Annotated in this window: 170 protein-coding genes, 6 tRNA genes, 3 rRNA genes, 2 other RNA genes and 5 pseudogenes (2 of these 186 only partly in view); 62 read left to right on the top strand and 124 right to left on the bottom strand. The window is 44.9% G+C overall.

Annotation, left to right across the window (positions count from 1 at the left end):
- The 7 genes in view from BDI_RS02560 to galE are tightly spaced (at most 25 nt apart) and all read left to right on the top strand, a layout consistent with a single transcriptional unit that may run on beyond the window.
- Positions 1-365, top strand: partial view of a Fe-S cluster domain-containing protein gene (locus BDI_RS02560; RefSeq protein WP_005855666.1) — the 3' end only. 568 nt of this gene lie to the left of the window's left edge; only the last 365 of its 933 coding nucleotides appear in the window; its start codon lies off the left edge, out of view; it ends in the stop codon at positions 363-365.
- An 11-nt stretch (positions 366-376) separates the two neighbouring features.
- Positions 377-1708 (top strand): electron transport complex subunit RsxC, encoded by a 1332-nt coding sequence (gene rsxC / locus BDI_RS02555; protein WP_005855665.1) that lies wholly within the window; start codon positions 377-379, stop codon positions 1706-1708.
- Between the two features lie 12 nt (positions 1709-1720).
- Entirely contained in the window at positions 1721-2689 is a 969-nt protein-coding gene (locus tag BDI_RS02550) for an RnfABCDGE type electron transport complex subunit D (protein WP_005855664.1), read from the top strand.
- A 2-nt stretch (positions 2690-2691) separates the two neighbouring features.
- A complete protein-coding gene (locus BDI_RS02545) occupies positions 2692-3306 on the top strand; it encodes an RnfABCDGE type electron transport complex subunit G (protein ID WP_008771710.1) in 615 nt (204 codons plus the stop codon).
- Between the two features lie 17 nt (positions 3307-3323).
- Complete coding sequence (locus tag BDI_RS02540) at positions 3324-3908, top strand: RnfABCDGE type electron transport complex subunit E (protein WP_005855661.1); 585 nt, start codon at positions 3324-3326, stop codon at positions 3906-3908.
- A gap of 12 nt (positions 3909-3920) precedes the next feature.
- Positions 3921-4493 carry an electron transport complex subunit RsxA gene (rsxA, locus tag BDI_RS02535; RefSeq protein WP_005855659.1) on the top strand — a complete coding sequence of 191 codons (573 nt, stop codon included), beginning with the start codon at positions 3921-3923 and terminating at the stop codon, positions 4491-4493.
- A gap of 25 nt (positions 4494-4518) precedes the next feature.
- Positions 4519-5559: a UDP-glucose 4-epimerase GalE gene (gene galE / locus BDI_RS02530; protein ID WP_005855657.1), complete on the top strand. Its 1041-nt coding sequence runs from the start codon at positions 4519-4521 to the stop codon at positions 5557-5559.
- A 68-nt stretch (positions 5560-5627) separates the two neighbouring features.
- Here galE and BDI_RS02525 read toward each other — a convergent pair whose 3' ends face one another.
- The 8 genes and pseudogenes from BDI_RS02525 to BDI_RS02490 all read right to left on the bottom strand — a co-directional run bounded on the left by BDI_RS02525 (position 5628) and on the right by BDI_RS02490 (position 18803).
- Complete coding sequence (locus BDI_RS02525) at positions 5628-8009, bottom strand: hybrid sensor histidine kinase/response regulator (protein WP_011966038.1); 2382 nt, start codon at positions 8007-8009, stop codon at positions 5628-5630.
- Between the two features lie 38 nt (positions 8010-8047).
- A pseudogene (locus tag BDI_RS02520) lies at positions 8048-8679 on the bottom strand (HAD family hydrolase).
- A gap of 122 nt (positions 8680-8801) precedes the next feature.
- Complete coding sequence (locus BDI_RS02515) at positions 8802-10049, bottom strand: DUF1015 domain-containing protein (protein ID WP_005855651.1); 1248 nt, start codon at positions 10047-10049, stop codon at positions 8802-8804.
- A gap of 71 nt (positions 10050-10120) precedes the next feature.
- The gene (locus BDI_RS02510; protein ID WP_005855649.1) at positions 10121-11044 is read right to left on the bottom strand and encodes an NAD(P)-dependent oxidoreductase; all 924 of its coding nucleotides are present in this window, start codon (positions 11042-11044) and stop codon (positions 10121-10123) included.
- 17 nt (positions 11045-11061) lie between these two features.
- The gene (gene serC, locus BDI_RS02505) at positions 11062-12129 is read right to left on the bottom strand and encodes a 3-phosphoserine/phosphohydroxythreonine transaminase (protein WP_005855647.1); all 1068 of its coding nucleotides are present in this window, start codon (positions 12127-12129) and stop codon (positions 11062-11064) included.
- A gap of 132 nt (positions 12130-12261) precedes the next feature.
- Positions 12262-13533, bottom strand: coding sequence for a replication-associated recombination protein A (locus BDI_RS02500; RefSeq protein WP_041525541.1), 1272 nt, complete (start codon positions 13531-13533; stop codon positions 12262-12264).
- 481 nt (positions 13534-14014) lie between these two features.
- Positions 14015-15583 carry a SusD/RagB family nutrient-binding outer membrane lipoprotein gene (locus BDI_RS02495; protein ID WP_008771706.1) on the bottom strand — a complete coding sequence of 523 codons (1569 nt, stop codon included), beginning with the start codon at positions 15581-15583 and terminating at the stop codon, positions 14015-14017.
- A gap of 22 nt (positions 15584-15605) precedes the next feature.
- On the bottom strand, positions 15606-18803 hold the full coding sequence (locus BDI_RS02490; protein WP_011966035.1) for a SusC/RagA family TonB-linked outer membrane protein: 3198 nt from the start codon (positions 18801-18803) through the stop codon (positions 15606-15608).
- 691 nt (positions 18804-19494) lie between these two features.
- Here BDI_RS02490 and BDI_RS02485 point away from each other — a divergent pair.
- Both BDI_RS02485 and BDI_RS02480 read left to right on the top strand, forming a co-directional pair.
- Positions 19495-22668 (top strand): SusC/RagA family TonB-linked outer membrane protein, encoded by a 3174-nt coding sequence (locus tag BDI_RS02485; protein ID WP_005855638.1) that lies wholly within the window; start codon positions 19495-19497, stop codon positions 22666-22668.
- Between the two features lie 15 nt (positions 22669-22683).
- Entirely contained in the window at positions 22684-24213 is a 1530-nt protein-coding gene (locus tag BDI_RS02480; RefSeq protein WP_011966034.1) for a SusD/RagB family nutrient-binding outer membrane lipoprotein, read from the top strand.
- A gap of 90 nt (positions 24214-24303) precedes the next feature.
- Here the strand turns inward: BDI_RS02480 and BDI_RS02475 are convergent, their stop codons facing one another.
- From BDI_RS02475 to BDI_RS02460, 4 genes are all read right to left on the bottom strand, one after another.
- Complete coding sequence (locus BDI_RS02475; protein ID WP_005855634.1) at positions 24304-25482, bottom strand: site-specific integrase; 1179 nt, start codon at positions 25480-25482, stop codon at positions 24304-24306.
- Positions 25483-25670: 188 nt separating this feature from the next.
- Positions 25671-26171 (bottom strand): lipid-binding protein, encoded by a 501-nt coding sequence (locus tag BDI_RS02470; protein ID WP_008780938.1) that lies wholly within the window; start codon positions 26169-26171, stop codon positions 25671-25673.
- A gap of 43 nt (positions 26172-26214) precedes the next feature.
- On the bottom strand, positions 26215-27687 hold the full coding sequence (locus tag BDI_RS02465) for a SusD/RagB family nutrient-binding outer membrane lipoprotein (RefSeq protein ID WP_005865342.1): 1473 nt from the start codon (positions 27685-27687) through the stop codon (positions 26215-26217).
- 27 nt (positions 27688-27714) lie between these two features.
- On the bottom strand, positions 27715-30888 hold the full coding sequence (locus BDI_RS02460) for a SusC/RagA family TonB-linked outer membrane protein (RefSeq protein ID WP_005855628.1): 3174 nt from the start codon (positions 30886-30888) through the stop codon (positions 27715-27717).
- A gap of 674 nt (positions 30889-31562) precedes the next feature.
- On the opposite strand from BDI_RS02460, the gene BDI_RS02455 reads away from it, so the two are divergent.
- Both BDI_RS02455 and BDI_RS02450 read left to right on the top strand, forming a co-directional pair.
- Complete coding sequence (locus BDI_RS02455) at positions 31563-34376, top strand: SusC/RagA family TonB-linked outer membrane protein (RefSeq protein ID WP_009017729.1); 2814 nt, start codon at positions 31563-31565, stop codon at positions 34374-34376.
- A 20-nt stretch (positions 34377-34396) separates the two neighbouring features.
- On the top strand, positions 34397-35767 hold the full coding sequence (locus tag BDI_RS02450; RefSeq protein WP_005855624.1) for a RagB/SusD family nutrient uptake outer membrane protein: 1371 nt from the start codon (positions 34397-34399) through the stop codon (positions 35765-35767).
- 77 nt (positions 35768-35844) lie between these two features.
- On the opposite strand, the gene BDI_RS02445 is transcribed toward BDI_RS02450, so the two are convergent.
- The 3 genes from BDI_RS02445 to BDI_RS02435 form a co-directional block, all read right to left on the bottom strand.
- Positions 35845-37317 (bottom strand): ATP-binding cassette domain-containing protein, encoded by a 1473-nt coding sequence (locus BDI_RS02445; protein WP_011966032.1) that lies wholly within the window; start codon positions 37315-37317, stop codon positions 35845-35847.
- A gap of 136 nt (positions 37318-37453) precedes the next feature.
- Positions 37454-38941, bottom strand: coding sequence for a SusD/RagB family nutrient-binding outer membrane lipoprotein (locus BDI_RS02440; RefSeq protein ID WP_005855620.1), 1488 nt, complete (start codon positions 38939-38941; stop codon positions 37454-37456).
- Positions 38942-38966: 25 nt separating this feature from the next.
- Positions 38967-42212, bottom strand: coding sequence for a SusC/RagA family TonB-linked outer membrane protein (locus tag BDI_RS02435; protein ID WP_011966031.1), 3246 nt, complete (start codon positions 42210-42212; stop codon positions 38967-38969).
- A gap of 560 nt (positions 42213-42772) precedes the next feature.
- On the opposite strand from BDI_RS02435, the gene BDI_RS02430 reads away from it, so the two are divergent.
- The gene (locus BDI_RS02430) at positions 42773-43441 is read left to right on the top strand and encodes a 3-keto-disaccharide hydrolase (RefSeq protein ID WP_005855615.1); all 669 of its coding nucleotides are present in this window, start codon (positions 42773-42775) and stop codon (positions 43439-43441) included.
- A 51-nt stretch (positions 43442-43492) separates the two neighbouring features.
- Here the strand turns inward: BDI_RS02430 and argB are convergent, their stop codons facing one another.
- Positions 43493-44260, bottom strand: coding sequence for an acetylglutamate kinase (gene argB / locus BDI_RS02425; protein ID WP_005855613.1), 768 nt, complete (start codon positions 44258-44260; stop codon positions 43493-43495).
- A gap of 77 nt (positions 44261-44337) precedes the next feature.
- On the opposite strand from argB, the gene BDI_RS02420 reads away from it, so the two are divergent.
- The 6 genes from BDI_RS02420 (at position 44338) to BDI_RS02395 (ending at position 53148) form a co-directional block, all read left to right on the top strand.
- Positions 44338-44410: transfer RNA gene (locus BDI_RS02420), tRNA-Gly, on the top strand.
- A 362-nt stretch (positions 44411-44772) separates the two neighbouring features.
- Complete coding sequence (locus tag BDI_RS02415; RefSeq protein ID WP_011966030.1) at positions 44773-45960, top strand: DUF4105 domain-containing protein; 1188 nt, start codon at positions 44773-44775, stop codon at positions 45958-45960.
- Positions 45957-47543, top strand: coding sequence for an alkaline phosphatase family protein (locus tag BDI_RS02410; RefSeq protein WP_011966029.1), 1587 nt, complete (start codon positions 45957-45959; stop codon positions 47541-47543). Before BDI_RS02415 ends, BDI_RS02410 begins: the two co-directional genes overlap by 4 nt.
- 134 nt (positions 47544-47677) lie before the next feature.
- Positions 47678-51058 (top strand): preprotein translocase subunit SecA, encoded by a 3381-nt coding sequence (gene secA / locus BDI_RS02405; protein ID WP_005855607.1) that lies wholly within the window; start codon positions 47678-47680, stop codon positions 51056-51058.
- Positions 51059-51154: 96 nt separating this feature from the next.
- The gene (gene ald / locus BDI_RS02400) at positions 51155-52249 is read left to right on the top strand and encodes an alanine dehydrogenase (protein WP_005865321.1); all 1095 of its coding nucleotides are present in this window, start codon (positions 51155-51157) and stop codon (positions 52247-52249) included.
- A 155-nt stretch (positions 52250-52404) separates the two neighbouring features.
- Positions 52405-53148 carry a tetratricopeptide repeat protein gene (locus BDI_RS02395; RefSeq protein WP_005855602.1) on the top strand — a complete coding sequence of 248 codons (744 nt, stop codon included), beginning with the start codon at positions 52405-52407 and terminating at the stop codon, positions 53146-53148.
- A gap of 91 nt (positions 53149-53239) precedes the next feature.
- Here the strand turns inward: BDI_RS02395 and rseP are convergent, their stop codons facing one another.
- The 8 genes from rseP to BDI_RS02355 form a co-directional block, all read right to left on the bottom strand.
- On the bottom strand, positions 53240-54568 hold the full coding sequence (rseP, locus tag BDI_RS02390; RefSeq protein WP_008780932.1) for an RIP metalloprotease RseP: 1329 nt from the start codon (positions 54566-54568) through the stop codon (positions 53240-53242).
- Positions 54569-54598: 30 nt separating this feature from the next.
- Positions 54599-55750 (bottom strand): 1-deoxy-D-xylulose-5-phosphate reductoisomerase, encoded by a 1152-nt coding sequence (locus BDI_RS02385; protein ID WP_008780931.1) that lies wholly within the window; start codon positions 55748-55750, stop codon positions 54599-54601.
- A 6-nt stretch (positions 55751-55756) separates the two neighbouring features.
- Positions 55757-56620: a M23 family metallopeptidase gene (locus BDI_RS02380; RefSeq protein ID WP_011966028.1), complete on the bottom strand. Its 864-nt coding sequence runs from the start codon at positions 56618-56620 to the stop codon at positions 55757-55759.
- A gap of 28 nt (positions 56621-56648) precedes the next feature.
- Entirely contained in the window at positions 56649-57170 is a 522-nt protein-coding gene (gene rimM, locus BDI_RS02375; RefSeq protein WP_008780929.1) for a ribosome maturation factor RimM, read from the bottom strand.
- 12 nt (positions 57171-57182) lie between these two features.
- A complete protein-coding gene (murA, locus tag BDI_RS02370; protein WP_008780928.1) occupies positions 57183-58487 on the bottom strand; it encodes a UDP-N-acetylglucosamine 1-carboxyvinyltransferase in 1305 nt (434 codons plus the stop codon).
- Positions 58484-59089, bottom strand: a complete 606-nt coding sequence (locus BDI_RS02365; RefSeq protein WP_008771685.1) for a DUF4290 domain-containing protein — start codon at positions 59087-59089, stop codon at positions 58484-58486. The genes murA and BDI_RS02365 overlap by 4 nt, the downstream gene beginning before the upstream one ends.
- Positions 59090-59155: 66 nt before the next feature.
- A complete protein-coding gene (locus tag BDI_RS02360; RefSeq protein ID WP_009276293.1) occupies positions 59156-59653 on the bottom strand; it encodes a GNAT family N-acetyltransferase in 498 nt (165 codons plus the stop codon).
- 95 nt (positions 59654-59748) lie between these two features.
- Positions 59749-61563, bottom strand: coding sequence for a glycoside hydrolase family 2 protein (locus BDI_RS02355; protein ID WP_011966026.1), 1815 nt, complete (start codon positions 61561-61563; stop codon positions 59749-59751).
- A gap of 396 nt (positions 61564-61959) precedes the next feature.
- On the opposite strand from BDI_RS02355, the gene BDI_RS02350 reads away from it, so the two are divergent.
- The 14 genes from BDI_RS02350 (at position 61960) to BDI_RS02285 (ending at position 77446) form a co-directional block, all read left to right on the top strand.
- Entirely contained in the window at positions 61960-62187 is a 228-nt protein-coding gene (locus BDI_RS02350; protein WP_227742528.1) for a Lin1244/Lin1753 domain-containing protein, read from the top strand.
- A gap of 9 nt (positions 62188-62196) precedes the next feature.
- The gene (locus BDI_RS02345) at positions 62197-62571 is read left to right on the top strand and encodes a hypothetical protein (RefSeq protein ID WP_227742527.1); all 375 of its coding nucleotides are present in this window, start codon (positions 62197-62199) and stop codon (positions 62569-62571) included.
- Positions 62572-62934: 363 nt separating this feature from the next.
- Complete coding sequence (locus BDI_RS02340) at positions 62935-64503, top strand: hypothetical protein (RefSeq protein ID WP_011966024.1); 1569 nt, start codon at positions 62935-62937, stop codon at positions 64501-64503.
- A 193-nt stretch (positions 64504-64696) separates the two neighbouring features.
- Entirely contained in the window at positions 64697-65131 is a 435-nt protein-coding gene (locus BDI_RS02335; RefSeq protein ID WP_009017719.1) for a hypothetical protein, read from the top strand.
- A gap of 201 nt (positions 65132-65332) precedes the next feature.
- A complete protein-coding gene (locus BDI_RS02330) occupies positions 65333-66184 on the top strand; it encodes a DUF3298 and DUF4163 domain-containing protein (protein WP_005855566.1) in 852 nt (283 codons plus the stop codon).
- Between the two features lie 13 nt (positions 66185-66197).
- Positions 66198-66890, top strand: coding sequence for a 16S rRNA (guanine(527)-N(7))-methyltransferase RsmG (gene rsmG, locus BDI_RS02325; protein ID WP_011966023.1), 693 nt, complete (start codon positions 66198-66200; stop codon positions 66888-66890).
- Positions 66887-67525: an MBL fold metallo-hydrolase gene (locus tag BDI_RS02320; RefSeq protein ID WP_005855561.1), complete on the top strand. Its 639-nt coding sequence runs from the start codon at positions 66887-66889 to the stop codon at positions 67523-67525. Before rsmG ends, BDI_RS02320 begins: the two co-directional genes overlap by 4 nt.
- 12 nt (positions 67526-67537) lie before the next feature.
- Positions 67538-70390 carry an aminomethyl-transferring glycine dehydrogenase gene (gene gcvP, locus BDI_RS02315; RefSeq protein WP_011966022.1) on the top strand — a complete coding sequence of 951 codons (2853 nt, stop codon included), beginning with the start codon at positions 67538-67540 and terminating at the stop codon, positions 70388-70390.
- On the top strand, positions 70387-71496 hold the full coding sequence (locus BDI_RS02310) for a hypothetical protein (RefSeq protein ID WP_011966021.1): 1110 nt from the start codon (positions 70387-70389) through the stop codon (positions 71494-71496). Before gcvP ends, BDI_RS02310 begins: the two co-directional genes overlap by 4 nt.
- 112 nt (positions 71497-71608) lie before the next feature.
- Entirely contained in the window at positions 71609-72988 is a 1380-nt protein-coding gene (locus BDI_RS02305; protein ID WP_005855557.1) for an MFS transporter, read from the top strand.
- A gap of 183 nt (positions 72989-73171) precedes the next feature.
- Positions 73172-73651 carry a helix-turn-helix domain-containing protein gene (locus BDI_RS02300; RefSeq protein WP_009276287.1) on the top strand — a complete coding sequence of 160 codons (480 nt, stop codon included), beginning with the start codon at positions 73172-73174 and terminating at the stop codon, positions 73649-73651.
- A 154-nt stretch (positions 73652-73805) separates the two neighbouring features.
- Positions 73806-74711: an electron transfer flavoprotein subunit beta/FixA family protein gene (locus tag BDI_RS02295; protein WP_005855555.1), complete on the top strand. Its 906-nt coding sequence runs from the start codon at positions 73806-73808 to the stop codon at positions 74709-74711.
- Positions 74712-74715: 4 nt separating this feature from the next.
- Positions 74716-75735, top strand: a complete 1020-nt coding sequence (locus tag BDI_RS02290; protein WP_005855554.1) for an electron transfer flavoprotein subunit alpha/FixB family protein — start codon at positions 74716-74718, stop codon at positions 75733-75735.
- 4 nt (positions 75736-75739) lie between these two features.
- Positions 75740-77446: an acyl-CoA dehydrogenase family protein gene (locus BDI_RS02285; RefSeq protein ID WP_008780918.1), complete on the top strand. Its 1707-nt coding sequence runs from the start codon at positions 75740-75742 to the stop codon at positions 77444-77446.
- Between the two features lie 51 nt (positions 77447-77497).
- Here BDI_RS02285 and BDI_RS02280 read toward each other — a convergent pair whose 3' ends face one another.
- From BDI_RS02280 to tpx, 3 genes are all read right to left on the bottom strand, one after another.
- Positions 77498-78781: an MATE family efflux transporter gene (locus tag BDI_RS02280; RefSeq protein WP_008780917.1), complete on the bottom strand. Its 1284-nt coding sequence runs from the start codon at positions 78779-78781 to the stop codon at positions 77498-77500.
- Between the two features lie 27 nt (positions 78782-78808).
- A complete protein-coding gene (locus BDI_RS02275) occupies positions 78809-80026 on the bottom strand; it encodes an MFS transporter (RefSeq protein WP_005855551.1) in 1218 nt (405 codons plus the stop codon).
- A 105-nt stretch (positions 80027-80131) separates the two neighbouring features.
- Positions 80132-80632, bottom strand: coding sequence for a thiol peroxidase (tpx, locus tag BDI_RS02270; protein ID WP_005865275.1), 501 nt, complete (start codon positions 80630-80632; stop codon positions 80132-80134).
- A 165-nt stretch (positions 80633-80797) separates the two neighbouring features.
- Between tpx and BDI_RS02265 the strand changes: the two genes are divergently transcribed.
- Together BDI_RS02265 and BDI_RS02260 are read left to right on the top strand one after the other, a co-directional pair.
- A complete protein-coding gene (locus BDI_RS02265) occupies positions 80798-82069 on the top strand; it encodes a DNA recombination protein RmuC (protein ID WP_005855549.1) in 1272 nt (423 codons plus the stop codon).
- Positions 82066-83649 (top strand): YfcC family protein, encoded by a 1584-nt coding sequence (locus BDI_RS02260; protein WP_011966020.1) that lies wholly within the window; start codon positions 82066-82068, stop codon positions 83647-83649. Before BDI_RS02265 ends, BDI_RS02260 begins: the two co-directional genes overlap by 4 nt.
- Here BDI_RS02260 and trxA read toward each other — a convergent pair.
- The 3 genes from trxA to BDI_RS02245 all read right to left on the bottom strand — a co-directional run bounded on the left by trxA (position 83646) and on the right by BDI_RS02245 (position 86702).
- Complete coding sequence (gene trxA / locus BDI_RS02255; protein ID WP_011966019.1) at positions 83646-83945, bottom strand: thioredoxin; 300 nt, start codon at positions 83943-83945, stop codon at positions 83646-83648. The two genes, BDI_RS02260 and trxA, sit on opposite strands and share 4 nt — an antisense overlap.
- Positions 83946-84189: 244 nt before the next feature.
- Positions 84190-84263 (bottom strand) — tRNA-Arg (locus BDI_RS02250).
- Between the two features lie 78 nt (positions 84264-84341).
- Positions 84342-86702 carry a BamA/TamA family outer membrane protein gene (locus BDI_RS02245; protein ID WP_005855540.1) on the bottom strand — a complete coding sequence of 787 codons (2361 nt, stop codon included), beginning with the start codon at positions 86700-86702 and terminating at the stop codon, positions 84342-84344.
- 76 nt (positions 86703-86778) lie between these two features.
- Here BDI_RS02245 and BDI_RS02240 point away from each other — a divergent pair, with 76 nt between their 5' ends.
- Positions 86779-87546: a TrmH family RNA methyltransferase gene (locus tag BDI_RS02240; protein WP_005855539.1), complete on the top strand. Its 768-nt coding sequence runs from the start codon at positions 86779-86781 to the stop codon at positions 87544-87546.
- Positions 87547-87822: 276 nt separating this feature from the next.
- Here the strand turns inward: BDI_RS02240 and BDI_RS02235 are convergent, their stop codons facing one another.
- The 4 genes from BDI_RS02235 to ileS form a co-directional block, all read right to left on the bottom strand.
- Positions 87823-88608 (bottom strand): DUF4296 domain-containing protein, encoded by a 786-nt coding sequence (locus BDI_RS02235; protein ID WP_009017641.1) that lies wholly within the window; start codon positions 88606-88608, stop codon positions 87823-87825.
- Positions 88609-89226, bottom strand: a complete 618-nt coding sequence (locus BDI_RS02230) for a lipoprotein signal peptidase (RefSeq protein ID WP_005865261.1) — start codon at positions 89224-89226, stop codon at positions 88609-88611. It abuts the gene before it with no gap.
- Positions 89227-89607, bottom strand: a complete 381-nt coding sequence (locus BDI_RS02225) for a TraR/DksA family transcriptional regulator (RefSeq protein ID WP_005855535.1) — start codon at positions 89605-89607, stop codon at positions 89227-89229.
- Positions 89608-89774: 167 nt separating this feature from the next.
- A complete protein-coding gene (gene ileS / locus BDI_RS02220) occupies positions 89775-93197 on the bottom strand; it encodes an isoleucine--tRNA ligase (protein WP_011966017.1) in 3423 nt (1140 codons plus the stop codon).
- Positions 93198-93422: 225 nt separating this feature from the next.
- Here ileS and BDI_RS02215 point away from each other — a divergent pair, with 225 nt between their 5' ends.
- Positions 93423-95630 carry an alpha-galactosidase gene (locus BDI_RS02215; RefSeq protein ID WP_011966016.1) on the top strand — a complete coding sequence of 736 codons (2208 nt, stop codon included), beginning with the start codon at positions 93423-93425 and terminating at the stop codon, positions 95628-95630.
- An 8-nt stretch (positions 95631-95638) separates the two neighbouring features.
- Here BDI_RS02215 and BDI_RS02210 read toward each other — a convergent pair whose 3' ends face one another.
- From BDI_RS02210 to BDI_RS02080, 27 genes are all read right to left on the bottom strand, one after another.
- Entirely contained in the window at positions 95639-96688 is a 1050-nt protein-coding gene (locus BDI_RS02210) for a DUF3810 domain-containing protein (RefSeq protein WP_011966015.1), read from the bottom strand.
- Positions 96689-96734: 46 nt separating this feature from the next.
- Positions 96735-97205 (bottom strand): D-Ala-D-Ala carboxypeptidase family metallohydrolase, encoded by a 471-nt coding sequence (locus BDI_RS02205; protein ID WP_011966014.1) that lies wholly within the window; start codon positions 97203-97205, stop codon positions 96735-96737.
- A 12-nt stretch (positions 97206-97217) separates the two neighbouring features.
- The gene (locus tag BDI_RS02200) at positions 97218-97415 is read right to left on the bottom strand and encodes a hypothetical protein (protein WP_005855528.1); all 198 of its coding nucleotides are present in this window, start codon (positions 97413-97415) and stop codon (positions 97218-97220) included.
- 5 nt (positions 97416-97420) lie between these two features.
- A complete protein-coding gene (locus BDI_RS02195; protein ID WP_005855526.1) occupies positions 97421-97870 on the bottom strand; it encodes an HU family DNA-binding protein in 450 nt (149 codons plus the stop codon).
- 200 nt (positions 97871-98070) lie between these two features.
- Positions 98071-98574, bottom strand: a complete 504-nt coding sequence (locus BDI_RS02190; RefSeq protein WP_011966013.1) for a hypothetical protein — start codon at positions 98572-98574, stop codon at positions 98071-98073.
- A gap of 1158 nt (positions 98575-99732) precedes the next feature.
- Positions 99733-100989 carry a nucleotide sugar dehydrogenase gene (locus BDI_RS02185; protein ID WP_009017637.1) on the bottom strand — a complete coding sequence of 419 codons (1257 nt, stop codon included), beginning with the start codon at positions 100987-100989 and terminating at the stop codon, positions 99733-99735.
- An 11-nt stretch (positions 100990-101000) separates the two neighbouring features.
- Positions 101001-102440, bottom strand: a complete 1440-nt coding sequence (locus BDI_RS02180; protein ID WP_154396588.1) for a flippase — start codon at positions 102438-102440, stop codon at positions 101001-101003.
- A 37-nt stretch (positions 102441-102477) separates the two neighbouring features.
- Positions 102478-103353 carry an ATP-grasp fold amidoligase family protein gene (locus tag BDI_RS02175; RefSeq protein WP_011966011.1) on the bottom strand — a complete coding sequence of 292 codons (876 nt, stop codon included), beginning with the start codon at positions 103351-103353 and terminating at the stop codon, positions 102478-102480.
- Between the two features lie 42 nt (positions 103354-103395).
- Positions 103396-104118 carry an O-antigen ligase family protein gene (locus tag BDI_RS21115; protein ID WP_224202555.1) on the bottom strand — a complete coding sequence of 241 codons (723 nt, stop codon included), beginning with the start codon at positions 104116-104118 and terminating at the stop codon, positions 103396-103398.
- A 559-nt stretch (positions 104119-104677) separates the two neighbouring features.
- Positions 104678-105826 (bottom strand): glycosyltransferase family 4 protein, encoded by a 1149-nt coding sequence (locus BDI_RS02165; protein WP_011966009.1) that lies wholly within the window; start codon positions 105824-105826, stop codon positions 104678-104680.
- Positions 105823-107070, bottom strand: coding sequence for a CapA family protein (locus BDI_RS02160; RefSeq protein WP_011966008.1), 1248 nt, complete (start codon positions 107068-107070; stop codon positions 105823-105825). Before BDI_RS02160 ends, BDI_RS02165 begins: the two co-directional genes overlap by 4 nt.
- 4 nt (positions 107071-107074) lie before the next feature.
- Positions 107075-108301, bottom strand: coding sequence for a CapA family protein (locus BDI_RS02155; protein WP_011966007.1), 1227 nt, complete (start codon positions 108299-108301; stop codon positions 107075-107077).
- A 12-nt stretch (positions 108302-108313) separates the two neighbouring features.
- A complete protein-coding gene (locus BDI_RS02150; protein WP_011966006.1) occupies positions 108314-109315 on the bottom strand; it encodes a sugar-transfer associated ATP-grasp domain-containing protein in 1002 nt (333 codons plus the stop codon).
- A gap of 14 nt (positions 109316-109329) precedes the next feature.
- Entirely contained in the window at positions 109330-110406 is a 1077-nt protein-coding gene (locus BDI_RS02145; protein WP_008780899.1) for an NAD/NADP-dependent octopine/nopaline dehydrogenase family protein, read from the bottom strand.
- 36 nt (positions 110407-110442) lie between these two features.
- A complete protein-coding gene (locus tag BDI_RS02140) occupies positions 110443-111534 on the bottom strand; it encodes a sugar-transfer associated ATP-grasp domain-containing protein (protein WP_008780898.1) in 1092 nt (363 codons plus the stop codon).
- Positions 111535-111546: 12 nt separating this feature from the next.
- Positions 111547-112524 (bottom strand): ATP-grasp domain-containing protein, encoded by a 978-nt coding sequence (locus BDI_RS02135; RefSeq protein WP_011966005.1) that lies wholly within the window; start codon positions 112522-112524, stop codon positions 111547-111549.
- Positions 112525-112526: 2 nt separating this feature from the next.
- Entirely contained in the window at positions 112527-113462 is a 936-nt protein-coding gene (locus tag BDI_RS02130) for a 1-aminocyclopropane-1-carboxylate deaminase/D-cysteine desulfhydrase (RefSeq protein ID WP_008780896.1), read from the bottom strand.
- A gap of 2 nt (positions 113463-113464) precedes the next feature.
- Positions 113465-113989 (bottom strand): GNAT family N-acetyltransferase, encoded by a 525-nt coding sequence (locus BDI_RS02125; RefSeq protein WP_008780895.1) that lies wholly within the window; start codon positions 113987-113989, stop codon positions 113465-113467.
- Positions 113986-114636: a sugar transferase gene (locus BDI_RS02120; protein WP_008780894.1), complete on the bottom strand. Its 651-nt coding sequence runs from the start codon at positions 114634-114636 to the stop codon at positions 113986-113988. The genes BDI_RS02125 and BDI_RS02120 overlap by 4 nt, the downstream gene beginning before the upstream one ends.
- A 15-nt stretch (positions 114637-114651) precedes the next feature.
- Entirely contained in the window at positions 114652-115938 is a 1287-nt protein-coding gene (locus BDI_RS02115; protein WP_008780893.1) for a DegT/DnrJ/EryC1/StrS family aminotransferase, read from the bottom strand.
- Positions 115939-115944: 6 nt separating this feature from the next.
- Positions 115945-118392 (bottom strand): GumC family protein, encoded by a 2448-nt coding sequence (locus tag BDI_RS02110; RefSeq protein ID WP_011966003.1) that lies wholly within the window; start codon positions 118390-118392, stop codon positions 115945-115947.
- Positions 118393-118422: 30 nt separating this feature from the next.
- Entirely contained in the window at positions 118423-119220 is a 798-nt protein-coding gene (locus BDI_RS02105; protein WP_005855491.1) for a polysaccharide biosynthesis/export family protein, read from the bottom strand.
- Positions 119221-119270: 50 nt separating this feature from the next.
- The gene (locus tag BDI_RS02100; RefSeq protein ID WP_011966002.1) at positions 119271-119699 is read right to left on the bottom strand and encodes a BT0820 family HAD-type phosphatase; all 429 of its coding nucleotides are present in this window, start codon (positions 119697-119699) and stop codon (positions 119271-119273) included.
- A 35-nt stretch (positions 119700-119734) separates the two neighbouring features.
- Positions 119735-121684, bottom strand: coding sequence for a polysaccharide biosynthesis protein (locus BDI_RS02095; protein WP_009017551.1), 1950 nt, complete (start codon positions 121682-121684; stop codon positions 119735-119737).
- 238 nt (positions 121685-121922) lie between these two features.
- The gene (locus BDI_RS02090) at positions 121923-122360 is read right to left on the bottom strand and encodes a hypothetical protein (protein WP_009017550.1); all 438 of its coding nucleotides are present in this window, start codon (positions 122358-122360) and stop codon (positions 121923-121925) included.
- A 9-nt stretch (positions 122361-122369) separates the two neighbouring features.
- Positions 122370-123032, bottom strand: a complete 663-nt coding sequence (locus BDI_RS02085) for a transcription termination/antitermination NusG family protein (RefSeq protein ID WP_005865210.1) — start codon at positions 123030-123032, stop codon at positions 122370-122372.
- A 419-nt stretch (positions 123033-123451) separates the two neighbouring features.
- Positions 123452-124384 carry a tyrosine-type recombinase/integrase gene (locus BDI_RS02080; protein ID WP_005865208.1) on the bottom strand — a complete coding sequence of 311 codons (933 nt, stop codon included), beginning with the start codon at positions 124382-124384 and terminating at the stop codon, positions 123452-123454.
- A 971-nt stretch (positions 124385-125355) separates the two neighbouring features.
- Between BDI_RS02080 and BDI_RS02075 the strand changes: the two genes are divergently transcribed.
- From BDI_RS02075 to BDI_RS02065, 3 genes are read left to right on the top strand one after another with little or no spacing between them, the layout of a single operon-like run.
- Positions 125356-128484 carry a SusC/RagA family TonB-linked outer membrane protein gene (locus BDI_RS02075; RefSeq protein WP_011966000.1) on the top strand — a complete coding sequence of 1043 codons (3129 nt, stop codon included), beginning with the start codon at positions 125356-125358 and terminating at the stop codon, positions 128482-128484.
- Between the two features lie 13 nt (positions 128485-128497).
- Complete coding sequence (locus BDI_RS02070) at positions 128498-130009, top strand: RagB/SusD family nutrient uptake outer membrane protein (RefSeq protein ID WP_011965999.1); 1512 nt, start codon at positions 128498-128500, stop codon at positions 130007-130009.
- A 34-nt stretch (positions 130010-130043) separates the two neighbouring features.
- Positions 130044-131600 carry a M81 family metallopeptidase gene (locus BDI_RS02065; protein ID WP_011965998.1) on the top strand — a complete coding sequence of 519 codons (1557 nt, stop codon included), beginning with the start codon at positions 130044-130046 and terminating at the stop codon, positions 131598-131600.
- 118 nt (positions 131601-131718) lie between these two features.
- Here the strand turns inward: BDI_RS02065 and metH are convergent, their stop codons facing one another.
- From metH to BDI_RS01965, 21 genes are all read right to left on the bottom strand, one after another.
- Positions 131719-135411: a methionine synthase gene (metH, locus tag BDI_RS02060; RefSeq protein WP_008780887.1), complete on the bottom strand. Its 3693-nt coding sequence runs from the start codon at positions 135409-135411 to the stop codon at positions 131719-131721.
- Positions 135404-136363, bottom strand: coding sequence for a nucleoside recognition domain-containing protein (locus BDI_RS02055; protein WP_011965997.1), 960 nt, complete (start codon positions 136361-136363; stop codon positions 135404-135406). The genes metH and BDI_RS02055 overlap by 8 nt, the downstream gene beginning before the upstream one ends.
- A 6-nt stretch (positions 136364-136369) precedes the next feature.
- Positions 136370-136831 (bottom strand): SsrA-binding protein SmpB, encoded by a 462-nt coding sequence (gene smpB / locus BDI_RS02050; RefSeq protein ID WP_005855460.1) that lies wholly within the window; start codon positions 136829-136831, stop codon positions 136370-136372.
- A gap of 14 nt (positions 136832-136845) precedes the next feature.
- Positions 136846-137412, bottom strand: a complete 567-nt coding sequence (locus BDI_RS02045) for a YIP1 family protein (RefSeq protein ID WP_005865193.1) — start codon at positions 137410-137412, stop codon at positions 136846-136848.
- Positions 137413-137445: 33 nt separating this feature from the next.
- Positions 137446-138195, bottom strand: a complete 750-nt coding sequence (locus BDI_RS02040; protein ID WP_011965996.1) for a hypothetical protein — start codon at positions 138193-138195, stop codon at positions 137446-137448.
- Positions 138196-138200: 5 nt separating this feature from the next.
- Positions 138201-138962: a hypothetical protein gene (locus BDI_RS02035; RefSeq protein ID WP_005855454.1), complete on the bottom strand. Its 762-nt coding sequence runs from the start codon at positions 138960-138962 to the stop codon at positions 138201-138203.
- A 128-nt stretch (positions 138963-139090) separates the two neighbouring features.
- Positions 139091-139864: a hypothetical protein gene (locus BDI_RS02030; RefSeq protein ID WP_005855452.1), complete on the bottom strand. Its 774-nt coding sequence runs from the start codon at positions 139862-139864 to the stop codon at positions 139091-139093.
- A 55-nt stretch (positions 139865-139919) separates the two neighbouring features.
- Positions 139920-141188 carry a porin family protein gene (locus BDI_RS02025; RefSeq protein ID WP_005855450.1) on the bottom strand — a complete coding sequence of 423 codons (1269 nt, stop codon included), beginning with the start codon at positions 141186-141188 and terminating at the stop codon, positions 139920-139922.
- A 6-nt stretch (positions 141189-141194) separates the two neighbouring features.
- A complete protein-coding gene (locus tag BDI_RS02020; protein ID WP_005865183.1) occupies positions 141195-141722 on the bottom strand; it encodes an RNA polymerase sigma factor in 528 nt (175 codons plus the stop codon).
- Positions 141723-141890: 168 nt separating this feature from the next.
- A complete protein-coding gene (locus BDI_RS02015) occupies positions 141891-142241 on the bottom strand; it encodes a cation transporter (RefSeq protein WP_005855446.1) in 351 nt (116 codons plus the stop codon).
- Positions 142242-142403: 162 nt separating this feature from the next.
- Positions 142404-144641 (bottom strand): TonB-dependent receptor plug domain-containing protein, encoded by a 2238-nt coding sequence (locus BDI_RS02010; protein WP_011965995.1) that lies wholly within the window; start codon positions 144639-144641, stop codon positions 142404-142406.
- A gap of 113 nt (positions 144642-144754) precedes the next feature.
- Positions 144755-145183 carry a hypothetical protein gene (locus BDI_RS20030; RefSeq protein ID WP_011965994.1) on the bottom strand — a complete coding sequence of 143 codons (429 nt, stop codon included), beginning with the start codon at positions 145181-145183 and terminating at the stop codon, positions 144755-144757.
- A 45-nt stretch (positions 145184-145228) separates the two neighbouring features.
- Positions 145229-146716, bottom strand: a complete 1488-nt coding sequence (locus tag BDI_RS02005; protein ID WP_005855440.1) for a glycoside hydrolase family 10 protein — start codon at positions 146714-146716, stop codon at positions 145229-145231.
- 12 nt (positions 146717-146728) lie between these two features.
- Positions 146729-147505 (bottom strand): glycerophosphodiester phosphodiesterase, encoded by a 777-nt coding sequence (locus BDI_RS02000; protein ID WP_010184752.1) that lies wholly within the window; start codon positions 147503-147505, stop codon positions 146729-146731.
- Between the two features lie 72 nt (positions 147506-147577).
- Entirely contained in the window at positions 147578-148531 is a 954-nt protein-coding gene (gene trxB, locus BDI_RS01995) for a thioredoxin-disulfide reductase (RefSeq protein ID WP_008780878.1), read from the bottom strand.
- A 37-nt stretch (positions 148532-148568) separates the two neighbouring features.
- Positions 148569-149243, bottom strand: coding sequence for a LolA family protein (locus BDI_RS01990; protein WP_011965993.1), 675 nt, complete (start codon positions 149241-149243; stop codon positions 148569-148571).
- Positions 149244-149245: 2 nt separating this feature from the next.
- On the bottom strand, positions 149246-151768 hold the full coding sequence (locus BDI_RS01985) for an FtsK/SpoIIIE family DNA translocase (RefSeq protein WP_011965992.1): 2523 nt from the start codon (positions 151766-151768) through the stop codon (positions 149246-149248).
- 156 nt (positions 151769-151924) lie between these two features.
- Entirely contained in the window at positions 151925-153445 is a 1521-nt protein-coding gene (locus tag BDI_RS01980; protein WP_011965991.1) for a 4Fe-4S binding protein, read from the bottom strand.
- Between the two features lie 21 nt (positions 153446-153466).
- Positions 153467-154852: an aldo/keto reductase gene (locus BDI_RS01975; protein ID WP_005865158.1), complete on the bottom strand. Its 1386-nt coding sequence runs from the start codon at positions 154850-154852 to the stop codon at positions 153467-153469.
- 168 nt (positions 154853-155020) lie between these two features.
- A complete protein-coding gene (locus BDI_RS01970) occupies positions 155021-156415 on the bottom strand; it encodes an aldo/keto reductase (protein ID WP_005855423.1) in 1395 nt (464 codons plus the stop codon).
- Positions 156416-156437: 22 nt separating this feature from the next.
- Positions 156438-157922 (bottom strand): 4Fe-4S binding protein, encoded by a 1485-nt coding sequence (locus BDI_RS01965; RefSeq protein ID WP_008780874.1) that lies wholly within the window; start codon positions 157920-157922, stop codon positions 156438-156440.
- A 182-nt stretch (positions 157923-158104) separates the two neighbouring features.
- On the opposite strand from BDI_RS01965, the gene BDI_RS01960 reads away from it, so the two are divergent.
- From BDI_RS01960 to BDI_RS01950, 3 genes are read left to right on the top strand one after another with little or no spacing between them, the layout of a single operon-like run.
- Positions 158105-158653: a DUF5063 domain-containing protein gene (locus BDI_RS01960; protein WP_008780873.1), complete on the top strand. Its 549-nt coding sequence runs from the start codon at positions 158105-158107 to the stop codon at positions 158651-158653.
- Positions 158650-159231, top strand: coding sequence for a 3'-5' exonuclease (locus BDI_RS01955; protein ID WP_005855416.1), 582 nt, complete (start codon positions 158650-158652; stop codon positions 159229-159231). The genes BDI_RS01960 and BDI_RS01955 overlap by 4 nt, the downstream gene beginning before the upstream one ends.
- Entirely contained in the window at positions 159232-160416 is a 1185-nt protein-coding gene (locus BDI_RS01950) for a class I SAM-dependent rRNA methyltransferase (protein WP_011965990.1), read from the top strand.
- 51 nt (positions 160417-160467) lie between these two features.
- Here the strand turns inward: BDI_RS01950 and BDI_RS01945 are convergent, their stop codons facing one another.
- Entirely contained in the window at positions 160468-162093 is a 1626-nt protein-coding gene (locus tag BDI_RS01945) for a RagB/SusD family nutrient uptake outer membrane protein (protein WP_008780871.1), read from the bottom strand.
- Between the two features lie 12 nt (positions 162094-162105).
- Entirely contained in the window at positions 162106-164883 is a 2778-nt protein-coding gene (locus BDI_RS01940; RefSeq protein ID WP_011965989.1) for a SusC/RagA family TonB-linked outer membrane protein, read from the bottom strand.
- A gap of 272 nt (positions 164884-165155) precedes the next feature.
- Between BDI_RS01940 and mdh the strand changes: the two genes are divergently transcribed.
- The gene (gene mdh, locus BDI_RS01935; protein ID WP_005855409.1) at positions 165156-166097 is read left to right on the top strand and encodes a malate dehydrogenase; all 942 of its coding nucleotides are present in this window, start codon (positions 165156-165158) and stop codon (positions 166095-166097) included.
- A 77-nt stretch (positions 166098-166174) separates the two neighbouring features.
- Here mdh and BDI_RS01930 read toward each other — a convergent pair whose 3' ends face one another.
- The 8 genes and pseudogenes from BDI_RS01930 to BDI_RS01900 form a co-directional block, all read right to left on the bottom strand.
- Complete coding sequence (locus tag BDI_RS01930) at positions 166175-166867, bottom strand: AAA family ATPase (protein WP_226766749.1); 693 nt, start codon at positions 166865-166867, stop codon at positions 166175-166177.
- A 123-nt stretch (positions 166868-166990) separates the two neighbouring features.
- Positions 166991-167296 (bottom strand): hypothetical protein, encoded by a 306-nt coding sequence (locus tag BDI_RS01925; protein WP_010184765.1) that lies wholly within the window; start codon positions 167294-167296, stop codon positions 166991-166993.
- Positions 167297-167318: 22 nt separating this feature from the next.
- Positions 167319-167474: pseudogene (locus tag BDI_RS20025) on the bottom strand (integrase); the annotation flags it as partial.
- Positions 167475-167602: 128 nt separating this feature from the next.
- A complete protein-coding gene (locus BDI_RS01920; protein WP_005855403.1) occupies positions 167603-168064 on the bottom strand; it encodes a hypothetical protein in 462 nt (153 codons plus the stop codon).
- Between the two features lie 183 nt (positions 168065-168247).
- Entirely contained in the window at positions 168248-169015 is a 768-nt protein-coding gene (gene lpxA, locus BDI_RS01915; protein WP_005855399.1) for an acyl-ACP--UDP-N-acetylglucosamine O-acyltransferase, read from the bottom strand.
- Between the two features lie 22 nt (positions 169016-169037).
- Complete coding sequence (locus BDI_RS01910) at positions 169038-170429, bottom strand: TolC family protein (protein WP_172580089.1); 1392 nt, start codon at positions 170427-170429, stop codon at positions 169038-169040.
- A gap of 3 nt (positions 170430-170432) precedes the next feature.
- Positions 170433-173654, bottom strand: a pseudogene (locus BDI_RS01905) (efflux RND transporter permease subunit).
- Positions 173655-173709: 55 nt separating this feature from the next.
- A complete protein-coding gene (locus BDI_RS01900; RefSeq protein WP_009276246.1) occupies positions 173710-174921 on the bottom strand; it encodes an efflux RND transporter periplasmic adaptor subunit in 1212 nt (403 codons plus the stop codon).
- 301 nt (positions 174922-175222) lie between these two features.
- On the opposite strand from BDI_RS01900, the gene BDI_RS01895 reads away from it, so the two are divergent.
- The 4 genes from BDI_RS01895 to uxuA all read left to right on the top strand — a co-directional run bounded on the left by BDI_RS01895 (position 175223) and on the right by uxuA (position 179010).
- Positions 175223-175849, top strand: coding sequence for a hypothetical protein (locus BDI_RS01895; protein WP_005855391.1), 627 nt, complete (start codon positions 175223-175225; stop codon positions 175847-175849).
- A 34-nt stretch (positions 175850-175883) separates the two neighbouring features.
- Positions 175884-176945 carry a LacI family DNA-binding transcriptional regulator gene (locus BDI_RS01890; RefSeq protein WP_011965983.1) on the top strand — a complete coding sequence of 354 codons (1062 nt, stop codon included), beginning with the start codon at positions 175884-175886 and terminating at the stop codon, positions 176943-176945.
- On the top strand, positions 176945-177757 hold the full coding sequence (locus tag BDI_RS01885; RefSeq protein ID WP_005855387.1) for an SDR family oxidoreductase: 813 nt from the start codon (positions 176945-176947) through the stop codon (positions 177755-177757). Before BDI_RS01890 ends, BDI_RS01885 begins: the two co-directional genes overlap by 1 nt.
- Positions 177758-177831: 74 nt before the next feature.
- Positions 177832-179010 (top strand): mannonate dehydratase, encoded by a 1179-nt coding sequence (gene uxuA / locus BDI_RS01880; RefSeq protein WP_005865129.1) that lies wholly within the window; start codon positions 177832-177834, stop codon positions 179008-179010.
- A 178-nt stretch (positions 179011-179188) separates the two neighbouring features.
- On the opposite strand, the gene BDI_RS01875 is transcribed toward uxuA, so the two are convergent.
- The 4 genes from BDI_RS01875 to BDI_RS01860 form a co-directional block, all read right to left on the bottom strand.
- Complete coding sequence (locus BDI_RS01875; protein ID WP_011965982.1) at positions 179189-180487, bottom strand: TRAP transporter large permease; 1299 nt, start codon at positions 180485-180487, stop codon at positions 179189-179191.
- Positions 180488-180499: 12 nt separating this feature from the next.
- Positions 180500-180970, bottom strand: coding sequence for a TRAP transporter small permease (locus BDI_RS01870; protein ID WP_009276244.1), 471 nt, complete (start codon positions 180968-180970; stop codon positions 180500-180502).
- On the bottom strand, positions 180954-181949 hold the full coding sequence (locus BDI_RS01865) for a TRAP transporter substrate-binding protein (RefSeq protein WP_005855377.1): 996 nt from the start codon (positions 181947-181949) through the stop codon (positions 180954-180956). The genes BDI_RS01870 and BDI_RS01865 overlap by 17 nt, the downstream gene beginning before the upstream one ends.
- A gap of 249 nt (positions 181950-182198) precedes the next feature.
- The gene (locus tag BDI_RS01860; RefSeq protein WP_005865121.1) at positions 182199-182501 is read right to left on the bottom strand and encodes a helix-turn-helix transcriptional regulator; all 303 of its coding nucleotides are present in this window, start codon (positions 182499-182501) and stop codon (positions 182199-182201) included.
- A 423-nt stretch (positions 182502-182924) separates the two neighbouring features.
- Between BDI_RS01860 and BDI_RS01855 the strand changes: the two genes are divergently transcribed.
- Positions 182925-183746 carry a M23 family metallopeptidase gene (locus BDI_RS01855; RefSeq protein ID WP_008780862.1) on the top strand — a complete coding sequence of 274 codons (822 nt, stop codon included), beginning with the start codon at positions 182925-182927 and terminating at the stop codon, positions 183744-183746.
- A 40-nt stretch (positions 183747-183786) separates the two neighbouring features.
- Here BDI_RS01855 and ssrA read toward each other — a convergent pair.
- From ssrA to BDI_RS01800, 12 genes are all read right to left on the bottom strand, one after another.
- Positions 183787-184186: a transfer-messenger RNA gene (gene ssrA, locus BDI_RS20020) on the bottom strand.
- Positions 184187-184270: 84 nt separating this feature from the next.
- Positions 184271-186583 (bottom strand): beta-glucosidase BglX, encoded by a 2313-nt coding sequence (bglX, locus tag BDI_RS01850; protein WP_011965980.1) that lies wholly within the window; start codon positions 186581-186583, stop codon positions 184271-184273.
- Positions 186584-186789: 206 nt separating this feature from the next.
- Positions 186790-187671 (bottom strand): alpha/beta hydrolase, encoded by an 882-nt coding sequence (locus BDI_RS01845; RefSeq protein WP_005865072.1) that lies wholly within the window; start codon positions 187669-187671, stop codon positions 186790-186792.
- Between the two features lie 137 nt (positions 187672-187808).
- A 5S ribosomal RNA gene (gene rrf / locus BDI_RS01840) occupies positions 187809-187919 on the bottom strand.
- 84 nt (positions 187920-188003) lie between these two features.
- Positions 188004-190882 (bottom strand): 23S ribosomal RNA (locus tag BDI_RS01835).
- Between the two features lie 150 nt (positions 190883-191032).
- Positions 191033-191106, bottom strand: a tRNA-Ala gene (locus BDI_RS01830).
- A gap of 10 nt (positions 191107-191116) precedes the next feature.
- Positions 191117-191190 (bottom strand) — tRNA-Ile (locus BDI_RS01825).
- Between the two features lie 149 nt (positions 191191-191339).
- Positions 191340-192864, bottom strand: a 16S ribosomal RNA gene (locus BDI_RS01820).
- Together the 16S, 23S and 5S rRNA genes with 2 tRNA genes alongside form the textbook arrangement of a ribosomal RNA operon.
- An 896-nt stretch (positions 192865-193760) precedes the next feature.
- The gene (locus BDI_RS01815; RefSeq protein WP_011965979.1) at positions 193761-195338 is read right to left on the bottom strand and encodes a sulfatase family protein; all 1578 of its coding nucleotides are present in this window, start codon (positions 195336-195338) and stop codon (positions 193761-193763) included.
- 117 nt (positions 195339-195455) lie between these two features.
- Entirely contained in the window at positions 195456-196928 is a 1473-nt protein-coding gene (locus BDI_RS01810) for a glycoside hydrolase family 125 protein (RefSeq protein ID WP_008780859.1), read from the bottom strand.
- Positions 196929-197036: 108 nt separating this feature from the next.
- Positions 197037-197897 (bottom strand): sigma-70 family RNA polymerase sigma factor, encoded by an 861-nt coding sequence (locus BDI_RS01805; protein WP_005641668.1) that lies wholly within the window; start codon positions 197895-197897, stop codon positions 197037-197039.
- 139 nt (positions 197898-198036) lie between these two features.
- Positions 198037-199560: a Do family serine endopeptidase gene (locus BDI_RS01800; protein WP_005862015.1), complete on the bottom strand. Its 1524-nt coding sequence runs from the start codon at positions 199558-199560 to the stop codon at positions 198037-198039.
- A gap of 406 nt (positions 199561-199966) precedes the next feature.
- Between BDI_RS01800 and rnpB the strand changes: the two genes are divergently transcribed.
- The 3 genes from rnpB (at position 199967) to BDI_RS01790 (ending at position 203102) form a co-directional block, all read left to right on the top strand.
- Positions 199967-200321: RNase P RNA component class A (gene rnpB / locus BDI_RS19970), an RNA gene on the top strand.
- A gap of 29 nt (positions 200322-200350) precedes the next feature.
- Positions 200351-201721 carry a YihY/virulence factor BrkB family protein gene (locus BDI_RS01795; protein ID WP_005862013.1) on the top strand — a complete coding sequence of 457 codons (1371 nt, stop codon included), beginning with the start codon at positions 200351-200353 and terminating at the stop codon, positions 201719-201721.
- A gap of 25 nt (positions 201722-201746) precedes the next feature.
- A complete protein-coding gene (locus BDI_RS01790) occupies positions 201747-203102 on the top strand; it encodes an MATE family efflux transporter (protein WP_008780858.1) in 1356 nt (451 codons plus the stop codon).
- A 97-nt stretch (positions 203103-203199) separates the two neighbouring features.
- On the opposite strand, the gene BDI_RS01785 is transcribed toward BDI_RS01790, so the two are convergent.
- The 5 genes from BDI_RS01785 to BDI_RS01765 all read right to left on the bottom strand — a co-directional run bounded on the left by BDI_RS01785 (position 203200) and on the right by BDI_RS01765 (position 206612).
- Positions 203200-203271: transfer RNA gene (locus BDI_RS01785), tRNA-Met, on the bottom strand.
- 146 nt (positions 203272-203417) lie between these two features.
- Positions 203418-203735, bottom strand: a complete 318-nt coding sequence (locus BDI_RS01780) for a chaperone modulator CbpM (RefSeq protein WP_005862009.1) — start codon at positions 203733-203735, stop codon at positions 203418-203420.
- Positions 203736-203748: 13 nt separating this feature from the next.
- Positions 203749-204663: a DnaJ C-terminal domain-containing protein gene (locus BDI_RS01775; protein ID WP_009276617.1), complete on the bottom strand. Its 915-nt coding sequence runs from the start codon at positions 204661-204663 to the stop codon at positions 203749-203751.
- 201 nt (positions 204664-204864) lie between these two features.
- Positions 204865-205467, bottom strand: a complete 603-nt coding sequence (locus tag BDI_RS01770; RefSeq protein WP_005862004.1) for a riboflavin synthase — start codon at positions 205465-205467, stop codon at positions 204865-204867.
- Positions 205468-205586: 119 nt separating this feature from the next.
- Positions 205587-206612 carry a DUF362 domain-containing protein gene (locus BDI_RS01765; RefSeq protein ID WP_005862002.1) on the bottom strand — a complete coding sequence of 342 codons (1026 nt, stop codon included), beginning with the start codon at positions 206610-206612 and terminating at the stop codon, positions 205587-205589.
- Positions 206613-206827: 215 nt separating this feature from the next.
- On the opposite strand from BDI_RS01765, the gene BDI_RS01760 reads away from it, so the two are divergent.
- Positions 206828-207877, top strand: a complete 1050-nt coding sequence (locus BDI_RS01760; RefSeq protein WP_005862000.1) for a linear amide C-N hydrolase — start codon at positions 206828-206830, stop codon at positions 207875-207877.
- Between the two features lie 109 nt (positions 207878-207986).
- On the opposite strand, the gene BDI_RS01755 is transcribed toward BDI_RS01760, so the two are convergent.
- The 8 genes from BDI_RS01755 to BDI_RS01720 all read right to left on the bottom strand — a co-directional run bounded on the left by BDI_RS01755 (position 207987) and on the right by BDI_RS01720 (position 218988).
- On the bottom strand, positions 207987-210314 hold the full coding sequence (locus BDI_RS01755) for an ABC transporter permease (protein WP_008780855.1): 2328 nt from the start codon (positions 210312-210314) through the stop codon (positions 207987-207989).
- 17 nt (positions 210315-210331) lie between these two features.
- Positions 210332-212707, bottom strand: a complete 2376-nt coding sequence (locus tag BDI_RS01750; protein WP_008780854.1) for an ABC transporter permease — start codon at positions 212705-212707, stop codon at positions 210332-210334.
- Between the two features lie 12 nt (positions 212708-212719).
- Entirely contained in the window at positions 212720-213970 is a 1251-nt protein-coding gene (locus BDI_RS01745) for an efflux RND transporter periplasmic adaptor subunit (protein WP_005861993.1), read from the bottom strand.
- 47 nt (positions 213971-214017) lie between these two features.
- Entirely contained in the window at positions 214018-215352 is a 1335-nt protein-coding gene (locus BDI_RS01740; RefSeq protein ID WP_011965977.1) for a TolC family protein, read from the bottom strand.
- A 505-nt stretch (positions 215353-215857) separates the two neighbouring features.
- Positions 215858-215932: transfer RNA gene (locus BDI_RS01735), tRNA-Pro, on the bottom strand.
- A gap of 59 nt (positions 215933-215991) precedes the next feature.
- Complete coding sequence (locus BDI_RS01730) at positions 215992-216732, bottom strand: murein L,D-transpeptidase catalytic domain family protein (protein WP_005861989.1); 741 nt, start codon at positions 216730-216732, stop codon at positions 215992-215994.
- Between the two features lie 34 nt (positions 216733-216766).
- Entirely contained in the window at positions 216767-217786 is a 1020-nt protein-coding gene (locus BDI_RS01725; protein WP_009018509.1) for a L,D-transpeptidase, read from the bottom strand.
- Between the two features lie 113 nt (positions 217787-217899).
- A complete protein-coding gene (locus tag BDI_RS01720; RefSeq protein ID WP_009018510.1) occupies positions 217900-218988 on the bottom strand; it encodes an acyltransferase in 1089 nt (362 codons plus the stop codon).
- A gap of 184 nt (positions 218989-219172) precedes the next feature.
- On the opposite strand from BDI_RS01720, the gene BDI_RS01715 reads away from it, so the two are divergent.
- Positions 219173-219709 (top strand): HdeD family acid-resistance protein, encoded by a 537-nt coding sequence (locus tag BDI_RS01715; protein ID WP_008774007.1) that lies wholly within the window; start codon positions 219173-219175, stop codon positions 219707-219709.
- On the opposite strand, the gene BDI_RS01710 is transcribed toward BDI_RS01715, so the two are convergent.
- On the bottom strand, positions 219704-220609 hold the full coding sequence (locus tag BDI_RS01710; protein WP_005861981.1) for a helix-turn-helix domain-containing protein: 906 nt from the start codon (positions 220607-220609) through the stop codon (positions 219704-219706). The two genes, BDI_RS01715 and BDI_RS01710, sit on opposite strands and share 6 nt — an antisense overlap.
- Before the next feature lie 311 nt (positions 220610-220920).
- Between BDI_RS01710 and BDI_RS01705 the strand changes: the two genes are divergently transcribed.
- The 9 genes and pseudogenes from BDI_RS01705 to BDI_RS01665 all read left to right on the top strand — a co-directional run bounded on the left by BDI_RS01705 (position 220921) and on the right by BDI_RS01665 (position 229120).
- Positions 220921-221523 (top strand): TetR/AcrR family transcriptional regulator, encoded by a 603-nt coding sequence (locus tag BDI_RS01705; RefSeq protein ID WP_005866074.1) that lies wholly within the window; start codon positions 220921-220923, stop codon positions 221521-221523.
- Positions 221524-221565: 42 nt separating this feature from the next.
- Entirely contained in the window at positions 221566-222957 is a 1392-nt protein-coding gene (locus BDI_RS01700; protein ID WP_008780850.1) for a TolC family protein, read from the top strand.
- A 46-nt stretch (positions 222958-223003) separates the two neighbouring features.
- Positions 223004-224029 (top strand): efflux RND transporter periplasmic adaptor subunit, encoded by a 1026-nt coding sequence (locus BDI_RS01695; RefSeq protein WP_011965976.1) that lies wholly within the window; start codon positions 223004-223006, stop codon positions 224027-224029.
- A gap of 6 nt (positions 224030-224035) precedes the next feature.
- Positions 224036-225862: pseudogene (locus tag BDI_RS01690) on the top strand (efflux RND transporter permease subunit); the annotation flags it as partial.
- Positions 225859-226506, top strand: a pseudogene (locus tag BDI_RS01685) (NADH:flavin oxidoreductase); the annotation flags it as partial. The pseudogenes BDI_RS01690 and BDI_RS01685, both read left to right, overlap by 4 nt.
- Complete coding sequence (locus BDI_RS01680; protein ID WP_005861964.1) at positions 226506-227297, top strand: SDR family NAD(P)-dependent oxidoreductase; 792 nt, start codon at positions 226506-226508, stop codon at positions 227295-227297. The pseudogene BDI_RS01685 and the gene BDI_RS01680, both read left to right, overlap by 1 nt.
- A gap of 136 nt (positions 227298-227433) precedes the next feature.
- On the top strand, positions 227434-228018 hold the full coding sequence (locus BDI_RS01675; protein ID WP_005861962.1) for a 50S ribosomal protein L25/general stress protein Ctc: 585 nt from the start codon (positions 227434-227436) through the stop codon (positions 228016-228018).
- Between the two features lie 85 nt (positions 228019-228103).
- On the top strand, positions 228104-228667 hold the full coding sequence (gene pth, locus BDI_RS01670; protein WP_005861960.1) for an aminoacyl-tRNA hydrolase: 564 nt from the start codon (positions 228104-228106) through the stop codon (positions 228665-228667).
- Between the two features lie 21 nt (positions 228668-228688).
- Entirely contained in the window at positions 228689-229120 is a 432-nt protein-coding gene (locus tag BDI_RS01665; RefSeq protein WP_005861957.1) for an RNA-binding S4 domain-containing protein, read from the top strand.
- Positions 229121-229295: 175 nt separating this feature from the next.
- On the opposite strand, the gene BDI_RS01660 is transcribed toward BDI_RS01665, so the two are convergent.
- Positions 229296-229766 (bottom strand): toxin-antitoxin system YwqK family antitoxin, encoded by a 471-nt coding sequence (locus tag BDI_RS01660; RefSeq protein WP_005861956.1) that lies wholly within the window; start codon positions 229764-229766, stop codon positions 229296-229298.
- Between the two features lie 102 nt (positions 229767-229868).
- Positions 229869-230686: the 3' portion of an Ig-like domain-containing protein gene (locus BDI_RS01655; protein ID WP_011965973.1), read on the bottom strand. It continues 826 nt past the right edge of the window; the window shows 818 of its 1644 coding nt (coding positions 827-1644); the start codon falls outside the window, past its right edge; the stop codon is at positions 229869-229871.

Genomic DNA, 230686 nt, shown 5'->3' with positions numbered 1-230686 from the left:
AGAAAGGACCTAAATCACGCCGGATTTACGTGTCTTGCGTAAATAAGGACAAGGGAGCCGCCGCTCGCAAGGCTTGTGCCAACGCTTGTATCGGCTGTGGCAAATGTGCCAAGGAATGTCCGTTCGAGGCAATCACCGTAACAAATAACGTAGCTTATATCGATTATACGAAGTGTCGTTTATGCCGCAAATGCGTGGCTGTATGTCCGACAGGAGCTATTCATGAGCTGAATTTCCCTCCTCGCAAGGAAGCCGCTCCCGCTCCGAAAGCGGAGACCGTGAAACCGGCGCCAAAGGCAGAGGCTACCGTGAAACCGGAAGCCACACCGAAAGCTACAAGTGAAGAAAAAACAAATCTAAATTAAAATCTAATAGTATGCTAAGGACATTTCGAATCGGAGGTATACATCCCCCCGAGAATAAACTGTCTGCCGGTAAGAAAATTACGGCTCTCGCTACGCCTAAACAGGTGATTATCCCCCTCAGCCAGCATATCGGTGCCCCAGCGCAGGCCGTGGTGAAGAAAGGGGATCTGGTAAAGGTGGGTACATTGCTAGCCAAGGCGGGTGGTTTCGTATCAGCGAACATCCACTCTTCCGTATCCGGCAAAGTGAACAAGATAGATAACGCTCTCGACGCTAGCGGATACAAACGTCCCGCTATCTATATAGATGTGGAAGGTGATGAATGGGAAGAGACGATCGACCGCAGCGAGACCTTAGTGAAGGAGTGCACGCTGTCTTCCAAGGAAATCGTGGATAAGATCGCCGCTTCCGGTATCGTCGGTCTGGGTGGAGCGACTTTCCCTACGCAGGTGAAATTGATGCCGCCTCCCGGAAACAAGGCAGAGATCGTAATCATCAACGCCGTGGAGTGTGAGCCTTATCTTACTTCCGACCATTCGTTGATGCTGGAGAAAGGCGAGCAAATCCTAGTCGGTGTCACGATCCTAATGAAAGCGGTCAACGTGAACAAGGCCGTGATCGGTATCGAGAATAACAAGCCGGACGCTATCGCCCATCTGCAAAAGTTGGCGGTAAATTATAAAGGTATAGAGATCATGCCGCTTAAGGTACAATATCCGCAAGGAGGCGAGAAACAATTGATCGACGCCGTTATTCGCCGTCAGGTAAAAAGTGGTGCGCTTCCTATCTCGGCGGGTGCCGTGGTACAGAACGTAGGAACTGCTTATGCCGTTTACGAGGCGGTACAAAAGAATAAACCGTTGTTCGAGCGTGTGGTGACGATCACGGGTAAGGCGGTAGCTAATCCTTCCAATTTCTTGGTTCGTATGGGAACACCGATCAGTTGCTTGATCGAGGCCGCAGGTGGCCTGCCCGAGAATACGGGTAAGATTATCGGTGGCGGACCGATGATGGGTAAAGCGTTGATCAGCGCCGAGGTGCCGGTTTGCAAAGGAAGCTCCGGTGTTTTATTACTGACAACGGAGGAATCTGTCCGCAAGCCGATCCGGGATTGCATCCGTTGCGCCAAATGCGTAGGTGTCTGCCCGATGGGATTGAACCCTACCCTATTGATGAACGCCACGGAATTCCAGAATTGGGAATTGGCGGAGAAGAACTATATCACCGACTGTATCGAGTGCGGGTCGTGTAGTTATACCTGTCCGGCCAACCGTCCGTTGCTGGATCAGATCCGGTTGGGTAAAGGAAAAGTTATGGGTATTATCCGGTCTAGAAAGTCATAAAACAAGAGCAACATGGAAAATAATTTATACGTATCGCCCTCGCCCCACATCCATGGAGGCGACAGCATAAGCAAAAATATGTATGGTGTACTGATTGCCCTTATCCCGGCTTTCTTGGTATCCCTTTATTTCTTCGGTCTGGGAGCGTTGATCGTTACGGTCGTATCGGTTCTGGCCTGTATGATATTCGAGTATTTGATCCAGCGATTCCTGATGAAAAAGGAACCGACCCTTTGCGATGGCTCCGCTATCCTGACGGGCGTATTGCTGGCCTTCAACCTACCTTCCAACCTTCCGGTCTGGATCATTATCATCGGAGCGTTGGCGGCGATCGGCATCGGCAAGATGTCTTTCGGTGGATTAGGTAATAATATTTTCAATCCGGCGTTGGTCGGACGTGTATTCTTATTGATCTCCTTCCCGGCGCAGATGACGACTTGGCCGGTGGTAGATGCCTTGAACGTTTTCCCGATGACTTATACGGACGCCCAGACCGGTGCGACGGTACTGTCGTTGATGAACGAGGGCGTGACCGAGCTTCCGTCTTACGGGAATATGCTTGTAGGGGCTATGGGAGGTAGTCTCGGTGAAGTGAGCGCCGTGGCCTTGATCCTCGGTCTTTTATTCATGCTATGGAAAAAGATCATCACTTGGCAGATCCCGGTATCCATCTTGGCTACCGTATTCGTATTCACGGGCATCATGCACTTGGTGAATCCGGTACAATACGCCAGCCCGTTCGTTCATTTATTATCCGGTGGTTTGTTATTAGGCTCCATCTTTATGGCGACCGACTACGTAACCTCGCCGATGAGCAAGAACGGAATGCTTGTCTACGGCGTGGGAATCGGAATCCTTACCACGGTGATCCGTTTGTTCGGGTCTTACCCGGAAGGTATGTCGTTCGCTATCCTGATCATGAACGCATTTACTCCGCTAATCAACAGCTATATCAAACCTAAACATTTCGGAGGAAAGTAAGCATGGCAAAATTAAAATCAACATTACCCAATATGCTCCTTTCACTAACAGGCATTTGCTTGGTAGCAGGGGCGATCCTAGCCGGAGTGAACCAGTTTACCGCCGGCCCTATAGCGGTAGCCAAAGCGACCGCCTTGGAGGAAGCGATTAAAGCCGTTGCTCCCGAGTTCGACAACAAACCGACTGAGGACGTCTATATGGCCGTCTCCTCCGATGGTGATTCCCTCAAGATTTATCCTGCCAAGAAAGGCGGACAAGTCGTTGGCGGAGCTGTAGAGAGTAATACGAAAAAAGGCTTTAGCGGTGAGATACGGGTTATCGTAGGTTTCGATATGGATGGCAAGATCTTGAACTATTCCGTATTGCAACACGCCGAGACTCCGGGCTTGGGAGCCAAGATGCAAGAATGGTTCCGTGCGGACAAGAACAAGCAAAGTGTCTTGGGACGTACGATTCCGGACGGAGGCTTAAAAGTAACAAAAGATGGTGGCGATGTGGACGCTATCACGGCAGCGACAATCTCCAGCCGTGCGTTCCTCGATGCCGTGAACCGTGCGTATAGCGCATTCGCTGGCGTAGACGGACTAACGGGTGCCACTTCAACTGATAACAAATAAAAAGGGAGGACAGAACAATGAGTAATCTAAAAATATTGATGAATGGTATCATCACGGAGAACCCGACATTTGTATTACTGTTAGGTATGTGTCCTACCTTGGGAACGACCTCTTCGGCCATCAACGGCATGAGTATGGGATTGGCTACGATGTTCGTATTGATTTGCTCGAATATCGTGATTTCCGCCTTGAAAAACGTAATCCCCGACTTGGTGCGTATCCCGGGATATATCGTTGTGATCGCGACGTTCGTGACCGTAGTGCAGATGTGCATGGAAGCGTTCGTCCCGGCTTTATACGCTAGCTTGGGATTATTTATCCCGTTGATCGTGGTAAACTGTATCGTACTAGGACGTGCCGAGGCTTTCGCTGCGAAGAACGGCGTAGTCCCATCCGCTTTCGACGGAATCGGTATCGGACTGGGCTTTACGATGGCTCTTACGCTGCTGGGCGCTTGCCGTGAGTTCTTGGGAACCGGTAAGTTATTCAACGTAACCTTGATGCCCGAGGAATATGGTTCGCTGATCTTCGTATTGGCTCCGGGAGCGTTTATCGCCTTGGGTTATCTGGTAGCAATAGTAAACAAACTGCGTAAAGCATAATAAACGGATCATATGGAATATATATTGATATTTATCGCCGCCGTATTCGTTAATAACGTTGTACTGGCACAGTTCTTGGGAATTTGTCCGTTCTTGGGGGTATCTAAGAAAGTGGAGACTGCCGCAGGCATGGGAGCCGCCGTTACGTTCGTGCTTACGATCGCCACGATTGTTACATTCCTCGTGCAAAAATACATATTGGACGCTTTCGGATTAGGGTTCATGCAGACGATCAGTTTCATCTTGATCATCGCCGCCTTGGTTCAGATGGTGGAAATCATATTGAAGAAGGTCTCTCCCGCCCTTTACCAGGCGTTGGGCGTATTCCTTCCGTTGATCACCACGAACTGCTGTATCTTGGGTGTGGCGATCCTTGTAATCCAAAAAGAGTATAATTTATTAGAATCTGTGGTATATGCTATCTCGACCGCTATTGGATTTGCGCTAGCTTTGATTATCTTCGCGGGTATTCGGGAGCAACTAGCCATGACGCATGTTCCGGAAGGCATGAAAGGCACTCCTATCGCCTTGATAACGGCCGGTTTGCTAGCTATGGCTTTTATGGGATTCTCGGGTATCGTATAACAAACTTATCTAAATGAACACTAGAATGAAAAAGAAGATTTTAGTAGCGGGCGGAACCGGTTATATCGGCTCACACACCACAGTAGAATTGCAGAACGCCGGATATGAGGTAGTCATTATCGACGATTTGTCAAACTCGAATATCGAGGTGCTCGATGGTATCGAGAAAATCACGGGCATCCGTCCGGAGTTTATCCAATTGGATCTAAAGGATAAGGAAGGTACTCGCAAGGCATTGGAAGCTCATCCGGGCATCAAAGGCATTATCTTGTTCGCCGCTAGCAAGGCGGTAGGAGAATCCGTACAGCAGCCTTTGAAGTATTATCGCAATAATATTGTCACTTTGGTGAACTTGTTGGAGATGATGCCTGAATTCAATATCGAAGGTATCGTATTCTCTTCCTCTTGTACGGTATACGGACAACCGGATCCGGAGAACTTGCCGGTAACCGAGAATGCCCCGATCAAACCCGCTATGTCTCCTTATGGAAACACGAAGCAGATCAACGAGGAGATTATCCGGGATACGATCCATGCGGGAGCGCCTTTCAAGAGTATCATCTTGCGCTACTTCAACCCGATAGGCGCTCACCCAAGCGCAGAGATCGGCGAGTTGCCAAATGGTGTTCCCCAGAACTTGATCCCGTACTTGACACAGACGGCTATGGGTATCCGCAAGGAATTAAGCGTATTCGGCGATGATTATGATACGGCAGACGGCTCTTGCATCCGTGACTATATCAATGTCGTAGACTTGGCGAAAGCGCATGTAATCGCTATGGACCGTATGCTTGAGAATAAGTCTGATGAGCATATCGAGATATTCAACCTAGGTACCGGCAATGGTGTTTCTGTCCTTGAACTGATCAATACCTTCGAGCAGACAACAGGCGTTAAGGTTCCGCACAAGATCGTGGGCCGTCGTGAAGGTGATATCGAGAAGGTATGGGCCAATCCGGAGCACGCGAATAAGGTATTAGGCTGGACCGCCAAGGAGACTTTAGCCGACACCCTGCAATCCGCATGGAACTGGCAGAAACGTTTGAGAGAACGTGGCATCCAGTAAATAACACAAAAAAGAGGCCGTATCTGATAGCGCTTAGCTAAGATATGGCCTTTTTTATATCCTTATATCTACAAGTATTTCTCTAAGATCTCAAGAACTTTCCCGAAATCGATCGGCTTAGCGATATGCTCATTCATTCCGGATTCTTTACACAACTTGATGTCTTCCGCAAATGCGTTCGCAGACATGGCTATTATCGGCATGGACTTGATATCCGGACGTTCTAATGCCCGAATATGGCGAGTAGAGTCGTACCCGTTCATGACCGGCATCTGGATATCCATAAATACCAAGTCATAATATCCCGGACTAGAGTTTTTTACCATATTCACCGCGACAAGGCCATTTTCCGCCTCCTCTACCACCGCACCGGTCTCTTCTAGTAACACAGTCGCTATTTCCCTATTCAAGCTATTATCTTCCACCAGCAAGATCCGCTTACCCTCAAAGTTACCGAAAGGATATTGAGGCTTCTCCGTCTCTTCCTCTTTTTCCTCTTGCTTGATAGCGAAACTTTTCATCAAATAAAATAACTTGGATTTCATCAACGGCTTACTTATGAATCCATCGACACCGGCTCGTTGGGCTATCTCCTCAAAATGCGGACAATCATAAGCGGAAAGAATAATGATCGGAATATCCCGGCCAACGACTTTTCGGATACGGGTAGCGGTCTCGATTCCATCCATTCCCGGCATTTTCAGATCAAGGATAACGGCAAAATAGTCATCATTAAGATGATGTGCCCTCTCTACTTTCCCGATAGCCTCCTCACCAGAAATGGCATATTCACCTTTCATACCGATCTCGTTAATCCTCATACATGCGTTCTCGCAACACACGATATCATCGTCTACCACGAGAACCGGTAAATCCCTTAAATGATCATCCTCAAAACACCCTTGATCCTGCAATTTCAACTGCATCGTAAATGTAAAAACGGAACCTTTGCCATATTCACTCTCCACCAGAATCTCACCATTCATCATATGAGCGATATTACGGCTTATCGCCATGCCTAAGCCGGTTCCTTGTATATTCCGCAAGGTTGCGTCTTCCGCACGTTCAAATGGTTCGAAAACCTTGTGTAAGAAATCCGGCTTTATCCCGATACCATTGTCTATAACCGTAACCTCAAATAAACCATAATTACCATTTTTAATTGGCTTTTCCCGTATCTCAAGTGTTATTTTCCCATAGTCCGGCGTATACTTTATGGCGTTTGACAGCAAATTCAACAATACTTGCTGAATCCGTTGCACATCGCCAATCAGCTTTTCATGTTTGATTTGAAACAAGTGAACCCGGAAATCCTGAAACTTCTGACTGACCGAAGTCTGAACCATAGTAATTACGCTTTGCAATAACTCGCCCATATCGAACTCCTCGTCTGTCAGCAAAATATGTCCGCTCTCTACCTTAGACATATCCAAGACCTCATTGATCAAGTTCAATAACAATTTGGAAGAAACCATAATCTTCTTCAAGCAATCCACTATACGCTCCCGATCGTCGATATGCATACTGGCGATAGTGGTCATACCGATAATGGCATTCATCGGAGTACGTATATCATGGCTCATACGGGATAAGAAATCCGATTTAGCCTGATTTGCCGATTTAGCCACTTGTAGGGCATCTTGAAGTAATTGCCTTTGCCGCTCTTCCTCACGAACCTCCATAATATCGGTCCGGGTCAAAAGAAGTATATTCCTCTCCTTATCGAAAAAGCTAAAACGCAACTTCTTATCCCTAAAAACGCCATTCTCCATCACCTGACAGAACAAGACATACTCACGGGAATTTTGTAAGATAGATAAGACATGATCTAGGGAAAGATTTCGGGTTAACTCATCTCGCTGATCCTCCGGCACATATTTGTGGTGGAACTCGGCTACCTCTTTTTCATAGTCATTACTCGCTATCGGGGGGACCGGCATCCCACTTTCACGATTGGAAGTATACATGACATAGCTATTCGTATTTGCCTCTATATAAACGACATAATCATACTCAGTCTGAACGGCAGCCTCTACGATCTGTGCCTTGCGACAATGATTCACATAGCGGCTGAAAAGAATGACACGATCCGGAATTCCACTCTTATCTTTCAAGATACGAATAAAAGCCTCATGCCACTCAAAACCCAACAAATCATTACAGAAACGCATGTCGAACTTCTTATTTGCTACGCCGCTAGCCGCCATTTGCCGCAATGAATTCAAGGATAAGATCTCCTCCCATTTCCCTAAATCCGCAGGATATACATATTCTTGAATGTAAGTCTGGCAAAGTTCTGTATAATCCAAACATTCTCCTTCCCTTTCGGGAGTCATCGAATCTTTGACTATCTCAACCTTTTCATTACCTAATGTGACGATCCAAAGCGTATCGACTAGCTCGTTTACACCACAGAGTAGTTCTTCCAAATTTAAAGTAGTATTTGTCATTTTCAATGATATAGATTTAATTAAGAGGAATAGAGATCCTATGATTTTGAGAGTATTTCATCGAGCCTCCCTCTCCAATCCTCTCCATTCAAAGGCTGATAGGTATGGAACCCCAGTTCCTGCCCCACTACGATATTATTCTTACCATCATCTACAAATAATGTTTCCTCTGGTCTGATTCCTGAATCCAAGACCATGCGATCAAAAATTTCACGATCTGGCTTCGTGACACCGATTTCATAAGAGAGATACAATTTATCGAAATAATCATTTAATGGACGGCCCGCCGGCGTAAACTCTTTTGTCTGTGCCCATTCAAGCTGTATGATCGGATTTGTATTGCTCAATAAATAGACTTGATATTTCTCACGGAGTTTTAATATGTAGTCCAATTTATATTGGGGAACGCCACCAATGAAGCCAAGCCAAGCCCAACAAATATCCTCATAAGAAAGGTCTTTACCCGTATGCTTCCGTAAATAGCGACAAAACTCCTCTACTCCGATCTTTCCGGTCTCCAGATCTTGAAAAACCCCTTTTTGTTCGTAAGGATCTATCAATCCATCGGCATCTTTGACCCCAATCTCTATTAAACGACGAACAGGTTCATCCCGGTCCAAATCTATGATAACGCCCCCAGATCGAATACTATATTTTTTATTTTACCCATTGCGATACTATTTAAGTCCTAAAGATACAATTTATTCCGTATATCTAGGTTACAAGGATAAAAAAGGGTATAATCTTCAACGATTATACCCCAATCCAAAGCTATATTTATGTATATAAGACTTAATCCAATTTATGGATCACCAAACCGGAGCGAAGCTTCGGTTCGAACCACGTCGTCTTCGGCGGCATAATATTACCCGTATCGGCGATATCCATCAATTGCTTCATCGTAACGGGATACAAAGCCAAGGCAACCTTCATCTCACCGCTATCCACACGGCGTTTCAATTCACCCAGGCCACGGATACCTCCCACGAAATCGATTCGCTTGTCCGAACGTAAATCCTTAATGCCTAAAATCTCATCCAGAATCAAGTTCGAAGAGATCGTGACATCCAATACGCCTATCGGGTCATTGTCATCGTACGTACCGGGCTTAGCGGTCAAAGAATACCATTTCCCTCCTAAATACAGGGAGAAATTGTGCAAGGCACCCGGTTTGTAAATAGCAGAGCCCTTCTCCTCTACCACGAAGTTTTTCGTTAATCTCTCAACGAATTGTTCCTCGGTCAAGCCGTTCAAGTCTTTTACCACACGGTTGTAATCGATAATGGTCAATTGGTTGGCCGGGAAGCAAACAGCCATGAAATAGTTATACTCCTCGTCTCCCTTATGATCCGGGTTTTGCTTGGCCTTCTCCGCTCCTACCAAAGCAGCGGCGGCGGAACGATGATGTCCGTCGGCAATATACAACGCAGGCATTTCCCCGAATAACTCCGTGATGCGGGCGATGTCCTTATCCTCATCGATAATCCAGAACGTATGGCCGAAACCGTCTAATTTCGCCACGAAATTATATTCAGGCTCACGAGCCGTATATTTCATTACGATAGCGTCTAACTCTGAGTTGTCGGGATAAGCGAAGAATACCGGCTCGATATTAGCGTTGTTGACACGTACGTGCTTCATGCGATCCTCCTCCTTGTCACGGCGGGTCAGCTCATGTTTCTTGATCGTGCCATTCATATAATCGGGAACATAAGCCCCGACTACCAACCCATATTGAGTCTTGCCATTCATGGTTTGGGCATAAACATAATAGCATTCTTTCTGATCCTGAACCAACCAACCTTTTTCCTGAAAATTATTGAAATTGGCGGCGGCCTTCAGGTAAACAGCCGGATCATGCTCATCCGTCCCTTCTGGGAAATCGATTTCCGGTTTAATGATATGGTAAAGGGATTTCTCGTTTCCTTCCGCTTCCGCACGAGCTTCTTGCGAGTTCAATACGTCATAGGGGCGGGAAGCCACCTCCTCTATAAATTCTTTTGGTGGACGAACTCCCTTGAAAGGTTTTATTTTTGCCATGGTAATTAAATCTAATTGGTTTATGTATCAATGTAGAGACGGGGCGTACCCGTCTCTACAACCGGATATTCTCATTTATTAACCCGATACTTTTCATTGCCATTCACCAAGAAATCAACGATCTGCTTGGCGGCGGCGATACCAGCGTTGATATTAGCCTCGGCGGTCTGGGCACCCATCTTTTTCGGGGTGCTGAAATAACGACCGGCATATTTTTCGGCCAATTCCGCATGGATAGCGGGCATAATATCTGTCAAGTACTTGAAATCCGGACGCTCTTCCAACATCTTAGCGAGGCCAGCCTCATCCATCACCTCCTTACGAGCCGTATTCACTACGATAGCCCCCTTCGGCATGGAATTCATCAACTCGAAATTGATAGAACCCTTCGTCTCGGCCGTAGCCGGGATATGCAAGGAAACGATCTGGCAAGCCTTGAACAAGTCCGCCGTAGAAGCTACAGCCTTCACACCATCGGCCTCAATCACGGAAGCCGGACAGAACGCGTCATAAGCGTAAACCTCCATACCGAAGCCTTTAGCGATACGAGCCACGTTACGGCCCACGTTTCCATAAGCCAAGATACCCAATTTCTTTCCTTTCAACTCTGTTCCGGAAGTTCCGTTATAGAAATTACGAACCCCGTACACCAACATACCGAATACCAATTCGGCGACAGCGTTAGAGTTTTGTCCCGGCGTATTCATCACGCATACCTTATGGGCAGTAGCCGCATCCAAGTCCACGTTATCATACCCCGCACCGGCACGAACCACGATCTTCAGGTTCTTAGCGGCATCCAATACCTCAGCGTCCACCTTATCGCTACGGATAATCACGGCATCGGCATCCTTAACCGCATCCAGCAATTGCGCCTTCTCTGTATATTTCTCCAAAAGAGCCAGTTCCATGCCAGCGCCTTCCACTACCTCCCGGATGCCTTTCACAGCGACAGCGGCGAAAGGTTTCTCTGTAGCAACTAATATCTTTGCCATGTCTGAATCCTCCTTAATTAATGTTGTTTCTCGAACTCTTTCATGCAAGCTACCAAAGCCTCCACGCTGCTCTTCGGCATCGCGTTATAAAGAGAGGCACGGAAACCACCTACAGAACGGTGTCCCTTGATACCTACCATACCAGCGGCAGTAGCATATTTACTGAACTCGTCCTCCAACTCCTTATACTCATCATTCATCACGAAACAAACATTCATGATCGAACGATCTTCCTCCGCTACCGTACCACGGAACAACTTATTGCGATCGATCTCATCGTATAAGATCGCCGCGTTCTCAAGATCCTTCTTCTCCATAGCGGCGATACCACCTTGTTCCTTATACCATTTCAAGGTCTGTAAAGCCGCGTAAATAGGCAATACAGGAGGTGTATTGAACATAGAATCCTTTTTAATATGGGTAGCGTAGTTCAACATGGTCGGGATCGGACGGTCTACATGTCCTAAAGCGTCCACACGAACGATAGCCAAAGTCACGCCGGCAGGAGCCAAGTTCTTTTGAGCACCCGCATAGATAATATCATATTTGGAAATATCGATCGGACGAGAGAAAATATCGGAAGACATATCGCAAACCAAACGTTGCTTCACATCCGGATCCTTACGCATCTCTGTTCCGTAAATCGTATTATTAGAAGTAAAATGGAAATAATCCGAGTCATCAGCGATCGCATAACCCTTCGGGATGTAAGTATAGTTCTTGTCTTTGGAAGAAGCGACAACATCTACCTCCCCAAACAACTTAGCTTCCTTGATAGCGTTCGAAGCCCATGTGCCGGTATCCAAATAAGAGGCTTTCTTATTCAACAGATTGTAAGGAACCATACAGAACTGCATGCTGGCGCCACCGCCCATGAATACAACCTCATAGCCTGCCGGAACATCCAGTAATTCCTTGATCAACGCACGTGCCTCGTCGTTTACGGCTACAAACTCCTTACTTCTATGAGAGATCTCAAGAAGTGATAACCCCATACCCGCAAAATTTTCTACCGCAGCGGCTGTATTCTTAATTGTATACTCGCTCAAGATAGAAGGACCTGCATAAAAATTGTGCTTCTTCATACCAATGTCTTTTTAGAATGTTATTATAAATAAAGTAACTATTTTTTCAAAAACAGGCGGCTAATGTAACTATTTTTTCTCATTTGCCGACACTTTTCGAGCATTTTTTAATTTACAATCAGAATATGTCAATTAAAAACGATCTCCCCAAAGGCGCCTCATTTGCTCAATTAGTTTGTGCTCGGCCGGATTTTCCTGTCCTTTCCACAAACGTTCGCCCAAAATATCCTTCGGAAGATACTCCTGCTTTACAAAATGATTTTCGTAGTCGTGCGCATATTTATATTCCTTGCCATACTCCAGTTCAGCCATTAATTTGGTAGGCGCGTTGCGTAGATGAAGCGGTACGGGTAAATTCCCAGTCCGGTTAACAAGTGCCAAAGCGTCGTTGATCGCCATATAGGCCGAATTACTTTTCGGGCTGCAAGCCAGATAAACGGTCGTCTCGGCCAGGATGATCCGGCCCTCCGGCCAGCCGATCTTCTTCAAGGCATCGAAACATGCGTTCGCCAGCAAAAGCGCATTCGGATTCGCCAATCCGATATCCTCAGAAGCGGAGATCACCAACCGCCGTGCGATAAACTCAGGGTCTTCTCCCCCGGCCACCATACGGGCGAGCCAGTAAATGGCGCCATCGGGATCGCTACCCCGGATCGACTTGATAAAAGCGGAGATTATATCGTAATGCATCTCCCCTCCCTTATCATACGCCGCAGGGTTCTCCTGCAACCTCTCCACTACCTTCTCATCCAGAATCTCAATATCGTCACTCTCCTCGGCAGACACCACCAGTTCCAGAATATTCAGCAACTTCCGGGCGTCTCCTCCCGAGTAACGTAACATGGCATCCGTTTCCGTCAGCCTTATGTTTTTATCCTTCAGAACGACATCCTCGGCGATCGCCTTATACAATAGCGTAAGCAAGTCATTCTTGTCCAGCGATTTCAACACGTACACCTGACAACGGGATAACAAAGGACGGATTACCTCGAACGAGGGATTCTCCGTGGTTGCCCCAATCAGCGTCACCACGCCCGTCTCCACGGCGTTCAGCAATGAGTCTTGCTGCGACTTACTGAACCGGTGTATCTCATCAATAAACAATATCGGCGATACCGTATTGAAGAAGCGGTTGCTCTTGGCCTTCTCTATCACCTCCCGCACGTCCTTCACTCCCGAACTGATCGCGCTTAACGTATAAAAAGGCGCATCCAACTTATTCGCTATGATTTGCGCTAAGGTAGTCTTCCCTACTCCCGGCGGCCCCCACAATATAAAAGAGGGAACCCGTCCCGCATCAATCATCTTCCTCAACACGGCTCCCTGGCCTACCAGGTGCTTCTGTCCGATATAATCATCCAACGTCTTCGGACGTAATCTCTCTGCTAATGGTTGACTCATCATGGAAGCAAAAGTCGGACATTTTATTTACTTTTCAAAGGATAAGTCAAGAAATTTATCGTATAAAAAGAATGTTAAACAACAGGAAATAGTGACATAATGAAAGAGTAATCATCACAAACACACTTTCACCCATATAATATACTAACATTATGACAATAAAAATTTAACATTCCCTTAGTTCCCTATCCTTTTTATCCCGTACTTTTAGCGATATCTTCTTAACACATTATACCTTCTTTCTTGAAGCATTAAATATCTATCAACTGGTGCATGATCGTCCAACAGTTGGTGCATGATCATGCAACGACTGTTAGATGATCATGCACCAATTGTTAGATGATCTATATTTCCATATAAAACCAATAAGCCTTCCAAGGAAATGGGATAAGGGAAGCAATCAAAACATGTAAGATATATAACAAAAAAAGATGCCCCTCCATAATCGGAGAGGCACCCTATACCTTATATTATATATGTTAGATTAGCGAGTTCCGCCAGCCCACCATACAGGCTCTGAATATACGTATTGACCGTCGCCATAAGCGGCTTTTACTTCCGGATTTGATACCACGTCACTATTACCATAAGGCATACGAAGAGGGAATTTTTTCGTATTCGCCAATGTCACGAAATTCTCTCCTAATCCTTTCATTCTACGGATATCATTAAAAGTCTCGGTAGCCTCTCCCGATGCCCCCCACAAAGCCAGATATTTCTGGATCATGGTCTCTTTCAAAGGATTTACAGCAAACAACGGTTTAACTTGGTTATCGAAATATGTATTGGCCGTCTCCTCTGTCATTTTTTCTGAATTCACGACCATTTTGCTACCCATATAAGTGATAGCAGAAGAGACACTTCTCTCAGCATTTGCGATTCCGGCAGCTACCGCCTCTTTCAACGCTTTCTCGGCGTCAGACGTACGGTTTAAGCGACATAACGCCTCAGCTTGCAAGAATTTCAACTCATGATAACTCATCAACATCGTAGGAGCCGTGTTTGAATATACAAAGGCGGAAACACCATATTTCTGCATATTCTGCTCAGGAGTACCATTCGGGGCCGGAACTAAGTTCTTATCAGCAGAGCCTGTAACCTGTACGCGTTTCTTGTCAGCCGTAGTAGGAGAAAGCATCACTCTTTCCAATCGAGGATCTTTACGCTCAATCAACTTGTCCGTCAAGCTCTGGCTATTGGCAAAACCAGCGCGAGAATCGAAGTAACCAAAGAATGGGTTGATATTATTCGCATCATAGACAGCGTATGCAGCCTCGTCATCCGCAGAAGTAAAAGATTTTGATACATAGTCCAAAACCTTATTCAAGTCAGCTTGCTTATCCGTGGAACGATTGATCAGACGCATCGTATAACGAGCCTTCAAACCATAAGCGAATTTAATCCATTTCTCGGCATCTCCATTATACAAATAATCATACGTACCAACCGGTGAACGATCAGACTGATTCAAATCCTCGATCGCCTTGTCCAAGGAGGCCATTATAGAGACATAAATCTCCTCTTGCTTATCTATTTTAGGATTCATATTCACCGGTGAGCCATTCTCATCCAATAAAGAAGCTTCACTATAAGGTGTATCTCCAAATATATCCGCCAATAGAGCGCCATTGTAAGCTTCCATGACCTCAGCGATACCTCTCGTCACTAAATTTCCCTCATCACGCTTACCTTCTTGACATTGACCGATAATAACACGAGCGTTCTTCAAGCTTGTATAAACATTTCCCCACGTATTCTCAAACGTAGAAGAGGCAGAAGGCTCATTCAAACGAATTTCCGCGTTATATAACTGGTTTTCGATACCCACTTCATATTCCACGTAGGAAGATGAATAGGTATTGAAGTCTCCGCTAACGTTGGAAAATGCAGTAGAAGTAATCAAGTCGGCCAAGATAAATTTGCCATCCACGCTATTTGTATGGCTCGTATCTTGGTTAATCCGATCCATTACATCCTCGGAACATCCAGCCAATGCCAAGGATACGGCCGACATAACAGCCAACCCTTTAAATGATTTTATTATTGTATTCATATATATCTGTCTTCTTTATAAATTAGAAATTTACGTTGACACCAAAACCGTAGCTAGATGTACCCGGTAAGGAGAAACGCTCGAAAGCGCCAGCCATATTGTTATTTCCTTGAGTAGCCTCTGGATCGAAGCCTTTTATCTCAGACCATACAATGATATTACGGGCGAAAACATTCACGTTTACATTCAAGTTATCTTTCTTATATACAGGATATGACAATGAAAGTTCACGCAATTTCAAGAACGAGTTGTCATAAACATAGGCTTCGTCAATGCCCCTCACGCTTTTGAAATACTCCTCTGCATCTGATCCTTTCACTCCACCCGTATAGGGAACATAGATAGGTTTACCATCCGCATCTACGCCCTTCTGTTCAACAGCAGCATAGTCAAAATGATATTTATCACTCTTACGAACCTCTCCAGATAACTTACTTGTACCATAGAAGTTCGTCTCACCAGCCGTACCACTATACATTTGTCCACCTTGCTTCCAGTCAAATACAGCAGCCAAACGGAATTTATACAACTCGATATTCGTATTGAAACCCAAACGGAAATCAGGAGAAACCTTACCGATTACTTGGGTCTCACCAGCCTCTGGTATACCTTTTTCGTTTACTACAATTCGTCCTTCGCCATCACGTTTGTAACCAACACCATAGATTACCGGGAATTTATCGCCGATACCTGCACGTACTTGAGGAGTCACGAAACCACCCAACATAATGCTCTCTACGCCCGGAGCCAACTCGTCTACATAATTGTCGATCTTTGAGAAGTTAAAAGCGAAGTCCAGCTTGAAATTCTTCGTATCAACCGGAGAGATACCTAATGTAATCTCATGTACGTTTGAGTGCATCTTTCCACCATTCATCATCATACTGGAAGCACCTGTGGAGCCAGCCAAAGGCACCTCGAAGATTTGGTCTTTCACGTTCTGACGAGAATACGTATAATTCAATGAAACTAAACCATTCAAGAAAGTCAAGTCAGCACCAAGCTCATAAGACTTCGTGTTCTGAGGCTTCAAGTTCGGATCATAAACCACGAAATAAGGAATATACGCCATATTTCCATTAATCGGATACATAATAGGTGTTCCCTGGAAGAAACCACCACCATAACCTGGCGTATAATAATAAGACGGCACATATTCTCCTGCCATACCTACCTCTGCGTAAGAGCCACGGATCTTACCAAATGTCAAGATATCATTCTTCAAGGCTTCCACTTCCGTGAATACCCATCCAAGGGATACGGAAGGATAAAAGAACGAACGGTTATCTCTCGGCATAGAAGACACGATATCGTTACGTCCCGTAACATTCAAATAAAGCATATTCTTCCAAGCCAAAGATAAGCTAGCGAAGTTACCTACCGTACGTTTTCTCTTATACTCATGAGAGCTGTTGAATACAGAAGCGTTGTTCAAATGGTTCCAGCCCGGGAAGTTGAAGCTATATCCCACGGCTTGAGTATTACTGATTCGCTTATCTACAAGCTCATTACCCAACAAAGCATCGAATACGAAGTCCTCATTGATATTCCAGTTATACGTAAACGTCAACAATGAGTTCATCTCATTTACCGTAAAACCGTATTCGCTAGCATAACCATTCGCATAACCAGTTGTACCGTAGCCGTAAATATCAGAGTAATTGGTCGTATAAGCGTCATCACCAATTTGGTATTTCACATCCAATTTATGATTGTCCGTACCAAATTTAGTAGAATACTTCAAGAACGCATTCCCGAAGAAACGTTGAGATCTCTCCGTAAAGCTATTATTGTCGCACGCCCAGTTTCCATCATCGATCCAGTTCTCACGGAACGTATTCTGAGTATAAGGATCACCTTCGATATGGGAAGGTATGCCCGCCATAGTATAACTGATAGGAGCCGTATAAACCGTAGCGGTAACACCGTCATTAGCGGTTCCTTGCTTCTTGATCTTTGATGTCACGAAGTTTCCGTTAAAACCAGTCGTCCAGTTATCATGCAATTGCGCCTCACCCGACAGCTTCACGTTATAACGATCCATTCCCGTAGAACGAACGATACCATCAGAAGTCGTATTACCCAAAGAAAATGAATAGTTTCCTTTATCGAAAGATTGAGCTACATTTACAGAGTTACTCCAAGTAACGCCAGTCTGGAAGAAATCTTTCGCATTATTATAAGCTTGGGGAGTAGCCCATGGATCCAATCCTGCCGCAGCACGCTGAGGCACATAGTATTGTCCATTATGCAATCCACCTTCCGTATATTCATTTTGTACATTACCGCCATATACAGGATCATTCGCCAAGTCAGAGATAGACGGTCCCCAGCTAAATCCCGAATATGGGTTATAAGCACCTTCATTACCTTGTCCATATTCAGTTTGTAACTCAGGTAATGTAGAAACCTTATCAAACGCAAGATTCGTGTTGAATGAGATCTGAGGTTTTCCTTTACGAGCACCTTTTCCGCTCTTTGTAGTAATAACGATCACACCATTAGAAGCACGCATACCATACAACGCAGAAGCGGCTTGTCCTTTCAAGATGTTGATACTCTCGATATCGTTCGGATCTAAGTCTACGGCACGGTTCGCATAGTCAGCTCCACTAACACTACCATTATTCATAGTATCCGTATTAACATCCGCCGTAGAAGCGATCGGCATACCATCGATCACATACAAAGGAGAGTTATCCCCTGTAAATGAACGGGCTCCACGGATCATGATCTTGGAAGATGCGCCTGGCATACCCGATGAGGAAGCGATATCGATACCGGATACTTTACCTTGCAAAGCCCCAGACAAACTAGTGTTAGCACCTTGTGTTAACTCATCCGATTTTACATCTTGCACGGCATAACCTAAAGCTTTCTTTTCCTTTGAGATACCCATCGCTGTAACCACGACCTCATCCAAGTTTTGAGTATCAGACATCAATGTTACATTTACATTGGGAGACACAACTACCTCCTTGGATTTCATACCGATGTATGAAATAACTAATTGCTTACCATCACTAGGAACATCCAAAGTAAAATTACCGTCAAAATCCGTAACTGTTCCCACAGTCGTTCCTTTTACGATAATGGACGCACCGATCACCGGCTCACCATCTTCTCCGACTACCTTACCGGTAACCTTCGAGGTCTGTGCCGAAACTACTCCTACGCTCATCGCAAGAAATAGTAGCACAGAAGTCAACTTTTTCTTCATAGACACATTCTTTTTATTTAAACTAAACTAGAAATTCAATTAAGCTTTCGTGGACTATAGTTCATACAGAACTACTCCATTTTATGTTTTACGACATACCTATTAAATGAAAAACGGTTGCAAAACTATAAATTATACCTGAAAAAAACAACAAATTATTATTATTGTGATATATTTCCTTTGTTTTCTTAATTGTTAAATCTGTCAATTTGCAATATAACCACTGTCTAAATCGACTCAGGTGACATGATCGTATCACAAATCAATGAGTTATCGCTGCCGATAGTTTCTTTTTGACAAATAAAAAAATTATTTTTATCTTAATTTTATCGTAACAAATAGTGAGCTTACTCTTTATAGGCATGATATTGGACTTGATATCAACTTATTCTGGATATTTTATAGCATATAGCTTATCACTAAAAATATTTACAACTTTATTTTATGTAGATATTTGTGAAAAACGGCTGGCTTTTCTTATCCTCCCAATATGGCTGATAAACAATATCTCTCAAATCCAATATATTTATTACAGAATTTTAATAGATCTAAACTTATATGATAATTTTTTTTCATATGACTACACTAAATAAAATATTGAAAATTGGTAGTTCTGTATGAACTTAGTTAATCAACCATTAAAATGCAGAGAAAACATTTTTAAGTATATAGTTAATAAATAAGTGTGTTTATGAAGAAAAAGTTGACTTCTGTGCTACTATTTCTTGCATTGAGTGCAGGTGTGGTTTCAGCACAGACCTCGAAGGTTACCGGTAAGGTAATTGGGGAAGATGGAGAGCCGGTGATCGGTGCCTCTATTATCGTAAAAGGGACAACCGTGGGAACAGTCACGGATTTTGATGGAAACTTTGAACTAGAAGTACCTGCGAATGGTAAACAATTGGTTATTTCATACATCGGTATGAAATCTCAAGAAGTTGCGGCCACTTCTAATGTAAATGTAAAACTATTAGCCGATACCCAGAACTTGGATGAGGTCGTGGTTACGGCTATGGGTATCTCAAAGGAAAAGAAAGCTTTAGGTTATGCGGTTCAAGATGTGAAAGCGGATGAGTTGACGAAAGGAGCTAATACTAGTTTGTCTGGCGCATTACAAGGTAAGGTTTCTGGAGTGGAGATCTCTCCTTCTTCCGGTATGCCGGGTGCCTCTTCTAAGATCACGATTCGTGGTTCCAGATCTTTTACAGGGGATAATACTCCTTTGTATGTGATTGACGGTATGCCTGTCGCTTCAACGGCTGATGTGGACACCGGTAGTTCTGTTTCCGGCACGGACTTTGCATCTCGTGCGGTGGATATCGACCCAAACGATATTGAAAGCATTAATATATTAAAGGGACAGGCCGCATCTGCCTTGTATGGTATGCGTGCAACAAATGGAGTAATTGTCATTACGACCAAAAGTGGAAAGGGAGCCCGTAAAGGTAAACCTCAGGTCGCTTTTAATACCAGCTTATCTTTTGATAAGGTTTCAACGATGCCTGAATACCAAAAAGTGTATGCGCAGGGTACAAATGGCAAGTATAGCCCGTATGCTTCAACTTCTTGGGGACCACTAATCAGCGAATTGCCTAACGATCCGACTTATGGAGGAAATACGGATAATGAGTTTACCAAGCAATATGGTAAGCATGAAGGTATGTATTATGTACCTCAGCGGGCCGCTGCGGGATTAGACCCTTGGGCTCAACCACAAGCTTACGACAATATCAAGGATTTCTTCAACGTGGGTACGACATGGAGTAACTCCGTGAATGTAGCTCAAGCTTTTGATAAAGGTAACTATTCCTTCTCGATCGGTAATACTACGCAAGATGGTATTATTCCAAATACAGGCATGGACCGATACAACGCAAAAATGAGTGCCGAAGCTCAATTACACAAGAACTGGTCTACTGGATTTACCGGTACCTATGTAAATTCGAAGATCAGCAAGCAGTCTAGTGCCAATAATGGAATCTTAGCTACTGTTTACGGAGCTCCTTCTAGCTACGATTTAGCCGGTATCCCAAGTCATGTTGAGGGTGACCCGTATACACAAAATACATTCCGTAGCACATCAGGTTTTGACGGAGCTTATTGGGCGGTAGATAACAACGAGTTCTTGGAACGTTCACAACGTTTCTTTGGAAATACTTATTTGAAATATTCTACGAAGTTCAATACCGATAATCACAAATTGGATGTCAAGTATCAATTGGGTGTGGACTCTTATACGACTAATTATACGGATTCTTGGGGTTATGGACATGCAAATGGTTATGGAGAGATTGATCACTATGGATATTCAATCACGGAGTTGAACTCTTTGTTGACCGCTGCATATACTTGGAATATCAATGAAGATTGGTTGTTCGATGCCCTTGTTGGTAATGAATTGGTAGAGAATCAGCGGAAATTTTACGAGTCTTATGGAGCGAACTATAACTTCCCGGGTTGGAATCATATAGATAATGCTACAACTATGGTAGCATCCGAGTCATTACGCCGGAAACGCACAGTTGGTAACTTTGCTAGCATTTCATTGTCTTACGCTAACATGGTTTACTTCAACGCAACTGTTCGTAACGATATCGTATCTAATATGCCTCGTAACAACCGCTCATTCACTTATCCATCTGTTTCCTTGGGCTGGATTTTCACAGAATTAGAACCATTGAAGAATAATGTCTTGACTTATGGTAAATTACGTGCTTCTTACGCCGAAGTAGGACAGGCTGGAGATTATTATGATTCTTATTATACTACACCTGTTTACGGTGGTGGTTTTTATGGTTCTACGCCTATACAATATCCTATGAGTGGAATTACGGCGTTCACTCCATATGCTCGTGTGTATGATCCGAATCTGAAACCTCAGAACACGAAGTCTTATGAGTTAGGTGTGGATTTGACCTTCTTGAATGGTCTGTTCTCATTGAACTATACCTTCTCTCGGCAGAATGTGAAAGATCAGATATTTGAGGTTCCTTTGGCTGGTTCTACAGGCTCTGCAGAATTAGTAACCAATGGTGGCGCTATCCATACGAACGCTCATGAGATTACGTTGGGAATCAATCCGATCAATACGAAGAATTTTAAATGGGATATGGCATTTAACTTCTCTAAGATCGATAACTACGTGGATGAGCTGGCTCCGGGTGTAGAGAGTATTTTCTTGGGAGGTTTCGTTGATCCGCAGGTACGTGCGAATATTGGCGATAAATTCCCTGTAATCTATGGTACGACTTTCTTGCGTAATGACAACGGTGACATTGTCGTAGACGAAGATGGCTTGCCTCAGATCGGTAGTGAGGGTGTGATCGGTAAGGTTTCCCCGGATTTCCTCTTGGGTTTCAATACTAATTTTGAGATCTACAAATTCCGTATCGGCGCTACGTTCGATTGGAAATGTGGTGGACAGATGTATAGCGGTACATTGAACACGTTGAACTATTATGGTACAAGTATGGAGTCTGTTGAAAGTCGTACGGCCGAGACTTTCCGTTTTAGTCATCCGGCTGTAAAGCAGTTGGAAGATGGTTCCTATGTAGCTAATGACATAGATATCAAAGGCGAAGACGCTTTATCATATTATGACCGCATGACGCTTATTTCCGAAGCTGGTATCTATGACAGTGGTTTCTTGAAACTACGTGAGTTGTCCGTTAGTTATCCGATATGGGATAAGAATGGAATCAACGTGAACTTAAATGTTTTTGCCAGAAATATCATTCTTTGGTCTGAGTTGAAAGGTTTGGATCCTGAGGCTTCTCAAGGTAATAATAATATGGGCGGTGGCTTCGAGCGCTTTTCTATGCCGGGTGCTTCGAGCTATGGCTTCGGTTTAAATGTGAAATTCTAATAAAGGAAACAAAAGATGAAACTTCAAAATATCTCAAAAAAATTATTGACGGGAGTTGTTTTCACCGCAGCCTTGGTCTCTTGCTCTGAGGATAAGATGGATGAGATCAACAAAGATCATAATCATACCACAGCAGTTCCCGCAAAGATGATCCTTACGGATGTCATGACTTCGACTGCGTTTAGCGTGGTTAGCGGCGATTTCAATTTATATGGTGGTATGTATGTGGAACATGAGACAGGTTCGCATAATCAATTCTACTATGCGGAAACCCGTTCTTCTTGTACATCGGCTTCTACCTTTAATAACTCATGGGGGGGAACCTATTCGACACTGAAAGATGCTTTGATCTCTGTCAAAGTCGCAGAAGAAGAGCAGAACTTCATAACAAAAGGCATTGCGGAACTTTTCGTGGCTTACAATTTGGCGATCTTGACAGATATGTATGGTGATACACCTTGGAAAGAGGCTTGTGACTATACAGTATCTATGACTCCCGCTATCGATAAACAAGAGGAGATTTATAAGGATATCATGGCCTATGTGGATGCCGCAATTGAAGATCTTCAGAAACCAGATCTGACGAGCCTGTCTAATCAAGATTTGATTTATAAAGGTGACGCTTCGGCTTGGCTAAAGACAGCTTATGGCTTGAAGGCTCGTTATACGATGCGCTTGATGGGACGTAGCGCTGATGTTAAGGGCGATATGGAAAAGGTGTTGGATTATATTTCCAAGTCGTACACCTCGGCAGCCGAGCAATGTAGCTATGCTATGTATGGTGTGGGTGTTAATATCAACCCATTTTTCGGAGTATTCTATTCTCGTTTAGGTGAAGTAGCCAGCCGAAGTATGTTTGATAAATTGAATGAGCGTAATGATCCGCGTATCAGACGTTGCTATGTGGAGGCTAACAGCCAAACGATGATTGCTTCTAAGGATGATCCATTATTGAATCTTGCTCATAATGGTGATTTAGTGCAAAGTCAGTTAGAATATACTGTTTCCATGTTCTGTGCAGCTCAAACCGCTCCGACTCACATCTTAAGTTATCATGAGGTATTGTTCTTGAAGGCAGAGGCTTTGTGTCGTTTAAATCGTAAGGATGAGGCAAAAGCAGTGTTGAAAGAGGCTGTTGTCGCAGGTATGGCTAATATGGAGGTTAATATCAAGTCTGCCCTCGCTTCTGATTATTGGGGAGGTTTCTTGAATGTAACAAACGAGGTGACACCGGAGGAGGCCGCTTCTTACTTTGATGAGAATGTCGTTCCCTTATTCGATGCTAATCCTTTGAAAGAGACGATGATTCAGAAATATATTTCTTTCTGGAACGCAGATGGAGAGTCTACCGAGTGCTATAATGACGTACGTCGTTTGAAGAGCTTGGGTGAGGATATTTATGGCTTGCAAAATCCGGGTAAGTTCCCGTTAAGATGTCCGTATGGTAATGATGATACTACGACTAATCCTAATATACAAGCTGCTTATGGTGATGGTCAGTATGTGTTTACCGAAAACGTATGGTGGGCTGGCGGAACTCGCTAATCAATATATAAAAGCATAACGAGTGACAACATTCAAAAAAGGGGAAGAATATCTTAATGATATTTTTCTCCTTTCTTATAAATCCACATTCTAGCCGAACTTCAATCGTGTCTCAATCTTCTCAAGATCGCGGACAATCGTCATATCCATGATATTGCTATAGATTTCGGTAGTACGAACACTTTTATGCCCTAACAACTTTTGTACCGTAGTTATATTCGCTCCATTATATAATAATAAGGTAGCATTTGTATGCCGAGCCGTATGAAAAGATACCTTCTTATCAATACTTGCCAATTGGCTGATTCGGCGTAATTGCTTATTCACGTTTGAATTAGAGGATAAGGGAACACCAAACAGGGTTCTCGGCGCATTCTTATATCGCTCATAGATAGGTAAAGATTTACCCTCGAACAAGAGGAATAGCGGCAAACGGACACTCACATCTGTCTTCACCGATGAATAAACCAGCCAAACCTTATCATCAATAATCAAAAAGTTCTCTTTCGTTATACTTACTATGTCTGAGAAACGTAATCCCGTGTAGCAACTAAATAAAAACATATCCAGACACCGGCGCAATGTACGCTGCCCATCCAGCTTTAAGTTTTCCAAACGACCTAACTCCTCAGGCGTTAAATGAGTACGCTTACTCTCTTGATATTTAATCTTATATTTCCGAAATGGATATTTGTGCAACTCGAACAACTCCTTATTAATCGCCAAGTTGATATATCGTTTCAAATGCTTCATATGTTTAGCGATCGTATTTCGATGATACTCCTGCTTCAATAAGAAATATTCAAAATCGCATAAGAAATTGAAATTAATATCCTTAAACAGAACGTCCTTTTTATATAAGGATAGAACATGCAAAGTGGACAAATGGTTTTTTAATGTCGATTCTTTCAAATTACTATGTAAAATCTCCTCACGCATGAAAACAAGAAAAGAGGAAGACGTAGATGTCGAAGAAGCCTCCTCACGCAGATCCTTCAACGAAAAACCGTTATTCGCTTGTCTCTTCTCCAGCTCATCTCTCTCCAACTCCATAACATAGTTCTGAAGATACAGGTTTAACGCATCCATATTCGGATGATTCTTTATGGAACGTCTCTTGTTGTCCCATTGACAAGGTTTCACATAAACCTTCGTTGAAAAATACCTCTTTTGCCTATTCAAATAGGCCTCTACTTGAATCAAAGCTTTTCCTTCCGCATTCAATTGCTTTTTTCGATTAAACACTAAGTTGTAAATTACTTTTTCCATGATACATTTATATATTATCTGATTGTAAACACGAAGGAACAATAATAAGTTCTTTGTAGCACAATCTACAAACTAAAAGTTTGTTATCACGGATTACCTACTAATAAAAAACCATATATCCAAGTAAATAAAAAGGGCCTACCAAATACATGGCAGGCCTCTCCTACTTTTCGAGATATTAAATCATATCAATAATCTTCACCTTCCCAACCTGTTTTACGGAATCCCTTAACCGTCATCGACTTTCCATTTTGAGTCAAGGTAAATTCAATGGCATCCACTTTTGTATTGGCTTGAGTAGTATAACCATCCACAATTACTTTACCAGAGATATTGAAGGTTACAGTAGAATTTATACCATCATCCGCATGGAGCAGATTAGCGATACCATCCCCATCAAAAGATTTAGAAGTGACATCGCAATGAATCTTGCCACGTACTCCCCAGTCGTTTGTGGCAACACTCATTTTTATCCACATCTTATCCGTGGCATCATCAGTCGTATTGTAAGTATTGCAGGTCACACCTTCCGCCAAGACACCACCATCCTCACCTGTAACATTAACTACCCATTCGCCACATAAAGGGTAAATAGCCGTGTATTCTATCTCGTAATCACCATAAGTCTCACAAGAAGAAAAGGTGACCAACGCCAATAAGATAACCAGTAATTTATTTATCTGTTTCATATTCAAAAAGCTTTTCTGATTAATATACATTTATAACACCCATTTATTTATGCCACCATTGTTTTTCCGCTAACGGAACTACCGCCGGAGTATTAGGGTTATAGTCTGAAGATGACTTCGGATACAATAAACGACGAGGATATTCACCCGGAGCCAACGCAGAACCAATGCAAGGAGTCAACTGCCCCCAAATATATCCTTCCTCATCCACATGCTTTGTCCCTAAAACAGGAATACCGGTACGATTGATATCAAACCATGCGTCCCATGCTTGACAACGAGTGGAAGCGATCCACTTCTGGGTCAAAATAGAGGTAAGCATTGAATTTTGGTCCGTACTATCGAATGCATAAGGAGCACCTTCAGAAATAAACTCGGCAGCAGAATACCCCCAACGTTCAAACGCATAATTCACACCTTGCTCATAAGCCACTTTCGCTTTAGCCACATCATTCAAACGAGCGTAAGCTTCCGCTTGCAGGAACGCTACCTCAGCAGCAGACATAAAATAAACAGGATCTGTAGGACCTAGCTTAGCCACAGAGATCATACGAGTTGTTACCGCTACCGAGTTTGGGCGGTCACCATACTTCAAAGCTGTTGTCTCGCCGGAGCCATCCGTATTAGGTGAATAAAAATCATTTAAACGAGGATCCTCATATTTTTTCAAATAATCGCAAACCGTAGCGCACGCACGAATATTTACAGTTGAATTCAATTTACGACGGTCATTCTCATACAATGGATTTGATTTATTTTCCAAATCTTGAAAACAGTCCATCTTAGCGTCTACACTCAGCAAATCTCCTTCGTCGAGCAATGCCTTGATAGCAGCTTTATTCGTATCGAAATCACGCATCAACAATTTTAGCTTTAAACTCTTCGCAAATTGAATCCACTTATTCACGTCACCAGCGAACACCAAGTCTTGTTTTGTAACCGAAGGCAAACCACCTGCGGTAGCTTCCGCTTTTTTAGCGATAATCTCGTCCAACATCGCTAATAATCCCGGATAAACCACAGTCTTACTGTCATCATATTTCGGTGTAGTATTCTCATTCCCAAGAATAGCTTCTGTAAAAGGAATAGAGCCATAAGAGTCCACTAGGATATGATACATAAAGGCAGTCATAGTCTTACCCATTACCCAATAATTCCATTCTTGAGCCGATTCAGAGCTTTTGATAACCAAATCCAAGTCTGGCAGTGCTATTGAATAAGGTATAGACCATAAACGAGAATCGGATGCGTTAGTTATCGTATAGTTAACCAATGTATTATACTGGTTGGATGTATGTCCCTGCGTACATTGCTGAGACCACATGCTACCATATAATTCGTAAGTACCACCTACAATACTTGCTACTCCTGCGATACCAGAAGGAAGCAAAGTAGAAGAAGAGGCTTCCGTTGGATATTCCGGATTCTGGTTAATATCCAAATAATCGGAACAAGCTGTAGTCGCCATCAACAAGCAGCTAACCAGTCCTGTATATATTAAATTGTTTCTTTTCATACTATCTTTACTTTTTAAAGTTACTTATTATAATACAACTTTAATACCACCACCAAACGTACGGTTTGTCGGAGCCGCACCAAATTCACCAATTTCAGACAAGATGTCATTACCATAATTCGTACCTTCCGGATCTACGTAGTTGTTCTTTTTCGGGGTCCACATAAATAAATTACGTCCGATCAAACTAACTTGAACCATAGAGAATGGGGTTTGTTTCAACCATGCTTTCGGCAAAGAGTAAGAAAGTGTAATCTCTCTTAATTTCAAGTAATCTTTAGGTAAAATCCAATTTCTATACTGAGCGTAGTTGGAGGCGTTATTATAGTAGGTATTAACAGCGCTAGAAGCACCTCCCCAATGTACGATAGGTATATCATTCTCTACGTATTGACCATTTACGACTTTCACGGAATTAGGAACCACAAATGGTTCACGATTATTAAACACCGTATAAGTAGAGTTTCCGGCAAATGTAAGCAATTGAGAGGTATATGAATAGAACTCACCGCCATTACGCCAATCTAACACCGCTGATAAAGTAATCCCTTTCCATGTGAAATGCGTATTAAAGCCCATCAAGAAATTAGGTGTAGACGTTCCTACGATCTCTTTCTTGCTAGCATCAATTGTCGGCATACCGTTATTATCAACGATCACCTTACCATCATCAGTCGTGGCCAAAGCCGGAACCTTGAAAACGCCCAAAGGCTGACCTACTTCCGCAACGAAATCCACTTGATAGGAACTTGTCAATTTATACTCAGTTACATCATCCCATAACTCTTTCACCTCACTCCAGTTCTTACTGAAAGTAAAACCTAATCCCCACTCGAAATCTTTCGTACGAACAGGAATACCATTCACTGCCAACTCGACACCTTGATTCGCAATCTTACCTACGTTGCGGGTCATAGACGTATAGCGAGACTCCGGAGCCAGACTAGCAGATATTATCTGATCTTTCGTACTCTTATTATAATAAGCAGCATCAATATCCAAGCGATTGTTAAACAGATGCGTTGTTAAACCGAACTCCCATTCTGTCGTGATCTCCGGACGAAGATCCATACTCGGCAAACGATTATACTCTGTCAAGCCTAATGTATTATTAATAGGTAAATATAAATCTCCAAAACCTAAACTGATTTGAGTCGGTGTAAAATAACTGCTAGTACGGTAAATCGGAGCATCGTTACCAGTCTGTCCCCAAGCTGCACGAACCTTCAAGAAATTCAGATAATCAGATTTCAAATCCTCAAACATATCCGTGATGATCAATGAAGTATTCACGCCACCATAGAAAAAGCTATTATTTCCTTGAGGTAAAGTAGATGACCAGTCGTTACGAATAGAAGCATTCACAAACCAGAAATTCTTGTAACCAAACTCACCTTGAGCGAACAAACCAACCAAACGGCGTCTATCAGAGTAAGTCGTAGTCATGGGCTTATCAACACCATTCGCTAAGTTAAACCATCCCGGTTGCTCCAAACCATACAGATAAGATTTCAAATAAGAACTCGTTTGTTGATTCAAGTTCCATCCAATCATACCATTCAAAGCGATATCCTCACCGATTTTATAATCCGCGTTTAAGAAAGCGGTCGCATCAATTTGCTCCACCTTGTCACGACGTTCCGTATAAGTACCGGGCTGCTGCTTCTTACCACCTAATTCACTCCAAGACCCTGAAGCGAAAGTCACTTTTTCATTCCATCTCTTTTGAGTAGCGTTCGTAAAGTCACCACCTAAACGTCCAACCGCCTTCAAACCTTTCATAATCTCAAAAGCAAGCTCGATCTTACCATAGACACGGTCATCTTGATACTTATTACGATTATGATCTAACACCCAATATGGATTCTCCGCATAAGCTGTATAGAAGTTATCCGTATTAAAATAAGGATTCGTATAATCTTTCATTGAGCTAATATCTACATCCACGGCATGTTGCAAAATCTCAGAAAACATCGTTGCACCATCATCTCCTTGGCCAGCAGCAGCTTGTGTGATATCTTTACGGACATAGTTCAAGTTTAATTCCGCAGAAAAACGTTTATATTTCATATTACCTCTTAACGAGATTGTATTACGAGCATATGAATCAGCGTCACCCGGTAATACACCGTCAGACTTCACATTACCATAGGAGGCAACAAAACCAAGTTTATCATTACCCATACGAATCGAGACGTTATTATTCGTCTCAAAACCAGTTTCATAAAAATCACGAAGATTGTTCTTTACATACGAGAAAGGCTTAGAAAGCGGAGTTAATAAACCTTCTGAGCCGTCTGAGTAAGGTCCCCAGATATGATCACGACCATCCAAAACCGGTCCCCAAGAACCATTCTCCATAGGTCCGAAAGATCCCCATCCTTGTCCGAAACGATCTTGTGTTTGAGGAACACGCAATACGCTAGATCCCATAAATGAGCCATCGTACGTAACAGAAAGCCTCTCAGCCCCAGCCCGTTTTGTTGTCACCATGATAACACCATTAGCAGCCCGGCTACCATAAAGGGCAGTAGCGGAAGCACCCTTCAAGACTGTTACAGACTCAACATCCTCTGGGTTAATGTCATTAGCTTGGTTACCAAAATCCACGGAGTTAGAGAAAGAATCCTCACCTTGGAAATCATTCATAATAGGCACACCATCCACCACATACAAAGGTTGATTAGCACTGAAAGAACTGATACCACGCACGATTACTTTCTGAGAAGAGCCTGTAGCACCACCGCTAGTAATATTCAAACCCGCAACCTTACCAGTCAAACCTGACATCACTGATCCAGACTTAGCGGCATTCAAATCTTCACTCTTCACAGTAGAGGCTGCATAGCCCAACGCCTTTTCCTGCTTTTTCATACCAATCGCAGTTACGACAACCTCCTCAAGATTCTGGGTACCAGACTGAAGGACTACCCTCAACACATCTTGTACCGGAACCTCACGAGCAATCATACCCACATAAGAAATTACCAGAGTCTTCGCGGAACTTGGTACATCCAAACTGAACACACCATCAAAATCCGTTACTGTACCTGTAGTAGTACCCTTGACTATTACAGACGCACCAATAATCGGTTCACTGTCTTCGGCGGAAATAACAGTACCTGTTACTTTCCTCGTCTGAGCTGTGGCCAATCCAATGCCTAAAACTAGGCAAAGTAAAAGATAAGTCAACTTGTTCATAGACACACTCTTTTTTTGTTTAACTTATATAATATATTCGCAATAGATATTCAAAGACTTATATTTTAAGGGTCGTATGAATGCAAATGTAACAATAAATTTATTATAACAAATAAATAATTAAAAAATTTCAATAAAACAACAAGAAAAGGCTAATGGGTAGAAAATATGGAGACTTTTTCAACCACAATTTAAATGCCGTAATATGTACACCAAATATTACAGCTTAGATCATTAACAAAGAACCATATTTTTAACATTTTGAAAAATAGGAATATATATTAGGTATGCATTAAAAAATAACTTAGGACGGCTCCGATATAAGTCATAAGTTCTACAACACCCAAAGACCTAGGAAAGGCTTTTCAAGTGATTAGTTATTCACTTCCCAAGCTGTTAGTTAGCGGCTAGGTATAGCCGTTAGTTATTCACTTGAGTAGCCGATAGTCGTTATTATTATTCGCTTATTTTCAATTATTTACGCATAAGTAGCCAATACCTTCTCGCAATCCGATCCGCAAAGAAATGATCGCATGAAAATTGTAACAAGTTATTTCTTGAGCGTTACTGAATAATCACAAGCAATGACAAGGTTCCGCGAAAACTAAGTAATAATAAAAAATAACCTATTATTCATAGGTTCCGCGAAGACTCTGGTATTTTCATACGTCGGAATGGTTGCGAAAGAAGCTCCAATCCAAGATGTAATGAAAGTTGTTTTGAATACGGCGGCGACAGAGCTGGATGAAGTTATGGTTGTCGCTTATGGTACGGCGAAAAAATCATCTTTCACGGGATCCGCTAAAGCGGTAAACGCAGAAGATATCGTAGCTGGCTCCAAAGAGTCCTTGGATAAGGCTCTTTCTGGAAAGATGTCCGGTGTTCGCGTAACCTCCAACACTGGTGATCCAGGAGCTCCCGGTGATATCAATATCCGTGGTGTCGGCTCTATCAGCGCAGCCAAGTCTCCTCTATATGTCGTGGATGGCGTGCCTGTAAAATCAGACTCAGATATGGCATACTACGGGAAACAGTCCAGTTTGCTAAGCTCCTTGAACCCTGATGATATTGAGAGCATGACGGTGTTGAAAGATGCCGCAGCAGCTTCCTTGTACGGCTCTCGTGCAGCGAATGGCGTTATCATCATTACGACCAAAGCCGGAAAAAGAGGCAAGACGAAAGTAAGTTACAATGGCGAGGTCGGCTGGAGCAATATGGCTGTAAAACAGTACGAGACAATGAATGCCTCCGAATTGCTCCTGTACGGAAAAGAAGCGATTTCCAATTATTATATCCTAAACGGACTCGCTGGCAACCGTGATCAAGCATACGCCTTGATTGACAAGGAAGGCGACATGGAAGCATTCTTCAACGACCCATCGGGTAACACGGATACCAATTGGCGTGATGAGGTTTACCGTACAGCCTTGACGCATAACCATCAATTATCCGTAAACGGAGGTAACGACCGTACACAATTCTATGTAGGTCTTGGTTATAATAATGCGGAAGGTATCGTAATCGGTAGCGATTTCGAACGTTTCTCCGGTCGTATCAATTTAGATCATCAAGTAAATAATTGGTTGACTATCGGTGTTAAGCAAATGATCGCATTCACTACCCAAAATGGTTTCCGTGATCAGCAAAATCAAGATCAAGGTATCGGTACTGCTTCTCCACTGAGCTTGGTGTACTCCTCAGACCCGACGGCTCCCGTAAAGAATCCGGACGGTACATACAACGCCGACTCAAACTGGGGTGCCGCTTCCAATCCGCATCTAATGTTGGGCAAGGAACAATGGATTAAATCCCGTGTAATGCGTAGTATGTCTAACATTGATTTAGGCGTAAAATTCTCCAAGCAATTATCGTTCAAGACGATTTTTGGTTACGACTATATCGATACGAAACACTTTGAGTATTGGTCTCCCAACAGCGTGGACGGTAAGGCCGTAGGCGGCTTGGGATCTCGCTATACTTACGAGAACCGCAATTTAACAAGTTCTTCCACGTTACGCTACGCTAATACATGGAACGATGTTCATAATTTTGACATCCTAGGTGGTTTCGAGGTAACAGAAGACGAACTGACAGCCATCTATACTACGGCAAAACAATACTCAACCGACAAGTTACCGGAATTAGGAAACGGACAACCAGATGGCGCATCCAGCGAAGTATTTGGCTCCGGAATCGTATCCTACTTGGCTACCGGCAACTATAATTACGACAATAAATACTATCTGTCTGCCAGTTTCCGTCGGGATGGTTCTTCTCGCTTGGGAACCGATAATCGCTGGGCGAATTTCTGGTCCGTATCTGGCGCATGGCGCATCAGTGGCGAGAATTTCCTTAAAGACAATGAATTGTTCTCTGATCTAAAAGTTCGCTTCTCTTACGGTACAAATGGAAACTTGCCGGGCTCATATTACGCGAACCAAGCGTTATATGCGTTCTCTGGTGGTTATGGCCCCTCTTCCGCCATCTATTGGAATCAAGCAGGAAATGAGGAATTAGGTTGGGAGAAGTCCAAAAACATGAATGTGGGTTTTGACTGGAACTTATTCAACCGAGTAAATCTGACAGTAGAATATTACAACAAAACAACGACCGACCTGTTATTCGAGATCCCGACTTCTATCGTCACAGGTTTTGAGAAAAACTGGCAAAACCTTGGTAAGCTACGCAATAGCGGTATCGAGATAGAGGTAAATTCCCAAAACATCAAGAATCAGCACTTCTCATGGGACACGAATTTCAACCTTACATTCCAGAAGGCGACGATCAAGGAATTGCCGAACCATAACGACATCGAATATGGAGACGGCGATATGTATCTGCACCGAGAGGGAGAATCCATGTATACTTTCTATCTGCCGGAATGGAAAGGCGTGAATCCGGATACAGGACTAGGAGAATTCTGGAAAGATCCAAACGATCATAGCAAAGGAGTAGTGAACAAGTACGATGAGGCTGAAAAAGGAATCGTAGGCAAAGCCATTCCCGACGTAACGGGAGGTTTGACAAACACGTTCCGGTTATATGATTTCGATCTTTCATTCTTGATTACCTATCAATTTGGTGGCGATATATTCGATTATCCGAACTACTTCTTCCATCATGACGGATTCCGTTTAGGTTCATTCAACCTAGAAAAGAGCGTAGCGGGTAATTATTGGATGAACCCGGGCGACAACGCCTTATACCCGAAGCCTATCTACCAGAATCCATATCGCTCGGATCGCTTCTCCAGTCGTACCATCGTATCTTCTGACAATATCCGTATGCGTGAAATCACCTTGGGATACAATGTACCGGTATTGAAAAACATATTCAGTAATCTGCGTGTGTACTTCCGTGCGAATAATCCGTTCATGATCTGGGCAAAGACAAAAGGCATCGACCCGGATGTTCCCTTGAATGGTTATCGCCAGGTAGATACCCCGGTCTCTAAAAGCTTTGTCTTTGGTGTAAACATCACATTATAATTTATTAAAATAGAATCTATATGAAAAAGATATATTTAGTAGGTCTAGCGTTCGCCTTATTAACGGCCTCCTGCGATGATGTCCTAGAAAAGACATCATCTACCCAATTACCTACGATAGACGCAATCTCTTCCGTAGCCGATTTGACAAATGCCGTGAATGGCGTATACGAGCAACAGGCTACAGAGGTAGGCTCGTATGGAGCGGAATTCACATTGCTGGCCGATTTACGAAGTGGGGATTTCCAATCTATCTCCACGGTGAATCATGCCGGCCCCATGTATCGTTACCAAACAGGTAAAAACGATGAGATGGTTTATAGTTTCTATAAATTATTCTACAATAGTCTAGCTCGCCTTAATAATGTATTAGCCGCCGCCGAGAATCTTGAAGGTGCGGATGTAGACATATTGAAAGGAGAACTATACGCTATGCGCGCCTTGTATCATTTCGATTTAGCCAGAGTATTCGCTAAATTACCATCAACAACAGATATGAACGATCTGGGCATCGTACTCTCCACAGAGGTTTATCCCACGGATTATATCGGGACCCGGGCGACCTTACAGCAGACATACGACCAGATATTGAAAGATATCGAGACCGCATTGCCTCTTTTGAGTAAAGATAAACAAACCGGACACATCAATTATTGGGGGGCTTTAGCGATCCGCGCACGCGCTTACCTTTACTTAGAAAAGAATAAAGAGGCACTGGCTGACTGTAAGGAGATTATCGCTTCCTCTCCTTATAAGTTATACACACGGGATGAATATATAGGCGCATGGGATAAGGAAGGAACGAACGAGGCTATATTCGAGATCTTAGTTACCCCGAATTATAACGCGCAACGTAACTCTATCGGTTATTTTACACATGCCTCCGGCTACGGTGAATGTGCCGCTACTGAATCTTTCCTGGAAGAGCTGGCTAAGCATCCGGGAGATATCCGTACGGAATTATTCGCAAAAGAGACCGATAATGGCTATGACGGGACCTATCCGCAAAAGTATAAGGGACGTGACGGGCAAATCTATGTAAACAATCCAAAGGTCGTGCGCCTTTCCGAAGTTTACCTAATAGCGGCCGAGGCCGCACTAAAAGCAGGGGATACCTCCGCGGCCGCCGGATATATGAATACGTTACGCAAGAATCGTATTGAGAATTATACCGATGTCGCTTCTATCACGTTGGATGATATCTTACTGGAAAGACGCCTAGAATTATTCACGGAAGGACATACCGCTTGGGACGCTTGGCGTAACGGCAAGTCTGTCAACAATAAATTCGTAGGTGAGGTTAAGCCGGGCGATTACCGTACGATCATGGCAATTCCTATCGGAGAAATCACCGTATCAAGAGGTCAGTTGATACAGAACCCAGGATATTAATCCTTTATCCATAAGTATTTATTGATTTTAGAGGATGTGCCACTTCACCACGGCACATCCTCTTTTTCTTTGTACGCTCACGAGTGCTTCACTAGCTCGAACCGCTTGTCTACACAAGCAGGTAATTCATGCGGGTAATGGGTTACGTAAATCAAGGTTTTTCCCGGGCGATCGCAGAATTGCTCGATAATAGCAGCCGCCTTTTTCTTATTGCTCACATCCAGACCATGGAGAGGCTCATCTAATATAATTAAATCGGGGTCTTTCACGAAAGCTCTCGCTAATAAAGCCAAACGTTGTTCTCCCGATGATAAGGTCAAGAATAAACGGTCTTTCAAATGTTCGATGCCAAAAACTTTCATCCATTCCAAGGCTACCGTTTCTTGCTCCGCATTACACTTACGAAACAAACCGATCGAATCGAAAAAGCCGGAACCGACAATATTCAAGGTAGGGACATTCTCTTTATAATATAAGTGCATCTCCGGCGATACATATCCGATACGTTTCTTGATATCCCAAATACTTTCCCCGGAACCTCTCTTTCTATCAAACAAATACAACGTATTCGCATACGACTGGGGATTATCCGCGTAAACCAAACTCAGCAAGGTAGACTTACCGGCACCATTCGGACCGAATAACGCCCACTTCTCCCCGTTCTTGATTTCCCAATCCAAATCTTTCAAGATCGTACGGCTACCATAGCGTATTTTCACATGTTCCATGCGTAAAGTCACCTCATGTAAAGAGGCTATCTTGTTCATATCCACAGGTAAACGAACCTTTCCAACTTCCTCGCATGCATGAATGCCTTCCGTTGGAAAAAGACGGGCGATTAATTCCGTATCCGACATAAACTCCTCTCGAGTCAGTGGAGGCAAGCAAGTACGATCATGGATAGGCAACACATGCGTGATCATTGCCGGTATGTCATTGGGGTTAGATAATAACAAGACAACTTGAACACCATTCAATTTTGTCATTTGCCCCAGCATCTCTACCAATAAATCCCGGGAAGGAGCGTCTAAGCCGATAAAAGGATTATCCAAGATCAAGACACGAGGACGGCTAAGCAACGTCCGGACAATCAAGAATTTTCGTAATTCACCACTTGACAAAAAGATCAACCGCTTAGGCAATAAATCCTCTATGCCGAAAAGAATCAATATCTTCGCTAAATTATCAGAACCGGCATATTCCTTCAACAATTCCTCGACAGTAGGCATCTCCTCCGTCTCTGTCGAATGCCAACGCTGTTGGTAATAAGAATTCCGGCAATCCGCCAACGAATAAATATCCTTAAACGCTATACTCTTGATAAAGTCACTCACCTTACCATCCCCGGAGAACACGACCTCACCTTCCTTAAAAGCGAATTTACGCTGCATAATATCCGCTATCAAGGTTTTACCAGCGCCATTCGGACCGACCACAGCCCATTGCTGCCCTTCATCAATTCTCCAATTCACGGGTGCCGTAAACCGCAATTCCGGCAAACGAGTAACGATATTCTTAATATCGACCACCATCATTCCTTCTTTTTCCATCTTTTTTCTAAATAAGCCGGACAAAGGTACATAGTTTATTAAAAAATGACAGCATAATGACAAAAAAAGGGGCCACTCATCACGAGCAGCCCCTCTATAGTATACAGGCACTTGGTATGTCTATGTTAACTAGTAGTTAATGAACGCCTGTACGTGTATCCCACCACATTTGTTTACCCCACAAATTATCCACGACTTCCGCATCGAAGGGAGCACAATTCGCATTGTTCAAATTACGTTCCTTATCAGGATACGGAGAGCGGAACGGGGGTACGTTATGATTAGAATAGTTTGCCGGACGGCCCGGAGCCGGATACAAGTTGTCTGGCACGCCTGTACGGCGATACAATGACCAACCTTCCATTCCTTGCTTGAACATGGCAACCCATTCCTCATAATAAATCTGTTTCTTATCATTCGTGAACTTACCCGCGTTCGCAAGGTAATCCGCTATATCTTCGGCAGATACGCTATTCTCTTCCATGGAATAGGTAACAGCCTTATTGTATGCGTCCTCTGCGGAGATTCCGGTATTCCATCCCAACATAGATGCCTCAGCGACACAGAACCAAGGCTCAGCGACACGCATATAAGGAGAAAAACCAGCCAAGTCCGTAAAGAAACGTGCTCCCCAAATGGAATATTTAGAAGCTACCGCATTCGCTTTCGCCCCGATCGTATAACCTACATACTTAGGCTCACCGGCCTCCACACTTTCTTTTGTGGGTTGGAAATAAGATGAGCGACGAGGGTCCTCACGTGTATTCATATGATCCACGATCACGTCTGCGGCACAATACTCCGTCTTACGTGTACGATAACCGTCTGCCATCGGTTCGTAATAGTTGGGGTCTGTTCCGATCCACCAGAAGAAAGCATTATCATCGTTGCTTTCCATGATCGGATACTTAGTGGGATTACCCATAACTTCCTCTACGGTCTCCTTAGCCAACGCCGGGGAAACCTCTGAGATACGCATCGCTAAACGAAGACGCATAGAATTACAATATCTCTGCCACTTCTCGATATCACCACCGAATAACAGGTCTCCCTCGCCTAAGTCATCACTACCACCATCGGCAAAGCCATCCGCTGCTTCCTTCAACGTAGCCAATAAGCCCGGATAAATATCCTCTTGCTTATCGTATTTCGGCTGCAAGATTCCATCCGTCATCTTAGCGGCATCCGTATAAGGGACATCACGCCAACGATCCGTGGCCACCTGCATCAAATGAACCTGCATAACCTTCGATACGTTCAGCATATTAGGAGTCTCATTAAACGTGGCACGCTTCTCGATATCTTTCAGGTTATTCAATATACGATACAAATACTCCCAGTTCGTATCCTGTACACCCGTACGGAAATTATAGCGGGACTCGTCGATATAAGTCATCTTCGAAGCATATCCGCAGAAAGTCATCGGCTCATCCATTGCGAACCACCGATCATACAGACGATAGGATGTGTAATATAAAGAATACGCCAGAAGATTCGTCGTAGGCACATCCGTAGGGCTATCTGGGTCTGTATTGACCTCCTCAAACGAATCGGTACACGAGCTACCGAATACAGTAGCGCCGACCATCATAGCCATCATGAAATTCTTGATATATCTTTTCATATTAAATTCCTCAGATTAATGTTGATTAAAATGTTACACCTAACTTAAGACCAAAACTACGAGAAGGAGGATAAGAGTTGGACTCAAAACCTACACCAGAGTTGAATCCTCTGCTTGTAGCCGCAGTCTCGGGATCATCACCACCGGTACTTGTAGACTCCGGATCAATATGAGCGATATTTGACTTATGCACCCAAAGCAACGCCAAGTTCGTACCAACCAATGATACATGAGCGGCCTTGATACATTTAGTCTTCTCTAGAATTGATTTCGGGAAATTATATGTCAGGTGAGCCTCACGCAATTTCAAGTAAGAACCATCGAATACAGACATCTCACAAATCGTATAATAATTATAGAAGAAGTCCTCCGCGTTGACAGCGACATCATTAATCTTACCATCTGCGGTCTTGAAGACCTTGTCCGTCATATAATTCTGGCCAAGTACGACGCCATTCTCACGCAAATCGCCTTCTGCCGTGTGTTTCAAGATACCCGTCTGAGAACCGAATGCTTGTGTAACAGAATATATGTCACCACCCAAACGGAAATCCAATAAGAAACCGAAGCTCCAATCCTTATAAGAGAACTCATTGCTGAAACCAGCCAACCACTTCGGCGTAACATCACCGATCTCTTTTCCGGCCTCGTACACAGGAATACCATCCTCTACCAAGATCGAGCCATCCTCATTATATACGTAACCAGTACCTACCAAAGTACCCCAGCTCTTACCGACCATAGCATAGTTCTTCACGCTCCAGCTACTACCGATTTGGTAAGCGTCCAAGGACTGTCCGGTAACGGGATCTGTATAAAGCTCATCGATTCGGCTCTTATCCTTCGCCCAGTTCAACGTAGCCGTCCAGTTGAATCCCTTCGGATTCTTGATGATATCACCGGATACCTGCAACTCGACACCCTTGTTGCTGATCTTTCCAGCGTTGATATACATAGAGGTATAACCGGTAGAGGTAGCCACATTCGCATTCATGATCTGATCGCTCGTCACCTTATTATAATATGCGGCATCAATATGCAAACGATTGTTGAACAAATTAGCCTCAACACCAACTTCCCAAGTCTTTACGCTCTCCGGACGAAGATTTGTAGGAGGAAGGATTGTCGGATTATAGAACAATGTAGTACCATTGAACGAAGAACTGATCAATGAATAATAAGCGTTCGAACGATACGGGTCCGTTGCGGAACCGATCTTTGCCCAACCACCACGCAATTTCAAGAAATTCAAATAATCGCCATTTTGCAATCCGGGGAATGTCTCGGTCAAGATCCAGCTACCACTGAAAGAAGGATAGAAGAAAGCGTCCTTGATCGTAGAGTCCCAGTCATTACGGACACTTACCTCGGCATAAGCCATATTCTTGTAGCCGATAGAGGCATTAGCGTATACAGAGTTTGAACGACGTTTCTCATGGTCGTTCAAGGTGTACGGGGTTCCATGAGCGTTCGCTACGGTAAACAATCCCTCTGCGGTCAATTCGTCCGCACCTGTCCCCATGATAGCTGTTTGATAATCACGATAGTTGGCTCCAGCCAAACCATTCAAGGCCCAATCACCGAAGTTCTTGTTCACGTAGGCGATAAAGTCCGCGTTAAACTCAGTCATCGAACGGTCGAAGCTACGGAAATATCCATTCGGATAGTCGATATTCCATAAAATACGAGAGAACTGATTAGAATCGTAATGATCCAAGCCCATACGACCTTCAAACTTTAACCAATCGGTCGGTTTGATATACAAAGAGGTCTTGCCATAGAAACGATTACGATCATAACTATTGGTATTCTTATTCAATGTCCAATACGGATTCGCATGGAAAGACTGTATCCAGTTATAATGCGTATATTTTCCATACTCATCCACTTGATCCCAATTATTCTTCAAATCCTTCAAATCAACTTGACGACCAAACCACTGCATGATAGACTGCAAAGCATTCGTACTGTTATATCCCGTACCCGGCAAGTTCGCGCTTTTCGTGCGAATATAATTCGCAGACAAGTCGAAATCAATATACTTATTAAACGTCATTTTCGTGTTCACCGCCATAGCATAGCGCTTCTGATCAGTGTTCGGGGTCGTACCGCTTTGATCACGGAAAGATAAAGATGCGCGTGTAGACGTTTTATCCGTAGAGGCAGACAAAGCCACCGTATGATTCATTGAATAACCCGTTTGGAAGAAATTCTTGATATTGTCCGGGCAGGAAACCCAAGGAGTAGCCTGACGCACGCCATCGATCACCGGGCTATTGTATTGCGGCAAATTCAATCCGATATCCAAGCGAGGTCCCCAAGACTCATCCGCGTTATCGTTGATACCACTCCCCATACCATCTACATAATTGTAACCATTCTCCAAGGCAAAAGCTTGATAATCGCCAGAATATCCCCCCGCTTGCGCTTCCTTCCAATCATACTCGGAAGCGTAATAGCCTTGTCCGTATTTATTCTGCAATCTAGGCAAATTATAAACCCGGTCAATCGTGATATCACCCTCATAAGAGATAGATACACCCTTGTCTTTCTTACCGGATTTAGTAGTAACCAAGATAACGCCATTACCGGCACGCATACCATACAAAGCGGCAGATCCACCCTTCAACACAGAGATGGACTCTATATCCTCCGGATTAATATCATTCAAGCCGGAACCCAAGTTTACAGTGGCACCTTTCGCATTATCATTAGCGATAGGCACACCGTCCACAACGATCAACGGTTGGTTATTACCAAAAGAGGAATTACCGCGAACCACGATATTCTGCGACGCACCAACCTGTCCACCTTGAGAAGTAATCTGCACACCGGCGATCTTACCGGAAAGTGAGGTCGCCAAGCTCTGTTGGCCAGCTTTTGTCAACTCATCAGATTTCACCTCTTGCAGGGCATAACCCAAGGCTTTCTTCTCACGAGTCAAACCCATAGCGGTTACAACCACCTCATCCAACGCTTTTGAATCCGAGTCCAAAACAACGTTGATCACGGATGCCACAGGTACTTCCTTCGTTTTCAATCCTACATAAGAAATAAAGATCATCTTAGCGTCTCTCGGTACATCTAAACTAAAGTTTCCCTCAAAGTCCGTAACCGTACCAATCGTAGTGCCTTTCACAACGACAGCCGCACCGATCACGGGTTGCTGATCTTCCGATGATATAACATTACCTGTTATCTTCATCGTCTGTGCCGTTGCGACTCCTATGCCTATAAACAAGCATAATAACAAAAAAGTCAACCTTCTCATAAACACACTTTTTATTTAACAATTAATTATTTAAATCAAATTTCACACATAACTTACCATAGTTTACGAAGAACTTAGTTTAAAACAGCAGGATTATACATGCATATATATAAAATTACATTAAAATATTCACTTTACTTTTACATACAATCACACATACACCTAATCCTCACACTGCAAATATAAAGAATATTTTCTGTTAAAAACAAATAATACAATGATTTCATGTCATTAAAACAGTCAAATATATTTCACAACGTCATTTTTAGACCTATTAAATGAATATTTTGACACATAAGCAATATCATAATAACACAAAACCAATCAAGCAATAGGTGTTTTTCAGTTAATCTATTTTACAACAATAAAGATTATACAATATTTTAATATCATTTTAACAAACTATTTGATCTTTGATAAAAAAAAGAAGATTTCCTTAAGAATCATAGCATTTCAACCTATTTCGCTTTCACTTGTAAATAAAATCGTTCTTCGTAGACTATGTTCCTTCCAAAATAAATGAATACATTTGCCTCACGTAAATCTTTAAAACTAATAGCATGAAACATTTTCTTTTAGCCATGGCTACTTTATGGTGTGTGGCAAGTACATTCTCCTCATTCGCGGCGGATAACAATAAATGGAAGCCTCTCTTCGGTAAAAATCTGGAAAACGCCAACTACAATCCGGAAGTTTGGAGCGAGACTGATGGCGTGTTAGGTGCCGTGAAGGACGAGTCTATCTGGACAAAGGATGAATATGAGAACTTCGAGCTGGATCTTGATTTTAAGACCGACGTGGGCACGAACAGCGGAGTAGTCGTTTACTGTACGGACACGAAGGATTGGATACCCAACTCGGTAGAAATACAGATAGCGGACGACCATTGTGAAAAATGGGGAAACGGCAAGCCGTATGAGAAATGCGGAGCCATTTACGGACATCTAGGCGCCGTGCAAGACAAGGTAGTCAAAAAACCCGGAGAGTGGAATCATATGCGTATCAAATGCGCCGGACAACATATCATGGTTATCCTCAATGGAAAGAAAGTTACCGAAATGGATATGAGCAAATGGACTTCCGGCACCAAGAACCCGGATGGAAGCGATATCCCAAGTTGGTTGCCCAAACCTTTCGCCGAATTACCGACCAAAGGATTTATCGGATTACAAGGAAAACATGGAGATTCATTAATCTGGTTCCGTAATATCAAGATTCGGAGTCTTTGATAGACCTATTATATAATGTACGTGAGGGGCCATAAACAGCCCCTCATCTATTTAAAAGACTCTCGTCCCTTTTCCTTGGTGAATCTCCGAGGCTTGCGTAATAATCACTTGCTTCACCCCGGCGTCTATCGCTTGGTAAGCGTTTTCCAGCTTCGGGATCATGCCCCCTTGGATAATTCCTTGTTCTACATATCCCTTAAACGCTATACGATCGATTTCCGGTATCACGCTCTCATCATCGTTCTCGTCCAACAAAACGCCTTTTTTCTCGAAACAGAACATCAATGTCACCTCAAAATGTTTCGCCAACGCTTTAGCGGCTTCTCCCGCTATCGTATCAGCGTTCGTATTCAACATATGGCCTTGCTTATCATGTGTAAGAGGAGCCAGTACCGGCACGATACCTTGATGGATAAGAGAGGCTAGCAAATCGGCATTCACCTCTTTCACGTCGCCTACGAAACCATAATCCACCTCTGCCACGGGACGTTTGTCGGAGCGCATCAAATTCATGTCCGCACCAGTCAATCCTAAAGCGTTTACGCCCAACGCCTGCAAGCCCGCTACGATGTTTTTATTCACCAACCCGCCATAGACCATTGTCACGACCTTCAAGGTCTCGGCATCTGTAATACGGCGACCGTTCACCATCTTGCTCTCGATCCCTAGTTGGGCGGCAAGCTTGGTAGCCGAGCGTCCTCCCCCATGCACCAAGACCTTATATCCCTCGATAGCAGCGAAATCGTTCAATAATTGACGAAGCGTTTCTTCTTCCTCAACGATCTTCCCTCCTACCTTTATCAAGACTAGTTTTTCCATACTTAATTCTTTTTTATAAAATTTTCTCGCCAAAGTTACTAAAAAAAGAAAGATTTGTATACATTTGCACTCGCAATGCGGTAGTAGCTCAGTTGGTAGAGCATCAGCTTCCCAAGCTGAGGGTCACGAGTTCGAGCCTCGCCTACCGCTCTATCAGGCATTAGGCGATTATCCAAATAAGGATGGTCGCCTAATTTTGTTTTATCTCCTCAATGCTCCTTCTAAAAGCAACGTCTGTTTCTCTAGCTAGAAACTAGAGTTTTGTGCAAGGGAAACTTCTGTTTCCTCATAGGAAAACTTTTGTTTTCCCTAGAAGAAACTAAAGTTTCTTAAAAAAAAATCCGCAAAAACTGCAACACTCTTATAATCAAAGACGTAACCAAGTTTCCTTTTCCCTTTATAATAAAAACAAAGCTATCTCTTTTCTCGACATAAAGCCATATGTTATGCTTAAACGATCTATACTGTTTAAGAAAAATAATCTACCTTTGCGTCAAATAATCAAGAAGAGAATGACAAAAAGCATATTTCTATTCCTGCTGGGGATTCTTTCCCTATCGGCGATGGCGCAACCCAAACTGAGCGAGGAAGCCCGTATCAGTCTGATGACCAGCGCACCGTACGATGAAGAGGTATTCACCGTGTACGGGCATGCCGCTCTACGCATATACGATCCCAAGCAAAATATAGATTATATATTCAATTACGGTATATTTGATTTCTCCAAACCTAATTTTATCTACCGATTCGCTAAAGGAGAGACGGATTATAAACTGGGAGTAGCCGATTTCCAAGACTACGTGATCGAGTACCAAATGCGGGGCAGCGATATCACGGAACAAGTATTGAACCTCACCCAAGAAGAGAAAGAGCATATATGGGACGCCCTGCTTATCAATTACAGGCCGGAGAACAGGGTATATCGTTATAACTTCTTCTTCGATAATTGCGCTACCCGCCCTGCCGCGATCTTGGAAAAGGAGATCAACGGGAGCGTCGATTATCAGTATCCCTATCAATCCCAGACCTTCCGGGATCTTATTAATTATTGTACCCGAAACCATCCGTGGCTCACATTCGGATGCGACCTAGCGCTAGGCAGCCCCACCGACCGGGAGGCCACCCAGCACGAGATGCTCTTCCTCCCCCCTTATCTAAAAGAAGCGTTCTCTAAAGCCACCATCACGGGCCCGGACGGGACAATCCGCCCATTGGTGAGCGAGACCCACGTGATCGGAGCCGGGGAAGCCGACGAGCCGGAAAAAGATATCTGGGATTTATTCACCCCTTTAGTCTGCACTTGGCTTCTGTTCGGAATCGTTTTAGGGCTTACTTGGATCGAATGGCGCAAAAAAAAATACTTCCTGTGGGTGGATTGTGTCCTTTTCTCGGTAGCCGGAGCCGGAGGTGTCATCCTCTTCTTTCTTAGCTTCATATCCGTCCATCCCTGCACGTGGCCGAACTGGTCTTTGGTATGGTTACAGCCGCTCGATTTGATCGCTGTTATTTTGTTTTGCGTAAAAAAGCTGAAGAAGGCTGCATATTACTATCATTTTATTAACTTTGCGGCGCTTACGCTGATGTTACTGGGATGGCATTTCATTCCGCAACATCTAAACAGTGCCTTTATTCCGCTTGTAGCCTCGATTTGGGTTCGTTCGGGTTGGGGTGTTTACAGAAAGATATGGAGAATCGGATGAGAAAAATTATAACGTCACTTATCGCTATCCTCGTGGTAACAAACCTTGAGGCGCAGCAGCGTACCCCCAAATTGGTGGTATGTATTACTGTGGATCAGCTAAGGGGCGACTATATAGAATACTTTTATAATACATTTGGCGAACGGGGCTTCAAGCGTTTGATGAACGAGGGGTTGGTGTATAACAATATCCGCTTCGAGTTCTCTGACATAGACCAAGCCAGCGCGTTCGCGACTCTTTTTACCGGAAGCAACCCTTGCTTCAGCGGTATCGCCGGAGATAAGACATTTGATTTCGAGAAAGAGAAAGAGGTCTCGATCTTAAATGATCCCGAATATCTGGGTAATTACACGAAAGAGAATTATTCGCCCAAGAATTTATTCAGTTCCACGATCGGCGACGAGTTGAAAATCGCCTCTCAAGGAAGAAGCGACGTATATTCCATCGCCCCGGATGCCGAGAGCGCCATCCTTTCCGCCGGACATGCGGCGAACGGAGCTTTCTGGATGGATAACACCAACGGGAAATGGGCTACCACGACGTATTATAAGGGAATCCCTTGGTACGTAGACCGCTATAATAACGGCCCGGAATCTTTGGCGTCACGCTTGGAAACCATGGTATGGACTCCTACCCTTCCAATGGAGAAATACAATGCCTTTCCTTACGTATTAGACGATCTACCTTTCCGCTATACGTTCAGCGAGAAGTTTGCGAACTGCTATCCGCACCTGAAGACCTCGCCGTTCATCAATAAGGAGATCAATCGTTTGGCCCTCCAGTTCCTAGAGTACGGAGGGTTTGGTACACGCAGTTGCCCGGATATGTTGTCTATCACGTACTACGCGGGCAATTACCGGGGTACGATGAGCAAGGAATACACCCGGGAGATTCAAGATACGTATTACCAACTCGATCAAGACATCGAGAAGCTATTGGATACGATCGACAAGAAAGTGGGCTTGGCCAATACATTGGTAGTCTTCACCGGTTCCGGTTATTATAAAAGCGAGGAGTCTTATCCGGACGGCTTGATGGTGAACGGTGGCGAGTTTCACCCGAAACGTTGTCTAGCCCTGCTTAATATGTACTTGATGGCCATTTACGGCCAACATACCAGCTGGGTACAAGGATACTACGACAACCAGATCTACTTGAACCGCAAGGCGATAGAAGACGCCAAGCTGGATTTGACGACTTTACAGAACAAGGCCGCCGAATTCATACAGGAATTTAGTGGCGTACAACTCGTCACTACGGGTAGAAGCTTGCTTACGGGTGACTGGAACGAGGGAACCGCCAAGTTCCGTCAAGGTACGCACCATCTGAGACGGGGCGATCTGATCATCGAGTTGCAACCCGGTTGGAAAGTGAACCTCGACAATCCGAAAGAAAAAGTCAAGATTATACGCAATAATGCTGTTATCACCCCGCTGGTATTTATGGGCAACGGGTTGAAACCCCAACATATCTACCGCGAAGTCAAGGCCACTGAGGTAGCCCCCACGGTAACCCATGTGCTAAGAATCAGGCCACCAAACGCTACGCAAAGCTTGCCGCTCTGGGAGCTGACAACCAAATAATAGAGAATTGATTATTAAAGTTGATAATTATCAAGGGTTGTGTGGCTCTTCTTTCTATTTATTATTATCTAATTATTCAAACAACAAAGTAATAACAGACGATAGTTGCTCAACTATCCATTAACATAAGAATCATGGGATTTAATGAGTTTATGACGAAGCTGTTCGGCAATAAGTCGCAGCGTGACCTTAAAGAAATCACACCTTACGTAGATAAGGTAAAGGCCGTATATCCGTCAATCAAGGCACTCTCGAACGACGAGTTGCGTGCGAAAACAGATGAGATCAAACAACGTATCCAAGACTACGTAGCCGAGGAGAAAGCGCAAGTGGAAGAGCTTCGCAAAGGCATCGAGGATAAGGAACTGGAAGAACGTGAGGCGATCTGGGCCGAGGTAGATAAAATTGAGAAAGCCATCACGGACAAGATGGAAGTAGTACTGGAGCAATCCTTGCCCGAGGTATTCGCCATCATGAAAGATACGGCCCGCCGTTTCGCCGAGAATGAGGAAGTGGTAGTTACCGCTAACCAATTCGACCGGGATCTGGCCGCTCGTTTCGACTTTGTCCGCATCGAGGACGATAAGGCGATCTACGCCAATCACTGGAAAGCCGGTGGTAACGAGATCACTTGGGATATGATCCATTACGACGTTCAGCTATTCGGTGGCGTCGTTCTTCATAAAGGTAAGATCGCCGAGATGGCTACCGGTGAAGGTAAGACCTTGGTGGCTACCCTTCCGGTATTCTTGAACGCCTTGACACGTAACGGTGTACACGTGGTAACCGTGAATGATTACTTGTCAAAACGTGACTCCGAGTGGATGGGACCGCTTTATATGTTCCACGGGCTTTCCGTAGACTGTATCGACAAGCACCAGCCGAACTCCGAGGCTCGCCGTAAGGCTTACGAGGCGGATATCACGTTCGGTACGAACAACGAGTTCGGTTTCGACTACTTGCGCGACAATATGGCGATCAGCCCGAAAGACTTGGTACAACGCAAGCATAACTACTCCATCGTCGATGAGGTGGACTCCGTATTGATCGATGACGCTCGTACGCCGCTGATCATCTCCGGACCGATCCCTCGTGGCGAGGAACAATTATTCGAGCAATTCCGCCCGAACGTGGAGGTTGTCGTGAACGCGCAGAAAGACCTTTGCTCCAAATTATTGATCGAGGCCAAGAAGAAAATGGCTAGCGATGACCAGAAGGTCGTTGAGGAAGGCTCTATCCTTCTGTACCGCTCCTTCAAGGGATATCCCCGCAACAAGGCGTTGATCAAGTTCTTAAGCGAGCAAGGCGTAAAAGCTCAAATGTTGAAGACGGAAGAATATTTCATGTCCGAGAATATGCGCCATATGCACGAGGCGACCGATGAGTTGTATTTCGTGATCGACGAGAAGAACAACAGTATCGAATTGACGGATAAAGGTATCGACCTATTGACCGGTAAGACGGACGACCCGACCTTCTTCGTACTTCCCGATATCACTTCCCAATTATCCCAATTGGAGAATATGACAGGAACCGAGGAAGAGAAACAGGCCCAAAAGGACGAGATATTGGCGAACTATTCCGTCAAGAGCGAGCGTGTACATACCATCAACCAATTATTGAAAGCTTACACCTTATTTGAGAAGGATGATGAGTACGTGGTTATGGACAACAAGGTCATGATCGTTGACGAGCAGACGGGCCGTATCATGGACGGACGTCGTTATTCCGATGGCCTGCACCAAGCGATCGAGGCTAAGGAACGTGTAAAGGTAGAGGCCGCTACACAAACATTCGCCACGATCACCTTGCAGAACTACTTCCGTATGTACCATAAGCTGTCCGGTATGACCGGTACGGCGGAGACGGAAGCAGGCGAGTTCTGGGATATCTACAAATTGGACGTAGTAGTGATCCCGACCAACCGACCGATCGCCCGTAACGATATGAACGATCGTATCTACAAGACAAAACGTGAGAAATATAACGCTGTTATCGAGGAAATCGTTCAGCTGACGGAGGCAGGCCGCCCGGTATTGGTGGGTACGACATCCGTAGAGATCTCCGAGTTATTGAGCCGTATGCTTACGATGCGTAAGATCCAGCACAATGTATTGAACGCTAAGTTGCACCAGAAAGAGGCCGAGATCGTGGCCTTGGCGGGTCAAAAGAGTACGGTTACGATCGCTACCAACATGGCCGGTCGTGGTACCGATATCAAGCTGTCCAAGGACGTGAAAGACGCAGGCGGTTTGGCGATCATCGGTACGGAACGTCACGAGAGCCGTCGTGTAGACCGTCAGTTACGTGGTCGTGCCGGACGTCAGGGAGACCCGGGTTCTTCCGTATTCTTCGTTTCACTGGAAGATGACTTGATGCGTTTATTCGCTTCCGAGAAGATCGCCGGCTTGATGGATAAGCTTGGTTTCAAGGAAGGCGAGGTTCTGGAGCACAATATGTTGAGCAAGTCCGTAGAACGTGCCCAGAAGAAGGTAGAGGAAAACAACTTCGGTATCCGTAAACGTCTGTTGGAATACGACGACGTGATGAACTCACAACGTAACGTAATCTACACCCGCCGTCGCCACGCCTTGATGGGAGAGCGTATCGGTCTGGACGTATTGAACACGATTTACGATACTTCTACGGCTATCGCCGATCAACACGCCGAGGACTTCGAGGGCTTCAAGTTAGAATTGTTCAAGACATTCGCCATGGAAAGTCCGTTCACGGAAGACGAATTCAAGAGCATGAAACCGGAGCAACTCGTAGAGAAATTGTTCGAGGAGGCATTGAAGACTTATAAACGTCGCATGGAACGCATGACGCAAGTCGCTCACCCGGTCATCAAGCAAGTGTACGAGAATCAAGGAGCGATGTACGAGAACATCATGATTCCTATCACGGACGGCAAGCGCATGTATAATGTATCTTGTAACCTGAAAGAGGCTTACGACACGGAATGTAAGGCAATCGTTAAATCCTTCCAGAAATCAATCGTATTGCATATGATCGACGAGGGATGGAAAGAGCATCTACGTGAGATGGACGAGTTGCGCCACTCCGTACAAAACGCTAGCTACGAGAACAAGGATCCTTTGTTGATCTACAAACTTGAATCTTACAACCTGTTCAAGACAATGGTAGACAACATGAACCGTAAGACAGCCGCCATCTTGATGCGTGGACAGATCCCGGTACGTGAGGAGCCGACCGAGGAGCAACGCCAAGCCATGCAAGCCCGTCAAGCGGCCGTAGCCCAGCAAGCCGCCCAAGCGATCGCCGAGGAAAGAGCCCGTCAACGTATCGCCGTACAAGAGGCCGCCCCGGAGAAGCACGAGGATATGAGCCGTTACCGCACGGAGAAAACAGACTTGAGCGGAAACAACACCCAAGCCGAGGCACCTCAACCGAAGCAAGCTCCGGTCCGTGCCGAGAAACGAGTAGGACGCAATGATCCATGTCCTTGCGGAAGTGGCAAGAAATACAAGAACTGCCACGGACAAGGTTTATAAGGAACAAGAAATAAGATAAAAAAAGAGGGACAGAATACCAATCTGTTCCTCTTTTTTGTATATTGCAGGCATATAAACCCATTAAATGCTACCATTATGATTATTGGAATTCCAAAAGAAATCAAAAACAACGAGAACAGGGTAGCTCTTACTCCCGCCGGAGCCAAAGAGTTGGTGAAAAGAGGTCATACCGTGTATGTACAACACACGGCTGGTATAAACAGTGGTTTCGCCGATGATGCCTATGTGGCGGCAGGGGCCCGGATACTCCCGTCCATTGAGGATGTATATGGAATTGCCGAGATGATCGTAAAAGTAAAAGAACCGATCGCCAGCGAATATCCCTTGGTACGCAAAGGACAGCTTGTCTTCACCTACTTCCATTTCGCATCCGACGAGGCTCTCACCCTTGCCATGATAAAGAGCGGCTCCATCTGTCTGGCTTACGAGACCGTGGAGAACCCAGATCATACGTTACCCCTTTTGATTCCTATGAGTGAGGTGGCCGGACGCATGTCCGTACAGGAAGGCGCTCGTTTCCTTGAGAAACCGCAAGGTGGCAAAGGCGTATTGCTAGGTGGCGTGCCGGGCGTGAAACCGGGTAAGGTATTGGTTTTAGGCGGTGGTGTGGTAGGCCACAACGCCGCCTTGATGGCCGCCGGGCTAGGCGCCGATGTCACGATCGCCGACATCTCGCTTCCCCGCTTACGCTATCTGTCCGAGACGATGCCGAAAAACGTGAAGACGTTGTTCTCTTCCACGCATACGATCGAACAGGAATTACCCACAACCGATTTAGTGATCGGCGCCGTATTAATCCCCGGAGCCAAGGCCCCGCACTTGATCACCCGGGATATGTTGAAATTATTAAAACCGGGCAGCGTATTGGTAGATGTAGCCATCGATCAAGGCGGTTGCTTCGAGACCTCCCATCCGACTACGCACGCCAATCCGGTTTATGAGATAGACGATATCCTCCATTACTGCGTAGCCAACATTCCGGGAGCGGTCCCGCAGACTTCCACGTTAGCCTTGACCAACGCTACCCTGCCGTACGTGATCAAGCTTGCCGACAGAGGTTGGGAAAAAGCCTGCGAAGAAGATCCGGGCCTAGAACTGGGATTAAACATCGTGGAAGGAAAGATTGTCTACCCCGCCGTAGCAGAGGCTTTTCCTTCACTCAAAGCATAAGTTCCAAAGAATCTTTCATTAGTAGGGATTGCTTGCGGCAATCCCTTTTTTATGTTTTCTATTTTTATTGTTTTCTAAAAAACGTAAAATATCTTGGCTTCTTTTCCCGCACGCCTTAACTTAGAGCACAAAATCAATCAAATTTAATAATTACCATGAAGAAAATTGTTTTATTAGTGGCTTTATGCCTATGTGTCGGAAACCTATTCGCACAAGACGCTGACAAATTAAGAGATGAAGGTGACGCTGCTTTGAAAGCAAAAGATTACGCTACCGTCGTAACAAAATACGGCGAATACTTGAAACAAAACAATTACCAAGACACGGCCCGTATCTTCAATTGCGGATACGCCGCTAATCAAGCGAAGAACTACGCCGAGGCCGCCAAGTATTTCGACATGGCCGTTAAGATGAACTACAACGTAGACGACTCTTATGTAGGCGAGGCCATGGCTTACCGTAACTTAAACAAGACAGAAGAATTCCTGACTACGGTAAAAGAGGGATTAAAAGTGATTCCCGATGGAAACAAGAATAAGACCAATCTGGAAAAGTTGCTTTACGGTTACTGCATCAAACAAGGACAAGCCGCCCAAAAGAAGGGAGATCTGGCCGGTGCCGAGAAAATGTACAAAGAGGTCCTAGCCGTATCGAACAAGGATTACCAGAGCAACGCTTACTACAGCCTTGGCGCCATGCTGTATGGCAACGGAGCGAAGATATTACAGGCCGCTACCCCGATCGCTACTTCCGAGCCGGATAAATACAACGCCGAGAAAGCGAAAGCCGACAAAGACTTCAAGCAAGCGAAAGAATATTTGACAAAGGCAGTCGAACTCGACCCGAAAGACGAGAACTCCAAGAAGATCCTCGCTTCTATCAACGACATCCTGAAATAAGAAAGAGGACTTTATTCATACAAAAAAACCTCCCGGATCACATAGAAAAGTGATCCGGGAGGTTTTTTGTATCTAGCTGTAGAGACATACGCTACTTGAAGAAGAAGCGGAAGATGTCATTTCCATTCGCATAGATCAATAAAGCGAACAGGATAAACATACCTGCCATTTGGGCATACTCTAGGAATTTATCGCTCGGTTTGCGACGGGCCACTACCTCATAGATCAAGAACATCACGTGTCCGCCATCCAAGGCCGGAATCGGCAAGATATTCATGAACGCCAAGATGATAGATAGGAAAGCCGTACGTTCCCAGAAAATCCGCCAATCCCAGACAGACGGGAACAATCCGCCGATCGTACCGAAACCGCCCAAACTGGAGGCACCTTCCTTCGTAAACACATATTTCATGTCGTTCACATATCCCTTCAAGGTATTAATACCTAATTTAATACCGGCGGGGAACGACTCGAAGAAACCGTATTTGCGGGTCACGGTCTGATAGAGATCCGTAGGCAACATCACCGCTACGCCAATTTTCCCGGCCGAGTCCGTCCTCATGGTCAAGGACTCCAACTGGCCGTTCCGGTAGAAATCTACTGTCACCTCTTCACCCTTATTCTCTGACAATAACCCAGAGGCATCATAAAACGTCGGGGTAGCCACACCGTTAATAGCCACCACGCTATCCTTCGGCTGCATGCCGGCAAGAGCCGCCGGGGCATTCTTGTCGGGAAGCTCACGAACAACCATCGGGATACGCAAAGGATCGGCGAAGCCTTTTCCGTCACGCATGCAACGTTGCATCATATCCTCCGGTATGGAGATCACGGTCTCCCGCCCGTCACGGAGCACCGTCACGGTCTTTGCCTCCACCACCTTGCGGAAACTGTCGCTACCGAAACGCTCCAACTCCTCATTGTCCGCTCTCAGCAAGATATCACCGTCCTGAAAACCGACGTTCTGGAACGTCTCGCTATAATTCATACCCATCTTCATGTTCTTCAAGGGCAAGTACGTATCGCCCCACGTAAACAATATCATGGAATAAATAAACAAAGCCAGCAAGAAGTTGAACACCACGCCCGCTACCATAATCATCAAACGCTGTCCGGCCGGCTTGGAGCGGAACTCGTAAGGCTTGGGCGGCTGGGCCATCGCCTCCTTGTCCATACTCTCGTCGATCATACCGGAGATCTTACAATATCCTCCCAACGGAAGCCAGCCTACGCCGTATTCCGTGTCACTGTTTTTCGGCTTGTACTTGAATAGCGAGAACCACGGATCGAAGAAGAGGTAGAACTTCTCTACCCGCACCTTGAAAATCCGGGCGAAGATAAAATGCCCGAACTCGTGGACAATCACCAGTATCGATAAGCTCAAGATGAGCTGTAACGCCTTAATCAAAAAAGTTTCCATCTACTATTGTTTGTTCTGTTTTAAATTATTTCAAAATAACTCGGCCGCCAACCGCCTAGCCTCGGTGTCGGTAGCCACGTAATCCTCATACGAGGGATTGACGATAAACGAGGCTTTCCGCATAGTCCGCTCGATCACGTCGCTCATTTGCAAGAAGCCGATACGATCTTGCAGGAAGGCAGCCACCACCACCTCATTGGCGGCATTCAAGATACAGGGCATATTCCCTCCTTGGCGGGCCGCCTCGAAAGCGAAAGCCAAGTTGCGGAAACGTTCCATATCCGGCTCCTCGAACGTCAAAGTCGAATATTGGTTAAAATCCAGACGGGGCGCCATGCTCCTCATACGTGTCGGAAACGAGAAAGCGTAGGCGATCGGCAATTTCATGTCGGGAATTCCCAGCTGGGCGATCACGGCGCCATCCTCAAACTGCACCATCGAGTGGATCACCGACTGTGGGTGCACCACCACCTGTACCTGATCCGGCGTGACATCGAACAACCATTTCGCCTCGATCATCTCGAAGCCCTTGTTCATCATCGAGGCCGAGTCTATCGTGATCTTCGCCCCCATCGTCCAGTTCGGATGCCTCAAGGCCTGCGCCTTCGTCACGGTAGCCAGCTCCTCCAGCGTCTTCCGCCGGAACGGACCGCCGGAAGCCGTCAGCAAGATCTTCTCGATCGGATTATCGTACGCACCTGTTAAACATTGAAAAATGGCCGAATGTTCCGAGTCCACCGGCAAGATAGGCACCTTATGCTCGGCGGCCAGCTTCATGATCAGCTCGCCGGCCACGACCAAAGTTTCCTTATTCGCCAAGGCGATCGCCTTTCCCGCCTTGATCGCCGAGATCGTCGGTCGCAAGCCGGAATAACCCACCATCGCCGTCAGCACCATATCGATCGGCTCCGACTGCACCATCTGGGCGATAGCGTCGGCACCCGCCCATACCTTGATCGGCAAGTCCTCCAAGGCCTCTTTCAGCTCGGGATATTTCCGCTCGTTGGCGATCACCACCACCTCCGGCATATATTTCCGGGCCTGATTGATCAATAAGTCCACTTGGTTATTCGCGGTCAAGGCATACACCTCGAAAAGATCGGAATGCTCGCTCACTACCTCCAAGGCTTGGGTTCCGATGGAACCGGTCGAGCCTAATATCGCTAACTGTCTTTTTTTCATGGAATATCAAAAAGCTATATATTCTTCCGGATTCACCGGATTGCCCTTATACCACAACTCGAAATGCAGGTGCGGCCCGGTAGACAACTCTCCCGTATTCCCGACCAGAGCGATCGCCTCACCGGCTACCACATGGTCTCCCACCTCTTTCAGCAACAATTCGTTGTGCTTATAAACCGAGATGAATCCGTTCTTATGTTGTATTTGAATTACGTTTCCGTGGTTCGGATCGAAACCGGTATAGATCACCGTACCATCCAACGTAGCCAAGACACTCTCCTTCGGGGCCGCGGCCAGATCCACGCCATAATGATGGACATCCGTCTCATAATGAGAGGTGACCACGCCATTCACGGGCTTATAGAAAAAGACCCCCTCGATCGGTACCTTGCCCGGGTCGGTCAATACCGATAAATTATATTTCTCCTCTTCCTCGTAATCTTTCACGAAGCGAGTCTCTTCCTTGCTACGAGGAATCTCATAGTTAATATCGTTGCTAGCCAAAGAATCTATCTGACGGATCGAGTCCAAGGGCATCGTACCGGAAAGGATTCCGGCCACGTTATCCAGATAAAGGGACTGGATCTCGATCATACGCTCCAACGAATCCGCCCGCAAGGCATTCTGCATAATCTCCTTGCGAACCTCCACGTCGAGATAACCCGGCAAGTAGTTGCGAATCGGTGTCTTGATGATGATAAAAGCGGTAACGGCGATCAAGAAAAAGGCGAACACCGCCAAAGTGACAAACGCCGATAACTGCGAAAGCCGGAAAGACCACACCTCCTCCAACGTCCCCTCATTGATGAAGGAAAGTTTATATTTAAACCGGATCCGGTGCCAAAACGATTTCGTATTCTTCTTTTTCAACCCCTAATCTTCAATTATAAATTCTCAATTATAAATCAATCAGTCCCTCCGGCAAAGACACCGTGAGGCTACGGGCCTCATGGTCGGCCTCGGTGATCAACTCCTCCACGGCTGGGATCAACAGCTCCTCGCCTTTATGATCGACACGCAGAAGGACGTTGATTGTCGTCTCATCCACGTCTGTTATCTCTCCTAAATAGCCTTTCTGTACGTCCGTCACGGTATAACCGATAAAACTGTCCCACGTCATATCCCCCACGAGATCCTCCTCGTCCACGGCGTCCAAAGGATAAAACACCTCCTTGCCCACAAACATACGAGCATCCTCCTCGGAATTCACGTCCTCCAGTTTCACCAAGACCACCGTATCGGTCTTATAGCGGAAATCCTCCACGAAGAACGGTACCAAGATACCATCCATCTCGCAAACAATGTACGGGTCCTCGGCATCTTCCAGCACATCGCTATTCGTCACCAACGACAACTCCCCCTTGATGCCATGGGGCTTGGCAAACTGCCCGATCTTGAAAACCTCTTCTTCTCTAATCATCGCCTAAAATCTTTAAATCCTCGTGATACGTGCCCCGATCCGGTTCAATCGCTTATCGATCCCTTGATATCCCCGGTCGATCTGGTCTATATTATGGATCGTGCTGGTGCCCTCGGCGCTCATGGCGGCGATCAGCAAGGCGATACCCGCACGGATATCCGGGGATACCATCGTAGAGCCCCGTAACTTGAAGCGGTTGCCCAGCCCGATCACCGTAGCCCGGTGCGGGTCGCAAAGGATGATCTGGGCTCCCATATCGATTAGCTTGTCCACAAAGAACAAACGGCTCTCAAACATTTTCTGGTGGATCAGCACGCTCCCCACAGATTGCGTAGCCACGACGAGAAATACGCTCAGCAAGTCCGGCGTAAGCCCCGGCCAAGGAGCGTCGGCGATGGTCATGATAGAACCATCGATAAACGTATCGATCTCGTAGGAATCATGCCGAGGGATATAAATATCATCGCCTCGCTGCTCCACGGTAATACCCAAGCGGCGAAAAGCGTCCGGGATGATCCCCAGCTTATCATATCCTGTATTCTTGATGGTGATCTCCGATCCGGTCATAGCGGCCATACCGATAAAGCTACCCACCTCGATCATATCGGGGAGGATGGTATGCTCCGTGCCGGAAAGCGACCGTACACCTTCTATTGTCAATAGGTTAGAACCGACACCTGAGATTCTCGCTCCCATGCGGTTCAGCATCGTGGAAAGTTGTTGCAGGTAAGGCTCGCAGGCGGCGTTATAGATCGTCGTCACCCCCTCGGCCAGCACGGCAGCCATCAAGATATTTGCCGTTCCGGTCACGGAAGCCTCGTCGAGCAGCATATAAGCGCCTTTCAACTGGCGTGCCTCTATCTCGTATACTTGCCGCTCGGCGTCGTAGCTAAAGCAAGCGCCCAGCTTCTGGATTCCCACGAAGTGCGTATCCAGCCGGCGTCGCCCGATCTTGTCGCCACCCGGTTTCGGGATCAGCGCCCTGCCGAAGCGGGCTACCAACGGGCCTACGATCATCACGGAACCCCGCAGGCTACCACTCTTGCGCAGGAACTCCTCGGTACGTAAATACTCCATGTCCACGTCGTCCGCCTGAAAGGTATAGGTATCGGCGGACGGATGCTCCACCTTGACCCTCATATCCCTAAGGAGCTGGATTAAGTTATTCACGTCCAAGATATCGGGCACATTGTGTATGGTCACCTTCTCCGGTGTTAGCAATGTCGCACAGATCACCTCCAGCGCCTCATTCTTGGCGCCTTGCGGGACGATCTCGCCGGACAAGCGATAACCACCTTCTATAACGAACGAGCTCATCTGCCTTTACGCGTAAAGTTTCTTTTGTGGGCGCCACTGTTATTACGGGCCAATATATCACGGCTCTCGGCCAGTTTATGTTCCTCCTCGCTCAATACGATCTTGCTGCCGGAGAGTTCGTCCAGATCCTTGAAGATCTTACGGTCGTCCACGCTTTCCTTGTTCCAAGTAAGGAACGATTTCTTCATCTGGTTGGCCAGCAGTCGCACGAGCTGGTCTTTCTCCATGCCGGGTTGCAGCTCCGTGGCCTTGCGGATCATCAGCTCCAAGGTCTTTCCGTAATGGCGGTAGCGTATACGGTTATTGTTGTACGGGATACGAGGCGGACGGCTATACAGGTTCTCCTTCTTGATGATCTCGTACGGATAGTCTATATCGAGCTTAAAATCGGCCATGATCGCCAGATGATCCCAAAGGATATGCTTAAAGTCGTTTACGTCACGCAAGTGCGGGAACATGTTTCCCATGATGTTGATAATCGTGTTGGCGCAACGCTTACGCTCTTCCCTGTCTTGGATAGTCACGCAATAGTCCACCATATTTTGGATATTGCGTCCGTATTCGGGCAAAGTCAATCTTTTTCCTTCTGTATTGTATTTCATTCTTTACATTTTGTTTATCGCGAAGATAGGTATATTAATTGAGAATTGAAAATTGAGATTCGAAAGTTACCTCTCGTTAGGCTTAATTATCAATTCATAATCTACCACGTCCAGCCACCGCCCGAATTTCAGCCCTACTTTCTCGAAGTGGGATACTTTTCTGAACCCCAGCTTCTCATGCAGCGAGTAGCTGGCCTCATTCCCCTCAGTGATGCAGGCGATCAGGGCGTGGTAGCCGCCTGCCCGACATTCCTCGATCAGCCTTTCCATAAGCTGCCGGCCGATCCCCTTGCCCTTGTATCTCGGGGATAAATAAACGGTGGTCTCAAGCGTATATTTATAAGCTGCCTTTTCTTTCCACGTATGGGCATAGCAATATCCCACGACCTCATCCTGATCCACGTACACCAGATAAGGATAGCTCGCCGAGATCCCGGCTATGCGACCCTCCATCTCCTCCACCCGCAAAGGTTCCGTCTCAAACGTAGCCACGCTATTCACGACATATTCATTGTATATATCCACGATCGCCTTGGCGTCTCGCAAACTCACATTCCGAATCATATTCATTTCGCTAAAACAATCCGATCCGGGAAAGAATCTCTCTTTGCCCGGACCGGATCTATCATCGAGTCAAATAACTATTTTTTCTAAGCCTTCTACTCAGACAAGGCCTTGATCACCTCTTGGTTCGCCTTGCGCACCTCGGCCTCGTTGATCTTGATCACTTTACGGTCGTAGGTCATAAGGCCGTTCACCTCGCCTTCCACGTCCGTGGTTTGCGTGTAGACAGCGGCGGAGAAACCCTTCGGGACCATCGCCTTCAACTCCTTGGCGTACTTCACGTACTCGGCGGTCACCTCATCGCTATTCTTAAACTGTACATAGCCCCAGTTGCGTTTATTCCACCACAAATGGTTCTCCACGGCCAAGCCGATACCACCATACTCGCCCAATACGTTTACACGCACCGGATCGAACAGGTACATCGCCGGGCCCGGGTAATTATGCAAATCCAAGATATCGCCGCACGCACGGAAATTACCGCCACTGGCCGGATTCACCAGACGGGAAGGATCGTATGTTTTTGTCCACTCGGCAGCCTTCTCGGTATCGAACTGGCCCCAAGCCTCGTTGAAGGGCACCCATACTACTACGCTAGGATTCGAGACGCACAGGTCCATGATCTCCTTCCACTCCTTGTAATAATTACGGATAGACTCCTCGGTACGCTCCTTGTCGGTTCCACCGTTATACGTATGAGGCGCCCATTGGTTACCCATGTCGCCGCTAGGCATATCCTGCCAAACCAACATACCTTCCTTATCGCAATGATAGTACCAGCGGGCCGGCTCTACCTTCACGTGCTTGCGGATCATGTTGAAGCCCCACGCTTTCGTCTTCACGATATCATACAGCAACGCCTCGTCCGTGGGAGCCGTGTAAAGCCCGTCGGGCCACCAGCCTTGATCCAGCGGGCCGTACTGGAACAGGTTCTTGTTGTTCAAGCGCATACGCATGATGCCGTTGGCGTCACGCTCGGCGGATATCTTACGGAAGGCGGTGTACGATTTCACCTCGTCCACCTTCTTGCCATTCTTCGACAAGCTCACCTTCATATCATATAAATAAGGATTGGAAGGTTCCCACAACGTAGGATTTTGCACGGCCAAGCGTAATTCTTTCCCTTGTACGCCCTTGGCGGTAGCAACCACCTGACCCTTATCGAGCAAGCTGACCTCCACGATGTCCGACACCGGGGAGTCGGAGCAAGTCCCGACCGTCACGCTCATCACGCCGTTATCGATATTCGGGATCGCCTTGATAGAGGTGATATGCGAGGAAGCGACCGGCTCCAACCATACGGTCTGCCAGATTCCGGTGACCGGCGTATACCAGATTCCCTCCGGGTTGGCCACTTGCTTTCCACGGGGTTGGTAGCCTTTATCGCTCGGGTCCCATACACGCACCACCAGCTTATGCGTACTTTTGCCATTCAGATAGGGAGTGATATTCAAGGAAAACGGGGTAAAGCCTCCCGTGTGGGAGCCGATCAAGATATCATTCACGAATACGTCCGCTTTCCAATCCACGGCGCCGAAGTTCAACAAGATGTCTTTCCCTTTCCATGAGGAGGGCACCGTAAAGGTTCGTTTATACCACAACTCATTCTTCTCCCCCACTTCTTTTTGCACGCCGGACAAGGAGGATTCCACGGCGAACGGCACCAAGATATTCCCATCGAAACTCGTCGGCTCCACCTGTCCTTTCGGAAGGATAGCGTATTCCCACTCGCCGTTCAAATTCTGCCAATCCGCACGTTCCATCCCGGGGCGTGGATATTCTGGCAATACATTCCGGGGATCTACTTTCTCAGCCCAGTCCGTCTTGATCTTGTCTCCGGCGGGCTTCCACTGCGCCCCGGCGCTACAAATCGTTGCGAACGCACAAAAGGCTAACAATAATTTTCTCATGATATTATTTACATTTTGAATTGATAATACACTTTCAGCAGACAAAGATAATAGAAAATATCCAAAATCCACATCGTCCTCGGATACCAATAGGAGAACCGCACCCAAATCGATCTAACCATAAAATGCACGGAATATCTCTTGTGACAGAATCTCACAAGGTAAGGTTATTGTAGATTTCTCAAATATCCCTATTAGCCTCCATGTTGCCTCCGGAAAAACACGCACGTGAATTTCAAAAAACACGTACGACTTTTCCAAAAAACATGTACGTGTTTTAACGCAAACACCTACGTATTTTCACGACACTGATTATCAACTTATTAAAAAAACGATCCAATTGTCGGCTTATTGTAAGATTCTTCTTACCTGGGTATCCCCGGATAAGAAGGAGTAATGGCACGACCTATTAAAAAGGGGCTGGATTACTTCCCGCTCGACACAGATTTACTAAGCAACCGTAAAATCCGTCAAATAAAGCGCAAATACGAATCTGACGCTTTTCTATTATATATTGCCCTGCTTTGTGACATCTATGTCAATGGCTATTATATCACAGCCTACGACCTAGTCGAACTGTACCCCTATTTCACGCTACCGGAAGATCCCTATGCTTCGAGCTAGGCGTGAAAGGTGAGTACGGCGAATTCATGGGAAATCAATACGCACACCCTCACCCGCTGGCTGAAAGCTTACAAGGAAGAGCGTGAGCTTGCCTTTCTCCGCAAGGTATTCCAGCAATACAAGGCCGGTTACCCGCTGGAACGCCTTTATCCCGCCCGTGTCTACCAGTCCTTGCAAGAGCGGGGATTGATACACGATACCCCCGAGGAGAAACGCCACGCCATGAGCCTCTTCGCCCATTGGCGACCGCCCGGCCACCTGCCCATCAGCGAGGACTACCGGCTGACGATGGTGCGACAGCAGGCGATGGCGTGGTTGCTGCGAAGGTATTTCGATGGGCTGATCTCTCAAGGAAATCACGTCATAATCACCATTTCTCCATAATTTTGTACAGCTTGCTGTACAACTTCTCAAATATCATTAGGTTAATTTAATTATATAAGCCAACTTATCTATCTTATATGTATATATTTAAAAACATCAATTTTTTATTTTTATAATATGCTCGAGTTTTTATGAAAATAATCTATTTTCATCTGTACGGCTTCTATATGTCAGCATACTCATGAAGGTTTTCGCTTTAATAGTTAATGTATGTTATTTCTATTGTGAATTATTTTTATTATAGTAATATAATAAAAAATAAGTGTATATTTAAAGCAATTATTTCTGTGCAGAAAAAGATGAAAATTTATCCATGTTGAAAAAGAGAGTGTTTTTTTGTTTAACCATTAAAAACATTGTGTTATGAAAACTTATTTTTTGTTATTTTTTGTCGTTTTATTCGTAGCGTGCGAAAAAAACGAATTTACAGAGATTGATACAAGCTCCATGAAAATGAGAGAAACAAAGTCTTTATCCGCAACCAAAAGCGAATTGGATTTAATGAAAAATTTTGGAAAAGGGTTAGCTAAATTACTAAAAGAGAGTGAAGCAGCAAGACATGTTATTAAAAAAGAAGCTATCAAAAAAATCAATTATGATTATGATGTTCTTTATGATTTGATCAAAGATGAAATCATAGAAAATGGTGAATCTTTTGAAAATGCATTATTGCGTTATGTTGATGAAAGTGATTTATATCAGCTCAAAGAAATTATTCCGGCTTTAACAATTTTTGTCCCAGAATTGCCAGAGGATAGTTTTTCAGCAGATATTTGGGATGCCACAAATGAAATTCCAAATGTAGCGATAAGATGTAAAGACAGTGATGGGGTTACTGCATACACAGGTGATGGAGAGGAATATATTATTGAGGCGAAATATATTCCAGGATACCCCATTGTGGTAGTTAAAGAAAATGAAAGAATAATAGCTAATCATTTGAGTACAAAATCATCAACAACGGTGATACAAAACCCTAACAGTAATTTAACTTTTATGTTTACTGATGAGGCGTTTAACAATTTAACCCATAAAGTTACACTTAGAGGATCACCAACAAGCGAGCCTATTCCGGAAAAATTAGCAAAATCCTATGAGGCTTATTCTATTTATCAGACTAGGAATGATGGCTGGCAAAGAGATTATATATACTATGACATTACACCCTCATCTCCACGTGGACCTTTTAATTATAATTATAAGGAATATCTATGTTCATTTGAAATGTTAGGTGACCCTGTAGAAGCATATAAAAAAATATCAGATGGTAGTGATGAACCTAAATTCATTCCGCAAGGTCCTAATCCTGGTGGAGGAAGAGCTATCTGTTGGACAGACGGGGAGTTTGAATTCAAAGTAATTCCAACTATTGCTCCAAAACCGGCTATAGGAAATATACAACCAACCAGTTTCAGAGCAAAGCCTAAAGATTTATTTAATACACGCCTAGAAAAAGTTTCTTCGGGTGGGCAAGTGTCTTATATTGTAAATGATATATATGGACTCAATAGAATCTCGGTTGACCTACCTCTGTTTGAATGGGATATAGAAAATTATAGTCCTATCATTCGAATTAGGATAGAAGAAATTGATAGTCCTACAAAGATAACTGAAACCCACCAAACTACAACTGAATTCGCTGCAAATTTTGAATTTAATGCGACGACTGGATCTACAGATAAGGTAGGACTGAAATTTGGATCCTCTGCTAAAGAGGTTAGAACAACTACCTATACAACTGAAAGAAACGACGTTAATGACGAACTAGGAGAAGTTAATATCAATTTTGGAGATCCTGTTTTAATAAGCGATCAACCCATTGTTTATACAGATCCTAGGAGAGGAGACAAAACTTATTATCCGCAATTTAACCCTAAATATTATACGGGTTGGTATAAAATAGAGGTTGCACCATTAAAAGTATATAAATAATTAAAATGAATAGGAGGAGAATGAAAGAGTTTTCCTCCTATTCCACAAGGCAATCTTTAAAGAATATATTTATGTAATATCTTTAACTAAAGGAAATAAAATAGTTGGAATACTAACTATTAATAAAAGTTTAATTATTGATAAACTAAATTTGTCAGAAACAGGTTCTTAAATTATAAACTGATTCAGAAACATGAGAACTTCTTTATTCATATTTTTCATGGTCATTTTTATTGGTTGTAGTGAAAATGACATTATCGATGAAGGGGAAAAACCAGAAGATCCTCAAGCCGAAATAGAGGTTTATTATGACCAAGAAAGTACAAGCTCAAGAAAACCTGATGCAGGCGCAAAAGTGTATTTGTATTATGACATTAATATAACGACAGAGTTTGGTGGCCTTGCATCTTATGAAGGAAATGGAATATTAAAGTATAAAAGGTATAATACAGTCATTAAGCCAGATTCTGTTTTATATACAGATTATTTAGGAAAGACTGTTTTTGATCTAAAGCCTATGGATGTGATGTCTATAGTGGCAGAAAGCTCTTATTTTCCAAATATGATAACCTATACAGTTTGCTTTCATCTAGATGAAAGCATGAAAATAACATTTGTATTCTCATAAGGCTGGGTACGCCCCTAGGTGATATAAAATGGGAACTATTCTTCTCACGCAAGAGAACACCCGGAAAGTATCGGACAAATAGAAAACTCAACCCAAAGACCACCGAGGAAAGATTGTCCTCTTATTAAACTTCATCGTGCAATTTGATTATACAATTTAATAACGTACATTCGCGTACAAATAAATTAAATCTGTAGTCCGATGAGAACGCATTTACGCGAAAGCATGCTGGCGCTTCTTTTGATAGGTATCTTAGCCACGGGTTGCGATACCGGAACGAAGAAGGCTTCCGAAAACAGTATCACGTTTGATTCTATCAGCGTGGAAAAGACTTACCATTTGTTAGATAATCCGGATAATCCCAATTGCAATCTAGAGATCAAGTTCGTTTATCCCCGGAAATATTCGGATAAAGAGGTTCTTAAGAATCTACAGAGACAGTTCGTCTCCTCTTATTTCGGCGAGAATTATGAGCAATTATCCCCCGAGGAGGCGGTACGGAAATATACCGACGACTATCTGGCCGCTTATAAGGATCTGGAAGAGGATTACAAGGCTGAGGTGGCGAAATCCGACGAGACACCGGTGGGCTCTTGGTTCTCTTACTATGAGATGTCGTCGGATGATATCGCCTTCAACCAAGACGATATCATCAGCTATACGGTAAGCTTCGAGAACTATACGGGCGGAGCGCATGGCGCACATTCCTACAATAACCATGTAGTGAACCTCAAGACCGGTAAGCCGATCACCGAGGAGGAGATATTCGTGGACAACTATCAAGACAATCTGGCGCGAATATTGGTAGATCAGATCGCCAAGCAAAACAACGTATCCGACGCCAAGGAACTGGAAAATATCGGTTTCTTTAGCGTGGACGAGATCTTCCCGAACGGCAACTTCCTCGTAGACGAGACGGGTATCACCTATTCTTTCAACGAATATGAGATAGCGGCATACGTGGTAGGCGTCACGAACGTCCATCTCCCTTACAAGGAAATCCGCTATTTGCTGCGGGATGACAGCCCGATAAGTCAGTTAATTGAAAATTGAGAATTGAAAATTAATGATAGATAAACCTATAAACAGATGTCCTATGGAACAAAATACAGAGAAATTCTCAATTCCCAATTCTCAATTTTCAATTCTCACATCTTATTTCCCCGATCTCACCGACCGGCAAAAAGAGCAATACGCCGCCCTATATGACCTATATACGGATTGGAACGCCAAGATCAACGTGATCTCACGGAAGGATATCGAGAACCTATATCCGCATCACGTGCTTCACTCGCTGGGTATCACCGATATGCTGCGTTTCAAGCCGGGTTCCTCGGTGATGGATCTGGGTACGGGAGGCGGTTTTCCCGGCATCCCCTTGGCGATCTTATTCCCTGAGACCCATTTCCATCTGGTAGACAGCATCGGGAAAAAAATCAAGGTGGGACAAGCCGTGGCCGAGGCGATCGGGCTGGAGAACGTATCCTTCCGCCATTGCCGGGGCGAGGAGGAAAAGCAGCTTTTCGATTTCGTGGTAAGCCGTGCCGTGATGCCTCTGGCGGATCTGGTAAAGATCGTCCGCAAGAATATAAAGAAAGAACAGATCAACGCATTGCCCAACGGATTGATTTGTCTGAAAGGTGGAGAGCTGGCGCACGAGATATTGCCTTTCCGGAACCAAGCGATAAGCATGGATCTGAAAGACCATTTTAAAGAAGAGTTTTTTGAAACTAAAAAAGTAGTGTACGTACCCTTATGATTACGATAAAATCTTTCGAAGTAAACTATTTCTCCGAGAATACTTACTTGCTATACGATGATACCAAGGAGGCAGTCCTTATCGATTGCGGCTGCCTGCGCAAAGAGGAACAAAAAGAAGTAAGCGACTTTATCGCCCAGAACGGGCTGACGCTGAAACGTTACCTTTGTACGCACCTCCATCTGGATCACATATTCGGCAACGAATTCGTCCATAACACCTACGGGTTGAGCCCGGAAGCCCATAAAGCGGACGTGGAGGGCCTTCCCTCCCCCGAGGAGCAAGCCAAGGCGTTCGGCCTGCCGATGAAGGCGAAAAGCGTCCCGGTAGGGAAATATCTGGTAAACGGGGAAATCATAAAGTTCGGGAAATCCGAGCTGGCGGTATTGAGCGTTCCCGGTCATTCGCCCGGAGGCGTGGCTTTCTATAACAAGAAGAACGGTTTCGTGATCGTCGGGGATTCCTTGTTCGCCGGAAGCATCGGCCGTACCGATTTATGGGGAGGCAACCAAGATATACTGCTTGCCGCTATCAAGGACAAATTACTGTCGTTGCCGGACGAGACCGTGGTATACCCCGGCCATGGCCCCGAGACACGAATCATTGATGAGAAATTAAATAATCCTTATTTATAAAATACTAGAATTATGGACACAAATAAGTTTGTAAACCGCCACGTGGGCATCTCAGCGGAAGATATTCCCGCTATGTTGGAGACGATTGGCGTGAAGTCTTTGGACGAGTTGATCGATCAGACCATTCCGGCCAACATCCGTTTGAAAGAGCCGTTGAACCTCCCGGAGGCCATGACGGAACGTGAGTTCGCCGAGCATATCGCCGAGCTGGCTTCCAAGAACGAGGTATTCACCTCTTATATCGGTATGGGTTGGTACGACACGGTTTGCCCGGCCCCGATCCAACGTAACGTATTCGAGAACCCGGTTTGGTACACCTCCTATACGCCGTATCAGGCGGAAGTATCCCAAGGACGCTTGGAGGCGTTGCTGAACTTCCAGACTGTTATCTGCGAACTGACCGGATTGCCCTTGGCGAACTGCTCGCTACTCGACGAGGCGACAGCGGCAGCCGAGGCGGTTACCATGTTTCATGGTTCACGCAGCCGTGCGCAGGTGAAAGCGGAAGCCAATACGGTATTCGTTGACGAGAACGTGTTCGCCTCTACGCTGGCCGTCATCCACACCCGCATGATCCCGCAGGGCATCCAGGTGGTAGTGGGCGATTATAAGAAATTCGAGTTCACGCCGGACGTGTTCGCCGCCATCGTACAGTTCCCGAACGCGGATGGTTCGATCGAGGACTATAAGGAATTCGTGGCCCGTGCGGGCGCCGCCGGAGCCAAGGTAGGCGTAGCCGCCGACTTGATGAGCTTGGTATTGTTGACTCCTCCGGGAGAATGGGGAGCGGATGTCGTATTCGGTAGCAGCCAGCGCTTCGGTATCCCGATGTTCTACGGGGGTCCTTCCGCCGCTTTCTTCGCTACGAAGGACGATTATAAACGTACGATCCCGGGACGTATCATCGGTATCTCCAAGGACGCTTACGGCCATCCGGCTTATCGCTTGGCTTTGCAGACCCGCGAGCAACATATCAAACGTGAGAAGGCTACGTCCAATATCTGTACGGCTCAGGCGTTGTTGGCTACCATGGCCGGATTCTACGCCGTATATCATGGAGCGGAGGGGTTGCGTAACATCGCCGGACGGATTCATTCCACGGCCGGATTCTTGGCCAAGGAGTTGGAGAAACTGGGATATACGCAATTAAACAAGGATTATTTCGATACCTTGAAGATACAGCTTCCCGCGCACGTGTCGGTGAACGCACTGCGTGAGATCGCCTTGGAGTGCAAGGTGAACTTGCGTTACTTCGAGGCCGGACAAGTAGGCGTCAGCATAGACGAGACGACATTGCCTACGGACATAGGCGTATTATTATACATCTTCGCCGGCGCCGCAGGTAAAGACTATATGCTGGACGAGTCTATCCCCGCCCAGACTTATTTCGACGCTAAATTCGCCCGTACCTCCGATTTCTTGCAGCAAGACGTATTCAAGAAATATCATACGGAGACCGAGTTGATGCGTTACATCACCCGTTTGGGACGAAAGGATGTTTCCTTGGCCCAATCCATGATCTCGCTGGGATCTTGCACGATGAAGCTAAACCCGGCTTCTACGATGTTGCCGCTTAGCCGTGCGGAATTCATGAATATCCACCCGTACGCTCCAGAGGAGCAAGTGGAAGGCTATACGGAGCTGATCGAGAACCTGTCTTCTTACTTATGCACGATCACGGGCTTCAAGGGCTGTACGTTGCAACCGAACTCCGGCGCCGCTGGCGAGTACACGGGTCTTCGTGTGATCCGTGCTTATCAGGAAAGCATCGGCCAAGGCCATCGTGATATCGTTTTGCTTCCGGCTTCCGCCCACGGAACCAACCCGGCCAGCGCTATCCAATGCGGGTATAAGACCGTAACCGTTAAATGCGACGAGAATGGTAATATCGATCTGGAAGATTTCCGTGCGAAAGCCGAGGAGAACAAGGAGCGTTTGGCTGCCAGCATGATTACCTATCCGTCTACGCATGGTATCTTCGAGGTGGACATCAAGGAGATGTGCGACATCGTTCACGCTTGCGGAGGACAGCTTTATATGGATGGCGCCAACATGAACGCGCAGGTTGGATTGACAAATCCGGGTACGATCGGCGCCGATGTATGTCACTTGAACCTGCATAAGACCTTCTCTTCTCCTCACGGAGGTGGTGGTCCCGGCGTAGGCCCGATCTGCGTGGCCGAGCATCTGGTTCCGTTCTTGCCGCAGCATCCGGTGCTTTGGGGCAGCGACTTGAATACGGTATCCGCGGCTCCTTATGGTAGCGCCGGTATCCTGCCGATCACGTACGCTTACATCCGCTTGCTGGGTACGGAAGGTCTTGAGACAGTGACGAAGACGGCCATCTTGAACGCCAATTACTTGGCCGCTAAGTTCAAGGATACGTACGGTATCGTCTATACCGGAGCGACAGGCCGTGTAGGTCATGAGTTGATCTTGGAATGCCGTACGGTAAAAGAGCGTTCGGGCATCGACGAGGGCGATATCGCCAAGCGTTTGATGGACTTCGGCTACCACGCTCCTACCCTATCTTTCCCAGTACACGGCACCTTGATGGTAGAGCCGACCGAGAGCGAGAGCAAGGCCGAGCTGGATCGTTTCGTAGAGGTAATGGAATGTATCTGGAGCGAGATCAAGGAGGTGGAGGAAGGCAAGGCTTCGAAGGAGGACAACGTCTTGAAGAACGCCCCGCATCCGGAATACGAGGTGACCGCCGACGAGTGGAAACACGCGTATCCCCGCACGAAGGCCGCCTTCCCGCTGGAATGGTTGCACGACAGCAAGTTCTGGATTAACGTAGCCCGTGTAGATAACGCTTATGGCGATCGTAACTTGATCCCGACTTTATGCGCTTGCGAGATATGAAGAAGCTCTTTATCGCTTTGGCGGCCGTCGCTCTGACGGCTTGCGTCAAGGCGCCCGAGAAAACAGTCAAGGTCTACGCATGGCAAGGCGAAGGCGGGAATACCACCGAGCAAACCTTACAAGCGGACTTTAGTAAATGGCATGCCCACGGTGTAGACGGGATGTGCTACAACGCCGGCCACGACACGGAGAAAATCCAGCGTGCCGCCAAAGCGGCCCATGCCAATGGCATGGAATACCACGCATGGATTCCTGCCATGTTACAACATGGATTGGACTCCACCCTCTACGCCGTGAACCGGAAAGGCGAGTCGGCCTATTCCGTACAGGCCTATGTCCCTTATTACAAATGCCTGTGCCCGAACCAAGAAGGTACGGCGGAGTTCTTGCTGGATCTATATGGGAAGGTAGCCGATATCCCGGAGGTGGATTATATCCATCTGGATTATATCCGTTACGTGGATGTCATCCTGGCCCGCGGACTTTGGGAAAAATACGGCTTGGTGATGGACGAGGAATATCCTACGGCGGACTATTGCTACTGTGACAAATGCGTGGCCGATTTCAAGGCCGCTACCGGTATCGATATCAAATCCGTAGAGGATCCTTCCAAATGCGAGGAATGGGCGCAGTTTCGTTGCGACCTGATCACGAAATTGGTAAATTGCATCGCCGACGAGGTTCACGGCAAAGGCAAGAAAGTGAGCGCCGCCGTATTCCCGGGGCCGGACTCTCACGCCAAGTGGATGGTTCGCCAAGAATGGAATAAATGGAATATCGACGCTTTCTTCCCGATGAATTATAACGATTTCTATCTGGAGGACGCTTCTTGGCTGGCTCCGATCGTGAAAGAGGAAGTAGCCGCCGTGCAAGGCAAGAAGCCGGTTTATAGCGGTCTGTTCATCTGCGAGGATTGGCAGAACAAGGCGAATATCAAGGACCCGGAAGGCCATGGACTGATCCCGTCCGAGATCGAGGAGGCCGTAAGAGGCTCCATGGAGAACGGAGCGGCCGGCGTGGCGTTGTTTACGCCGGGCAACATGACGGATGAGCATTGGAAAGCTTTCGATAAGGCGATCCACCAACCGTATACCGTAAAGCCCTAATTCGTAATTACTATACGATAAAACAAAGACGAGGAGGCGCAGCTCTTCATTTTCTCGCCTGCGCCTCCTCTTTGACTTATCCATCTAATCTATCTTACTAATAAATAATATCATGACAACTAAGAAACAAGAGAAAATCAAATTCAGTAAAGCATTCTGGGTAGCGAACACCGTCGAGTTGTTCGAGCGAGCCGCTTATTATGGCGTATTTATCGTTATAACCCTTTATCTTAGCCGCATCTTAGGCTTTAACGACATTCAGGCCGCCAGCATCGCCGGTATCTTTTCCGCTTGTCTGTATCTGCTGCCCACATTCGCCGGAGCGTTGGCCGATAAGATCGGTTTCCGCAACTCGATGCTACTGGCTTTCACTTTGTTAACTTGTGGCTATCTAGGACTGGCTGTTTACCCTACTTGGCTTCAATCCGCCGGACTGGTTGAATACAGCACGACGACTACCTTTACGGGATTGCTGGAGAGCAATCTTCAGTACGGCATTATCCCTATCATGGCCTTGATCGTATGCGGCGGGGCTTTTATCAAGAGCGTTATCTCCGGCACGGTCGCTAAAGAGACTACGCCGGAAACCCGTGCGAAGGGCTTCTCTATCTTCTACGCGATGGTAAATATCGGGGCCTTCTCCGGGAAGACCATCGTGAAGCCGCTTCGTGAGGCGTTGGGCAACGAAGGTTTGATTACCTTGAACTATTTCTCGGCGAGCATGACCTTCCTTGCCTTGCTAGCCATCTGGTTCTTCTACAAAAGCGCTCAGCATTCGGGCGAGGGCAAGACGTTCGGGCAGATCTGGAACGCCTTGATCAAGGTTTGTAGTAACGGACGGCTCATTACATTAATCATCATTATCACCGGATTCTGGATGGTACAACACCAGCTGTATGCCACGATGCCAAAATATGTGCTTCGTTTGGCCGGCGAGGGAGCCTCTCCTTCTTGGTATGCCAACGTAAACCCTTTAGTCGTAGTTCTGACAGTCAATCTAGTAACACAGATGATGCGGAAGCGGACAGCGCTTACCTCCATGACGGTGGGTATGTTTATCATGCCGGTGTCCGCTCTTTGCATGGCATCCGGTAATATGCTGGATACTAATTCCTTGATCCTAGGGATGCATCCCGTAGCCTTCATGATGGTGGTGGGTATCGTCTTCCAAGGGCTGGCGGAGACGTTCATTTCCCCTCGCTTTCTCGAGTATTTCTCCTTGCAAGCACCCAAGGGAGAGGAAGGTCTCTATCTTGGATTCAGCCATTTGCATTCTTTCCTCTCCTCTATCTTCGGATTCGGGCTATCCGGTTTCCTTTTAAGCAAGTATTGCCCGGAGCCAACCCTGTTCGCCTCTCACGAGGAATGGCTGGCGGCAAGCGCGAACGCCCATTACATCTGGTATTACTTCGGTGCGATCGCCTTGGTATCCGCCGTAGCGTTGATCGTGTATGGACAAGTCGTAAAGAGGCTGGATAGCCAAAAGATTTGACCCGATAAAACTACGAGGTCAAATCCATTACCTTTGATTTGACCTCGTAGTTCTAAAATATCTAATCCAAACACATGAATTTGACCTTTAAGGCTTGCGATATCCAATCATAATCCGTAGATTTGACCCGGAAGAATCGCAAGATCAAATCCTTGAGAAAAAACAACCTTAAAACAGATCATCATGGAAGAAACATTCAAGAGAATCCCCCCGGAAGATGTCTTTATCACCGTCTTCAAGCGTAAACCCACCGAAGAAGAGCTTTGGATGGGCGTCCCTCCCGACTTCGACGGCAACCGCCCCTCGGGCAACAACCTGATCGATCTCTTCGCCTATCTCATCCGCAAGTACGGCCGGATGGACACCAGCGAATACGCCCGCATAATGCAACTCAAGACCAGCGAGCTCCGGGGCGCCATCCTCGCCATCGGCGGCATGTCGGCGATGGAATGGCGCAACCGCTACCTTCTCCTCGAAGCTCAGGAGCTGATGGAGCGGACGGACATGAGCATCACCGCGATCGCCGCCAAGCTGGGTTTCTCGCAGCCCTCGGTATTCTCCAAGTTCTTCCGCACGCTGACGAAATCGCAGCCTTGGGAATGGCGCATCGAGAAAAAAAAACCGGGCTCAAACCGGAAGAGAACCTATCATTGCTACGAGTAATCAGCAGGCAATACATGCTCAAACACACGCCAAGTGTGCAATTTCCTCCGCAAAGTTCTTTGTTATAAAGAATGTTTGATTACTTTTGCACCTCGAGATTAACAAGAAAGTAGAAGTATTACATCAATATAAAAATCTAATATTCCTATATAATATGAGTTTAAGAATTATAGTTTTAGCGAAACAGGTCCCGGATACACGAAACGTGGGAAAGGACGCCATGAAGGCGGACGGTACGATCAATCGCGCCGCCTTGCCCGCGATCTTTAACCCGGAAGACCTGAACGCGTTGGAACAAGCGTTACGCTTGAAAGACGCTTACCCCGGGACGACAGTTACGCTGCTGACGATGGGCCCGGGACGTGCCGCCGAAATCATCCGCGAGGGTTTGTATCGTGGTGCTGACGGCGGTTTTTTGTTGACCGACCGTGCGTTTGCCGGAGCCGACACGTTAGCCACATCCTATGCGCTTGCCACGGCTATCAAGAAAATCAACGATTATGATATTATCATCGGTGGTCGCCAAGCGATCGACGGCGATACGGCACAGGTAGGTCCGCAAGTCGCTGAGAAATTAGGACTGACCCAGATCACGTATGCCGAGGAAATCCTAAACGTTGATAAGGAGGCCGGACGTATCACCGTAAAACGTCATATCGACGGGGGTGTCGAGACCGTGGAAGGTCCGCTTCCTATCGTTATCACCGTGAACGGCTCCGCCGCTCCCTGCCGTCCCCGCAACGCGAAGTTGGTACAAAAGTACAAACACGCCATGGGTAAACAGGAACGGGCCGTGCAACCCGCCTGTCACCAGGACGGTACGCCGACTCTTCGCTACCCGGAATTGTACGAGACCCGCCCGTATTTGGATATTCAAGAATGGAGCGTAGCCGACGTGAATGGTGACTTGGTTCAATGCGGCCTTAGCGGTTCGCCGACGAAGGTAAAAGCGATCGAGAATATCGTCTTCCAAGCCAAGGAAAGCAAGACCATCTCCAGCGCCGACCAAGAAGTAGAGGATTTGATTGTCGAACTGTTAGCTAACCACACCATCGGATAAGATTATGAACAACGTATTTGTATATTGTGAGACAGAAGGCACGAACGTTGCCGATGTAAGTCTTGAGCTTCTGACTAAAGGTCGTAAGCTAGCCAATCAATTGGGCTGTGGGCTGGAGGCGATCGTTGCCGGGTCCGGCCTTGAGGGTGTAGAGAAACAAGTATTGCCTTTTGGCGTCGACAAGGTTCATGTGTTCGACGCTCCGGGTCTGTTCCCTTATACGTCACTTCCTCATTCCTCTATCTTGATCAATTTGTTCAAGGAGGAGAAACCGCAGATTTGCTTGATGGGCGCTACGGTGATCGGTCGTGACTTGGGCCCTCGTGTATCCTCGGCCTTGACAAGCGGCTTGACGGCCGATTGTACCTCTTTGGAGATCGGCTCGCACGAGGACAAGAAAGCGGGTATCACCTACGAGAACTTATTATATCAGATCCGTCCGGCGTTCGGTGGTAACATCGTAGCCACGATCATCAACCCGGAACATCGCCCGCAAATGGCGACCGTTCGTGAGGGCGTGATGAAAAAGGAGGTTTTGGACGAGAACTATAAAGGCGAAGTGATCCACCACGACGTAGCGAAGTATGTCCCCGAGACAGACTATGTGGTGAAAGTGATCGACCGTCATGTAGAGAAAGCGAAGCACAACCTGAAAGGCGCTCCGATCGTAGTAGCCGGAGGTTATGGCGTAGGCTCTAAGGAGAACTTTAATTTATTGTTCGATTTGGCGAAAGAGCTTCACGCCGAGGTAGGTGCCAGCCGTGCGGCTGTCGATGCCGGTTTCTGCGACCACGACCGTCAGATCGGTCAGACCGGTGTCACGGTGCGTCCGAAATTGTATATCGCTTGCGGTATCTCCGGGCAGATCCAGCATATCGCCGGCATGCAAGACGCCGGTATCATCATTTCGATCAATAATGATGAGAACGCCCCGATCAACACGATCGCCGATTACGTAATCAATGGTACGGTAGAAGAGGTGATTCCTAAGATGATTAAGTATTACAAAAAGAACAGTAAGTAAGATTATGGCTAATTTCTATACAGATAATCCCAGCTTGAAGCATCATCTTCACCATCCGTTGATGAAGCGTATCGTAGAGCTGAAAGAGCGCGGCTATGCCGACAAGGATACATACGATTATGCTCCGATCGATTTCGAGGACGCAATGGATAGCTACGAGAAAGTATTGGAGATCGTTGGTGAGATTTGCGGGGAAATTATCGCCCCGAACGCTGAGGGCGTAGACCATGAGGGCCCCACGGTAGCGAACGGACGTGTCACGTACGCTTCCGGGACACAGCAAAACCTCGATGCCGTTCGCAAGGCCGGCTTGATGGGTATCGCTATGCCTCGCCGCTACAATGGGTTGAATTTCCCGATCGTCCCTTACATCATGGCCGCCGACTTGGTTTCCCGTGCCGACGCCGGTTTCGAGAACCTTTGGGGTCTACAAGATTGTGCCGAGACCTTATACGAGTTCGGCAACGAGGATCAACGCCAACGTTACATCCCTCGTGTTTGCGACGGAGAGACCATGTCTATGGACTTGACGGAGCCGGACGCAGGTTCCGACCTTCAATCCGTTATGTTGAAAGCTTCTTACAACGAGGCTGACGGTTGCTGGTATCTGAACGGCGTAAAGCGTTTCATCACGAATGGCGACGCTGACATCCATTTGGTATTGGCCCGTTCCGAGGAAGGTACGAAGGATGGACGTGGCCTTTCCATGTTCATCTACGACAAGCGCAATGGTGGCGTGAATGTCCGTCGTATCGAGAACAAAATGGGTATCAAAGGCTCTCCTACTTGCGAGTTGGTATTCAAGAACGCGAAAGCCGAGCTTTGCGGTGATCGTAAGCTAGGTTTGATCAAATATGTAATGGCTTTGATGAACGGTGCCCGTCTGGGTATCATGGCTCAAGCCGTAGGACTTAGCGAGGCTGCCTATCGTGAGGCTTATGCTTACGCCTTGGATCGTAAACAGTTTGGTAAGTCTATCATCGAGTTCCCGGCGATCGCTGAGATTATCGCCTTGATGCGTGCGAAAGCGGATGCTTCCCGTTCTATGTTATACGAGACCGCCCGTTTCGTTGACGTCTACAAAGCGTTGGATGATATATCCAAGGAACGTAAACTGACTCCGGAAGAACGTCAAGAATTCAAGAAGTACAGCAAGCTCGCGGATGCTTTCACCCCGATGGGTAAAGGCATGACTACCGAGTACGCAAACCAGAACGCTTACGACGCTATCCAAGTTCACGGAGGTTCCGGTTTCATGAAAGACTACGCTTGCGAACGTATCTACCGGGATGCCCGCATCACGAATATCTATGAGGGTACCACCCAATTGCAAGTCGTAGCGGCCATCCGCCACGTCACCACGGGTACTTACTTGAACCAGATTCGTGAATACCAAGCGATCGAGTATAAGCCGGAATTAGAGGCTCTGAAGAACAAACTTGCCGCTATGACCGAGAAGTATGAGAAAGTGGTAGCCAAGGTTACGGAGACAAAGGATAACGAATATATTGACTTCCAAGCTCGCCGTATGGTCGAGGCAGCCGCTCATTGCGTATTCGGCTACTTGCTATTGCAAGACGCAAACAAAGATGACAGCTTCCGCCGTTCCGCCGAGGTTTATGTAAACTACGGACAAGCTGAGATTGATAAGATCGAATCCTTCATCAACAACTTCAATCGTGAGGACTTAGCTTATTACAAACAACAGTAAATAGGTTTTCCTAGGATAAAATGAGGCGAGGATCAGTTACAGGTTCTCGCCTTATTTTTTTAACCGCCAAAGTACCCATTGCATACCGCCACGTAAAGACAGATACCAAAGGAAAGCCATCCATAAGGCATGATTCCCCATCGATTGATAAAACAAGTAATACATAATAAAGAAAGTGCCCGAGGCCACAAGCATCGAGTAAAGCATCTGGCGTGTGGCCGTGGCACCGATAAAGATACCGTCCCAAAGGAAAGCGGAGAATCCACATAAAGGAATCGCCAACACCCAATAGAAATAATCCCCGGAAGCTTCAATGACTGAGGTATCGTTCGTCAATAATCCCAGAAAATTCTTCCCTCCCAACGCATAAAGGATCGTGAAAGACAATGAGAGGCCGATTCCCCATAGGAACAATAAGCGAATGCATTTACGTAACCCCACATCGTTTTTGGCTCCAATAAAGCGACCGGCTAATGCCTCTCCCGCATAAGCGAATCCATCCATTATATAAGAGAACAAGGTAAATAACTGCATCAACAAGGTGTTTACGGCTAATATCACATCCCCTTGTCTCGCACCTGTAGAAGTAAAGAAAGTCGTAACAGCGACCAAGCACAAGGTCCGGAAAAATATATCACTATTGACTGAGAAGAAGCGACGCATCGCCTCCCTACCCCAAAGCCCGTTCCAATCAATATACGCTTTCAAACGTTTATAATATTTCAACCAAAGAGCAAACGCCATGAGGAGACCCGCATATTGGGCGATCAGTGTTCCCAACGCTACGCCTTCCACCTTCATACCCAGCACAAACACGAAACATAGGCTGGCCGCAATATTCACGATATTCTGCGTGATAGCGATAAACATCGGGAAACGAGAATTCTGCATACCGATAAACCAACCGGCAAAGCCATATAACCCCAATACAGCCGGCGCTCCCCAGATACAGATATTAAAATAGAGAGAGGCCCATTGTTTTACCTCCTCCGTTGCGTCGATCAAAGTAAACGCAACCTTCAAGATAGGGTATTGAAGTATCAAAAGCCCCAAAGATATCAGGAAACCAACCCCGACAGACCGGAATAAGATCCGGGTAACTTCCGTCAAATCCCGTTTCCCGTACGCTTGGGAAGTCATACCGCTTGTCCCCATACGGAGAAACCCGAATATCCAGTAGATAATATTAAACAGCATCCCGCCTACAGCGATCGCCCCGATGTACGAAGCAGATCCAAGATGTCCCACGATCGCCACATCTATCAATCCCAATAAAGGTACGGTTATATTGGAAATAATAGAAGGTATCGCCAGTTGAAGTATTTTCTTATTCATATTAAATAGTGTCTAAATACGATATCGTTATCTCTTAAAACTCTCTTTCAGACTGATCAACGAAGGGATAAAAAAGGATATAATACCTATCAAACATAAAAAGCCCCCACTTATTATAAAGGTATTTCCAAGCCCGATAGAATCCGCCAAAAAGCCGGTACTCAAAAGACCGATCATCGAAGGAAGCATACTAAAGCTCATGTAAAAAGAGAATACCCTTCCCATAACTCCCGGATCAATGCGAGATTGGATAACCGTAGTAAAAGTAGCAAAATACAGGGAACCACAAACACCTCCTAAAGCCGTCAGCACCGCAAACCAGATAAAACCGGATACCGGTAACAACCCGGAAAACAAGAATGTCAATCCCAACGCTATATACATCCCATTAATCAACAGGATCTCATTCCAACGATATTTCTTAAGCCCCAGTAAAGCACCCGCAAGCAAGGCTCCTCCACCCCATGAAACCTCGACCAAGCTCACTTGGAAAGCATTTCCGGCAAAGTGATTCAACGTCATCAACGGGAATAAGACACTTACCGGCATAATCACGAATGTAGCCAATATAGACAATAGGAATAACCACGATAGCCCATATTGGTTACGGACTTCCATAATCGCCTCTTTCGCCTCTCTCCAAAGATGCAATTCTGAATTTCGTTCCTCATGAGAAGGATCGGGAATAAAGACAAAGCAGAGCGATAGACAAGCGAACGCCGCTCCAGCCACATCCAATAAGAGGATATTCGTCATCTTCATCATCGTTATGAATAGACCGGCCAAAGCGGGCCCGGCGATATTACACACCGACTGGATCACCTGATTAATCCCAGCTATGCGCATCAACTCCGATTTTGGAGCCAGCAAAGGAACAGAAGCTTGCATAGCGGGCATATGAAAGGCAGAACCTACGGAACGAAGGGCCAATAACACATATATATGACTAATCTTAGCCAAATCAAAATAAAACAAGACCGCCAATATCAACGTACAAAAAGCAATAAAGCTATCTGCCATAATCATCACCCGCTTCCTTTTCCACCGGTCGATAAAGATCCCCGTGAAAAGCCCCAAAACAGATTGAGGTAACAAAGCGGCCATCGTAGCAAATGCCAATACCTCAGCGGAACCTGTCTCCAGACTCAACCACAAGACTATCGCGAAATTAACAATCGAACTTGTCAGTATAGATAAGAACTGCCCCGTCCAAATAATGGCAAATACTCGCTTCCAGTTATCCATATAAACGTGTTTGTATTAAAAAAACGAAGGCCGCGGGATTCACATCCGACGGCCTCCTACACTAACCCTTAACTTTAACCAATGAAAAACAATAATCTACTACATTTATTTCAATGCAGCTAAAGCCGCATCGTAATTCGGTTCGGTAGTAATCTCGGGAACAAGTTCCTCATAAACCACCTTACCAGCTCCATCGACCACTATCACGCCACGGGCTAATAACCCTTTCAGCGGACCGTCTACCAGAAGCATCCCATACTTATCCTCAAAACATGAACACCGGAACACTGACAATGTAATCACTTTATCAATACCTTCCGTAGTACAGAAACGTCCATGCGCAAAAGGTAAATCTTTAGAAACAGCTAATACCACCGTATCCGGATGCGAAGCGGCTTCTTTATTGAAGCGTCTTACCGATGCCGCACATACACTTGTATCCAAGCTCGGAAAAACATTTATCACCACTTTCTTTCCTTTCAAGTCGCTTAGCGACAATTCGGATAAATCACTTTTTACACCCTTAAAGTCCGGAGCCTCTGTCCCAACTTTTGGCAACTCGCCGTTCGTATGAATCTCGTTACCTTTTAATGTTACTTTTGCCATCTTTGTATGTAAATTAAATAGTCTTACTTTAAGTTGGCTGCGCAAATATAAGCAGCTTTCTGTCGATAAAACAAACGAAAATAAACAATGTTTTTTCATTTAACTCTATTTAACTACTGTTGCAAAATACAGATTACCTATCTTTGACGTCAAAATTAAAAACAGATGGATTGGATTATTATCGGCGGACTTCTTATAATCATCGTGACGCAAATCCTTTTGCGTCCTAAACAGCTAAATAATAACAAAGAAGACCTAGAAAAGTTACTAAACGAGATACAACGCTCGTTCGACCGTATCGAGAAAAACTTTAGGGAGGACTTCCGCCTGAACCGGGAAGAAAGCCGGTTAGTAGCAAAAGATAACCGAGAAGAGCTGGCTCGTTCCATGAATGAGTTCAAGGAAGCCTTCGAACGTGGAATCGATTCTTTTAACAGGTTGCAGAAAGAGAAATTCGCCGCCTTGGACGAACGCCAACAGAGATTAGTGGATAACACGGAAAAAAGGCTGGAAGAGATCCGAGTCACCGTAGACGAGAAACTTCAAAAGACATTGAATGACCGTATCGGGCAATCTTTCCGTTTAGTCACCGAACAATTAGAAAGTGTACAAAAAGGACTGGGCGAGATGCAAACCTTAGCACAGGATGTAGGAGGATTAAAACGGGTACTTAGTAATGTTAAGACCCGGGGAAATATCGGGGAGATCCAACTCAGTATGTTATTGGAGCAGTTATTGGCACCAGAGCAATACGAGGCGAATGTACATACCCGGAAAGGTTCGGATGCGGTCGTTGAATTCGCAGTCAAGCTCCCCGGGCGGGATGATGCCCGAGAATTCGTATACCTTCCCATAGACGCTAAATTCCCGAAAGATGTATACGAACAGCTCCTAGACGCTTACGATGCCGCAGATTCCCAAGCGATCGAGACAGCCGGAAAATTATTGGAGACAACGATCAAGAAGATGGCTAAAGATATTTCGGACAAATATCTGGCACCTCCCGCCACGACCGATTTCGGCATTATGTTCCTGCCGTTCGAGGGCATTTACGCCGAGGTCGTACGCCGTTCCGCTTTATTGGAGGACTTGCAACGAAACTACAAGGTAGTCGTAACAGGTCCCACTACCCTAGCGGCCATACTAAACAGTTTACAAATGGGCTTCCGTACATTGGCGATTCAAAAGCACTCAGGGGAGGTATGGACGATCTTAGGGGCCGTGAAAAAAGAATTCGAGAAAGTAGGCGGTATGCTCGAGAAAGCCCAAAAGAACTTGCAAACCGCCAGCGGGCAAATAGAAGAGGTTTTAGGTACCCGTACCCGTGCCATCCAACGTAAACTCAAAGACGTAGATACGCTTAGCGACCGTGAGGCCCGAGCTATCCTTCCCGAGATCGGAATATTAACTGAAGAAGACGAAAAAGCAGAATCATGAAAAAGAGACAAATACCCCACACTTACGTAATCATTTTTTACATCATCTTATTTTGCGCCGCATTGACATGGGTTATCCCCGGTGGGCAATACACGGAAAATATCAGCCCAGATGGAGAGCGGACCGTTGTATATGAATCCGTGGAAAGCGTACCTCAAACATGGGAGGTACTCTCCGCCTTTTATAAAGGATTTGTGGACAAGGCGGATATCATCGTCTTCATCCTCATCATCGGTGGTGCATTCTGGATCGTGAACGACAGTAAGGCATTTGATATCGGGACAGTCAGTTTCCTACGAAAAGCACGCAAAATGGAGAACAACCCCATCCTTCGTAAAATAGGCATAGATAATTTCTTATTGACCGCCATCATGCTACTTTTCAGTATATTCGGGGCCGTATTCGGGATGAGTGAGGAGACCATCGCTTTTTGTCTGGTCTTGGTCCCGATGGCGATATCTATGGGATACGATTCCATAACCGGCGTATGTATGGTTTTTATAGCGGCGGGATTAGGTTTCGCCGGAGCGATTTTAAACCCTTTCACTATCGGTATAGCGCAAGGCTTAGCAGGAATTCCTCTTTTTTCCGGCATCGAGTATCGTATCGTTTGTTGGTGTATTATCAATGTGGTAGGCTTCACATGGATATTGCGTTATGCCGCCAAGGTAAAAAAGAACCCTCAACTATCGCCCGTCTATGAGGATGATCAATATTGGAGAGATTTGCATAGTACCAATTCCTTAGAAATCGTATACAGAACCCCGAAAGCCGCATGGATCAGTTTCGTCCTATTGGCAATCGTACTAGTTATCTTTTCGATCTATTACCCCCAGACATCCTTAAAAATAGGAAATAGCGTAATCAAGGGACTACCCTTAATCCCGATTCTTAGCGTAGCTTTCGTGATCAGCTCGATATTTACCCTACGGAAAACCGTACATTTGTATATATTGAACCTTTTATTCTTCACGATCTTTTTCTTGATAACAGGCGTAATGGGCTATGGGTGGTACATTATGGAAATAGCGACCTTGTTCTTCGCCTTGGGTATAGCGGCGGGAATCGCCAATGGACGCAATCCGAATGAGCTTGTGAAACTTTTCTTGGAAGGTTGCAAGGATATCATGAGCGCCGCCTTGGTTGTCGGCTTAGCTGGAGGTATTATCGTAATCCTGCAAGACGGTAAAGTGATCGATACGATTCTCTTTAACCTAGCGAAAGGGATGGAAGGTTTGGGACAAGTAGCTACGGTCGGGATGATGTACGTTATTCAAACGCTTATCAATTTAGTTATTCCTTCCGGAAGTGCCAAAGCGGCCCTCACCATGCCTATCATGGCCCCATTCTCGGAGTTGATCGGTTTATCCAAGCAGGCCACCGTCATGGCCTTTCAGTTTGGCGATGGCTTCACGAACCTGATAACTCCCACATCTGGTGTTCTGATAGCGGTTCTAGGAGTAAGCCGTATTCCGTATGATAAATGGTTCAAATGGGCATGGAAATTCATCCTTGTCCTAGTGATCCTAGGATTCCTATTATTGATCCCAACGGTATTGATCCCGATGAACGGCTTTTAATCGATATAGCTTTGCGCCTTCCGCAATAGGCTTCCGTGATCCATCACGCCGGAAGAGCGCCATATGATCTCACCTTTCTTAAAGATGATCAAAGTGGGTACGGATTGGATCCTCAACTGTGTGGCAAGTGCCTCGTTCTTATCTACATCAATTTTAAGGACACGCACTTGTCCCGCCAGCTCCTTCCCCAATGCCTCGACCGTCGGACTCAACACCTTACACGGGCCGCACCATGTCGCAAAAAAATCCACCAATACAGGTTTATCCCCTTTAATGATATCGTCAAATGTTTCCATCTTATCTACTTTTTTAATATTTACAATCTGTTTAATCTCAAATACAGGAATCCTGCTTAATAGCCCTTATCCCATCAAAAACAAAATTATGAAATTCTATCTCGAAATCTTCTATATAATAACCGATAGATAACACTCAAAGTTTTCTATAAAAGATCAATAAACAACGATCAAAACAAGCAAAAGAAAAAAACTGGCATCTGATTATAACAAAAAAAGGGAGACTCTTTTAGAATCTCCCTCGTGATCGGGCTGGGATTCGAACCCAGGACCCACAGCTTAGAAGGCTGTTGCTCTATCCAGCTGAGCTACCTGACCATCCTTATTTTCGTGGTGCAAAGGTAAGGATTTTTCTTTTCCTTGCAAACTTTTAGTACACTTTTTTACATATTGAATTTAGAATGGATAACCAACGGCAAAATGCAAGGCGAAATTATCCTTGAAATTAGGACGGGTTATCGCCCAACGCCTAGACTTTTTCTCCTGAGGATTATAAGCCTTGAAGCCTGTATCTAAACGTAGTAGAAAGAAATCAAAGTCTAAACGAAGTCCCAAACCATAGGAAACAGCGATCTCCTTATAAAAACGAGAAAAATCAAAGTTTCCAGCCTTATAGCGTTCATCTGATACATTCCGGGTCCATATGTTTCCGGCATCTATGTAAGCCGCCAATTCAAACTTCCAAAAAAGTTTCGTTCGATATTCCAAGTTCAAATCCAAGCGGATATCCCCCGATTGAAGAGCGAAAGAAGTCGTGCTGTCAACTTCCATACTACCCGGACCTAACTCTCGTACAGACCATCCCCGGACACTATTCGCTCCCCCCGAGAAATAAGCACGCTCAAAAGGTAAATAGTTTGAGTTACCATAAGCCATCCCCACTCCCACTCCTATATGGAAAGCTAACTTGTTACGACTGTCAAGCACGATTCCTTTACTAAAATCGAAATCCAATTTCACATATTGCGCATATTCCGTACCAAACAACTCATAATAACCGTCATCATTTTTCTTCGCCCCCGTAAGATGCGAAAAGGCACTCAACAAATTCCCTGCGACCTCGACCGACGCACGTAGGGAATGCGTGTTTCTCAAACGATTCTGGGGAGAATAATTACTGAAGGAATAAGTATATCCCGAACTCATGATAAAATGGTTCGTATAGTTATACAACACCATATAATCCGGCAAGCTATTGATAAAGTCCATATTCTTATCCGGCAAATACACATAATTCAAGTCTACAAGCTTAAAGGTATGGCGTGCCTGTGTATTGCCCCGATCTTGCCAAATATAACTCCAACCACCAGATAGAATCGCCCTCGTATACTCCGGACGTTTTTGCAGGTTGTAACTTATTTTCGCTTCAGTTGACGCACGTAGCCGCCTACGAAAATCCGAACTCAAGAACGGGAACAAAAAACGAGGAAACAGCAAAGACCCTTCCGCACCTAACTCCCAGTAATTACCAAAGCCATTCGCCTTATTTCCGGATAACGCCTCGTAAGCCCCTCTCACCCTCGCCGAGAACAGCTCCGATCCTCGGAAGATATTCCTATGCTGATAATTCAAGCTGGAGGCAAACCCATAGTCACCCGCCGAGTTAGTACCTTCCAAATCCACTCCCACCGTATTTATCTTCGCGGGAGAAGTGAGAATGTAACAATCCAACTTCATCGTATCCCGCTCCTCTACTTCCGTAAAACGTATATTTACGTTCCTCAAAGCCCTTAGAGAAGCGAACGCCGAATAGGTCTGCTCTATATTCTTCTCACTAAATAATTGCCCCGGCCGAATATAAGTACTCCTCCGGAGCACGCTCGGACGGATACTCTTCCCGTTCCGGCCATATACGATATTCACCCCTGCGCTGAGCATCGTATCTGTAGCCATGAAACTAGCGTCCTCTCCTACCCCCATCGGATTATAATCGGTTAAGACCGTTACATCCTTAATATAATACTGACGATGCGGCTGATCCTCTACCGACCCATTGGGCAACACCTTCCGATAAGGTTTCATGGACATATCAAGATCCACGACATTTTGGTTAAAAGAACTATCAGCGATATATCCTAAATAATCCCGATTAAAACCATAATACCCGTTCCAGCGAAGTAAGGTCGTAATACGCTCCCGCTCCTTGTCCAATATATCCCGGTCAAATAAAGTTCCTTCCTTAACTAATTGGTTATACTCTTCCTGTGAGGACCGGAACGCAGAAGCTAAGGGAGAGCGGCGAGGCGCTTTCAGATGTGCCAAACTATCAATTTTCGGATCGGGGAACTTCATCGTGTAATTGCGTATCCTATACGGATCGTTCGCCTTTATATGGTAAGTTACAACCGCTTTCTTATGGCGTGCCGTATCGATCGTCGTTGATACATCCGCATGGACATACCCTTTATTAATGTAAAAACGCTCTAGTTCCATGGCGGACTGTTCCACCAACATCGTATCCAGCACCACGGGAGGCTCACCAATCCTACGTAACTGTTTATTGATCCATTTCTTCTCATTCTTACCAGACCAATCATAGACAAACAACTGCCACTTCATCAGACCAAACACCTTGAAGTTTGGTTGCTGCCTAAGATAAGATTTTAAATCCGCAGACTTATAGTCCCTGTTATCCGACACGATCTCCACCTTATCCAGCAAATATTCCCCATCCGGCACAAACTTGGTCGTACTACAAGAGGTTAGTAGTAGTACGATACAGATAAAATAGCATATACGTAGAGATCGATTCATCATTCCAAGCTTTTTACGATCGCGAATGTACTGGAATTTAAAGAATTTACCGTACTTTTGTTTTGTAAAAAGAACTAAGATGCTAAGCAAGACCAAAGTCAAATACATCCGTTCTCTGGAATTAAAGAAATTCCGGAATGAAAATAATGTTTTTGTAGCCGAAGGAAATAAATTGGTAGCCGATATGTTACCGGCCTTTGAATGTGAGTTATTAATAGCCAAGCCATCTTGGATGGCTACACAAGGCGATATTCCGGCCAAGGAGTTATTGGTAGCGGAAGAAGATGATATTCGTAAAGCCAGCTTCCTGAAAAATCCCCAAGATGTACTCGCAATCTTTAAACGCCCCAATTGGGATATAACGGAAATAACGCCGGAAAAGGAGCTTGTTCTCGCATTAGACGGAATCCAAGATCCGGGCAACTTAGGTACGATCATCCGGTTAGCGGACTGGTTCGGTATTTCCCATATCGTATGCAGCAAAGATACCGCCGATGTTTTCAGTCCAAAAACCGTACAAGCCACTATGGGTGCGCTCGCCCACGTAAAAATACATTACACCGATCTGGAAACGTTCTTACAGGCCCAATCAGCCCAAGCCATACCTTTATACGGCACCTTCCTTGGCGGAGAAAACTTATATGAGAAAACCTTATCCGGAAACGGTATCTTGATAATGGGTAATGAAGGAAATGGAATACGTCCCGCCATAGAGGCTTTTGTAAACGAAAAATTATATATCCCGAACTATCCGGAAGGAAGAGACACCTCAGAGTCTCTCAATGTGGCCATCGCTACAGCTGTGGTCTGTGCCGAGTTTCGCAGACGCCAAGGGAATCCCGCTTAAACGATATATATGGACTGAACAACCCGGCGTAATCTTTTCGGTTAACGCCGGCCAAGATCCCATCACCTGCTTAAAACCAATCGCCGGTTCCGAGGAAAGAACCGGCACCAGCACTCCATCATAAAAAGCGGTTCCAGCTATCTCCTCATTCAACGGGTAAACACCATGAAACGCACCATTATCATCCAGTTCGATATAATGCATACGATAAACCTGCTTACACCAAACGTAATGAGCGGCAATTCTTCTCATAAGTATAATAAACAAATAGAGAGATTACTTAATAGAATCCTTAGGTAATTCGGCAAGCTCCTTACCATAGTTATATTTCATCAAGCTTAAGCTATCTATATACACCTTATAATAAGTCGTATCCATATTATCCATACGGATATATCCAAACACACGCTTTACTTTCTTAGTTGGTATAGTCTTCAAGATCGTCTCGTGATATCCATCTTTCGTGATCTTACTATTCACCGTCAAGGTCGTATCACCTTGGTCTGCGCTTAAACGTACCTCCGGCTTATAAGCCATTTTGTTATTCAATCCCCAGACACGCACGCCCAGCACGAAACTACTGCCCGAGGAATAATTCGTTTCCGGACGTATATCGAAAGTCACCCCATTAAATACAGAGGTAGGAGACAAGACCAGATAAGAACGGCGAGGCCAAATATCCACAGAATCCCGGTTCGATACCGGCGCAGCGTCCGCCTGCACATCCCCTAAGTTATTGATCCGTTTATTAAGATCGGCCAAGACCCGGTTGTAGACCTCCATATAAATATCCAAGTTACGGCCGTACCACACCAACGAGCTATCATACACCGCTTGTGTAATATCATGCTTACGGAATACAGACTCATACAAGGCAAGCTTCATGGTATCGGATTTATAAGTATTATAATCCACATTTACCATGGCCTCAGCCAGCAACATATCCGTCAAGACACCCTGCATCTTTTTCTCCGACAGAATACCATCCGGAACCTTACTACATGCCGCCAGCAACGTCGTGGCTAATAAAGCCATACCATATATCCGTAATTTTCTCCGCATTTATTTCTCTTCTTTCGAAAGGCTAGCCGACAAAGTATGCCGATAAAATATTAACAAAAGGAAAACTCCCACGCAAATCGCCGAGTCCGCCAAATTAAAGATCGGACGGAAGAAAACGAACTCCTGTCCACCCCAGATCGGAACCCAATCCGGGAATACGGTCTCTATCAATGGGAAATAGAACATATCCACCACCTTACCATGCAGCCAAGAGGCATAACCACCTCCCTCCGGCATAAAAGTAGCGAGTTGCCCGAAACTATGGTCGAAGATCACGCCATAGAATATCGAGTCGATTATATTACCCACCGCCCCCGCAAAAACCAAAGATATACAGGCAATAAAACCGAATTTATAATTTTCTTTAACCAGCTTATACAAATAATATCCGATAAACAATACAGCCACGATACGGAATACGGAAAGGAATAATTTCCCAATCACCTCTATACCGAATGCCATACCCGGATTCTCAGTAAAATAGAGATAAAACCACGGAGTTATCTCTATACTCTCATGCAACTGCATGTGGGTCTTAATCCATATTTTCAGCGCTTGGTCAAGAAGAAGGAGCAGTATTATGATTAACACTGCTCCCCAACCTTTAGAATATCTCATTTACTTTGCACCTCCTTGTTTTGCTTCGATACTTAAAGTCGCATGAGGCACAGCACGTAGCCTTTCTTTCGGGATCAATTTACCAGTCTCCCGGCAAATACCGTAGGTCTTATTCTCGATACGGATCAAAGCGGCCTGTAAATTCTGGATGAATTTCATCTGGCGTTGCGCCAAACGGCCCGCCTCTTCCTTCGATAACGTAGAAGCGCCTTCCTCCAGCACCTTGAATGTAGGAGACGTATCAGCCACGTCGTTACCGTCGGAATTCGTAACCCCTGATCGCAAAAGCTCGTAATCCCTCTTCGCGATTTCCAGTTTCTCTAATATAATAGCGCGGAACTCCTCGAGCTCAGCGTCTGAATATCTTGTCTTCTCTGCCATGGTTCTAAAAAAATTTAGGTTCAACAATCGTTCAAATATCAATCAAAAAGAAGAATTAAGAATGAATATAAAATCATATTATTTCTTCTTTGCATGCAAAGATAATATAATTATCGATTTTCCTATATTTCATTCCTAATTCTTCCGCAAGAAATGCTATTCTATTTTTAAGCTTTCTCGATCTTTACGGACAATTTAAAGTCCTCGAAATCGAGTTCCGTAGCGTCGCTGATCGCATTATCCATGATTTCGATAGATTCCGCCAATACTTGGTTAGCGATATAATCCTTATAATCATGGATCGCCTCATCCATCTCCTCGCAAGAAAGAATGGATACACGGATCTTATCCGTTATATCGAAACCGCTGCTCTTACGCAAGTTCTGGATACGATTCACCAACTCACGGGCCAGCCCCTCCTTACGCAAATCCTCGGTTACGGTAATATCCAAAGCGACTGTCAAGCGACCTTCATTAGCGACCAACCAACCCGGGATATCCTCAGAGATGATCTCTACATCCGTACGCTCCAGAACGGCCTCCTGTCCATCTACCATCAAGGTAAACGTTCCGGCTTTCTCGAAAGCGTTGATATCTTCTTGGCTCATCGATTGAATCGTGGCGGCCAACGCCTTCATGATCTTTCCGTAGCGCGGGCCCAACTTCTTAAAGTCCGGTTTGATCTTCTTCACCAAGATACCTGCCGTATTATCCACGAACTTCAGCTCCTTCACGTTCACCTCGTTCAAGATCAGGTTCTTAACGGCCTCGATACTCTCTTGTTGATGAGCGTCTACAACCGGAATCATTACCGTATGCAACGGCTGGCGAACCTTGATATTCACCTTGCGGCGAAGAGCCAATACCATAGAAGAAACATCTTGAGCCATTTGCATACGCTCTTCCAAATTCTTGTCGATCTTAGACTCGTCGTAAACCGGGAAATCGGACAAGTGTACGGACTCAACGTTCTCACGTCCCGTAACAGCGACCAAGTCTAAGAATAACTGATCGGCATAGAACGGAGCGATCGGAGCCATCAACTTAGCCACTGTCTCCAAGCAAGTATATAAAGTCTGGTAAGCGGACAACTTATCCTCCGTCATACCACCACCCCAGAAACGGCGGCGGTTCAAACGCACATACCAGTTACTCAAGTTATCATTTACGAAATCAGAGATAGCACGTCCGGCACGAGTCGGCTCGTAAGCCTCCAAGTAGCCATCCACATCCTTCACCAAGCTGTTCAACAGAGAAAGGATCCAACGGTCAATCTCCGGACGCTTGCTCCATTCCACATCCGGATCGGAGTAGTCGAAGCCATCCACGTTCGCGTACAAAGCGAAGAATGAATACGTATTATATAATGTACCAAAGAACTTACGGCGAACTTCCTCGATACCATCGATATCAAACTTAATATTATCCCATGGAGAAGCGTTCGTGATCATGTACCAACGCAACGGGTCCGAACCATACTTCTCGATCGTAGAGAATGGATCAACAGCGTTGCCCAAGCGTTTAGACATCTTGTTTCCGTTCTTATCCAATACCAGACCGTTAGACACGACAGCCTTGTAAGCCACGCTATCAAAAATCATGGTACCCAGAGCGTGCAGGGTAAAGAACCAACCGCGTGTCTGGTCAACACCCTCAGCGATAAAGTCAGCCGGATAGATCTGACGATTATCGAACTCCTTCAAGTTCTCGAACGGATAGTGGATCTGGGCATAAGGCATAGCGCCGGAATCGAACCATACGTCGATCAAGTCTGTCTCACGCTTCATCGGCTTACCAGAAGCGGAAACCAAGATAATATCATCCACATACGGACGGTGCAAATCGATCTTCTCATAATTCTCCTTCGTATAATCTCCCGGAGCGAAGTCCTTGTAAGGGTTAGACTCCATAAAGCCGGCCTTCACCGATTTCTCGATCTCGCCAAACAACTCTACCACGGAACCGATACACTTCTCCTCGCTACCATCTTCCGTACGCCAGATCGGTAACGGAGTACCCCAATAACGGCTACGGCTCAAGTTCCAGTCTTGCAAGTTCTCCAGCCATTTGCCGAAACGTCCCGTACCCGTGCTCTGCGGTTTCCAGTTGATCGTATTGTTCAACTCGATCATACGCTCACGGCAAGCGGTCGTGCGGATAAACCAGCTATCCAGCGGATAATACAATACCGGCTTATCAGTACGCCAGCAATGCGGGTAATTGTGGACATGCTTCTCGATCTTGAACACCCGGTTCTGGGCCTTCAGCATCATGCAGATCTCTATATCTAACGTCTCATCTTTATCCGTCTTCGTATCATCGTAAGCGTTCTTCACGAATTTTCCTTGCCATGGATCATAATCAGAGGCGTTCATACAATTTTGTACAAACTCCGGAGCCAAGTCTTCCAGCTTATAGAACTTACCGGTCATATCCACCATAGGGCGCATATTTCCATCCTTATCCTGCATCATCAAAGGAGGAACCCCGAATGTTTTCGCCACACGGTTATCGTCCGCACCAAACGTCGGTGCGATATGTACGATACCCGTACCATCCTCTGTCGTAACGAAATCACCCGTGATCACACGGAATGCACCTTCACCCGGATTTACCCATGGGATCAATTGCTCATATTTCATACCGGCCAACTCGGAACCCTTCCACTCACCTACTACGCTGAAAGGAACCAGCTTGTCACCCGGTTTATAATCAGACAAAGAAAGCTCCGCAGCTTTCGGATTGAAATAAGCAGACAATAAATCTTTCGCTATAACAGCAGTCATCGGGATACCCGTGTAAGGATTATAAGTCTGTACAGCCAGATAAGTAATATTCGGGCCTACGCAAAGCGCCGTATTGGAAGGCAACGTCCAAGGAGTCGTTGTCCATGCCAAGAAATAAGGATCGCCGAATTGTGCCATCTCCGGTTTCGGGTCCAATATATGGAACTGTGCCGTACAAGTCGTATCCTTCACGTCACGATAACAACCCGGTTGGTTCAACTCGTGCGTGCTCAAGCCCGTACCCGCGGCGGGCGAATACGGTTGGATCGTATAGCCTTTATATAAAAGACCTTTCTTATAAAGCTCTTTCAATAGATACCACAAGGTCTCGATATAGCGGTTATCATACGTGATATACGGATTCTCCATATCCACCCAATAACCCATCTTCTGCGTCAGATCCTCCCACTCTTTCGTGAACTTCATCACGTCCTTACGGCAAGCGGCGTTATACTCAGCGACAGAAATCTTCTTACCGATATCTTCCTTCGTGATGCCCAAAGCCTTCTCCACGCCTAACTCGACAGGCAGACCGTGTGTATCCCAACCCGCCTTACGATTCACCAAGAATCCCTTCATGGTTTTATAGCGGCAGAAAATATCCTTAATCGAACGGGCGATAACATGGTGAATACCCGGCATACCGTTTGCGGATGGAGGGCCCTCGTAGAATACGAATGTAGGATGTCCCTCTCTTGTTTCAAGACTCTTATGGAAGATGTCTCCATCCTTCCATTTCTTCAGCACCTCTTTATTTACGTTCGACAAGTCAAACTTAGAATATTCGGTAAATTTCTTACTCATATCGCGATGTATTTATCTTGCTTCTAAAAAATTGCCGCAAAGTTAGTGATTTCTTTCGAATTAGACAATATGGAATTTTCATTAATGAAAGCACGGGGTTCTTCTGCGTGAAACAAATTTTAGTTAAAGCAGAAAAGTAACAGTATCTGATAAAATCCTATTAGGAAACCTACCGGCTCTCTCCTACTTTTGCCCCTGAATTTAAATCTAACACCTACTAATAAAATGAACATTAAGAGTAAATTCGGTTATTTATGTTGCGCCTCCCTATTGACCACTAGTTTATGGGCACAAGACGTATTGATTTCCACGAGGAATACCTCATTATTGCTAGACGCACCTGTCGGCGGAGAGGTAAGATTCATCTACTATGGAGACAAGTTATCCACTTCCGACGCGGCTACCTTGCTCGAGACCGAGCAGAAAACATTTTCCGCTTATCCGGTCTACGGCTTGAATTGCCCCTCCGAAAGCGCATTGTCCGTTACCCATGGCGACGGGAATATGACCCTTCAACTGGAAGTCATAAAAGTAGATACACGAAAAGAGCAAACGGCAGATATCACAACGATCCGATTAAAAGATAAAGTGTATCCTTTTTATATGAATCTCTGTTACAGAACCTATCCGGACGCTGATATCATCGAGACTTGGACAGAGATCACGCATGAGGAGAAAAAAGCGATCACCCTCAATCGTTTCGCTTCCGCTTATCTGCCGATCCGGAAAGGAGACGTATGGGTTTCCCACTTATACGGCTCATGGGCAAACGAGGCTCAATTGGCACAAGAACCGTTACGACCGGGCATCAAGATGATAAAAAACAAGGATGGTATCCGCAACTCCCATACCGCCCACGCCGAAGTGATGATCTCCCTAGACGGAAAACCAAAGGAAAACACCGGTTCCGTTATTGGCGCCGCCCTATGCTATAGCGGTAACTACAAATTATTCTTCGATACGGATGATAGCGACTATCACCATTTCTTTGCGGGAATAAACGAGGAGAACTCGGCTTACACCCTCAAAGCCAAAGAAAGTTTCCGTACACCGGAATTGGCGCTGACTTACAGTAAGGACGGCTTAAGCGGAAGCAGCCGAAATTTCCACGCATGGGCACGCAAACATAAGATAGCGAATGGAGCGACCGCACGGAAAATCTTACTAAACAGTTGGGAAGGTGTATATTTCGATATCAATCAAGAAGGTATGGACCAAATGATGAGTGATATCCAGTCTATGGGCGGCGAGTTGTTCGTCATGGACGACGGCTGGTTTGGCGATAAATATCCTCGTAATAAAGATAACTCGTCCTTAGGGGATTGGATGGTTGATGCCCGAAAACTACCAAGAGGCATCGAGGGCCTGATCGCCGACGCCAACAAGCATGGTATTAAATTCGGTATCTGGATCGAGCCGGAAATGGCCAACACGACAAGTGAATTGTACGAGAAGCATCCGGAATGGGTATTGAAAGCTCCAAACAGGGAAATTGTCCTGGGGCGTGGCGGTACACAGGTCGTTCTTGATCTCTCCAATCCCGAGGTGCAAGACTTCATATTCGGTATCGTCGACAACTTGATGACAACATACCCGGAGATCGATTATATCAAATGGGACGCCAATATGAGCATCCTGAACCATGGCTCCCAATACCTGCCTTCGGATCAGCAAAGCCATATGTATATCGAATATCACGGAGGATTCAAGAAAGTCTGTGAGCGTATCCGAGCCAAATACCCGGATTTAACCCTACAGGCTTGCGCCAGCGGTGGAGGCCGGGCAAATTACGGTGTCATGCCTTACTTCGATGAGTTTTGGGTAAGCGACAATACCGATGCCTTACAGCGTATCTATATGCAATGGGGTACTTCTTATTTTTTCCCGGCTATCGCCATGGCCTCACATATCAGCGCCGCCCCCAACCATCAAACATTCCGGGTCATTCCCCTGAAATATCGGATCGACGTAGCGATGAGCGGCCGTTTGGGCATGGAGATCCAACCCAAGAATATGACAGAAGAAGAGAAAACACTTTGCCGCAAGGCGATCGCCGATTATAAGACGATCCGTCCCGTCGTGCAATTCGGCGATATCTACCGTCTGGTTTCTCCGTACGATCGTTTGGGAGTAGCTTCCTTGATGTACACCTCACCGGAGAAAGACAAAGCCGTATTTTATTGGTGGAAGACCGAGCATTTCGTCAACCAACATTTACCCCGTGTAAAGATGAACGGATTATCCCCAGACAAGAAATACAGAGTCTGCGAACTGAACCGGATCGACAACGAGCCTCTGGCTTTCGAGGGTAAAGCTTTCACCGGGGAATATCTCATGGCGAACGGACTAGAAATCCCTTATAATCACATTGTCGATTATCACAAGCAGAATGATTACTCGAGCCGAGTGCTTTATTTGGAGGAAGTTAAATGATGAATAAATCATTCTCCTTCCAAAGCGATCAATAAAGCGATCACCTCCGAATAATTAGCGGTTCCAGTAGGTATCTTATTGCCTTTCAGGAAAAGATTATAGACCACGTCTTGTGCCTCGCCGATCAACGGGCTGTATAGGGATTGCCAATAGGCTACTTTCTCGTTATACAAGTCCTTGATCTCGGGGCGTAATCTTTTCTTCCATGCCTCAAAAGCATCCTTATCCAAAGCCACATATGCGTTGCTCAGCACATAAGGCAGCAAAGAGAAGTAACCTGAGAACTGGATTTCCGGCACGGAAGAACCCGTGCATATTAAATAACTGTATAGATTAGCCTCGGCCTCGTTGGATATACTAAGCACATGAGCCATCTCATGGGCGTAAGTGGCGGGATATTGCACGGGCAAGAGCTGGCCGTTCAAATTGAACTCCGTGAAAAACGGCCCCATATATCCCATCACCCCTACTCCACTCATCAACCGGGAGAACAGCATCGTTTTAGGATGAAGATAGGTTCCGGGAGTGGTAAGCCCGAAACGAGTAGGCAATTCCCGATACCCTTCCTGCACCGCCTCTTTCACGACCTCCCGATCGATCGTCTCTATCGGAACCCATGAGGCGTTCAGGGAATCCGTGTAGGCATCCAAGAAGGATTGGAAATGTTCCGAGGAAAAAGGCACATAAGTGGTTCGCGTACGAGTGAAAAAATCTTCCCGGAAATAATTCAATCCCCAAGCGATATAGAACCAGACATACACCCATGCCAGATATTCCACGACATGCCTTATTGTCCTCCCGATCCTCCGCCTCCTTATAATCGCATACGACAGATACCCTAATAACCCGGCGATGCTACCATAAATAAAACAATCCCCTACGGAAAAAGGGAACAAGCAGGAGAAACGAGATAGCATACCCGATACCCATGGATAAATCGAACGGGAATACCATTCGCCTAATCTGGGATTTCCCATCACGATCCATATAGCGACAAGAAAAATCGCCAATATAATCCAACGAACACGTATCTTTTTTAGATATTCAAGTTTAATCATAGGAGGCAAATATATCATATCCTTTTCAGTCCACACAGTTTTATTATTAAAAAAGAACTAACGCTCCACAACTACAGAACATACAGACAACACAAAGCATATAAACTAACACTTGCATCCTGTTATTTCCATTTATCTTTAAGGAAAGATGCAAAAAACGTCTTCGTCCATATAATATAGCTTGGTCAAATACTAAACCGGAACATTGCAATACATCCAACAATTTTTCCGGCCCATCGGCAACATAGCAATCTGCCGCTTCTCCTTTCAAGTGTTGGCTGGTAACGACCCCGCCAGCAAGACGATTTACCTTCTCATTCCGATATCCACTCAATATAGCAATCGGTGCCCCATACAATAGACGTAATGGTTCCAATAAACCAACTGCCAAATTTTGAAGCGCTAGACATGCACAAGGAGGAGGCTGATTATTTATCGCATTGGCCACGGCAATACCACTATAAGTAAACTCATCCAAACAAAAATGCTCTGTTAACCTTTTATCATGTCTTTCCATAATTTTCAATTTTCAATTATTAATTTTCAATTTATAAGAGTAGTCCACCCCAAAAAGGGCCCCGGCAAACGTACTGATCTCACCGAAAGCCACCAGTACGCTGTTATCGATCAATCCTTGCGGATCAATCCAGAATCCGCTGAAGAGAAGTGTGATCCCGCTCATTGAGAGCAGGATCGCGACAATTAATTGAACCGTCAAACGCCTCATAGCTCTTAGATTTCATCCGGACTTTCACTATCACTCCCGTTTCCACCCGCATCTTCTTCATTCGGAAGCGCAGTTTTCTCAAAACTTGTCCGGCTCTTGGCTACCCGTAGCGCCTTGCCCGGGTAGAACCGTACTTTCGGCTCCCGAATCAAGTTCGTCGAAAACGTCTTCTCATCCGGCACCCCCGACGATCCGAAACAAAAGCGGAAAAGCCCCAGCTCACCTACACTGACACGCCTGCCATGCTGTAAATGACGGACCAACACCACATTCATACGATCCAGAACCGCCTTCACGCTAGCGCTACCTACACCAGAGCTATCCGCCACCTCCTCCGCAAATTCATCGAAAGTAACCAGATCTCCATACACCATTTGAGCGTATACCTTTTCAGGAATAGATTCGTGATCCTCACCTAGATTCTTTCTCATTACCAATTTAAATTTCAATGCCATAACTATACGTTTTTAATGAATAAATGAATGTAACCATGCTTCGAACACATGACAAAGGTATAATAGCCACAAAGCCTAACTTAGATGATGCAAAACAGTTAACGGCGTAGCAGCCAACACACACATTCCCAAATCAACGAAAAACACACCAAATTTCATCGACTTCAATCCACGTACATTTAACATTTATCAATAAAGAATCACATCTCATCCGTTATTTCCCTCTTCCCCGCCAGTTCCAGAATATCACTTGGTAATATATTCAATGCGCTCAAACGGCTAGCCAAGGATTTCGGCAAGACCTCCGAATTAGGATCCGATAAACTCCGGACGAAAAACGCCATACATAAACAAGCCGCCAAATGAGAATAAGGCAAACGCCCATCCCGATCCGTAAACTCCACCAGCTTCGCCATCCGCAAAAACAAGTCCGGTCGATGCAACTCATAACGAGCATTCTTCCACGGCGTATGCCTTGTCAAATACCACACCATCAAGTTCTCCCCTCGCTCCCCATTCAAATAACCATCCACCAATCTCCGATATCCCATCGGCAACTCTTCATAATGCCCGAAAGCCAGCTTACAAAACCCCAGCAAATGCCTTTCCCTATCTTCCGCCGGCAATCCGGCCAGACGCACACTAAACAACTCAACGGTAGGCCAACCCCGAAATTCGCCTAATAGTCCCTTCAAATCTTTCATAAGATTTTTCATTTCCACGATCACAGGGGGAATATTTATCCCTGCGCCGCAGAAGGCCGAATCCCACATTTATATATGGATCATCAAGGCATACATAAAAACAGAACCGGCCTCCTTACCTCCCCGAAGGGAAAAAGAAGACCGGTACAAAATCTTTATTCTATATCGATTCTACAGTCTATTCTATCATCTACACATTCATCATCGCACCTTTGTGGTTCTCATTTCTTGCAAACACTTCCATGGAAGTTCCTCTTTCTTTTTTGGCGTTATACCGATAAGCATATCGGCGATATGTACTCCCATGATTGACACCATGGGAGTTGAAGACATAGAAGAGGAGATATCTTAAAAATCGACTCCACATAAACAAAAGTAAACCGCCAATAGTGCTTTCCTAATTAATTTATGGCAATCACGCAACACCTTTGTTGGTACTCTAATTAGAGCATGCACCAATGTATAGGCTCTTTTGTAGCACCTACCTAATTTTATGTTAAAAACATTGAATTTAACCATTAGTACATACCAACTCTATATTCTGGGGTATGAGATTAACAAAGTCCTTACAATCATTAAAAATATTTTTAAAATATTCACCAAGGAAATCCCAAGCTCACTTCCCCCGCTGCCTCACAGTACTGATTACACCATGATATGCAGTTGCCATTTCTACACCTTCGTCACGACCAAAGTGTAACATACTGTTACATCGCATAGTAAGTGATCGTCAGACTCTTTCTTCAAGAATAAGATTCTCTTCATTATAATCACGTTCCTTTCTAAAGAAGAAATCCAAACTGTCCGTAAAGACCAAGGCTCTCTTTTTCACCTCCTTGATCATACGCTTTAACATATTAGCCCGGACATGTGACAGGCACAGTTGGTGTTCAGCCTCCTTAAATGTACAGATCTCAACTCATCTCCCATGAAAACATCTTAACCATTTTTCAAACAGGTTATACGGTACCTTATTTCTAAAACAGAAGGATCGGATGGAATCCTTGTTCGTGACCGCTTCGGATTTGTAGCGGAGGAAAAAAATTTCAGAATTGTTATTGCTCTACATATTAATTGGGTTTTAATTACAGCAACAAAGATCTATATTTCTGTTGAATGATGCTATACGTCATTTTTGGACGCTAACCTTAATTTAGATTAATCCCTTCTATATACATCTCGTGTATATACCTTATTTTTCACATCATCCAATTCCACATCATATCGATTGGCTATAATAGCCGCACTACGTTTTTTAAAGAGATCCAAATCATTAACAACTTCTGACCCAAAGAATGTAGTATTATCCGACAAGGCTGGTTCATAAACAATCACAGTAGCCCCTTTTGCTTTCACTCGTTTCATTATTCCTTGAATAGAAGATTGTCTAAAATTATCAGAATTAGACTTCATCGTCAATCGATAAACACCGATCGTAACAGGATGTTCCCGTACACTACTCCATTCATTCTCTTCCCCGTAAGCATAATAACCCGCCATACGAAGTACTTGATCTGCTATAAAGTCTTTCCTAGTCCGGTTACTCTCCACAATCGCTTCTATCAAATTTTCGGGTACATCCTCATAATTAGCGAGTAATTGTTTTGTATCTTTCGGCAGACAATACCCCCCATAGCCAAAAGAAGGATTATTATAGTGATTACCGATACGAGGATCCAAACACACACCATTTATGATCGATTGAGTATCCAACCCCTTCATTTCCGCATACGTATCCAACTCATTAAAATAAGAAACACGTAGTGCAAGATATGTATTTGCGAATAGTTTTACGGCCTCAGCTTCTGTCAACCCCATAAATAAGGTATCTATATTTTCTTTTATAGCACCTTCTTGCAACAGTTCAGCAAAAATATGAGCGGCATCTACCAATTCCGGATCAGACAAATCCGTACCCACGATGATCCGGCTAGGATACAAATTATCATACAAAGCCTTAGACTCTCTCAAGAACTCCGGACTAAAAAGAATACGCTTTGTATGAAAACGCTCACGTACGGAAATCGTATAACCAACAGGTATCGTACTTTTAATGACCATAAAAGCATTTGGATTAAAACGAAGCACCTGCTCTATCACAGCCTCAACAGCGGACGTATCAAAGAAATTTCGCTGGCTATCATAATTTGTCGGAGCCGCTATCACCACAAAATCAGCGTCCTTATAAGCCATCACCGCATCTAGCGTAGCTTTCAAATTCAATTTATGACTAGCCAAATACTCTTCTATGTAATCATCTTGAATCGGTGATTTTTTATTATTGATCAAATCTACCTTCTCAGGAACTATGTCTATGGCTACCACCTCATGATGCTGTGATAACAAAGTGGCAATTGATAAACCAACGTAACCGGTACCGGCCACGGCTATTTTTAACTCTTGAAATGATTTCATCTATTATGCATTTATTTTTTCAATTCATACAAAATTTTATTCCTTACATTTATTCCCTTTACTTTAATACAATAAAATACAGCCAAAATAGTAAATAAAATAGTTCCAATTACAATTTGTATTACCATAGTAAAGAATGGAGATACATTTAAATATTCTATATACAATACGGCATTATACATCACGAGCCCCATACAACAAAAAGCAAGCCCATCTTTCAAATAAATCTTAAATGGAATTTCCTTATATATCATAGTAAATTGCACTAAACAAACCGCAAACTCTGCGAACAACGTACCAACTACAGCACCGATCCCACTATATTTTGGTATCAAACAGTAATTTATTATTAGATTAACCACTGCCCCTATAGTCAATGAAGTAATAAAAACTCGATCCTTACCTTTAGGAATAATATATTGTGTCCTCAACACGCCAGCCCAACCTTTAAATATTATAATAGGACAAAGCATCACTATAAATAATCCACATCGAGCAAACTCATCACCATAAAACCAAGGAGCAAAATTCGGAGCAATTCTCGCTAATATAAATGCCATCAATACACTCATAAACATTGCAAATAACATAATATTATCCATCATATTCCTAGTCTTAATAGTATCGTTTTTGGCATATAAATTAGCCATTCTAGGCATAAGAACAGAATTCAATGCTAAAATTATCGTATTAGGTATCTGAGTTATTCGCTCTGCATAAGTATAAAAACCAACTTCTTCTTCCGTACTAAAACTTCCTAACATCAATTTATCCATTATATTATATAGACTGACAGCTACAACTGGCAAAAAAAGGACCAGATTAGGTTTAATATGCTTTACAATGCCAGTAAGAGAAGGTCTTCTAAAATTTACATTTGATAACACAAATGGCCATACAGCTAATACAGCCAATAAGCTTCCAACAGAAAGGATTCCCGTATAAATTGATAAATCAGACTGATCTTTTACAAATAAAAAAATCGCAAATACCATTCCCAATCGGACAATTACACTACGGATCGTAGTCAATTTAAACTTTTCTAAACCAAAGCAAAGCCAATTAACATCAAAAATTCCCGATGCAACATAAAAGAATTGCATACAATATATCAATCGATTTTCTTTCACATAAGAAATACAGTAAATAAAATATAAAGCCGTAACAAATAATCCAACCAGTAACTGAAAAGAATAAATTTCCCAAAATGTTTTATCCAAGGTATTTCGATCGTCTCTTATTGCAGCAATCGTTCTATTCCCATAATTGATCACTCCTAACATCACAAAAAGATAAAAATAATTAGCAAGAGCTTGTGTATAAGAATATATACCGATATTGTATGCCCCTAAAACTCTTGACACATAGGGTGCAGTTATAAATGGCAATATGATTACCAATAGTTGATAACATACATTGTACACAAGATTCTTTTTTATCTTTCCTTCCATCACAAATACTCCAAATTCAAAACAACCATTTATAAGATTACTCAAAATGCCCTTTATACTTATTTGGAAGAGTCAACATACTGCCCAATAATAGATTCCCTTCTTTCGAATAATATTTAGCCATTCCATACATAGGTGTAAACGTCATTTCCCCTAAAATTGGCTTACCAAAACTATCATAGAAATCAACTCTTACAAAAGGAAATCCTTTTGACAATATTCGAGCATATTTTATCATCTGATCCAAACAAGCAGGTTTATTAGCCCTACGCATATTACTTTTAGCACCAATATCAAATACATTCCATTCAAGATCATACCATTCAAGTACAAGTTCCGACTCCCTGTTAAGGCAAACCAACACACACTTTGGCTCTCCATTAAAACAATATACCTTATAATCTTCCGGAAGTCCTCTTTCACTAGTTTCAATAAACTCTTCAGCAATAATACGAGGTGTCATTTTTGAATAATGAGGCTCATAAGTATTGGTACCATAAACAGAATGAAGCCATTTATTTAAAGAAATATCAGCAGAATGAATATCTAATTCATCTTTATTAAAGCATACAATATTATACTTACAACCATGTGTACATTTAATCACAAACTTTTTAGGAAATCGATTCCACTCTATACCCTTCACATCAGTATAGACACCATATAGCTGAGGCATTAATTCCATGAGACCTAAAGAGCTAACATATTCTCTAAGCTCATATTTATCAGCACATTTAACTACTATAGGCTTTTGCCAATACAAGGCAAGCCAGCATATTTTTTCATTAAAACCCTGAGGGTTTACTAAATCCAAACTCGTTCCAAATATTCTATAATATTTCTGCTTAACATAAAATACAGGAGACAGTTGTTTTAAAATTCTAGAAAATAAAAATTTAATTTTACCAAACATTAGATTAATTATTTAATATAAAAAACAAACGCAAGAGTTGTACTAGTATAAATTCAATCGGATACTTGCATTATTACTAAAAGATTCAGCATCCAGATGTTTACAATAGGGAATTTTTTCTTTTATCAAAAAACCCAAGTATAGAACAATAAACATCAAATTTAGTGTATACACTTCTGACAAGGACATAAAGAAGAATACAGCAAATAGCAAAAACACTATATTCTTGACCCTCAAATCCAAACAAAACAACATTGATTTAATTGACTTCCAAACAAGTAAAAAACAAACCAACAACAATATGATTCCTCCCATAAGTAATATCTGAAGAATAATATTATGAGCATTAAAAGAAGAACTTCCTATCTCAATATATCTATTATTGTTTTCAACAGCCCCATAACCTATAAGAAATGATTTTTCAATCATATTAATAGCACTATTCCAAATTATAGTTCGAGTAGAAAATGTTAAATCCTTTTTTAAAACGACTTCCACTAAATAGGCAAATTTATTTTGTATTTGATACACAACTATCAAATAGTGGATCATAAACACAGTGATGGCCATGGCAACTAAAATAAAATTGTATCCCCGATGAATAGAATGTACAATCTTCCCCTGTGTATCTTTAGGCAATACAAAAAACAAATAGCCAATAGTAAAAAAGAAACATCCAACAAGCGATGTAGCAGACTGATACACAAATTCACAACCCCACATGCATATAAACAACAGAAAGACTTCCTTATTATTTTTATTCAAATAAAAGTTTTTCAAAAAAACGAACACTATTGAAATCATATAAAACGGTATAACCTGATTAGATACTCCTAAGAAGTAATACGATTTATCTATACCTGAAAATTGAGAATTAAAAAAATACAATCCATTGGGATAAAGAAAGGTAAGAATAGTATTAACTAAAATCAATGACATCCAAAAAAAAGAAGTTCCAATAAAGAATAATCGCCTGCTCATCCTATAAAAAAAGCAATAGAAACATATCAGAGAATAAGACCTCTCAAAATTCAAAAGAAAATTTCCCAAGTTTCCCGCATTCTTCATCGTTACAAATAGAAACAGGAAAAAGAACAACAGAATCAACCACAGTAATTCATTTTTTCTAAAAAACACAAAAAATACAACTATTGAACAGACACAAATCACATGATGTATATATCGAATATAGTTATATGCAGAGGTAAATGTGATAAATTCAGGACATAATAAAGCGAACTGTATTCCCCAAAAAATCACATGCCACATAAGTTTATTGATAAACTTCCGTTTCAAAACGATGTTCATAAATCCAATTTAAATATCAGAATATTATCTTTTTATATAAATTCAATATGGACTCTATTAGAGTTGTACTAGAAAACCGATTTATAGAATCCAGATATCCTCTATCCAATAATATTTGCATATCCATCTTATGCTCCATAGCATATTCAATACGCCCAGCCAAACTTTCCGGATTACCTTCCTCGTACAACAAGCCATTATAACCATCCTCGACAATCTCTAATGTCCCACCTGTATTAGCTCCAATAACAAGCATTTTAGCCAACATATTCTCTACAGTAACTCGTCCAAAAGCTTCCTTTTTTGAACAAGTCAAACCTATATCACATTGTCTTCGCAACTCCCTTAAATCATCATGATGCTCTAAAATGCAAATTTTTTGTTCTAGCTCATGCTCTTTTACATACGATTTCACATATTCCAAATACTCCTTCGTTTCTCCTTGTCCCACCAAAGTCAATAAAACAGTATCAATACCACGTTGCATTAATAACTCTACAGCCTTTATCGCATCCATTTGGCCTTTTTGAACAGAAATTCTCCCTGCCAAAAGCATCCTAGTTACCGGAGATTCAAATCTTGTAACATCTTCCAGTTTATATTTTTCAACCGGAACTCCATTATATACAAGATCCATTTTACGCCCCAAGAGAGGCTCAAATTTAGCCTGTACATCTTTTGATATCGCTATAACAGATGAGGCCCTTGCAACCAATCGATATACATACTTTTCACGAAACAACTTTTTACCCAAATCAGCTTCCATGAATTGACGAATATGCCATACATATGGAATCTTCAATTTTTGTGCGATCTCTGCACCAATACTACTATCTAATCCATTTATATGGATAATGTCAATATTCTCCGATTTAAGAACCTTTTCTATTTTTCTTTTCTGTATAGAATTACAGATACTTTTCACAAAGAACTTCACTTGCGTCATCGGAGTTTTTTTGTTCAAATCCATTCGCATCCCATATAATGGAGCGACTATAAATTTTATCTTCCCTTCTGCAATTCGCCCCTCTAAATTCCTCGTATTGGCAAGAACGACAACAACTTCAATTCCTCGACGCAACATTTCATCAATGATATTATACATGGAAAGAGTTGCCCCATCGCTATTGGTAATGCTACAATGCGCAAAAAAACAGACTTTCATAATGCATCCTTAATTTTTTCAAAACATACGTACTCATCCAATATATCTATCGCCATTTCCTTCTTACCGGTAAAAGTATTGTATATTTTCGTACAATCACTTATCAACATGTCCCGTTCACTAGTAATATCACACTTATCATACAGCGCATTAATAGGATATACACTTAGATTTCCATTTTTAGATTCTACAATCTTTAATATAGAAAATGTAACTTTATAAAGAGACATTCTTTCTTTATCAAAATAGAAATGTAATAACACCGAATACTCGGGCAAATTTTCTCTTACTAAATAAAGAGAACTAGGAGATATGCTGAAATTACCCAACGAATAGGCAACTAAACAGCCTTTATCTACGAATTTCTGAACGACATGGGGGTGATTTCCTACTATAGCATCCGCTCCTGCACGAACTATTAAATCTACAATATATTCCGTGTATGCTCCGACCTTAACATTGAATAAGCCACCGGAATGTAAACAAACAATAACATAGTCGGCTTCACACCTTGCTTTTTCTATATCAGATTTAAGCCGTTCTAAATATCTTGGATAGATGTCATCCTCTAATAAATCATCTGATTTAGGAAGATTTTTCAACATGCCAAGTTTCTTTTTGATTCGCATTCGCTGCTCTAAAGTAGTAACCTTTCGTATGTATCGAGAAAGTTTACTACGAATACCCGGTGTATTTAATGTCTTTTTAAATTTCAGCCACTCACGTTCTTGCGACTTCAATACATTAACATAGAACTCTTCATCTTCTTTGAATACAATCCCATTCTCTACTACATTTGTTCCATACGTATAAGCTATTAAAGCAATCTTCTTACCCCCCAACTCCAAAAGTTCATAAGAAGTTCGTTCTTCTTTACTCCTATAAGTTCCAAAATGCTTTATTCCATACTGATCCAATAGATCCAATGTCCTAATCAACCCTTCGGTTCCGCGATCAAGACAGTGATTATTGGCCGTACTTACATAATCGATACCAGCACTTTTCATTGAACATACAAAACGATCCGGAGTATTAAATGAATACACGTCATTCGTATATCCGGCCTCCTCCCCAGCAAATACAGTCTCCAAATTACCAACAACAAGATCTGATTCCCGCAACTTATCCTTCACTCCATGAAAAACAAAGTCAAAGTCATATTTTTTATCAGATCTAGAAGCACTCAATAAGGGACGTTCGCACATTATATCCCCGGTAAAACTTATTTTATAATATTCTTTCATCACATCATCTCAATACATACTCCCTCTGTATCACATCTTTGAGGATAGAAGTCCCAGTAATTCGTTCATAAATTCTCTTTACATCTTCCTGTAATTGAATACGATCATCCCCCTCCAATTCATCATTTAGTTCATCTATTGGATAAACAACAATCATCTTATTGGAATCTTCAACAGCCTTTAAAATAGAGAATGTGATCATTCTTACATTCCCTTTATCTCGATCTTTTGAAAAATAAACATGCAAAGCCATAGAATATTCAGGTAGGGCATCATGAATTATATAATCGGCACTCGGAGATTGATTAAAACTACCCAAAGAATAAGCAACAACCTTTCTGTTTTCTATTCTTGTTTTCTGAATAACATGCGGATGATTTCCTATTAACATATCAGCACCATGTTCTAAAACAAAATCAGCCATAAACCTACTATAGGTTCCCGGAGTTTCATTAAATTGTCCCCCAATATGCGAACATACGATCACATAATCAGCTTTTTCTCTTGCGGTTTTCAGATCTTCTGCCAATAATCCTAAATATTTATTATCAGTATCACCATCCATGATAACATCTACCCTCGGCTTTAAGAATACTTTTCCCCGCCGAAGTTGCATTCTTGCCACAACCCTATTTATTCTTCTCCGATATCTTGCTTTAATAAACCTAAAAAAAATTCTTTTAGCCCATTTTCTTTTACCAACAAGAATAAATTCACTTTGCTCTTTAAGCAAATTCACATGGAAATCATTTCGATCATCTAGAGCAATTCCCGTATTTGACGAATTTGTCGAATAGGTATTCGATATTAGTGCTATTACAATATGATTCAAATATAAATACAGAATTCGTTTTGAAGCGTTCTCATATGTAAAAGTACCCGTATGTAAAACCTTATTTCTATCTAATTCTTTAATTGTACGAACAAGGCCTTCAATCCCTTGGTCTAAACAATGATTATTAGCAGTCGTAACACAATTGACACCTCCCTTCACCATTGCTTGGATCAATTCATCTGGAGAGTTACATAACAGATACTGATTCTGGAACCCATTCTTATCACCCGCACATACGGTCTCAAAATTACCTACCACATAATCAGATTCCTCAAACAATTTTTTAACTTTACCAAAGACAGGGGAAAAATCATAAGCATCTGTATTCCTATCATATGCAGCATTCAGCAAAGGCCTATCACTAGTAATATCCCCGATAAAAGTAATTTTTTTCATGATCGATTCTGATTATTCCTTACAACTCTCTATCTCAAATAACAAAGGCTCATACAATGGCCATTTTCCAACCTGATCCTCTATTTGTGTCACATCTGGATCAGCCCCAGGATTTCCTTCTATCAGAACGATTTCTCCACTGCTTTTTATTGTTACATCCCACCCTACGTATCTGACTTCAGGATGAACCCTTGCTGCTTTCTTTACCATATCTACAACTTCAAACCATCTTGGAATTTGAAATCCCACAATAGGTTTTCTTGAATCCGGATGTATTGTATATCGATTCCATTTACGATCTACCCCTGTTGTATTAACAATACCTGTTTCGACATCTATTAACGAGGCTATCCCATCATGATGAAAATTGTCGGCAAATTTTCCCTTTCTACTTAACCTTAAAACCGCAGCCATAATTCTAACTGAATCATCCGCACAAATCAGTGTCACAACACGAATCGTATTCACCGCAGTATTATTAAAAGCAGCCAACTCGCAATCTTGCTCTAGTACTTCTTCTAATAAAATCTTGTTTTTCTTACACGTATCATAGAAACGATCCAAATCACTCACATTAGCCAAATGAATAATATCAATCCCCTTTCCAAACATTCCATCAGGAGATTTGCAGAAAAGTGTTGAATTTCTTTTACAAAAAGAATAAAACTCTTCTTTTGAACAAACCTTTGTATCAAGCCAATCTCGACCTAAATAGTCTTTAAACTCTTGATTAAACAATGGTTTCTGATCAAAAAATATTCTTGATTTTGGATCATTACATATTTTTATAATTTTCAACAACTTACCATGTGTAATAAATTGATCCCTCTCGATTCTTCTTTTAAAATAAAAACGATACTGAACATAGTCTATTAATTCTATGTTATATTTTATTTTTTCCCACAAAAAATCAAAGACTATATAAATTCGTTCTAAAACATTTGCATTAGGAAGAATCTCTTTATCAATATCACGAAACAAACGAATAAATTTCTGCAAAATACATTCTTTCATAATTCTTTTTAGAATCAGCAGTCCATCAGTATTTTCTGAATATTTTCCTCACCCAACTTCTCCGGAGTCCTACCTTCCGCACGAAGATCACGTCCTAAAGCCGCACTAGCTATTTCGATAAGACTTGAAACAATAGGAGTTGCGACATCTAACGACTTTCCTAAAGCCTCTAACATCACTAACCCCTGCGGTACATCCTCTGAAATATATCTGGAATCCACTTGGGTCGGTCCTTTCGCACGGGTATCCATTTCCGCATAATCCAAGAAAACCTCTTTAGCGTCCTTATTATCATCTAATGAATTTCGGTATTTACAAGCCTCCACATAACTTAGCCTTGAAAAACCTAGTTTCTCCAGAACATTCATCTTTTCCGCATCCATCGCCTCTAAGATTCTCCAGGTAGCAGGGTTGTCCCTGGTATATGCCTCATGATACATGCAAAAATCACCATGTGATTTCTCTATACGCGGTATGCTCATAACAGAACCTACTGTATGCACTACTAAGTTTGGATTATGAAGAGCCGCTTCTACCACAGAATCCAAATAAACAAATCGTTCTTGTAATTTATCCAATTTTTCTATCGCTTCCTCTTTTCTTGATGAAGGATAAATACCAATCGGATTCCTTACATTTCGAAACCCTACCTTAAATTGCCCCGGTTCCATAACACGACCGTCTATAAAAGAGCTTTGAGCTTCCGCTACAATGATAGGTTTATCTTGGCAATATTTAAGAACATATGCGGTAGACAAATATCCCGGATTGATCAAAAGTATTTGATCTTTTTGTAGATATGGTGCTATCTTTTCTATTAATTGCTCATGATAATTCGTTTGAATATATATGATAACGATTTCAGCGTCTTGCAGCTCCTCTAGGTCTCTTGTAACTCGATGAATATACGCAGTAGAAACTTTGCCAAACTCATTTAAAGTCATTTCTCCTTTATGTGATTGCATATACTCAAAATTATCATCATGCATCGCATGAGATGTCTTGATCAAAGTAACTTCATGTCCTTTCAATGTTAAATCAGCCGCAACTGCACACCCTGCGTTACCAGCTCCTAAAATAGCAATTTTCATTTTTAATTCTCCTTGCCTAAATTATTATATATCTATTTAATTCTGCGCATATTCCAAAGTCTTCTTCACAAAGACCTCCTCCAACACACGTTCTGTCAAATCTCCGAATGTGGGGCCACAAGTGATCTGATTGGAACCCGGGCAAACATTATATTCAATGAAAACCGGTTCCCCTTTCACATTCACAGAAAAATCCCAACCGATTAGTTTGAAATGGGCCAATTTCAAATGTTGCTCTTTTATCATAGCTATGATTTTATCATAAGAAGGTACTATAACATCCGCAAAACGAATACCGTGTTGATTTTCTGTAACCCACTCGGCTTTTCGATTAACACCTTTCTCGGTCAACCGCCCATTAGCTTGAATCGGACAGGCGAATCCACCCGCACCAATATTATCGACCTTATGTCCACTTGCCCCCATTCGTAAAATAGAGGATAAAATATAGATCGTACCTTCAAATAAGAACGACACAACACGAATCGTATTTAATGAAGAAGGATTCAACGCAGCCAGTACCGCATGCTGCTTAACTGCCTCTTGAACAATAAAGTTCGCCTTTAAACCATCTATAGCTGATATTAATGATTTTTGATCCAAGTCCTGTGAGTCAAAGAAACTAATCAATCTACCTTCTCCACTATCTATTGAGGGCTTAATCAAAAACTCTCCTTGATACACCATACATTTCTCTATAGCCTGTTCTTTAGTGATTATACACATATGCGCATCATAAAAGATTCCGGCCATATTTTTCACAATGGTCTCAGGTCTAACTAAATCCTTGAAAAAAACATCATGTAAACATTTGTCCTCACCAAAACGACGGAACTGTGAATTACTGAAATAAGGGACTATAACCCCATACCATAAATCATCCGGGATATAGCGCGGATCCGGCTCATGAGTTCGATCCCAAAAGATCTGATACCACATTTTATCTGGTCTCAATCCATATTTCTTCCAAAAAGGAATCACAATCTCATTATACTCTTTCGTGCATTTGCATCCGCCATTCATTCGCTTTAAACGAAGCTTAGCCTTTTTACGATACTCATATTTCCGATAAAAAGATTCAGCCTTGAAATTCAGATCATCCCATTTTTTACGTACACCACTTCTCATATTCTATCCATTCTATCGAATCAAAACTTCATTATATTTCATCATATAAATATCCTCCGAATAATTTCCAATATTCACCGGATTAGTCTTTCCGGACAAATTATTAACAATCAAATCCATATGATTACAACCACATTCATAAGCATGAGGATACCCTCCTCCAAAACGAGGATTCACTTCTGATATATAATAATCACCTCCGATCTCGAAAATATCAATATCTATTTGCCCCCGATATCCAGCCTCTTTCACAAATCTGTTGATCAAACAAAATAGCTTTTCATCTTTAAAAGAAACCGCTTTATCTGTTTCTCCTGCCCGCATAACGATTTTCCTTTTCGTGAAAATAGAAACGACCTCACCACTCAACATATCAATATATACATCCGCTCCTATTTCCTGACCGTCTAAAAATTCTTGGATCATTAGGTTATCCGCATGGGCAAAAAGCAACTCGATAGTCTCTTTATCATTCACTTTACTTATAGCGAGAGAAGCGCTACCTCTGACAGGTTTTACAAATACCGGATAAGAGATTTTTCCCAACTCGATATCCTTAAAAAAAACAGACTTATCGGTATAACTTTTAGCGGTCTTATAACCATGCGTTGTTAGCCATTCATACATTTGTATCTTATCTAGGCTCATCTCACATAATTCATAACTAGATCCTATCACCTTGACACTTAATGCCGCAAATTCTTTTTCGTGCTTGGCTAACAGACTCAATTCAGGATCTATTAAACTTAATATGGCTGTTATCTTCTCTTTTCTACAAATATCAAAAATAACCTCCATATAATCCGAAGCCATCATCCGAGGTACTTGGTAATATTTATCAGCTTCATATATTGCCGGAGCGATATTACTCATATCTGTAGCGATAACAGAGCCTAAACGATTACCCTCTTGATCCGTCAACGCCTTTTTAAGATATTGGACTATCTTATTCCTCGTCCCTACACTTAAGATTAATATATTGATTTCCATTTCTAAATTATATTTTCTAATCTCATCAAATCATCAAAAAATAAAGGGGTTCCACCCGTATGAATAAATAGGATATTTTCTCCTGTCACATTATTTTCTTGTATATATCTTATCATTCCGGTATATGCTTTCGCTGTATAAGTAGAGTCCATTGGTATTCCAAAATTCACTAAGACGCTATTAATCGTATAATCTATATCCTTGGATTTTGTTCCATATCCTAAACCGACATAATCATCAACAAAAACTATTTCACTTTCTAATTGGATCTTTGATAGATATATCCCTTTACTCGCTAAATATTCATACGAGCTATCCAATACCACTTGTTTTCCCCGAGGATTTTTCCGAGCGATACTAATACCTATAATCTTTCGTTTATCTTGACTCATCAATTGTCCGCAAACCAATCCTGCTTGCGTTGTACCCGTACCTGACGCTAGAAAGATAAGACCAAAATGAATTTTACACTCATGCTCATATACTGCGATTTCCTTATAGCAATCCACATAAGCCTGCGTTCCTAGATTACCATGCCCGCCACCCGCAATAAAATAAGGCTTCTTTCCTTCCTCTTTCAATGTAGCCAACAATCTCTCGATGGTGTCATGGACCTCATTGACAGGAGTAATCATAAAATGAGAGCCGAATAACTCCATCATCTTACTATTGAATGTAGGCAAAGAAGATTCTTTTGGAGCGACAATATAACAAGGCAATTTCCTTGAAGCTGCCATATTTGAAACGATTCGGCAATGGTTGGAGCTACCACTTCCATACGTAACTACACAATCAAATCCCCCTTGATCTATTTCTTTAAAGAAGTTCATGGCTTTTCTTGCCTTATTCCCACCAAAAGAGATAGGGATCAGATCATCACGTTTTATATAGATATTATTTTTATTGGAATCACTAAACAAAAAGTATAAAGGAGTCATATCTATTTCCCTTTACTATTTTCACGAAATTCAGAAGCTGTAATGCTATAATAGAATCTATCTACTAAGGTTCCTCTGTTAACCGCAGAGTTTTTATCTAAACGATGCTTCACAAAACCACATTTCTCAAATAATTTCTGAGCTGGTATATTGTCTACTTCCGTATATAAATAGACTTCTAGCAAATCCAATTCATCAAAAGCATATTTCAACAATAAGATACTAGCATCTCGCGCTATACCTTTTCCTCTATACCGACTTTCTCCTAACGTAATATAATATTCGGCCCGTCCATCTACGATAGATAATAAACCTATTACACCCACAGGATTTCTATCATATTCAATGATGGCATCATAGCGATCTGCTCGATCCTTATTCTTATGAAACCAAGCCCGAGTCTTATCCTCGTCCAAAGGAAGTTCGTAATGCAGGAACTTATTATTCTCACAATCGTTTATCCATCGGACCTTATTCAATATATCATTTTCCGTAAAAGGTCGGATATTTACATTTCCAAATTTCATTTTACACCATTTAAATCCAGCCTATTTTTACGGGAGACATCCAATCTTCCCGCAGGAATTTGTTTCCCGACCAACACATCCGACCTTTTTACTACTTTTAGAACCGTACGTAAAATGATTTTACAATCTAAAAACAATGAACAATGATCTACATAATAAACATCCTGTTGCAAACGTTCGTCCCACCCGGTAGCGTTTCGTCCGTTAATCTGTGCCCACCCAGTCAATCCCGGTCTCTGTTCATGACGACGCAATTCCTCTTTTGTATAATATGGAAGATATTCAACCAAAAGGGGTCTTGGCCCTACAACACTCATATCTCCCTTTAATATATTGAAAATCTCAGGTAACTCATCCAGGCTTGTTGAGCGAAGAATACGACCGAATTTGGGTAAACGTTCGTCATCAGGTAGAGGATTTCCTTCTTTATCACATTTATCAATCATAGACCTAAATTTGTATAACTTAAAAACCTTTCCTTTTTTTCCGGGTCTGTCTTGAGTGAATAAAATTGGAGAGCCTAATCTAATTTTTACTAAAAAAGCAACTAATACAAGTAACCACCAAAATAGAACAAGAAACAAAAATGAACATAAAATGTCCATTACTCTCTTTATATATTGTTTATAGAAATTCTTCAAGTCCATTAAAATCACTATTAATCACCTATAAAAACATCTCCGAACAATCTCTATCACCACCTCTTGCTGCTCCACCGTCATCTTGTTATCCGAAGGCAGGCACAAACCTCTATGAAAAATATCCATGCCTACATCCAACGGCTTGCCATCCTTTCCACGGACACTACCACTTATGTACGCATTTGTCTTCGCCCGGCCGTTACCTTCCCGGGTAACAAATCCATTCATCCGATAAATAGGTTGCATGTGCATGGGCTTCCAGACAGGACGGCCCTCCGCATTATATTGGGCAAGTTTTTCCAAGATCTCAGTCGGACAACTTTTTCCGGATTCACTGATATATAAAGCATCGCACTCCCCGCATACTTGCTTACACATAGCATCCTCGTCAATCAATAGGCAAGACAGCCAATAATTGGGTTCGGAATGCCTCGCATCAAACGGATTCATGGTTACCGGAAGATCCTTAAATCCCGATTTATATCCTTCATAAATAGCCTTCTTTTGAGCGATATGTTCCTCCAGATAAGGGAATTGACCTCTTACCACTCCCGCTATCACGTTACTCATGCGATAATTATATCCCAGTTCCTCATGTTGATACCAAGGGGCATTCTCTCGGGATTGGGTAGACCATTTACGTACTTTGTTCGCTGCCTCCAAATCATCCGTCAATAACATTCCCCCAGAAGATCCCGTGATAATTTTATTGCCATTAAATGAAATAGCGTTGTAATGACCAAAAGTTCCGGTTTGTACACCTTTATAAGAGGCACCCAACGATTCCGCCGCATCCTCTATGATAATAGCATCATGCCTCTGACAAATAGCCCGGATTTCATCGATCTTGCCCGGTGTCCCATAGAGATGAGCGACCACAACGACCTTCACTTCCGGATAAATTTCGAAGGCTTTCTCTAACGCAATCGGATCCATATTCCAAGTATCATATTCCGTGTCGATAAACACGGGTACTCCACCCTCGTAGACAACCGGATTTACCGTAGCGTCAAAGGTCATATCCGAACAAAAGACCTTATCACCGGGTTTTACCCCGGCCAACCGAACCGCCATATGCAAAGCGGCTGTCCCAGCTGACAATGCAACCGCATACTGACAACCAATCTTCTCACAAGCCAGACGTTCTACCTCATTAATATTCTTGCCCACGGTAGACATCCAATTACTCTCATATGCCTCTATTATATATTTGATTTCATCTCCATGCATCGTAGGAGAACTCAGCCATATTTTAGAAGCAAACGGTGTTATTTGTTTTAATTTGAAGTCTTGATCCTCTCTCTTCATATCCAGTTATTTTCTTTTCTTATTCTCTGCCTCAAAACCATACCCATAGCCGTATCCATAACCATAATGTTTACCATAGCCATAACCATATTTCTTACCATAACCGTAACCATAGGTGTTCTTACGTTTACTCAGGTCGATTCCATTGATCACTACCGCCAACTTGTCAAATTTATGCTCGTCCCTAAGAACATTAATGTAGCAGAACGCGGCTTTCGGGGTCACGTCCGCACGGCAGACATAAACACACATGTCGGCCACACGGCTTATTATGGCCGTATCAGTTACCATACCGATCGGGGCTGTATCCAGCAACACGTAGTCATAACGGGATTTCAATTGCTCTATCGCCTTCTCCAAGGTATCACGGGCTACCAGTTCCGTCGGGTTCGGGGGAATCGTTCCTCCTAAAAGGATATCCAGGTTCGGACTGATGCCGGAAGGCTGCACAAGATCAAAAAGATCCTTATCCTCCGGATCCATCAGATAATTAGATATTCCTTCCTGCCTTTTCGATAAATCGAAGACCTTATTCAAGCCCGGCTTACGGATATCCATACCAACCACTACCACCTTCTTTCCCAAATAAGCCAAGCTGACAGCGAGATTTCCAGTCACGAAAGACTTACCTTCTCCGGGCTGCGTAGAAGAAAAAAGTATGACCTTTTGATCTTTCCGGAGCATAAAGAGCAGATTGGTCCGCAAACCCCGGAAGGTCTCCTCCATCATGTCGTTTTTATTCTCACGTACTACGATCGCTCCCTTATCGGAGGATTTATGACCACACAAGGGCAATTCGCCCAAAATCGGAACATTCGTCAATTGCTCCACGTCGCCACGATTCTCGATCTTATATTTCAATAATTCCACGACAAAGATGATTCCCACCGGAATAAACAGGCCCACCACAAACGCAGCCAATAAAAACACTAGCTTCTTGGGAGCCACAGGATCCTTCCCGGATAATGGTTCCTCTACAATACGACCATTATTAGCCGTGGCTGCCAATGTGATCGCATTTTCCTCCCGCTTCTGCAACAGCATGATATATAAAGTCGCCTTGATTTCTTGTTGGCGAGAAATAGTCATGAACTCTTTCTCTTGCTTTGGAGCATCACTAATCCGGCTCTCAAATTTACTAGCCTGACGCTCAATATCTTTCTGGGCGATTTGTAGTCCTCGCAAGACACTATTCACGGTTGTCTCGACATTGCGTCTCATCGCCTCAACGCCGGTGTTCATGTTTATCACCGCCGGGTTATTTTCCGAAGAGGTACGTAATAAACGTTTACGCTCGATGATCATCGTGTTATATTGTTCAATCACCCTAGTGAGGTTTTGATCCTGTAACCCTACGTTTGCAGGAATTACCTCTTCCTTGTTGACCGGATCGTTGATATAGGTACGCAGAAATTGAACCAAGCTGATCTGTGTAGCGTTCTCCGTACGTTGCTGCTCATACTTGGAACTCTCTTGTAAGGCTAGACGGGCATCACTTGTCAAATCCGTCAGACCGGATCGTTGCTTGAAATCCGCCAACTCGCTCTCCGCCGTACCCAACTCATGGTTAATTATACCGATACGCTCCTCTATGAACTCAGCGGTTTTCTGAGCTACCTCATTCTTCTCATCGTTCGCGTCTTGATTATAGAACGCAACCAAACGATTCACGAAATCCACGCCTCGCTCCTTTACTGTATTGTTCACGCTGATCTTCGCTATCGTCGTGGTCTGGGAAGAGGCGGTCACGCTCAAGTCTTTCATATAATCCTCGGCGGTCTCCGTCGGCGTATTTATGGTAACACGTAAAGCGATTTCCTCTTCTTCCATATACAAGGTATCGCCTCGCGTAAAGCTTAAAACACCCACAGGTGTTGGTAACACCGCCGGCAATTGATCAAATGCCTGTTCTATCTCTTGCTCTTCCTTATCTTGCACATATTCAGCCTTAACAGACAATTTTCCTGTTTTTGTAAATGTAAAATCCAGCTTAATCGGTTCCTCCAATTTATCGGCCTCTTCTGGTGTCATATAAATCCGCACCGGACTATTCTTATAAAGAGGCATCGCATAACCGAACGCTCGCTTTTCCGCTACACGAACATATAAATTCAGGTCGTTCACGACTTTTTTTATCAATGTACGGGATTTCAATATCTCCACCTCGTTATCAAAATTATTTGTCATGGAAAACATTCCCAAGTCTTGAATGGCCGCCAACGGATTGTTGCCCGAACCGCTTCGCTTATCCTCCTCCTTTATCAACACGGAACTGGAAATGTTATATACAGGCGTTTGATAACGAAGAAACAGGTAAGTGGCGATGCAACATATCAATATACTAGCCACAAACCAACGCCAATAAAAAAGGTATTTAAATAAAAGAGCGACCAAATCAATCTCTTGTTCCTCGTTCTCTATCCCAGTGTTATTATTTATCCGTTCGTCTATCATCTCTCTTAATTTTCAATTCTCAATTTTCAATTACTTAAGTATGTTTACCAACAGGCCGGCAATAGATACCAGAATCGAGAGTGAGCTTACCCAAAGGGTCGTGCTGTTACCGATATCGGAGTTCTTAGCCTTCGTCTTGTTCGGGGTCACGTAAATAATATCGTTTTGCTTCAGGTAATAATACGGGGAAGTCACGACTTCGGCATTATTCAAATTCAAGTTAATGATCTCACGCTTACCGTTCACGTCCTCACGGATCAGCTTGACGTTATCACGGACACCGTAAATCGTCATATCACCTGCCATCGCCAAAGCCTCCAGAACGTTCACCTTCTCGTTGCCGATCGTGAAGCTACCCGGACGGGCCACCTCACCCAACACGGAGATCTTGTAATTAGCCATACGGACCGTAACGATCGGGGATTCCTTCAAATAAGGTTTCAAACGCTCACGAATCAAGTCCTCCGCCTCGTTCTTGGTGAGACCACCCACTTCCAAGCGACCGATAACAGGGAAATCGATCTCTCCTTTATTATTCACCAAGTATTGCTGCATGGTCGGTTGCGTGGTCGTACTGATATTTGTCAAAGCCGCATTGATTGGAGTCTGTACCGTCAAGTTGAATGGAGTCGCAGCCTTCGGGTCTGTCGTATTGACCGTGATGCTCAACAAGTCTTTTGGCATGATCTTGGCGTCATACAACGGAAGGGTCTCCTCAAAATCGTTCACTGCCTCTGGGTTCTGGAGGTATGGTACGTTCTTGTAAGAAGTACAACTCGCCACCAATAGAGGTAGAGCTAATAAAAGTAGTAATCTTTTGATTTTCATATTATTTTGTTATCTTTTTTTTATTTCATTGAACACAGAATGATATGGATTTAGCGAAACAAACGAGAGAAAAGGCCTTTCGGTTTCTCCGGTTCGTATTCCGACTCGTATTTCCGCATTAAATCCTCATAGGAAAGTCTTTTACTCACCATCTCGTAAATCATACCCCAGTCCGGGAGACCACCAAGATTACGGTCATCAATAAAAATATCGGCCTTCAGCTTACGGGAGAAATGGTTGTTCAGTTTTTTCTCTTCTTCCGGATAATCTCGGTTCACGGCGTAAAACTCCAAGCCCCGCTCTCGGCAAAAGGTGACAGCCTCATCCAAAAGCTTGCCCTCTCGCACACTCCATAAGATCAGCTTGTGGTGTTCTGTTTGTAACTTTCTCAATGTCTCGAAAGCGAAAGGGATCTCCTTCCCTATCGCCGGATATTTATGCTCAACGATTGTTCCGTCAAAATCTACTGCGATAATCATTTATAATTCAGATTTATAATCTACTAACTAAATTGCTAATTCACTCCGTCCAATCTCGTGAATTGAGAGTTTTGGCTCTTGAACTCGGGGACGAAGGATTTCATCTCTCTCACCATAGGAAGAATATGTACATGAAGGGATAATTCAGCTAATAGATCAATGTGCTCTACCACATCCTTGTAGGCGTACTCCCGGACTGCTGCCACACGAATCTTCTCATGAGGGGTTTCCTTCGTATTCTCCTTGTTGCTCAATAGTTCCTCATATAATTTCTCACCGGGACGAAGACCTGTGTATTTAATCTCTATGTCTTTATCCACCTGCAAACCAGAAAGCTCGATCATACGCTTCGCTAAGTCAGCGATCTTGACCGGCTCACCCATATCAAAGATGAATATCTCGCCGCCCTTGCCCATCGTACCGGCTTCCAACACCAAACGGCAGGCTTCGGGGATTGTCATGAAGTAGCGGATGATATCGGGATGGGTTACCGTAACTGGGCCTCCTTTGGCGATCTGATCGCGAAAACGAGGTATCACGGAGCCATTACTTCCTAATACATTACCGAAACGGGTCGTGATAAACTTAGTGTTTCCCGCTAGAGCCCCCTTACTGATCGCCACACTCAAGCTCTGCACATATATCTCAGCGAGGCGCTTGCTACATCCCATGATATTCGTTGGATTAACGGCCTTATCCGTACTGATCATCACGAATTTCTCTACACCATAGCTTACGGCGGCATCCGCTATCACTCGGGTACCAAACACGTTGGTACGAACAGCCTCGCAAGGGTTCTCTTCCATCAAGGGGACGTGCTTATAAGCTGCCGCATGGAATACTACCTGGGGATGCCAATTGCGGAATACGTAATCTACACGGTCCGGATTCCGGACATCGCCTATGATAGGTACAAAATCCAGTTCCTTATACTTCTCCTCCAATTCCAGGCGTAAGTCATGCATCGGAGTCTCGGCGGCATCAAGGCAGATCAATTTCTTGATCGGGAAATGCGCCAGCTGGCGGCAGATCTCGCTACCAATGCTACCGGCCGCTCCCGTAACAAGGATCGTCTTATCTTTCAATAAGAGACCGATCTCGCCCAGATTTATACTGATCTCCTCACGACCCAGCAAGTCCTCAATACGGATCTCACGGACTGAACGCTTCATTCCGCCCTCATGGACCTCCTCCATATCAGGAACCACGAGAGGCTTCAAGGAGGCCTGCTCGCAATAATGAATCAAACGATCACCTTCTCGTCGGACGGTCTTTATATTCGGGAAAAGGATACCATCCAAGTTATTTCTGGGGATCAGACGCAACAAGTCATCAATGTCCTCGATCTGGTAAACGGGAAGTTCCGCTATGCGAAGGTTCTTTTTAGCGCTACCAAACGTCAAGAAGCCGATGATGCTATAATTTTGCATGAATACTTGCCGGTTGGGTGATGTGGCTATCATCACGCTATCCTCATCCATACCGAACACCAGTACACGCTTGCGCTTTTTTCCAAGTTGGGACAACACGCTATTATATACATTAATCACGAATACACGTAAGGTGATCAGCAGAACAATCGTCAACATACAATCGGTTATCCCTCCCACCCAATATATAGAGGAATTGAAATTCGCCCTCAAAAGATGAAGCAGTATGAACATGAGGATGGATTTTGTGATGGCGACACCACCAATCCTCCATAGTCCACGTAGCGTGGAATGACGGATCACCCCGTGATAAACCTTGAACGTAAGAAAAGAAAGGATACTGGCCACAAAGGAAGCTATTCCTACCTTTAATACACTAATCCCGCTTATGTATACATGCATGATGGACAATAATCCCAGCACTCCTATCAAAGATACACATAGGGAAATGAAAAGATCCGCACAAAAAATGATCCAGCGGTTGATATACCGCAAATTTACCAGACGCCCCAGCGCTAAACGCCAGCGATTATAACGATATTTCACCTTTTCCATATTTGTTTTATTCATATCTATCTAACTATAATAATAAGCGACCGAACCTCTCAAGTGGTTGGAGTGGTATAAGCTAAAGCAAGAGTCTAGTCTATCGGTTAAAGAAAAAGGGACTCTCCTCGCTACTAGAGATAGCTGACCTCTTGATCGATATCGGCCGCCTAATTCTCATTTTCTAATTGCGACCTAGCGATAATATATTCTTGATTGGAGGCTCTCTTGAACCTCAGAAGTATCTTTAATCAATCTCCATGTCACGATCCATGGACGTGGTTTTTACTTCCGGCATCGGAAAACACCTCACCTCTTCCTTATGCCACTCCTTGTAACCGTCAAGCGTACGAGTAGGGACGGATAACCGACCGTAGTCATTGCCTTCGCGATGGAAAAGATGGTTACATGTATAGGAACGTAACTCGCCATCTGTCCAAGAGACCATCACGATTGGAAACGGGTACGTGGTGAGGCTTAACGGGGTCACTAAGGTACGGGAAGATATTTGGCGTAACAGGTAAGCTGATTTCTCGAACGCCACCCAATACGGACCCGTACAGTAAAGATGGATGAAGGCACGATTATCCGACTCTCGCTTAAGAATCTCTTTCAAATGGTTTCCTAACAACGAGATAAGGCGTACTCCGGATCTATCCTCTTTTTTACCATAGTGCGTATCCATCTATGTGTATCATAATAGCTCTAGCAGGTCACGGGTGATATTTACTTTGGCACATCCCAGTAGATCTACACGGATCACAAAGTTAAGATTGCCATCCTCCACTTCCAGCACGTTACCTTCTAGACCATGCAACTTACCGCCGTTAATACGTACCCTCGCTCCAAGAGGCAGCGGACGGGGATCGATAATGACAGGCTCTTCGGAATCGTCCAGCATCCTACGGAGTTTCACCATCTGCTCATCCGGAATGAAGGCTACGGGGCGTATGCCTCCAGACCGTTCGCCAGCTATGTTTACCATGAAACGTTTGATATAAGGAAGATGCACGATCTCCTTCCTACGCAAGACATCGGTGCAACGGATGAATACAATGGAACGGAAGACGATCCGGTCTACTTGCTTACGCTTGCCGCTTGGCAGAAGACACATCTCTTTTTGGGAGGCTATATAAACCTCATAGTCCTTCTCGCCTTCCGGCTGACTGGCTATGCGCTTTTCCAGCTTGTCACGGCATAGTTTCTCGGACTTGTTGTTGACGATAGCGATGTACCAATGTTTCTGATCAGATTTTCGCCGTAACGGGTTTTCAGGAATGGTTCTTTCAACGCCTACGGCGTCGATACCCTCATGAGGTACCGAATTTACAACCGTTTTTACAACATTCGCTCGCATTTCGTTGATTGCTTAAAAGAGATAGTTTGATATATGCACCATAACCCTTTTTCGCCATGTGAGAAATTAGGCTACTTAGTGAGTAGCGCAAAAGGTGGGAGAATGGTTATTACTCAGTTGTAGAGACGGAGCATGCTCCGTCTCCCACCGTCTGACAGTAATTTAAAACATCTTTTAGAGGGGATGAGACGGGGTATACCCATCTCTACAAGAATGTATGTTCGATTTTAGGGGGGGACGTGATGATTTCGGAAATACGAGGCCATTTCGTCTCTATTGCCATGTCTATACATCAGAAATAAGAACGAAGATTTAACGAGAATCCAACTGGAAACACAAACAAACCCTAATGATTGCTTGTTTTTTGTTATTTTTTACTACATTTGCGGCGTGAAACAAACGCTACTCACTAAGTAGCCTCATCCCACTTTCGACACATAATTATAGACACAACCAAAGCAAGTGCTATTCACCTCTGTCATTTTTTCTAAAGAGAAACTTCTCAGATAAATCTGGGTGGTCTTGATGGACTTATGCCCCAATAATTCACTGATCATTTCTATAGGGACATTTTGCTCTTTCAATGCCATGGCAAAGGAATGGCGGATCGTATAAGAGGTAACATCCGATGCTATTCCAGCGGCCTTTTTCAACGCCTTCAAATTTCGATTGAACCGAGATAGGGCCGCATTGTATTCGAGATATGCCTCATAGCCCGTCTTCGTTCCACTCAAAAAAGGGAATAAATAGCCTGAGGCCGGCTTCTTGTCACCCATTAATTCCTTGCGCATCAATTCTGCCGTATCCAAGATTTCCAGTCTCATCGGTGTGCCTGTCTTCTGCCGATTATAGTCCAATATCCCGTTTTTGATATTCCTTTCTTTTAGGTGGGCGAAGTCCACGAACGACATTCCTGCATACTGAAACAACAAACAAACGACCAGTTGTGTCTCCCTTAGCACCTCACTCTCTACCTTCACCGTCATCAACTTATGTTGGTTCTCTAAGGATAGGGATTTCTTGCGCTTACTCTCCACTCCCGTAAAAACTCCTTGGAACAAACCGGGGATATATTCCGCATCACCATTCTCCACCGCCTTGTTATAAATACAACGCAAACGGCGGATATACGTGGAGACCGTATTACGCATGCAATCGTTTTCCAACAAATAAGCCTCATATCGGTGAAGATTGGCCTTATTGATATCCGAATAGGAAATGTTCTCTGTTCCACTATACTTTATAAAGGAGTTCAACGCATCCTGATAACTTTTGGCGGAGGAATAACGCTTTTCCTCTCGTAACTGGGACATATACCTTCTCACCCCTTCCACGAATCCTTTCTCATCCATATCTCTCTGTTTTTTAATAATATTTGAAATGAATAGACAAATGTAACCATACTATCTGAATGCAAAAAGAATTACCGAAACACTATCATAATGTTAACTTTTTAAATATATTTCAAACACAGACTTTTTCAAAACAATTGCTTTTAAACCGATTATTATGGAATTTAGTACCCAAAACAGCACATTTTTTAGGATATATCCTAAACTTGTATGTATTTAGTCGGCTTATAATTTCTATTTCCCGGCAGATAACCGACATCTACCCGGCACCTAGTTCGAATTATCCGGCACTTGCTCTAATTTAGTTGGGATCTACTTTTAATCATAATCTTCTGTACACTGAAAATCGAGACTATATTAGAGCCTTTGCACCCTAGAACGGCAAAAAAGTCAATTGATTTTCAAATACTATTCAGGAAGCATTTATTAGTTTTCTGAAACAAGAGATATAATAATTCGGCGGATATTGATAAAAAGAAGGCAAACTGCAAGTATTTTCCTTCATACACATTCTATTCGTCAGGGCTTAACTACCAGAGAATCGCATATAATAAACACACACCCTATCCTATCTCAAATACAAGAAGCAGAAGGAGAGAGAAATGACAAATTGACATAATTAAGCCGTATTAATGACTTCTATCAATTGAATACACAATATTAAATTAGCAGAGACTTGCTTGCAGGTGTCGTTTTTTTTCACGAATATTGCAAATCAAACAACCAAATAAACATATTCAGTTTACTAAAGTTAATCTTAAAGAAAGGAGAGCCTATGAAACAGGAGCCATCATGAACCATATCTAGCAAGGAAACTGGCTGGAAGATATGGCTTATAATCCAGCCAAACAAGTTTCTAAACGCCTTTAAATCAATTAATACTAACACTAAAACATTACAAATGTACGAATGAAATTTGTAAGGGGAATCCTAACCCCCGATTAAACACAAAAACTAAATTGGGCAGAGTCATGAAGTTAACCTCAATCCCGCTATTTGTTTTTACCACAGGTGTATACGCTTCCGTACACTCCCCAAACATGCGCATTAAAAGCGACATCATGATTATAGAGAAACCATCAATCGTATCCACCCCGCAACAAAACACCCGTCAGATCACCGGAACCGTGATTGATGCTACCGGTATGCCGATAATTGGCGCCAATGTGATGGTAAAAGGGACAACAAACGGGACAATAACGGATATAGATGGAAAATTCACGTTAGAAGTAGCCAAAGACGCTATTTTACAAGTGTCCTATATCGGTTATATGAACCAGGAGATTCCGGTAGGCAATAAATCGGTTTTAAGCATCTCCTTGCAAGAGGACACACAAAAGTTGGATGAGGTGGTAGTGATTGGCTACGGTACGATGAAGAAAAGTGATATCACGGGGGCTATCTCGTCCGTGAGCGAGGAGAAAATCGCTCGCCAAGCAGTGGCCAATGTTTCTACCGCATTGCAAGGCTTGGCTACCGGTGTATCCGTCACTTCCAGTTCCGGATCTCCGGGTTCCGCCGCCACGATCCGTATCAGAGGTGTCGGTACGGTAAACGACGCGGAACCATTGTTCGTCGTGGACGGGATGCCCGTGACGGATATAAACTACCTGAACACATCGGATATACAGTCTATGGAGGTGCTTAAAGACGCTTCCGCTTCCGCTATCTACGGTTCCCGCGGTGCGAACGGCGTAATCCTTATCACTACGAAAAAAGGCGCCGCTGGAAAAACCACCGTTACGCTCGATGCGTATTGGGGTATGAACAAAATATTGAATAATCTCGATTTGATGTCAGGTCCAGAATGGTACGACTATCAGGAACAGTTGAACACAGTGAGGAGCGTTCCCATCAACTTGGCCCTTGTTAATCGTAATGTTTCCACCAATTGGATGGACGAGATTACGCATACGGCCTTTATGCATAACTACAGTGTCGGCATAAGCGGTGGTAAAGAGAACGACTATAAATTCAATCTGGGCTTGAACTATATCAACCAAGATGGAACGATCAAGAAATCCAACTACGAACGGTTCAGTGTCCGTCAAAGCACGGAAAAAACGGTGCTCAAAGATCATTTGGTAGTGGGTACCAACGCGTCGATCGCGAGATCTACCGACGCAAGTATTAGTGAGCGCAACAGTAGTAATGTGTACGACTCCGACTATGGTGTCGTAAGTAACGCAATCCGTTTGGATCCGGTAACTCCCGCCCAAAACGCAGACGGTTCATATGGTTACTCTCCTTATATTGACTACTATAACCCATTGGCAAGTATCATGTATCGGGATAATCAGCGGGAGAAACTTGCTTTCATCGGCAATATGTATGGGGAATGGCAGATTATAAAAGGATTGAAGTTCAAGAGTAGCTTCGGAGCGGAAATCAGAAGGGTAGACAATAAAACCTTCTCGCCTGTCTATGAGGTATCCTCAAGCCAAAGAAATTTAGAGAGTAGTTTATCGAAGTCGCAGACCAAAGGGCACTACTATACGTTCGAGAATACCCTTTCGTATGAGAAAACGTTTGCCAAGAAGCACTCCATATCCGCTCTCGTAGGTTATACCAACGAATGGGGTAAGCAGGAAACCTTGAGCGTAAACGCGAGAGATCTTATCGGAGAGTCGGATAACCTGCATTATATAGACGCTACGCTGGACAAGAACAAGACCACGGCCAGCAATAGCGCTACGGAATATGGTTTGATGTCTTATCTGGGCCGCCTACACTACGATTACAATAACAAATACCTTATTACGGCCACTTTCCGGCGAGACGGTTCCTCTAAATTCTCTTCCAAGAATCGCTGGGGTAACTTCCCCTCGTTCGCTCTAGGTTGGAGAATCGACAACGAACCGTTCTTCCAGAAATTGAACGCCGAATGGGTTTCCTCCTTGAAACTCCGCGGGGGCTGGGGACAGATCGGAAATCAGAATATCACCAATTATGTGGATCGTAGTTTGCTGTCATTGAGTACGCAATACGGCGCTTTATTCGGAGCGAGAGAGAATGAGACCTTGTATCAAGGTATTGCCGTGAGCAGATTGGGCAATCCGGATATTAAATGGGAAACCACTGAATCTCTGAATATCGGTCTTGACGCAAGCTTCTTTAACACCCGCATGGTCTTCAGCTTCGAGTATTATTACAAGACAACGAAGGACATGCTGCTGGCCGCTCCTATGCCTATCTACATGGGATATGCCAGCAACACCTACACCAATATCGGCGAGGCGAACAACCGCGGTATCGAGATGAATCTCGAGTGGAGAGACAAGACCGAAAGCGGTTTCGAATACAACGTGGGAGTAAATATGTCGACCATCCGTAACCGCATGACGAAATTGAATGGTGGCACACCAATCTCCGATGGACCATTCCGAAACGGAAGCATGTACCTCACCTATACGAATGAAGGTATGCCTATCGGTGCGTTCTGGGGCTATAAGACAGACGGGCTTATCCAAACACAGGAACAGTTGAATGCCGTTAAGCGGGCGGATTTCCAACCTAATGCCGAATTGGGCGATGTATTGTTCGTAGATACGAATGGCGATGGCAAGTTAGACTCAAGTGATAGATGCATGATCGGTAATCCTATTCCGGATATCATATACGGTATCAACATGGGTATGGCGTGGAAAGGCTTCGACCTCAATTTGCAGTTTGGTGGAACAATCGGTAATCAGATATTTAACGCGATGCGTTATTACACCTACTTCCCGAACGATATAACGAACAAGGATAGAGCGTTAATGAACTATTGGACGCCAAATAATACAAATACGGACATCCCTCGCCTGACGGCTACGGACGTAAACGACAATGACCGCTTCTCGGACATGTACGTAGAAAACGGGACTTATTTCCGCTTGAGAAATGCCCAGCTAGGTTATACCCTGCCCGCTTCTCTCACGCAGAGGATAAAACTACAGAAGGTACGTTTTTATGTAAGCGGCCAGAACTTGTTTACGATATCTAGTTACTCGGGTATGGATCCGGAAGTGGGTCAATCCAGCTCTTTGTCTAGAGGCATAGATTACGGTATCTATCCTCAGAACATTTCATTCACCGGAGGTATTAATGTTACTTTTTAAAATTTATAATGTCATGTTTAAAAACAAATATATCATAGGAATCGTACTAGCGATTTTAACAGGATTCAGCAGTTGCGCAGATTTGGATTTAGCTCCGTTAGGAAGTCCGGAGGCTGGAGATATATCAGAGGAAAGACAAGCTTTCTTGCGTCTGACCGCTGTCTATTCTGTCATGAAGGACTTCCGTTACACATGGTCGATGCAATGTTTCGGCGACGTGTTGTCGAATGATGCGACCTACAGCGGTTCTTCGAACGACGCACAAACCTTCACGTTACTGGAGAATTATCAGTATCAAGCGGATCATACCGAGATCTTGAACAAATATCGGTATTCTTACCAATGTATCAATAAGGCCAATTTGTTTATACGGGATATGGAAATGGCAGACGATGCCCTATTCTCGAAGTATGACAAGGAACAGATGATCGGTGAGGCCAAGTTTATTCGCGCCTATACTTATTTCGAGCTTGTGAAAACCTTTGGTGGTGTTCCTTGCTATACGGGAGTCTTGGATCTCGATCATGAGAGACTCGGACGTGCGTCTGTCGAAGAGATATACTCGGTTATCGAGCAAGACCTAAACGATGCGGTTAGCGTATTACCTAAGAAAAGTGAGGTGGCTAACTACGAGTCAAGCTATGCGGGAAGGATTACCAAAGGCGCGGCCATCGCTATGCAAACACGTATTTATCTGTATGAGAAAAAATACGATGAGGTAAAAAAGGCTTTCGAGAAATTCCAGAATGAGTGCGGGGGAGAGTATAGCCTAGTAGCTCCGGAAGATTACACTTGGCAATTCTCACTGGACGGCGAGCATTGTTCCTCATCGATCCTAGAAGTGAATATGTATAACTCTTCCACTCAAAGCTCGTATAACGTAAATAACGGTAACCGCCACGTATTGATGTCTATGCCCCGAAACATGACGATCGGCTTCGGTTGCGCGCAACCTACACAGGCCTTGGCGGACGCTTATGATGCTGAGGGGGATGTCATACGAAAGAAGACCACTCTCCTTTCCACGGAAGAGGCCATAGAGATCGAGACCGCAGCCAAAGGCGATGTGGCACCCGTTACGGACGACCGAACCGGTTGGTACAATCGCAAACTATATCTCGCGCCCGGGCAAAGAGAGGAGAATCGGGGAAATAATCAACCCACGAACCTCAGGCTTATCCGCCTCGCGGAGGTATATTTGAACTATGCCGAGGCTTGTTATTTCAGCGGCGATATCGCTAATGCGCAAAAGTATCTGAATGAGGTAAGAAGTCATGTCAACTTGGCTCCTAAGAACCATACAGGAAGCCAATTGTTTGAAGACATCATGAATGAGCGTCATCTGGAGTTCGGAATGGAAGGTTTCCGGTTCTTTGACGTGGTACGTGTAGGATGGGGCGAGAAAGTATTTAACGGAACCAAGAAGGCGGAATTTGGAGCTAAGACTCCTTTCAGCGCCGGTGCGGAAGTATTGCCTATACCTCAAACCGAGATTGATATTAGTGACGGTTTAATAACTAATTAATAAGGAAATAACAATTCGCAAAAATCATAATAGTATGAATAGGAATTTAGTATTGCTCGGAATCTGTCTCTTGGCCGTATCGTTCGTTGGAGAGACCTTTGGACAGAAGAAAAAACCTCGTATCGGTATTGCCGGTATACAGATAGAAAACAGCGTGTTCGTCCCGAATAGGCAACCGCTCGTAGGACACCCCGTAAGAATGCCAGACTATCTCAGCCCAGACTCCGCAATGGGACAGGCGGCCACTTGGCTTCCCACGCAGATTGGCTATGGCGGTGGAAGAGGCCCCGTGACAAAAGAATCGTACGACGCGTTTGTGGAAAAAACATTGGAGATGATCAAGGCCAATATGCCATATGACGCCTTCTGGTTTTATAACCACGGAGCTTGTAGCGTGGAAGGCGTAGCCGATCCCGAGGGTGAATTCATGGAGAAGGTGCGTAGCTTGATCGGAAACGATGTCTTGACTACCACCACGATGGACCTTCACGGAAATACGTCTTGGTTGGTAGCTCTCAACTCCGATTTGATTACGACTTATCGTCAAGCACCGCATGCGGATTCTCGCGAATCGCATCGGCGAGGGGTCGTCAATTTGTTGGAACGTCTTGAGTCGGGGAAAGGACGTCCGGCATACAAGGCATGGGTTGCTGTTCCTGTCCTAGTATCCGGCGAATGGTCGAGTACTCGCGTCGAGCCTGCGAAATCGCTGTACGCATTGGTTCCCGAGGTTGAAGCCATGCCCGGAGTGATAGACGCAGGGATCTGGATCGGTTATGTTTGGGGAGACAACCCACGGAACCAAGGAACCGTGATGGTTTACGGTGACGATGAGGAGCAGGTTAAAGCCGGTGCGAAGAAACTCGCCCAGAAATTCTGGGATGTCCGTAAGCAGTTCTCGCTGGAAGCTCCGGGATATTCGCTCGAGAAATGTATCGATCTGGCAGTAGCAAGTAAAAAGAAGCCTTTCTTTATCAGTGATATGGGAGATAATCCCGGTGGAGGTGGTTCAGGTGAGGTCACTTGGACTTTGGCGAGGCTCTTGAAACGCCCGGAATTCCAGACCGATAAGGGAAAGAGCGTTCTTTATTGCTCCATCCCGGGAGAAGAAGTGGTTAAGCAGGCACGTAAGGTCGGCGTAGGCGGACACGTAGAAGGCATGGTAGGTGCCATGGTCGATAATTCCTACGAAGGTCCCGTGAAATTGTCGGGTACCGTGGTTTATGTCAGCCCGGAAGAAGACAAGAACGCGGAATCATGGAGACGGAAAAGGGATATCGCTATCGTAAAGACCGGAAGCGTTTATGTGGTAGTAGGCACATCGTCTCCCACTCCAAACCTAGAGGGTTCAGGTATCGATCCGAAGGAAATGGATATCGTAATGGTTAAACAAGGTTACCTTGTAACCCAATGGTACAATATACAAGCGGATTGGGTGATGGCTTTTACAAGGGGAGGCGTGGATCAGGACTTCAAGAAACTTCCCTATAAGAATATCGTGAGACCGATGTTCCCGATCGATCCAGACATGGCTGATCCGGAATTGAACGTTATCATGGTTCCTTCCGCCAAGCATTACTATGGCAGATAGATCGTATTGATTGTTTTTTACTGCAATACCTATGCAGTGTTACTGCAATAGGTGTTGCAGTATTACTGCACAGGCATTGCAGCATCACTGCAACCCGGGTTGCAGTGATGTTAATAAATTATCCTATATTCTTACTCAACAACTTTCGGGCTTGTTCCTCCGTTAAATTCCGGCGGCTCGCATAATCTCTCATCTGCTCCTCATCGATAGAACCGATCATGAAATATTGAGAAGAGGGATGGGCAATATAAATCCCACTAACCGAAGCCGTAGGATACATGGCACCATTCTCGGTTAACGAAACACCAATTCGCGACATATCGAGCAATCCATCCAATGTGAAATTCAATAATTGATCCGGTAGAGAAGGGTAACCGATAGCCGGACGGATTCCTTGGTATTTCACCTTGTAAAGATCCGGGATAGACAAGGATTCGTCTTTAGCATATCCCCAATATTCTTTACGTACTTTCTCATGAAGATATTCGGCTGTAGCTTCCGCTAGGCGATCGGTCAAGGTTTGCAGCAACATTGAATTATAGGTATCGCCTTCTTCCTCAAATTTATCCTTCAAACAATCAGCGCCAGCTCCAGCGGTAACGACAAACGCCCCTACATAATCAGTTCGCTCCTCGGAAACCGGTATTACATAATCGGAAAGACATTTATAAATATTTTCCTCTTTTTTTACTTGCTGACGTAATAAAGGCAGCGCTATATCACCCATTCGGATCGTATCCCCTTCACTATTCGCTGAGAAAAATCCGTAAATCGCTTTACAATATTCAACCTTCATATTGACCAGCCGATCCAATAACCTAACAGCATCCTTGTATAATTGCATCGCCTCGGTAGCCTTCGCACGATCTTTTTCCGGGAATCCGGCCAACCAAGAGGCACGACAAGAATCGCAACCATGTATCTGGGAGATTTCCGAGAAACGGCCATTCAATTTCCATGCGCTAAAAAAGAAGGTCCAGTGGATATAAGGAATCACTTCTTCCAAGGGGATATAAGGGATAACATGTACCCCCATCCGGGCCGGAACAACCGGTGTATACCCGGTCCAATCTATTTCTATCGGATGCTTACGAGCCTCTGAAAGAGAAGCCAAGGTCTCTTTCTTCTGCCCTAAAGAGGCACGCAAGGCTTCTTGTTCTTGTTCCAACTCCCTGATATAAGCGTCACGGGTATCTGGATTCAATAGTTTGGCGGCGATCAACGGATTCTGTGAGGCATCCAGCACATGAATCACCGGATAATCATAATGCGGAGCGATCTTCACCGCCGTATGCAATTTGGAGGTCGTAGCGCCACCCACCATCATAGGAATCGTAAGTCCCGCTTTCTGCATCTCGTCCGCAACATGCGCCATCTCTTCTAAAGAAGGGGTTATCAGGCCGGATAAGCAAACCAGATCCGGTTTCTCCTCGATCGCTTTCTTTATGATCACATCTGCGGGAACCATTACCCCTAAATCAATCACCTCGTAGTTATTACAAGACAATACGATAGAGACGATATTCTTACCGATATCATGTACATCCCCTTTTACCGTAGCGAAAATCACTTTACCGGCCTTCGCGGAGCCGGAAGCTTTCTTTTCAGATTCAATGGCCGGTTGTAAAATAGCCACGGCCTTTTTCATCGTACGTGCGGTCTTCACGACTTGAGGGAGAAACATCTTTCCGGCACCGAATAACTCGCCGACCTTATTCATTCCGCTCATTAACGGACCGTCAATTATATCCACGGCATGCGAATAAGTCCGCAAGGCTTCTTGTAAATCATCCTCCAAATAGTCTCCGATCCCTTTGATTAAGGCATGCTCCAAACGCTCCTTCAATGAAAGCTCACGCCAAGCCTCATGCTTCTCCGGAGTTTCTCCGGAAGCTTGAACATGTAAATTTTGAGCATAAGTAATTAATTCCTCGGCAGCTTCCGGACGGCGTGCCAAGATCACGTCTTCCAACAAGGTACGGAACTCCGGCTCTATATCCTCATAAAGTACGGAGGTAGACGGATTCACGATACCCATATCCATCCCCTTCCCGATCGCATGATATAGAAATACGGAATGCATAGCCTCGCGTACATGATTGTTCCCCCGGAAAGAGAAAGATAAATTACTTACACCACCACTCACCTTCGCACCCGGCAAGTTCTTCTTGATCCATTCAACGGCACGGATAAACGCCAGACCATAGCCATTATGTTCCTCCATACCGGTAGCGATCGCCAATACGTTCGGGTCAAAAATAATATCTTGGGGATTGAAATCGATCTTCTCGATCAATAGGCGATAGGCCCGTTCACAAATCTCAATCTTTCTTTCATAGGTATCCGCCTGCCCCTTCTCGTCGAAAGCCATCACGACCGCAGCCGCACCCAGTTGCTTAATACGGGCGGCATGTTTAAGGAAGACCTCCTCTCCTTCTTTCAAGGAGATGGAATTCACGATGCTCTTTCCTTGCACGCACATCAAGCCTTCCTCGATCACTTCCCATTTAGAAGAATCGATCATGACGGGTACACGGGCAATATCCGGTTCGGAGGCGATCAAGTTTAAGAATGTCTTCATTTCTTTCACGGCATCCAACATACCATCGTCCATATTGATATCGATCACTTGGGCGCCATCCTCCACTTGCTTACGAGCGATCGTCAACGCTTCCTCATAACTGCCTTCTTTTATCAAGCGTAAGAATTTCCGAGAACCGGCCACATTACAACGCTCTCCCACGTTCACGAAATTATTCTCCGGTTTCACCTCCAGCAGTTCCAAGCCCGACAGCCACAGGCAATCCGGTTTCAAAGCCGGGATATGCGGTTTAGCTCCTTTCACCAACTCCGGATACCGGGAGATATGCGCTGGAGTCGTTCCGCAACAGCCTCCGATAATGTTCACTAATCCCTCTTCCACAAAAGGCTTCACATGTTGGGCCATTTTATCCGGCGTCTCGTCATAGGTACCAAAACTATTCGGCAATCCGGCGTTCGGATAAGCGCTGATATAATAGGGGGCATACTTCGCCAACTCTTGTAAATAGGGCTTCATATCCGCCGCTCCGAAAGAGCAGTTTAAGCCAACCGAAACAATATGTGTATGCTGTATGGAAGCTAAGAAGGCCAATAAAGTCTGTCCGGAAAATGTTCGTCCACCTTGCGCGGATAAAGTCAAAGACAACATAATCGGCAGGTCTTTTTCTTTCTCTTTCAACACGACCTCAGCCGCTTCCAATCCCGCTTTTACGTTCAACGTATCGAAAGTAGTCTCGAAAAGGATGATATCCACCCCGCCGTCAACAAGTCCCTCGACTTGCTCCTTGTAGGCATTATACAAATCTTTATAAGTTACGGCACGATAAGCGGGATCGCTTACATCCGGACTCATGGAAGCTGTCTTATTGGTAGGACCGATCGATCCGGCCACGAAGATCGTACGATCCGGATGCTCTGCCATATAGGTATCCGCCACTTCCCTCGACAATCGTCCGGCGGCCAGATTTATCTCACGTACATAGGCCTCCATCGCATAATCTGCCATGGAAATAGCATTCGCGTTAAACGTATTCGTAGCGAAGATATCTGCTCCCGCATCCAAATACTGACGATGAATAGACTGGATTACATCCGGGCGGGTGATACACAATAAATCATTGTTCCCCTTCAACTGTCCCGGAAAATCGGCGAAACGTTCGCCTCGGTAATCTTGTTCGTTTAGTTTGAAACTTTGGATCATGGTACCCATACCACCATCCAAGATCAAAATGCGCTCATTCAAGAGTCGCAGAAATCGTTCCTTATTCATAAATATGTTTTACCTTTCTTGCGTACATATAACTATATCCCCGGAGGATCCATACCACAGCGATGGCGAAAAACAGACGGGTAGGCACCACCCAAAGAACGGGTACCCCTATCGCGGCAAAGATGATCGTATCTTCCAACAGGGAATGGCACACGGCCAAATGATGGTTCAGCAAGTTGCCGTCACCGTAAGACAACTTCCTCTGCTCCATTTGCTCTACCATAATAGCCCCGCCATAAGCCAGTCCGACCACATTACCTACCAACCACAAAAAAGCGGCATCTTGAGGCAAGCCAAATAATCGCATCAGTGGAGAAAAGACCGAGGACAATCCTTTCATCAGATTAAACTCTTCCAATATATAATGAAGGATCATTAAAGCCGTAACAATTATCAAAATAGAAATCACCACCTTCATCGAGCTGGTAAACCAAAGTACGAATACTTCCAACCAATTATCGCATACAGCCGCGCTTTGAGCGATCCCGACCTGTCCCCATCCTTCATGGGGCATTACCCAATTCAAAAAAAAGGCGATCACGAAACTCATGATCAAACGGAGCAGCGTCATCTCCCAGAAAGAAGACCCGGTCTTTGCCTGTACGGAGGATTCTACCATCAGATTATGGGAAGTAAGGCACATCAATGCTAATATCGTAGCTTCACGGACTCCTAAAGACATCGAGGTGATCAAAGCGATCGGGGCATATAATGGGGAGAATATACTGGTTATAAAAACAATGGCTGTCTCCCCCGGCAGACCCACCAACGAGAACACGGGCACTAACCAATCCGAGATCTGACCTAATATTCCGGAATATTGCAATATACGGACCAATAAAGAAATAGGCAAAATAATCTTTAGCAGCCATAAACACGTCTTGCCTGCTTTAGGCAGAGCTTTCAGGATACATCCCCAAACCCTACCGATCACGCCTTGCCCTGTCTCCATCTCGACTTATCGTTTGAAAGCCCGATCCATCTCCCGTCGGTCGTCACGTTCCCGGATGGAGTCTCGCTTATCATATTCCTTTTTACCTCGTGCGATCGCAACGACTACTTTCGCCAATCCTTTCTCATTGATAAACAAACGAGTGGGAACGATCGTAAAACCACTGGCACGAACGGCGCCCTCGATCTTTCGTAATTCCTTTTTGGTAAGAAGTAATTTCCGGTCCCGCCGTGCGTTGTGATTATTGTACGTACCGTAAAAATATTCGGCGATGTACATATTCTTCACCCACAGTTCCCCTTTTTCCACGATACAAAACGTATCTACCAAACTCGCCTTCCCTAAACGGATCGATTTAATCTCCGTTCCGGTCAGTACGATCCCGGCCGTAAAAGTGTCGAGCAACTCGTAGTCGAACGTCGCCCGCTTATTCTTTATCTGTATGTTATTACTAATCTTCTCTTTCATCTTGTGTTATTCTGTCAAAAACTCAAACCGGGCATCAGCATCGATAACAAAATCTCGATAACTGCCGGAGTCAGTAATATAATGGCGGTTGTAAATCCTACGAACTTCAGACGGATCTTCTCCTCGACTCCCATATACGGACCAGCGCCTTCCCAAACAATATAGAATGTATAAAGGATAAATATCCGCAAGAAGAAAAACTCGGGAAGCAACATCAATACGATATTCAAAGCGAACATCAACGATGAGGAATACCCGACGAAGCGCAACCACAGTTTCAAATCCTTCTCCCGTTTAAATATACCTTGCCATATCTCGTTCATCAGATAAGCCCCGAGGTAAAAACCACCGAACGAGGACACCAATGTCCGGATAGATGACTTCAAGGCCAGCTCTAAATCAAACTCCTTCCGCGTAAACAATACGCCCAGAAAAGCCGCGACGGTAACGAAGCCGATCAAAGGATACACGAATCGGGATAAGAACTCCTCCTGCTTCTCTCCTTTTTTCGCTAACAAGACCCACGCCTTCGCTGGCTGTGAGATGATAGCGATTACCCACCTAAATATCTCCTTATACATCTCTGTTTACTTTTAAATAGCAAAAGTATATATTTAATTCGTAAAACGCAACGTAAATACGTCGGTAGCCCCCCAAACACATGCGGTTGTATCCGCATTATAGCGTTCGGCATAATTTATTTTAAAATTTATCACATTTTGCCCCTCACTACTCTCTATCGCTTTGGCTTGGTCCAAAAACTTATCGATTGTAAAAGCGGTCGTATTGATCCATTTAGTGGAATCGCCGGTACCCCCCTCTTGGGTTACCCGAAGGTATAGGTTATAGACCCGTTGTCCGGTGCTGTCTTCTTCCACCTCCTGATCAGGGTTATAGGATAAATTGAAAATATCCTTTTGGTCTACCTGATGATTTACATGTTGGGTTTGCAAGAAGAAACGTCCTTCCAAATAAATACTTTTCTTAAAGTCCAGCGTAACCAGACGCTCCTTGTCCAATACAACCGTAGTATCAGTCAATGTCTCATGCAAAGGCCATACAGCGACCGAATCATACTTATAAATCTCAGCGTTGTAAACACCATTGCCCAATTCCTCGCTAAAATTCGTCTTGAAATCAACCACACAGCAATCGCCATCTTTCAAATCCGTCCGATTCTCAAACTCAGAGGAAGAGACGATAAATATATTCCCTTGATCATCCGCCGTATAGATACATCGCATAGGATTCTCACGTATCACTCCTACCCGATGATAATTGATGGAGTTACTTCCATCCCCCATACAAGAGGTCATTAAGAAAAACAAGGATAAAAATAAGCCGTATAAAATTCGCTTTCTCATCTTCTTTAGTTTATAAGTAAAGGATCCGTTACTCCCCATGTAAACTGGGTACTATCTTTCGGATTAATTTGATCGATATAATGAATCCGAACATACATATCCGCGTCGCGTCCACCTTGTTCTCGCATATCCTTGATAAAATTCGCCAGATTAAAGGCATTGATAACCGCGATAGCCTCCTCTGCCTTATCCTCCGGCTTTCCGGTCGTAGCGGCAGCCCGTAAATATAAGGAATAAATTGATTTCCGATTTTCCACAACAGCTTCCTGAGCCGGATCGTAAGTCAATTGCCAATTTAAAGTCCGATCTTTTGTCGTCCAACAAGCAGAGGGCAGAAATAAATAGTCTTCTAATTTGATGTATAAAACAGAATCATTGGGGTTGACCGCAAGTACCGGTTGCTCATTAGTCAATAATTTATGCGTATCCGTAAGAGGGCTCTCAGCGTTTTGCTGGTTAACAGCGGTTTCCCCTTGTATCGTCACCGTATAATACCCTTTTTGTTCCGCATTCGTATTTTCCGGTAAGCTAGGATCATAATCAAAGCTCACTAACAAGCATTTACCCTCTGAGTATGAGCTCAGCTTCGTCGAATAGATCCAACCGAACCGGGTATTAGCCATCATCAACGCGCTATCTCCATGTTGACGAACCACAGCGGCGGTCGTTCCCGGATTATAGACGTTATTTATGTCTTTTAGGCAAGAAGTAAACAGACTCATGAAAACCGCCACCCAGACAAAACCTATTAAATTCTTGTATCTCATTTCACAATACTCCTCTTAAAGTACGCAAAGATACGATCTTTACCCATATACATAAAAAAAACGGCAAAAAAATAGGGCGTATCGATAATCTTCTTATCGGTACGCCCTCAACTTCTATACTAATTTCTTTATGAGTTTTTCACGACTTGGAATAGAACGGTATAAGAAGCCCATTTCAAATCCGTACTATCTTTTTCATTAATCGTATTTAGATAATTGACCTTAAGATTAAAAGACTTTGAATCTTTATTAGCCTCAGCGCTATTCACAGACTCCAATACAGACTTAACATTAAACGCACGGACTTCTCCTATAGATGATGCCGCAGAACCTGTTCCGTCCGCTACTTTAGCGACACGCAAGAACAAGTCATATGTCGGGACATTATCCACCATAGTAGGCTCCTTTGAACGATCCCAATATAAAGTATAAGAATTTTTCTGATCCTTAAACATATCCATTGTTATAAAGAAGAATAAATAACCGTCTACATACACCCCATAGTCGCCATTGCTAAATAGGTTTTTTACAGGTATCTCATTCTGAAGTAAGCTGGCCGAATCTGGCACATTATAAAAGACTGGCTGTCCTTTTGTTATCTCATCTGCCACAGAGATTGTCGCTGTTAAATAACCATTTGTCGCCGCATTCGCATTCTCCGGAGAATTTAGGTCTAATTCATAGTTGATCAAGTAACAAGCTCCGTCAACTACTTGTGCCGATAAAGACGGAGAGTATAATGCTCCCATATTTGTATTCAGTACCGTTTTATATGTCTTTTCAGAAAGACCTGCGACACCAAAGCCGGCACGAGTCACCGTATTATTCGATTCTCCAAGACAAGAGGTCAACAACAATAATGACGCAGCCACCGCTGCTCCAATTAATTTAAATGCTTTCATAATTCAATTTTTCTATTTTTAAGTATTTGTATTTACACTGTTAATCTATCGAGTATTAAAAACCAAAACGAAATCCGAACTGAAGGCTCATGTTAAACGGCTTCTCCGAATGGATGGTTTCGATCTCGCTACCATTATCAAAATAATAGCTGGCTCCCACCTCTGCGAAAGCGCTTACGAAACGGATAATCGGATAACTTACGCCGGCACGGGCATTTACAGACCATAGCCATTCTTTCATTCGAATATGTTCACTTTGCTTTGCGATCTCTACCTCATCCGAGAATAATTTCATTCTACGTTTGCCAGCGACATTCATTTCCGCCATACCTCCGGCTGAGGCGTAAAACATAAAACGATTCCATTCCGCGATCTTATAAGTCAATGATAATGGAATTCCTATAAAATGCAATCGCTGATCATTCTCTATATGGTACGTATTATTCGTACTCCACTCCGATCTTAAGTAAGAATAAGTTAATCCAGTCTGCAAAGAAAAACGATTATTCAAATAACGACTAATTGAGATACCCACCCCAATAGGCGTCTTATGATGAATATCCGTCTTAGCAGGATCTTTCTTCTCCGCATCGAACGAATTTAAGCTCATCAGATTCTCGCTCTTAAGCACACTGCTATTCGTCACATACTGAGGGACCAGATTATCAGCGCCCATGGAAAGACCTCCACCTCCCATACCGAACCCCCATTTCCGAGACGCGGTCTTCTCTGGCTTCTTTTTAGTAACAGGAGTAGCATCCGCGACAAGTACATCATTCTTGAGAACAACTATCTCATCATTATTCCTTTCAACCTCCGGTTCAACGGTATTTTTCTCATTCGCCGATCTATCAGCAGACATTACCTCCGACTCAGAAATAGGCCGATCCTCTGCACTCTCTACATTTTGCCGGAACGCTGCCATCCTAGCCTTAGCTCCCACTTTAACCGCTCCAGATGCCGCTTTTGCCTTCACGACCGCAGCAGCAGGAATAGTCGCTAATACGGGCGCTTGCTCCATCGTTTTCTCTATCGGAACAACCGGGGTATCCACGGATGTCGACTCTTGTGAAGACTGTATTTCTTGGGCTATAGGTAGATCTTCCATCTCCCTGTCATATAAATAGATACCACCCGATACGACCAATAAGGAGATCACGGCGGCGGCAACCCAGTAGCGAAGCGTACGACGCAAAGGAACCGGAGCCTTTCCGGGCAATCGATCGGCTATAGCCTCCCAGTCGCCGGGTAGCGTATCCATCTCGAAATCCTCTAGCTTCGACCGGATCGCATCATCCCATATATCTCTTTCCTTTTTACTCATCTTATCTCAATACAATGCGTTAATTCTACGTTGTAATAACTGCTTGGCACGGGTATATTGTGAACGGGAAGTACTCTCTGTTATGTTCAACATCTCACTGATCTCCTTATGAGAATATCCCTCTATCGCGAACATATTGAATACGGTACGGAAGCCAACCGGCAACTCCTTCACTAGATTCATCAACTCAGCCGCCGACATGTCCGAGATAGCCGAACTATCGGGTTGAATCAGTTCCGCCGTATTGTCAAGATCGGTCGCTTCACGCAACACATCCGACTTTCGCAGATATTCCAACGCACAATTAACAAAGATCTTCCGCATCCACCCCTCAAATGAACCACTCCCTGTATAGGAATCCATACTGGTAAAGATTTTCACGAAGCCATCCTGCAACAAATCACGAGCCGTTTCCCTGTCGTTCACATAACGAAGGCAAACTCCCATCATTTTTCGGGAATATGCATCATAAAGCTCTTTTTGAGCTCGTCTCTCCCCCTTCCGACAACCCTCTATCAGTTGTAGCTCATTCATTCAGTCGTGCCTTGAACGTCTCCCTTCTGGAGACTGTACAATATTAGGATGTAAATAATTAAACAAACGCTGCATTCCGTAGAAAAATTATTTCATAAACAGGGCGGACACTCCGGCCCGCCCTCACGGAACATCTGCAAAGATAAGATGTTCTTATGAATTTCCATGTTAATGAGCGTGAGTATGCTCACTTTTTTTCGCCGGAGGTACCGGACAACCGGCGCCATTATCTACCGGAACCGCTTCCATACCGATCTTTTTGAATGCCGCGGCCAAGCGGGTCTTCGAAGTCTTATCCGTCTTGTAAGTCACAATGGCCGTACGGGTACTCAGATCACATTTCAAGTCGGTCACTCCTTTCTCGAAAGCGATATTTTTCTCGATCTTCTTGATACAGTGATCACAATCCATCGCTTCGATAAAGAATGTCACAGAGTCCTTCTTCTTTTTCGCGTCTTGGGCGAATGTCATCGATACCGTACATACAGCACAAAACAGCAACATAATTAATCGTTTCATAATCAATCATTTTTAATATTAACAATTCTAATTATCCATTCATATCTACCAAAAGAAAAGCACCACTATAGGCATCGGGCTACACGTATATAGGCGTAGGGCCACACCAGTATACGCATAGGCCTACACGTATATACGTGCGGGCTTATACGTATATACGTGTCAATCCCTGCTTATATTAAAGCGGATACCCGCATAAATTTTCCGTCCATGCACCGGTCCCCACACCATAGATCCATCGAAGTTATCCCCTCTGGGATTGCTGGCATCGATAATCGGATTCGGTTGTTTGTAATTAAACAGGTTCTCCGCTCCCACGTAAATAGACCATTGACGGAAATATTTCGTAATCTGCGCATTCACTACCGTATAAGCCTTAAAATTCGGCTCCCATAACGGATTAGATGCATCCGGTGTCGGCATACGGCCACCTCCATTAAACTGGCTGGTCAAATCAAACTGCCATTTTTTCAACGGGGTTTGATAAGAAGCGGTCAATAAACCTTTATAATCACTAACCAACGGCTTTTTCAATCGATGCGCCACCCCCTCCTCATTCCGGTAATCGGTCTTCGCATCTGTATAACGATAAGCGGCCGTTAACGTAAATCCCCGGAAAAAAGGATAGGAAGCCTCCACTTGGAAGCTATTCGAATAGGAACGCCCATCCAGATTGTAGAAACGAACCGCATGAGGATCACTATCCATATCCACCACGATTTGCTTCAAGAAATCGGTATAATACCATTCCCCGCTCAAGCTCAGTTCCTTCCCGAACAAAGGTATATAAAATGACAGATTCAGACCGGTATTCCACGCTTCTTCTTGATCCAGATTGTCGGCGATATACATTTTTCGACTACTGGATAACAAAAAGTTGTTCTCTGCCAGCACATTCGCTGTCCGAAATCCTTTACCTGCCGAAGCCCGGATATGGAACCAGTCAAAAGGATTATATTTAATATGTACACGAGGGGTTACAAAGAAATCATACAACGTACTATAATCCGCACGTACACCCGCCAATAAGATCAGTTTATCATTCAGATTGAACGTATATTGGGCATAAGCTCCCGGCACGACTTCCGTACGGTCATAGGCATGACGGACCGACTCTCCTCCCGCATATTGAACCAGATTCTCGTCGAAACCATCATAGTTCATACTTAATCCGGTACTCAAGCTATGCATCGGCGTAAACTCCTTTTCATACAGCAAACTGGCATATACATTATTCTGATATACATTATAGGGCGTACGGTCATATCTTGATTTTTGCTCATGATAAGAACCGGAAAGTATCAATGCCACGCTCTCTACCTTTTCCTTATCGATAATATAGGCCTGCTTCGTAAATAATTCGGCCCGGTTCGTATTTAAATGAATCCGATACGGGTCGGTGAAATCATGGTGTTCCGTATCCTGCCCACCGGTACGGCTCTCATGCAGATAGCGAACTCCGTATTGAGCCACGTATTTATCCAATTTATGATACCAACGATTCATTACGTTCACCTGTTCCCTTAGCGGCGTATCGAGAAAACCATCGTCATTACCGTCATGTTGCATTTTATCATTCGAGTAGTGTACCAATAAACCGGTAGAGAGCTTGTCGTTGATATGCCAAGAAGCATCCGCATTCCCTTCATAACGTCCGGCATCACTAGCGAACACATTAGCAGAGAAAATATCCGCCGTAGGGGGCTTCTTGAATTCCACGTTGATTTGTCCGGCCAACGCCTCATACCCATTCTTAACCGAAGAGGTTCCTTTAGACACCTGAATACTTTCCATCCAAGCTCCCGGAACATAATCCAGCCCATATAAGGAAGCGGCCCCCCGGAAATTCGGGTAATTCTCGGTCAACATTTGTACGTAGGTTCCCGCCAATCCCAACAGCTTAATTTGCCGGGCACCTGTAGCCGCATCCGAGTACGATACATCGACAGACGGATTTGTCTCAAAGCTCTCCGCCAGATTACAGCAGGCCGCACGGCAAATCTCATCGTACGTAATTTTCTGAGTTTGCAATACGCTCGTACGGGAAGCGATGGTTCCCATCTTGCGCTCACTAACCACGACCTCATCCAAGGCGATCTCACCTTTTAAGATAATCTGCATAGCATCGTCCTTCTCATCCACAGGGGTGACCTCAGTCATATAACCGATATAGCTAACCACCAGATTCTTGGAGTCACCTTTTCGTTCTAACTCGAAATTTCCATCCACATCGGACGTGGTTCCATTTTGGGTTCCTTCCCAATATACATTTGCACCGATAATAGGTTGTTTGTTTTCATCACATACACGTCCTTTCACTTTCTTGCCGGAATCCTCGGCCCAAGTCAAAGTAAAAGTCAAACAGGACAGTAAAAATATCAGATATAATTGTCTTAACATGATAGTTGTTATTTGATTGAATCGTTAAATACATGCTTCCGCAGGGATAGAGCATCCCCTACCTTAAAAACCAAAGGGTATTTAGCGAGCAGCTTCCACCCTCACGAATACAATCAAATCAAAAGCGTAGTCAATAAAGAAAGGTACACACGAGGACAGGATACGGGAGGAGCTATCACCCTAATCTCATAGGAATCAGCAAATAAGGAAGCAATTTGTAAACTCTCGAAAATAGAGGAGAAGAGCAAATCATGTACGACTGGTTGCAGATCCGGTACTTGTATATTTACAGAATTCCAATCAAAATCAACCCGTTCAATGCCACAGCCGTTCATGCCACAACACTCCACCGTATTATTCGCAAGCTTATCACGACTATGATCATGTCCATGAATCTCACAGCACTTAGCTTCCAATAAAGCCTCCACTCTCTCTTTCTCGCAAACGCCACAACAATAAGATACGAAATTAACCCCCGCTCCCCCATAAAAGATTAAGGAAGCAAGAATTACAAGAAACAAGGATGTGGCAAATCGTCTCATATGCCGCAAAAATAAGCAAAAAAACTCGAAATCAAAATACTCCCTTTACTTGATAAATTTAGACAGGTAATAATAGGTATCCGGAGAAGGTTCACTCTCTATCCGGTAACGGGTGGAAGCCGTTACAGAAAATGTATACCCACGTTCAGACTCTACATCGATAGGAAGAAAAAGCTCGTTGCCATAAATATTCGTAGCTAATATGGATTTTGCCGAAGCTGTGTCGATCGAATCCGTCAATGAATAATAAACGGTATAAGTTAAATCCTGCTTTTCCGACACAGGTTTCTGCCAAGTTAAATGCAACTCATCATCCAAACGTTCCACTTTGATGCCCTCCGGAGCGGCAGGTACCGAATCATTCAGCCAAGTCAACGGAGGCAATTGGGCCGGATATTTATAGTAATTGTCTCTCAACTCTTTATAGAGTCCTTTATCATTATACAGGACATTTCCACAACGAAAGAACGCACAGCCGGCTCCTCCGTAATAACGACTATAATCGATCTGGTCCGTTATATCATTCACGGCCCAGTCCGCCTCGCTCTTGTCCATTCGATAAGCTCCCAAGCCGGGTACGACCAAACGCCCGTTACAATTATCCACCCAATTATCCACGAAAGGAAAGAAATTCTTATGCAGGTAATACATCATCGGAACAATCATATCTTGTTTACCTTGTTGCATCCACATCTTAGGGTCTTGGAAGACACTTTCGTAAGCGGTCCAACCCGCGTTAGGTACCCGTTCAATACGATTATATTTCCCGAGTGGCGAACTGCTAACCTGTACCCAAGGTTTCGTTTGCTTTACCCAATCGTAAATACGATAAACCATCCGGTTGATATTCTCCCTACGCCAGTCTGCCAGAGACTTTTTCTTACCGGATTTATTATACAGCGCTTTATCTGGGAATTTTTTCGCCTCTTCCGGATAGCGGATATAATCAAAATGGATGCCATCTATATCGTAGCCATTCACGATCTCCTTGACTAAGGATAAGATATAATCAGCGGTCTCCGGTACACCGGGGTCCAAATACCACTCTCCATTATGCCGTTTGCAGAGTTTTGGTTTCTTTTTAACCACGGAAAGCTTTCCTTGCTCCTTCACGCTTTTTTCCGTTCCCAACGGGAAAGTCACGAACCACGCATGACATTCCATTCCCCGTTTATGGCATTCATCAACGACAAAAGCGAGCGGATCATATCCCGGTAATTCTCCATACTTACCGGAGAATGTCTTACTGACTGGTTCGATAGCCGAACGATACATCACGTCTCCCCTCAAGCGAGCCTGAATGAAGACCATATTAAAATTCGCTTCTTGAAGCCGGTCCAAGATATCAAGCAATGCCTGTTGCTGGGCTTTTCGTCCCGCCTCGGTAGTAGCCGGTTTATGAGGCCAATCCAGACCATAAACCGTAGTCAACCAAACCGCACGAATTTCCTTTTTTGGAGGCTCCACCGCTTGTAACAGACAAAAAACGGGTAAAGCCAGCGACAGGATAAGCAACAGACAAAACTTTCTCATCTTTATAATGCCTTATTGAGCCCGCGAATGTAGTATTTTTTGAGTCTCTTCCGGTAAATCAGTCGTAATAAAATCGACTCCCATATCGATCATCTCTTCCATTAATTTAGGGTCATCTACGGTCCAGACATTCGAAGTCATGCCTAGGACTTTACAATCCTTCACCCAATCCGGATGAGATTGCAAGACTTTATAATGGTAGTCTAATCCTGTAAAACCAAGCTCTTTCAATTCCATCGGGGATAATTCTCCATTCAGATAAGAAACCTCAGATTTCGGACATAGACGGATAAATTCTTTACAAGCATCCATATTAAAAGATATGTAATCCGTACGTTTCGCTAATTTCATACGCTTTACCATTTGCACAGATAACCTTGCCGCATCTCGATTACGTTCCGGGGTATCATGGGATTTCAATTCAAATATTAACCGGATATTCTTCAATTTCTTCGCACGTTTCAAATATTGTTCCAAAGTAGGGAGCTTTTCGCCGTTACTCAATTGTAGATCCTTCAATTCATCGTATGTACAAGATTGGATATGTTTTCCTTGGATATCATTATCGTGGTAGACAACCAACACATTGTCTGCTGTAAGATGCACGTCGAATTCCGAGCCATAGGCACCAATTTCGCTAGCACGTTCCAAAGAGCGGATAGAGTTCTGGGCAGAGCCCTCCGTTTTCCAATACCCCCGATGGGCTATCACTTTCGTATTATCCTTTGCCGCTACCATTCCTGCCATCATCAGGCAAAGTAGCAAAAGAAGAGTAGATTTTAAATTCATGGTAAACTTGTATTTCAAGGCAAGAGGACAGTGTGTCATAATTTATGATATGGCACACCCTCCTCCCACGGATTATTTTCCGATCTCTGATAAATAACGTTCGGCCTCAATAGCTGCCTTACAACCACTTCCCGCAGCGGTAATAGCTTGACGATAATGGGGATCAGCGACATCTCCGGCGGCAAATACACCCGGAACTTTCGTGCGGGGAGTTCCCGGAACCGTCACGATATAACCAACCTCATCCGTATCTACCCATGGCTTGAAGATGTCCGAATTGGGTTTATGACCAATCGCCAAGAAGAAACCATCGATGGCGATATCCACTTTCTCCTCATCCGGCTCTCCCATACGTTTTACCAAATGAGCACCCTCCACGCCATTCTCTCCAAACAAACCTAAGGTATTATGCTCGAAAAGTACCGTGATATTCGGAGTTTTGAAGACACGTTCTTGCATTACTTTTGAAGCACGCAAATAGGGTTTACGCACGATCAAGTAAACCTGCTTCGCCAAACCAGCCAAGTAAATCGCTTCCTCACAGGCCGTATCTCCACCACCCACTACCGCTACCGTCTTTTTACGATAGAAGAAACCATCGCAAGTAGCACAAGCGGATACACCCATACCCGCATACTTATGTTCATCCGGAAGACCCAGATACTTCGCGGAAGCACCCGTAGCGATAATCAAAGTCTCCGTCTCGATCACTTTCTCGCCATCAATCGTAATTTTATAAGGAGCCTCACCCAAATCAGCGGCGGTAGCGATACCGAAACGGATATCCGCACCAAAACGGACGGCTTGTTTTTTTAAATCTTCCATTAACTCAGGACCGGTTATACCGTCCGGATATCCCGGGAAATTCTCCACCTCCGTAGTTGTCGTTAATTGTCCCCCCGGCTGTATTCCTTCATAAAGCACCGGAGATAAATTTGCACGGGAAGCATAAATCGCTGCCGTATAACCTGCTGGACCCGAGCCTATAATAAGGCAACGTACTTTCTCATTCACTGAATCGCTCATAGTATCTAAGTATTAATTATCAATTTTCAATTCTCTATTATCGAAGGTCTATCACCTCTACGTCCGGATAATCCCCTTCGTTAAAAACAAAAAAACGATCTGGTTGGTTTATACCTGTTTTCAATTGGCTGATCTGGATCGTACTGCTAACGCCGTTTTTAGAAGTAACCGTGATACGAGCCGGGAAATTTGAATATTTCTCGATTTGCAACTCCACTTTCACGATATCCCCTTTTTTCTTCGGTGTCAATTCCACATCGTAAGTGGCTTTTCCGTTCGGTGCCGTACTCTCGCCTTTATAAGCCGCCGTGAATCCCTTCTTATAACTATTTAATAAAAGAGCGGGATTTGTAAATTGCAACTCCTCTCCCGTAGGATTCGTCACATTCACCTCATCGTTCCGTTCCACATACGTCCATTGCGTCGTACCATTAAACCAAGTAAGCGCCTCCGGCGTAACTAATGTAAACTTATCACCTTTCATCTGGATGGTTCCCTCAAAACTCTCTCCCGCATTCTGACCGGCAGAACGGGTAAACATCGTAAAAGAAGCACTTATCCCATTTGAATTCTCATAAGCAGCGGCCGCCTTCCTCAAGATATCATTCGCGTTCTGGGCATGTGCCCCCACTCCTAGTCCCAACAGGAAACACAAGAATAATCCGACAAACGCACTACACCGCCACACTCTTATTTTATGTTCTCTTCTCATATTTATTTCAAAGCATTTAATACTTGCTCCAACGAATACTCATCTTGCACCAATACTTGACGGGCCTTACTTCCCTCAAACGGGCCAACAATACCGGCAGCCTCCAATTGATCCATCAAACGTCCGGCACGATTATAACCGATAGCGAATTTACGCTGGATCAAAGAAGTAGAACCTTGTTGCTGAATCACGATCAAGCGAGCCGCCTCATCAAATAAGGGGTCTCGATCTGATAAATCGACAGCTCCCGAAGTCGATGCCTCCCCCCCTTCCGGTACATAGTCCGGAAGCAGATAAGCGGTTTGGAAGCCAGCCTGCTCACCGATATAATCCACGATATCCTCCACCTCGGGCGTATCTACAAAAGCGCATTGCACACGAACCGGCTCTTGTCCCGCCACGACAATCAACATATCGCCCCGTCCGATCAAACGGTTAGCGCCCGGAGCATCCAGAATCGTACGTGAATCGATCATAGAAGCAACCTTAAAGGCAATACGGCTCGGAAAGTTACTCTTGATCGTACCGGTAATCACCTTTGTATCCGGGCGTTGCGTAGCCAAGATCATATGGATACCTACCGCACGGGCCTTCGCCGCAATACGAGAGATAGGCAACTCGATCTCACGTCCGGCCACTGCGATCAAGTCGGCAAACTCATCCACCACTGCCACGATATAGGGTAAGAAGCGATGTCCCTTCTGCGGGTTCAACCGCCGTTCGATAAACTTAGCGTTGTATTCCTTTATATTACGAACATTCGCGTTCACCAGTAAACGGTACCGGTCTTCCATCTCGATCACCAACGAGTTCAATGTAGCGACAGCGTCAGCTGGCTCCGTAACGATCGGCTTCTCCGCATTCGGAAGTTTCGCCAGATAATGACGTTCTATCTTGGAATAGATACTAAACTCAACCATTTTCGGGTCTACCATCACGAATTTCAACTCCGATGGATGCTTCTTATATAATAAGGAAGTGATGATCGCATTTAGACCGACAGACTTACCTTGCCCCGTAGCACCGGCTACCAATAGATGCGGTGTCTTACAAAGATCGAACATGAACACCTCGTTCGTAATCGTCTTACCCATCGCCACAGGCAACTCATACTTACCCTCAACGAATCGGCGTGAAGCGATAACAGATTGCATCGATACCGTCTGAGGATTCTTATTCGGCACCTCGATACCGATCGTTCCCTTTCCGGGCATCGGAGCGATAATACGGATCTGCAAAGCGGATAAACTCAAGGCGATATCATCCTCCAAGTTCTTGATCTTAGAAATACGGACACCCGCCTCGGGTACAATCTCATAAAGCGTAACCGTAGGTCCGACTGTTGCCTTGATCGAGGCGATCTTGATATTGAAATCTTCCAAGGCTTGCTTGATCAAGCGTTGGTTTTCTGCCAATTCGTCCCGATTGATCTCCATGCTCCCACTATCATACGCTTTCAGTAAGTCCAAGGTAGGAAATACATAACGGGAAAGATCCAAACGGGGATCATACGTACCCAAGGCCGAAGCATCGTAGGTTTCATCATTACCGGCGGCAACCTCCACCGTGAATCCAGCATCCTCCCCATCCTCTGATTCCGGGGTATTTATCTCATCTGTCTTTTCGCATATAGGATCGTCGTCACCTTTAGCGATCGTAACTACTAAATCATCACCAGCGACCTCTTCCTCCTGATATTCCGGTTCTGTTTTACGGTTTTCTTTCCCTTCGGCCTCCAACAATTCAGCCTCCGTATCAAACTCTTCGTAATCATCCATTTCCGGTTGTTCATCCGGTTGCTCTACGACAGGCTTAGAGCGAGGAATTACAATATCCTCTTTTTCCGTCTGATCCACTTCAACCTCATCTTCTCGGCCTTCACGTTTCAAACGATTTTTCACCCAACCTAAAGAGAACATACGCTGCAAGAACGGAATAGTCTTCTTACTGGTAAAAATAGCGATGATTAAGAATGAGCCTAATAAAAGCAAGATCGTTCCGGGAATTCCGATATTGGTAATAAACATCTCCGAGATGTAATATCCGTGTTGACCGCCTAGATAAATAAACGTATCCTCATATCCCTTGATAAATATGAAAGCAAAAAACACAGATCCCCAGATCAACGCCGAAGCACTGAACAAGAAACGTCTCAACAAGGATACTTTATTTAAATTCATGAGTTTCGCCCCAACCGATCCCAAGAAAAAGAGGATCATAAAAGAAGAGATGCCAAACCAACGGTTCATCAATAGATCAGACAAATACGCCCCGCGTACGCCCGTCCAATTTTCTACCGATCCTCGATTGGTCAACAAATCCCCTAAAGGAACATTCTCTATTTTACTTTGATCGGCGGCTCCTGTAAAGAAAAACGAAATCAAGGCAAGCCCTACGTAAATGGTTAGTATAGAGATAATCAAACCTGTAATGAAACGGGTCCGTTCATTTGTAAAAAAAGTCTTCAAGGCTGCGAACCAGCTCGGCTCTGTATGATTTTGCTTTGTTGTTGTCTTCTTTGCCATAAATAGTTTCTCAATAATTCTTTTATAACACGCAAATGTACATAGAAAAATCGAGTCTGACGAACCTTTGAAAAAAAGACGTACGTGTTTTCTGAAAAACATGTACATGTTTTCGCGGAAACACGTACATGTTTTTGGGGATAGATTTTAACGGCATTAAATAGATCTGTGCATCTCATGTCCTTCTACATAGATCGCACTATAAGGACGAGATGGACAAAGGTACTCGCAAGCACCACAACCAATACAAGTTTCCGTATTGATCACCGGGATCTTTAACGACTTCGGATCTGCAGGATCTTTCGCCACCATCTGGATCGATTTTGTCGGGCAATGGCGTTCACAATTACCACAACTCATACCGTCCGTATTGACAATACAAAGATCTTTTACCCATACGGCATGACCGATCTGTATAGCAGATTTGTCTTCTTTCGTAATCGGTTTGATCGCTCCCGTCGGGCAAACCTCCGAACATTTCACACATTCCGGACGGCAATACCCTCTATCGAAAGCCATCTCCGGCTGCATCAGTTTCATCAGATCCGTAGACGGACGCAAGACATGATTCTCGCAGACAGATACACAAAGCTGGCACCCCGTGCAATGTTGGGCCAGATTCCCAATACTCAAGGCTCCGGGAGGAACCAATGGTGCCAAACGATTCGGCTCTTTACGTTCTTTAATCGGCGCAAAGCCTCCGTCTTTCTTCATCTCCACATAATCCTCCAGCTTTTTCTGCTGAGCATGCAAAACAGAAGACATGGCTACCAATGCCGTAGCTGACAAGGCTCGACGGCGGGAAACATCCGTAGTGTCCTTCGTTGAGGATTCTTTTACCGAAGTAGCTTTATCAGCCTTGTGTGCCCTCGTATACGAAATCGCGCCTTGACGGCAATTATCCAAACAGTCCATACAAGTCACGCAACGGCTATAATCGATCGCATGATTCTTAGAGTCGATGCAAGAAGCCTTGCATTTACGTGCGCATAATCCGCAACCATTACATTTATCGGTATCAATGCGAGGTTTAAGTAAAGCATACTTCGACAAAAAACCGAGAACCGTACCTACCGGACAGATCGTATTACAATATGTACGTCCATTTCTCCAAGCTAAAATCGCCAATATGACAAAGCTCAGAATAGCGATTCCCATCGTAGCCAGGCTACGCACCCATACGTCCACCGGATAGAATGCGTAACTATCCATACGTTCTGCGAAATAGGCCAATAGATTGTTGCCCTCTTGATAGATTGGCGCAAATAAATTAGAAGCGATACGCCCATAAGCGCTATAAGGCGAAATCAACGCTACCAAGGAACCGATACCAGCGATACAAGCCACTATAAAAACAACCAAGGCAGCATAACGTACCCACTTCAACGCGGGAGAATAGGAAAAGCGGTATTTCTTGCGTTTACTAGCAAACCACGAAATGATGTCTTGCAATACCCCTAAAGGGCAGATAACGGAGCAATACACACGCCCCAATAAAAGAGTTAAGATTACCAACCCTACCACAACACCGACATTCAAAGCCAACAACGCAGGCCAAAACTGTATCTTTGCCAACCATCCGAACCAAGCGTGAATCGTACCCGTGAAATCAAGAAATAACAGTGTTATCAGCACAAAGCAAAAGGTGGCGGCGAATATTCTTATTTTTCGTAACATAATTTTCCGTTTGTTTAAAGGTTAACCATTCACTTTCAACTCTTCCACGAATTTATCGATACGCTGCATCTCTTTGGGGATATCGATACCCTGCGGACAATGAGGATTACATTGCTCACACCCTGTACAATGGTTCGCTTGACGCAACTTTGGGACACTCCGGTCATAACCGACTAAGAAGGCACGACGAGCTTTCGCGTAATTTTCGTCTTGTGCGCTTTTCGGAACATTTCCTTCGTTCACACATTTATTATAATGTAAGAGAATACCCGGAATATCCAACGCATATGGACAAGGCATACAATATTTGCAATCATTGCAAGGTATTGTCGGATATTTCATCATAAGCTGGGCCGTCTCTTCCAAAAAGTCTTTCTCCTCGTCCGTTACCGGGATAAGCGGGGAATAGGTACGGATATTATCTTGCAAATGCTCCATATAAGTCATGCCGCTTAGCACCGTCAAGACCCCATCCGGAGAGCCGGCGAAACGAAAAGCCCATGAAGCCACGCTATTCTCAGGCCGTTGCTGTTTCAAACGAGCAACGATATGATCCGGAACATTCGATAAGCGACCTCCTAATAGCGGTTCCATGATAACCGCCGGAATACCTCGCTTCTCTAATTCGCCATACAGATAATCAGCGTTTACGTTACGCCCCGAGGCATGTTTCCAGTCCAGATAATTCAGCTGTATCTGAACGAAATCCCATTTCACGCCCATATCCAACACATAATCAAACACTTTTACATCCCCATGAAAAGACCAACCTAGGTTACGGATACGTCCCGCTTCCCGTTCTTTCACCAAGAAATCAAGCATTCCATTATTTATATAGCGGTCATTGAAAAGCTCGATACCATTCCCCCCACCGATAGAGTGAAGCAAATAATAATCCAGATAATCGGTTTGCAAATCACGGAACGACTGCCGATACATCGCCAACGAGTTTTCTCTCGTATAGTTCTGGAAGTTTGACAGTTTAGTGGCCAAATAATAGGAGTTCCTAGGATGGCGTGCCAATGCGATACCGGTCGCTTTCTCGGACATACCTTGTACATAAACAGGAGAAGTATCAAAGTAATTCACCCCATGCTCTATCGCATAATCCACTAAACGATTCACGGCTTCTTGATCAATCTGGTCTTTACCGTCCGATCCTTGTTTCAAGGGCCAACGCATACAACCATATCCTAAAATAGAAACCTTATCGCCATTCGTAGGATGTTGGCGATAGGTCATTTTATCGGTAGGAACCTCACCTAACGCCACAGCCGCCCCCGGCTCATTCTTGGGAGCGCAACCGTAAAGCGCCGCCGAAGAGGCGACAGCCCCACCCCCAAATACCTTCAAGAATTTACGGCGATTCATCTCTTGAGGGTTCTCATTCTTTCCACATGAACTCATAACTCGATCGGTTTTTTATCCTATTAGTATATCCAACATTAGTCTATCATTAACATTCCTTCTATTATTTCGACAAAAATAGTAAAACAGGTAATAATAGAGAACAATCCCCGACTAAAAAGAATAATCGGGGATTTATCACGAATAAAGCAGGTATTTTAAATAAGACTATAAAGTCTCTTGCTTCAATTGCTCCACGTATTGATCGATCTTTCGCATTTGCTCCGGTATCTTAATGCCTTGCGGACATTTCGGTACGCATTTATCGCATCCTATACAGTGTCCGGCTTGACGAAGTTTAGGAACCTTACGATCATAACCGACTAAGAACGCCCGGCGAGCCTCCCGATAATTCGCATCCTGTGAACTCTTCGCAACCAGCTCGTCATTTACGCAACGGTTATAATGAGCGAACGTTCCCGGAATATCCAAGCCATACGGACAAGGCATACAATACTGACATTCCGTACAAGGTACGAAATCCGAATGTAGCATCCTCTCCGTCACCTCTTCCAAAGCCTTATTTTCTTGTTCCGTAATCGGTTCCAAAGGCGAGAAGGTTCGGATGTTCTCTTGTAAATGCTCCATATACACCATACCACTCAGCACGGTCAGTACTCCTTTTGGAGAGCCCGCATACCGAAAAGCCCACGAGGCCGGGCTGTCATCCGGACGCATCTGTTTCAATTTAGCCAACGAAAGGGCATTCAGCCGAGATAAACGCCCGCCTAAAAGAGGCTCCATGATAACGACGGGAATATTACGCTTCTCCAATTCCCCATACAAATACTCCGCATTCACGTTCCAACCAGAAGCATTTTTCCAATCCACGTAATTCAACTGGATCTGAACGAAGTCCCAAGGGATATCCAAGGATAACAAATAATCGAAGACCTTGACGTCTCCATGAAACGACCAGCCCAAATTGCGGATACGACCGGCTTTCCGCTCCTTTAACAAGAAATCCAAGACACCGTTATCGTAAAGGCGCTTCCTCAAATCGTCCATGCCCCCCAGACCTACACCATGAATCAGATAATAATCGATATAATCCACTCGCAGATTCTTTAGCGACTGTTCGAACAAGCCCTTGGAGCCCTCAAGAGTACGCCATTCCGGTACAGGACGATGGGTTGAAAGCTTCGTGGCGATAAAATATTTATCCCGGGAATGGCGACTAAGAGCTAGCCCTGTTGCCTGTTCGGAAAGACCGCGCACGTAAACCGGTGCCACATCAAAGTAGTTCACGCCATGAGCAATCGCATAATCCACCAATGCATTCACCGCTTCTTGATCGATCTCTTCCCCCGATCCATCCGCTTTCTGACGCAACGGCCAGCGCATACATCCATATCCTAACAAGGAGACCTTATCGCCCGTATGCGGATTCGTCCGGTATGTCATCTTATCTGTCGGGACTTCACCCAAATAGCTTCCGGTCTGCGACACACCTTGCCGCTTAGGATCTCCACCACATCCATATAAAAGCCCTGTCGAGGCAGCGGCCGTACCGGTGCTCAATACTTTTAAGAAATTCCTGCGATCTATATTATTATTACTCATTACCATACATTTTTTGAGATTATTAAACCGTACGATGTCTCTCATGTCCCTCAACATAGATTGCGCTTAACGGACGAGACGGACAATAATATTCACATGCGCCACAACCGATACAAAGTTCCGTATCGATAACCGGTACTTTCAATGATTTAGGATCATTGGGGTCTTTCGCCACCATCTGAATAGCTTTCGTCGGACAATGCCGCTCACAGTTGCCACAATTTACCTCATCGGTATTCACCACACAATTTTCCTTGATCCATACCGCATGTCCAATCTGCGTGGCGGATTTGTCCGCTTTCGTAATCAATTGGATCGCACCGGTCGGACAAACCTCGGAGCATTTCGTACATTCCGGACGACAATATCCTCGCTCATACGACATTTCCGGTTGCATAAACTTCTTTAGATCTGTAGAAGGACGCAAAACTTGATTCGAACATACCGAGACACAGAGTTGACAAGCCGTACAATGTCCGGTGAAGTTTCGTAAACTCAAAGCCCCGGGCGGAACTATCGGGGTCATACGATCCGGGGTTAACTTATCCGCAATATCCGCCAACCCTCCATCCGCATTTACCCCCGACTGGGCTTTCAATACCGATGTCGCCAGCAATCCCGTAAAGGTTAAGAAATTACGGCGGGTGTTTTCTTCAGGTCGATCAGCCTCTCTCTCCGATTCTGTTTTTCGTTTACGAGGCACATATGTCAAAGCTCCTCTTTTACATTTATCGATGCAGTCCAAGCAAGTAACGCAACGACTATAATCAATCGAATGATTTTTCGAATCTATACAGGCAGCCTTGCAATTACGGGCACATAAGCCACATCCGTTGCATTTCTCTACATCGATCACCGGTCTTAAAAAAGAAAAACGGGCGACAAATCCCAAGACCGTACCCACCGGACAGATCGTATTACAATACGTACGTCCATTACGCCAAGCCAATAGGAAAAGAACCACAAACGTAACGAGCGCTACCCCAAACGTAGCCACACTTTTTATCCACATATCTACAGAATAAAAGACATAACTATCCGCACGCTCCGCCCAATAAGCCAAGAGATTATTTCCCCATTGATATAAAGGAGCAAAAAGATTCGAGGCTATTCGTCCATAGGCTCCATACGGATCTAATAGAGCCACCAGAGAACCGATACCCGCTAAAAAAGCGATAATAAAAATTCCTAACATTCCATAACGTAACCATGAGACTGCCGGGGAATAAGAGAAACGATTCTTTTTGCGTTTTCCGGCTATCCAAGAAACAACATCTTGAAATACGCCTAACGGACAAATAACCGAACAATAGACACGTCCAAAGAGTAAGGTTAATACCAATAATACCGATACAACCCCAACATTCACCGCCAATAAGGCCGGCAGGAATTGCATTTTTGCTATCCATCCCAACCAGCAATGCGTTACCCCCGTAAAGTCAAGGAACAAAAGAGTGGTCATAGTAAAGATAATGACAGCGAGTGTTAATCTAATTTTACGTAACATATAAGATCATTTTTCTGTTTACATAAATAATACGTTCGTTTTTATCACAAAAAAAGCAAATTAACATAAACGATGTTTTGAACTCAAGAGCAAAAAGAATATTCGGGGCTTTATCACGAAAAAAACGGATTTTTGTTGTATTTTTGCGAATTGTTATCAAGAATGATTAGACGAACAGGCACATGGAAAAAGAAGAAAATCCGATATACGAGCGCAACACGCTAGAATTTGTTACGGTAGCACTGGAATATTGTACCTTTGTTGAGGCCGCCGGAAATACCGGGCTTTTCGACTTCGTAGATAAGGCGACAAAACTTTTGCCTCTTTTATATTTAAAGGCCAGCCTGTTGCCCGAAGTGGAATCTGAAGAGGAAACCGAGCTTGAGCTTTCCGTTTCAGAAGACATGTACGAGTCGGTTCGTTCACGGATAGCCGGTTTGCTTGGCGAACGAGATTCCTATCTGGAAACATTTCATGCGGATATGCGGTATAGCGATACTCCTATCGCAGCGTTTATTTCCGAGAATTTGGCAGATGTCTATCAAGATACAGGAAATTTCGTATCTTTATTCCGTCAAGGAAACGAGGAAGTTATGCAAGAGGCTATCGCTTTGTGCCGCACGAACTTCCAAGAATACTGGGGACAGCAATTATTGAATGCCTTGAAAGCGTTGCACGCTGTGCGTTACAGTGGTGATGAGGATTTGGAAAAGAATGAAGAGGAAGAATGATACAACAATTTATACATACAATTGCTAAAGAGGAAATAGCGAAACTTACCGTAGAGGAATTCAAGGGACGTATCATTACGATCCTTAGTAAAGAGGAGGCAGACAAGGCCGTAGAGTACTTGCTGCGTTTTCCGATCGTCGGTTTTGATACGGAGACCCGTCCCAGCTTTAAGAAAGGACAGCGTTACAAGATCTCATTGATGCAGATATCAACGGATGATACTTGTTTCTTGTTCCGCTTGAATCATATCGGTATACCGGAATCTCTGGAGAAATTCCTGAAAAGCAGTTCGACCTTAAAGATCGGGTTATCTTTACGGGATGATTTCGGGGCGATACGGAAGCGTTCGGATATAGAACCCGCCAATTTCCTTGATTTACAGAATTACGTAGGCCAGTTCGGCATTGAGGATGCCAGCCTGCAAAAGATATATGCGATACTTTTCCAAAAAAAAATATCAAAAGGACAACGCCTCACGAATTGGGAGGCAGATGTATTGACAGACTCACAAAAGAAATATGCGGCCCTCGATGCTTGGGCTTGCCTAAGAATATATAATTTATTGAATCAAGCATAAATGAAGTATTGTAAAGTTTTTCTCAAGCCTAAGAAAGAAGAATCGCTATTGCGTTTCCATCCATGGGTATTTTCCGGAGCGATCCAATCTGTTGAAGGCGACCCGGAAGAGGGTGACTTGGTAGAGGTATACGGAGCGAACCAGCGTTTTTTGGCGATCGGCCATTACCAAATCGGCAGTATCGCCGTACGTGTGTTATCTTTCACCCCAATCCCCATCGACGATGCTTTTTGGATCGAACGTATCCGTATTGCTTACGAACTCAGAAAGACCTTGCGGCTGGCTGGGGTAGAAAATAATAATACGTTCCGCCTGATTCACGGCGAAGGCGATAATTTACCGGGATTGGTGATCGATATGTATGCGCATACGGCGGTTATGCAAGCACATTCGGTAGGAATGCATTATGCCCGTCATCAGATCGCAGAGGCTTTGAAAGCGGTATTGGGCGATACTTTACAAAACATCTACTATAAATCTGAAGCGACTTTACCTTATAAAGCGAATTTAGGTAGCGAAGATGGTTACTTATTCGGAGGCGAAGTGGAAGATATCGCTATAGAAAACGGACTGAAATTCTGTGTAGACTGGCAGAAAGGCCAAAAGACAGGTTTCTTCGTGGATCAACGGGAGAATCGCTCTTTGTTGGAGCATTACGCAAAGGATCGCTCCGTATTGAATATGTTCTGTTATACGGGCGGTTTCTCTTTCTATGCGATGAGAGGAGGCGCTAAGGTGGTTCATTCCGTAGACAGTTCGGCGAAAGCGATTTCTTTGACGAAAAAGAATGTCGAGTTGAATTTCCCGGGAGATCCCCGTCATGAGGCATATGCGGAAGATGCGTTTAAGTATTTGGAAAAAATGGGAAGTAATTATGATTTAATCATATTGGACCCTCCTGCGTTCGCTAAACATAAGAATGTACTACGTAATGCCTTACAAGGGTATCGCAAATTAAATGCGATCGCTTTCGAGAAGATCAAGCCGGGAGGAATCTTGTTTACTTTCTCTTGTTCTCAAGTAGTTAGTAAAGAGAATTTCCGTTTAGCCGTATTTAGCGCTGCCGCCCAATCCGGCCGTAGTGTCCGAATCTTACATCAATTAACCCAACCCGCAGACCATCCGGTGAATATCTACCATCCGGAAGGGGAATATCTGAAAGGTTTAGTATTGTATGTAGAATAAGATATGCTCTTTGGGTGAAAACAAAGAATTAGTTTTCACCCAAAATTCAAGTTAATACCCCGGATTTTGTGTCAAGTTCGGATTCAAGGAACGGACTTTATCGGGAATGGGGAAAACAGTGGTATAGCCATTCGATTCATGGGGCAATTGAGGGCGATCCGTATAAGGGCGGGTAAACTTTCCAAAACGCACCAAATCCTGCCTCCTCCAGCCTTCCCAAGCCAATTCCAGTTGACGCTCAGCCAAAATATTTTCTAATGTCGCCTTACGAGGTAACATTCCCACACGGAAACGAACGGCATTCAACTCTTCATCCCCATTCTCTCCATTACGAACTTTCGCTTCCGATCTCATTAACAAGACATCCGCATAACGGAATAATACGATATCATTATCCGATAGCTTTCCATCTTTCGTCCCCATCTTATCGATCTCGTATTTCTTCATGCGGGCACCCGCCGTTTTCTCGGCAGGCAACCTAGACAAATCCAACCTAACCTCTAGAGGTAAATACACCAAAGGAGTCCCATTATCTAACCGAATCGTATCACCATTGAGGTCAAACATCGTATCGGCGTAATAATTCTCATAAAATCGGGTATCGACCGAGTCCGTCCCATACGCAAATACCCGAAGGGCCTCTATCGTAGCGCAAGAGCCGTTCTCTCCCCCCAATCCATATGCTTTGGCATGATTATAGTGACGGGAGCGGAAAAGATATTGCATTTGGTTCGTATATAAGTTCTTATCCATCGGAATCGTGAAGATATTCTCTCCGGACGATTCATTAAATACAGAAAAATTATCCGCATAGTTCAGAGATAAGCTATAGTTTAAGTCTGTTATTGAATCACAGTACGCCACAACCGTTTGCCAAGCGTTCAACTTCCTCTCGCCTACCCTAAAATAGATTTCCCGTCCATTCGGACGCAGACCATCCGTCCAGTCGTTATCCGTAAACACTTCTGCGTTTAAGGCCAACTTCGCCAATAAGAAATAAACAACCGGTCTCGTAATTCTTCCATAATAATCGCCGGGCGAATTACTATGCGCCGTACTCAATAACAAAAGGGATTCTTGTAATTCTTTTACAACAAAATCAAAGACCTCTTTCCGGTCACTCTGCCGCACGTCTTTCACCGGAATGGAAGAAGAAACGATAAGAGGGACACGGCCAAACATATCGACTAAATAATAATAATACATCGCACGAAAAGCACGAACCTCCGCCTCATACCGATCTAAATCGTTATAATCCGTTTTTTGCCGCAACTCGCCTAATATCTCTAAAGATTGATTGCTTAATACGATTACTTTATACAGATATTCCCAAGTAGCTTGGATAGCGTCACTATTCGTTCCCCACTTATGCAAGAAGAGACCTTGCCAGAAACCGCCGTCATACCAGTCGCCGCCACGAGTCGGGAGCATGGCCTCGTCAGTCGTAAAGGTATTCAAGTCGTAGACACCCCGGTACGTTCCCTGCAATCCTTGGCTATCGCTATAACCGCCGATATAATTATATAAGGAAGCAACCGTATTCAGATAGACATTCTGAGGGGTATCGTACGCATCCTCCGGATAAAGCTGATCACGAGGGTCCTCTTTCAGATAGCCATCGCACGACGATAACATCAAACCCGCAAATATATAGGATAAAATAGAAAGCTTTCTCATACGAACACCTTTTTAAAAATTAAAACTCAACCCCATCGTATAGGAACGAACCACCGGATAAGATCGCTTATCGTCTATACCTAACGTATTATTTACGATAGAGCTATTTATCATCGGAGTCAATCCCGAATAACCTGTAATTGTCGCCAAATTATTTACGGAAACCGAAAGCCGTACGTTTCTTACATATTTCCTTAAATTACCCAGAGACACGTTCCAACCCAACGTCAAATAATCAAAATTGATATAATCCCCTTTCTCCAACCAATAATCCGTAGCCGTCTGATCTTGGATATTCCGGGATGGGGCTTCTCGCAACACGTTATAATCCGGGAATATATCCATATTCATATAAGTTAGCGATGTTCCATTATAAATCTTATGCCCAAAGGCTCCGTTAATCTGTACTGATAGATCGAATTGTTTATACCGGAAACTGATGTTCGAGCCTAAAAGCGTTTTCGGCATGGCTTGTCCCGCAATATAACGATCCTCACCATCCTCCAAACTCACCCCGTTTCCATTCAAGTCCTCAATCTCATACTTATAGCCGCCGTTCCCATCGGAAACCAAACCTGTACATTTCGGTAAATAAAAAACACCCAAAGGCTGTCCGACCATTTGATAAACGATATGATTATACCCTCCATGGAAACCAGCCCCATTTAAATCCGAGATGCTAGTATATTCCGGGGCGGACATATATTCCCCTTTATAGTAACCGCTCAAGGAGAGCAATTTATTCCGTTGGAAAGTTACGTTTACGTTTATATTCAATTCCATATCTTTCGTACGCAAGGGCGTGACGCCAATACCCAATTCCACGCCACTATTCCGCATCGACCCCAGATTCGCCAACATTTTATTATAAGCGAAAGGCGGAACGCTTACATCGTATAAATACAACATATCATCCGTCTTGGAATTATAATAATCTACGGCAAGAATAAAACGATTGTCGAAAAACCCGGCATCGATACCGGCATTGAACGTACGTTTTACCTCCCATTTCAAGTCCGGATTCGCATTACGGATCGTACCCAAGGTAACGGTGGGCGCACCATTTACGGAAACAACCCCATTAGGCTTCATCAATCGCAAAGAATTGTAAGAATCGATCGCGTCTTGATTACCGGAAAGGCCATATCCCGAACGAATCTTTAAATTCCTTACCCACGAGATACCTTCCATAAACTCCTCTTCGGTCAACACCCAAGCGACAGAAGCCGAAGGGAAAAATCCCCATTTATTATTTGCCCCCACTTTCGAGGAGGCATCCGCTCGAGCATTCACGGTAGCGATATACTTTCCATCATAAATATAATTCACACGTCCAAGGAAAGATGCTAGATGAGGAGCCTCATAGTAAGAACCGGTCCCCTCCCATAAACGTACCGCACCTGCCTGTAAATTATCATAACCAAAACGATCGGTACTGAAATTCGTCGCAGTCGTATAAAAACCTCTCGTTATCATTTTCTGAGCTTCCGCCAATCCCAATACATTTAGTTGATGCAAACCAAAGTCTTTTTTATAGGCCAACATGAAATCTCCCAATAAAGATTCTGTTTTCCGCTCCCCCCGATAAGCCTGCCCATGCGCCCAAACCGAAGTAGGGAGGTATTGGGCGTTATCTATTACATTATAGGTATACGAACCGAAAGCCGTAAACATTAAATGCTTACTCAAGTTAAAAACCAGTTTTAAGTGCGTATTTATATGAGCATTCGAATCATCATCCTTCACCTCCAACCAAGCCAAAGGATTCGTGATCTGGCTAGCGTTGGTTATTTGATCCCAGCTACCCGTCTCCATATTCTTATGATTCGGAAATGTCGGGTTGAAAGTAGCGGCGGAATAGAACATCTTCTGTACATCATTTAAATAAGCATTTTTCAGCAAGGAACCAAATATGCCTAAATCAAAGACCAGAAGATCATTGAACGCATGCTGCGTAATATTCAACTTGGTCGTAAAATTACGTGAGTTCGTATTTCGGATAACCCCTTCCCTTTCCACAAATCCCAAGGAGGCACGATAACTGGAAGTCTCCGAACCACCCCCAAAAGCGATATGATGATTCTGCACCAACCCTAACCGGGTGATCTCATCCTGAAAGTCCGTATTATTCCCTAAATCTAAAATACCGATATTACGTTCCTCCGCCAGTTTCCGGAAACCATTCGCCGATAACATATCCAAACTTTTATAAGCCGCCTCCACACCGAAACTCCCATCATAACTGATACTAAAAGCTCCCTGCCGCCCTTTCTTAGTCGTTACCTCGATAACACCGGAAGCACCACGAGAACCATATTGAGCAGTCTCAGAGGCATCTTTCAAGATCGTGAAGTTCTCGATATCCGCCGGATAGATCGAGCTAAGCAAATTAAGATCGGCAAAAACCCCATCAATAATCACCAACGGATCATTACCTCCCGTTAAGGAAGTTGTACCCCGGACCCGGACGGCAGCCAAGGCAGCGGCGCTATTTCCTCCAACCGGGATACTAACGCCGGACACCCTTCCCCGAAGAGCGTCCAAGGGTGTAGAGATCAATCCCTCATTCATTCCCCCTTCATTCACCCGGTTTACAGAACCGGATAAAGTACTGCGATTGCCCGTAGCATATCCGACAGTGATCAACTCATCTATCAAATTGGAGTCCGACAAGAGAGGCTTGATCGTATCCGGCAGAAGCGGCAGCTCCTGACCGTAGCCGTAAGAGAAAGACAAGGCCCCGCAGAGAAACAAAAACAGGACTTTTCGGATATATATAAGAACTTTCATAAGTACGTTGGATTTAAGATTAATAACCCATATAAATAAAACTTCCCTCGGTTAAGTTTTGTTCGCACCCAAGATACAACATTTCCTCAAGATCTTAAAAATAAAAGCGTACCAAGTTGTCAAGAAGCCTCGACAAGGCTTTAGCGATATTTAATAATGTCCCTCAAAAATATATACGGAAATATTTCTTTATTCCGTAATAGATTGTACCTTTGCCATCGTTAAAAAACATAGCGTATTATTAAGTAATAACATACTAAAACTTATTTATTATGTCAAAAGTAACAGTTGTTGGTGCCGGAAATGTAGGCGCTACTTGCGCAAATGTTCTTGCCTTCAATGAAGTGGCAGACGAAGTTGTAATGCTAGACGTAAAGGAAGGCGTATCCGAAGGTAAAGCGATGGATATGATGCAGACCGCTCAATTGCTAGGTTTCGATACTAAGGTTGTAGGTTGCACAAACGATTATGAGAAGACAGCTAACTCTGACGTTGTAGTTATCACTTCTGGTATTCCTCGTAAACCGGGTATGACTCGCGAAGAACTGATCGGTGTTAACGCTGGTATCGTTAAGAGCGTAGCTCAAAACATCTTGAAATACTCTCCGAACGCAATCTTGGTAGTTATCTCTAACCCGATGGATACAATGACTTATTTGTCATTGAAGTCTTTAGGCTTGCCGAAGAACCGTATCATCGGTATGGGTGGTGCTTTGGATAGCTCTCGTTTCAAATATTTCTTATCTCAGGCTCTAGGCTGTAACGCTAACGAGGTTGAGGGTATGGTAATCGGTGGTCACGGTGACACTACAATGATTCCGTTGGCTCGCTTGGCTACTTACAAAGGTATCCCTGTTAGCAAATTGTTAAGCGCAGAGAAATTGCAAGAGGTTGTTGCTTCCACAATGGTTGGTGGCGCTACATTAACTAAATTGTTAGGTACTTCTGCTTGGTATGCACCGGGTGCTGCTGGAGCATTTGTTGTTGAGTCTATCATTCACAACCAAGGTAAGATGGTTCCTTGCTCTGTTTACTTGGAAGGTGAGTACGGTGAATCTGATCTTTGCATCGGTGTTCCTGTTATCCTTGGCAAGAACGGTATCGAGAAGATCGTTGAGTTGGAATTGACAGCTGAAGAGAAAGAGTTGTTCGCTAAGAGCGCTGCCGCTGTTCATAAGACTAACGAGGCTTTGAAAGAAGTGGGTGCACTTTAATTTGAATTTCTATTAAAGCGATAAAAGAGGCTGATCCTTCGGGGTTGGCCTCTTTCTTTTTATGTGGATACGGATAGTTACGACGGAATGAAGATAATATTCGTGTTCTTTAGCCGCTGAAGATACATACGGAACAGAATATCCGGGATAAAATAAATATTATCTTCTTCAGTCAGCAAATCCAATTTCATCAGTTTACGGGCAGCCGCTTGGACTGCACTGCTGGAGACCAATGAATATTTACGAATGAAACCGGCACTCATAATCTTCTCCGCCTTACCTGCTGAGGCTATGGCATACAGCAATTCTTTCTGACGTTCGGGAATTCTGGACAATAGTTGGCGATATCCATCGCCTGCCTTTTCCAAAACTCCACCAACTGTCTGCCGTAATATATCCAACGTACAACTACTGCCTATAGGGGTATTTATAAAAGCTTCATGAAAAGTTTTCTGCATATAATATGTATTCCCCTCAAACAAACGATATATAACCAATACATCTTCCTCACGAATAGTCCGTTCATACACATCAAACCAATGACAGACAAAAGGTATGTATTCTTCAGCGACGATAGGATACAATTCCAAAATCGATGTACTGTTATAGAATGGACGAGCGGAAGAGAGGAACATCTCCGTTACCAAATGACGCTCACTGCCTGAAAAGATAAAATGCACATTAGATAAATGCTGAATATGGGAGCGCAATAAAGCTTCAATATTTTTTTCAGGGTATTTGGAAATCTGCTGAAATTCATCAAAAGCCACGATACAGGGTTTGTCTGCCTTTTTCAGACATACATGCATATAATTTAGCAACAAGCAAAGAAACCCCACCAAGCAGATCACGGGAAATACTGACCTTGGCACAGCCAAGCAAGTCTATGCGAATCACAAAACAGGTCCCACTATCCGGCGAAGCTTGGCCATCTGATCGTCCGGGATGAAGGCCACGGGACGTATGCCGCCTCGCCTCTCTCCGGCGATGTTCACCATGAAACGTTTGATGTATGGAAGGTGCACGATCTCCTTTCTACGTAAGGTATCGGTACAGCGGATGAAAACTATGGAGCGGAACAGGATTCGTTCTACCCACTTCCGCTTGCCTGCAGCAGTGAGGCTCATCTCCTTTTGGGAAGCGACATAGACCTCATAATCCTTCTCCCCTTCCGGCTGGCTCGCCACACGTTTCTCCAATCTGTCGACGCAAAGTTTCTCCGAAATTTTGATAAAATAGAAGGTTCTCGTTATTAATATAGGTATAAGGGATTTCCTCCCGACCACTAAACCGCTTGAATGAATTCAAGGCATCTTGATAACTCTTCGCCGTAGAATGATGTCCTCCCTCACATAACTCGGTTATGTACGTCCGCATACAAAATCATTCTTTCCCATACTCATCACATTTACTTAAATTTAAACGCTAGCAAATGTAATACAGAACGTACTTATTAAATGCGCAAAAAAGATGTATCGCAGAATTACATCCCAAACCGGTAATCACTACTTCAACTTTCCAGCCTCATTCAATACTTTCAGGAAGTTGCTCCAAGCTTTCTCTATCTTTTGCATGTTTTCGTCCCTTTCCTCTTGGTTACTTACCTCATTTTGTAGAACATCTACAACAGGATATCCATCATATAAATAATATCTCTGATAATCCCCTAATAAGACTGGGGCATTATAGATAACGGAACTTATCGAAGAGATACTGCCTACCGTGAAGTGACCGTTTCCAGCTATCCGGAATTCAACCTTCTCATTGCCTCGCACGTCTTGCTTGATAGAAATATTCTTCTCGAAAACGATTTCTTTTGTAACTGAATTAAAAGATTTGATATCATCCGGGACTTTGATCACTTGTCCGGTAGTAGCCGTATCAAAATTTTCCTCATCATTATCGCAAGCGCAATAACCGATGAGAAATACAGACATGATAAGATATAATAAAAATGACTTTTTCATATTAAACCTCCTTTATTGGATTTCATTGTGTGTTGTCTTATTAGTAAGACACTTAAAAAGAGACAAATGCTGCACGTTTACCATTATTTAACAAACATTATTAACCAAACCGTCCTTCCATTACATAAAAAAGCCGGAGGAAATGATTTCCTTCGGCTTTTACCTATCGTTTGTTATTAGTATTTATTTGACAATACCTAATTTAGACTCACCAACGAAATCTATAATATGTTGGATCTCCTTACTCATCGGAACCTGATCCTTGATCATTAACAAGGCATCCGTAAGGCTGCTGTTTCCTTGGAAGATGATCCGGTACGCATGACTGATGTGCTTGATAACCTTTTCACTGAATCCCTCATGAGACATGATGAAAGAGTTCACGCCATAATACGTGGTAGGCTCTTGAGCCGCTACGATAAAAGGAGGTATATCCTTACGGAAACGACAGCCGGTTTGAATCATCGCCCAAGCCCCAACCCGGGATCCTTGGCTCATCAATACATTGCCTCCGAAGATCACATAATCTTCCAAGATACAATTTCCGGAAATCTTACTACCATAGCCGAATACACTACAGTTTCCGATCTGCGTATCATGAGAAACATGTACCCCCTCATGCAAGAAATTACCATTACCGATACTAGTACGTCCTTCCGCTGTCGAGGAACGGTTAATCACCACATTCTCACGAATCACGTTGTCATCTCCGATTACGGCGATCGTATCACCTCCCTTATAAAAGAAATCCTGAGGCTCAGCAGCGATAACAGCCCCGTTAAATACACGGTTGCGATTTCCCATGCGTGTACCGCTCATCAAGCTGGCATGAGGCATGATCTCGCAATCATCCCCGATCTCCACGTTCTTATCAATGTACGCAAAAGGATGAATCGTAACGTTCTTCCCGATCTTTGCGCTTGAATCTACATATGCTAATGGACTAATCATAACTTTACTACATTTAAGGTTATTATTCTCTACCACCACCGATGGCACTGTATAAACTGACAACCGCTTGCATACGCTGCACATTGTCGGACACTTCCGTCAACTGGGCACTCAAAAGACTCTGCTGGGCGGAAAGGATTTCCAAATAAGTAGATTGAGCCGACTGGAACAAGGCACTGGTATAAGCCACCGCTTTCTCTAGCTGCTCGATCTGCGCTCTGTCTTGCACAAGCTTCTTGCTCGTGGCATCATACTGATGTAAAGCATCACTCACCTCCTTACCAGCTTCCAGAATTGTCTGCTGATAATTCATTTGAGCGATCTTCTCTTCTGCCTTAGATACCTTCAAGTTAGCGACCAACTTACCATTGTTGAAGATCGGTTGGGCCAACGAAGCCAAAGCTTGAAACATAAATTGGCCCGGATTGGCGACAGAGATGCCTGAACCATTCGTCCAGCCTGCTGTCGCCGTGATATTCAATCCCGGATAAAAAGCGGCACGGGCTTGGTTCGTCGTATAATAAGCACTGGCAAGTGTCATCTCCGCGATCTTCACGTCCGGACGATTCTCCAACAATTGCAAAGGCACACCCACCATGATATCCTCCGGCATTACTTGTTCCTCCAAAGTACCCCGATCAATCTGTTGAGGGGCCTTAGCCAATAACACGGACAATGAGTTTTCCACGCTACGCACCTGGCTCTCCAACTCGATCAACGAGCCGGAAACCTGATGGTAAGCCGCACGCATTTGCGTCACGGCAGCCTCGGTAGCCATACCCGCTATCTTCATAGCCTCCATGACACGAACATTCTCTTTATAGATATCAACCGTCTTAGCGGTAATTTCCACCTGCCGATCAAGCATCAACAAGGTATAATAAGTATTCGCTATACCACCGATCAATTGAGAGCGCACGGCCTGTCTTGAATACTGGCTCTGTAAGTAGGAGGCTTTTTGGCCACGGCTCGCGTTCAAGAGCTTTCCGAATAGGTCAACCTCCCAGCTAGCGGCCGCAGGAGCCGTGTAAGCTTTTACATACCCACTGCTTTCCATCTTCGTAATCGTACCTTGGGGAGCAAGGTTTATAGAAGGCAAGAAAGACAGACGGGCAGAAGTCAACAATACTTTCGCTTCCTCTACCCGAAGAACGGCTGCCTGCATATCTACGTTATTAGCTAATCCCTCCTCAATTAACGCCTGTAACTTCGGATCACGAAAAACTTCCTTCCAAGGAAGGTTTCCCATATTGGTCGTATCCGCGGAGGCTAATGTATCAGTCTCGGAAACCGGATCACGATAAATTCCCGTCGCATCGATGGAATCCGGACGCTCGTATGCCTTATAGATATGGCAACTGCTTAACAAAGCAGTCGCACATACCATATATATAATTTGTTTCTTCATTGTCATCTCTTATTTTATTTTAGCGTACTGTTCTATTTCCGTACTCATATCGCTGTTATCCAAATCTTCCCATTCGATCGGCTTGAATTTCTCCTGTAAGTACTGGAATACCACGAACAAAACCGGAACAATAAAGATCTGGAAGATCATACCGATGAACATACCGCCGATAGCCGCTGTACCCAATGTACGGTTACCGTGCGCTCCTACTCCGAATGCGAACATCATAGGCAACAATCCGACCACCATCGCCAATGAGGTCATCAAGATCGGACGCAAACGGGCGGCGGCTCCTAACACGGCAGCCCATGTGATACTCATACCCATACGACGACGTTCCAAAGCGAACTCTACGATCAAGATAGCGTTCTTCGCCAACAAACCTACCAACATGATCAAGGCGATCTGCATATAGATATTGTTAGACATGGTTCCTACGATCATCTTCAACGCCGGGATATTTCCCAAAGCGGCCCAACCTTGGACGAACAAGAAGCTACCCATCAAACCGAACGGCACGGAGAGCAATACGGACAAAGGAAGGATGTAACTCTCATACTGCGCACTCAACAGCAAGTAAACGAATACGAAACACAGCAAGAAGATCAAAGCCGTCGTACTACCACTCGTACTTGCTTCCTCACGCGCCATACCTCCTAACTCATAACCAAAGCCTGCCGGAAGCGTTACCTTAGCCACCTCGTCAATCGCCTTCAACGCCTGACCACTGGTATAACCATCCGCCGGAGCAACCATCACCTTGATAGAAGTGTACATATTGAAACGACTGATGATATCCGGGCCGTACACCTTCTTCATCGTAATGAACTGGGAAATCGGAGCCATATCGTTACCACTCTTTACCTTGATGTTTTTCAAAGATTCCATATTCTTACGCAAATCAGGATCCGCCTGCACCATTACACGGTACATCTTACCGAAGCGGTTAAAGTTAGAGGCATACAAACCGCCATAATATCCTTGCAAGGTAGACAAGATATCAGCTGGACTAATACCGGCTTTCTTACAGGCGGCAGCGTCGATATCGATCTCATATTGCGGGAAGTTCGGGTTAAACGTAGATTGAGCGGACTTGATCTCCGGACGTGCCGTCAGAGCGGCCATATATTCCTTGGAGATATCAAAGAAACGATCCAACTCACCACCGGTCTTATCCTGCATATTCAACTCGATATCACTAGACGCTGAGTAACCGGGGATCATAGGAGGCGTAAAGAACAATACTTGAGCGTCCTTTACGATCTTTTGGGCACGCATGAACAAGCTACCATATACGATATCGGAATTTTGCATCATAGAACGCTCCTCCCAATCTTTCAGCTTGATGATGAATGAACCGTAAGAAGGCCCCTGACCACCGATGAAACTAAAACCGACAACCGCCGTACGAGACTCAACGGCCGGATCGGCAGCGATCAAGCTATCCACCTTATTCATTACCTCAAAGGTACGCTCCTGAGAAGTTCCCGGGGGTAACGTAACGGCACCCATAATCGTACCCGTGTCCTCGTTCGGCACCATACCCGTAGGAGTAACCTGCATCAAGAACACCAATAACGCAATACATGCGGCAACAATACCGAATGAAAGCCATTTCTTCTGGATGAAGAATACGATACTTTTCTTGTATTTAGCCAACAAAGAATCATAAGCCGCATTAAACGAAGTATGGAATCGGGAAACGAAGGTCGTTTTCTTTTCCTTATGTTCCGTATCGTGTGGTTTCAGGAATATCGCACACAAGGCGGGACTCAATGTCAAGGCGTTCAAAGCGGACAAACCAATAGCGATCGCCATCGTCAGACCAAACTGGCGATAGAACGTACCGGCCGTACCTCCCATGAAACTTACGGGAATAAACACGGACATCATGACCAACGTAATGGAGACGATAGCGCCACCCAACTCACTCATGGCATCGATAGAAGCGAGTTTCGCCGACTTGTACCCTTGGTCCAACTTGGCATGGACACCCTCGACGACGACGATCGCATCATCGACCACAATCGCGATGGCAAGCACCATAGCACAAAGAGTCAACAAGTTGATACTAAATCCGATCAAGGATAACATAAAGAAGGTACCGATCAAGGCAACCGGAATAGCGATAGCCGGAATCAACGTAGAACGCAAATCCTGCAAGAACACATATACCACGATAAACACCAATACGAACGCCTCCAACAAAGTCTTGATTACCTCATGGATAGAAGCGAACAAGAAGTCATTGGCATTCATGGAAATATTCACCTTCATTCCGGGAGGCATTGTCAACTGAGTTTCCTCCAGCAAGGTTTCAATGTTACTAATTGTTTCCGTAGCGTTGGTTCCCGGCATCTGGTAAACGATACAGGTAACGGCGTCGTGACCATTTACACGGTTGATAAAGTTGTAAGTCAAACGCCCCAACTCGATATCAGCGATATCTTTCAAACGCAAGACCTCACCATCCGGCAAAGCCTTTACAACAATCTGCTCAAACTCATTAACCTCTTGCAAACGTCCTTTGTAGCGAATCGTATATTGAAAGGACTGATTACCCCTTTCGCCAAACGAACCCGGAGCCGCCTCTACGTTTTGTTCAGACAAAGCTACGGTCACATCGCTCGGACTTAATTTATATTGAGCCATCACATCCGGCTTCAACCAAATACGCATGGAGTAATCCGTACCCAACACGTTCGCGTCACCTACACCATGTACACGCTGCACTTCCGGAATCAAGTTAATCTTCGCGTAATTCTCCAAAAACTCAGAGTCATAACGATCGTCCTCGGCAAATACAGAAAATACCAACAACATAGAGTTCTAGCGTTTCTGGGTAGTCACACCAATCTGCGTTACCTCGGCAGGCAACAAACCTTGAGCCATAGACACACGGTTCTGCACGTTTACAGCCGCCATATCCGGGTCTGTTCCCTGCGTAAAATAAATGGAAATTTCCGCGGAACCGTTATTCGAGGCGGTAGAACTCATGTACATCATGTTCTCAACACCATTGATCTGGTCCTCCAAAGGCGCAATCACACTATTCAATACGGTTTGCGCGTTAGCACCCGTATAAGTGGCTCTCACCGATACGGTTGGAGGGGCGATATCCGGATATTGGGTAACCGGCAAGGAAATCAAGCCTAGGAAACCCAAGATGACAATCAAGATGGAAATCACCGTGGAGAGCACCGGGCGGTTTATAAATCTATCTAATTTCATGTTTTTCGTTTTTACTCGACAAAAGCGAATATTTGTCTTATTCTATGATTACATATTAATTAAAAGCGGTCTGCAAATTACCGTCATGCTGGTCTTTCAAGGCCTGATCGTACTTTGCTTTTTGTTGCTCACGAGTAATCGGCTGGATCTCTTGACCGTCTTTCAAGATCTGTACGCCTTCCACGACAATCTTATCGCCAGACTTCAAGCCATTTGTTACTAAATAGTTCTTACCATCATCCAAATTGGAAACCTTGATCTCCGTATTCTTCACCGTATTATCAGACTGCAATACAAATACGAACTTCTTATCCTGGATCTCCACGGTAGCCGATTGAGGGATCGTAATGATATCGTTCATCGTATACGGGAAGATAATATTACCAGTACCACCGCTTCGTAAGACATTTCCCTCGTTAGAGAAAATAGCACGCATGCTTACAGAACCGGTAGATTGATCGATAACACCGCTCACGGCATCAATCTTACCCTCATGATGGTACGTAGAGCCATCCGCCAATTGCAGTCTTACGGCCGGCATCTTCTCTAATTGCTCTTTCAAGGTACCACCGGCTTTCGTCAATGCCAATAACTCCTTTTCCGTCATAGAGAAATACACATACATATCACCGATCTCAGATACGGTAGTCAGCGGTTGAGCGATCGAAGCGCTTACCAAGCTACCTACACGATACGGGAATGTACCGACAACACCGTTCGAGGGACTTGTAACCGTACAGAAAGATAAGTTCTGGTTAGCGCTCACCAATTGAGCCTCTGCCTGCGCCAAGCTCGCTTTTGCCGACATCAGCTGGTTCACGGCTGTTTGATACTCGAAATCACTGATGATTTTCTGATCAAACAAAGTCTTCTTATTCCTCTCGGTCAATGTTAAAGTGCTTACGTTTGCCTTCGCCATCTCGACCGCGGCCTTAGCCTGACCTACCGCAGCAGCGTACTGCGTAGGATCAATTTGGAACAACGCCTGTCCTTTACGAACCGTAGCTCCCTCATCCACACATAATTTCACGATAAATCCAGAAACTTGAGGACGGACTTCGATATCCTGCGTACCTTTGATGGTAGCCGGATAGGATGTTGTTTGGTCGCTAGTCGTTGAATTGACCGCCATCACAGCGAACTCAGCATCCCCTAATTTCATACCACTCTGACTGTTTCCACAGGCAGTTAATAAAGACATACCAACCGCAAACAATGCGATCTGCCTTAACTGAGTAATCGTAATTTTCAGCATTCGTTTATCCATATTTGTATATAATTATATATTCAAGGCTGTTTTTCAGTTACCTTCTCTTTCTAACCCAAGTGGAGATCTTTTACATCTATTCACACAATAGGGTCTTTACTCGCTGTTTCATCCTACAAATGTAGAAACTTTTTACACGATTTTCTGTTTCCTACTTATCTTTTTCACCTAAATTAATAGCACTTAGAAGGAAGCACCTGTTGAAATACATCTATTTTGGTTTCAAACGAAAATAAAATTGTTTTTTTCAACAATATATTTTACATTTGTGTCCACACACAATAAACAAATATTATACATTATGGAACCTAAATTTATAATATCAGAAGTATTCAGTACCGCATGGAAGGGAACGAAGTCGCAACTATGGATATTAGCCGGATTATTAATCGGATATTGTATCTTGTCTTTCACGCTGACAGCGTTCGCGATGCCCATGCAAAGTTCTATTATCGGTAAAATCATCGTAAACGTGATCAGCGCGTTATTCTCCATTATTTTCTCCTTAGGATATATGAAAAATATATTTCAGGCGTTGGATGGGGAAGAACCTCAGTTTTCCGCATATGGACAACAGACAAAGAATATCATCACCTACTTTCTAGCGAGTCTTATCACGGGATTTGTCGTATTGGCGGGTTTCTTATTTTTTATCATCCCCGGTATTTATCTGGCATTGCGCCTTCAGTTCTTCCAAGCCTTTATTATCGAGGAAAACGCTGGAATTATCGAGTCTTTGCATAAAAGCTGGGAGATAACGAAAGGACAAGCATTGCCTCTGTTCATTCTGGCGTTGGTAATGATCGGGATCCTGATATTAGGATGTATTTTGTTCGGTATCGGAATTTTCGTCGCCGTTCCTCTTATCTATATGATGTATGGCTACGTTTTCCGTAAATTGAACACACCTCTTCAAATACTCGAATAAACAGAGAGGACGAATACACACTACAATCTATACCATGAATAAAAATTACAGGATAAAAGATATCGCCGAATTATCCGGCGTATCGACCGGTACGGTAGACCGCATTTTACATGAGCGGGGAAAGGTATCGGAGGACGCACGGAAAAAGGTGGAGAAAATCTTAAAAGAAATTGACTATCAACCAAATCTGATAGCCCGTTCTTTAGCGTTGAAGAAAAAATATCATTTCATCGCCTTGATCCCTTCTTTCCATGAAGGGGAATACTGGGCGAAACTAAGCCAAGGGATCGAGAAAGCAAAACGGGAATTGTTTAGCTATAATATCGATGTCGAGCAAATCTATTTTGACCAATACGACAGCAACAGTTTCGACGAATTAATCCCGAAGATTGAGACCGCGGATTGCCAAGGGGTTATCATCGCTACATTATTCAAGCAAAGTGTCTTGACCTTGACCCAGCGGCTAGACCAGAAAGGTATTCCTTATATATTGATCGATTCTTTTATCGATCACACGAATTGTATCTCTTATTACGGAACGCATTCATATGATTCGGGTTATATAGCGGGACGCCTTTTATTCGAGCAAATCCGTCAAGGGGACGATCTAGTGATTTTCCGTTTCACCCGTAAAGGGGATTCATGTTCTACGCAAGTGCAGAAACGAGAGGAAGGATTCCGGGATTATCTCGCCAACACCCCATTCAAGGGAAAGATTCATTTGCTGCATGTGCACGCGGATGATAAGGAGGAGAATAAGAGGCTACTGAATACTTTCTTCGAGAAATATCCTCAAGTAAGAATCGGTATCATCTTTAATTCGAGGGCCCATTTCCTTGGAGATTATCTAAGTAGCGAACGGCCGGACTATCCTTTCAAGCTTCTTGGCTACGACGTGATAGAACCGAACGTCCGTTATCTGGAAAACGGCTTGATCACGCATTTGATCGCCCAACGACCGGAGGTACAAGGATATCATTGTATCAAGGCACTCTTCAGGCATCTGATCCTTAAGGAGAAAATTGAGCCTGTCAATTATATGCCGATCGATATCTTGGTAAAGGAAAATATACAATACTACAATAATTATATCTGATGAACTCCTTATTTAGCGTAAAAGAGAAAGTGATTTTGTTGACCGGAGGCTATGGTATATTAGGAGCCTGCATGGCCAAGCACTTGGCGAGAGAAGGCGCGTACGTCGTAATCCTCGGACGAAACGAGCAAAAAGGATCTGCCTTGGTCAATGAAATTAAAGCGGAAGGGGGCGAGGCCTTATTCTTGGTTTCAAACGTATTGGATAAAGCCTTGCTGGAGCAAAACAAACAAGAGATATTGAAAGCATATGGGAAGATTGATGTTTTAGTCAATTTGGCGGGTGGCAACCAAGCCGGAGCGACGATTCCTCCCGACAAGACGATCTTTGATCTGGATATCGATGCTTTCCGGACAGTCGTAGACCTGAACTTATTCGGGACCGTACTGCCGACAATGGTTTTCGCCGAGGTCATGGTGGGACAAGGGAAAGGAAGCATTATTAACATCTCGTCCGAATCATCCCTACGCCCATTGACTCGTGTGGTTGGCTATGGATGCGCAAAAGCCGCTATCAACAATTTCACGCAATACATGGCCGGGGAGCTGGCGATTAAATTCGGAGAGGGCCTGCGAGTGAACGCCATGGCACCGGGATTCTTCCTTACCGAGCAGAACCGGGCATTGATGAGCAATCCGGATGGATCACCTAGTGATCGTTGCAACACGATCGTCGCACACACGCCGTTCCGCCGCTTAGGAAAACCGGAGGAGTTACTCGGTACTTTACAATGGCTGGCGAGCGACGCCTCCGCATTCGTAACCGGTACCGTGATCCCCATAGACGGAGGTTTCGACGCTTTCTCCATCTAAATAATGTGCCAACCAGCCATGCATCAAACCGCATTGGCATATTGGCACATTGATAAATTTAAAAATTATTCATTATGTATCTATGTGAGCAAACTTGGCGTTGGTACGGACCGAATGATCCTGTCAGCCTTTGGGACATCCGTCAGGCGGGTGCCACCGGTATCGTAAATGCGTTGCACCATATCCCGAACGGGGAAGTTTGGACTACGGAAGAGATTCAAAAGCGGAAAGCCTTGATCGAATCCGCCGGATTACGGTGGAGTGTGGTTGAGAGTGTGCCCGTACACGAGCATATCAAGACGCAAACCGGGGATTTTCAAACCTATATAGAGAACTACAAACAAAGCATCCGTAATCTGGGAGCTTGCGATATCCGGGTAGTTACTTACAACTTCATGCCGGTATTGGACTGGACTCGTACCGATTTGGCTTATACGATGCCGGATGGCTCCAAAGCCTTGCGCTTTGAACGCGCGGCTTTTATGGCGTTCGACTTATTCATATTGAAACGACCGGCGGCGGAAGCCGAATATACGGAGGCGGACAAGGCGAAAGCCAAGGCACGCTATGACGCTATGAGCGAGGAAGACCGCCAGCTGTTGGTTCGCAATATGATCGCCGGACTACCCGGCTCGGAAGAGACTTTTACGATCGAGCAGTTTAGGGAAGCGTTAGACCGTTATAAAGATATCGACGCGGAGAGACTTCGCTCGAACCTGATCTATTTCTTACGGGAAATAGCTCCCGTGGCGGACGAGGCCGGTGTCAAGCTCGTTATCCATCCGGATGATCCCCCCTATTCCATTCTCGGGCTTCCCCGTATCTTGAGCACGGAAGATGATTTCCGGAAGTTAATAGAGGCCGTGCCGAATCCTAGCAACGGGCTTTGCCTATGCACAGGTTCTTTCGGTGTCAGAAGTGATAACGACTTGGCCGGGATCATGGAACGTTACGGGGATCGGATCGATTTCGTTCATTTCCGCAGCACGCAACGAGACTCGGAGGGTAATTTTTTCGAGGCGAACCATCTGGAGGGCGATGTGGACATGTATGGTGTCATGAAAGCCTTCCTTGAATTGCAGCAACGCCGCCAATGCTCCATCGCCATGCGACCGGATCATGGACATCAAATGATAGACGACCTAAAGAAGAAAACCAACCCGGGCTACTCCTGCATCGGACGTTTACGGGGTCTGGCCGAGCTACGGGGATTGGAGATGGGTATCGCCTTATCCCTGTTCAAAGGACATTAAAAAGATAGCGTCTTACAGTTAGCGCAGTACTGTGTACGAAGTACCGCAGTACTGTGACTGAAGTACTACAGTACTCTGCACGAAGTATTGCGGTACTCAGCACGTAAGTACTGGAATACTTCGTACAGAGTACTGCCCTATTTATAGCACAAGGCTACCTCGACCCTATGGGGGAACATCACAAACCGAACAACCGGGGAATCAATAAGCTTAAATCCGGCAAGAACGCCACCAAGAACAAGACGATAACCATCGCCGCGAACATCGGCAGCAACGGGCGGATCACCTGATCGATCTTTGTCCCCGCCACGCTACATCCGATAAACAATACCGAACCCACCGGTGGCGTACACAATCCCACACAAAGGTTCAACACCATCATGATCCCGAAATGTACCGGGTCCATCCCTAATTGCCCCGTCGCTATCGGCAGGAAGATCGGGGTAAAGATCAATACAGCGGGCGTCATGTCCATAAAGATCCCGACAATCAATAGGATCACGTTGATAAGTATCAAGATGACCACCGGATTGTCGCTTATACTTAGCAAAGCGGCACTTACCGTCTGAGGAATATTCTCATAACTCATGATCCAAGATAAACCCGTACAGGTCGCCACCAAAAGAAGGACGATAGCCGTAGTCTTGGCTGATCGCAATAACACTTGCGGCAATTTAGCCCAAGTAAGTTCTTTATAGATAAAAGAGAGGATTAACGCATACAGTACAGCGATCGCCGAAGCCTCGGTAGCCGTAAACAGTCCCGCCAAGATTCCTCCGATCACGATCATCAATAGCATCAAACTAGGGATCGCCCTGAAAAATACCCTTGTCGCCTCCGAGAACGGAACACGTACGCCAACCGGATACCCCTTTCGTGCGGCAAACATAGCGGCTACGATCATGATCGCCACTCCCGTAAGAATTCCCGGTAGATAACCAGCCATAAACAAGGCGGATACAGAGACTCCACCACTCGCCAAGGAGTAAACGATCAAGACATTACTCGGAGGTATCGTCATGCCGGTAGTGGCGGAAGAGATATTTACGGCGGCACTGAAATTCGGATCGTAACCGGCCTTTTTCATCTCCGGTGTCATAATACTCCCGATAGCAGAGGCAGCGGCGGCGGCAGAGCCACTGATCGCCCCGAATAACATATTCGCCACGACATTGACTACCGCCAGTCCTCCGGGTAACCGTCCGACCAGCACCTTGGCGAAATCGATCAAGCGCAAGGCGATACCTCCGCTATTCATAATATTCCCCGCCAATATAAAAAACGGGATCGCCAGCAGAGCGAAACTGTCCAGACCCGAAGCCATACGCATCGCATAAGTCGTAAGGGCGGGAAGCGAGTCTATATTCACGAGCATCGTCAATATACCCGCCACGCCGATGCTATACGCTACCGGAACCCCGACCACCAGCAGGAAAAAGAAACTTATCACTAATACGAGTATACCTATAATATCCATATCATCAGTCTTTTAAGAATTAGAGGAACGAAATAAGGTGATCGCGTTATCTACCGCATAATAAGCGGTAAGCAATCCTCCTAGCGGCAATGCCAAATACACATATCCTAAATTAATCTCTAAGGAAGCCGAAGTAACTCCCAAATGAAAACGAGTGTATACCAGCCAAGTCCCACCTACGATCAATACAAATACAGCGAATAAAAATACGATCAAGAAGATAAACAATCGCAAGAGCTTCCTGCGGGAAGGACGTATATGTTGAAGTAATAAATCGATCGCTAGATGCTCATTTTTACCGGATACATAAGCGGCCCCCAGCAATCCCACCCAGATCAATAAATATCCGGCCAATTCATCTGTCACGGAACTCGGGGAAACCAGAATATACCGGCTTAATACCTGCCATAACACATCCACGACCAAGAAAGCCATCAAGAAAATCAACGATAGCTCCAATCCTTTATCAATTATCTTTCTCATGGGTATTCTGTATTTGATCGATTAAATCATGAAAAACCGGATCATTCTTAAACCGCTCGATCATCGGGGCGGCGGCATCCATAAACGGCTGCTTATCCGGGTAAATAATTTCCACTCCGTGCGCTTCCATCTCCTCTAGCGATTGCTTCTCTTGCTCCGCCCAAAGTTTCCGTTGATAAATAGCGGCGGCGTCAGCGGCCTGCCGCAGCCAATTACGTTCTTGTTCCGTCAGCTTCTGCCAAGTAGCCAAACTAATGATGATCACGTCCGGACACATCGTGTGCTCATTGACTGAATAGTATTTTACCACCTCATGATGGAACGCTGTTGTCACGGAAGGCGTATTATTCTCGGCTCCATCCACGACATTACTTTGTAAGGCCGTATACAATTCACCCCAATCCACGGGAGTAGCCGAACCTCCGAATGTCTTCATCATCTCCACGGCTATCGGGCTCTTTTGCACACGGATCTTCAGTCCTTTCAGATCCTCGGGAGTACGAATCTGCTTGTTTACCGTATAAAAGCTACGGGCCCCCGAGTCAAAATAAGCGAGTCCCCTAAACCAATAAGGTTCCGTTGATCCCAATATCTGTTTACCTACCGAACCATCCAACACCTCGAAAAACTGCTCACGGGAACGGAATAGATAAGGTATGCCAAATACCTTAAACGGATCGGCAAATCCTTCCAATGCGGCGGAGGAAACTTTCGTGATATCGAGACTTCCTATTTGAAGCAACTCTATACATTGATTTTCAGACCCCAATTGAGCGGAAGAATAAATGTCCATGCTCATCTTTCCTCCGGACAACTCTTTCAGACGCTCGTTCATATAGAGCAATCCCAAATGGACGGAATGGCTGGGGGGCAATCCGTGCGCCAGTTTCAGCACCCTTACTTCCTTTACCCCTTCCTTACAGGAGAAGGAGAAAGATACGCACATCAGGAATAGCAGGGCGGTCTTTAGAACTTTCATATTAGAAATGTTAACAATTCGTTGTTTATCGACAAATATAAAGGAAATAATCGAATTGTGCACGTACACAGAAGAAAAAAGTGGCCGCTTTCTTCCTGCCTATATTCACATACGGAACAAGAAGAGCACGGCCTTGATTTAACCTATTTCTCTAATGTTATGATGAAACATCGAGACGGTCAAATGTAGAAACAATCAAAGAGATCGGTCTTATATCGACCGTGATCTTATTTCACGAAAGCGTGAAACTTATTCACGCCTTTTCTCTAACAGCCATTTACGGATCTCCTCTATATCTTCCTTGTCCGCTTCTATAGTGATTGAATATCGCCGGGGTTCGTCCGCTAAATACACCTCCCGCAAGAAATCATAGGCTAAGACTTCCGATATACGCAGTAACAAATCAACATCAATACTGCTTCGCTTAAATATCTTATAAATATTGGTACGTTCATAATGAAGCGCATGGGCAAAATCGGAAACCGAAAGTCCCCGCTCTTCCATTTTCTCTTTTATTAACGAACCGATATGTATCTCCTTTTGTTCTTTCATATACAAAAGCCGTTTTTAAGGTAATCTTATCTCATAAATAAACCCACATCTGAGAAAAGGTGTGTTACACTTTACCTTAAACCCGTCAAACTGCGGCACGACCAAATGCCTTGTACACAACAGAAATAAGGCAAAGGAACACACCTAATACAGGTGTATTCGCATTGTCTATTTCTCTGTGTACTTTAAATTGGTCGTTTTCAGTTTAGAGAAATACCAGCAAATACAATATCGTCATCCTCCCTGACCAAAGAGACAAACTAGTCCCCTCAATCATCGTATAATATCTCCATTTTACCTTTACAAAGGTAGGCAAATTCAACTATCAGAAAAAACACAAAGAATAAAAAGAAGTATAAACATATCGGAAATATAGGTCATTGAAAGAGGCTTTTTTATACTTTTGTGGTAAAACAATATCTAATGGCATCTAAAATACACAATGGAATACTCATTCTTACGCTAATTTTATTTGCGTCTTGCCGTACGCAAAAGCCTGCTCCACGCCCGGCCCCTCCCAAGACTATGGATTTCCCTACGGCGAATATTCCTCTTCCTGTCATGGATTTCAATTTCATGTTGCCGGAAGCTCCGGAGCTAGCGGTTTGCCATTCTCCTAGAAAAGATATCACGGAAGCCTTTACGCCCCGTGATAAAAGCCAGATAGCGATCAAGGACCCCAAGCTATTCGATGAGAATAACACGGAAATTATTGATTTATCCTTGATCCCCGCCGGGGAATACGCATTTCCCCTTCCTAATGGAAACGTGATCTCTCCTTACGGGGGAAGGAGAAGACATCATTCCGGAGTAGATATCAAGACTTGTGCCAACGATACGATCGTGTCTGCTTTCGATGGTATTGTCAGAATGGCGAAACCATTCGCCGCCTATGGCAACGTTATCGTTGTCCGCCATTATAATGGGCTGGAAACGATCTATAGCCACAACTCCAAGAACTTGGTTAAACCCGGAGATCGTGTTCTCGCCGGACAACCGATCGCCTTAACCGGACGTACCGGCAGGGCTACTACCGAGCATTTACATTTTGAGACTCGTATAAACGGAGTTCATTTCAATCCGAATATCGTCTTCAACATGGCTAAAAGGAAATTACGTTCAAAATGTCTGGTTTGTACCCAGAAAGGTAATAACGTAATCGTCAAATCGGTTGATATATTACCCCATCAAAAGGCTGGTCCATACGTACCGCCACCTCCTTATAAATGGGTTTACAATGAATGAAAAAAGGTCTTACGGACAATCCGTAAGACCTTTTTTCATTCCGTGGAGATGGAGAGATTCGAACTCTCGTCCAAACGAGGAATTAATTTGCTTTCTACATGTTTATCTTCGCCTTCATTGTCGGGGAAGAGCAAGACCGAAGCCACCCACTCATCCCTTATCCTCTAAAGTTTCGCCTGAGACCCGAGGCTTATCTCAAACTATCTCCGATATTGCTGCACCACCTGATCGGAACGCTTCGGAGCCACAGCATCCGGGTGATGTCACGTCCCCGCAACTTTTGCAGGGATTAAGCTTGAATCTACTATACTTCGATTAAGCAGCGAGAGCGTAATTATTTTCGCCAGTTAATTGTTCGTTGTCTGAGATTTAAGTGCAAGCCAACCACGCACTACATGCTTACAAACCACTTCTACCCGCTGTCAAAACCGGTCATCCCCATGGTTTTGTAATATTTCTTTTGGCAAAGATACATATAATTTCGAATTTAGCAAAGCCCCATAACTGATTCCTTACGATTAGGATTATTTTAATGTAAACGAAGCTGTTTTCACCTCTTTACTATTTCCACCGATCATTACCTGAAACTCACCCGGCTCAGCGACATAATCTAAGGTTGAATCGTAGAATTTCAACATATCCACATCAATATCAAAGGTTACTTTCTTGCTTTCTCCCGCTTTTAACGCAACTCGCTTGAATCCTTTCAATTCTTGGACCGGAGGGGTTATGCTGCGTACGATATCACGTAAATAAAGCTGTACGATTTCCTCTCCATCCTGAGCCCCGGTATTGGTAACAATCACGGATGCTTGAATTTTTCCATTTGCATCCATAGAATTCGTATTCAAAGATACATCGCCATACGTATAAGTCGTATAACTCAAACCGTAACCAAATGGATAAAGAGGCTCATTCAACACATCTATATAATTGGAGACATAACGAGTGTACCAAGCATCGGGAGACATAGGACGTCCTGTCATCTTATGATTGTAATAGATCGGACATTGGCCTGTTACACGAGGAAAAGACATGGTTAACTTCCCCGTCGGAGAAACCTTTCCGGTCAAGACATCGGCAATAGCCGCTCCTGCTTCCGTACCACCGAACCATACGTTCAAGATCGCATTCACCTGCTTTTCCTCGGATTGTAATGCCAAAGGTCTTCCGGTAAAAAGTACCATTACGATCGGCTTTCCTGTCTTTTGGATAGCATCCAGTAATTTTTTCTGCGTTTGCGGCATTTCAAGGATGGCTCTACTAGCGCCTTCTCCACTCATATCTATCGATTCACCCAAAGCAGCGATAATCACATCAGCGCCTTCCGCCACTTTTAGGGCCTCGGCGATTAATTGTTCATCGCTTCTATCATCCCGGGTTGAACGATTTTGATCCGTAAAGTTTGCTTCATAGACGGAATCATCGACTAGATTGCTGCCTTTTGCAAAAACAACCTCTACTCCATTTCCCAAAGATTCCTGTAAATCCTCTACCAATCCATGATAAGATTTAGTCTGCTCATCATATTTCCACGATCCAGCCATATTCGCCTTGCTATCCGCTAAAGGACCGACCACAGCGACCTTACGACATCCTTTAAGTGGAAGCAGATTATTATCATTTTTAAGTAACACGAAAGACTCCGCCGCAATACGACGGGCCGCAGATACGTTATTTACCGACAAGAACTCTTTGGCGGCTCTTTTCGGATTACAATATTTATATGGATCATGGAACAATCCCAATTGGTATTTTGCGATTAGTATTCTCCGGCAAGCAGAGTCAATCTTAGCCTCTGTTATTTTCCCTTCTTCCAATGATTTCTTTAATACGGCATGATAACAGTCCGCTATCATATCCATATCGACACCCGCCTTTAGCGCCTTGACTCCGACTTCCTGACTATTACCTATTCCATGGTTTACCATCTCCGCTATTGCCGTAAAATCAGACACGACAAAGCCGTTAAATCCCCATTGTTTACGCAACACGTCATTAAGAAGCCAAGTATTTCCGGTCGCGGGGATACTTTCAAATTCGTTGAATGAAGTCATGATACTTCCTACTCCTGCTTCTACAGCAGCCTGATAAGGACGCATGTAATAATTCATGGCAGTCACACGGCTCATATCTACCGTATTATAATCCCGACCAGCCTCGGCCGCTCCATAAAGCGCATAATGCTTTACACATGCCATAAGAGTCGTATCAGCCGATAAATCATTGCCTTGATAACCACGCACCCATGCTTGAGCCATTATACCTCCAAGAAACGGATCCTCGCCCGCTCCTTCCTTTACTCGTCCCCACCGGGCATCATGAGATATATCGACCATCGGGCTATATGTCCAACAGATACCATCAGCACCAACTTCCTTTGCGGAAATTCGAGCGACCTCTTCTATATTCTCCGGTTTCCAACTACACGAAAGACCTAGAGGAATGGGAAAAACAGTTTTATAACCATTACAAATATCAGCACCAACAATTATAGGAATCCCCAACCGACTTTCTTTAACCGCGACTTCTTGTAACTGCCGGATCGCATCGACACCGAATATATTAAATATACCACCAACCTCTCCTCGTACAATACGACTGGCTATCTCACTCTTTTTAGGATTTGGCATTACGTTTCCATAACTAGGAAGATTCAATTGGCCAATTTTCTCATCAACGGTCATTCGACTCATCAGACCATTTATAAATTCATCCGCACTTTTCTGTTCAATCTCAGCTCTTGTGATTCTCTCACTTTTTTCTCTCGCTATCGAACAAACAGGCACTATACATGCCATTGAAATAAATAAAACTGAACTTTTAAGGAATTTCATAACTTAGCTTTTTTACTTCAAAAAAAGCCCGAATAACAGAAAACAGCAATAAACTCACTACTTCAAAGATACGATATGCTATAGAACACGCTTTCCTAGACTACGCTTTTACTACGTTTACCATCAATAATAAACTAGTAATAAATAAATTGCGCAATCGATTTTAGAATCTACTCCGCAAGTCTCCAGAAAAGATATCTGGAGTTCTATTCGATTAGACCGATCTCACGAAACCAATCTTCAGCCCGATCCGGCCATTCATTTACAGACGCTCCCGTATCTCGTAACCCGTATCCATGGCCACCTTGACTATATAAATGCATCCATGCCGGAACACCAGCTTCCTTTAAGGCATAATAATAGAAAATACTACTGTTAATATAAGATTTATCATCTTCCGCTTGAATTAACATGGTTGGAGGTGTGGCAGATGAAACCTTTAACTCTGGTGCCAATTGGAAGTTCTCTCCATCTAAATAAGCAGGATAAACCAATAAACAATAATCCGGACGACAACTTACTTTATCCGTAGCATCAATAGCCGGATAAGTACGTTTCAAAAAATTATTGCTAACCATGGCAGCCAAATGGCCACCAGCCGAGAATCCCATCACACCGATCCGCTTTGGATCTATATTCAAGTTCTCAGCGTTCGCTCGAACATAACCAATCGCACGCTGTACATCTTGCAAAGGAGCTTCGTGTTTTTCCAGTCCTTCTCGTCTTGGAACCCGGTATTTAAGTAAGACCGCAGTTATTCCAAGATTATTAAGCCATTCACAGACTTCATCACCTTCCAAATCATAAGCTAAAATATTGTAACCACCACCGGGACAGACAATCATAGCGGCACCCGAGGCCACTTCATCCGGAGCATGATATATAGTAATCGTTGGCTCACTTACATTCGTAATACGCAAAACACTCTCACCACCGGTTTTTCCACCGTCCGTATCAGCTTTCTCTATTAATTTAATAGTTTCTCCCGGCGCCCCTTTTGGGAATAATAAAATCGGATTTTCTTGTGCCATAGACGTATTGATTAAACAAACCCCAATCAATAAAGGGAATATCCACTTCTTAACCATACAACACATTATTAAGTTATAGGGAGCGAATATATACATCTTATTTTATTTATCCAATCAGAATCGAATAAATAAAAACAGAAAAAGGAGTCACCCCTTACGGACTGACTCCTCTCCATCGGCTTTCGCCTTTCTCAAGACGGCGGCTACCTACTCTTCCACTGTTACGCAGTACCATCGGCGTGACGAGGCTTAACTTCTCTGTTCGGAATGGGAAGAGGTGGATCCCTCGTGCTATAGCCACCTTAATATCATTATCAAGATTTTGACCGGACATCAATCCGAAGAGACTCGCTTCGCCTTATCGTCTTAAAATATATCAACCTTCACTGTGAGGAAAGTCCCGGGCTATTAGTACCACTCGGCTCGGACGTCGCCGCCCTTACACCTGTGGCCTATCAAGGTCATCGTCTATAACCACCCTTGAGGGAGATCTAATCTTGAGGCCGGCTTCGTACTTAGATGCTTTCAGCACTTATCCGATCCGTACTTAGATACCCGGCGGTGCCCCTGGCGGGACAACCGGTAAACCAGTGGTACGTCCGACACGGTCCTCTCGTACTAGTGTCAGAGCCTCGCAAATCTCCTGCGCCCACGATAGATAGAGACCGAACTGTCTCACGACGTTCTGAACCCAGCTCGCGTGCCACTTTAATGGGCGAACAGCCCAACCCTTGGGACCTTCTCCAGCCCCAGGATGTGACGAGCCGACATCGAGGTGCCAAACCATTCCGTCGATATGAGCTCTTGGGAATGATCAGCCTGTTATCCCCGGAGTACCTTTTATCCTTTGAGCGATGGCCCTTCCATGCGGAACCACCGGATCACTATGCTCTAGTTTCCTACCTGATCGACTTGTATGTCTCCCAGTCAAGCGCCCTTATGCCATTACACTCTGCGACCGGTTACCAATCGGTCTGAGGGCACCTTTAGAAGCCTCCGTTACGCTTTTGGAGGCGACCACCCCAGTCAAACTACCCACCATACAGTGTCCTCCTGCCTAGGAGTTAGAACTCAAACAACCGAAGGGCCGTATTTCAACGTCGGCTCCACAAATACTGGCGTACCTGCTTCAATGCCTCCGGCCTATCCTACACATCGTCTGCCCAAACTCAATGTAAAGCTATAGTAAAGGTTCACGGGGTCTTTTCGTCCCATCGCGGGTAATCGGCATCTTCACCGATACTACAATTTCACCGAGCTCACGGTTGAGACAGTGTCCAGATCATTACACCATTCGTGCAGGTCGGAACTTACCCGACAAGGAATTTCGCTACCTTAGGACCGTTATAGTTACGGCCGCCGTTTACCGGGGCTTCAATTCAACGCTTCTCCTCGCGGATGACATCTCCTCTTAACCTTCCGGCACCGGGCAGGTGTCAGGCTGTATACATCATGTTTCCATTTAGCACAGCCATGTGTTTTTGTTAAACAGTTGCCTGGACCTATTCTCTGCGCCTCGCCTTACGACGAGGACCCTTTATCCCGAAGTTACAGGGTCAATTTGCCTAGTTCCTTAACCGTGAATCACTCGAGCGCCTCAGTATTCTCAACCCGACCACGTGTGTCCGTTTACGGTACGGGTGCCGCATGGATAAGTTTAGCGGATTTTCTCGGGAGCATGGTTACGTCCATATTACGTTGCGCAAGCGCTCCGTATACTCTCAGGTTCGACTCTCCCCGCGGATTTGCCTACGGGAATCAATATCTACACCCTTCAACCGGCTATTCCGTCAGCCGGCAGGACTGTCACTTCTCCGTCTCCACGTCACTCCATGAGGCAGTATGGGAATATTAACCCATTCTTCCATCGGCGGCGCCGTTCGGCTTTGCCTTAGGTCCCGACTCACCCTGATCCGATTAGCGTTGATCAGGAAACCTTGGTCTTTCGGCGGGGGGGTTTCTCGCCCCCCTTATCGTTACTCATACCTACATTTGCTTTTCCATGCGCTCCAACAAGGGTCATCCCTCATCTTCGACGCCGCATGGAATGCTCCCCTACCATGTCTTGCGACATCCACGGCTTCGGCAGATCGTTTATGCCCGATTATTATCCACGCCAGATCGCTCGACTAGTGAGCTGTTACGCACTCTTTAAATGAATGGCTGCTTCCAAGCCAACATCCTAGCTGTCTCTGCGATCCGACCTCGTTAGTTCAACTTAACGATCATTTGGGGGCCTTAGCCGGTGGTCTGGATTCTTCTCCTCTCGGACACGGACCTTAGCACCCGCGCCCTCACTCCCTGTAAATATATATCGCGCATTCGGAGTTTATCTGGACTTGATAGGCGGTGAAGCCCTCGCATCCAATCAGTCGCTCTACCTCACGATATACTATAAAGAGGCTGCACCTAAATGCATTTCGGGGAGTACGAGCTATCTCCGAGTTTGATTAGCCTTTCACCCCTACCCTCAGCTCATTGGAAAGCTTTTCAACGCTTACCCATCCGGTCCTCCAGTTGGTGTTACCCAACCTTCAACCTGGCCAAGGGTAGATCACTCGGTTTCGCGTCTACCCCCCCCGACTTGGCGCCCTGTTCAGACTCGCTTTCGCTTCGGCTCCGTACCTTAGGTACTTAACCTTGCCGGGGAAGGTAACTCGTAGGTTCATTATGCAAAAGGCACGCCGTCACGTCATTACGACGCTCCGACCGCTTGTAGGCAGACGGGTTCAGGGTCTATTTCACTCCCCTGCTCGGGGTTCTTTTCACCTTTCCCTCACGGTACTGGTTCGCTATCGGTCTCTCGGGAGTATTTAGCCTTACGGGATGGGCCCCGCTGTTTCACGCAAGATTTCTCGTGCCCCGCGCTACTCAGGATACCACTAGGCTTCAATCGTCAGTCGTGTACGGGACTATCACCCTCTACGGTCGCCCTTTCCAAGGCGTTCCACTTGACTCTATCTTGCCACGTCGTGGTCCTACAACCCCCGTGTCGCCTAGACGACATGGGTTTGGGCTCTTCCGTGTTCGCTCGCCACTACTTACGGAATCATTGTTTATTTTCTCCTCCTATGGGTACTTAGATGTTTCAGTTCCCCACGTTCGCCTCCCTTACGGGATGACAGGCCTTCAGCCTGCCGGGTTGCCCCATTCGGATATCCCGGGATCAAGGGCTATTTGCGCCTCCCCCGGGCTTTTCGCAGCTTATCACGTCCTTCGTCGCCTCCGAGAGCCAAGGCATCCACCGTCTGCCCTTGCTTACTTTCTCTCACCTCGCACTTGACGCACGGGTTGATATATCTTAAGCTCGCTCTACTTGTTTCTTCTTTTTGATGTCCAACATGTCAAAGATCCTTCTTACTGAGCCCGACTGTCGTCGGGACGGGATTGGCTGATGCCTATCCCTCTCAATAAACTGTGGAGAATAACGGATTCGAACCGTTGACCCTCTGCGTGCAAAGCAGATGCTCTAGCCAGCTGAGCTAATCCCCCTCATTCGGAGTAGTCCCAGGCAGAGTTGAACTGCCGACCTCTACATTATCAGTGTAGCGCTCTAACCAACTGAGCTATAGGACTGTCAACTTTGCCAAGACTTACGTCCCAGCTTCATCTTTTTCTCTCCGACCGGCCTTCCGGTCATTGATCTATATAATAAACATAATCTCAACAGCAGCACAAGGGATCAATACCTCGTATGACCTCGGTACGGAATCCTGAAGCTCCAGAAAGGAGGTGTTCCAGCCGCACCTTCCGGTACGGCTACCTTGTTACGACTTAGCCCCAGTCACCAGTTTTACCCTAGGCCGATCCTTTCGGTTACGGACTTCAGGTACCCCCGGCTCCCATGGCTTGACGGGCGGTGTGTACAAGGCCCGGGAACGTATTCACCGCGCCATGGCTGATGCGCGATTACTAGCGAATCCAGCTTCACGGAGTCGGGTTGCAGACTCCGATCCGAACTGAGACGTGGTTTGGGGATTCGCTCCCTGTCGCCAGGTGGCCTCCCTTTGTCCACGCCATTGTAACACGTGTGTCGCCCCGGATGTAAGGGCCGTGCTGATTTGACGTCATCCCCGCCTTCCTCGCAGCTTACGCTGGCAGTCCCACCAGAGTCCTCAGCCTAACCTGTTAGTAACTAGTGGCAAGGGTTGCGCTCGTTATGGCACTTAAGCCGACACCTCACGGCACGAGCTGACGACAACCATGCAGCACCTCGCAAACGGCTATTGCTAGAAAAGGTGTTTCCACCTCGGTCCGAATGCGTTCAAACCCGGGTAAGGTTCCTCGCGTATCATCGAATTAAACCACATGTTCCTCCGCTTGTGCGGGCCCCCGTCAATTCCTTTGAGTTTCACCGTTGCCGGCGTACTCCCCAGGTGGATCACTTAACGCTTTCGCTGTGCCGCTTACAGTGTATCGCAAACAGCTAGTGATCATCGTTTACTGCGTGGACTACCAGGGTATCTAATCCTGTTTGATCCCCACGCTTTCGTGCATCAGCGTCAGTAATGGCTTGGCAGGCTGCCTTCGCAATCGGGGTTCTGCGTGATATCTATGCATTTCACCGCTACACCACGCATTCCGCCTGCCTCAAACATACTCAAGCCCCCCAGTTTCAACGGCAATTCTATGGTTGAGCCACAGACTTTCACCGCTGACTTAAAAGGCCGCCTACGCACCCTTTAAACCCAATAAATCCGGATAACGCTCGGATCCTCCGTATTACCGCGGCTGCTGGCACGGAGTTAGCCGATCCTTATTCATAAGGTACATACAAAACGGGACACGTCCCGCACTTTATTCCCTTATAAAAGAGGTTTACGATCCATAGAACCTTCATCCCTCACGCGACTTGGCTGGTTCAGCCTCTCGGCCATTGACCAATATTCCTCACTGCTGCCTCCCGTAGGAGTTTGGTCCGTGTCTCAGTACCAATGTGGGGGACCTTCCTCTCAGAACCCCTATCCATCGTCGGTTTGGTGGGCCGTTACCCCGCCAACTGCCTAATGGAACGCATGCCTATCTATCAGCGATGAATCTTTAGCAAATATTCCCATGCGGGATCCCTGCTTCATGCGGTATTAGTCCGACTTTCGCCGGGTTATCCCCCTCTGATAGGCAAGTTGCATACGCGTTACTCACCCGTGCGCCGGTCGCCACCCGGTATTGCTACCTGTGCTGCCCCTCGACTTGCATGTGTTAAGCCTGTCGCTAGCGTTCATCCTGAGCCAGGATCAAACTCTTCGTTGTTTAAATTGTTTCTTAATATCCTCGCTCCGGAATCCGTTATTGTAGTCCAAAGTCATACTCTATTGACGGTATCGATCCGGAAAATTAATTTTCCTAATACTTGTACTACTTGTTGAATTATGTAAATCTCTCAAAGAACTCTTTTGTCGCTTTCGTTTTGCGAACGTGGATGCAAAGATAAGGACTTTTATTTTAAACCTCCAAATTATTTCGGAACTTTTTTTCTAAAAGTTTGTTTCATCATTTTGTACCGGCGTTCTCTCTCGAATGCGGGTGCAAAAGTAGTGTTATAAAACATAACCTCCAAACTTTTCCGGTATTATTTTTCAAGTTTTTTCTCATGGCTCAACAATCCTTATTTTTAATGTACGCACACGATAAAGGCACATATATTTATCTGTACTGATGTTGACAATAGCTGGATGGGCATGGAAATAGGTTTCAAGTTTCAAGGTTTCACGAACCCCTTTTCCTCACACACGCACAAGTACATATAATACAGTTCCTCATGATCGCTCCGTCCGCCTCGGGTAAAAACATCATGTCGTGGCTACGCAAGTTCTTCGAGGCTATCCATCCCGCATAACAAACATAAAGGGATTTATTTGAAACCTATATAATGTACGCATCGTGTGTGTGAAGAAAAAGGTTTCATGAAACCTTGAAACTTGAAACCTGCCTATAGTCATTTTTTAATTCGATACACGCATAAGCAAAGAAGAGCCATACGATAGACTTAATACCTTCGAGCCAATGACTTAAATCAAAGAGCGCAAAGAGCTAAGTCATCAAGCGCAAAGACTCAACTTCTCATCCCCCAAGTTCCAAGTCCTTTATGCACCTTAATCCACAACTAATTAAAAAATCTGATAACAGAACACGAATGTCCGCTCTCATCAGTCCGACACATTGAAGCGTATTCCCACAGGGTCATCATATTGTTTTTGCAGCTTATAAAGCTCGTCTCGCATGCGTTTCGTCACTGCCTCGTAACTGGGCTTACCGTAAAGGTTATTCATCTCGTGGGGATCTTCTTGGAGGTCGTAAAGCTCCCATACGTCGATGTCGTTGTAGAAATGGATCAATTTATAACGATCGTCACGTACGCCGTAATGACGCTTCACGGAATGCTCGGCGGGATACTCGTAGTAATGATAGTAAAGGGAGTTACGCCAGTTCTCCGGCCGCTCGCCTTTCAGCAAGGGAAGCAAGGACTCGCCTTGGATGTCGGCTGGGATGGGGACTCCGGCCAGTTCCAAAAAAGTGGGAGCGTAATCAATATTCTGCACGAGCTGCGGGATATCACCCTTCTTGCCACCCGGCAGACGCATCAGCAACGGGGTGCGGAAGGATTCCTCATACATGAAGCGCTTGTCGAACCAGCCATGCTCGCCCATGTAGAAGCCTTGGTCGGAGGTGTAGACGATCAACGTGTTATCCAGCAAATCGTTCTTCTCCAGATAATCGAGCACGATACCGATGTTCCGATCCACGGAATGGATCACCCGAAGGTAATCGTGCATATAACGCTGGTATTTCCACTCGGCCAGCTCCTTACCCGTGCGTTTCTTCGCCTTGAAGTCTTGGATGATCGGATCGTAATAGGCGTCCCAAGCGGCTTTCTGGTCCGGATTCATGCGGTTATAAAGCTCACGGCCGTACTTCTCCAGATCGGCGTTGGAGGAATGGATCTCGTTCTCCTTATCGGCCATTTTCAAGTCGTATACGATATCCATATCCTTGATGATGCTCATCTCCTGCTCCGAGGCGGCGATGCGGCCGGCGTAATCGTCGTAGAAGTTCTCGGGCAGCGGGAAGGTCACATCGTCGTAAAGACGCAGGTCGCAGGTATCGGGCATCCAAGTACGGTGCGGAGCCTTATGGTGCAGCAGGAGGCAGAAAGGCTTGCTCTTGTCTCGTTTATTGTCCAGCCAATCAAGAGCCAGATCGGTCGTGATGTTCGTGGCGTACCCTTCGATCTGACGCTTCTCGCCGTTATCGATGAAGATGGGGTTATAGTAATCGCCTTGGCCTACGAGGATGTTCCAGTAATCGAAACCGGTGGGATCGGAGGTGAGGTGCCATTTGCCGATCATGGCGGTTTGGTAACCAGCTTTACGCAATAGCTTCGGGAAGGTCTGCTGCGAGCCGTCGAAGGTATGGGCGTTATCGATGAAGCCGTTCTTGTGGCTGTGCTTGCCGGTCAGCATGCAGGCACGGCTGGGGCCACTGATGGAGTTGGCTACGAAGCTATTGGTGAAACGTACGCCCTCGTTTGCGATGCGGTCGATGTTGGGGGTTTGGATGTATCGCTTGTCGTAGGCGCTGATGGTTTGGAAGGAGTGATCGTCCGTCATGATATAAAGGATATTCATGGGCTTGGCGGGCTGCCCGGACGTATTCTCTTTTTGGCTACAGGAGGTGGAGGCTATCGCCGCCAGACCTGTCAGAATGAATAGTTTATTTGTTTTCATGTATTCCGCTTAGATTTATGTTGTTTTGATTGATTTTGTCTAAATACACTCAGCTACAGACTTGTAGAGACGGGGCATGCCCCGTCTCTACAATTGGTGATATTAACCTTGGTGATATTAGCCGAGGAGGTCTTTCAGCTTGCCTTCGGATTGCAGCTTCACGATCAACTCGCCAAACAGAGTATTCGTCCAAGCGAACCACGAGCGGGTGTAATCGGAAGGATTGTCCTTATGGAAAGACTCGTGCATGAAGCCCGTGCCTCCGTCCGTATCACGAAGCGTCTCTATGCAATACCGGATCTCCTTCTCGTCGTTGGAAGTCGTAGCACGCATGATCAAGCTCATCGGCCAGATATAGTTGAAACCGATATGCGGACCGCCGATGCCCTCGCCGGCCTTTCCCTTGAAGAAGTAAGGGTTGGAAGGGCTCAGCACCAAGCGGCGGGTATTCTGGTAAATCGGGTCGTTCACGTCCACGCAACCCAAGAACGGCAAGGCCAGCAAGCTCGGAACGTTAGCGTCGTCCATGAAGACACGGCTGCCGTAACCATCTACCTCGAAGGCGTACACCTTACCGAATTCCGGATGCTCCACGATGGCATATTTCTTCACGGCCTCCTCTACCTCACCCGCCAACGCCTCGCAACGACCGGCCAAGTCCGTGTTATTTCTTACGGCACGAAGAATCTCAGCCACCTGACGAAGCGAGGTGATAGCGAACAAGTTCGATGGCACCAAGAAGCCAAACAGCGTAGCGTCGTCGGAAGGACGGAAAGAGGAGACGATCAGGCCCACCGGATTCACCGGGCTACCCCAACCATCGTTCAAGAGGGTATCGCCTTGGCGGTCCGTCACACGGGAGAAACGGTACGGCCCGAGGCTGTCCTTGCGCTGTTGCTCACGGAAAGTACGGTAAACGGCCTCCATCGCCTGCTCCCATTTGCTGTCGAATACGGAGGTATCGCCTACTTCCTTCCAATAATGATACGCCAAGCGGATCGGGTAGCAAAGCGAGTCGATCTCCCATTTACGCTCGTGAAGCTCTTTCTTCATCTCCGTGCGGTCGCTCTCCCACTCGCTCCCGGTAGGGCCTTCGTTGAAGCCATTAGCGTAGGGATCGATCAGGATGCAGGCGGTCTGGCGATTGATAGCACCAACCAGCATCTGCCGCAAGTCCTTATCCTTCTTCGCCAAGGTGACGAAGGGGTAAACCTGCGCCGAGGAGTCACGCAACCACATGGCGTGAATATCTCCGGTGATCACGAACGTATCCGGCTTGCCGTCTACCATCTTGAACTCACAGGTCGTGTCCAAGGTATTCGGGTAGCAGTTCTCGAACATCCAAGCCAGTTTCGGGTCCTTGATACGGGCCTTGGAAGCCTTCAGTTGCTCCTCTACCGCCTTGGAGGTAAACTTACGGGCCTCGGGAGCCGGGCGCTTGCTGGCGTAATCGCCGGTCACCTTAGAGGCGATCGTGCTAAAACTCTTTTTATTGTCGGGCGTACTCACGGCGGAGTATACCTTCTCGCCAACCAACAGGCCGGCCAAGGAAATAGATCCTGTTTTCAGGAAATTACGTCTTGTAGTCATTTATATAGTTTTTATGGTATTATATTCCAGTGGCAAAGTTAAGAAAAAAAATAAAGGCTCCCAATCCTTTTCGGACCGGAGCCTTCGCCAACTCAATAATTCCTTAAATTAGCCTAAATACGATTTGAGGAGCTTGCTACGAGTTCCTTGTCTTAATCTTCTGATTGCTTTTTCCTTGATCTGGCGGACACGCTCTCTAGTGAGGCCAAATTTGTCGCCAATCTCTTCCAATGTCATTTCCTGACAGCCAATACCGAAAAACATCTTGATAATCTCACATTCTCTTTCGGTCAGTGTAGCAAGCGCTCGATCAATTTCCTTAGCCAATGACTCGTTCATTAACGACCGGTCCGCGATAGGAGCGTCATCGTTCACAAGCACATCCAAAAGGCTGTTGTCTTCGCCTTCCACGAACGGGGCATCCACGGAAATATGACGTCCGGACACCTTCAAGGTATCGGAAATCTTATCCACCGGGATATCCAACTCATCAGCAAGTTCCTCTGGAGACGGTCTACGCTCGTTTTCCTGCTCGAACTTGGAGAAGGCCTTGCTGATCTTGTTCAGCGAGCCTACTTGGTTCAACGGAAGACGCACGATTCTTGACTGCTCTGCCAAAGCTTGCAGAATAGATTGGCGAATCCACCATACAGCATAGGAAATAAACTTGAAACCTCTCGTCTCATCGAATTTCTCAGCAGCCTTGATCAAGCCTAAGTTACCCTCATTAATAAGGTCGGGCAAACTCAAACCTTGGTTCTGATATTGCTTAGCCACAGAAACGACGAAACGGAGATTCGCACGGGTCAATTTCTCTAACGCCCTACGGTCTCCTCTTTTGATAGCCTGTGCCAATTCCACTTCCTCTTCTACCGTGATAAGATCTTCTCGACCAATCTCTTGAAGATATTTATCCAGCGAAGCGCTTTCGCGGTTGGTAATGGACTTTGTGATCTTTAATTGTCTCATTCAATTTGTTTAATTGAGAATACGGGGTGCAAAGATAACCATTTTTGTTGAAAGAATTGGCTGGATGCACCCCACATCCAGCCAATTAAAAACCTTTAACAATCTTTTCACACCTATAAGACTACAGTCCTTGTTTATCTTATTCGGCAAGATCTATCGCATAGTACTTCGTACGTCCGTTCGGGTAGAAGCCTTTAATGAAGAGGCCTTGATCTTCCGTACGTCCTTGAAGTATGCTTTCCACAATCTTTTCCAAGTCTTCCGGAGCAGAGATCTTCTGGTTGTTTACAATCATGATAATGAAGCCTTTCTTTATACCGGCGTCTTTCAGCTTGCCGCTGGTCAGACCGGTGACCTCGATACCATAACTTACACCTAACTTACGTTTCTGCTCGTCGTTCAAAGCCTTGAACGCTGCGCCCATAACCTCTGCGCTGTCGCCACCCTTCACGACCTTGGTGCTACCTTGCGCATTACGGAGTTCTACCGTGAATTTCTTCGTGCTACCGTTGCGGTTGATCGTCAACTCTACCTTGTCGCCCGGACGGTATTTGCTGATCTGCTCTTGCAAAGCGCTAGACGATTTGATCTTCACGCCGTTCACGGCTACAATCACGTCACCCTTCTCGATTCCGGCTTCCTTAGCGGAGCTGCGCTCGGCGAAACCACCTACGTAAGCGCCCTCGAATACTTTCACTTTCTCTTTCTCAGCGTCGGGCACGTATTGCGGGTCTTGTATCAATACGCCTAATACGGCACGCTGCACGGTTCCGAATTGCTTCAAGTCGTTAGCCACCTTGCCGGCGATGCTGATGGGCACGGCGAAAGAGTATCCGGCGAAGTTACCGGTCTCGGAGTAGATAGCGGTATTGATACCGACTAACTCGCCTTTCGTGTTCACTAGTGCCCCACCACTGTTACCCGGGTTCACGGCGGCGTCTGTCTGTATAAACGACTCGATCTTGCTACGATCCTTGCCACCGGCGCCGATGTTGCCACGGCTCTTAGCGCTCACGATACCTGCCGTAACGGTAGAGGTCAAGTTAAACGGGTTACCTACCGCCAACACCCACTCACCTACTTTCAACTTCTCAGAATCACCAAAGGGGATCGTAGGTAAGTCGGTTGCCTCAATCTTGATCAAGGCGATATCTGTTGTCGGATCAGCCCCTATAATCTTTGCCGGGAATTTCCGGTTATCGTTTAAGGTAACCTCCAGCTCGTCGGCTCCGTCGATCACGTGGTTGTTCGTGATGATATAACCATCCGTAGAGATAATGACACCCGAGCCAGCGCCCACACGAGGTTGCTGTTGCGGACGTTGGAACCCTCCACGGCCACCGAAGCCGAAGAAATACTCGAACGGGTCCATATACTGCTGACCGCCGTCCCCGTTAGAGGCTTGCGCGTTAGCCGTGGCCTTGATATGGACAACCCCGTGGATGGCGCTCTCGGCGGCCGTAGTGAAATCGATATTCTCGGCGGCCACGGTTCCATAATTCGTCAATCGGTACGGTTGCTTGAAGGTATTCTCAACTCCGGAGGCCAACTCCGCCGGACGTTGATTCTTATTCATCAGGTAAGTACTCGTTCCGATCGCGGCACCAGAACTAATGGCTGCTATCAGAGCAACACCAAGCACATTCTTCCAGATATTTTTCATACTTTTCTTATTTAATTAAACACTTAAATTTAACAGTTTCTTTACGGCAAAGAAAACTCAAAAATTGTGCGGATATTCCATTTCCATCGTATTTTTTATCACTTTTAACGAGGCATCACAGGGGCTTAACCGCACTTAACAGTACTGTGTATTGCAAAGTACCTTTTTAACAATTAAACAGCAGACGAATTGACAGTTGACACGCGATAACTGACAGTCGGCAATCGATAAATGACAGTCGGTTACTGGCAATCTAGAATCTCTGTTCGTATAAAAAACACCTAGGAGACAGAATATGTTTACGGCTGAAAAAGAAAATGTTATCCTATCTCTCCTATGCGTCTACAAAATAATTGTCAACCGCCGACCGTCAACTGTCAACTAAAATACCTATCTTTGTCCTATCGCAGTCTGCTGGTCTGTCGCTCACCTTCGGGTGTGAGGAAAGTCCGGGCAACACAGAGCACCATACTTCTTAACGGGAAGCTGTCCGTGAGGGTAGAGTAACGTAACAGAGAATAACCGCCGGACTCGTCCGGTAAGGGTGAAAAGGTGAGGTAAGAGCTCACCGGGTCCCGTAGCGATACGGGATGCCGTACGTCTTATGGGTTGTAAGGTCATGTATACCGGCGCATGTAGGATGGCTCGTCCGATGCCGGGGGGTAGACCGCTAAAGCTTACCGGCGACGGTAAGACAAGATAAATGGCAGGCACCTCTTTCCAAAGAGGTACAGGACCCGGCTTATAGGCAGACTGCTTTTTTTATTTGCCAATTAAATCATGTGCCGATATGCCCAAAAACAAGCCACGGGAAGAAAAGAAACCTATTGGAGAACGGATCAGCGCATTATTAGCACGAACCATCCGTTTCGTTACCTACGACATTTGGCGGATTACCGAGAATGAAGTTAGTGGGCTGAAGGAGATTTATATCAATATCATCAAGACGGTTATACTCGCCGTGCGGGGTTTCCAGAGCGAGAACCTGCAAACCAAGGCGTCGGCGCTTACCTACAGCACCTTGTTATCTATCGTACCTTTGCTGGCCGTATTATTAGGTATAGCTAAGGGCTTCGGTTTCCAAGGGACGGTACGGCAGGAGTTGTTCGATTATTTCCCCGGGCACGAGATGGAGCTGAACAAGGCGTTCGAGTTCGTGGAGAGCTATCTGGCGCAGGCGCAGGGGGGAGTGATCATCGGGGTCGGTTTGATTTTATTGTTTTATACGGTGATCAACTTGATCTCGTCCGTGGAGGATACGTTCAACGACATCTGGCAGATCCAGAAATCCCGTCCGTGGTACCGGAAGATATCCGATTATCTGGCCTTATTCCTCGTGCTGCCGGTGCTGATGACGGCATCCAGCGGTTTGTCCATCTTCATGTCTACCTTGCAGAACTCGTTCTTGGGGCAATACTTGTTTTTTACGCCACTCGTAGAGCTGTTCTTGCATATAGCGCCTTATATTATCACGACATTGGCTTTCACGGGGCTGTACGTCTCCCTGCCGAATACGAAAGTAAGGTTCGTGAACGGGTTGGTGGCAGGCTTTATCGCTGGTTGCGCCTTCCAGTTGTTCCAATTTATTTATATCAGTGGGCAGATTTGGGTGAGCAAGTACAACGCTATTTACGGTAGTTTTGCCGCACTGCCTTTGTTGTTGCTTTGGTTGCAGCTTTCTTGGTTGATTTGCTTGTTTGGCGCAGAGCTGTCGTACGCCTCCCAGAACGTGAAGAAATTCAGCTTTGAGAGGGACAGCAAAAGTATCAGCCGCCGGTACAAGGATTTCTTGACCTTGCTGATCGCCTCGCTGATCGTCAAACGGTTCGTGAAAGGCGAGAAACCCTATACGGCCGACGAGCTATCCGACGCTTACCGCATCCCTATCCGCATAACGACACAGATCTTATACCTGCTCACGGAGTTGAACATCATCATCGAGGTGAACTACGGGAATGACGACCGTGTGGCATACTACCAGCCGGCGATCGATGTCAATAAGATCACGGTCAGCTACCTGCTGACCCGCATGGACGAGTATGGCTCCGAGAACTTTAAGATTGACACGAGCAAGCTTTTCAGCAAGGAATGGAAAGCCCTGCTGAAGACACGTGAGGATATGATAAAGGCAAACGACAATATCCTGCTGAAAGACCTATAGGGAATTGAAAATTGAGAATTGAGAATTGAGAATTAATACAGGAAATAGGGATTTGACGAGTGGGGCGGTATGGAAGGTGATCCTGCGTTTCGCTTTCCCTTTGCTGATCGGCAATCTGCTGCAACAACTCTATAACGTGACCGACAGCGTCATCGTCGGGCAGTTTCTGGGGAAAGAGTCGCTGGCGGCGGTATCGGCTTCCTTCTTCATCTATTACTTTATTATCTCGCTGGTGATCGGTATCGGGAGCGGTACGTCGGTGGTGATCTCACAGTTTTTCGGGGCGAAGGAGTTCGATAAGGTGCAGAAGGCCTTCTCCTCTTTCTTTATCTTCATGTTGGTCGCAGGGGTATTGCTGTCCATAGCGGGAATTATTTTTGCCGAGCCGATGTTCAGGCTGACGAACACACCGGAGGACGTGATCCCGCAGGCGGTCGCTTATTTTAGGATTTATGTAGGGGGTACGTTCTTGTTTGTCACTTTCAATAGCATTATCTCCATATTGCGGGGTGTCGGGGAGTCCGTGCGCCCCATGCTGTTTATCCTGCTTACCACGATTTTGAATATAGCCTTGGATTTACTCTTCATTGTCGTTTTCAAATGGGGGATCGAAGGGGCGGCACGGGCTACGGTGATCGCCCAAGGGATCGGCATGTGCGTGGCCCTAGGCTACGTGAACAACACCCATCCCCTGCTCTCTATCAAGAAACAGGATTTATTGTTCGATATGGGACTGTTCAAGGAAGGGCTCCGCATCGGGCTTCCCTCCAGCGTACAGCAATGTGCCATCTCGCTAGGATTGATTGCCTTACTGGGGATCGTGAACAGTTTCGGCACGGATACGCTCACCGCTTACGGGGCAGCGGGAAAGATCGACACGATCATCATCCAAGCGGTATTGACCCTCTCTGGGGCGCTAGCTGCTTTCTGCGGGCAAAACATCGGAGCTGGGCACTTGGACCGGGTACGTGACGGGGTACGATTCGCCATGCTTGTCAACCTATTGCTGGGTCTAGCAACCTTCACGGCCATCTATTTCTTCGGGGACAAGATGATGCTGGCTTTCACCAAGGACCCGGAGGTGATCCGGATTGGCAAGGAATATTTATTGATCATGGGAGGATTCTTTATCGTACACGGCGGCTTGAACGTCTTCAACGGGGCATTACGGGGAGCTGGCGATACCCTGTTCCCAATGGCAGTAAGCATCACTTGTCTTTGGCTGATACGCATTCCCCTCGCCTATTGGTTTAGCTCTATCTGGGGACGGAGCGGTATCTGGTGGGCCATCGGCGCCAGCCTTTGCATCGGGCTTACAATCACCTATATCTATTATAAATTGGGATTCTGGAAGAACAAAGGGCCTTTACGGAAGAAATAAGCATAGCTTATTATTCGTTTCCATCGGGGTCGCATCGCCCGATCGCTTGATTGAATAGAGAAAAAGTCCTCAAGTCAATGACTTGAGGACTTTTTAGTTGCGGAGGCAAGACTCGAACTTACGACCTTTGGGTTATGAGCCCAACGAGCTACCACTGCTCCACTCCGCGATATAGTCGCTATCATTTCTTGATTGCGAGTGCAAAGGTATATATTACATTCCAAACTTCCAAACATTTTCAAGAAATATTTTCAATTTGTTTGCGTACACCCTTCGCTATCGGGCAGTGAAGCCTTGTTAAGCAGCAATTTGACACTAGAAATTCTCGATCGTATCAAAACCGAATGGTTCATATAAATGCAGACGGTTTCTCAACGATTGTATCTCCGCCTGCAAATTCCGCATCCGGTCCAGCATATGATGAATGGCCTCGATTCCCTCGATGTTAATAGACAAGTCGTAATACATACGTGTGTATTGTTCCAGATCACGGAGCTGGGAAGAGAAGAGATACCTCTCTCCATCCGTGATATTAATGTCTATCAAACCTCCCTCTTCCAGCAAAATGATGAACGAAGGGTCTATATGGCATTTCTGGCAGTATTCACTGACAATAACTAAATCTGTTTGCATAATACACCTGTTTTTAATTTAGACTTTGTATTTCCCGGAACAAATCCTTCTGTTTCTCCGTCAAGTTGGTCGGCACCTCGATCGAGTACGTGACAATCAAGTCACCAAACTGCCCCTCCTTCTTGTAAACAGGGAATCCCTTACCTTTCAACCGGACTTTCGTATTGTTTTGCGTGCCCGGTTTTACTTTCAGTTTCACCTTGCTATCCAAGGTATCGATAATCTGCTCGCCACCCAAGACCGCCGTATAGAGGTTCAAGGGGACGGTCAGGTACAGATCGTCTCCCACCCGTTTGAAACGGCTGTCGTCCGGAATAATGAACGTGATGTACAAATCACCGGCAGGTCCTCCATTCATGCCCGGCCCGCCTTGGCCTTTCAGCTTAATGGTTTGCCCGTTGGCTACGCCGGCGGGAACCGTGATACGCAGGTTCTTGCCGTTCACGGTGATCACCTGCTTATGTGTCTTGGCCGCATCCATCAAGGATAAGTGCAATTCGGCCGTGTAATCCTGTCCACGGAACCCATGATTAGAATGGCCACCGCCACCCCGGCGGGAACCAAACATAGACTCAAAGAAATCCGAGAACTCTCCATCATCGCCGGAGGAGGACCAATACGTACCTCCGCCGTTCGAGAAGCCACCGCCAAAGCCGCCACCTTGCTGGCCATACTGCTTCCGTTGAGCCTCGAACTCATCCGCATGTTTCCAATTCTCCCCGTACTGGTCGTATTTCTTACGCTTTTCCGGATCGCTAAGCACCTCGTTCGCCTCATTGATCTCCTGAAACTTACGATGGGCGTCGGGATCGTTCGGATTCAAGTCAGGGTGATATTGCCGAGCCAACTTCTTATAGGCTTTCTTGATATCATCCTGAGAAGCGTCCTTGTTCACCCCCAAAATCTTGTAATAATCGATATAGGCCATAATCTGATATGTTTAGTCTATTTTTCTCATATAATTATATAACAATAAACATACCAAGGATAGTTTTGGTTAGTGAAAATTTACTTAAAACGTTTTTAATCGTACACGCACGGAATTAAGATTGTCCGTAGATAGAAAAGGCTCTAGCCGGGATCATCAGATACCGCTAAAGCCTTTTATGGATAGGAAATTCTTCGAACCTTATTTAAACTGCATCATCTTGCTGATATACTTCCCGACAATATCGAACTCTAGGTTCACTACCGTACCTTTCTCGATCTGGCAAAAGTTCGTGTTATCGTGCGTATAAGGGATGATAGCGACTTGGAAACTGTTTTGCTGGGAGTTGCATACCGTCAGACTGACGCCGTTCACGCAAACGGAGCCTTTCTCCACGGTCATATACCCCTGCCGGGCCATCTCCTTATCAAAAGCGTACTCGAACGTATAGTACCAGCTGCCGTCCGCCTCCTTCACCTCCGCACAAACGGCAGTCTGGTCCACGTGCCCCTGTACGATATGCCCGTCCAGACGGCCGTTCATCAACATGCTACGCTCCAAGTTCACCTTATCGCCCACTTTCAGGTTCCCGAGGTTCGAACGTTCCAAGGTCTCCTTGATAGCGGTAACCGTATACGTATCTTCCGTCATGCTTACCACCGTAAGGCAAACGCCGTTGTGAGCCACGCTCTGATCTATTTTCAGCTCATTCACGAATGAGCACTTCATCGTCAGATGAAGGTTTCCTTTATCGGATTGGAGGGCTACTACCTGAGCCGCTTCTTCTACAATACCTGAGAACATAATCAAATCGTTTTTAGTTTGTACTCCCAAAACTGTTATTTATTCATGGGCAAAGATAACGCCTTTGAGGTAATAAGCCCGATAAAAAGGAAGTTATTAAATGTTTTTAATTTACGATATTATTTATCGTCCAAGGAGACCAAATCATACCGCTGGCTTCCCATACCCAACGCCTCCGCATGCTCGACGATATGGATGCCATGGCGGGATTCCATGCGCTCGATCAAGTGGACACGGCCAGGGTCCGGCGAGGCGTAAACCAGATCTACGCAAGCCTTATCCAAGGCCACGGGATCGAGTGAGGCTAGCATACCGATATCCGCCATTTTCGGCTCTTCCGGGTTCGAATCGCAATCGCAATCTACGGAGAGTCGATTCATTACGCTGATATAAAGTATATTTTCGCCACAATGGGTAGTCACGGCCTTAGCCGCCTCGGCCATTGATTCCAAGAAATGATCCTGTTCGGGAAGGTTGTTCCACAAGTCGGTTTTCGTCTTACCCGCCGTATGTATCCAAGCCTTTCCGGCGGATGAGGCTATACCGATAGAGATATTTTTCAGCGCTCCCCCGAAACCGCCCATGGCATGTCCCTTGAAATGGGAAAGGACGACCGTAAAATCATAATCCAGATAATGGGAGCCTACGAAATCCTCTTTCAGGTGTTTACCGCCTTGAACCGGAAGAGCCACCTCGCCGTCGGCATCCATGATATCCACCTTAGCGATGGCCGTGAAGCCATGATCGGCGGCGGCTTTCAAATGGCTGTCGGTATCCGCACGTCCGCCTCCGTAAGCCGTGTTACATTCCACGATCGTACCGTTTACTTTCTTTACCAAGTCTTTGATAAGTGTAGGTTGCAGGAAGTTATGGCCTCCCGGCTCTCCGGTAGAGAGCTTCACCGCCACTTTCCCCTTGGCCTTCCGTCCCAAGGCGTCGTAGAGACGGATCATGTTCTGAGGAGTGATATCTTTCAACATATATACCTTCGAAACTCCGGCAGAGGATTCGCTTTTCGCAATCTCCGGCCTCACTTCGCCTGCGATACTCTCTACAGGTATAGAACCTGCCACCATCCATGCGCCACCCATAACGACCGAACTTCGTATGAAGTTACGGCGTGACATTTTTTGTTTTGCTGTCATGATATAGAATTTAAATTCATATGTTTCTTATTTAATCGATACGCGAAGTTCTTTAAAAACCTGAAAAATAAGACTCCTTTACGAACAAAACGAATTTTGAAAGCCTAAAAACGAAATGGGGGTTGTTCACACGGCTCCGTATCCCGTATATCATTCTAAAACATTCCTTAAAGCCACTTGTTTCATAAATAGATTATCCTAATAATATAGATCTTATGAAATCAAAGAATTTAACACTGGCCTCTCTTTTCGCCGGCTTGTTCATGTTTATGAACCCTATGGGAAGCGAGGCGTGTACAAGGGCCGTTTACCTCGGGCCGGACGATATGGTCGTAACCGGACGTACCATGGATTGGAAAGAGGACCCGCAATCCAACCTGTATCTCTTCCCCCGGGGCGTACAGAGAAGGGGAGCGATATCCGATAATACCATCCAATGGACCTCGAAATACGGAAGCGTGGTGACCGCCGGGTATGATATCGGTACGTGCGACGGCATGAACGAGAAGGGACTTGTTGCCAACCTATTGTTCCTCACCGAGTCATCTTATTTCCGACCGGACGATAACCGCCCGGTTATGGGGCTTAGCATCTGGACGCAGTATGTACTCGATAATTTCGCCACGGTAGATGAGGCGGTTGCCGAGTTAAGCAAGGAGGTCTTCCGCATCGACGATCCGGATCTTCCGAACGGGGCGAAATCAACCTTGCATCTCTCGATCTCGGACGCATCAGGGAATAGCGCTATCTTCGAGTACCTAAATGGGAACTTGGTTATCCATGAGGGACGGGAATGCCAAGTCATGACGAATTCCCCTACATACGATAAGCAACTAACCTTAAACGATTACTGGCAACAGATAGGCGGCTTGGTCATGTTGCCGGGTACGAACCGGGCTTCCGATCGTTTCGTGCGTGCCTCTTTCTATATCCACGCCATCCCGCAGACAAGTAATTTCCGGGAAGCGGTAGCCGGGGTATTCAGCGTAATGCGTAACGTATCGGTACCTCTGGGAATCACGACCCCGGATCAACCGAATATCTCCTCTACCCGCTGGCGTACGGTAGCCGACCAGAAGAATAAGGTATATTACTTCGAGTCTACTTTAAGCCCGGATATCTTTTGGGTCGATTTCAAGAGCTTGGACTTCAAGGCAGGTACACCTATCAAGAAACTAACGCTCACAAACGGCGAGATTTACGCCGGAAACACCGCCAAAGATTTCAAGGACAGCAAGCCGTTACCGTTCTTGTTCGGGATCTGAAGGACTAGAAAAACAGACAAGAATAAATAAGGGGAGGTATCAAAAGTCGGTATTTACTCCCCCCTTATTTTTAAACAAGCGTTATTACCTTTTATGATATGCTTAACAATTAAAGCCTATGCCTAAAGCTATCCACCGGATTCGATGTGGCAGCCCGGTAGCTCTGGAAAAAGACAGAGACAAACGAGATCATGAGGCAGAATAAGCCGGCGGCGATAAATATCAGCGGACTTAAACCGATACGATACGAATAGTCGGACAGCCAATCTTTCATAAAGTACATAATAATAGGTATGGCGATCACGAAAGCAATCAACACATAGTTCAAGAACGTGAATACGAGCTTAACCAATATCTGCCGGTTGCTGGAACCAAATACCTTTCGTACGGATACTTCTTGCAAACGCTGTTGGATAAAGTAAGTGGACATCGCCAATAAGCCTAGCAAAGAAATAAGGATGGCGATTATCGAGAATACGATCACGATCTTTGCCAAACGGATTTGCGAGTCGAATGAGTTTTGTAAACGCTCATCCATGAAGTAAGCCTCAAACTCAAGTCCGGTCACTTTCTCATATACTTTACCGATAGCCTCCTTTGCGGCGAAAGGATCACCTTGTGTCTCGATCAAGATCATCCAAGGATCTTCATTATCTTTCAAGAAACGGAACATGACAGGGTTCATCCCTGTCGTCACATTTCCAAAGCAATAGAAATCCCGGACGATACCCGCTATCGCTATCGGTCTTTCTTGCCTGTCCAGCATAAAAGAGGCCGCATCCTCCGATAAGTTCATCTCACGCATCGCTTGCTCGTTTAGGAACCAGCCCTCTGTCGTTAAATGGTTATCACGCAAAATCTCCAATCCCAGCATATCGTAACACTCCTTATCCATAACGAATTGCTGAAAAGATATATTTTGCCCCTGATAAGTAGCAGTCCAATTATTACTACCGAATAAAGGCAATCCTTGAGTCTTCCCGACCCTATCTACGCATGACAAACCTTTCAACTCACCGACAAAAGCGGATAACTGCCTTTCATCCACCGACCGCATAGCCAATAAATTCTTCGTTTTATATCCGACAGGAGCGTTGATCATATGAACGATCTGACAAACCATCGTGATAGAGGCGGCGATCATCGTGATCGTGATCACATTTTGGAATACGATAAAGAACTTACTGAATACCATTTTCGTCTTAGCCCGGAACGTACCCCTTACCACCTCGATCGGTTTAGAAGAAGAAATAATGATAGCAGGCAGTAAGCCGGATAAAACTCCCACGGCAACCGTTAATGAAACCAGAGCCAATAGCCAGACAGGTCTACCCAATACATTCATATCGACACGTGTCTGCAATAAATCATTGACAAACGGCACGACCGCCAGCGCAAGGAGAACCCCGATAATCAAAGAAATAAACGTAAGTAAAGTGGACTCCAGCATCAAACGCATGAATAACTCACCCCGTGAAGATCCCAAAAGGCGCCGGGTAGCCATCTCCTTCGCCCTGAAACCCGCTTGGGCAACCGTCAAGTTAATATAATTGATAACCGCAAAAATCAAGATAAGAAGACCTACGGACATCAGCACGATCACGAAACGCCAATCTCCCTTTCGCAAAGAAGAGTAAGAAGCGGCTTTCGCAAAATACTGCTCACTAAGCGGCAATATGCGTACCTCTTTTGCCGTCCCATATTGATACGGCCAATAAAATTCCTTGAACCAATGGGCCATATCCTCCGCACGAGAAGGGAAATCACTACCCTCACGCACCAAGACAAAAGCCGATGTACTTCCGGCATTCCCCAATTGATCCGGAGCCAACGACCAGTTCAAATACCGAACCTGCTCCCAACGCACGATCACATCGGCTTCGGGAATAGAGGAATGAAGTAAATCCTCCACCACCCCGTTTATAGTAGCCGATATGGTATCGCCCACCACCAACTTCCGTCCCATCGGATCATCCGTTCCGAACATCTTACGGGCGAACGAAGAGGAGACCACCGCATAGTTCCCGGCGGCCAACGCTTGCTCACGAGTGCCTTGTAGCAACCGGAAATCAAAGAAATCGAAGAACGTAGAGTCTGCGAACATCACGTTTGCCTTCAGTTTCCGATCACCGGAAACTACAACTATATCACTCGAATTACCCGCCACTACCGGACAAACTTTTTCTACCTCCGGATAGCGTTCCTTTATCTTATAAGGAATGGCGGCTCCGGTGGCCATCCAATTTTCATTCCCGACCAGATAGATACGATCCGCCTTGGTATGGAATTTATCTGTAGACATCTCCTGTACCGTATAGACCGCTATCAATAACACAAACATCAACGATACAGACAGACCAAACACGTCTATCAGCGTATAAGCCTTATTCCTTCCGAGGAACTTGAAAAAGGACTTAAAGTTCAATAAATTATTCATGAATTATAAATTTTCAATTACTCAGATTTCAAGCAGTTCACCGGATTATCATTAGCCGTCTTGCGGGCATCCAGACAAACCACGGAATATATAATCAATAAGACACATACGCCGCAACCCAAGAATATGTACCATGACAAAGGTACTTTCTCCGTGAATTGCTCTTGCCACTTTTGCAAGACAAAGTATGCTATGCCACCGCCTAATATGACCGCATAGATACAGATATATCCGATATCCTTTATGAACAACCTCAATATATCCCATAAGGTAGCCCCATTCACCCGGCGGACGGCGATCTCCTTACGACGACGGCTCACCTCATCATTCGTATAGCCTATAAGTCCTATCAACGTAACAAGAAGCGTGACCAGACCTCCGATCATCACGGAATCACGGAATTGGCGGGAGTCCTTATATAGATCCATGATCTCGGAACGGAAAGAGATAGCGCTCAGTTCACGATCCGGAAATGTCTCGGATATCTTCTGCTGTAAACGAGCCATATTATCGTTGGTCAGCTCATGGAACTTCACCTGCAAGGTGTACATGGGCTTATGCGCATAGAATAATACGGAGGGCCGCATATCTTGGTTCGAGATTCCTCCCAGACGGATATTCTCATACACGCCGCAAATCGTGAATGGCTCCTCATTCCATTTGCTATGCTCGGTGACGCAAATATCCTTCCCAACAACATCATCCGTCCAGCCCGCTACCAATTTCATCTTCTCCACGAAACGGCGGTCTACCATCACCTCTCTCGAGTTGGTCACATTCTCCGTGAACGAGCGGCCTTGGATCACGGGAATCTCCATCATGTCCAGATATCCGTTGCCTACCCAATAGAGATCGGCGATATTAAAAAGCTCTTGAGTCCCGCCCGGTAAAAGAATATTATTACCGGAAGCATGCTCGAAAGGCAATTGATAAACGGTGGTAGCCGCAGCGACTCCCGGAAGCCGCATCACCTCATCCAGAATCTTGGCACGAGAGGTAGAGTCCACGCCAGCTAACCCGCAGTAGGCAAGGTTCTCATAGGCATATCCCGGACGATCATTCACCATAAACGTATATTGACGGGCAACGAAAACAAGCATCGTCACCAAAAAGCCCGTAGCAACAAACTGGACAAGCAACAAGGCTTTCTTCCAGATACGCTTATTCTCCCGGTAATTACGGAAAGCGGAGGCCACCGGAATCCGGGCGTATAATGATCCCGGCATAAAACCAGATACGAAAAACACCAAGATACATATCCCTAGCAAGACCAAGCTACCATTAGACAAGAGCAAGGAATCTAACGAAGTCGCCAACAACTCCTCTACCGTACCTCTAAACGCAAGGATCAACAATAAGGCCAAGATCAGTGAAAGCACTATATGTACCAACGCCTCACCAAACATCATACCATGAATATTATTCTCGCTTGCCCCATAACATTTATGGACAGCCACCTCCTTCGAGCGATTTACGATAGAGGATATCACGATCAAGATATAGTTCATCACCGCCGTAAAGATCAAAGCGAAGGCCAGTAAGGAAAGTATCCACGTCATTCGCTTGACTTGCGGCAACTCCTTGTGTAGATTATCTAGCTTATGAAATGAGAAATCAATGCTTAACCCGACCTTTTGCTGTTCCTCTGGAGGGAAATAAGAATTCACAAACGTACGCACCTGTTCCTCCAAAGCTAAAGGATTCACCCCCTTGTGCAACTTCACATAGCTTATGTAACGATCGTTTCCCAACATATTAGTAGGCGAACCCTCCCACATGAACCGACCCGCCGAAGCCATGGAAACAATTACATCGTAACGGGAATGAGAATTTTCCGGAACTTCCTCAAAAACGCCACCAATAGTCATAGTACGTCCCGGCGAATTGTCTACCGTGAAGTTTTTCCCGATAACATCGCCTCCGATATTTTTCGCTATACGACTTGATATCAACACGTACATCGGGGTGGAAAGAACCTCTTTCGCATTTCCGATCAACATAGGACGAGGAAGAATATCAAAGAAACAACTATCCGCTATGATACAACGACCGGAGTATTTCATCTTGGTGTCGGTCATCGTAAAGGTCCAGTCTCCAAAACTCGTGTATCGGGTGACGGTCTCGATCTCGGGTATCTGTTGTTGCATAGTTGGAGCGATGCCACCGCTTGTTTGCGGATAATCCTTCAACTCCCCTCCATTTTGCTGGTATTTCGCCCAGACTTGATAGACCCGGTCTCTATCCGGATAAAAATCATCATACGATTGTTCGAAATAGACTTTAGCGATCAATACCAAGCCTACCGCTAAGCCGATTCCCAACGATACGATTTTCATCACGTTATGCCGCCCTTTCTTAAAAATGGAACGAATGGCGATTAGTATGTTTTTCATATTATATCGATTTTATTCCAGCACCAGCACTTCATTATCCTTATAACTCTCATAACTGGACACAATCACCTTCTCACCGGCTTCCAGACCTTCAAGAACCTCATAATATTGCGGGTTCTGACGGCCGATCTTGATAGAACGCCTGTAAGCTTTCTTTCCATCCGGATCAAGAACAAATATCCAGCTTCCGCCCGTGCTCTGGAAGAAAGTTCCCTTCGGGATAATGATACTCTCGGTAGGTTGCCCCAGCTCCAAGTTGATATAGTAGGTCTGTCCACTACGGATATTATCCGGACGCTCACCCGTGAAAACGAAATCCGTACGGAACTTACCATCACGAACCTCGGGATAAACTTTGCGCACCGTTAAGTCGAAAGACGAGCCTTGACGCTCGAAAGCGGCGCTTAAGCCCGGTTTCACGCGGTCTATATAATGCTCGTCGATCATGGCCTCTATCTTATAATCGGAAAGGTCGTTAATCTGGCCGATCTTTTGTCCGGGATTGATGCTTTGCCCCAATACGACATCCAACAGTCCCAACTCACCGTCAATCTGGGAACGGACATTCAAGTTTTCCTTACGTTCGCGGATCAACAGGATATTCTTCCGCATATTCGCCAAGCTGGCCTCCATCTCATCCATCTGGATCGTGCGGGAGATAGAGTCTTGGCGCAAGCGCTCGGTAATCAAGGCGTGCTTTTGAGAGGCTAACTCGAAGTCCTCCTTCGCTTTCAGATAATCCTCCTTGGCGATCAAGTTCTCTTTATACAACTGCTCTTGTTGGTTGAACGAGCGGCGGGCCCGGTTCATGTCCATATCGTATTGAAGTTTCTCCATCTGATTGGTCAGCTTATCCTGCTCCATGGTAACCTGCGTATTACGAAGGAAGTTCTGCTTCTCCGCCAACTCAGCCTCAGCGTTCAAGATCTGCAAATCTAGATTTGAGTTGCTCAGACGAACAATGATATCGCCTTTCTTCACTTGGGCACCCTCTTCCACGACTTTCTCCTGTACGATACCGCCCTCCTCGGGGCTAAGCTGCACGACCGTGATAGGTTGCACCTGACCATCCATACGAAAGAAGTCATTGAATTGCTCACGGGTCACATTACCGATGCTAATCCCTCTCGCGTCCACTTTCAACGTAGAAGCATGATCACCAAAGATAATCCATCCCAACAAGATAACGAACAACACGCCACCCGCTACATAAGGAATATGCTTCTTCTGAAGACCTTTCTTTTTCTCTAATTGTATATCCATCGTATTCTATATTTTTTATTATCATCTAAATTCTATGTTCTCAATTCTTATTCATTGATAAGAGGCTTGCCCTTATAATAATCCACCAGCTTGCTTTTCAATAAGTACATCAATCGCTTTTGAAGCAGATTGGCCTTGGACTCCAACAGCGTATTCGCACTTGTCTGTACATCCAGCGTGCTCATCAGGCCTTCCTCGTACTTCCGTAGGGTAACACGATAAGCCAACTCATCCGATTTCACCTTCTTATCCATCTGTATGGCCTCTTTAGCGTATCCCTCACGATCCAAGACCGATTGCTCTACCGCTGTCTGCAACTGGCGAAAGACCTCTGTCCTTGTCTCCCGTGCGATCCGCATATTGTTACGATAACGACGAGCGTTCGTTAGTCTGCTCAAACCATCGAACAAGGGAAAGCTAAGGCTAAAAGATACATATTCACCACGGTTATTTTTAAACTGATCCTTGAAACCTTCCGGGGCATTATCAGACTTCAGGTTCTCGAAATAACTCGTAGAGATTCCGGCATTCAAATAAATGCTCGGCAGCAACTTTCCTTTATAAATACGATATTGGTATTTACTTTGCGTTAATTGATACTCGGCTTGCAAGGCGGTAGGGTTATTCCCGGACGCATAGGCGAAAATCTCCGCCACATTCTCTACTTCCGGGACATAATTGATATCCGGTAATAAAGTATCCACCTCCAGTTCTAAATCAGATGGATAATTCATACATTCCCTCAAAGTAAGCAAGGCCGTATTGAAAAGATTCTGTTGGTGGGTCAATGTATAATCATCGGCTGCCACCTGAGCCTCGAATTGAGCTACATCCGCTTTCCCTTTCAAACCCAGCTCTTCTTGCCGGCGAGTCTTATATAAGGTACGGTTACTCTCCTCCAATTTCTCGGCCGCCATACGAATCGTTCCTTTATAATACACCACATCCATATAAGCCTGCATGGTTTTCATCGCTAAATCATCTTTCGCTTTCTGTATGTCATTAACTCCCATACGGCGATTGGATTTTGCCATCAACCATTGATTGATCAGCTGTCCGCCCGTAAAAATAGGAATAGAAGCGTCGAGGCCATAGTTATTATTAAACGTAGAAGTATTCTCATAGGTATTGGTCGCAGGGTCGATCGAACGGCCAAAACTATATTGCGCTCCGACCTTAGCCGATGCCGCCGGGAAAAAAGAAGCTACGGCGGCATTCCGTTCCGCCTTATACGTATCTGATGTATAAACTTGCTTTTTAACCGATGGGCTGTTTTCCACGGCATAGCGCATACATTCATCCAAAGTCCAAAGTTTCTCTTGGGCCACCGTCGCGGTAGCGAAACTGAGAGAAAGAACTGTTGTAAATAATATTTGTTTCATTGCTCTATTATTTTCTACCTAAATAATAGCAAAGAACGTGCCAAAACACATAAACAACTAAACAACAATCAGATAACAAAAAGCTATTCTTTTAGAACTGTCCAATATTTTGACAACGCTGTCTAATTGTTTGACACTATTCCCACTTTGACACGTAAGAGCGTCTCCTCTTCTCCCTAAGTAAAAAACGCTCTACTCCTATATGAATTCTTGCTCGATAGCCTATGAATTCTTATGCGCATACTGTATAATTCTACAAACCACGACGTGGTCTGTACAGATCAAGACGTGGAATATACAGATCACGACGTGGTCTATATATTCCACGGCGATAATCTGGAAATAGATGAGATAGTAATTATATTTGTATATAGTAAGAAGAATTTTTTTTTACTTGAAGATACGAACAATTGTTTTGATTACAATCGTTGACTATCCTTTAGATTTAAGGGTAGGACACAAAAAAGGGAAACAGTTGAATACCAACCATTTCCCTTTCATCAAGTCGGGGTACCAAGATTCGAACTTGGGACCCCCTGCTCCCAAAGCAGGTGCGCTAACCGGACTGCGCTACACCCCGTTTTGCAATTCATAGTGTTTATCTCTGATTGCGGTGCAAAGGTACGCCTTTATTTTAAACTACAAAACTTTTCGGTAACTTTTTTCATGAAAAATATCATTTTCTTGTTGAGTGGATAGAATGGAACTTTGCGTCAGATAGTTCTTATCGTTGGCGTAAATAAATAAAAGGGTTCCATTCTTTATCGTATTAATAATTGGCTTACTGACAGATACAGGCAACGCAGGGCAACCAAAGCTACGTCCTAACCGACCCGAGGAAGCTGCCACAGAAGGATCGGAATAAGAGGCGCCATGAATTACAATCGCCCTTTGCTTAGCCAAATCATTTATTCCTTTTTCCAATCCATTTAGGATAAGCGAATAACCATTCCGACCTTGGTACGTATTTTCCGTCAGATAAAATCCTAAAGAGCTTTTATGAGAACCGTTCTCGTTCGAGAAAGAGGTCGCATAATTCCCTCCGCTATTCTTACCGTGAGAAACCAAAGAGGTGTAAAGTATTCTCTTTTGCCGTATATCCAATACAACCATACGCTCCGCCGTAGAAGGTTTAGAGAAATCGATCAATGTAAGGATATCCTTATTTTTCCGATCAATCTTCTCGGAACCTCTAAGCCCCTGCATAAACGCATCGAAACAAACCCATTGATCCAATCGCATCTCCTCATATAATTGGCGCCCCATAACCGCCACAGACGTTGATCCCGTTTCCGGAGATAGGGCACGCAAAACGCCACCGGTTGAAATTGAACCTACAGACAAGACAATAAAAAACAAATACAAGAAAATCCTTCGCATACTAAAAAACAATAACGCCGCAAAGTTATGATTTTTATTCTAATACAAAAACAATCGTCTCATTAACAGGCGCCCAATCGTAAACAAATTGCGCATGCGAAGTCGCGTTTCTCACACACATATGAGACCGGGGTGTCGTTCCCAACGAAGGACTATATTCGATCAACGATTTACGAGGAGCGTTGACCGGTACGCCATGGATATACGCCCCATTCGTAAAACGGTTGGCATAAGGAGCGAATCCGCCAGTCTCCTTGGAACCGTCTACCAAATAGATCATGCGAGACTTTTTTTCTTGGAGAACATACATTCCCAACGGGGTTTCCTGCGCATAAGGAGGACGATGCTGTCCGGTAGTCGCAGGGTTCATGCTACGAACCAACCATTTCGAGCCGACGTGCTCCAAGGTCGCGATATTCTGGTTATGACGATCCACGAAGATCGCCTTATCGAAGACTACCGTATCCCCTATTTGCTTGATATATTTCTTCGGAGCATACCACTCCTCCTCCCCATCGTACACGGTTTGTATACGAGCGAATTTAGAATCCTCATCCATCGCCTTGATACGAACCAAGCTACCGTCACGTCCATAGATCTCGGGAGTCACGGTATCAGTCAGCAAATAAAGCGGGACGGATTGATAGCGTTCTACACCAAGCGTATCGGAAACCCTCTTATAGGCATCTCTCTTGAAGACTTTTACAAGAGGAGCCTCTCCATTCCTGTTTTTATAGTTCTGCAAGATCGCCCATTGAGACGGCTCCCTTTGGATCGACTCCAATAAGGATAATCTTTCTTTCATTTTCTCCCACTGGAACTCCCGTGTCGTATCTTTATAGGGGTAAGTATCTTCTAAAGTATGCTTATCGTAAAGCAGCTCTTTCTCTATTTCGATACGGGGAGGCAAAGTCTCCACGATCACAGCGGAATCCTTCGATATAGAATCCACAGGAGTTAAGACCTCGGTTTGAGCAGGCTCGGTCCTCGGCGTACAATAACTTAGCGTACAAAGGCTCGATATCAAAAGTATAAAAACTGTTCTCGTCATCATTATTACCCGGGATTTATTTGAATATCGTAAATATACGATTTTTTCCAAATAACAGGTAATCTTATCATCTTGTTTACAAAGTAACCGCGCCAAATGACAGAGCTATCCTATACTCATCCTATAATCCATTTACTGCCCGGTATTAATGAGATAATCTTTGTCGTCACATAACAGCAGATAAATGTACTTACCGCAATGCATGGTATGGCGGCGACAGTAGGCAAGGCTAAGTTGTGCTTAAACACCGTTACCCACAATCCGAGCCAAAATATATGCATAAGGTACATACCGTAGCTGAGTTTAGACATCTCTGTTATGAGTCGTGGAGATTTCGAATTGCCTATGCAAGTAAAAGCGAGGAACGTACCCGCCGTAAGAAGCACACAGTTAATCGTACAGAAAGCCCATCCGATCTCTATCTCAGGTGTGACAAGAGTTACTCCGGGTATCGCTTGGACATAGAAGGAATAAATCGTCAGCAAGGCACCGACGACCATCGAGGCGATTCCGATAACCAAACGTTTAGAACGGTTCCATGTAAGATGGACATGTATATAATGTGCCAGTACGAGGTATCCTAAATAACCGGAGAAGTACCACAGTATATGGTATTCGTTCCAAAAACATTGTCCCCACACCTCGCCGAAGCAACGATTGAGATAGGGCATACAGGTCGACAACAGAAACAAGCCGATGAAAAAACGCTCTTCTTTCGCCGTGGCTTTATTCAACCATGGCGATATTACGGGTATAAATAAATAGAGGCTGATCAAAGGGTACATGAACCACAAATGTCCGGCCTGTGAAGGAAAGTTCAAGAATATTCTCGATATATCTTTCAATGATGTCTCGGCATCTATCTGCCCCCACAGCAAGGGTAAAGTGCTGTATAGTATCATAAATATGAAAAACGGCGGTAAGATGCGAATACAACGCTGACGGTAGAATTGCCAAGAGGTCAGCCCTGCCTTCATCGGCGCAAGAAGAAAGGCGGAGACAATTATAAACAATGGCACCGCCATGCGTGAGAAACCATCGTATACGGCTACCCACAACCGATCAGCCTCATTGGCCAGATAAGATTGCGGTCCCACCATATCCGTGGAGCCCTCAGCTCCATAAAAGTTTTCACTGGCGTGGACAACCATGACAAGGAAGCACGCAAACACACGCACGTAATCCAAAAAAACTATACGCTTCATTTTTTGTTTTAGTATTATTATTCGTTAGATGATTTCAAGTTTGTCTTTTTACGCGAAGCATGCATTCAAGAGGGATATATTTCGATGTTTTTCCTGATACTGCTTTATGGCGCACAAAGGTAAAAAAAGTCGGAAAGAATATATACCTTTGTCATATTATAAGTGAAATCTAAAATAAAAACATATGAGATCTATTAATGGCGCGGTTTTACGTAGCGCATTCGCGATGGTATTAGGGTTTGTTTTGGTATTATGGCCGGAAGCAGCCATAACCTATCTGGTTATCACGATCGGTATACTATTCATTTTACCGGGATTATTCGCTATCCTCAGCTATTTCACCCGACCGAAGAACGAGAACGGGGAGAAACCGATGTTTCCTATCGAGGCAGCGGGAAGCGTACTGTTCGGAGCGTGGTTGGTGATCATGCCCGAGTTCTTCGTGAATATATTAATGTACTTACTCGGAGCCTTATTGGTAATTGCCGGTGTACAGCAATTGGTTTCATTGATATCCGCAAGGAAATGGAGCAATGTACCGTTGGGGTTCTACCTGATGCCGGCTTTGATCTTGATAACCGGAGTAATGATTCTTGCCTACCCGTTCGGGGCGGCGGCAAATACATTCGTAATCTTCGGTGTAGCCAGCATTTTCTACGGGGCTTGTGAGTTGATCAACTGGTATAAGTTCCGCAAGCGTATAGAAAATACCGGATTATGATTTCCGGTATTCCATGGGTGATATACCCATATGCTTCTTGAAAAACTTACCGAAAGTGGATTGATCGGAGAAGTGGAGTATATCCGCTACTTGCTGAACCGTGGCTTGCGGGGCCTTCAACAGCATCTTGGCCTCGACGATCAAGGCGTCGTCAATCCATTTATTCGCTGATTTACCCGTTAGCTCTTTCAAGATAAGCGAAAGATACTGTGGGGTAATAAATAATTTCTCGGCATAGAAAGTAACGACGTGCTGCTCCTTGCAATGCTCGAAAAGCAATTGCAGGAACTGCTCGAAAAGCTCCTCCTTCCGGGAGAGTGTAGGTGCCGTCATCAGCTCCTTCTTACCCATAAAGATATTAGCCAACTCGATAAAGAAACCGACTAAGGCGTTTTGGAGAGCCTCCTTCTGGAAAAAATGGGTACGCAGCTTCATCTTTTCCCGTAAGATGGAGAATTGGCCGGATATATGCTCAGTCTCCTCGGCACTCATCGCAGCACATGGATTCTTACGGATCTGCATATAATGCACCATAGAGTTCTTTTTCCCTGCCGGGGTAGTATATCCATCCAGAAAAGATCTGGACACGATCAACAAACGCCCTCTCAAATCTTTGCTCACTTTCGATACCTGTATGATATGTGTCGGCATCAAGGTTATAAACGTATTCTTCTCTATCTTATATGGAATATAGTCTACCGAGATATCGGCAGTACCTTCCTGTACCAAGATCATCAACAAAGCATTTAAACGCATCGGGGTGGAATGCTCCAGCCTTTTTTCCTCGTAATTAATCAAATCTCCGTTCAGATCCGCTATCGATAAATCATCTTGAAAGTTGTCGCTGGACTCAATTCCCTTGATTAACTCAGTGACTTCAATTAAAGGTAAATTTTTCATATCTATCTGTAGATTTTTATTATCACCTCGGACAAAGATAGAAATAAAAAGCCAAAGACCACCCACTATTTCGTTTTTAACCAATTTTCATCCAAAATTGAACGAATAACAAGAATTTTTGACAATATCCTGTTTCATTCCATACCAATACCGTAACAGTATAAACCTTTCTGGTTTTCTAAATATATCAGACCTTTGCGAATAGATTCGACGGGAATATCCGGTCATTGGTCGATTCCAACGGACGAGTCAGCGCTTTTTACTTGTATACGGGGATTGCCCCGGCTACTTTTGACGTAACAAAAACGAATATGATAAAAGAACAGATTATTAATACGGCGTTCGATCTTTTTTCTCAATATGGCATCAAGAGTGTGAGTATGGATGATGTAGCGAAAGCGGCTGGCATCTCCAAGCGTACACTTTACGAGTCGTTCGAGGACAAGGAAACCTTGCTGATCGAGGGGATCGATCACAATTCCGAATCGCTCGGACAATATCTGACGGGACTGGAAAAAGAACCTTTCAATGCCTTGGAAGTAATCCTGCTTTTCTATGAGGAGATGATGAAAAACCCGAGATGGTTCAACGAGAAGTTTTACGAGGACTTGAAGAAATATCCGAAAGCCCAACAAAAAATAGAGATGAATAAAGCGAGAATGGGTAAGAGGTGTATGGACTTGTTCACACGGGGCGTTAAAGAGGGCGTGTTCCAAGAGGGGATCAACTTCGAGATCATGGCCTTACTGGTGAAAGAGCAGACGAAGATGTTGCGGCCTTCCAATGTCTTCTGCAAGCATTCCATCACCGAGGTATACAACACAATCCTCCTCACATTCCTGAAAGGGATCAGTACCGAGAAGGGAAGAGCGATCCTAGACCGATTCGATCTCAAACAATCCTATGATTTATAGCGAACACTTAATGAGTTTAATCACAGACAAAATCTATCCTAAATGAAACGATTATTGATGAGTAGAAAAATGATGTTGGTCACATTTATGGTATTACCTTTTCTGGCGGCGAGACCGGTTCTGGCTCAAGACACCCTAAAACTGGATCTTGGGAAAGCGCTAGAGATCGCCCTTAGCGAGAACCCGACCGTAAAAGTTGCCGATAAAGAAATACAGAAGAAAAAGTACGCACGTAAAGGCTCGTACGCTTCTCTATTTCCGCAGATCAGTTTTGCGGGGGACTACAACCGTACCTTGAAGAAACAGGTGATGTATATGGATTTCGACATGGGTGACATGGGAGGCGGTAGCTTGCCCGAAGGCACGGACATGTCGAGTATGGACGAGGGTTTCGAGGTAGGACGTAGCAACAACTGGAGCTTGGGCTTCAACGCTTCCATGCCACTGGTGAACGCCTCCTTATGGAAAAGCTTGAGTATCTCGGCCTTAGACGTGGAATTGGCGGTGGAGCAAGCTCGCTCTTCTAAAATAGCGATGGTGAACCAAGTGAAAAAGAGCTTTTACGCCGTCCTTCTGGCAAGCGACTCTTACCGGGTATTCAAGCAAAGTTACGACAATGCCATGGAGAATTATCTGGATATCAAACGGAAGTATGAACAGGGAACCGTAGCTGAATACGACTTGATACGTGCCGATGTGACGGTAAAGAATACAGAGCCTAATCTGTTGCAGGCAGAGAACTCCCTTACCTTGGCTAAATGGCAGTTAAAAGCGTTATTGGGCATGGATCTGGATTTAAATATCGATTGCGACGGACAACTGACGGATTTCAAGTCCAGCCTCTTCGCCGACTATCTATCCACGGATACAACCTTATCCGAGAATACGGACTTGAAACAATTAGACCTTCAGGCGGAACAGCTGAAAAAGACGCTGGTCATGCAGAAATTCGATTATCTGCCGACCTTGTCGCTGACCGGTCTATATCAATGGAGCGCCATGAACAATGACTTCAAGTTCAAGAATTACAGATGGAACCCCTATTCGATGATCGGTATCACGTTATCGGTTCCTATCTTCTCCGGAGGTAGTAAATTTTATAAGGTAAAGCAGACGAAAGTCTCCATCGACCAATTAAACCTGCAACGGGACGATACCAAGCGCAATTTGCAGTTGGCCGTTAAACAGTACATAGATAATATGAATACCTGTATCAAGAAGTTCGACGCCGCCCAAAAGGGAGTCGAGCAAGCGGAACGGGGATATATGATCTCGCAAAAACGGTACGACACCGGAGCCGGTACATGGCTGGAGATGAACGATGCCGAACTTGCCTTGACGCAGGCCCGGTTGAACTTCAACCAATCTATCTACGACTATATGGTAGCGAAGGCGGATCTGGAGAAAGTATTGGGTAACGAACAGATGAATTGAAAATTAAAAATTGAAAGTTTAATAGATAATAATTAGGAACAATTATATGAAGACAAGTCAAATGCTGAAAGTAATACCGATAGCTACATTGGCCCTGCTGATGTCTTGCTCGGGTAATAAGAGTGAGGAAGCCACGGAAACACAGAATGAGAAAGTAAAGGTGAAAGTGGAGACGGTCTCTGTTCAAGACGTGGAGCAACTCAGTGAATTTACCGCTACGGTGGAAGCGAATATCAAAAATAATATCGCTCCCCAAACCCCATTCCGTATCGAGAAAATCTTCGCCGAGGTAGGCGACCATGTAAAAGCCGGGCAGTTATTAGCCAAGATGGACGCTACCAGCCTAAAGCAAGCGAAGATACAATTGGACAACCAAGAGATCGAGTTCAAACGTATCGACGAGTTGTATAAGGTAGGTGGTGCTTCCAAATCCGCTTGGGATGCCCAAAAGACTTCCTTGGAAGTGGCTCGAGAGACGTATAAAAACTTGGTGGAGAACACCCAATTGCTAAGCCCGATCAGCGGAATCGTAACCGCCCGCAACTACGATAGCGGCGATATGTACAGCGGCGGAAACCCAATCTACACAGTGGAGGAAATCCGTCCGGTCAAATTAATGGTGAATGTCTCCGAGAGTCTTTTTACGAAAGTGAAGAAAGGCCATGAGGTAGATATCCGGCTGGATGTGTACGGAGACGAGGTTTTCAAGGGTAAAGTCAACTTGGTTTATCCGACGATCGATCCCGCTACCCGCACGTTCCCCGTGGAGATCAAGATCGCCAACTCGGATGAGCGAGTGCGACCGGGTATGTTCGCCCGGGTGACGATGAGTTTCGGCCATATGGATCACGTGGTGGCCCCGGATCGCTCTATCGTAAAACAATCAGGTGCCGGCGACCGGTATATCTATGTATGCAAAGACGGTAAGGTCTCCTACCAGAAGGTGAAGCTAGGACGCCGTATGGGTGATAAATATGAGATCATATCCGGAGTGGAGGATGGCGACCAAGTGGTTATCACCGGGCAAAGCCGCCTGACGAACGGTATGGAAGTTGAAATCGAAAACGAATAACAGACTATGAGTTTATATGGAACAGCGGTAAGAAAGCCCGTATCGACCGCCCTTGTATTTGTGGCGATCGTGATCTTCGGACTTTTTTCCTTAAGCAGGTTATCAGTGGACTTGCTTCCGGAGATAGAGACGAACACCATCATGGTGATGACGGCCTATCCCGGCGCCAGTGCTTCGGATATCGAGATGAATGTTTCGAAGCCCTTGGAAAACGTGTTGAATAGCGTAAGCGACTTGAAGCATATCACGTCGCAATCCCGTGAGAATATATCGATCGTAACGTTGGAATTTAATTATGGCATCGATATCGATGTCGCCACAAACGATGTCCGCGACAAACTGGACATGGTAGAGTCTTCCCTACCCGATGACGTAGAGAATCCGATCATCTTCAAGTTCGGTACGGACGATATCCCCATCTTGATCCTTTCCGTGACCGCGGAGGAGAGCACGAACGCTCTTTACAAGATCTTGGACGATAAGGTATCCAACCCATTGGCCCGTATCAGTGGCGTGGGTGCCGTGTCTATCTCCGGTACGCCGATCCGTGAGTTGCAAGTGTATTGCGACCCGTACAAGTTGGAGGCTTACGGCCAGACCATCGAAGGTATCTCTACCATCATCGCGCAAGAGAACCGGAATACACCGGGAGGTAGCGTAGATATCGGTTCTAATACCTACTCCTTGCGTGTTCAAGGAGAATTCACGGACGCTAAGCAGATGCTAGACCTAGTGATCGGTAGCCAGAACGGAAAGAACGTATATCTGCGTGACGTGGCCCGTGTAGAGGACAGTATCGAGGAACGTGCGCAAGAAACGTTCAACAACGGCACGAAAGGTGGTATGATCGTCATACAGAAACAGTCCGGAGCGAACTCGGTGAACATCGCCAAGAAGGTACACCAGGAACTTCCGGAGATACAGGCTAGCTTACCCTCAGACGTGAAGCTGGACGTAATCATGGATACTTCCACGAATATCTTGAATACGATCGATAGCTTGAAAGAGACGATCATGATTACCTTTATCATCGTTATGTTGGTGGTATTCGTGTTCTTGGGACGCTGGAGGGCTACGTTTATCATTATCTTAACCATCCCGATCTCCTTGATCGCTTCTTTCGCTTATTTGCTGGCCTCGGGCAATACGTTAAACATTATCTCATTGAGCTCACTTTCTATCGCTATCGGTATGGTGGTGGACGACGCTATCGTGGTATTGGAGAACGTAACGACCCATATCGAGCGGGGTAGCCAGCCGAAACAGGCCGCTGTACACGCCACGAACGAGGTGGCTATCTCGGTTATCGCCTCCACCCTTACGATGTTAGCGGTGTTCTTGCCGTTGACGATGGTTACGGGTATGGCGGGTATCTTATTTAAGCAGTTGGGATGGATCGTTAGTATCATCATGATCGTTTCTACGGTAGGCGCCTTGACATTGACCCCGATGCTTTGCTCACAGTTATTACGCCAGCAACCGGAGAAGGGTAAATTGTACCGGATGTTCTTCACGCCTATCGAAAAGGGATTGAACGCCTTGGATCGCAGTTACGGACGCTTCTTGAACTGGGCCGTACGCCACCGGAAAACGGTGATCGTAGGCGCTACGCTGATCTTCATCGGCAGTATGATGCTGATCCCGGTTATCAAGACGGAATTTTTCCCGACACAAGATAACGCACGCATCGGCATAACGATTGAGTTGCCGATCGGTACACGGCAGGATATTACCCGTGAGTTAGCTCTCGACATCGACAAGAAGTTCCGTGAGAAATATCCGGAGATCCTAATCAGTAACTTCACGGAAGGTACGGCGGATACGGATAGAACCGTATGCGCTTCATGAGAATGTGTATGGAAGAGGTGATGAAAGCAGCAGGTTCCGACATGGCCGTAACCGTAAAGACCAATATGCGGGACGGGTTCAAGGGAGGACTTGAAATAGACGAATGCCTAGAAGTAGCCCGTACACTCCAAGACCAATGCGGAGCGCATGCCTTAGTACTAAGCGGCGGATTCGTGAGCCGTGCCCCCATGTATGTAATGCGGGGAGAAATGCCGATCCGTACGATGGCGTATTATATGCCTAGGGGCTATCTACCGATTGGAATCCGCATGGTGGGTAAATATATGATTCCCTCGGAACCGTTTAAGGAGGCTTACTTCCTTGAAGATGCGTTGAAATTCCGCAAAGCCTTACATTTACCTCTTATTTACGTAGGAGGATTGGTCTCCAGAGACAAGATCGAGGAGGTACTGAACGACGGGTTCGAGTTTGTGGCCATGGCACGTGCCTTGGTGAACGAACCGGGCTTCGTCAACCGTATGAAAGAAGACGAGCACGCCCGTTGCGATTGTGGGCATAGTAACTATTGTATCGCCCGTATGTATAGCGAGGATATGGTCTGTCATAAGAACGTGAAAGGTCTTCCGGAATGTATCGTACGTGAAATCAAAAGGCTTGAATATAAATAATGGAAAAGAAATGGGCTTTAGTCACGGGGGCCAGTTCCGGAATAGGTCTCGCCTATGCCGAGGAACTAGCCTCACGAGGCTATCAGTTAGTGATCGTCAGCAATGAGGAACAGGCGATCCGGGAGAAAGGTGAGTTTCTCTCCGAGAAATATGGTATAGAAGTTTTGCCGCTTTATCGTGATTTGGCGATCCCCGGGGCGGCCAAGGAGCTATATGATACTTGCCAAGAGAAAAACATCCCAATAGAGGTATTGGTCAATAACGCCGGTATGTTTTTTTTCTGCGAGACCTTACAAGCTAAGGCCAACATCGTCGAGAAAATGCTTTACCTCCACGTGACCACTCCTACCCAGCTTTGTTATTATTTCGGGCAAGAGATGAAGAAACGGCGTCATGGATATATCCTCAATATGTCATCCCTATCTTGTTGGCTACCTTATCCGGGAATTACGCTATACGCATCCACCAAGCGATACTTGAAAAGCTTCTCCCGAGGCTTGCGTTCAGAGTTACTGGATTATGGAGTAAGCGTAACCGTACTTTGTCCCGGCGCCGTCGCCACGAATTTATATAACCTAAGCGACAACTTAAAGACCTTAGCGATCCGCCTAGGTATCATGATGCGTCCGGAAAAACTGGCTAAAAAAGGGATTAATGCCTTGTTTCACCACCGGGCTTCCCTATTACCGGGTCTCTTCAACAAAATATGCACACCCCTCGTAATGCTCCTCCCCCACGGCCTTGTCCGTTGGATCATGCGAACCACGAAATTAGTGAAGCTAGATCGATAATCCGACAAATAACATGCGAAATATTTGTCACATCAAACAAAAATCGTATCTTTGCACCGCTTTTTAGCCCCGTACCGTGTGATGGGAAATTAGGAAGCAAAATAACTAATTTTGAGTAACACAAAAATTAAAGAAAATGAAGACATTTGAGTTAGAAGGAAAAGGAAGAGAGATCGTCGCTCGTTCCGCTGATCAGAAAAGAGCCTTGAAGGCAATGCGTAAGAACAATGAAATTCCCGCTGTATTATACGGTGGCGAAAAAGTAACTCACTTCACGGTTACAAAAGAAGCCGTTCGTAAGTTGGTTTACACTCCGGAGATTTTCGTTGTTGAGTTAAGCATTGACGGTAACAAGACGATGGCAATCGTTAAGGACATGCAGTTCCAACCTGTAACTGACGAAATCCTTCACATGGACTTCTTGGAAGTATCTAAGGACAAAGCCGTAGTAATGGAAGTTCCGGTTGTTTTGGAAGGTCACGCAGAAGGTGTTAAAGCCGGTGGTAAGTTGTCTCTTCAAATGAGAAAACTGAAAGTGAAAGCTATATACGATCAAATCCCTGAAAAGTTGACGATTAATGTGGATCACCTTGGCTTAGGTAAGACTATGCAGGTAGGTGCTTTGCACTTCGAAGGTCTTGAATTGATGAACGCTAAAAACGCTGTTGTTTGCGCCGTTCAATTGACTCGTGCCGCTCGTGGTGCTCAGGCTAAAGGATAATCTGAGGTAAAAACATTATTACAATACATGAAGGGGAGGATATTCATAGAATGTTCTTCCCCTTTCTTTTATAGATTCGAGGATAATGAAATATTTGATAACAGGACTTGGTAATATCGGTTCCGAATATTGGGGAACCCGCCATAATATAGGTTTCCGGGTTGTCAACCATCTGGTAGAGAGCGTAGGAGGCAATTTCACTGAGGAGCGATACGGGGCAATCGCACGCATACGGGTGAAAAACTGTGACTTGATCGTGCTAAAGCCGAATACCTTTATGAACCTCAGCGGCAACGCCGTTCGGTACTGGTTGCAAAAAGAGAACATTCCCGTGGAAAATCTATTGATTGTCGTAGATGATCTGGCATTGCCATTCGGAACCTTACGTCTGAAACCAAAGGGTAGCGACGCCGGGCATAACGGGTTGAAGAATATCGCCCAGTTATTGAATACGCAGGAATATTCCCGCCTTCGTTTCGGCATAGGCAGCGATTTTCCACGGGGCGGACAGATCGATTACGTGCTAGGGAAATTTCCCCCGGAGGAATTGCAATTGATGCCAGAGATATTGGATCGTGCGACAGAGATCATCAAGAGCTTCTGCCTCGCCGGCATCCAGATTACGATGAATCAATTTAATAATAAATAAAAAGAGACTGAGAATACAGATATGAACGAGGTACGTATCGATAAATGGATGTGGGCGACCCGTATCTTTAAGACCCGCACGATAGCCGCGGAAGCTTGCAAGAAAGGGCGTATCATGATAGGTGGAGTAACGATCAAACCTTCCCGCATGATCAAGGTTGGCGATGTGATCCAAGTGCGTAAACCGCCGATCACCTTCTCTTTTAAGGTAATCGGATTGATCGAGAATCGTGTGGGCGCGAAGCTCGTCCCGAATTACTTGGAGAACGTGACAACCCCGGATCAGTATGAGATTCTGGAGATGAACCGTATCTCCGGTTTCGTGAACCGTGCGAAAGGTCTCGGACGTCCTACCAAGAAAGACCGTCGTGAACTGGAGCAATTCACTGAGCCGGAATTCATGGATGACGGATTCGATTTCGAGTTCGACTTTGGAGAAGAGGATGAGGAGTAAGCATGCTGATTTCCAGTCAATTACATTTACCAATATTTTCATCAAGAAGTAAAAGTATTTTCACCTAGAGGTAAAACTGTTTACATACTGATGTAACGACATTTACCTCTAGAGGAAAAAACATTTACCATTAGAGGTAAATGTCGTTACAACGGTATGTAAACGGCAATTATTCCTATTGATTCTCCTCGGAAAGCAGATTCCCCTCCTCATCCCAGCTACGCCAGACACCAGATTTCTTCCCTGCCGTATAGAACATCTCATACAACAAATTTCCCTTATCGCTCCAGATACGCCAAGGGCCGTCCTTTTGCCCTTCCTTATAAGAAGCCAGGCCGATCAGCTGGCCGTTATCGCTATACGTGCGCCATTCACCATGGAAGATCCCGTGATAGTAGGAACGCACCTCGGCGATCTTGCCATCCGGATAATAGATCACATAGGTTCCCTCGGGACGGCCATCCTTCAGGTACAGCTCCATCTTGAGCATGCCATCCTCATAGAATTCCGTATAGCGGCCCGTATACGGGGTGGTTTGTGTCTCATCGGTATAATACTGTCCCTCGCTCAATACCAAGTCTTGCGCCAGCACGGTCCAAGAGGCTCCCGCCAAAAAAGCGGAAAGTAACAATAGCTTTTTATTCATGATACATTCTTATCTAAATTATACATAAAAAGACACCGAGGGATCTTTCCGGATACCTCAGTGCCTTTAACAAATTCACAACCTATTCAATGCCAAGCTTGATTAATATTCGGTATTTTGAGGATCCCAATTAGTCCAACCGGCAGTCCAGTCATTCTTTCCGTCGAAAGCACCTTTGTAAGTTACTTTTTCGAAGAAGCTGTTGTTCAATACCTCATCGACAAATTCAGCGCCTTGCACAGCTGAAGCTACGACAGAAGAGTAATCACCATCTTTAGAGATAATCTCGTTGGTCGTTGCCAGAGTCGTGTTGCTACCGGCAAGATTGAAGAAGTTCTCACTTACCTTATCATCCTCATAGAAGTTCTTCCACATACCAGCAAAGATCACATTCTTGATGGCGATGCCATCGTTTGCCGTACCTTTCTTATCAGTAGCACGAAGTCCGTAAGGCCAGCCGGTGAATACGGAGTTGTAAACATTCAAGCTGGTATTACGACGCAGGTGCATGGCTGCCTGGAATTTACCACCCTTGGCACCGTTAGCAGCGTCGGCTGTCTTGGCTTCCACCTCAGCCTGTGTCTTATCGGATACCTTGCCATAGAAAGGACCTATCAAGGTTACGTTGGAGAAGACCGGCTTGGTAAGCGGAGTGTTGGAAGAACCGTCACCGTCGTTATCAGATTCAAAACCGTTAGAGTCTGAAGTATCAGCGATATTCTTATCACGTACGCTCAACAAGAATTGCAGTTTACCCGTATAACCGAAGTCTGTATCGAAATCATCATCCCAGCCTTTGTAAGCGATCAAGTGTTTGGCATTTACCGTTCCACCGAACCATTCGTAAGAATCATCGTTCGAAAATGAAACCTGAACGAACTCCACTTCCGTGCCGCTACCAACGCCGCCGAAGGTTAAGC

The sequence above is a fragment of the Parabacteroides distasonis ATCC 8503 genome, from assembly GCF_000012845.1.
GTDB classification, from domain to species: Bacteria; Bacteroidota; Bacteroidia; order Bacteroidales; family Tannerellaceae; genus Parabacteroides; species Parabacteroides distasonis.
Note: the sequence above shows the minus strand (reverse complement) of the source record. Positions and strands in the feature narration are given on the sequence as shown.

Excerpts from the sequence above, each read along its gene's own strand:
- BDI_RS02475 (WP_005855634.1), bottom strand. The coding sequence starts at position 25,482 with ATGGAAAAAGTAATTTACAACTTAGTGTTTAATCGAAAAAAGCAATTG.
- BDI_RS02545 (WP_008771710.1), top strand. The coding sequence starts at position 2,692 with ATGGCAAAATTAAAATCAACATTACCCAATATGCTCCTTTCACTAACA.
- BDI_RS01875 (WP_011965982.1), bottom strand. The coding sequence starts at position 180,487 with ATGGATATTATAGGTATACTCGTATTAGTGATAAGTTTCTTTTTCCTG.
- BDI_RS02275 (WP_005855551.1), bottom strand. The coding sequence starts at position 80,026 with ATGGATAACTGGAAGCGAGTATTTGCCATTATTTGGACGGGGCAGTTC.
- BDI_RS02330 (WP_005855566.1), top strand. The coding sequence starts at position 65,333 with ATGAGAACGCATTTACGCGAAAGCATGCTGGCGCTTCTTTTGATAGGT.
- BDI_RS02460 (WP_005855628.1), bottom strand. The coding sequence starts at position 30,888 with ATGAACAAGTTGACTTATCTTTTACTTTGCCTAGTTTTAGGCATTGGA.
- BDI_RS01890 (WP_011965983.1), top strand. The coding sequence starts at position 175,884 with ATGAATAAAAATTACAGGATAAAAGATATCGCCGAATTATCCGGCGTA.
- BDI_RS02465 (WP_005865342.1), bottom strand. The coding sequence starts at position 27,687 with ATGAAAAGAAACAATTTAATATATACAGGACTGGTTAGCTGCTTGTTG.
- BDI_RS02430 (WP_005855615.1), top strand. The coding sequence starts at position 42,773 with ATGAAACATTTTCTTTTAGCCATGGCTACTTTATGGTGTGTGGCAAGT.
- BDI_RS02450 (WP_005855624.1), top strand. The coding sequence starts at position 34,397 with ATGAAAAAGATATATTTAGTAGGTCTAGCGTTCGCCTTATTAACGGCC.
- BDI_RS02510 (WP_005855649.1), bottom strand. The coding sequence starts at position 11,044 with ATGGCAAAGATATTAGTTGCTACAGAGAAACCTTTCGCCGCTGTCGCT.
- BDI_RS20030 (WP_011965994.1), bottom strand. The coding sequence starts at position 145,183 with ATGAGACGATTTGCCACATCCTTGTTTCTTGTAATTCTTGCTTCCTTA.
- BDI_RS02135 (WP_011966005.1), bottom strand. The coding sequence starts at position 112,524 with ATGGAAATCAATATATTAATCTTAAGTGTAGGGACGAGGAATAAGATA.
- BDI_RS02300 (WP_009276287.1), top strand. The coding sequence starts at position 73,172 with ATGGAAGAAACATTCAAGAGAATCCCCCCGGAAGATGTCTTTATCACC.
- BDI_RS02175 (WP_011966011.1), bottom strand. The coding sequence starts at position 103,353 with ATGTTTGGTAAAATTAAATTTTTATTTTCTAGAATTTTAAAACAACTG.
- BDI_RS02490 (WP_011966035.1), bottom strand. The coding sequence starts at position 18,803 with ATGAAGAAAAAGTTGACTTCTGTGCTACTATTTCTTGCGATGAGCGTA.
- BDI_RS01740 (WP_011965977.1), bottom strand. The coding sequence starts at position 215,352 with ATGAAACAAATATTATTTACAACAGTTCTTTCTCTCAGTTTCGCTACC.
- BDI_RS02470 (WP_008780938.1), bottom strand. The coding sequence starts at position 26,171 with ATGAAACAGATAAATAAATTACTGGTTATCTTATTGGCGTTGGTCACC.
- BDI_RS02265 (WP_005855549.1), top strand. The coding sequence starts at position 80,798 with ATGGATTGGATTATTATCGGCGGACTTCTTATAATCATCGTGACGCAA.
- BDI_RS02360 (WP_009276293.1), bottom strand. The coding sequence starts at position 59,653 with ATGATTCGGAATGTGAGTTTGCGAGACGCCAAGGCGATCGTGGATATA.
- BDI_RS02550 (WP_005855664.1), top strand. The coding sequence starts at position 1,721 with ATGGAAAATAATTTATACGTATCGCCCTCGCCCCACATCCATGGAGGC.
- BDI_RS01990 (WP_011965993.1), bottom strand. The coding sequence starts at position 149,243 with ATGAGAAGAGAACATAAAATAAGAGTGTGGCGGTGTAGTGCGTTTGTC.
- ald (WP_005865321.1), top strand. The coding sequence starts at position 51,155 with ATGATTATTGGAATTCCAAAAGAAATCAAAAACAACGAGAACAGGGTA.
- BDI_RS02180 (WP_154396588.1), bottom strand. The coding sequence starts at position 102,440 with ATGGAAGGAAAGATAAAAAAGAATCTTGTGTACAATGTATGTTATCAA.
- ileS (WP_011966017.1), bottom strand. The coding sequence starts at position 93,197 with ATGAGTAAGAAATTTACCGAATATTCTAAGTTTGACTTGTCGAACGTA.
- BDI_RS01745 (WP_005861993.1), bottom strand. The coding sequence starts at position 213,970 with ATGGATATACAATTAGAGAAAAAGAAAGGTCTTCAGAAGAAGCATATT.
- BDI_RS02415 (WP_011966030.1), top strand. The coding sequence starts at position 44,773 with ATGACAAAAAGCATATTTCTATTCCTGCTGGGGATTCTTTCCCTATCG.
- BDI_RS02280 (WP_008780917.1), bottom strand. The coding sequence starts at position 78,781 with ATGAATAAGAAAATACTTCAACTGGCGATACCTTCTATTATTTCCAAT.
- rseP (WP_008780932.1), bottom strand. The coding sequence starts at position 54,568 with ATGGAAACTTTTTTGATTAAGGCGTTACAGCTCATCTTGAGCTTATCG.
- BDI_RS01860 (WP_005865121.1), bottom strand. The coding sequence starts at position 182,501 with ATGAAAGAACAAAAGGAGATACATATCGGTTCGTTAATAAAAGAGAAA.
- BDI_RS02485 (WP_005855638.1), top strand. The coding sequence starts at position 19,495 with ATGAAGAAAAAGTTGACTTCTGTGCTACTATTTCTTGCATTGAGTGCA.
- secA (WP_005855607.1), top strand. The coding sequence starts at position 47,678 with ATGGGATTTAATGAGTTTATGACGAAGCTGTTCGGCAATAAGTCGCAG.
- BDI_RS01960 (WP_008780873.1), top strand. The coding sequence starts at position 158,105 with ATGGAAAAAGAAGAAAATCCGATATACGAGCGCAACACGCTAGAATTT.
- BDI_RS01770 (WP_005862004.1), bottom strand. The coding sequence starts at position 205,467 with ATGTTCTCAGGTATTGTAGAAGAAGCGGCTCAGGTAGTAGCCCTCCAA.
- BDI_RS01975 (WP_005865158.1), bottom strand. The coding sequence starts at position 154,852 with ATGAGTTCATGTGGAAAGAATGAGAACCCTCAAGAGATGAATCGCCGT.
- BDI_RS01680 (WP_005861964.1), top strand. The coding sequence starts at position 226,506 with ATGGAAAAGAAATGGGCTTTAGTCACGGGGGCCAGTTCCGGAATAGGT.
- rimM (WP_008780929.1), bottom strand. The coding sequence starts at position 57,170 with ATGATTAGAGAAGAAGAGGTTTTCAAGATCGGGCAGTTTGCCAAGCCC.
- BDI_RS02065 (WP_011965998.1), top strand. The coding sequence starts at position 130,044 with ATGAATAGGAATTTAGTATTGCTCGGAATCTGTCTCTTGGCCGTATCG.
- BDI_RS01985 (WP_011965992.1), bottom strand. The coding sequence starts at position 151,768 with ATGGCAAAGAAGACAACAACAAAGCAAAATCATACAGAGCCGAGCTGG.
- BDI_RS01730 (WP_005861989.1), bottom strand. The coding sequence starts at position 216,732 with ATGCGAAGGATTTTCTTGTATTTGTTTTTTATTGTCTTGTCTGTAGGT.
- BDI_RS02210 (WP_011966015.1), bottom strand. The coding sequence starts at position 96,688 with ATGATTAAACTTGAATATCTAAAAAAGATACGTGTTCGTTGGATTATA.
- BDI_RS02085 (WP_005865210.1), bottom strand. The coding sequence starts at position 123,032 with ATGCGAGCGAATGTTGTAAAAACGGTTGTAAATTCGGTACCTCATGAG.
- serC (WP_005855647.1), bottom strand. The coding sequence starts at position 12,129 with ATGAAGAAGCACAATTTTTATGCAGGTCCTTCTATCTTGAGCGAGTAT.
- BDI_RS01710 (WP_005861981.1), bottom strand. The coding sequence starts at position 220,609 with ATGAAAAATTTACCTTTAATTGAAGTCACTGAGTTAATCAAGGGAATT.
- BDI_RS01815 (WP_011965979.1), bottom strand. The coding sequence starts at position 195,338 with ATGAAAACAAATAAACTATTCATTCTGACAGGTCTGGCGGCGATAGCC.
- BDI_RS02095 (WP_009017551.1), bottom strand. The coding sequence starts at position 121,684 with ATGGAAAAGGTGAAATATCGTTATAATCGCTGGCGTTTAGCGCTGGGG.
- BDI_RS02230 (WP_005865261.1), bottom strand. The coding sequence starts at position 89,226 with ATGAGATATTCTAAAGGTTGGGGAGCAGTGTTAATCATAATACTGCTC.
- BDI_RS01675 (WP_005861962.1), top strand. The coding sequence starts at position 227,434 with ATGAAGACATTTGAGTTAGAAGGAAAAGGAAGAGAGATCGTCGCTCGT.
- BDI_RS01950 (WP_011965990.1), top strand. The coding sequence starts at position 159,232 with ATGAAGTATTGTAAAGTTTTTCTCAAGCCTAAGAAAGAAGAATCGCTA.
- BDI_RS02120 (WP_008780894.1), bottom strand. The coding sequence starts at position 114,636 with ATGGACTTGAAGAATTTCTATAAACAATATATAAAGAGAGTAATGGAC.
- BDI_RS02125 (WP_008780895.1), bottom strand. The coding sequence starts at position 113,989 with ATGAAATTTGGAAATGTAAATATCCGACCTTTTACGGAAAATGATATA.
- BDI_RS01660 (WP_005861956.1), bottom strand. The coding sequence starts at position 229,766 with ATGAATAAAAAGCTATTGTTACTTTCCGCTTTTTTGGCGGGAGCCTCT.
- BDI_RS02310 (WP_011966021.1), top strand. The coding sequence starts at position 70,387 with ATGAAGAAGCTCTTTATCGCTTTGGCGGCCGTCGCTCTGACGGCTTGC.
- metH (WP_008780887.1), bottom strand. The coding sequence starts at position 135,411 with ATGAATAAGGAACGATTTCTGCGACTCTTGAATGAGCGCATTTTGATC.
- BDI_RS02115 (WP_008780893.1), bottom strand. The coding sequence starts at position 115,938 with ATGAAGAGAGAGGATCAAGACTTCAAATTAAAACAAATAACACCGTTT.
- BDI_RS02190 (WP_011966013.1), bottom strand. The coding sequence starts at position 98,574 with ATGAAAGATTTGAAGGGACTATTAGGCGAATTTCGGGGTTGGCCTACC.
- BDI_RS02000 (WP_010184752.1), bottom strand. The coding sequence starts at position 147,505 with ATGAATTTAAAATCTACTCTTCTTTTGCTACTTTGCCTGATGATGGCA.
- BDI_RS02235 (WP_009017641.1), bottom strand. The coding sequence starts at position 88,608 with ATGCGGAGAAAATTACGGATATATGGTATGGCTTTATTAGCCACGACG.
- BDI_RS02090 (WP_009017550.1), bottom strand. The coding sequence starts at position 122,360 with ATGGATACGCACTATGGTAAAAAAGAGGATAGATCCGGAGTACGCCTT.
- BDI_RS01805 (WP_005641668.1), bottom strand. The coding sequence starts at position 197,897 with ATGAGACAATTAAAGATCACAAAGTCCATTACCAACCGCGAAAGCGCT.
- BDI_RS02500 (WP_041525541.1), bottom strand. The coding sequence starts at position 13,533 with ATGATGAGTCAACCATTAGCAGAGAGATTACGTCCGAAGACGTTGGAT.
- BDI_RS01780 (WP_005862009.1), bottom strand. The coding sequence starts at position 203,735 with ATGCAAACAGATTTAGTTATTGTCAGTGAATACTGCCAGAAATGCCAT.
- BDI_RS01900 (WP_009276246.1), bottom strand. The coding sequence starts at position 174,921 with ATGGATAAACGAATGCTGAAAATTACGATTACTCAGTTAAGGCAGATC.
- BDI_RS02205 (WP_011966014.1), bottom strand. The coding sequence starts at position 97,205 with ATGGAAAGACATGATAAAAGGTTAACAGAGCATTTTTGTTTGGATGAG.
- BDI_RS02515 (WP_005855651.1), bottom strand. The coding sequence starts at position 10,049 with ATGGCAAAAATAAAACCTTTCAAGGGAGTTCGTCCACCAAAAGAATTT.
- BDI_RS02015 (WP_005855446.1), bottom strand. The coding sequence starts at position 142,241 with ATGAAACGATTAATTATGTTGCTGTTTTGTGCTGTATGTACGGTATCG.
- BDI_RS02045 (WP_005865193.1), bottom strand. The coding sequence starts at position 137,412 with ATGTATAAGGAGATATTTAGGTGGGTAATCGCTATCATCTCACAGCCA.
- murA (WP_008780928.1), bottom strand. The coding sequence starts at position 58,487 with ATGAGCTCGTTCGTTATAGAAGGTGGTTATCGCTTGTCCGGCGAGATC.
- BDI_RS02260 (WP_011966020.1), top strand. The coding sequence starts at position 82,066 with ATGAAAAAGAGACAAATACCCCACACTTACGTAATCATTTTTTACATC.
- BDI_RS01720 (WP_009018510.1), bottom strand. The coding sequence starts at position 218,988 with ATGAAGCGTATAGTTTTTTTGGATTACGTGCGTGTGTTTGCGTGCTTC.
- BDI_RS02130 (WP_008780896.1), bottom strand. The coding sequence starts at position 113,462 with ATGACTCCTTTATACTTTTTGTTTAGTGATTCCAATAAAAATAATATC.
- BDI_RS02295 (WP_005855555.1), top strand. The coding sequence starts at position 73,806 with ATGAGTTTAAGAATTATAGTTTTAGCGAAACAGGTCCCGGATACACGA.
- BDI_RS02040 (WP_011965996.1), bottom strand. The coding sequence starts at position 138,195 with ATGAGAAAGCGAATTTTATACGGCTTATTTTTATCCTTGTTTTTCTTA.
- BDI_RS02155 (WP_011966007.1), bottom strand. The coding sequence starts at position 108,301 with ATGAAAAAAATTACTTTTATCGGGGATATTACTAGTGATAGGCCTTTG.
- BDI_RS02105 (WP_005855491.1), bottom strand. The coding sequence starts at position 119,220 with ATGAAAATCAAAAGATTACTACTTTTATTAGCTCTACCTCTATTGGTG.
- BDI_RS01750 (WP_008780854.1), bottom strand. The coding sequence starts at position 212,707 with ATGAAAAACATACTAATCGCCATTCGTTCCATTTTTAAGAAAGGGCGG.
- rsxC (WP_005855665.1), top strand. The coding sequence starts at position 377 with ATGCTAAGGACATTTCGAATCGGAGGTATACATCCCCCCGAGAATAAA.
- BDI_RS02100 (WP_011966002.1), bottom strand. The coding sequence starts at position 119,699 with ATGATTATCGCAGTAGATTTTGACGGAACAATCGTTGAGCATAAATAT.
- BDI_RS02200 (WP_005855528.1), bottom strand. The coding sequence starts at position 97,415 with ATGAGGCGTTTGACGGTTCAATTAATTGTCGCGATCCTGCTCTCAATG.
- BDI_RS01760 (WP_005862000.1), top strand. The coding sequence starts at position 206,828 with ATGAAATCAAAGAATTTAACACTGGCCTCTCTTTTCGCCGGCTTGTTC.
- BDI_RS02010 (WP_011965995.1), bottom strand. The coding sequence starts at position 144,641 with ATGTTAAGACAATTATATCTGATATTTTTACTGTCCTGTTTGACTTTT.
- BDI_RS02525 (WP_011966038.1), bottom strand. The coding sequence starts at position 8,009 with ATGACAAATACTACTTTAAATTTGGAAGAACTACTCTGTGGTGTAAAC.
- BDI_RS01945 (WP_008780871.1), bottom strand. The coding sequence starts at position 162,093 with ATGAGAAAGCTTTCTATTTTATCCTATATATTTGCGGGTTTGATGTTA.
- BDI_RS01765 (WP_005862002.1), bottom strand. The coding sequence starts at position 206,612 with ATGACAGCAAAACAAAAAATGTCACGCCGTAACTTCATACGAAGTTCG.
- BDI_RS02145 (WP_008780899.1), bottom strand. The coding sequence starts at position 110,406 with ATGAAAATTGCTATTTTAGGAGCTGGTAACGCAGGGTGTGCAGTTGCG.
- BDI_RS02215 (WP_011966016.1), top strand. The coding sequence starts at position 93,423 with ATGAACATTAAGAGTAAATTCGGTTATTTATGTTGCGCCTCCCTATTG.
- lpxA (WP_005855399.1), bottom strand. The coding sequence starts at position 169,015 with ATGATTAGTCCATTAGCATATGTAGATTCAAGCGCAAAGATCGGGAAG.
- argB (WP_005855613.1), bottom strand. The coding sequence starts at position 44,260 with ATGGAAAAACTAGTCTTGATAAAGGTAGGAGGGAAGATCGTTGAGGAA.
- BDI_RS02305 (WP_005855557.1), top strand. The coding sequence starts at position 71,609 with ATGACAACTAAGAAACAAGAGAAAATCAAATTCAGTAAAGCATTCTGG.
- BDI_RS01715 (WP_008774007.1), top strand. The coding sequence starts at position 219,173 with ATGAGATCTATTAATGGCGCGGTTTTACGTAGCGCATTCGCGATGGTA.
- BDI_RS01980 (WP_011965991.1), bottom strand. The coding sequence starts at position 153,445 with ATGTTACGAAAAATAAGAATATTCGCCGCCACCTTTTGCTTTGTGCTG.
- BDI_RS02070 (WP_011965999.1), top strand. The coding sequence starts at position 128,498 with ATGTTTAAAAACAAATATATCATAGGAATCGTACTAGCGATTTTAACA.
- BDI_RS01705 (WP_005866074.1), top strand. The coding sequence starts at position 220,921 with ATGATAAAAGAACAGATTATTAATACGGCGTTCGATCTTTTTTCTCAA.
- BDI_RS01855 (WP_008780862.1), top strand. The coding sequence starts at position 182,925 with ATGGCATCTAAAATACACAATGGAATACTCATTCTTACGCTAATTTTA.
- BDI_RS02395 (WP_005855602.1), top strand. The coding sequence starts at position 52,405 with ATGAAGAAAATTGTTTTATTAGTGGCTTTATGCCTATGTGTCGGAAAC.
- BDI_RS01775 (WP_009276617.1), bottom strand. The coding sequence starts at position 204,663 with ATGGCCTATATCGATTATTACAAGATTTTGGGGGTGAACAAGGACGCT.
- BDI_RS02240 (WP_005855539.1), top strand. The coding sequence starts at position 86,779 with ATGCTAAGCAAGACCAAAGTCAAATACATCCGTTCTCTGGAATTAAAG.
- rsmG (WP_011966023.1), top strand. The coding sequence starts at position 66,198 with ATGATAGATAAACCTATAAACAGATGTCCTATGGAACAAAATACAGAG.
- BDI_RS02020 (WP_005865183.1), bottom strand. The coding sequence starts at position 141,722 with ATGAATGAGCTACAACTGATAGAGGGTTGTCGGAAGGGGGAGAGACGA.
- uxuA (WP_005865129.1), top strand. The coding sequence starts at position 177,832 with ATGTATCTATGTGAGCAAACTTGGCGTTGGTACGGACCGAATGATCCT.
- BDI_RS02340 (WP_011966024.1), top strand. The coding sequence starts at position 62,935 with ATGAAAACTTATTTTTTGTTATTTTTTGTCGTTTTATTCGTAGCGTGC.
- BDI_RS02320 (WP_005855561.1), top strand. The coding sequence starts at position 66,887 with ATGATTACGATAAAATCTTTCGAAGTAAACTATTTCTCCGAGAATACT.
- BDI_RS01845 (WP_005865072.1), bottom strand. The coding sequence starts at position 187,671 with ATGGTTAAGAAGTGGATATTCCCTTTATTGATTGGGGTTTGTTTAATC.
- BDI_RS01865 (WP_005855377.1), bottom strand. The coding sequence starts at position 181,949 with ATGAAAGTTCTAAAGACCGCCCTGCTATTCCTGATGTGCGTATCTTTC.
- BDI_RS02350 (WP_227742528.1), top strand. The coding sequence starts at position 61,960 with ATGGCACGACCTATTAAAAAGGGGCTGGATTACTTCCCGCTCGACACA.
- BDI_RS02385 (WP_008780931.1), bottom strand. The coding sequence starts at position 55,750 with ATGAAAAAAAGACAGTTAGCGATATTAGGCTCGACCGGTTCCATCGGA.
- BDI_RS02140 (WP_008780898.1), bottom strand. The coding sequence starts at position 111,534 with ATGAGAAGTGGTGTACGTAAAAAATGGGATGATCTGAATTTCAAGGCT.
- BDI_RS01665 (WP_005861957.1), top strand. The coding sequence starts at position 228,689 with ATGAACGAGGTACGTATCGATAAATGGATGTGGGCGACCCGTATCTTT.
- BDI_RS02455 (WP_009017729.1), top strand. The coding sequence starts at position 31,563 with ATGGTTGCGAAAGAAGCTCCAATCCAAGATGTAATGAAAGTTGTTTTG.
- BDI_RS02435 (WP_011966031.1), bottom strand. The coding sequence starts at position 42,212 with ATGAGAAGGTTGACTTTTTTGTTATTATGCTTGTTTATAGGCATAGGA.
- BDI_RS02075 (WP_011966000.1), top strand. The coding sequence starts at position 125,356 with ATGAAGTTAACCTCAATCCCGCTATTTGTTTTTACCACAGGTGTATAC.
- BDI_RS01870 (WP_009276244.1), bottom strand. The coding sequence starts at position 180,970 with ATGAGAAAGATAATTGATAAAGGATTGGAGCTATCGTTGATTTTCTTG.
- BDI_RS01965 (WP_008780874.1), bottom strand. The coding sequence starts at position 157,922 with ATGTTACGTAAAATTAGATTAACACTCGCTGTCATTATCTTTACTATG.
- BDI_RS01895 (WP_005855391.1), top strand. The coding sequence starts at position 175,223 with ATGGAACCTAAATTTATAATATCAGAAGTATTCAGTACCGCATGGAAG.
- BDI_RS02495 (WP_008771706.1), bottom strand. The coding sequence starts at position 15,583 with ATGAATACAATAATAAAATCATTTAAAGGGTTGGCTGTTATGTCGGCC.
- BDI_RS01970 (WP_005855423.1), bottom strand. The coding sequence starts at position 156,415 with ATGAGTAATAATAATATAGATCGCAGGAATTTCTTAAAAGTATTGAGC.
- BDI_RS02055 (WP_011965997.1), bottom strand. The coding sequence starts at position 136,363 with ATGGAGACAGGGCAAGGCGTGATCGGTAGGGTTTGGGGATGTATCCTG.
- bglX (WP_011965980.1), bottom strand. The coding sequence starts at position 186,583 with ATGAAATTCCTTAAAAGTTCAGTTTTATTTATTTCAATGGCATGTATA.
- BDI_RS02110 (WP_011966003.1), bottom strand. The coding sequence starts at position 118,392 with ATGATAGACGAACGGATAAATAATAACACTGGGATAGAGAACGAGGAA.
- BDI_RS02080 (WP_005865208.1), bottom strand. The coding sequence starts at position 124,384 with ATGGATGAGAAAGGATTCGTGGAAGGGGTGAGAAGGTATATGTCCCAG.
- BDI_RS01910 (WP_172580089.1), bottom strand. The coding sequence starts at position 170,429 with ATGACAATGAAGAAACAAATTATATATATGGTATGTGCGACTGCTTTG.
- BDI_RS02165 (WP_011966009.1), bottom strand. The coding sequence starts at position 105,826 with ATGAAAGTCTGTTTTTTTGCGCATTGTAGCATTACCAATAGCGATGGG.
- mdh (WP_005855409.1), top strand. The coding sequence starts at position 165,156 with ATGTCAAAAGTAACAGTTGTTGGTGCCGGAAATGTAGGCGCTACTTGC.
- BDI_RS02440 (WP_005855620.1), bottom strand. The coding sequence starts at position 38,941 with ATGAAAAGATATATCAAGAATTTCATGATGGCTATGATGGTCGGCGCT.
- pth (WP_005861960.1), top strand. The coding sequence starts at position 228,104 with ATGAAATATTTGATAACAGGACTTGGTAATATCGGTTCCGAATATTGG.
- BDI_RS01810 (WP_008780859.1), bottom strand. The coding sequence starts at position 196,928 with ATGACTACAAGACGTAATTTCCTGAAAACAGGATCTATTTCCTTGGCC.
- BDI_RS01885 (WP_005855387.1), top strand. The coding sequence starts at position 176,945 with ATGAACTCCTTATTTAGCGTAAAAGAGAAAGTGATTTTGTTGACCGGA.
- gcvP (WP_011966022.1), top strand. The coding sequence starts at position 67,538 with ATGGACACAAATAAGTTTGTAAACCGCCACGTGGGCATCTCAGCGGAA.
- BDI_RS01955 (WP_005855416.1), top strand. The coding sequence starts at position 158,650 with ATGATACAACAATTTATACATACAATTGCTAAAGAGGAAATAGCGAAA.
- BDI_RS02225 (WP_005855535.1), bottom strand. The coding sequence starts at position 89,607 with ATGGCAGAGAAGACAAGATATTCAGACGCTGAGCTCGAGGAGTTCCGC.
- BDI_RS01795 (WP_005862013.1), top strand. The coding sequence starts at position 200,351 with ATGCCCAAAAACAAGCCACGGGAAGAAAAGAAACCTATTGGAGAACGG.
- BDI_RS02185 (WP_009017637.1), bottom strand. The coding sequence starts at position 100,989 with ATGAAATCATTTCAAGAGTTAAAAATAGCCGTGGCCGGTACCGGTTAC.
- BDI_RS02355 (WP_011966026.1), bottom strand. The coding sequence starts at position 61,563 with ATGAGAAAATTATTGTTAGCCTTTTGTGCGTTCGCAACGATTTGTAGC.
- galE (WP_005855657.1), top strand. The coding sequence starts at position 4,519 with ATGAAAAAGAAGATTTTAGTAGCGGGCGGAACCGGTTATATCGGCTCA.
- trxB (WP_008780878.1), bottom strand. The coding sequence starts at position 148,531 with ATGAGCGATTCAGTGAATGAGAAAGTACGTTGCCTTATTATAGGCTCG.
- BDI_RS01940 (WP_011965989.1), bottom strand. The coding sequence starts at position 164,883 with ATGAAAGTTCTTATATATATCCGAAAAGTCCTGTTTTTGTTTCTCTGC.
- BDI_RS02335 (WP_009017719.1), top strand. The coding sequence starts at position 64,697 with ATGAGAACTTCTTTATTCATATTTTTCATGGTCATTTTTATTGGTTGT.
- BDI_RS02480 (WP_011966034.1), top strand. The coding sequence starts at position 22,684 with ATGAAACTTCAAAATATCTCAAAAAAATTATTGACGGGAGTTGTTTTC.
- BDI_RS02245 (WP_005855540.1), bottom strand. The coding sequence starts at position 86,702 with ATGATGAATCGATCTCTACGTATATGCTATTTTATCTGTATCGTACTA.
- BDI_RS02005 (WP_005855440.1), bottom strand. The coding sequence starts at position 146,716 with ATGAGAAAGTTTTGTCTGTTGCTTATCCTGTCGCTGGCTTTACCCGTT.
- BDI_RS02025 (WP_005855450.1), bottom strand. The coding sequence starts at position 141,188 with ATGAGTAAAAAGGAAAGAGATATATGGGATGATGCGATCCGGTCGAAG.
- BDI_RS02035 (WP_005855454.1), bottom strand. The coding sequence starts at position 138,962 with ATGAGATACAAGAATTTAATAGGTTTTGTCTGGGTGGCGGTTTTCATG.
- BDI_RS02445 (WP_011966032.1), bottom strand. The coding sequence starts at position 37,317 with ATGGAAAAAGAAGGAATGATGGTGGTCGATATTAAGAATATCGTTACT.
- BDI_RS01920 (WP_005855403.1), bottom strand. The coding sequence starts at position 168,064 with ATGAAAAAGTCATTTTTATTATATCTTATCATGTCTGTATTTCTCATC.
- BDI_RS01695 (WP_011965976.1), top strand. The coding sequence starts at position 223,004 with ATGAAGACAAGTCAAATGCTGAAAGTAATACCGATAGCTACATTGGCC.
- BDI_RS01800 (WP_005862015.1), bottom strand. The coding sequence starts at position 199,560 with ATGAAAAATATCTGGAAGAATGTGCTTGGTGTTGCTCTGATAGCAGCC.
- rsxA (WP_005855659.1), top strand. The coding sequence starts at position 3,921 with ATGGAATATATATTGATATTTATCGCCGCCGTATTCGTTAATAACGTT.
- BDI_RS01755 (WP_008780855.1), bottom strand. The coding sequence starts at position 210,314 with ATGAATAATTTATTGAACTTTAAGTCCTTTTTCAAGTTCCTCGGAAGG.
- trxA (WP_011966019.1), bottom strand. The coding sequence starts at position 83,945 with ATGGAAACATTTGACGATATCATTAAAGGGGATAAACCTGTATTGGTG.
- BDI_RS02195 (WP_005855526.1), bottom strand. The coding sequence starts at position 97,870 with ATGGCATTGAAATTTAAATTGGTAATGAGAAAGAATCTAGGTGAGGAT.
- tpx (WP_005865275.1), bottom strand. The coding sequence starts at position 80,632 with ATGGCAAAAGTAACATTAAAAGGTAACGAGATTCATACGAACGGCGAG.
- BDI_RS02285 (WP_008780918.1), top strand. The coding sequence starts at position 75,740 with ATGGCTAATTTCTATACAGATAATCCCAGCTTGAAGCATCATCTTCAC.
- BDI_RS02150 (WP_011966006.1), bottom strand. The coding sequence starts at position 109,315 with ATGAAAGAATGTATTTTGCAGAAATTTATTCGTTTGTTTCGTGATATT.
- BDI_RS02160 (WP_011966008.1), bottom strand. The coding sequence starts at position 107,070 with ATGAAAGAATATTATAAAATAAGTTTTACCGGGGATATAATGTGCGAA.
- BDI_RS02030 (WP_005855452.1), bottom strand. The coding sequence starts at position 139,864 with ATGAAAGCATTTAAATTAATTGGAGCAGCGGTGGCTGCGTCATTATTG.
- BDI_RS02410 (WP_011966029.1), top strand. The coding sequence starts at position 45,957 with ATGAGAAAAATTATAACGTCACTTATCGCTATCCTCGTGGTAACAAAC.
- BDI_RS02365 (WP_008771685.1), bottom strand. The coding sequence starts at position 59,089 with ATGAAATACAATACAGAAGGAAAAAGATTGACTTTGCCCGAATACGGA.
- BDI_RS02290 (WP_005855554.1), top strand. The coding sequence starts at position 74,716 with ATGAACAACGTATTTGTATATTGTGAGACAGAAGGCACGAACGTTGCC.
- BDI_RS01725 (WP_009018509.1), bottom strand. The coding sequence starts at position 217,786 with ATGATGACGAGAACAGTTTTTATACTTTTGATATCGAGCCTTTGTACG.
- BDI_RS01700 (WP_008780850.1), top strand. The coding sequence starts at position 221,566 with ATGAAACGATTATTGATGAGTAGAAAAATGATGTTGGTCACATTTATG.
- smpB (WP_005855460.1), bottom strand. The coding sequence starts at position 136,831 with ATGAAAGAGAAGATTAGTAATAACATACAGATAAAGAATAAGCGGGCG.
- BDI_RS02540 (WP_005855661.1), top strand. The coding sequence starts at position 3,324 with ATGAGTAATCTAAAAATATTGATGAATGGTATCATCACGGAGAACCCG.